At 35.0% G+C, this 230,686-nt stretch carries 248 protein-coding genes and 2 other annotated features (2 of these 250 only partly in view); of the genes, 125 read left to right on the forward strand and 123 right to left on the reverse strand.

What is annotated here, in order from left to right; all coding sequences use genetic code 11:
* From KUA55_RS08645 to lpdD, 5 genes are all read left to right on the forward strand, one after another.
* A protein-coding gene (locus tag KUA55_RS08645) for a carbon starvation CstA family protein (protein ID WP_218325800.1) crosses the window boundary here: on the forward strand, positions 1–206 show its end. Its footprint begins 1,549 nt before the window's first position; the window shows 206 of its 1,755 coding nt (coding positions 1,550–1,755); its start codon lies off the left edge, out of view; its stop codon occupies positions 204–206.
* Positions 207–288: 82 nt separating this feature from the next.
* Complete coding sequence (locus tag KUA55_RS08650; protein WP_218325801.1) at positions 289–1,161, forward strand: LysR family transcriptional regulator; 873 nt, start codon at positions 289–291, stop codon at positions 1,159–1,161.
* Between the two features lie 79 nt (positions 1,162–1,240).
* Positions 1,241–2,713, forward strand: a complete 1,473-nt coding sequence (locus tag KUA55_RS08655; RefSeq protein WP_425514605.1) for a UbiD family decarboxylase — start codon at positions 1,241–1,243, stop codon at positions 2,711–2,713.
* A 9-nt stretch (positions 2,714–2,722) separates the two neighbouring features.
* Positions 2,723–3,280, forward strand: a complete 558-nt coding sequence (locus KUA55_RS08660) for a UbiX family flavin prenyltransferase (RefSeq protein WP_218325803.1) — start codon at positions 2,723–2,725, stop codon at positions 3,278–3,280.
* On the forward strand, positions 3,277–3,669 hold the full coding sequence (gene lpdD / locus KUA55_RS08665; RefSeq protein ID WP_218325804.1) for a prenylated flavin chaperone LpdD: 393 nt from the start codon (positions 3,277–3,279) through the stop codon (positions 3,667–3,669). The genes KUA55_RS08660 and lpdD overlap by 4 nt, the downstream gene beginning before the upstream one ends.
* A gap of 21 nt (positions 3,670–3,690) precedes the next feature.
* Here the strand turns inward: lpdD and KUA55_RS08670 are convergent, their stop codons facing one another.
* The 3 genes from KUA55_RS08670 to KUA55_RS08680 are packed head-to-tail and all read right to left on the reverse strand — an operon-like array spanning position 3,691 to position 6,023.
* Positions 3,691–4,251: a GrpB family protein gene (locus tag KUA55_RS08670; protein ID WP_218325805.1), complete on the reverse strand. Its 561-nt coding sequence runs from the start codon at positions 4,249–4,251 to the stop codon at positions 3,691–3,693.
* A gap of 14 nt (positions 4,252–4,265) precedes the next feature.
* Positions 4,266–4,892, reverse strand: coding sequence for a response regulator transcription factor (locus KUA55_RS08675; protein WP_218325806.1), 627 nt, complete (start codon positions 4,890–4,892; stop codon positions 4,266–4,268).
* A 21-nt stretch (positions 4,893–4,913) separates the two neighbouring features.
* Complete coding sequence (locus KUA55_RS08680) at positions 4,914–6,023, reverse strand: sensor histidine kinase (RefSeq protein ID WP_218325807.1); 1,110 nt, start codon at positions 6,021–6,023, stop codon at positions 4,914–4,916.
* Between the two features lie 114 nt (positions 6,024–6,137).
* Here KUA55_RS08680 and KUA55_RS08685 point away from each other — a divergent pair, with 114 nt between their 5' ends.
* The 5 genes from KUA55_RS08685 to KUA55_RS08705 all read left to right on the forward strand — a co-directional run bounded on the left by KUA55_RS08685 (position 6,138) and on the right by KUA55_RS08705 (position 11,899).
* Complete coding sequence (locus tag KUA55_RS08685) at positions 6,138–7,073, forward strand: ABC transporter ATP-binding protein (protein WP_218325808.1); 936 nt, start codon at positions 6,138–6,140, stop codon at positions 7,071–7,073.
* A 13-nt stretch (positions 7,074–7,086) separates the two neighbouring features.
* Positions 7,087–8,226 (forward strand): ABC transporter permease, encoded by a 1,140-nt coding sequence (locus tag KUA55_RS08690; RefSeq protein ID WP_218325809.1) that lies wholly within the window; start codon positions 7,087–7,089, stop codon positions 8,224–8,226.
* Positions 8,213–9,403 (forward strand): ABC transporter permease, encoded by a 1,191-nt coding sequence (locus tag KUA55_RS08695; protein ID WP_218325810.1) that lies wholly within the window; start codon positions 8,213–8,215, stop codon positions 9,401–9,403. Before KUA55_RS08690 ends, KUA55_RS08695 begins: the two co-directional genes overlap by 14 nt.
* 194 nt (positions 9,404–9,597) lie before the next feature.
* Entirely contained in the window at positions 9,598–10,320 is a 723-nt protein-coding gene (locus KUA55_RS08700; RefSeq protein ID WP_218325811.1) for an ABC transporter ATP-binding protein, read from the forward strand.
* Positions 10,313–11,899 carry an ABC transporter gene (locus KUA55_RS08705; protein ID WP_218325812.1) on the forward strand — a complete coding sequence of 529 codons (1,587 nt, stop codon included), beginning with the start codon at positions 10,313–10,315 and terminating at the stop codon, positions 11,897–11,899. Before KUA55_RS08700 ends, KUA55_RS08705 begins: the two co-directional genes overlap by 8 nt.
* Positions 11,900–11,904: 5 nt before the next feature.
* Here the strand turns inward: KUA55_RS08705 and KUA55_RS08710 are convergent, their stop codons facing one another.
* Positions 11,905–12,222, reverse strand: a complete 318-nt coding sequence (locus KUA55_RS08710; RefSeq protein ID WP_218325813.1) for a hypothetical protein — start codon at positions 12,220–12,222, stop codon at positions 11,905–11,907.
* 607 nt (positions 12,223–12,829) lie between these two features.
* Here KUA55_RS08710 and yjeM point away from each other — a divergent pair.
* The gene (yjeM, locus tag KUA55_RS08715) at positions 12,830–14,323 is read left to right on the forward strand and encodes a glutamate/gamma-aminobutyrate family transporter YjeM (RefSeq protein WP_343214711.1); all 1,494 of its coding nucleotides are present in this window, start codon (positions 12,830–12,832) and stop codon (positions 14,321–14,323) included.
* Positions 14,324–14,405: 82 nt separating this feature from the next.
* A complete protein-coding gene (locus tag KUA55_RS08720; RefSeq protein WP_218325814.1) occupies positions 14,406–15,260 on the forward strand; it encodes a MurR/RpiR family transcriptional regulator in 855 nt (284 codons plus the stop codon).
* A 38-nt stretch (positions 15,261–15,298) separates the two neighbouring features.
* Here KUA55_RS08720 and KUA55_RS08725 read toward each other — a convergent pair whose 3' ends face one another.
* Positions 15,299–15,859: a helix-turn-helix domain-containing protein gene (locus KUA55_RS08725; protein WP_218325815.1), complete on the reverse strand. Its 561-nt coding sequence runs from the start codon at positions 15,857–15,859 to the stop codon at positions 15,299–15,301.
* Positions 15,860–15,972: 113 nt separating this feature from the next.
* Here KUA55_RS08725 and KUA55_RS08730 point away from each other — a divergent pair, with 113 nt between their 5' ends.
* Positions 15,973–16,560 (forward strand): LysE family transporter, encoded by a 588-nt coding sequence (locus tag KUA55_RS08730; RefSeq protein WP_218325816.1) that lies wholly within the window; start codon positions 15,973–15,975, stop codon positions 16,558–16,560.
* Positions 16,561–16,602: 42 nt separating this feature from the next.
* Here the strand turns inward: KUA55_RS08730 and KUA55_RS08735 are convergent, their stop codons facing one another.
* Entirely contained in the window at positions 16,603–17,076 is a 474-nt protein-coding gene (locus KUA55_RS08735; protein ID WP_218325817.1) for a GNAT family N-acetyltransferase, read from the reverse strand.
* A 161-nt stretch (positions 17,077–17,237) separates the two neighbouring features.
* Between KUA55_RS08735 and KUA55_RS08740 the strand changes: the two genes are divergently transcribed.
* The 18 genes from KUA55_RS08740 to KUA55_RS08825 all read left to right on the forward strand — a co-directional run bounded on the left by KUA55_RS08740 (position 17,238) and on the right by KUA55_RS08825 (position 34,140).
* Positions 17,238–18,275, forward strand: coding sequence for a Gfo/Idh/MocA family oxidoreductase (locus KUA55_RS08740; RefSeq protein ID WP_218325818.1), 1,038 nt, complete (start codon positions 17,238–17,240; stop codon positions 18,273–18,275).
* Between the two features lies 1 nt (position 18,276).
* Positions 18,277–19,224 carry a Gfo/Idh/MocA family protein gene (locus KUA55_RS08745; protein ID WP_218325819.1) on the forward strand — a complete coding sequence of 316 codons (948 nt, stop codon included), beginning with the start codon at positions 18,277–18,279 and terminating at the stop codon, positions 19,222–19,224.
* Between the two features lie 146 nt (positions 19,225–19,370).
* On the forward strand, positions 19,371–20,477 hold the full coding sequence (locus KUA55_RS08750; RefSeq protein WP_218325820.1) for a helix-turn-helix transcriptional regulator: 1,107 nt from the start codon (positions 19,371–19,373) through the stop codon (positions 20,475–20,477).
* Positions 20,461–20,667 (forward strand): PLD nuclease N-terminal domain-containing protein, encoded by a 207-nt coding sequence (locus KUA55_RS08755; protein ID WP_218325821.1) that lies wholly within the window; start codon positions 20,461–20,463, stop codon positions 20,665–20,667. The genes KUA55_RS08750 and KUA55_RS08755 overlap by 17 nt, the downstream gene beginning before the upstream one ends.
* On the forward strand, positions 20,660–21,568 hold the full coding sequence (locus tag KUA55_RS08760; protein WP_218325822.1) for an ABC transporter ATP-binding protein: 909 nt from the start codon (positions 20,660–20,662) through the stop codon (positions 21,566–21,568). Before KUA55_RS08755 ends, KUA55_RS08760 begins: the two co-directional genes overlap by 8 nt.
* Complete coding sequence (locus tag KUA55_RS08765) at positions 21,561–22,334, forward strand: ABC transporter permease (protein ID WP_218325823.1); 774 nt, start codon at positions 21,561–21,563, stop codon at positions 22,332–22,334. Before KUA55_RS08760 ends, KUA55_RS08765 begins: the two co-directional genes overlap by 8 nt.
* A gap of 117 nt (positions 22,335–22,451) precedes the next feature.
* Positions 22,452–23,534 carry a 3-phosphoserine/phosphohydroxythreonine transaminase gene (serC, locus tag KUA55_RS08770; RefSeq protein WP_218325824.1) on the forward strand — a complete coding sequence of 361 codons (1,083 nt, stop codon included), beginning with the start codon at positions 22,452–22,454 and terminating at the stop codon, positions 23,532–23,534.
* Positions 23,535–24,719 (forward strand): 3-phosphoglycerate dehydrogenase family protein, encoded by a 1,185-nt coding sequence (locus tag KUA55_RS08775; RefSeq protein ID WP_218325825.1) that lies wholly within the window; start codon positions 23,535–23,537, stop codon positions 24,717–24,719.
* On the forward strand, positions 24,719–25,945 hold the full coding sequence (locus KUA55_RS08780; RefSeq protein WP_218325826.1) for a DUF1015 domain-containing protein: 1,227 nt from the start codon (positions 24,719–24,721) through the stop codon (positions 25,943–25,945). Before KUA55_RS08775 ends, KUA55_RS08780 begins: the two co-directional genes overlap by 1 nt.
* A 139-nt stretch (positions 25,946–26,084) precedes the next feature.
* Complete coding sequence (locus KUA55_RS08785; protein ID WP_218325827.1) at positions 26,085–26,363, forward strand: helix-turn-helix domain-containing protein; 279 nt, start codon at positions 26,085–26,087, stop codon at positions 26,361–26,363.
* Positions 26,364–26,467: 104 nt separating this feature from the next.
* Positions 26,468–27,133, forward strand: coding sequence for a class II aldolase/adducin family protein (locus KUA55_RS08790; RefSeq protein WP_343214712.1), 666 nt, complete (start codon positions 26,468–26,470; stop codon positions 27,131–27,133).
* Positions 27,134–27,245: 112 nt separating this feature from the next.
* Positions 27,246–28,250, forward strand: a complete 1,005-nt coding sequence (locus KUA55_RS08795; protein ID WP_218325828.1) for an LPXTG cell wall anchor domain-containing protein — start codon at positions 27,246–27,248, stop codon at positions 28,248–28,250.
* Positions 28,251–28,354: 104 nt separating this feature from the next.
* On the forward strand, positions 28,355–29,572 hold the full coding sequence (gene mtnK, locus KUA55_RS08800; RefSeq protein ID WP_218325829.1) for an S-methyl-5-thioribose kinase: 1,218 nt from the start codon (positions 28,355–28,357) through the stop codon (positions 29,570–29,572).
* On the forward strand, positions 29,556–30,611 hold the full coding sequence (locus KUA55_RS08805; protein WP_218325830.1) for an S-methyl-5-thioribose-1-phosphate isomerase: 1,056 nt from the start codon (positions 29,556–29,558) through the stop codon (positions 30,609–30,611). The genes mtnK and KUA55_RS08805 overlap by 17 nt, the downstream gene beginning before the upstream one ends.
* Before the next feature lie 72 nt (positions 30,612–30,683).
* Positions 30,684–31,796 carry an SLC13 family permease gene (locus tag KUA55_RS08810; protein WP_246601444.1) on the forward strand — a complete coding sequence of 371 codons (1,113 nt, stop codon included), beginning with the start codon at positions 30,684–30,686 and terminating at the stop codon, positions 31,794–31,796.
* A gap of 108 nt (positions 31,797–31,904) precedes the next feature.
* A complete protein-coding gene (locus KUA55_RS08815) occupies positions 31,905–33,062 on the forward strand; it encodes a trans-sulfuration enzyme family protein (RefSeq protein WP_218325832.1) in 1,158 nt (385 codons plus the stop codon).
* A gap of 81 nt (positions 33,063–33,143) precedes the next feature.
* Complete coding sequence (locus KUA55_RS08820) at positions 33,144–33,638, forward strand: YbaK/EbsC family protein (protein ID WP_218325833.1); 495 nt, start codon at positions 33,144–33,146, stop codon at positions 33,636–33,638.
* 361 nt (positions 33,639–33,999) lie between these two features.
* Entirely contained in the window at positions 34,000–34,140 is a 141-nt protein-coding gene (locus tag KUA55_RS08825; protein ID WP_218325834.1) for a hypothetical protein, read from the forward strand.
* Positions 34,141–34,206: 66 nt separating this feature from the next.
* Here KUA55_RS08825 and KUA55_RS08830 read toward each other — a convergent pair whose 3' ends face one another.
* A complete protein-coding gene (locus KUA55_RS08830) occupies positions 34,207–35,973 on the reverse strand; it encodes a putative polysaccharide biosynthesis protein (RefSeq protein WP_218325835.1) in 1,767 nt (588 codons plus the stop codon).
* 151 nt (positions 35,974–36,124) lie between these two features.
* On the opposite strand from KUA55_RS08830, the gene KUA55_RS08835 reads away from it, so the two are divergent.
* From KUA55_RS08835 to KUA55_RS08875, 9 genes are all read left to right on the forward strand, one after another.
* A complete protein-coding gene (locus KUA55_RS08835) occupies positions 36,125–37,465 on the forward strand; it encodes a Y-family DNA polymerase (protein ID WP_218325836.1) in 1,341 nt (446 codons plus the stop codon).
* A gap of 596 nt (positions 37,466–38,061) precedes the next feature.
* A complete protein-coding gene (locus KUA55_RS08840) occupies positions 38,062–38,631 on the forward strand; it encodes a DUF6434 domain-containing protein (RefSeq protein ID WP_218325837.1) in 570 nt (189 codons plus the stop codon).
* A gap of 93 nt (positions 38,632–38,724) precedes the next feature.
* Complete coding sequence (locus KUA55_RS08845; RefSeq protein ID WP_218325838.1) at positions 38,725–39,438, forward strand: MBL fold metallo-hydrolase; 714 nt, start codon at positions 38,725–38,727, stop codon at positions 39,436–39,438.
* A complete protein-coding gene (locus tag KUA55_RS08850) occupies positions 39,422–39,988 on the forward strand; it encodes a TetR/AcrR family transcriptional regulator (protein WP_218325839.1) in 567 nt (188 codons plus the stop codon). The genes KUA55_RS08845 and KUA55_RS08850 overlap by 17 nt, the downstream gene beginning before the upstream one ends.
* A gap of 17 nt (positions 39,989–40,005) precedes the next feature.
* Positions 40,006–40,320, forward strand: coding sequence for a DUF2568 domain-containing protein (locus KUA55_RS08855; protein WP_218325840.1), 315 nt, complete (start codon positions 40,006–40,008; stop codon positions 40,318–40,320).
* Between the two features lie 89 nt (positions 40,321–40,409).
* Positions 40,410–41,045 (forward strand): TetR/AcrR family transcriptional regulator, encoded by a 636-nt coding sequence (locus tag KUA55_RS08860; RefSeq protein ID WP_218325841.1) that lies wholly within the window; start codon positions 40,410–40,412, stop codon positions 41,043–41,045.
* 102 nt (positions 41,046–41,147) lie between these two features.
* The gene (locus KUA55_RS08865; RefSeq protein ID WP_218325842.1) at positions 41,148–41,828 is read left to right on the forward strand and encodes an ABC transporter ATP-binding protein; all 681 of its coding nucleotides are present in this window, start codon (positions 41,148–41,150) and stop codon (positions 41,826–41,828) included.
* Positions 41,829–42,533: a hypothetical protein gene (locus tag KUA55_RS08870; protein WP_218325843.1), complete on the forward strand. Its 705-nt coding sequence runs from the start codon at positions 41,829–41,831 to the stop codon at positions 42,531–42,533.
* Between the two features lie 2 nt (positions 42,534–42,535).
* Positions 42,536–43,771 carry an MFS transporter gene (locus tag KUA55_RS08875; RefSeq protein WP_218325844.1) on the forward strand — a complete coding sequence of 412 codons (1,236 nt, stop codon included), beginning with the start codon at positions 42,536–42,538 and terminating at the stop codon, positions 43,769–43,771.
* 34 nt (positions 43,772–43,805) lie between these two features.
* On the opposite strand, the gene KUA55_RS08880 is transcribed toward KUA55_RS08875, so the two are convergent.
* Positions 43,806–44,342 carry a TetR/AcrR family transcriptional regulator gene (locus tag KUA55_RS08880; RefSeq protein ID WP_218325845.1) on the reverse strand — a complete coding sequence of 179 codons (537 nt, stop codon included), beginning with the start codon at positions 44,340–44,342 and terminating at the stop codon, positions 43,806–43,808.
* Positions 44,343–44,460: 118 nt separating this feature from the next.
* On the opposite strand from KUA55_RS08880, the gene KUA55_RS08885 reads away from it, so the two are divergent.
* Entirely contained in the window at positions 44,461–45,405 is a 945-nt protein-coding gene (locus KUA55_RS08885) for an aldo/keto reductase (RefSeq protein ID WP_218325846.1), read from the forward strand.
* A gap of 55 nt (positions 45,406–45,460) precedes the next feature.
* On the opposite strand, the gene KUA55_RS08890 is transcribed toward KUA55_RS08885, so the two are convergent.
* Positions 45,461–45,802, reverse strand: coding sequence for a RidA family protein (locus KUA55_RS08890; RefSeq protein ID WP_218325847.1), 342 nt, complete (start codon positions 45,800–45,802; stop codon positions 45,461–45,463).
* A gap of 90 nt (positions 45,803–45,892) precedes the next feature.
* Here KUA55_RS08890 and KUA55_RS08895 point away from each other — a divergent pair, with 90 nt between their 5' ends.
* Positions 45,893–46,306 (forward strand): SRPBCC family protein, encoded by a 414-nt coding sequence (locus tag KUA55_RS08895; RefSeq protein ID WP_218325848.1) that lies wholly within the window; start codon positions 45,893–45,895, stop codon positions 46,304–46,306.
* A complete protein-coding gene (locus KUA55_RS08900) occupies positions 46,296–47,006 on the forward strand; it encodes a DNA alkylation repair protein (RefSeq protein ID WP_218325849.1) in 711 nt (236 codons plus the stop codon). Before KUA55_RS08895 ends, KUA55_RS08900 begins: the two co-directional genes overlap by 11 nt.
* Positions 47,007–47,027: 21 nt before the next feature.
* Here the strand turns inward: KUA55_RS08900 and KUA55_RS08905 are convergent, their stop codons facing one another.
* The gene (locus KUA55_RS08905) at positions 47,028–47,588 is read right to left on the reverse strand and encodes an LOG family protein (protein WP_218325850.1); all 561 of its coding nucleotides are present in this window, start codon (positions 47,586–47,588) and stop codon (positions 47,028–47,030) included.
* A gap of 169 nt (positions 47,589–47,757) precedes the next feature.
* Between KUA55_RS08905 and KUA55_RS08910 the strand changes: the two genes are divergently transcribed.
* The 7 genes from KUA55_RS08910 (at position 47,758) to KUA55_RS08940 (ending at position 52,700) form a co-directional block, all read left to right on the forward strand.
* Positions 47,758–48,012, forward strand: coding sequence for a TfoX/Sxy family DNA transformation protein (locus KUA55_RS08910; RefSeq protein WP_218325851.1), 255 nt, complete (start codon positions 47,758–47,760; stop codon positions 48,010–48,012).
* Positions 48,013–48,126: 114 nt separating this feature from the next.
* Entirely contained in the window at positions 48,127–48,345 is a 219-nt protein-coding gene (locus KUA55_RS08915) for a helix-turn-helix transcriptional regulator (RefSeq protein ID WP_218325852.1), read from the forward strand.
* The gene (locus KUA55_RS08920) at positions 48,335–48,808 is read left to right on the forward strand and encodes a hypothetical protein (protein ID WP_218325853.1); all 474 of its coding nucleotides are present in this window, start codon (positions 48,335–48,337) and stop codon (positions 48,806–48,808) included. Before KUA55_RS08915 ends, KUA55_RS08920 begins: the two co-directional genes overlap by 11 nt.
* A 94-nt stretch (positions 48,809–48,902) precedes the next feature.
* Positions 48,903–49,949 (forward strand): saccharopine dehydrogenase family protein, encoded by a 1,047-nt coding sequence (locus tag KUA55_RS08925; protein ID WP_218325854.1) that lies wholly within the window; start codon positions 48,903–48,905, stop codon positions 49,947–49,949.
* Between the two features lie 13 nt (positions 49,950–49,962).
* Complete coding sequence (locus KUA55_RS08930; protein ID WP_246601445.1) at positions 49,963–50,592, forward strand: class I SAM-dependent methyltransferase; 630 nt, start codon at positions 49,963–49,965, stop codon at positions 50,590–50,592.
* Between the two features lie 57 nt (positions 50,593–50,649).
* Positions 50,650–52,305: a MutS-related protein gene (locus KUA55_RS08935; RefSeq protein WP_218325855.1), complete on the forward strand. Its 1,656-nt coding sequence runs from the start codon at positions 50,650–50,652 to the stop codon at positions 52,303–52,305.
* A gap of 194 nt (positions 52,306–52,499) precedes the next feature.
* A complete protein-coding gene (locus KUA55_RS08940) occupies positions 52,500–52,700 on the forward strand; it encodes a cold-shock protein (protein ID WP_218325856.1) in 201 nt (66 codons plus the stop codon).
* A 46-nt stretch (positions 52,701–52,746) separates the two neighbouring features.
* Here the strand turns inward: KUA55_RS08940 and KUA55_RS08945 are convergent, their stop codons facing one another.
* Positions 52,747–53,400, reverse strand: a complete 654-nt coding sequence (locus KUA55_RS08945; protein ID WP_218325857.1) for a cyclic nucleotide-binding domain-containing protein — start codon at positions 53,398–53,400, stop codon at positions 52,747–52,749.
* An 85-nt stretch (positions 53,401–53,485) separates the two neighbouring features.
* Between KUA55_RS08945 and KUA55_RS08950 the strand changes: the two genes are divergently transcribed.
* Positions 53,486–53,656, forward strand: coding sequence for a hypothetical protein (locus tag KUA55_RS08950; RefSeq protein ID WP_218325858.1), 171 nt, complete (start codon positions 53,486–53,488; stop codon positions 53,654–53,656).
* 140 nt (positions 53,657–53,796) lie between these two features.
* Entirely contained in the window at positions 53,797–54,156 is a 360-nt protein-coding gene (locus tag KUA55_RS08955; RefSeq protein WP_218325859.1) for a DUF1827 family protein, read from the forward strand.
* Between the two features lie 72 nt (positions 54,157–54,228).
* Here the strand turns inward: KUA55_RS08955 and KUA55_RS08960 are convergent, their stop codons facing one another.
* From KUA55_RS08960 to KUA55_RS18520, 3 genes are all read right to left on the reverse strand, one after another.
* On the reverse strand, positions 54,229–54,771 hold the full coding sequence (locus KUA55_RS08960) for a CD3073 family putative ECF transporter S component (protein ID WP_246601446.1): 543 nt from the start codon (positions 54,769–54,771) through the stop codon (positions 54,229–54,231).
* A 3-nt stretch (positions 54,772–54,774) separates the two neighbouring features.
* Complete coding sequence (locus KUA55_RS08965) at positions 54,775–55,275, reverse strand: CD3072 family TudS-related putative desulfidase (RefSeq protein ID WP_246601447.1); 501 nt, start codon at positions 55,273–55,275, stop codon at positions 54,775–54,777.
* 320 nt (positions 55,276–55,595) lie between these two features.
* On the reverse strand, positions 55,596–55,718 hold the full coding sequence (locus tag KUA55_RS18520; RefSeq protein WP_281419020.1) for a hypothetical protein: 123 nt from the start codon (positions 55,716–55,718) through the stop codon (positions 55,596–55,598).
* Between the two features lie 276 nt (positions 55,719–55,994).
* On the opposite strand from KUA55_RS18520, the gene KUA55_RS08970 reads away from it, so the two are divergent.
* From KUA55_RS08970 to KUA55_RS08985, 4 genes are all read left to right on the forward strand, one after another.
* On the forward strand, positions 55,995–56,525 hold the full coding sequence (locus tag KUA55_RS08970) for a hypothetical protein (protein WP_218325860.1): 531 nt from the start codon (positions 55,995–55,997) through the stop codon (positions 56,523–56,525).
* Positions 56,526–56,575: 50 nt separating this feature from the next.
* Complete coding sequence (locus tag KUA55_RS08975) at positions 56,576–57,319, forward strand: MerR family transcriptional regulator (RefSeq protein WP_218325861.1); 744 nt, start codon at positions 56,576–56,578, stop codon at positions 57,317–57,319.
* A gap of 150 nt (positions 57,320–57,469) precedes the next feature.
* Positions 57,470–57,760 (forward strand): hypothetical protein, encoded by a 291-nt coding sequence (locus KUA55_RS08980; RefSeq protein WP_218325862.1) that lies wholly within the window; start codon positions 57,470–57,472, stop codon positions 57,758–57,760.
* A 171-nt stretch (positions 57,761–57,931) separates the two neighbouring features.
* Positions 57,932–58,357: a universal stress protein gene (locus KUA55_RS08985; RefSeq protein WP_218325863.1), complete on the forward strand. Its 426-nt coding sequence runs from the start codon at positions 57,932–57,934 to the stop codon at positions 58,355–58,357.
* Positions 58,358–58,381: 24 nt separating this feature from the next.
* Here the strand turns inward: KUA55_RS08985 and KUA55_RS08990 are convergent, their stop codons facing one another.
* Positions 58,382–58,645, reverse strand: a complete 264-nt coding sequence (locus KUA55_RS08990; RefSeq protein WP_218325864.1) for a hypothetical protein — start codon at positions 58,643–58,645, stop codon at positions 58,382–58,384.
* An 11-nt stretch (positions 58,646–58,656) separates the two neighbouring features.
* Positions 58,657–58,875: a DUF5960 family protein gene (locus KUA55_RS08995; protein WP_218325865.1), complete on the reverse strand. Its 219-nt coding sequence runs from the start codon at positions 58,873–58,875 to the stop codon at positions 58,657–58,659.
* Between the two features lie 101 nt (positions 58,876–58,976).
* Between KUA55_RS08995 and KUA55_RS09000 the strand changes: the two genes are divergently transcribed.
* From KUA55_RS09000 to KUA55_RS09020, 5 genes are all read left to right on the forward strand, one after another.
* Positions 58,977–59,414, forward strand: coding sequence for a universal stress protein (locus KUA55_RS09000; RefSeq protein ID WP_218325866.1), 438 nt, complete (start codon positions 58,977–58,979; stop codon positions 59,412–59,414).
* An 89-nt stretch (positions 59,415–59,503) separates the two neighbouring features.
* On the forward strand, positions 59,504–60,205 hold the full coding sequence (locus tag KUA55_RS09005; RefSeq protein WP_218325867.1) for a response regulator transcription factor: 702 nt from the start codon (positions 59,504–59,506) through the stop codon (positions 60,203–60,205).
* On the forward strand, positions 60,202–61,131 hold the full coding sequence (locus KUA55_RS09010) for a sensor histidine kinase (RefSeq protein ID WP_218325868.1): 930 nt from the start codon (positions 60,202–60,204) through the stop codon (positions 61,129–61,131). The genes KUA55_RS09005 and KUA55_RS09010 overlap by 4 nt, the downstream gene beginning before the upstream one ends.
* Positions 61,132–61,225: 94 nt before the next feature.
* Complete coding sequence (locus tag KUA55_RS09015) at positions 61,226–62,146, forward strand: ABC transporter ATP-binding protein (RefSeq protein WP_218325869.1); 921 nt, start codon at positions 61,226–61,228, stop codon at positions 62,144–62,146.
* Positions 62,146–62,841 (forward strand): ABC transporter permease, encoded by a 696-nt coding sequence (locus KUA55_RS09020; protein WP_218325870.1) that lies wholly within the window; start codon positions 62,146–62,148, stop codon positions 62,839–62,841. Before KUA55_RS09015 ends, KUA55_RS09020 begins: the two co-directional genes overlap by 1 nt.
* Positions 62,842–62,914: 73 nt before the next feature.
* On the opposite strand, the gene KUA55_RS09025 is transcribed toward KUA55_RS09020, so the two are convergent.
* Together KUA55_RS09025 and KUA55_RS09030 are read right to left on the reverse strand one after the other, a co-directional pair.
* Positions 62,915–63,898 (reverse strand): LacI family DNA-binding transcriptional regulator, encoded by a 984-nt coding sequence (locus KUA55_RS09025; RefSeq protein WP_218325871.1) that lies wholly within the window; start codon positions 63,896–63,898, stop codon positions 62,915–62,917.
* 9 nt (positions 63,899–63,907) lie between these two features.
* Positions 63,908–65,392 carry a sucrose-6-phosphate hydrolase gene (locus KUA55_RS09030; RefSeq protein WP_218325872.1) on the reverse strand — a complete coding sequence of 495 codons (1,485 nt, stop codon included), beginning with the start codon at positions 65,390–65,392 and terminating at the stop codon, positions 63,908–63,910.
* 228 nt (positions 65,393–65,620) lie between these two features.
* On the opposite strand from KUA55_RS09030, the gene KUA55_RS09035 reads away from it, so the two are divergent.
* Positions 65,621–67,576 (forward strand): sucrose-specific PTS transporter subunit IIBC, encoded by a 1,956-nt coding sequence (locus KUA55_RS09035; RefSeq protein WP_218325873.1) that lies wholly within the window; start codon positions 65,621–65,623, stop codon positions 67,574–67,576.
* Positions 67,566–69,164: a glycoside hydrolase family 13 protein gene (locus KUA55_RS09040; protein WP_218325874.1), complete on the forward strand. Its 1,599-nt coding sequence runs from the start codon at positions 67,566–67,568 to the stop codon at positions 69,162–69,164. The genes KUA55_RS09035 and KUA55_RS09040 overlap by 11 nt, the downstream gene beginning before the upstream one ends.
* Before the next feature lie 37 nt (positions 69,165–69,201).
* On the opposite strand, the gene KUA55_RS09045 is transcribed toward KUA55_RS09040, so the two are convergent.
* Positions 69,202–71,376: an alpha-galactosidase gene (locus KUA55_RS09045; protein WP_218325875.1), complete on the reverse strand. Its 2,175-nt coding sequence runs from the start codon at positions 71,374–71,376 to the stop codon at positions 69,202–69,204.
* A gap of 87 nt (positions 71,377–71,463) precedes the next feature.
* Here KUA55_RS09045 and KUA55_RS09050 point away from each other — a divergent pair, with 87 nt between their 5' ends.
* A complete protein-coding gene (locus tag KUA55_RS09050; protein WP_218325876.1) occupies positions 71,464–72,264 on the forward strand; it encodes an AraC family transcriptional regulator in 801 nt (266 codons plus the stop codon).
* A gap of 6 nt (positions 72,265–72,270) precedes the next feature.
* Here KUA55_RS09050 and KUA55_RS09055 read toward each other — a convergent pair whose 3' ends face one another.
* Positions 72,271–72,579, reverse strand: coding sequence for a DUF960 family protein (locus KUA55_RS09055; RefSeq protein ID WP_218325877.1), 309 nt, complete (start codon positions 72,577–72,579; stop codon positions 72,271–72,273).
* Positions 72,580–72,765: 186 nt separating this feature from the next.
* Between KUA55_RS09055 and KUA55_RS09060 the strand changes: the two genes are divergently transcribed.
* The 10 genes from KUA55_RS09060 (at position 72,766) to KUA55_RS09105 (ending at position 80,565) form a co-directional block, all read left to right on the forward strand.
* Positions 72,766–73,173 (forward strand): pyridoxamine 5'-phosphate oxidase family protein, encoded by a 408-nt coding sequence (locus KUA55_RS09060; RefSeq protein WP_218325878.1) that lies wholly within the window; start codon positions 72,766–72,768, stop codon positions 73,171–73,173.
* 119 nt (positions 73,174–73,292) lie between these two features.
* Complete coding sequence (locus tag KUA55_RS09065) at positions 73,293–74,294, forward strand: LacI family DNA-binding transcriptional regulator (protein WP_343214718.1); 1,002 nt, start codon at positions 73,293–73,295, stop codon at positions 74,292–74,294.
* A gap of 223 nt (positions 74,295–74,517) precedes the next feature.
* Positions 74,518–75,252: a sugar phosphate isomerase/epimerase family protein gene (locus KUA55_RS09070; RefSeq protein ID WP_218325880.1), complete on the forward strand. Its 735-nt coding sequence runs from the start codon at positions 74,518–74,520 to the stop codon at positions 75,250–75,252.
* Between the two features lie 2 nt (positions 75,253–75,254).
* Entirely contained in the window at positions 75,255–75,497 is a 243-nt protein-coding gene (locus KUA55_RS09075; protein ID WP_218325881.1) for a hypothetical protein, read from the forward strand.
* A 12-nt stretch (positions 75,498–75,509) separates the two neighbouring features.
* Positions 75,510–76,781 (forward strand): gluconate:proton symporter, encoded by a 1,272-nt coding sequence (locus KUA55_RS09080; RefSeq protein WP_218325882.1) that lies wholly within the window; start codon positions 75,510–75,512, stop codon positions 76,779–76,781.
* Between the two features lie 23 nt (positions 76,782–76,804).
* Positions 76,805–77,758, forward strand: coding sequence for a sugar kinase (locus tag KUA55_RS09085; protein ID WP_218325883.1), 954 nt, complete (start codon positions 76,805–76,807; stop codon positions 77,756–77,758).
* 12 nt (positions 77,759–77,770) lie between these two features.
* Positions 77,771–78,397: an orotidine 5'-phosphate decarboxylase / HUMPS family protein gene (locus KUA55_RS09090; RefSeq protein ID WP_218325884.1), complete on the forward strand. Its 627-nt coding sequence runs from the start codon at positions 77,771–77,773 to the stop codon at positions 78,395–78,397.
* Positions 78,394–78,936, forward strand: coding sequence for a 6-phospho-3-hexuloisomerase (gene hxlB / locus KUA55_RS09095; RefSeq protein ID WP_218325885.1), 543 nt, complete (start codon positions 78,394–78,396; stop codon positions 78,934–78,936). The genes KUA55_RS09090 and hxlB overlap by 4 nt, the downstream gene beginning before the upstream one ends.
* A gap of 91 nt (positions 78,937–79,027) precedes the next feature.
* Positions 79,028–79,618, forward strand: a complete 591-nt coding sequence (locus KUA55_RS09100; RefSeq protein WP_218325886.1) for an ATP-dependent Clp protease proteolytic subunit — start codon at positions 79,028–79,030, stop codon at positions 79,616–79,618.
* 92 nt (positions 79,619–79,710) lie between these two features.
* Complete coding sequence (locus KUA55_RS09105; RefSeq protein WP_218325887.1) at positions 79,711–80,565, forward strand: alpha/beta fold hydrolase; 855 nt, start codon at positions 79,711–79,713, stop codon at positions 80,563–80,565.
* A 22-nt stretch (positions 80,566–80,587) separates the two neighbouring features.
* Here KUA55_RS09105 and KUA55_RS09110 read toward each other — a convergent pair whose 3' ends face one another.
* The 4 genes from KUA55_RS09110 to KUA55_RS09125 form a co-directional block, all read right to left on the reverse strand.
* A complete protein-coding gene (locus KUA55_RS09110) occupies positions 80,588–81,091 on the reverse strand; it encodes a flavodoxin domain-containing protein (protein ID WP_218325888.1) in 504 nt (167 codons plus the stop codon).
* A gap of 12 nt (positions 81,092–81,103) precedes the next feature.
* On the reverse strand, positions 81,104–81,949 hold the full coding sequence (locus tag KUA55_RS09115) for a sialate O-acetylesterase (RefSeq protein ID WP_218325889.1): 846 nt from the start codon (positions 81,947–81,949) through the stop codon (positions 81,104–81,106).
* Positions 81,950–82,075: 126 nt separating this feature from the next.
* Complete coding sequence (locus tag KUA55_RS09120) at positions 82,076–82,639, reverse strand: YdeI/OmpD-associated family protein (RefSeq protein WP_218325890.1); 564 nt, start codon at positions 82,637–82,639, stop codon at positions 82,076–82,078.
* A 15-nt stretch (positions 82,640–82,654) separates the two neighbouring features.
* The gene (locus KUA55_RS09125; RefSeq protein ID WP_218325891.1) at positions 82,655–83,017 is read right to left on the reverse strand and encodes a winged helix-turn-helix transcriptional regulator; all 363 of its coding nucleotides are present in this window, start codon (positions 83,015–83,017) and stop codon (positions 82,655–82,657) included.
* Positions 83,018–83,091: 74 nt separating this feature from the next.
* On the opposite strand from KUA55_RS09125, the gene KUA55_RS09130 reads away from it, so the two are divergent.
* Positions 83,092–84,270, forward strand: a complete 1,179-nt coding sequence (locus KUA55_RS09130) for a serine aminopeptidase domain-containing protein (protein WP_218325892.1) — start codon at positions 83,092–83,094, stop codon at positions 84,268–84,270.
* 20 nt (positions 84,271–84,290) lie between these two features.
* On the opposite strand, the gene KUA55_RS09135 is transcribed toward KUA55_RS09130, so the two are convergent.
* The 3 genes from KUA55_RS09135 to ald all read right to left on the reverse strand — a co-directional run bounded on the left by KUA55_RS09135 (position 84,291) and on the right by ald (position 88,018).
* Positions 84,291–84,986, reverse strand: a complete 696-nt coding sequence (locus KUA55_RS09135) for a TIGR00266 family protein (protein WP_218325893.1) — start codon at positions 84,984–84,986, stop codon at positions 84,291–84,293.
* Between the two features lie 124 nt (positions 84,987–85,110).
* Positions 85,111–86,808 carry a M3 family oligoendopeptidase gene (locus KUA55_RS09140; protein WP_218325894.1) on the reverse strand — a complete coding sequence of 566 codons (1,698 nt, stop codon included), beginning with the start codon at positions 86,806–86,808 and terminating at the stop codon, positions 85,111–85,113.
* Positions 86,809–86,887: 79 nt separating this feature from the next.
* A complete protein-coding gene (gene ald / locus KUA55_RS09145) occupies positions 86,888–88,018 on the reverse strand; it encodes an alanine dehydrogenase (protein WP_218325895.1) in 1,131 nt (376 codons plus the stop codon).
* A gap of 293 nt (positions 88,019–88,311) precedes the next feature.
* Here ald and KUA55_RS09150 point away from each other — a divergent pair, with 293 nt between their 5' ends.
* From KUA55_RS09150 to KUA55_RS09165, 4 genes are all read left to right on the forward strand, one after another.
* The gene (locus KUA55_RS09150) at positions 88,312–88,734 is read left to right on the forward strand and encodes a hypothetical protein (RefSeq protein WP_218325896.1); all 423 of its coding nucleotides are present in this window, start codon (positions 88,312–88,314) and stop codon (positions 88,732–88,734) included.
* Positions 88,735–89,213: 479 nt separating this feature from the next.
* Positions 89,214–89,489 (forward strand): HU family DNA-binding protein, encoded by a 276-nt coding sequence (locus tag KUA55_RS09155; protein ID WP_218325897.1) that lies wholly within the window; start codon positions 89,214–89,216, stop codon positions 89,487–89,489.
* Between the two features lie 132 nt (positions 89,490–89,621).
* A complete protein-coding gene (locus KUA55_RS09160) occupies positions 89,622–90,521 on the forward strand; it encodes a permease (protein WP_218325898.1) in 900 nt (299 codons plus the stop codon).
* Between the two features lie 13 nt (positions 90,522–90,534).
* A complete protein-coding gene (locus KUA55_RS09165) occupies positions 90,535–91,368 on the forward strand; it encodes a TIGR03943 family putative permease subunit (protein ID WP_218325899.1) in 834 nt (277 codons plus the stop codon).
* A gap of 37 nt (positions 91,369–91,405) precedes the next feature.
* Here the strand turns inward: KUA55_RS09165 and KUA55_RS09170 are convergent, their stop codons facing one another.
* Positions 91,406–92,563, reverse strand: a complete 1,158-nt coding sequence (locus KUA55_RS09170; protein ID WP_218325900.1) for a cation diffusion facilitator family transporter — start codon at positions 92,561–92,563, stop codon at positions 91,406–91,408.
* Positions 92,564–92,778: 215 nt separating this feature from the next.
* Here KUA55_RS09170 and KUA55_RS09175 point away from each other — a divergent pair, with 215 nt between their 5' ends.
* The 17 genes from KUA55_RS09175 to KUA55_RS09255 all read left to right on the forward strand — a co-directional run bounded on the left by KUA55_RS09175 (position 92,779) and on the right by KUA55_RS09255 (position 112,872).
* On the forward strand, positions 92,779–93,117 hold the full coding sequence (locus tag KUA55_RS09175) for a hypothetical protein (RefSeq protein WP_218325901.1): 339 nt from the start codon (positions 92,779–92,781) through the stop codon (positions 93,115–93,117).
* Between the two features lie 113 nt (positions 93,118–93,230).
* Complete coding sequence (locus KUA55_RS09180) at positions 93,231–95,171, forward strand: glucosaminidase domain-containing protein (protein WP_218325902.1); 1,941 nt, start codon at positions 93,231–93,233, stop codon at positions 95,169–95,171.
* A gap of 99 nt (positions 95,172–95,270) precedes the next feature.
* Positions 95,271–96,092: a sugar-phosphatase gene (gene yidA / locus KUA55_RS09185; protein ID WP_218325903.1), complete on the forward strand. Its 822-nt coding sequence runs from the start codon at positions 95,271–95,273 to the stop codon at positions 96,090–96,092.
* Positions 96,089–97,192 carry an NADH-dependent flavin oxidoreductase gene (locus tag KUA55_RS09190; RefSeq protein ID WP_218326159.1) on the forward strand — a complete coding sequence of 368 codons (1,104 nt, stop codon included), beginning with the start codon at positions 96,089–96,091 and terminating at the stop codon, positions 97,190–97,192. Before yidA ends, KUA55_RS09190 begins: the two co-directional genes overlap by 4 nt.
* A gap of 74 nt (positions 97,193–97,266) precedes the next feature.
* Positions 97,267–97,496, forward strand: a binding site (T-box leader).
* Positions 97,497–97,530: 34 nt separating this feature from the next.
* Positions 97,531–97,761: a binding site (T-box leader), on the forward strand.
* A gap of 50 nt (positions 97,762–97,811) precedes the next feature.
* Positions 97,812–99,176, forward strand: a complete 1,365-nt coding sequence (trpE, locus tag KUA55_RS09195; RefSeq protein ID WP_218325904.1) for an anthranilate synthase component I — start codon at positions 97,812–97,814, stop codon at positions 99,174–99,176.
* A complete protein-coding gene (locus tag KUA55_RS09200; protein WP_218325905.1) occupies positions 99,173–99,724 on the forward strand; it encodes an anthranilate synthase component II in 552 nt (183 codons plus the stop codon). Before trpE ends, KUA55_RS09200 begins: the two co-directional genes overlap by 4 nt.
* Entirely contained in the window at positions 99,708–100,718 is a 1,011-nt protein-coding gene (trpD, locus tag KUA55_RS09205; RefSeq protein WP_218325906.1) for an anthranilate phosphoribosyltransferase, read from the forward strand. Before KUA55_RS09200 ends, trpD begins: the two co-directional genes overlap by 17 nt.
* Positions 100,718–101,476 (forward strand): indole-3-glycerol phosphate synthase TrpC, encoded by a 759-nt coding sequence (trpC, locus tag KUA55_RS09210; RefSeq protein ID WP_218325907.1) that lies wholly within the window; start codon positions 100,718–100,720, stop codon positions 101,474–101,476. Before trpD ends, trpC begins: the two co-directional genes overlap by 1 nt.
* Positions 101,473–102,066: a phosphoribosylanthranilate isomerase gene (locus KUA55_RS09215; RefSeq protein WP_218325908.1), complete on the forward strand. Its 594-nt coding sequence runs from the start codon at positions 101,473–101,475 to the stop codon at positions 102,064–102,066. The genes trpC and KUA55_RS09215 overlap by 4 nt, the downstream gene beginning before the upstream one ends.
* A 1-nt stretch (position 102,067) precedes the next feature.
* Entirely contained in the window at positions 102,068–103,261 is a 1,194-nt protein-coding gene (gene trpB / locus KUA55_RS09220; protein ID WP_218325909.1) for a tryptophan synthase subunit beta, read from the forward strand.
* Positions 103,258–104,019 carry a tryptophan synthase subunit alpha gene (gene trpA, locus KUA55_RS09225; protein ID WP_218325910.1) on the forward strand — a complete coding sequence of 254 codons (762 nt, stop codon included), beginning with the start codon at positions 103,258–103,260 and terminating at the stop codon, positions 104,017–104,019. Before trpB ends, trpA begins: the two co-directional genes overlap by 4 nt.
* An 81-nt stretch (positions 104,020–104,100) precedes the next feature.
* A complete protein-coding gene (locus KUA55_RS09230) occupies positions 104,101–105,507 on the forward strand; it encodes a C69 family dipeptidase (protein WP_218326160.1) in 1,407 nt (468 codons plus the stop codon).
* A 247-nt stretch (positions 105,508–105,754) separates the two neighbouring features.
* Positions 105,755–107,170 carry a cytochrome ubiquinol oxidase subunit I gene (locus tag KUA55_RS09235; RefSeq protein WP_218325911.1) on the forward strand — a complete coding sequence of 472 codons (1,416 nt, stop codon included), beginning with the start codon at positions 105,755–105,757 and terminating at the stop codon, positions 107,168–107,170.
* Positions 107,163–108,197, forward strand: a complete 1,035-nt coding sequence (gene cydB / locus KUA55_RS09240; RefSeq protein WP_218325912.1) for a cytochrome d ubiquinol oxidase subunit II — start codon at positions 107,163–107,165, stop codon at positions 108,195–108,197. The genes KUA55_RS09235 and cydB overlap by 8 nt, the downstream gene beginning before the upstream one ends.
* Before the next feature lies 1 nt (position 108,198).
* Positions 108,199–109,920 (forward strand): thiol reductant ABC exporter subunit CydD, encoded by a 1,722-nt coding sequence (gene cydD, locus KUA55_RS09245; protein WP_218325913.1) that lies wholly within the window; start codon positions 108,199–108,201, stop codon positions 109,918–109,920.
* Positions 109,913–111,658 (forward strand): thiol reductant ABC exporter subunit CydC, encoded by a 1,746-nt coding sequence (gene cydC, locus KUA55_RS09250; protein WP_218325914.1) that lies wholly within the window; start codon positions 109,913–109,915, stop codon positions 111,656–111,658. Before cydD ends, cydC begins: the two co-directional genes overlap by 8 nt.
* A 419-nt stretch (positions 111,659–112,077) precedes the next feature.
* Complete coding sequence (locus KUA55_RS09255; RefSeq protein WP_218325915.1) at positions 112,078–112,872, forward strand: class F sortase; 795 nt, start codon at positions 112,078–112,080, stop codon at positions 112,870–112,872.
* 44 nt (positions 112,873–112,916) lie between these two features.
* Here KUA55_RS09255 and KUA55_RS09260 read toward each other — a convergent pair whose 3' ends face one another.
* The 3 genes from KUA55_RS09260 to KUA55_RS09270 form a co-directional block, all read right to left on the reverse strand.
* Positions 112,917–114,479 (reverse strand): AcpB/EbpR/MafR family transcriptional regulator, encoded by a 1,563-nt coding sequence (locus KUA55_RS09260; protein ID WP_218325916.1) that lies wholly within the window; start codon positions 114,477–114,479, stop codon positions 112,917–112,919.
* Between the two features lie 902 nt (positions 114,480–115,381).
* Positions 115,382–116,332: a zinc-binding dehydrogenase gene (locus KUA55_RS09265; RefSeq protein WP_218325917.1), complete on the reverse strand. Its 951-nt coding sequence runs from the start codon at positions 116,330–116,332 to the stop codon at positions 115,382–115,384.
* A gap of 642 nt (positions 116,333–116,974) precedes the next feature.
* Positions 116,975–118,477, reverse strand: coding sequence for a C40 family peptidase (locus KUA55_RS09270; protein WP_343214713.1), 1,503 nt, complete (start codon positions 118,475–118,477; stop codon positions 116,975–116,977).
* Between the two features lie 210 nt (positions 118,478–118,687).
* On the opposite strand from KUA55_RS09270, the gene KUA55_RS09275 reads away from it, so the two are divergent.
* The gene (locus KUA55_RS09275) at positions 118,688–119,674 is read left to right on the forward strand and encodes a GIY-YIG nuclease family protein (RefSeq protein ID WP_246601449.1); all 987 of its coding nucleotides are present in this window, start codon (positions 118,688–118,690) and stop codon (positions 119,672–119,674) included.
* Positions 119,675–119,736: 62 nt separating this feature from the next.
* A complete protein-coding gene (locus KUA55_RS09280; protein ID WP_218325918.1) occupies positions 119,737–120,657 on the forward strand; it encodes a prenyltransferase in 921 nt (306 codons plus the stop codon).
* A gap of 34 nt (positions 120,658–120,691) precedes the next feature.
* On the opposite strand, the gene KUA55_RS09285 is transcribed toward KUA55_RS09280, so the two are convergent.
* Positions 120,692–121,300 (reverse strand): histidine phosphatase family protein, encoded by a 609-nt coding sequence (locus tag KUA55_RS09285; protein WP_218325919.1) that lies wholly within the window; start codon positions 121,298–121,300, stop codon positions 120,692–120,694.
* 125 nt (positions 121,301–121,425) lie between these two features.
* Here KUA55_RS09285 and KUA55_RS09290 point away from each other — a divergent pair, with 125 nt between their 5' ends.
* The gene (locus KUA55_RS09290) at positions 121,426–122,115 is read left to right on the forward strand and encodes a YoaK family protein (RefSeq protein WP_343214714.1); all 690 of its coding nucleotides are present in this window, start codon (positions 121,426–121,428) and stop codon (positions 122,113–122,115) included.
* A 54-nt stretch (positions 122,116–122,169) separates the two neighbouring features.
* Here the strand turns inward: KUA55_RS09290 and KUA55_RS09295 are convergent, their stop codons facing one another.
* Positions 122,170–122,472 carry a rhodanese-like domain-containing protein gene (locus KUA55_RS09295; protein ID WP_218325920.1) on the reverse strand — a complete coding sequence of 101 codons (303 nt, stop codon included), beginning with the start codon at positions 122,470–122,472 and terminating at the stop codon, positions 122,170–122,172.
* A gap of 70 nt (positions 122,473–122,542) precedes the next feature.
* Here KUA55_RS09295 and KUA55_RS09300 point away from each other — a divergent pair, with 70 nt between their 5' ends.
* The gene (locus KUA55_RS09300; RefSeq protein ID WP_218325921.1) at positions 122,543–123,229 is read left to right on the forward strand and encodes a YdcF family protein; all 687 of its coding nucleotides are present in this window, start codon (positions 122,543–122,545) and stop codon (positions 123,227–123,229) included.
* Positions 123,230–123,536: 307 nt separating this feature from the next.
* Entirely contained in the window at positions 123,537–124,910 is a 1,374-nt protein-coding gene (locus KUA55_RS09305; RefSeq protein ID WP_218325922.1) for a cation:dicarboxylate symporter family transporter, read from the forward strand.
* Positions 124,911–124,959: 49 nt separating this feature from the next.
* On the opposite strand, the gene KUA55_RS09310 is transcribed toward KUA55_RS09305, so the two are convergent.
* Entirely contained in the window at positions 124,960–125,214 is a 255-nt protein-coding gene (locus tag KUA55_RS09310; RefSeq protein ID WP_218325923.1) for a hypothetical protein, read from the reverse strand.
* A gap of 161 nt (positions 125,215–125,375) precedes the next feature.
* On the opposite strand from KUA55_RS09310, the gene thiD reads away from it, so the two are divergent.
* The 3 genes from thiD to KUA55_RS09325 all read left to right on the forward strand — a co-directional run bounded on the left by thiD (position 125,376) and on the right by KUA55_RS09325 (position 127,031).
* Complete coding sequence (gene thiD / locus KUA55_RS09315) at positions 125,376–126,185, forward strand: bifunctional hydroxymethylpyrimidine kinase/phosphomethylpyrimidine kinase (RefSeq protein WP_218325924.1); 810 nt, start codon at positions 125,376–125,378, stop codon at positions 126,183–126,185.
* On the forward strand, positions 126,178–126,726 hold the full coding sequence (locus KUA55_RS09320) for an ECF transporter S component (protein WP_246601450.1): 549 nt from the start codon (positions 126,178–126,180) through the stop codon (positions 126,724–126,726). The genes thiD and KUA55_RS09320 overlap by 8 nt, the downstream gene beginning before the upstream one ends.
* 158 nt (positions 126,727–126,884) lie before the next feature.
* Positions 126,885–127,031 (forward strand): hypothetical protein, encoded by a 147-nt coding sequence (locus KUA55_RS09325; protein WP_218325926.1) that lies wholly within the window; start codon positions 126,885–126,887, stop codon positions 127,029–127,031.
* A gap of 266 nt (positions 127,032–127,297) precedes the next feature.
* On the opposite strand, the gene KUA55_RS09330 is transcribed toward KUA55_RS09325, so the two are convergent.
* Positions 127,298–127,621, reverse strand: a complete 324-nt coding sequence (locus tag KUA55_RS09330; RefSeq protein ID WP_246601451.1) for an amphi-Trp domain-containing protein — start codon at positions 127,619–127,621, stop codon at positions 127,298–127,300.
* A gap of 79 nt (positions 127,622–127,700) precedes the next feature.
* On the opposite strand from KUA55_RS09330, the gene KUA55_RS09335 reads away from it, so the two are divergent.
* The 5 genes from KUA55_RS09335 to KUA55_RS09355 all read left to right on the forward strand — a co-directional run bounded on the left by KUA55_RS09335 (position 127,701) and on the right by KUA55_RS09355 (position 132,094).
* A complete protein-coding gene (locus KUA55_RS09335) occupies positions 127,701–129,230 on the forward strand; it encodes an ABC-F family ATP-binding cassette domain-containing protein (protein ID WP_218325927.1) in 1,530 nt (509 codons plus the stop codon).
* 12 nt (positions 129,231–129,242) lie between these two features.
* Positions 129,243–129,575: a hypothetical protein gene (locus KUA55_RS09340; RefSeq protein ID WP_218325928.1), complete on the forward strand. Its 333-nt coding sequence runs from the start codon at positions 129,243–129,245 to the stop codon at positions 129,573–129,575.
* Between the two features lie 122 nt (positions 129,576–129,697).
* Positions 129,698–131,263, forward strand: coding sequence for an Nramp family divalent metal transporter (locus KUA55_RS09345; RefSeq protein ID WP_218325929.1), 1,566 nt, complete (start codon positions 129,698–129,700; stop codon positions 131,261–131,263).
* A 100-nt stretch (positions 131,264–131,363) separates the two neighbouring features.
* The gene (locus tag KUA55_RS09350; RefSeq protein ID WP_218325930.1) at positions 131,364–131,942 is read left to right on the forward strand and encodes a DUF1700 domain-containing protein; all 579 of its coding nucleotides are present in this window, start codon (positions 131,364–131,366) and stop codon (positions 131,940–131,942) included.
* Positions 131,939–132,094: a hypothetical protein gene (locus tag KUA55_RS09355; protein WP_218325931.1), complete on the forward strand. Its 156-nt coding sequence runs from the start codon at positions 131,939–131,941 to the stop codon at positions 132,092–132,094. Before KUA55_RS09350 ends, KUA55_RS09355 begins: the two co-directional genes overlap by 4 nt.
* A 55-nt stretch (positions 132,095–132,149) precedes the next feature.
* Here the strand turns inward: KUA55_RS09355 and KUA55_RS09360 are convergent, their stop codons facing one another.
* Positions 132,150–132,935, reverse strand: a complete 786-nt coding sequence (locus KUA55_RS09360; protein ID WP_218325932.1) for an alpha/beta hydrolase — start codon at positions 132,933–132,935, stop codon at positions 132,150–132,152.
* 64 nt (positions 132,936–132,999) lie between these two features.
* Complete coding sequence (locus tag KUA55_RS09365) at positions 133,000–133,425, reverse strand: universal stress protein (protein ID WP_218325933.1); 426 nt, start codon at positions 133,423–133,425, stop codon at positions 133,000–133,002.
* 182 nt (positions 133,426–133,607) lie between these two features.
* Here KUA55_RS09365 and KUA55_RS09370 point away from each other — a divergent pair, with 182 nt between their 5' ends.
* Positions 133,608–134,237, forward strand: coding sequence for a pentapeptide repeat-containing protein (locus KUA55_RS09370; RefSeq protein WP_218325934.1), 630 nt, complete (start codon positions 133,608–133,610; stop codon positions 134,235–134,237).
* A 127-nt stretch (positions 134,238–134,364) separates the two neighbouring features.
* Here the strand turns inward: KUA55_RS09370 and KUA55_RS09375 are convergent, their stop codons facing one another.
* Positions 134,365–135,012, reverse strand: coding sequence for a carbonic anhydrase family protein (locus tag KUA55_RS09375; RefSeq protein ID WP_343214715.1), 648 nt, complete (start codon positions 135,010–135,012; stop codon positions 134,365–134,367).
* Between the two features lie 166 nt (positions 135,013–135,178).
* Here KUA55_RS09375 and KUA55_RS09380 point away from each other — a divergent pair, with 166 nt between their 5' ends.
* On the forward strand, positions 135,179–135,544 hold the full coding sequence (locus KUA55_RS09380) for a YccF domain-containing protein (protein ID WP_218325935.1): 366 nt from the start codon (positions 135,179–135,181) through the stop codon (positions 135,542–135,544).
* Here the strand turns inward: KUA55_RS09380 and KUA55_RS09385 are convergent.
* Positions 135,541–135,711 (reverse strand): hypothetical protein, encoded by a 171-nt coding sequence (locus KUA55_RS09385; protein WP_218325936.1) that lies wholly within the window; start codon positions 135,709–135,711, stop codon positions 135,541–135,543. The two genes, KUA55_RS09380 and KUA55_RS09385, sit on opposite strands and share 4 nt — an antisense overlap.
* 117 nt (positions 135,712–135,828) lie before the next feature.
* Positions 135,829–136,782 (reverse strand): hypothetical protein, encoded by a 954-nt coding sequence (locus tag KUA55_RS09390; protein ID WP_218325937.1) that lies wholly within the window; start codon positions 136,780–136,782, stop codon positions 135,829–135,831.
* A gap of 189 nt (positions 136,783–136,971) precedes the next feature.
* Between KUA55_RS09390 and KUA55_RS09395 the strand changes: the two genes are divergently transcribed.
* Positions 136,972–139,608, forward strand: a complete 2,637-nt coding sequence (locus tag KUA55_RS09395) for a transglycosylase domain-containing protein (protein WP_218325938.1) — start codon at positions 136,972–136,974, stop codon at positions 139,606–139,608.
* A gap of 48 nt (positions 139,609–139,656) precedes the next feature.
* On the opposite strand, the gene KUA55_RS09400 is transcribed toward KUA55_RS09395, so the two are convergent.
* The gene (locus tag KUA55_RS09400; protein ID WP_218325939.1) at positions 139,657–140,571 is read right to left on the reverse strand and encodes a hypothetical protein; all 915 of its coding nucleotides are present in this window, start codon (positions 140,569–140,571) and stop codon (positions 139,657–139,659) included.
* 185 nt (positions 140,572–140,756) lie between these two features.
* Here KUA55_RS09400 and KUA55_RS09405 point away from each other — a divergent pair, with 185 nt between their 5' ends.
* Positions 140,757–142,106, forward strand: a complete 1,350-nt coding sequence (locus tag KUA55_RS09405) for an amino acid permease (protein ID WP_218325940.1) — start codon at positions 140,757–140,759, stop codon at positions 142,104–142,106.
* An 86-nt stretch (positions 142,107–142,192) separates the two neighbouring features.
* Here the strand turns inward: KUA55_RS09405 and KUA55_RS09410 are convergent, their stop codons facing one another.
* Both KUA55_RS09410 and KUA55_RS09415 read right to left on the reverse strand, forming a co-directional pair.
* Positions 142,193–143,356 (reverse strand): aminotransferase class I/II-fold pyridoxal phosphate-dependent enzyme, encoded by a 1,164-nt coding sequence (locus KUA55_RS09410; RefSeq protein WP_218325941.1) that lies wholly within the window; start codon positions 143,354–143,356, stop codon positions 142,193–142,195.
* Positions 143,353–143,847, reverse strand: coding sequence for an Lrp/AsnC family transcriptional regulator (locus tag KUA55_RS09415; RefSeq protein WP_218325942.1), 495 nt, complete (start codon positions 143,845–143,847; stop codon positions 143,353–143,355). Before KUA55_RS09415 ends, KUA55_RS09410 begins: the two co-directional genes overlap by 4 nt.
* A 174-nt stretch (positions 143,848–144,021) precedes the next feature.
* On the opposite strand from KUA55_RS09415, the gene KUA55_RS09420 reads away from it, so the two are divergent.
* A complete protein-coding gene (locus tag KUA55_RS09420; RefSeq protein ID WP_218325943.1) occupies positions 144,022–144,351 on the forward strand; it encodes a hypothetical protein in 330 nt (109 codons plus the stop codon).
* A 46-nt stretch (positions 144,352–144,397) separates the two neighbouring features.
* Here the strand turns inward: KUA55_RS09420 and KUA55_RS09425 are convergent, their stop codons facing one another.
* The 10 genes from KUA55_RS09425 to KUA55_RS09470 all read right to left on the reverse strand — a co-directional run bounded on the left by KUA55_RS09425 (position 144,398) and on the right by KUA55_RS09470 (position 150,726).
* Positions 144,398–144,952, reverse strand: coding sequence for a hypothetical protein (locus KUA55_RS09425; protein ID WP_218325944.1), 555 nt, complete (start codon positions 144,950–144,952; stop codon positions 144,398–144,400).
* A 67-nt stretch (positions 144,953–145,019) separates the two neighbouring features.
* Entirely contained in the window at positions 145,020–145,925 is a 906-nt protein-coding gene (locus KUA55_RS09430; protein WP_218325945.1) for a TMEM175 family protein, read from the reverse strand.
* Positions 145,926–145,980: 55 nt separating this feature from the next.
* Entirely contained in the window at positions 145,981–146,436 is a 456-nt protein-coding gene (locus tag KUA55_RS09435; RefSeq protein WP_218325946.1) for a GNAT family N-acetyltransferase, read from the reverse strand.
* A gap of 10 nt (positions 146,437–146,446) precedes the next feature.
* Positions 146,447–146,836: a hypothetical protein gene (locus tag KUA55_RS09440; protein ID WP_218325947.1), complete on the reverse strand. Its 390-nt coding sequence runs from the start codon at positions 146,834–146,836 to the stop codon at positions 146,447–146,449.
* 58 nt (positions 146,837–146,894) lie between these two features.
* Positions 146,895–147,500 (reverse strand): DUF998 domain-containing protein, encoded by a 606-nt coding sequence (locus KUA55_RS09445; protein WP_218326168.1) that lies wholly within the window; start codon positions 147,498–147,500, stop codon positions 146,895–146,897.
* Positions 147,501–147,559: 59 nt separating this feature from the next.
* Positions 147,560–148,897, reverse strand: a complete 1,338-nt coding sequence (gene brnQ / locus KUA55_RS09450) for a branched-chain amino acid transport system II carrier protein (protein WP_218325948.1) — start codon at positions 148,895–148,897, stop codon at positions 147,560–147,562.
* Positions 148,898–149,033: 136 nt separating this feature from the next.
* Positions 149,034–149,234, reverse strand: coding sequence for a cold-shock protein (locus KUA55_RS09455; protein ID WP_218325949.1), 201 nt, complete (start codon positions 149,232–149,234; stop codon positions 149,034–149,036).
* Between the two features lie 225 nt (positions 149,235–149,459).
* Complete coding sequence (locus KUA55_RS09460; protein ID WP_218325950.1) at positions 149,460–149,633, reverse strand: hypothetical protein; 174 nt, start codon at positions 149,631–149,633, stop codon at positions 149,460–149,462.
* 9 nt (positions 149,634–149,642) lie between these two features.
* On the reverse strand, positions 149,643–149,987 hold the full coding sequence (locus KUA55_RS09465; RefSeq protein ID WP_218325951.1) for a MerR family transcriptional regulator: 345 nt from the start codon (positions 149,985–149,987) through the stop codon (positions 149,643–149,645).
* Positions 149,988–150,003: 16 nt separating this feature from the next.
* Positions 150,004–150,726: a dihydrofolate reductase family protein gene (locus KUA55_RS09470; RefSeq protein WP_218325952.1), complete on the reverse strand. Its 723-nt coding sequence runs from the start codon at positions 150,724–150,726 to the stop codon at positions 150,004–150,006.
* A gap of 255 nt (positions 150,727–150,981) precedes the next feature.
* Between KUA55_RS09470 and KUA55_RS09475 the strand changes: the two genes are divergently transcribed.
* The 3 genes from KUA55_RS09475 to KUA55_RS09485 all read left to right on the forward strand — a co-directional run bounded on the left by KUA55_RS09475 (position 150,982) and on the right by KUA55_RS09485 (position 152,666).
* Positions 150,982–151,236 (forward strand): hypothetical protein, encoded by a 255-nt coding sequence (locus tag KUA55_RS09475; protein WP_218325953.1) that lies wholly within the window; start codon positions 150,982–150,984, stop codon positions 151,234–151,236.
* 155 nt (positions 151,237–151,391) lie between these two features.
* Positions 151,392–152,258: an aldo/keto reductase gene (locus KUA55_RS09480; protein ID WP_218325954.1), complete on the forward strand. Its 867-nt coding sequence runs from the start codon at positions 151,392–151,394 to the stop codon at positions 152,256–152,258.
* 57 nt (positions 152,259–152,315) lie between these two features.
* The gene (locus KUA55_RS09485; RefSeq protein WP_218325955.1) at positions 152,316–152,666 is read left to right on the forward strand and encodes a DUF2200 domain-containing protein; all 351 of its coding nucleotides are present in this window, start codon (positions 152,316–152,318) and stop codon (positions 152,664–152,666) included.
* A 47-nt stretch (positions 152,667–152,713) separates the two neighbouring features.
* Here KUA55_RS09485 and KUA55_RS09490 read toward each other — a convergent pair whose 3' ends face one another.
* The 21 genes from KUA55_RS09490 to KUA55_RS09590 all read right to left on the reverse strand — a co-directional run bounded on the left by KUA55_RS09490 (position 152,714) and on the right by KUA55_RS09590 (position 175,433).
* Positions 152,714–153,280 carry a sugar O-acetyltransferase gene (locus KUA55_RS09490; RefSeq protein WP_246601454.1) on the reverse strand — a complete coding sequence of 189 codons (567 nt, stop codon included), beginning with the start codon at positions 153,278–153,280 and terminating at the stop codon, positions 152,714–152,716.
* 12 nt (positions 153,281–153,292) lie between these two features.
* Positions 153,293–154,321, reverse strand: a complete 1,029-nt coding sequence (locus KUA55_RS09495) for a LacI family DNA-binding transcriptional regulator (RefSeq protein WP_218325956.1) — start codon at positions 154,319–154,321, stop codon at positions 153,293–153,295.
* Between the two features lie 53 nt (positions 154,322–154,374).
* Positions 154,375–155,574 (reverse strand): MFS transporter, encoded by a 1,200-nt coding sequence (locus tag KUA55_RS09500; RefSeq protein ID WP_218325957.1) that lies wholly within the window; start codon positions 155,572–155,574, stop codon positions 154,375–154,377.
* Positions 155,575–155,576: 2 nt separating this feature from the next.
* Entirely contained in the window at positions 155,577–157,787 is a 2,211-nt protein-coding gene (locus KUA55_RS09505) for an alpha-galactosidase (protein WP_218325958.1), read from the reverse strand.
* Between the two features lie 119 nt (positions 157,788–157,906).
* Positions 157,907–158,662, reverse strand: coding sequence for a DeoR/GlpR family DNA-binding transcription regulator (locus tag KUA55_RS09510; protein WP_218325959.1), 756 nt, complete (start codon positions 158,660–158,662; stop codon positions 157,907–157,909).
* Positions 158,631–159,845 (reverse strand): acyltransferase family protein, encoded by a 1,215-nt coding sequence (locus tag KUA55_RS09515; RefSeq protein ID WP_246601455.1) that lies wholly within the window; start codon positions 159,843–159,845, stop codon positions 158,631–158,633. Before KUA55_RS09515 ends, KUA55_RS09510 begins: the two co-directional genes overlap by 32 nt.
* Positions 159,846–159,958: 113 nt before the next feature.
* Complete coding sequence (locus tag KUA55_RS09520; protein WP_218325960.1) at positions 159,959–160,822, reverse strand: ketose-bisphosphate aldolase; 864 nt, start codon at positions 160,820–160,822, stop codon at positions 159,959–159,961.
* Complete coding sequence (locus tag KUA55_RS09525) at positions 160,822–162,240, reverse strand: PTS fructose transporter subunit IIC (RefSeq protein WP_218325961.1); 1,419 nt, start codon at positions 162,238–162,240, stop codon at positions 160,822–160,824. Before KUA55_RS09525 ends, KUA55_RS09520 begins: the two co-directional genes overlap by 1 nt.
* A 15-nt stretch (positions 162,241–162,255) precedes the next feature.
* Positions 162,256–162,702 carry a PTS sugar transporter subunit IIA gene (locus KUA55_RS09530; RefSeq protein ID WP_218325962.1) on the reverse strand — a complete coding sequence of 149 codons (447 nt, stop codon included), beginning with the start codon at positions 162,700–162,702 and terminating at the stop codon, positions 162,256–162,258.
* A 193-nt stretch (positions 162,703–162,895) separates the two neighbouring features.
* The gene (efaA, locus tag KUA55_RS09535; protein WP_218325963.1) at positions 162,896–163,810 is read right to left on the reverse strand and encodes an Mn/Fe ABC transporter substrate-binding lipoprotein EfaA; all 915 of its coding nucleotides are present in this window, start codon (positions 163,808–163,810) and stop codon (positions 162,896–162,898) included.
* Entirely contained in the window at positions 163,807–164,649 is an 843-nt protein-coding gene (locus KUA55_RS09540; RefSeq protein WP_218325964.1) for a metal ABC transporter permease, read from the reverse strand. The genes efaA and KUA55_RS09540 overlap by 4 nt, the downstream gene beginning before the upstream one ends.
* 10 nt (positions 164,650–164,659) lie before the next feature.
* Positions 164,660–165,385, reverse strand: coding sequence for a metal ABC transporter ATP-binding protein (locus KUA55_RS09545; protein ID WP_218325965.1), 726 nt, complete (start codon positions 165,383–165,385; stop codon positions 164,660–164,662).
* Positions 165,386–165,508: 123 nt separating this feature from the next.
* Entirely contained in the window at positions 165,509–167,695 is a 2,187-nt protein-coding gene (locus KUA55_RS09550; RefSeq protein ID WP_425514607.1) for a heavy metal translocating P-type ATPase, read from the reverse strand.
* Between the two features lie 188 nt (positions 167,696–167,883).
* Positions 167,884–168,897, reverse strand: coding sequence for a WxLIP family cell surface protein (locus KUA55_RS09555; RefSeq protein ID WP_246601456.1), 1,014 nt, complete (start codon positions 168,895–168,897; stop codon positions 167,884–167,886).
* 14 nt (positions 168,898–168,911) lie between these two features.
* A complete protein-coding gene (locus KUA55_RS09560) occupies positions 168,912–169,481 on the reverse strand; it encodes a hypothetical protein (RefSeq protein ID WP_246601457.1) in 570 nt (189 codons plus the stop codon).
* Between the two features lie 13 nt (positions 169,482–169,494).
* On the reverse strand, positions 169,495–170,049 hold the full coding sequence (locus KUA55_RS09565) for a hypothetical protein (protein ID WP_218325967.1): 555 nt from the start codon (positions 170,047–170,049) through the stop codon (positions 169,495–169,497).
* Complete coding sequence (locus KUA55_RS09570; protein ID WP_218325968.1) at positions 170,036–170,302, reverse strand: LPXTG cell wall anchor domain-containing protein; 267 nt, start codon at positions 170,300–170,302, stop codon at positions 170,036–170,038. Before KUA55_RS09570 ends, KUA55_RS09565 begins: the two co-directional genes overlap by 14 nt.
* A 10-nt stretch (positions 170,303–170,312) precedes the next feature.
* The gene (locus KUA55_RS09575) at positions 170,313–172,580 is read right to left on the reverse strand and encodes an L-type lectin family protein (RefSeq protein ID WP_218325969.1); all 2,268 of its coding nucleotides are present in this window, start codon (positions 172,578–172,580) and stop codon (positions 170,313–170,315) included.
* A gap of 293 nt (positions 172,581–172,873) precedes the next feature.
* Positions 172,874–173,758 carry a glycerophosphodiester phosphodiesterase family protein gene (locus tag KUA55_RS09580; RefSeq protein WP_218325970.1) on the reverse strand — a complete coding sequence of 295 codons (885 nt, stop codon included), beginning with the start codon at positions 173,756–173,758 and terminating at the stop codon, positions 172,874–172,876.
* Between the two features lie 81 nt (positions 173,759–173,839).
* Entirely contained in the window at positions 173,840–174,589 is a 750-nt protein-coding gene (gene map, locus KUA55_RS09585; RefSeq protein ID WP_218325971.1) for a type I methionyl aminopeptidase, read from the reverse strand.
* 13 nt (positions 174,590–174,602) lie between these two features.
* Positions 174,603–175,433 carry a helix-turn-helix domain-containing protein gene (locus tag KUA55_RS09590; RefSeq protein ID WP_218325972.1) on the reverse strand — a complete coding sequence of 277 codons (831 nt, stop codon included), beginning with the start codon at positions 175,431–175,433 and terminating at the stop codon, positions 174,603–174,605.
* A gap of 114 nt (positions 175,434–175,547) precedes the next feature.
* Here KUA55_RS09590 and KUA55_RS09595 point away from each other — a divergent pair, with 114 nt between their 5' ends.
* Positions 175,548–176,450, forward strand: coding sequence for a DMT family transporter (locus tag KUA55_RS09595; protein WP_218325973.1), 903 nt, complete (start codon positions 175,548–175,550; stop codon positions 176,448–176,450).
* A gap of 35 nt (positions 176,451–176,485) precedes the next feature.
* On the opposite strand, the gene KUA55_RS09600 is transcribed toward KUA55_RS09595, so the two are convergent.
* The 5 genes from KUA55_RS09600 to KUA55_RS09620 form a co-directional block, all read right to left on the reverse strand.
* Positions 176,486–177,673: an NAD(P)/FAD-dependent oxidoreductase gene (locus KUA55_RS09600; protein WP_218325974.1), complete on the reverse strand. Its 1,188-nt coding sequence runs from the start codon at positions 177,671–177,673 to the stop codon at positions 176,486–176,488.
* Positions 177,674–177,768: 95 nt separating this feature from the next.
* Positions 177,769–179,004, reverse strand: a complete 1,236-nt coding sequence (locus KUA55_RS09605) for an MFS transporter (protein WP_218325975.1) — start codon at positions 179,002–179,004, stop codon at positions 177,769–177,771.
* A 34-nt stretch (positions 179,005–179,038) separates the two neighbouring features.
* Entirely contained in the window at positions 179,039–180,532 is a 1,494-nt protein-coding gene (xylB, locus tag KUA55_RS09610; protein WP_218325976.1) for a xylulokinase, read from the reverse strand.
* Positions 180,533–180,550: 18 nt separating this feature from the next.
* Positions 180,551–181,858 carry a xylose isomerase gene (gene xylA / locus KUA55_RS09615; protein ID WP_218325977.1) on the reverse strand — a complete coding sequence of 436 codons (1,308 nt, stop codon included), beginning with the start codon at positions 181,856–181,858 and terminating at the stop codon, positions 180,551–180,553.
* Between the two features lie 233 nt (positions 181,859–182,091).
* The gene (locus tag KUA55_RS09620) at positions 182,092–182,982 is read right to left on the reverse strand and encodes a helix-turn-helix domain-containing protein (RefSeq protein WP_218325978.1); all 891 of its coding nucleotides are present in this window, start codon (positions 182,980–182,982) and stop codon (positions 182,092–182,094) included.
* Positions 182,983–183,155: 173 nt separating this feature from the next.
* Between KUA55_RS09620 and KUA55_RS09625 the strand changes: the two genes are divergently transcribed.
* Positions 183,156–184,811, forward strand: a complete 1,656-nt coding sequence (locus KUA55_RS09625; protein WP_218325979.1) for a glycoside hydrolase family 43 protein — start codon at positions 183,156–183,158, stop codon at positions 184,809–184,811.
* Between the two features lie 51 nt (positions 184,812–184,862).
* On the opposite strand, the gene KUA55_RS09630 is transcribed toward KUA55_RS09625, so the two are convergent.
* Complete coding sequence (locus KUA55_RS09630) at positions 184,863–185,198, reverse strand: zinc ribbon domain-containing protein YjdM (RefSeq protein ID WP_218325980.1); 336 nt, start codon at positions 185,196–185,198, stop codon at positions 184,863–184,865.
* Between the two features lie 203 nt (positions 185,199–185,401).
* Between KUA55_RS09630 and KUA55_RS09635 the strand changes: the two genes are divergently transcribed.
* The gene (locus KUA55_RS09635) at positions 185,402–186,853 is read left to right on the forward strand and encodes a sensor histidine kinase (RefSeq protein ID WP_218325981.1); all 1,452 of its coding nucleotides are present in this window, start codon (positions 185,402–185,404) and stop codon (positions 186,851–186,853) included.
* A 48-nt stretch (positions 186,854–186,901) separates the two neighbouring features.
* On the opposite strand, the gene KUA55_RS09640 is transcribed toward KUA55_RS09635, so the two are convergent.
* The 7 genes from KUA55_RS09640 to KUA55_RS09670 all read right to left on the reverse strand — a co-directional run bounded on the left by KUA55_RS09640 (position 186,902) and on the right by KUA55_RS09670 (position 192,088).
* Positions 186,902–187,237 carry a hypothetical protein gene (locus tag KUA55_RS09640; RefSeq protein ID WP_218325982.1) on the reverse strand — a complete coding sequence of 112 codons (336 nt, stop codon included), beginning with the start codon at positions 187,235–187,237 and terminating at the stop codon, positions 186,902–186,904.
* Between the two features lie 9 nt (positions 187,238–187,246).
* The gene (locus KUA55_RS09645; RefSeq protein WP_218325983.1) at positions 187,247–188,632 is read right to left on the reverse strand and encodes a flotillin family protein; all 1,386 of its coding nucleotides are present in this window, start codon (positions 188,630–188,632) and stop codon (positions 187,247–187,249) included.
* An 87-nt stretch (positions 188,633–188,719) separates the two neighbouring features.
* A complete protein-coding gene (locus KUA55_RS09650; protein ID WP_218325984.1) occupies positions 188,720–188,950 on the reverse strand; it encodes a hypothetical protein in 231 nt (76 codons plus the stop codon).
* 116 nt (positions 188,951–189,066) lie between these two features.
* A complete protein-coding gene (locus tag KUA55_RS09655; protein ID WP_218325985.1) occupies positions 189,067–189,771 on the reverse strand; it encodes an SIS domain-containing protein in 705 nt (234 codons plus the stop codon).
* Between the two features lie 118 nt (positions 189,772–189,889).
* Positions 189,890–190,378 carry a PTS sugar transporter subunit IIB gene (locus tag KUA55_RS09660; protein WP_218325986.1) on the reverse strand — a complete coding sequence of 163 codons (489 nt, stop codon included), beginning with the start codon at positions 190,376–190,378 and terminating at the stop codon, positions 189,890–189,892.
* Between the two features lie 32 nt (positions 190,379–190,410).
* The gene (locus KUA55_RS09665; RefSeq protein WP_218325987.1) at positions 190,411–191,226 is read right to left on the reverse strand and encodes a PTS system mannose/fructose/sorbose family transporter subunit IID; all 816 of its coding nucleotides are present in this window, start codon (positions 191,224–191,226) and stop codon (positions 190,411–190,413) included.
* Positions 191,213–192,088 (reverse strand): PTS mannose/fructose/sorbose/N-acetylgalactosamine transporter subunit IIC, encoded by an 876-nt coding sequence (locus KUA55_RS09670; RefSeq protein WP_218325988.1) that lies wholly within the window; start codon positions 192,086–192,088, stop codon positions 191,213–191,215. Before KUA55_RS09670 ends, KUA55_RS09665 begins: the two co-directional genes overlap by 14 nt.
* Positions 192,089–192,510: 422 nt before the next feature.
* Between KUA55_RS09670 and KUA55_RS09675 the strand changes: the two genes are divergently transcribed.
* Positions 192,511–193,221, forward strand: a complete 711-nt coding sequence (locus KUA55_RS09675; RefSeq protein ID WP_218325989.1) for a GntR family transcriptional regulator — start codon at positions 192,511–192,513, stop codon at positions 193,219–193,221.
* A gap of 43 nt (positions 193,222–193,264) precedes the next feature.
* Here the strand turns inward: KUA55_RS09675 and KUA55_RS09680 are convergent, their stop codons facing one another.
* Genes KUA55_RS09680 through KUA55_RS09690 form a run of 3 tightly spaced genes read right to left on the reverse strand, consistent with a single transcriptional unit; the run spans position 193,265 to position 196,965 of the window.
* The gene (locus KUA55_RS09680) at positions 193,265–194,716 is read right to left on the reverse strand and encodes a DUF4874 domain-containing protein (protein WP_218325990.1); all 1,452 of its coding nucleotides are present in this window, start codon (positions 194,714–194,716) and stop codon (positions 193,265–193,267) included.
* A gap of 30 nt (positions 194,717–194,746) precedes the next feature.
* Entirely contained in the window at positions 194,747–195,151 is a 405-nt protein-coding gene (locus KUA55_RS09685) for a PTS sugar transporter subunit IIA (protein ID WP_218326175.1), read from the reverse strand.
* Positions 195,152–195,186: 35 nt separating this feature from the next.
* Complete coding sequence (locus KUA55_RS09690) at positions 195,187–196,965, reverse strand: glycoside hydrolase family 35 protein (RefSeq protein WP_218325991.1); 1,779 nt, start codon at positions 196,963–196,965, stop codon at positions 195,187–195,189.
* A gap of 176 nt (positions 196,966–197,141) precedes the next feature.
* Between KUA55_RS09690 and KUA55_RS09695 the strand changes: the two genes are divergently transcribed.
* Positions 197,142–199,544 (forward strand): hypothetical protein, encoded by a 2,403-nt coding sequence (locus KUA55_RS09695; RefSeq protein ID WP_218325992.1) that lies wholly within the window; start codon positions 197,142–197,144, stop codon positions 199,542–199,544.
* 43 nt (positions 199,545–199,587) lie between these two features.
* Here the strand turns inward: KUA55_RS09695 and lacD are convergent, their stop codons facing one another.
* The 7 genes from lacD to KUA55_RS09730 form a co-directional block, all read right to left on the reverse strand.
* Positions 199,588–200,580 carry a tagatose-bisphosphate aldolase gene (lacD, locus tag KUA55_RS09700; RefSeq protein ID WP_218325993.1) on the reverse strand — a complete coding sequence of 331 codons (993 nt, stop codon included), beginning with the start codon at positions 200,578–200,580 and terminating at the stop codon, positions 199,588–199,590.
* A 19-nt stretch (positions 200,581–200,599) separates the two neighbouring features.
* Complete coding sequence (locus tag KUA55_RS09705) at positions 200,600–201,772, reverse strand: SIS domain-containing protein (protein WP_218325994.1); 1,173 nt, start codon at positions 201,770–201,772, stop codon at positions 200,600–200,602.
* A 13-nt stretch (positions 201,773–201,785) separates the two neighbouring features.
* Positions 201,786–202,517, reverse strand: a complete 732-nt coding sequence (locus KUA55_RS09710; RefSeq protein ID WP_218325995.1) for a GntR family transcriptional regulator — start codon at positions 202,515–202,517, stop codon at positions 201,786–201,788.
* A gap of 263 nt (positions 202,518–202,780) precedes the next feature.
* The gene (locus KUA55_RS09715) at positions 202,781–203,194 is read right to left on the reverse strand and encodes a YjdF family protein (protein WP_218325996.1); all 414 of its coding nucleotides are present in this window, start codon (positions 203,192–203,194) and stop codon (positions 202,781–202,783) included.
* A gap of 141 nt (positions 203,195–203,335) precedes the next feature.
* Complete coding sequence (locus KUA55_RS09720; protein ID WP_218325997.1) at positions 203,336–203,818, reverse strand: MGMT family protein; 483 nt, start codon at positions 203,816–203,818, stop codon at positions 203,336–203,338.
* Positions 203,819–203,878: 60 nt separating this feature from the next.
* Complete coding sequence (locus KUA55_RS09725) at positions 203,879–204,496, reverse strand: phosphatase PAP2 family protein (RefSeq protein WP_218325998.1); 618 nt, start codon at positions 204,494–204,496, stop codon at positions 203,879–203,881.
* Between the two features lie 101 nt (positions 204,497–204,597).
* Positions 204,598–205,203 carry a helix-turn-helix domain-containing protein gene (locus KUA55_RS09730; RefSeq protein WP_218325999.1) on the reverse strand — a complete coding sequence of 202 codons (606 nt, stop codon included), beginning with the start codon at positions 205,201–205,203 and terminating at the stop codon, positions 204,598–204,600.
* A 202-nt stretch (positions 205,204–205,405) separates the two neighbouring features.
* On the opposite strand from KUA55_RS09730, the gene KUA55_RS09735 reads away from it, so the two are divergent.
* Positions 205,406–206,740, forward strand: a complete 1,335-nt coding sequence (locus KUA55_RS09735) for a dihydrolipoyl dehydrogenase family protein (protein ID WP_218326000.1) — start codon at positions 205,406–205,408, stop codon at positions 206,738–206,740.
* A 57-nt stretch (positions 206,741–206,797) separates the two neighbouring features.
* Here KUA55_RS09735 and msrA read toward each other — a convergent pair whose 3' ends face one another.
* From msrA to KUA55_RS09770, 7 genes are all read right to left on the reverse strand, one after another.
* A complete protein-coding gene (msrA, locus tag KUA55_RS09740; protein WP_218326001.1) occupies positions 206,798–207,583 on the reverse strand; it encodes a peptide-methionine (S)-S-oxide reductase MsrA in 786 nt (261 codons plus the stop codon).
* A 54-nt stretch (positions 207,584–207,637) separates the two neighbouring features.
* On the reverse strand, positions 207,638–208,471 hold the full coding sequence (locus KUA55_RS09745) for an HAD family hydrolase (RefSeq protein WP_246601459.1): 834 nt from the start codon (positions 208,469–208,471) through the stop codon (positions 207,638–207,640).
* Between the two features lie 6 nt (positions 208,472–208,477).
* Positions 208,478–209,212, reverse strand: coding sequence for a DeoR/GlpR family DNA-binding transcription regulator (locus KUA55_RS09750; RefSeq protein WP_218326002.1), 735 nt, complete (start codon positions 209,210–209,212; stop codon positions 208,478–208,480).
* Positions 209,213–209,303: 91 nt separating this feature from the next.
* Positions 209,304–210,479: a MalY/PatB family protein gene (locus KUA55_RS09755; protein ID WP_218326177.1), complete on the reverse strand. Its 1,176-nt coding sequence runs from the start codon at positions 210,477–210,479 to the stop codon at positions 209,304–209,306.
* Positions 210,469–211,326, reverse strand: coding sequence for a DUF3737 family protein (locus KUA55_RS09760; protein WP_218326003.1), 858 nt, complete (start codon positions 211,324–211,326; stop codon positions 210,469–210,471). The genes KUA55_RS09755 and KUA55_RS09760 overlap by 11 nt, the downstream gene beginning before the upstream one ends.
* Positions 211,327–211,330: 4 nt before the next feature.
* A complete protein-coding gene (locus KUA55_RS09765) occupies positions 211,331–211,837 on the reverse strand; it encodes a cyclophilin-like fold protein (RefSeq protein WP_246601460.1) in 507 nt (168 codons plus the stop codon).
* A gap of 197 nt (positions 211,838–212,034) precedes the next feature.
* Complete coding sequence (locus KUA55_RS09770; RefSeq protein ID WP_218326004.1) at positions 212,035–212,595, reverse strand: DapH/DapD/GlmU-related protein; 561 nt, start codon at positions 212,593–212,595, stop codon at positions 212,035–212,037.
* A 109-nt stretch (positions 212,596–212,704) separates the two neighbouring features.
* Here KUA55_RS09770 and KUA55_RS09775 point away from each other — a divergent pair, with 109 nt between their 5' ends.
* On the forward strand, positions 212,705–213,577 hold the full coding sequence (locus tag KUA55_RS09775; protein WP_218326005.1) for a LysR family transcriptional regulator: 873 nt from the start codon (positions 212,705–212,707) through the stop codon (positions 213,575–213,577).
* Here KUA55_RS09775 and KUA55_RS09780 read toward each other — a convergent pair.
* The 6 genes from KUA55_RS09780 to KUA55_RS09805 all read right to left on the reverse strand — a co-directional run bounded on the left by KUA55_RS09780 (position 213,574) and on the right by KUA55_RS09805 (position 219,101).
* Positions 213,574–213,966: a hypothetical protein gene (locus KUA55_RS09780; protein ID WP_218326006.1), complete on the reverse strand. Its 393-nt coding sequence runs from the start codon at positions 213,964–213,966 to the stop codon at positions 213,574–213,576. The genes KUA55_RS09775 and KUA55_RS09780 overlap by 4 nt on opposite strands.
* 16 nt (positions 213,967–213,982) lie before the next feature.
* Positions 213,983–214,840: an aldo/keto reductase gene (locus KUA55_RS09785; protein ID WP_343214716.1), complete on the reverse strand. Its 858-nt coding sequence runs from the start codon at positions 214,838–214,840 to the stop codon at positions 213,983–213,985.
* Positions 214,841–214,937: 97 nt separating this feature from the next.
* Positions 214,938–215,483, reverse strand: a complete 546-nt coding sequence (locus KUA55_RS09790; RefSeq protein WP_218326007.1) for an NAD(P)H-dependent oxidoreductase — start codon at positions 215,481–215,483, stop codon at positions 214,938–214,940.
* 22 nt (positions 215,484–215,505) lie between these two features.
* The gene (locus tag KUA55_RS09795; RefSeq protein WP_218326008.1) at positions 215,506–216,078 is read right to left on the reverse strand and encodes a flavodoxin; all 573 of its coding nucleotides are present in this window, start codon (positions 216,076–216,078) and stop codon (positions 215,506–215,508) included.
* Positions 216,079–216,238: 160 nt separating this feature from the next.
* Positions 216,239–218,146, reverse strand: a complete 1,908-nt coding sequence (locus KUA55_RS09800) for an SSURE domain-containing protein (RefSeq protein WP_218326009.1) — start codon at positions 218,144–218,146, stop codon at positions 216,239–216,241.
* A gap of 493 nt (positions 218,147–218,639) precedes the next feature.
* Positions 218,640–219,101, reverse strand: a complete 462-nt coding sequence (locus KUA55_RS09805) for a hypothetical protein (RefSeq protein ID WP_218326010.1) — start codon at positions 219,099–219,101, stop codon at positions 218,640–218,642.
* Between the two features lie 80 nt (positions 219,102–219,181).
* On the opposite strand from KUA55_RS09805, the gene KUA55_RS09810 reads away from it, so the two are divergent.
* On the forward strand, positions 219,182–219,535 hold the full coding sequence (locus tag KUA55_RS09810) for a VOC family protein (protein WP_246601461.1): 354 nt from the start codon (positions 219,182–219,184) through the stop codon (positions 219,533–219,535).
* 149 nt (positions 219,536–219,684) lie between these two features.
* Here the strand turns inward: KUA55_RS09810 and KUA55_RS09815 are convergent, their stop codons facing one another.
* The 13 genes from KUA55_RS09815 to KUA55_RS09875 form a co-directional block, all read right to left on the reverse strand.
* A complete protein-coding gene (locus KUA55_RS09815; RefSeq protein WP_218326011.1) occupies positions 219,685–219,996 on the reverse strand; it encodes a carboxymuconolactone decarboxylase family protein in 312 nt (103 codons plus the stop codon).
* Positions 219,997–220,007: 11 nt separating this feature from the next.
* Complete coding sequence (locus KUA55_RS09820; RefSeq protein ID WP_218326012.1) at positions 220,008–220,412, reverse strand: cupin domain-containing protein; 405 nt, start codon at positions 220,410–220,412, stop codon at positions 220,008–220,010.
* A 1-nt stretch (position 220,413) separates the two neighbouring features.
* A complete protein-coding gene (locus tag KUA55_RS09825) occupies positions 220,414–220,956 on the reverse strand; it encodes a flavodoxin (RefSeq protein ID WP_218326013.1) in 543 nt (180 codons plus the stop codon).
* A gap of 135 nt (positions 220,957–221,091) precedes the next feature.
* A complete protein-coding gene (locus tag KUA55_RS09830) occupies positions 221,092–223,752 on the reverse strand; it encodes an ABC transporter permease (protein ID WP_218326014.1) in 2,661 nt (886 codons plus the stop codon).
* A 13-nt stretch (positions 223,753–223,765) separates the two neighbouring features.
* Entirely contained in the window at positions 223,766–224,434 is a 669-nt protein-coding gene (locus KUA55_RS09835; protein ID WP_218326015.1) for an ABC transporter ATP-binding protein, read from the reverse strand.
* 119 nt (positions 224,435–224,553) lie between these two features.
* Complete coding sequence (locus KUA55_RS09840) at positions 224,554–225,459, reverse strand: sensor histidine kinase (protein ID WP_218326016.1); 906 nt, start codon at positions 225,457–225,459, stop codon at positions 224,554–224,556.
* Positions 225,456–226,124 (reverse strand): response regulator transcription factor, encoded by a 669-nt coding sequence (locus KUA55_RS09845; RefSeq protein ID WP_218326017.1) that lies wholly within the window; start codon positions 226,122–226,124, stop codon positions 225,456–225,458. Before KUA55_RS09845 ends, KUA55_RS09840 begins: the two co-directional genes overlap by 4 nt.
* Before the next feature lie 669 nt (positions 226,125–226,793).
* Entirely contained in the window at positions 226,794–227,162 is a 369-nt protein-coding gene (locus KUA55_RS09850) for a hypothetical protein (protein WP_246601462.1), read from the reverse strand.
* Positions 227,162–227,794: a TetR/AcrR family transcriptional regulator gene (locus tag KUA55_RS09855; RefSeq protein ID WP_218326018.1), complete on the reverse strand. Its 633-nt coding sequence runs from the start codon at positions 227,792–227,794 to the stop codon at positions 227,162–227,164. The genes KUA55_RS09850 and KUA55_RS09855 overlap by 1 nt, the downstream gene beginning before the upstream one ends.
* A gap of 143 nt (positions 227,795–227,937) precedes the next feature.
* Entirely contained in the window at positions 227,938–228,780 is an 843-nt protein-coding gene (locus KUA55_RS09860; RefSeq protein ID WP_218326019.1) for a transporter substrate-binding domain-containing protein, read from the reverse strand.
* 22 nt (positions 228,781–228,802) lie between these two features.
* Entirely contained in the window at positions 228,803–229,549 is a 747-nt protein-coding gene (locus KUA55_RS09865) for an amino acid ABC transporter ATP-binding protein (RefSeq protein ID WP_218326020.1), read from the reverse strand.
* The gene (locus KUA55_RS09870; protein ID WP_218326021.1) at positions 229,549–230,220 is read right to left on the reverse strand and encodes an amino acid ABC transporter permease; all 672 of its coding nucleotides are present in this window, start codon (positions 230,218–230,220) and stop codon (positions 229,549–229,551) included. Before KUA55_RS09870 ends, KUA55_RS09865 begins: the two co-directional genes overlap by 1 nt.
* A protein-coding gene (locus tag KUA55_RS09875; RefSeq protein ID WP_218326022.1) for an amino acid ABC transporter permease crosses the window boundary here: on the reverse strand, positions 230,201–230,686 show its 3' portion. It continues 174 nt past the right edge of the window; the window shows 486 of its 660 coding nt (coding positions 175–660); the start codon falls outside the window, past its right edge; it ends in the stop codon at positions 230,201–230,203. The genes KUA55_RS09870 and KUA55_RS09875 overlap by 20 nt, the downstream gene beginning before the upstream one ends.

Here is a 230,686-nt window from a genome sequence, read left to right on the forward strand (position 1 = left end):
AAATGATGTCAGCGACACAATTCTTAATTACGATTCCTGCAGAAGCACAAGCGGGCCAATTTGTTTTATTATCTGATGGTTTGCAACTAGTGTTTGCATTATTACTATTAGGATTAGGTATCATGGTAGCGGTCAAATGTCTAAAAGCATTATTTGCAGTTGATACTAAAGAAAAAGTAAAAGATGTTGCACCAGAAGTAAAATAATTTTTCACTAGCTATCTCGATTGTATTCAGGTAGCTAGTTTTTTTGTGTTAAAATATTCTAAAATGGAATAGGAGAAAATAGATGGATTTCCAGAAGCTTCAATTATTTGTAGATTTGGCTGAAACGTTAAATTATAGTGACACTGCAGCCGAAAATTTCACTACTCAAAGCAATGTTTCAAAAAAAATTACTGCTTTGGAAAAAGAATTAGATAGTCAATTATTTGAGCGTAAGCATCATGTTCATTTGACTGAAGCTGGCGAACTCATTTTGCCCTTTGCCCAACAAATATTAAGAGATTATCAAGGCCTGCAACAGCAGTTAATTACTTTTAAGCAACAACAAGATTTATCCTTAATTATCCATGCTATTCCTACTATGCCCAACTATCAAGCATTTGCTAGCTTGACAACATTCTTAGTGAAAAATCCACAAATTCAGCTGCAATTACATGAAGCTGAAGCCGATGATCTGGCCTTACCCGCTGCCAATAATAGTCTGAGTTTCCTGCGATCACTGACATTAATTGAAGGAAATGAGTATTTATTGACAGAACAAGATCGATTAGTAGTGGTATTACCGGCAAAACATCCATTGGCTCAAGAAAAATCAATTCAACTAGGACAGTTAAAAAATGAGAATTTTTTATTTTTAGGAAACCATAAGGAAATTTATTATTCTGTGATTGAACTTTGCCAGCAAAATGGCTTTACACCTAAAATTGGTTATCAAGGAACCCGGATCGAATTAATCTTAAGTATGGTAAATCAAGGGATTGGTGTTGCTTTAGTGATGGAGAAAACGACTCAAACGAAACAATCTAATGAAATAAAAACTATCCCTATTGCACCAGAACAAAACAGTTATCTTTATTTCGAGAAGGGTCCAGAAGGAAATGAAGCAGTCCAAAAATTTTGGCAGTTTTTGAAAAAAGAATATTCCAATTTGGAATAGAAGATAAATAAGTCGAATTGAACTTTCTTCACTTGCCTCTTAAACTATAAACATAGAGAGCAAGAAAGAAGGTTTTTTGATGAGTGAATTATACGATCTACGAAAAGTATTAGCCGAATTAAAAGAAATGCCAGGACAATATCATGAAACGGATGAGCAAGTTGATCCTCATGCTGAATTAGCTGGTGTTTATCGCTATATTGGTGCAGGTGGAACGATTATGCGACCAACTCAAGAAGGCCCTGCCATGATGTTTAATAATGTTAAAGGATTTCCTGATACTCGAGTTTTGACAGGTATTTTAGCTAGTCGCAGACGGGTTGGAAAAATTTTTCATCATGATTATCAAACATTAGGTCGACTTTTAAAGGATTCTGTCCAAAATCCAGTCAAACCAGTAAAAGTTTCTCAGAAAGAAGCACCCGCTCAAGAAGTAATCCACTTAGCAACGGATGAGGATTTTGATATTCGCAAAATTTTAGCGGCACCAACTAATACGGAATATGATGCTGGGCCTTATATCACAATGGGGGTTGTTTACGGATCTGATCCCGATAAAACTATGAGTGATGTGACGATTCACCGGATGGTATTAGAAGATAAAGATACAATCGGTATGTACATTATGCCAGGAGGTCGGCATATTGGTCATTTCCAAAAACAATATGAAGCATTAAATAAACCAATGCCTGTAACGATTAATATTGGTTTGGATCCTGCTATTTCGATTGGGACAACTTTTGAGCCACCAACTACCCCACTTGGCTACAATGAATTATGGATTGCTGGAGCTTTACGAAACCAACCAGTTCAATTAGTTGATGGTGTCGCAGTGGATGAAGTCGGTTTGGCACGAGCGGAATTTGTGATTGAGGCAGAAATTTTACCCCACGAAACGATTCGTGAAGATATCAATACCAATACAGGTAAAGCGATGCCGGAATTTCCTGGTTATAATGGTGATGCGAATCCTGCCGTAAATGTGTTAAAAGTCAAAGCGATTACACATCGAAAAGACCGTCCAATCATGCAAACAACAATTGGTCCCAGTGAAGAACATGTATCGATGGCTGGGATTCCAACTGAAGCTAGCATTTTAGACTTGGTGGACAAAGCAATTCCGGGAAAAGTGGTCAATGTTTATAATCCACCAGCTGGTGGCGGTAAATTTATGACAATTCTACAAATTCATAAAGAAACTGATGCGGATGAAGGAATTCAAAGACAAGCAGCAATTTTAGCGTTATCTGCCTTTAAAGAACTGAAAACAGTAATTTTAGTTGATGATGATGTGGATATTTTTGATATGAATGATGTAATGTGGACTCTAAATACTCGGTTCCAAGGAGATCAAGACATTATCGTTTTACCCGGTATGAGAAATCATCCGTTAGACCCGTCTGAACGACCAGAGTATGATCCAAAATCGATTCGGGTAAGAGGAATGAGCTGTAAAACAATTTTAGATGGTACGGTACCTTTTGATTTGAAAGATCAATTTGAACGGGCACAATTTAAAGAAGTACCAGATTGGGAAAAATATTTGAAATAGGTGAGTAGGATGAAAAAAATTGTCGTGGGAATTACTGGTGCGTCAGGCACAGTTTATGCGGTAGATTTGTTAAGAAAACTGCAAGTTGACCCTGAAATTGAAACCCATGTGATCATCAGTAATTGGGCAAAAGAAAACTTAAAGTTAGAAACTGATTTGAAAATGTCAGATTTACGTGCCTTAGCTGATGTTGTCTATGACAACAATAATTTAGGGGCTGCAGTTGCCAGTGGTTCTTTTTTAACTGATGGGATGATCATCGTACCAGCTAGTATGAAAACTGTTGCTGGAATTTCAATTGGTTTTGGTGATAGCTTAATCGCTCGAGCCGCCGATGTAATTTTAAAAGAACAAAGAAAGCTTATTTTAGTGCCGCGAGAAACGCCATTAAATGCGATTCATTTAGAAAATCTGACTAAATTGGCGCAGCTAGGGGTGCAAATCATTCCACCAATTCCAGCTTTTTATAATCATCCAGAAACAATCGCTGACATCATTAATCATCAAACCATGAAGCTACTTGATGCATTAGGGATTGAAAATACCGGTAGAAGGTGGCAAGGATGAGAAAAAAATTTTCAGTCACACAGGCTGGTTATCAAATCAAGCTGACTGCAGAATTTATAGGCAATGATTTGTTATTGGTAATCACTGGCGGAGATACACCACATTTGGGAACGGTTTCGATTTTTAATGCAGAAGAGCAAGACGTTTTACGGTTTCCCAGTCATGATGGGCGATTTCATAAAGACGATTTGTTGGCAGAAAAGCTGATCGAAAATCTGACCGAACAACCAATTGGAAATATTGTGGTCACTAGCGGTGTGCATGTCAATCAAATTACAAAAGAGCAAATTATCGCCAGTTTTCAAATGATTGAAAAGCTAGCTGACCAATTGTCTGGCTGGCTTAAAAATAACCAACCCAATTTACCAGAAGCAGAATATTATCAATAGTAACAACCCACAACATCGTTCTCATTGTTGTGGGTTGTTTTTGGCCAGTTGAGTATACTTTTGAATAAAATCTGTTTTGGCATTTGTATAACCATCACGGTCATGTTCAAATTTTTGCCAAAGGGTTAGTTTCAATTTTTCATATTGTTTCGCAACAGTTGGATGAGTGTTTAGATAATCTTTAAAATAAAGTTCGTCATGATCACCTAAATAACGCAAATGAAGGTGAAAAACTTTTTCAGCAAAACCATTCTCGGTATAGCCTTTATTAAAAGACAATCTACTATCAGACTCAGACATTAGAAGATAGTTCGCTGAGAAGAGGGTCTCTTTTACGCTGATAATATTAGTTTTAGCAGGAATTTCAACTAATATATCAATAATTGGTTTGGCCCAAATCGTATCTATCGCGGTACTGCCGATGTGATTGATTTGAAGGCCGGAGATATTTTTTAAGGAATTTTTCAATAAATTTTTTTCAATTTGATACCAATCGTTCCATTGAGACTGGTGCTCTTGTAACTGAATAGGAAATAATTGCCATAATTCTGCTAAAGACATTTCTGCTAATGGTTTCGTCAAAAGATCCCTCTTTTCTATTGATATTCTTGGTAATAAAAAATTGCTAACTGAGTACGATCACGAACAGCAAGTTTGTCCAATAGCTGACTAATATAATTTCTAACGGTGCCTTCACTTAAAAAGAGTGCTTTAGCAATTTCCTTGTTATTTTTCCCGCGCGCAACTTCCAATAAGATTGCTTCTTCCCGTTCAGATAGTTGAAAGGTCGCTGCTTTTTTTTGAGGTTGTTGCTGTAGGACTTCAGATAATTTTCCTGCAATTTCTGAACCAAAAACGGATTGACCATTGTAAACAGCTTTAATTGCAGGTACGATGGCAGCCAAATTTTGTTTAATTAAATAACCTTTCACACCTAATGATAAAGCTTCGCGGATGTATTCATCATCTGAAAAAGTGGTTAATAATAAGATAATTGCGGCTGTGTCTTGTTGCAATATTTCTTTGGCAGCAGTAATACCAGTGCTATCGCCCATCCGAATATCGCTAAGCAGAACATCTGGTTTTTCTTTTAAGTATAAGGTCACTGCTTCTGAGGCGGATTGGCCAGTTGCAACTACTTTTATTTCACCGCTGGCTTCTAAAATAGTTTTTAGTGATTCGGTTACTAAGCGATCATCGTCAACTACCACTACACGTATCATAAATAAGGCTCCTTTTTCTTACTAAGTTTTTTTAAGAGTGCGGGAATCAGAATGTTTAGGTAAAATAATATTAATTTGAAAGCCTCTATCGGAGGCTTTAATGTGCAGCTGACCATTGATTCGTTCAATTCGTTGTCGCATGCTAGTTAAGCCAATTCCATCATTTAAAGCTAAATTGGGTCGACCGATTTTTCCATTATCAAGGATTTTCAAACGATAAAATGCTGGCAACTCATCAAAGACTAGCTGAACTTGTGTTGCTTGACTGTGTTTCATGACATTAGATAAGGCCTCTTTAATGACAGTTAAAATAACTTTTTCTTCGGTCTGTTCTAAGGAGCTAGGCACCTTGCCGATAATGTCTACCGTGCAAAAGTTAAAGTCTGCAAGCAGTAAATCTACGGATTTTTCCAAATTGAGTGAATCAGCGTGTAAGTCGTGAACACTTTTTCTGACGCTGTTCATTCCGGTATGAATTGTTTCTTCCAGCTTATTTAACAATTCTGTGATGACTTGATTGTTATTAATTGCTTTAATAGCTCCTAGTTGAATAATGGCACTCGAAAGTAAATGTCCGACATTATCATGAATATCTCTAGCAATCCGATTTCGTTCTTCTGCTATTTCTAAATCAAGAAAAGTTTCTCGACTGTCAATTAATTCCTCGTTTTTCTGTCTTAATAATTCTTGCTTTTCCCAGCTATCATCTTTTAATTGCAGTAATTCTCGGCTTAATTGCAAAAAATTTCTTTCACGCAAAGATAAGTATAATGTCAGAACAATTAAGCAAAATAATAATCCGCGCGTCTCCCAAGGCATCGGGACAACCAAGATCAATATGCCTGAACATAACGGCATCAGCCAATCGTATTTTTTCCTTTCGCACCAAACAATTCTTAAAGTGGCCGGTAGAAAAAAACTAAACTTCCAACTCATAATAACTGCAATAAAAATAAATACAAAAGAGTACCAATTGCTGATCTTATTGGTCATTAAGCGAGCTGGTGCCACCAATAAAATAGCTATTAATAAATACCAGATATTTTCAGGTTGAAATTGATCAGCAAATAGTAGAATTGAACCAATGATAAAAAGCCAAAGATATTCCAACCAATAAGTGTATTTTGTCATAAAAACTCCTTGAATGTGACAATTGTCATGTCGTCTTTAGCAGATTTTCACTTTTTTCACTGCTTTATTTCCATTATAGTCATGGTATTAAGAAAAAGAAAAGGAGTTTTCAAGATGAAAATGATTGAGATAGATAATTTAGTTAAGCGGTATGTCGATTTTTTAGCCATTAATCATTTAAATATGAACGTTGAAAAAGGGGATATTTTAGGATTATTAGGTCCTAACGGCAGTGGTAAATCGACCACGATCAATTGCATTTTATCGTTATTGTCTTATGACCGTGGTGAAATTAAAATATTTGGGGAAAAAATGGGACCAGAAAAATATGGTATTAAACAAAAAATTGGTGTCGTGCCGCAAGAGATTGCTGTTTTTGATGAATTAAATGTTCGTGACAATATTGATTATTATTGTGGCTTATACATTAATGATAAAACGATTCGTCGTCAGCATGTGGATGAAGTGATTGAGTTAGTTGGTTTAGAAGATTTTTGTAAATTCCTGCCGAAACAATTAAGTGGCGGTCTAAAACGAAGATTGAACATCGCTTGCGGAATTGTTCATAAACCAGAATTAATTTTCTTAGATGAACCAACTGTGGCTGTAGATCCACAAAGTCGGAATAAAATTTTAGAAAGCATCAAAGAATTGAATCGCCAAGGAGCAACAATTGTTTATACCACTCATTATATGGAAGAAGTCGAAATTTTGTGTAACCGAATTGTGATTATCGATCAAGGCCAAGTAATTGCTGAAGGTAGTAAAGAAGAGTTAAAAAATATGGTTCGTTCAAGTGAAAAAGTTGTGGTAGAGGTTCCTGAAATTCAACAACACCAACTGACTGAGCTGAGCAAATTACCTGGTATATTGGAGATTAGTTATGATGAATTACATCTGGTTGTTTATACCGAAGAGTTGAGAATTAGCATGTTACCTTTATTAAGTTATTTTGAAGCTCAGAATATTCCTTATGCTAATTTAATAACTGAAGAAGCGACATTAAACGATGTTTTCTTAGAAATAACTGGCAAAGAATTGCGGGATTAGGGAGGAAAAAAAGATGTTTTTACGTTTAATTATTTATCGGATTAAAGTTTTATTGAAAAATCGAGTATTGCTTTTTTGGACCTTTGCTTTTCCAGTTGTTTTAGGTTTGCTATTTAATTTCGCTTTTAGTGGTCTAGATGATCAAGGGCAATTGGAAACGACGAAGATCGGAATTGTTTCATCTGATGCAGAAAAAACTGAAAATTTCGAAACAGTTTTATATAGCTTGGAAAATGATGGAAAGCCGGTTTATCAAGGTAAACAGATGAGCAAAAAACAAGCAGTCACACAGCTTTCTGATGAAAAAATTGCTGGTTATTATGAAATAACACCAACGGATATTTCTTTAGCAGTCAGCCAAAGCGGCATTCCACAAACCATCATGGAAGAATTTTTAAATCAATATCTTCAACAAACGACTGAGATTGAAAATTTAATTGCTAGTGGTTCCGTCAATCCACAAGCTATTTCAGAAGATTTATTTGCTTCAACAAATTATGTCGCTGAAGGCCATCAAGCCAGTAGTTATAGCGTGAAATCGTTTTACTTTTTCACCTTGGTAGCGATGGCGATTATGTATAGTTTCATGTGGGGGTTGAAAAATGCCAACGACCAGCAAGCCAATCAATCAGCAAATGGCATGCGGCTATCGTTACTGCCGAAGAATAAACTAACGGTTGCGATAGCGAATTTATTAGCCAGCTTCGTTTTATTTTACAGTCAAAGCATGATTATCTTAGCGATTTTCCACTTTGTCTACCAAGTTGATTTTGGCAATCGTTGGGGCTGGATTTTACTGATTTACGGCGTCGCATCTTTAGCGACACTTTCCTTAGGGACTTTAATAGGAAATGCGTTGCCGAAATTAGGTTTACAGCAAAAAATATCGATTGGTGTAGGGCTCAGTATGGCTATGAGTTTCTTTGCAGGTATGATGGGTTCTCAATCGTTAAAATATTGGATCGATGTCAATTTACCGTTATTAGGCAAATTAAATCTCGTCAACTTGATTAGTGATAGTTTATATCAATTATTTTACTATCAATCACTTAATACTTTTTATATCAATCTGGCTTGGTTAGTCGGTTTTACTATTGTCTTTATGCTATTAAATTATTTCTTTGAAAGAAGGGTGCAATATGACCATCTATAATGCGATTATTCAAATTATTAAAAAAAACAAAGGGGTGCTTTTATTAGGATTGCTAATCACAGTGGTCATTACTTTCTTCTATGCCGGACAATTAAAAGAAGAGCAATCTGATTTAACTGGAGCTAAGATTGTGATTTTAAATCAAGATAACTCTGAAATTAGTCAAAGTTTAGTCACACAGCTGACCCAGCGCAATCAGCAAATTCAGCTGAAAGACACTAGCCAAAAAGGTTTGGATGATGCTTTGTATTTTGAGAGAGTCGACTATATTTTGACGATTCCTAAAAATTTCGGGTCAGATTTATGGGCAGGAAAAAAAGTAACCGTCGATAGCCAAACAAAACCTGGTACCTTTTCTAAAACTTTGGTGGATTCGAATATCAACAGTTTTCTAAATACATTTGAAACTTACCGCTCACAAATGGCTGGAAGTGATCAGGCCGACATTCTAGCTTTAACTAATGACACTTTGGTTCAAAAAGGAACAGTGAAATTTGATCAGACTTATCAGCAGAAAAAACGCCAAGGCTTAGTGGGAAATATTTTCAATTTATTGGCTTACGGTTTATTTAGTACTATATTTAGTGGCTATGCAGTGATTAATTTAGCCTTTAATCGTAAAGAAATTCGTGATCGAAATAGCTGTTCACCAATATCTCGTAGAAAACTAAGTCGTCGAATCTCAACTGCTAGCTTGGTATATTCAATGGTTTGTTTTCTGATTTTCATGGTGTATATGGTGATTGTGACGGAAAGTGGATGGGATGTAATCACCGGATACTTTATTTTAAACAGTTTAATATTCCTATCTGTTATGGTGAGCTTTTCTATTTTAGTCACTAGTATCATGAAAAATAGTGAATCGATTGCCGGAATTAACAATGTATTTATTATGGGAAGCTGCTTTATTGGAGGGATTTTTGTTCCAAGCGAAATTCTACCTGATTTTGTCTCAAAAATTGCTGCTTTTACTCCGACTTATTGGTTTGCTCAGAATAATCTCTTGTTAGGAAAAACAGTCGTCTTTAATCAAGCATTTAAAGAACAATTTCTTCAGCAATCTCTCATTTTATGTGCTTTCACAGCTGTCTTTTTAGTCATTCATCTTATTAGTATGAAAGAAAAAGGTGGATTAAAAATATTCGGGAAAAAATCAACCGTCTCTTTAGAATCATAAACCCAGCCTCCTCACAAAAGAGGAGGTTTTTGTGAATTTAGAAAAAAAGTCTAGTCGAAAAAAATAGTCTCTTGAAAATTCAAAATCAACAACTTAAGAGAATAAATTTTGATCATCAAACAAAAAAATACCAAATATAGCAGTTTTTTTACTTGTTTTAGGCTAAAATAAAAGCTAACTTAGGAGGTTATAAAATGATTGAACTAAAAAATGTCACCAAGAAATATGAAAATAAAACTGCATTAGACCATTTAAACTTAGAAATACCAGCGGGGAAAATTTACGGTTTTCTCGGTCATAATGGTGCAGGGAAAAGTACAACAATTAAAAGTTTGGTTTCAATTATTGAGCCAACAAGCGGAGAAATATATTTTGATGGCAAGCTTTTACCAGAAAACCGTTTAGATATCAAACGAAAAATTGCTTATGTACCAGATTCACCAGATTTATTTTTACAATTAACTGCTAATGAATATTGGGATTTAATAGCGGCTGCTTATGAAATTACCGATACTTCATCTTTGGCAGAATTAATGGCTTTGTTTGATATGACGGGTCATCAAAATGAAACCATCGAGAGCTTCTCTCACGGAATGCGCCAAAAAACAGTCATTATTGGTGCTCTTTTAGCGGATCCAGCGATTTGGATTTTAGATGAACCAATGCAAGGTTTAGATCCTCAAGCGGCTTTTGATTTAAAAGGGATGATCAAGAAACATGCGGAAAAGGGCAATACCGTCATTTTTTCTACTCATAATTTAGATACGGCGCAACAATTGTGTGATGAATTGGCGATTTTAAAAAAAGGTGAGCTGATTTATAACGGAACCGTAAAAAATTTATTAGATCAGCATCCTAATGAAAGCTTGGAAACAATTTATTTAGGAATGGCTGGACGGGAGGCGACGGATGAATAGACGTTTAATCCAAAAATTAGTCGGCATCAATATTCTGTACACCAATCCTAAAGCCACCAAACAAGCTCGAGACAAGGGAAAAAAAGGTGCACAAGTTGTTAAAAGCCTGATGTGGGGATACATCATGTCTGGTGGGATTTTTTTAGTTGTTTATGGTCTGATGATGATTTTTATCGATTTTGCCAAAATGCCGGGAAATTTCACTTACTACATGGCTTTATTTGCATTAATCGGGTTTACACAAGGTTTATCGGCAATTTTTAATGTCTTCTTTGACAGCCGAGATTTAATGGACTATTTACCTCTGCCGATTTCCCAAGGAGCCATTTTCATTGCTAAATTTTTAGCCGTTGGTTTAACGATCGTGCCTTTTATTTTACCGTTACTGATTTTATTTTTCTTAGGTAGTCTAAATTCGTTACCGATTGTTTTAGCAGTTGTTTGGTCAATTCTTCTCTTTGTAATTTTCTTTTGCTTACTTTTTGGCATTTGTACTAGTTTAATCTTTGCATTTGCTAGAACAAAATTTTTCCAACAGCATAAAAAAACTTTGACCAGTTTAATGTTAGGTTTTTCGATGATTATTTCAGTGGCAGGGATCATCATGATTAATGCCACGAATTCTAGCAGCTCAATGACTGTAGCCGATCGTCCAGCATTGGCAATATTTATGCCCTTTTATTATGTAGCAGCAACACCGTTTTCTATGAATGGTTTATTATCAATTGCCGGAACCATAGTTGTTTTATTGCTTTTGTTTATCTTACTTAAGAAAATGGTTGTCCCAAGTTTGTATCAACAGATGAGCCAATCTGCAAATGACACACCTAGAAGTAGCCGTAAACATAAAAAACAAGGGAATCTAGTTCAAATTATTCGTAGCTATAATCTACAATTACTTAAAAATCCAAATTTGGTAATGCAAGTAATGAGTGCGACTTTGATTATGCCAGTGGTCTTTATTATTTCTTTTTCCTTGAATGGCGGTATCGCTTTTGACCAATTACCTAATTACTTCTTTGGTGTATTTTTTCTAGTCGGTTTATTTTTAGCAGCCATGATGACCACTCAAAGTTCTTTTGTAGCCAATATGATTTCATTGGATCGAGAGAATTTTTTATTTATCGCTTCATTACCAATTTCATTAAAAGGATATTTAAAAGAAAAATTTCGCTTAGGATTGTTTTTACAGTGTTTAATGGTAGGATTAGTGACGATTTTAAGTGGTGTTGTTTTTAAATTAACTTTTGTATTAATTGTATCAACACTGGTTGGCGGTCTTTTAGGGAGTTATTTACTCTCATTAAGTGCCTTTGCCGGTGATTATCGACATTTAAATTTAAGTTGGAACAATATCAGCCAATTATTTAGTCGTGGTGGTGGTAGTTTTCGCTTGATGTTCCGGTTATTTGGAACGATGTTCGCTGCGATTATTGTCGTTGCTCTTTATACCATGATTATGATTTTTACCAATGGCTTAATGATAGTCAACCTGCTTTTATTTTTAGTGGTGGCAGCTATCTCTGCTTTTTGGATTTGGCGGAATCAAAAAAACTTTTGGCAACGATTGTCAAATTAATTATATTAGCTAGCCTTTTGCTTGAGGCTAGCTTTATTTTTTCGTTGATTTTCAATCACTTCTTTGGCATAATTACGTAGTTTTTCTTCAATTACTGTTTCGCATTTTCCAGGCAAAACAGCAATGTTTCTAATCTTGCTAGTGGAAAATAAGCCTCTTTGAATTGATGCGCTGCCAATTACTTGATCATGATAAGTGGCGATAATCGTCAAGTATTTTTGTTCTTTAAAATAGTCTATTTTATCCTCTAAAACATTCTTCCGTAAATGAATGCCTTCAAAGTATTCTTTACTCATAGGTGTCGTTAAATGTAATTGAATCATCGAACCCCTCCTTATTAATGAAATAAATGTACACCTTAAAGTCCACTTTAAGTCAACTATAAAGTTTAATTAGCACTTATTTTCGTGATAATTATATGGCGAATTTATTAAATAACGATGGTGGATTGATAATTTTTTTTGTCCAATAAAAACATGACTACAGAATTGTTCTTTGCAAGATCAATTATTTTTAATTACTTATGTGAAAAAATATTGTACTTTTTTAAGATTTACTTGAGATATTTTGGTGAAATCGCCATCAATTTTCTGCAAAAAATAGAAAATTCTGACAAAAGAACTCAGGAAATAACAGCGATAGAAAAACTAGATACAACTATATTAAATTTTAATTAATTTATGGTGTCAAAACGAAATGATTTTAATTCATTTTTTTTTGTTATTATAAATGTCTCGATTTAGGATTTTTGACTTTAATATTCCTTGATTTGAAAACAAAAACGACTATAAATTCTACTTTTTTGGTTTTCAAAAAGTATTGCATTTTGTCTTTTTTAGGTGTAAATTTAACGTTGGGGGAATTTTACATAGTCATTTTTATATTTATTTGATTAATAACGAATAATTTTTTCCCAAATAAAATTAAGGAGTGATTTCATTGGATAAAGAAAAAGGCATGAAGCTGGGCGCCTTAGTCATGATGATTTTCACATCAGTTTTCGGGTTCGCTAATGGACCGGTAGCTTACTACTTGATGGGTTATGGATCGATCGTGTTCTACGTAGCTGCAGCAATTCTGTTCTTTATTCCATTCGCTTTAATGATGGCTGAATTTGGTTCATCAATTAAAGGCGAGAACACTGGGATGTACAAATGGTTAGAAGTGAGTGTTGGACCACGTTTCGCATTTATCGGAACATTTATGTGGTTTGCTTCTTATGTTGTATGGATGGTATCAACTTCATCAAAAGTATGGATTCCATTTACAACAACATTTGCCGGTAGTGACCAAACACAAAAATTAGCTATCTTTGGCTTAAACTCAACTCAAGTAGTGGGATTATTAGCTTGTTTATGGATGGTTATTGTAACTTTAGTCTCTATTAAAGGGGTTAAAGGTATCGTTAAGGTAACTAGTTTAGGTGGTTTAGCGGTAACAAGTTTGAATGTTGTGTTAATCGTAATTTCAGGTATTATTTTAGTTGCTAATAAAGGGCAATTGGCACAACCTTTCACAAACATCATGCATTCACATATTCCTAGTTACCAAGGTGGTACAGGGATGTTAAGTTTCGCGGTGTTCGCAATTTTCGCCTTTGGTGGGATTGAAGCAGTTGGGGGTATGGTTGATAAAACGCGTAACCCTGAGAAAACTTTTCCTAAAGCGGTTGTATTTTCTGCCTTAGTTATTTCAATTGGTTACGCTCTTGCAATCTTCTTATGGGGTGTAAGTGCAAACTGGAATGATGCCTTATCAGGTGATACAACAAACTTAGGAAATATCACTTATGTCATGATGAACAACTTAGGTTACACATTTGGTGATGCAATTGGCATGAGCCATAGTGCTGCTATGAGTATTGGTAACTGGTTTGCTCGTTATGCTGGTTTAGGGATGTTCTTATCATACAGTGGAGCCTTCTTTACTTTGACGTATTCACCATTAAAAACTTTAATCATGGGTACACCAAAAGAAATGTGGCCTAAAAAATTTACTGTATTAAATGACAATGGTATGCCATCTGTTGCAATGTGGACACAATGTGCGTTAGTTGTTGGCATTATCTTAATCGCATCATTTGCGACGCCAGATCCATCAGCTTTCTATAACATTTTGACTTTAATGGCTAACGTTTCAATGACCTTACCATATCTATTCTTGATTTATGCATTCCCTAAATTCAAGAAAAAAGATGGTTTGGATCGTCCATTCGAAGTTTATAAAAATCAAAGTATGACTGTTTTAATAGCCGTAGTAATCTTTGTTTTAGTATTGGGTGCGAATATCTTTACAATCTTCCAACCAATCATCGAAGGTGCTGGTGTGCGTGATACATTATGGATGATCGCTGGTCCTGTAGGATTCTCAGCCTTAGCAATTATCTTGTATCAAATTTACGCTAACAAAACAAATAAAGCTTAGTCATTTTCCTAGAAAACAGTAGTCAACACGACTGCTGTTTTCTTTTTTTGGTTCATCAGTTATCATTAAATGGGGTGAAAAAATGACCATAAGCGAAATTTTATACCAAAAGGAAAGTTTTACTGAAACTGAAAAGCGGATAGCCGATTATATTTTGACTCATTTAAGTGAGACCTCAAGATTAAGTGTGCAAGAATTGGCACAAAAAGCTTATGCTTCCCATTCAGCAGTTGTTCGATTGACACAAAAAATTGGTTATAGTGGTTTTCGAGCTTTTCAGACGGCTCTAATCGAAGAAGTTTCAGCTAATCGCTACCTGGGGCAACCTGTTGATCCAAATTTTCCTTTTAATCCTTATGACAATGCTGAAAAGATTGCTCAAAAAATGTTGGATTTAAGTGTTCACTCATTACAAAGAAGTGCGGCGAGCTTACAGTCTGATAGTTTAGAAGAAGTGGCTAAGAAAATGTTGTCAGCTAAACGGATATTTTTATTTGCCACCGGAGATTCTCAAATTCGGGCCCGTAGCTTTCAAAATAAGTTTAATAAAATTAATCGCTACTTGATTATTGCCGATGAATATGGGGAAAATGATTGGGCGGCATTGAATTTAACTAAGGATGATTATGCGATTTTCATTAGCTACAGTGGAGAATCAACAGACTATGAGAAATTTTTAGGATTAATGGTGCAACGAAATATTCAGCATTTATTATTGACTAGTCGTAAAGATTCATCTTTAGCCAAAATAGCCCAACAAATGATAGAAGTTCCTAGCGGAGAAGAAAAAAATGTTAAAGTTGCCACTTTTACTTCTCAGATTGCTTTTGAATACATCTTAAATACGCTATATAGTATCTGTTATGCTAGAAATTACACAACCCATTTAGTAGATTTAAAAGATAAAGAAGAGACGATGGATAGCTGGTACAATTAAATACAGAAAAAAGATGGCGCATGAAGGCCATCTTTTTTTTAATCTTTTTTATCGTACCAAATAATCATATTTATTACGGTTAGTTCTTGGGAAGGGTTCTTGTAAGAATGCTTTTGATCCGCTTTAAACTGGAGACTTTCCTTTTCCGAAATAGTTAATTCATGGGTATTAAAGGTAACTTGAAGACTACCAGAAAAAACAGTAATAAATTCTTCTGTTCCAATTGGATGAGGATCAGCTGCTAAAAAAGCACCAGGCTCAAGTTCAATAGTATAAACTTCAAAGTTTCGGCTATCGGCAAAAAGAAAGATGGGAAAGTTACGGTATTTTCCATCATCTTCCAATAATGGCTGGATGTCATTTTGTCGCACAATTTTATATTCTTCCTCAGGTGCGGCCATTAATTCGGTAAAAGAGATTTTCAATCCGTTGGCAATTTTCCAGACAGTATTTATCGTAGGATTGGCAGTTCCTTTTTCAATTTGGGCTAAGACACTTTTACTAACGCCCGTCAAAGCACTAACATTATCTAGGCTTAAATTTCTTTTTTCACGAAAAAGTTTTAGATTCTGAGCAAATGTTTGATTTATTTCAGACAAAATTTCTCCTCCTTGTTGACATTATAAAGAACGAAATGTACTATAAAAGAAACAAATTGTTATATAGAACATTTTGTTCATTATATCATATTTGAATAAGGAGGAGAAGATTCATGTTTTCAATTGCATTTTTTTCGTATATTTTCTTAACTGCTTTTACTCCCGGGCCGAATAATTTCATGGCGTTAGCGAATGCTGCTAAATATAGCTTAAAAAGAGGTCTGATTTTTTGTCTAGGTATTTTCTTTGGATTTTTAATCGATATGACATTATGTGCGGTGCTTACTTCGGTGATGTATAACTCCATTCCAATCATTGAACCTTATATGAAAATATTAGGGGCTTTATACATGTTCTTTTTGGCATTTACGGTTTATCGTGATAAACCTAAAGTAGAAAAGAAGAATCGTCAATTTTTGAATCCTAGTAGTTTGTTTACTGGAATGGTTATGCAGTTGGTCAATGTGAAAGTAATTATTTATGGTATCACAGCTATGACATCTTTTGTCCTTCCAAATGCATATTCAGTATTTGATATTATTGTAGGAATTTTATTACTGGCGATAGTAGGTTTTTTGGGGACTTGTACTTGGGCAATTTTTGGTTCAGCCTTTCAAAATTTGTTTATTAGATACCATAAACAAACCAATATTATCATGGCTTTATTATTAGTGTATTGCGGGGCAATGGTTTTGAAATAGGGATTAAATAAGGAAGCCAACTAGCTAAATTGTTTGGCTTCCTTATTTGTTTAAATGAAAGATCATTAAATATTCTTCATCATTTTCGTCAATAATTTGAAAGCCAAGGCTTTGGTACATTTTTAAAGCATAATTATCTTTTTGAACTGCTAGTGAAGTATTTTTATAATCTTTTTCTTTCAGTAATTGCAACATCTCTGCCATCAATTTACGGCCAAGCCCAAGTCCTCGATAGTCTTTGAGTACAGATATAGCAAATTCAGGGGTATCTTTATTAATTTGATCAAACCCAGAAATGATTCTTACCCATACTGCGGCAACAATTTTCCCATTGTGTTCTGCGCATAAGCAATAGTCATCTTTTAAGCTGCCAAAATCTTTAATGTAGATAAATAATTCAGGTTGATAGATTATATTTTTGGGTAGCAAATCTTCTTGGTTACGCTGGAAGATAGCTTCGTATAAAAATTCTTCCAATAAATAATATTCTTCTGTTCTCATTTCGCGAATCAGCATATTTTTCCTCTTTTTAAACAAGTATACTATTTTATTGAACAAGATGTTCAGAGTTAAAAATATTCACAAGAAAATCCTGCACATTTTGACCCAAATATTTAAAAAAAGTCCGATGGGTCCCTTTTCTAGTTATAATCAAAGAAAATAAAGGAGGGCATCACATGCTAAAAATCGCTTATATTGGAAACGGGAAAAGTACCAATCGTTATCACCTACCATTTGCCTTGAAAAATCCCCACGTGGAAGTTAAGACTATTTATTCGCGTAATAATAACAGTTCTTGGGAAAAAATCGAAGGTGTTCATTATACCAATGAGATAGAAGATATTTTTAATGATCCGGAAATTAATCTAGTGGTGGTAGCGACGCCTAGTGAGCAACATTATCCTTGGGCGAAGAAAGTCTTATTAGCAGGTAAAAACGCATTGGTAGAAAAACCTTTTGCTGAAACCTCTGAACAAGCCAAAGAATTATTTGCAATAGCAGAAGAAAAGAATCTATTTTTACAATGTTACCAAAATCGACGTTTCGATTCTGATTTTTTAACAGTCCAAAAGGTCATTAAAAGTGATGTTTTAGGTGATTTAGTAGAAGTTGAAATGCATTATGATTATTTCCGTCCTGAAGTACCAGAAAATACACTGGCATTCAGTCAGATTAATAGTTATCTATATGGTCATGGCTGTCATACAATTGATCAGGTATTGTCATTTTTCGGTGAGCCGGATGATATTACGTATGATGTTCGTCAATTATTGGGGCCAAATCGGATGAATGATTATTTTGACTTAGATTTATTTTATGGCAAGATGAAGGTTTCTGTGAAATCCAGTTATTTTAGATTGAAGGAGCGCGCAAGTTTTGTTGTATATGGCAAAAAAGGTGTCTTTGAAAAAGTCACAAAAGATCGTCAGGAAGAAGATTTGAAACATTTTTATATGCCGACTAATGCTGATTTCGGCTTAGATTTTCCTGAACATTATGGTACCCTTACTTATATGGATGAACAAGGGCAATACCACGAAGAAAAAGTTGTCTCTGAGGTGGGGGATTACAGCCGTATTTATGAAGGTGTTTATCAGTCTATTGTTAATGGCGCTGATAAAATTGTGAAAGACCATGAAACGATTAGCCAACTTGAAATTTTGGAAACTGGAATTGAAAAGATGTTAGCTAAAAACAAACAGGAGGTTGAATAGCATGAAATTAGCAATTGTTGGATCAGGGATGATTGTGCATACCTTTTTGGAAATGGCGCAAGAATTACCAAATACAGAATTAGTAGCTTTAGTTGGACGAGCAGCCAGCCTTGAAAAGTTGGAAAAAATGAAAGCTGACAACAATATTCAAAAAATTTATACGGATTATGGCGAGAGTTTGAAGGATCCTGAGATTGATACAGTTTACGTTGCTTTACCTAATAATATGCACTTTCAAACAGCAAAAGAGGCTCTGATTGCGGGAAAAAATGTCATTTGTGAAAAACCATTTACTTTGACTTTAGCGGAGTTTTTAGAGTTGAAAGATCTTGCTGCAGAAAAAGACTTGGTGTTAGTTGAAGCAATTACCAATCAATATTTGGAAAATTATCAAGCTATTAAAGACAGTATCAAAGATTTAGGTGATCTGAAAATCATCGAATCTAACTATTCTCAGTATTCTTCTCGTTATGATCGGTTTAAACAAGGTGAAATTTTACCAGCCTTCGATCCCAATATGGGTGGCGGTGCTTTGATGGACTTAAATATTTACAACATTCATTTTGTAGCCGGTATTTTAGGTCGTCCAGAAAAGGTGGAATATTTAGCCAATGTCGAGCGAGACATCGATACTTCTGGTATTTTGCTGCTGGATTATGGTGAAACCAAAGCGGTTTGTATTGGCGCCAAAGATTCTAGTGGGAAAATTTCTTCGATGGTTCAAGGTACGAAGGGTTATGTACGAGTGGAAGGTGCGACTAATACCGTACCTGAAGTTGAAATTGCTGGTGAAATTCAAAATTTTAATACACATCAGCATCGGATGTTCAACGAATTTGTGGCTTTTGAAAAAATGATTCGTGAACATGACATGGCAGAAGTTAATAAACAATTAGCCCATTCAGAAATCGTTATGGAAATTCTACAAGCGGCTAAAGATTCAATTTAATAAGACTTATCTTCCAGTGAGATTCTTTCACTGGATTTTTTTATTTAAAAGTATCGTGTTGGTTGATTAACTCAAGCAATAGTTAACAATTACTCGATTGTTTTACTGAAAAACTCTTCGTATACTTATAGTGAGGAGTGATTCAGATGGATAATCAAATCGGGCGACAAATATTTGAGCTGCGAAAAGAGCAACAAATTACTCAGCAACAATTAGCGGAATTTTTGAATGTGACTAAAGCAAGTGTTTCAAAATGGGAAAACGGACAAAGCTATCCTGATATTACCTTGTTACCGTTGATTGCTTCGTATTTCAACCAATCAATTGATAATTTACTAGGCTATTCTCAGTTAAGTAAAAAAGAGATCGAAAATATTTACCGACGTTTAAAAAAAGAGCTATCAAAAAAACCTAAGGAAACTTTACAACGAATTCGTCAAATGATAAAACGTTATTGGTCTTGTTACGATTTTGTCTTTTCGATGGCGTCATTGTTGATGAATCATTTAAGTGTATTAGATGAAGATTCAGCAGAAATTGAAGGGGAATGTCTGAGCTATTTGTTACATGTTTTTAAAAATACGGATGAGTTGAGCATCAAAAATCAGGCAAAAATGTTGTTAGGTAGCATCTGGATAGAAAGAGGGGAAACCAGTAAAGTTTTTGAATTATTTGGTGGCAAAGCTCCTACCATTAATGCCGATGAGATGATAATTGCGGCTGCATTGCAAAGGGAAAGTCGTTTTGCTGAAGCCGAAAGTGTTTTACAAATTACCTTGTACCAATATTTGATTATTCAATTAAATATTTTTGGTAGTTATTTGTCTTTGCCTAACTTGTCTAAAGAGAGAATCAATCAGACGATTGGCTTTGCTGAAGGATTAATAGAGACTTTTAAGATTGAAACCTTTCATCCCATGATTGTATTGATGTTGAGATTGTCTTTGGCTCAAATGTTCGTAGCTGAACAACCAGAAAAAGCTTTAAATCAGCTAGAAAAATTTGCGGAACTGTTTGAACAAACGAATTTTCCTATTCATTTAAAAGGGAATGGATACTTTAATAAAGTGGATGTTTGGTTTGATGATTTACTGCTGGGAGATCAGACGCCACGCGATACGATGCTAGTAAAAGAAGATTTGATTCAAGGAGTTATTGCTAATTCAAGTTTTGAATCCTTAGCGGAGCAACCCCGATTTAAAGCTGTCATAGAAATTTTGTTAAGAGGTGAAAAAAATGACAAATCTAAATGAGTATTTACTTTTTTTAATTCCACTGCTCATTTTGCAGTTATTACTTGCTTTAATTGCCTTGATTAAAGTAGTTAAGCAACCAAGTTTTCGTTATGGTAACCGATTATTATGGGGGATCGTTGTTTTATTTATTTCGATCTTCGGTCCGATTATATACTTTATGATTGGAAAAGAGGAGAAAAATGAATAGCTTGGTAATCCGTGATTTGAGCAAGCAATTTCACGGCAAGAAAGTCTTAGATCATATGGATTTGACGATACCTCAAGGAACTGTTTTTGGTTTTGTCGGGGAAAATGGTGCTGGTAAAACGACAACCATGAAAATTATTTTAGGTTTAATGAAAAATGACGGTGGTAAGATTGAGATCTTTGGCAAGAAAGTTCATTTTGGGCAAAACCAAAGCAATCAAGAAATTGGTTATTTACCAGATGTTCCCGAGTTTTATGATTATTTAACGGCTCCAGAGTATTTAAAACTTTGTGGGAAAATCACGGGTATTAAAAGTAGAGAATTAAAACGACGAATCGCTCAGACCTTAGCCTTGGTGGATTTAGTAGATAATCACCCAATAAGTGGCTTTTCTCGTGGTATGAAACAACGTTTAGGACTAGCCCAAGCATTACTGAATCGGCCTAAAATTTTGATTTGTGATGAACCGACTTCAGCATTAGATCCGTTAGGACGAAAAAAAATATTAGAAATTCTAGGTAATTTACCAGATACTACTGTTATTTTTTCAACTCATATATTAAGTGATGTGGAAAAAATTTGTCAGCAAGTAGCCATTTTAGATAAAGGCAAAATAGTCCTAACTGGTGATATTCAAAAGCTCAAACAACAATTTTCGAGTACTAATTATCAGTTAGTATTTGCTACTGAACATGAAGCAAATACAATTGCAGAAAAACTTCAGTTGAATCAAATAATATTTCAACAAGCAAAAAAATCAATAACCATTCCATTAATCTCTGAAAAAACGAAAGAACAATTGTTAAGTAGCTTGTCTAACAGCGGGATTTTACCGCAAAAGATGGATTTAATGGCACCTACCTTAGAAGATGTATTTTTGGAGGTGGTTAAAAATGATTAGACAAACATTTATTTGGTTAAAAAAAGAGAGTATTGAAGCCTATCGTACGAAAAAGCTAATCATTATTTTATTGGTGTTTGCGATATTAGGGATCATGAATCCTTTATTGGCAAAATTGATGCCAGAAATTATGAAAACTGCTATGCCCGCCAATATGCAAATTAATCTACCAGAACCAACAGCACTGGATGCTTGGACACAATTTTTTAAAAATCTGACGCAAATGGGTTTAATCGTCTTTATTTTAAGTTTTGGTGATGTGATGTCTAAAGAAATTGGTAGTAGTAAATTGATTCCGTTAGTAACCAAAGGGTTGAAAAGAGGAAGTGTCTTAATCGGAAAATACCTGTTTCTGATTATTTTATGGACAGTTGCAATCAGTCTGAATTTTTTAATTTCGTGGGGATATACGGTATATTTTTTTTCCACTGAATTAGTTAAAAATTTATTTCCCAGTGTTCTAGCAATATGGTTATTTGGCATTTTATTGATTAGTATTTTGTTGTTGAGCTCGACCATGTTCAGCAAATGGAACAGTTTGTTTGTTTTATTACTGAGTTTGGGTGTGATGTTGATCTTAAATTTTTGGCCCGCATTCAAATCAGGCAATCCCTTAAGTTTAGCTAGCCATAATATGGCCATATTAACCGGAAAAGTTGATTTGAGTGATTTTTATTGGAGTATTGTTTGGTGTCTGATGATTAGTTTAATCTCAGTTATATTAGCTGGATGGACTTTTCGAAAAAAAAATTTAGGAAGAAATTAAGCTTGGTGATGGACCAGGCTTTTTTTTGTAAAGAAAAATTAAATTTAAATTAGTCTTTTATCATTTAAGTACTTCTGTTATAATTCTAATCACATTAAAGAAGGAGTGAAAGAGATTATGACAATTTATAATTTTTCTGCTGGCCCAGCTGTTTTACCAAAACCCGTACTGGAAACTGCCCAATCCGAAATGTTGGATTACAAAGGTAGTGGTATGTCGGTGATGGAGTTGAGTCATCGGTCCTCCTGGTTTCAAGCTATTATCGATGATGCTGAAAATTTGTTGCGAGATTTAATGAAAATTCCAGAAAATTACCAAGTTTTATTTTTACAAGGGGGAGCAAGCTTACAATTTACGAAAATCCCTTTGAATTTCGCTCAAAATAAAAAAGCTCTTTACGTAAATACAGGTTCTTGGTCTAAAAAAGCGATTCAAGCTGCTGAAGCATTAGACAATGTTACAGTTGAAGTAATTGCTTCATCAGAAGATCAAAACTTTACTTATATTCCCGAAATACCTGCAAATGTAGATCAGGATGCAGCTTATGTGCATATTACCACCAATAATACAATTGAAGGTACAGCTTACCAAAGTATTCCTAATTTTGGCAAAGTACCAGTTGTAGCTGATATGTCATCAAATATATTGGCTAATGATTACAATGTAGAAGATTTTGGCGTGATTTATGCTGGTGCGCAAAAAAATATTGGACCTGCAGGATTAACGGTGGTCATTATCCGTGATGATTTATTAGGAGAAAGTGATATCTCAGCGCCGATGTTAGATTATACTTTATTAGCTAAAAATGATTCATTATATAATACACCTCCGACGTACGCTATTTATGTTGCCAAATTGGTTTTTGAATGGTTACAAGAACAAGGTGGCGTTGCTGGTATCACTGCCCAAGATCAAGCCAAATCAAAACTTTTATATGATGCGATTGAAGCATCAGAATTATTTAAGAGTCCAGTTCGTGCTGACAGCCGTTCATTAACCAATATTCCTTTTGTGACTGGTAATGATGAATTGGATAAAAAATTCAATCAAGAAGCCTTAGCTTATGGCTTTGAAAATCTAAAAGGTCATCGTTCAGTCGGTGGTATGCGGGCAAGCTTATACAATGCTTTTCCGGTAGAAGGTGTCAATGAACTTGTGACATTTATGGAAAAATTCGAAGCTGAAAACGGAGGGAAATAGATGTATCATATTCAAACATTTAATGCGATTGCTTCAGAAGGTTTGGAGCGTTTTGAAAAAGAAAATTATGGAATCAACGATTGTGAAAAACCAGAGGGGATTATTTTAAGAAGTAAAAAGTTACACGATTATGATTTTCCCGATTCAGTTGTGGCGATTGCTCGCGCTGGAGCTGGTACTAATAACATTCCCGTTAAAGAATGTACCGAAAAAGGAATCGTAGTTTTTAACACACCGGGTGCCAATGCCAATGCCGTCAAAGAATTAGTGATTGCGTCTCTATTACTTTCAGTTCGTCCAATGGTAAAAGGGATTGAATGGATTCAAACTCTAAGTGGATCTGATGTTGAAGAACAAGCCGAAGCAAATAAAAAACAATTTGCTGGTCACGAATTAGAAGGAAAAAAATTAGGCGTAATTGGTTTAGGAGCAATCGGGGCAATGGTGGCTAATGATGCTTATCGCTTAGGAATGGAAGTTACCGGTTATGATCCTTATGTGTCAGTAGATACAGCCTGGAGCATTTCACGAAGAGTGAAACGAGCACAAAGTATCAAAGAAGTACTGGCAAATTGTGATTTTATCACTGTCCACGTGCCTTTAAACGAAAACACTCGCCATATGATCGGCGCTCAAGAAATTGCTCAAATGAAAGAAACGGCACATTTATATAACTTTGCTCGTGGCGAAATTATTAATACTGATGCGATTTTAGATGCAGTTAACGAAGACCGGATTGCTGGATTTACGACTGATTTTGCAGAAGAAAAATTATTACATCATGAAAAAATTACCGTGCTACCCCATTTAGGTGCATCAACTGAAGAAGCTGAAATCAACTGTGCCAAGATGGCAGCACGAACGTTGAAACGCTTCTTAGAAACAGGTATTATCAAACGTTCAGTTAATTTTCCTAATGTTGAAATGGCTTTTGAATCACCTTATCGGATTACAGTAGTTAATAAAAACGTGCCTAATATGTTAGGCTTAATTGCTTCTGACATTGCTGATTTGGATGTTAACATTGATAATATGGTGAATCGCGGGAAAGATGATTTTGCTTATACTTTAGTGGATGTCGATGAACAGGACGAAGCTAAAATCGAAGCGATTGAGAAAAAATTAAAAGAACATCCTGGTATCGTCCACGTACGGACAATCAAGCAAGAAGGAGTGGTTTTATAATGGTCAGAGTCGAACCTTTTAAAGCCATTCGTCCAGCTGAAAAGTTAGCGGATCAGGTAGCATGCTTACCTTATGACGTCTTAAATTCTAATGAAGCTAGAGAATTGGCTAAAGATAATCCTTATAGTTATTTTCATATTGATAAAGCTGAAATTGATTTGCCTGAAGATTTGTCGCCCTATGATGAAAAAGTCTATCAAAAGGCCGCTGATAATTTAGCTGATTTTTTAACCAAAGAGTGGTTGCAAAAAGACCAGCAAGATTATTTTTATTTGTATCAGCTGACTATGAATGGTCGCAGTCAAACTGGGATTGTTGCTGCTACAGCCATCGATGATTATACTTCTGGTAAAATAAAAAAACATGAATTTACCCGTCATGAAAAAGAAATTGATCGCATGAATCATATCCGTGCTACCGATGCAAACACTAGCCCGATTTTCTTAAGTTATCGTCAAAAAGCTGATATTCAAGGCTTACTAAAAGATTGGCAAGCTAATCACACACCGATTTATGATTTTACCAGTTTCCATGATGTGGATCATAAGGTTTGGCAAATTGACGATCCTGCCACGATTGAAAAACTAAAAAATGATTTTAAAGAAGTTGAGGCATTATATATCGCAGATGGCCATCATCGGACCGAATCAGCTGTAAAAATTGGTTTGGAAAAAAGAGCTCAAGGAAAAAATTCACCTGAAAGTGAACGCTTCTTATCAATTATCTTTCCAGATGATGAATTAGCTATTTTAGAATACAATCGTGTTTTAAAGGTTGCTCCACCAGAAAATTTCTGGTCAACGATTGAGCAATATTTTACAGTCACTAAAAACGGCGTAAAAAAACCAGTACAAGCTGGCGATATTTCCTACTATGATGGACAAGATTGGTATACTCTGACCATCAAAACAGAATTAGTTGCAGATGATCCAGTGGAAAGTTTAGATGTTGCATATTTACAAGCCCATGTGTTTCAAGAAATTTTTGACATTCAAGACATTCGGACTGATAAACGAATTGATTTTGTTGGTGGGATTCGCGGAACGGATGAACTAGAAAAATTAGTCGATGCAGGTGAGTTTCAGTTGGCTTTTTCAATGTATCCGACAGCTATGTCTGATTTACTAGCAGTGGCAGACGCTGGAAAAATCATGCCTCCAAAATCAACATGGTTTGAGCCAAAATTATTAAGTGGTCTATTTTTACATGATTTAGAAACGAAATAACAGTAAAGCGATGAGATTTCTCGTCGCTTTTTTTTATGTAAAGCTATTTTTACATCAGAGAAAGCCCGATGTAAGGGGATTTAGCTAGTAATTTACAAAATCGAATGCTATGGTTTTGTCAATCGAAGGGAGCGATCAGATGGAAATTGGAACCAGATCAAAACAAGCGCGTATAGAAGCAAAGTTCACACAAGAAGAATTAGCTGAAAAAATACAAGTTACGCGACAAACGATTTCAAGTTGGGAAAATCAGCGGAGTTATCCAGACATTAGTAGTATTGTGCAGTTAAGTGAAATCTATAACATTTCTTTCGTTAATTTATTAATTACAGTAGAGTGGCAAATCATGTTGGCACGGGGAGTGATTATTGTCGTTCTAATGATTCCAGCCATTCTAGTTTTTAAGAAGTTGGGGTAAATTCTCACCGCATTTTCTTTATCTTATCATCTCAAATTGACTAAAAAACAAGGCTATCATATATTCTAATTGAGAGAATAATATAGAGGAATGGAGTTTTGAAAATGATGCGTTACATGAAGCAGCGACAGCAGTTGGTCGATTTTGGTAAAAAAATGATGACTGAAGGATTGACCACTGGTACTGGCGGTAATCTGTCAATTGTTGTGCCAGACGAAGCAGCGATGTTAATTACCCCTAGTGGGATTGCCTATAATGAGACAAAAATAGAGGATATCGTATTGATGGATCTTTTTGGCAATGTTTTAGAAGGAGAATGTAAGCCATCTAGTGAGTATCATATGCATGCTATTTTTTACCAAAATAATCCTGAAATAAAAAGTGTCGTTCATACCCATTCAGATTATGCGACGGCGGTTGCTTGTTTGCAACAGGATATTGAACCGTTCCATTATATTATTGCTTCTGTAGGAGATCTCGTGCGATGTAGTGGCTACCAAACGTTTGGCACACAAGCTTTAGCTGAAGAAGCTTATCGGGTGATGGGAAATAATAAAGGCATTTTACTAGGAAATCATGGCGTTTTAGCAGTGGGAAACAGTTGCAGTGAAGCTTTTTCTGTCGCAAAAGATATTGAATTTTTGGCAAAATTAAAAATCCGTGCCCAATCAATTGGTCGGCCTGTATTATTAAGCCCAGAAGATATTGCGATTACACAAGAAAAATTTGCCAACTATGGTCAACCAAAAAAAGAGTTTTCAAAACTATAAGCATAAGAGATGAAGCGAAAAACTTCATCTCTATTTTTTTGCAAAAACCACTTTACAAATATATTATCTATGTTACAATTATATTACAAAAACATTACAAGAGGTGATCACGATGAAAAAAATTTTTTTAGTTTGTGTATTGAGTTTGGCATTTCCCGTAGCTGCAATGGCTGATACTACAGAATCTGTTACTAATTCTAGCATTCAACAGGAGCAAAAAGGATATGGTGCAATTGTTACAGACAAAGATGAAATAAATAGTGAAACTAGCAGTAGCAATAGTCTTGAAAAAGAAAAAATAGCAACGACTGATTCAACTGCGACTGATGCAGTAAAAGAAACAACTGAAACAGTAAAAGAACAGGTCGAAGAAACGACTCAATCTTCGCAATCGGAAAAATCTGAATCATCTACCACTTCTAGTGAAGAAAGTGCTAAAAAAGATGATGTTAAAGATGTGGAAGATTATACACCAGCTTACATTCGAGAATTATTAACCGATTCAGCTTATCCGATTGATGCTAAAGAATTAGCTGGTTATTCTGATGAACAGTTGGCAAATGCTATGAAATTATTTGAACGTTACAATCAAGATGTTACCGGGATGGATATGGGCGGCTATGTCAGAGTATTACGAATGGTTTACAAAGACCATGTGATTTCTTGGGAGGCGGCTGAAAAAGCTTTAACTTTCAATCCTAATCAATATCAAACAATCGATGAATTATTGGCAAATGTCGATCAGTTATACGATTATGTTCAAGTACTTTATCCAGAAAACACCTTTTTCTCTTTGAAAAATCTATCGAAAACTGAATGGATCCATATTTTAAATTATTTGGCAGATTCAGGAATAGACATGAAACAATTTGGTGGTGGTTCTAGTGTCTTTTCTGGTGTAGCTTGGTGGATTCAAGATTCTTCTGAAGGTAATGCACCTTATGATAACGGTCCAAAGAAAACTGAAGAAGTGAAAAATCTTGCAACAACAGCTAAACCAGCGACTACTCAGACTGAGTTACCAAAAACTGGCACACGAAACAACGTTTTCTTAACGGTTGCTGGCGTATTCATTTTGGGGCTAGCGGTCTTTGGTATTAGAAAAGTCCGTCATTAAAATAGTAAAAGCCAGCTGGTTAGCAGCTGACTTTTTTTGCATAAATTGACTAAAGTTGTCTGGGAGCGTATATTTTTAAAAAGAACTTTTTTTGGAGGCTGAAAATGACAAATTATCAAGCACATTTTTTGATGGATGATGAAGCCATTAAAGATTTCGTTGTCAGTGAATTGCAACTTTTTCCTGATAAAACAACTTTAGAGGTTGCTGAAATTGGCGATGGCAATATTAACTATGTTCATCAAGTAATAGATCAAGCAACTGAAAAAACAGTTGTGGTGAAACAAGCCGATAAGTTTTTAAGAGCATCAGGTCGACCATTAGATTTAGCTCGCAATCGGATTGAAGCTGATATTTTAACAATTCAAGGAGAGCTGGCGCCACAATTTGTACCAGCAGTTTTCAACTATCACGAAAAAATGGCAGCTTTGACGATGGAAGATATCTCAGATTATCAAAATATGCGTTATCAAATGATTGAAAAAAACATATTTCCTAAATTTAGCCAAGAGATCAGTCAGTTTTTAGCTGAAGTTTTGTTGCCGACCACCGATTTGGTCTTAGCACGAGATGAGAAAAAACAGCGGGTGAAAGCTTTTACCAATATCGAAATGAGTGATATCTCTGAAGATTTGGTCTTAACTGAACCTTATTGGGATTATAAAAAGCGGAATATTATCACAGCAGGTAACGAAGATTTTGTGATGGAAAATTTGTATCAAAACGATGCATTGCAGGTTGAAGTTGCATACTTACGAAATCAATTTATGAATAATAGCCAGGCACTGATTCATGGTGATTTGCATACGGGTTCGATTTTTATTAATCATACAGGTATTAAAGTAATTGATCCTGAGTTTGCTTTTTATGGACCGATGGGCTATGACATTGGTAATGTATTGGCACATTTAGTCTTTCCGCTGATTTTAAATCAGATGGATGCTCATTTTGATCAAGATTTTGATCATTGGTTGACGCAATCAATTGAAAAAGTCTTTGATTTGACCTTTGAAAAAATAGCAAATACTTACGATGATCAGGTAAAACTACCGATGTATCTTTTACCAGGTTTCAAGGAAAAATATTTGGCTGAAGTGATGGCAGACAGTTTAGGTTACGCCGGTACCGAAATCATTCGTCGCGTCGTGGGTGATACTAAGGTAAAAGAATTGAGTTTATTACCAAAAAAGGCTAGAATTCCAGCAGAAAGAATTTTAATTCAGTTTGCTACTGATTTAATTATGAACCGTGATAAAATTATTCATGGTCAAGAAATCAGTGCAATCTTTGCAAAGAGGGGAAAAGATGAAACGACAAGATAACGGCATGCCGACTTTATTGCAATATGAGAATGTTGCGTGGTATGAGAATGGTGTAGTTAAAATTTTAGATCGGCGAGTATATCCACGAGAAATTAATTTTGTTACTTGCCAAACTTATCAAGATGTCGCACAAGCCATCACTGACATGGTGACACAAAGCGCTGGACCTTACACTGCGGCTGGAATGGGAATGGCTCTAGCAAGTTTTCAAAGTCAAGAACTGACAGATGAAGAAAGAATCGCTTTTTTGAAAAAGGCCAGCGAAACAATTGCCAACGCCAGACCAACAACTGCGAATCGCATGCGGATTATTACCGAAAAAGCATTAGAGTTAGCCAAACAAACTTTAGCTGAAGGGCAAGATCCGACTGAAGCAATTTTCCAACAAACGATTGACTCACTAAATCGTCGCTATTTCACGATGAATAAAGTGGCAGAGCATTTAATTAAAAAAATTCCCAATAATGGAACTGTTTTAACCCAATGTTACGGTGAAACGATTGTTGGTATGTTGTTAAGAGCCGCTAAAAATACAGGCAAAAACTTAAAATTTTACTGTGCAGAAACACGCCCCTATTTACAAGGTGCTCGTTTAACGGCTTCTTGTTGCGTCGAGTTAGGCTTCGATACCACAGTTGTCTCTGATAATATGATTGCTTACTTAATGACTCACGAGAAAATCGATTTGTTTACATCGGCTGCTGATACGATTGCCTTAGATGGACATATTGCTAATAAAGTTGGTACTTATCAGATTGCTATTTTAGCTAATCGGTTTGGTATTCCTTACTTTGTAACGGGGATTCCAGATGAAGATAAAAAGGATTATCATGATATCAAAATTGAAATGCGGGATCCGCAACAAGTGCTAGAATTAAATGGTATTAAACATACTTTAGCTGGTGTAAAAGCGATTTATCCATCTTTTGACGTAACGCCACCAGAACTAATTGGCGCTGTGGTAACAGATCTAGGCTTCTTTTCGCCCTATGATTTGGGCAGCTATTATGAAGAAAAACCAGAGAATGTTTTTTATTAATCCAATTATTTTTGACTTGATGAACTTTTGCTATTCATCAAGTCTTTTTTTGGTTATGATAATGGCGGAGGGATGAATGTGGGGAAAATACTGGGATTTATTAAGCAAAATCGTTTGTTTAGTGGGGCATTTTTATTAGCAATAATCGCCAGTTTCATCGGTCGTTTCAGTCTGAACTTTGTTGATTGGAAAGTGATTTTGACCTTGTTTGGCTTAATGTTGGTGATTCAAGGCTTTGAAGTGTTAGGTGTTTTACGTTTTTTTGCTGAAAAATTGTTAGATTATTCAAATAGTAATCGGCAACTAATTCAATTATTAGTTTTATTGTCGTTAGTTGGTTCAATGTTTTTAACTAATGATGTTGCCGTTTTGACTTTGCTACCGATTTATTTGAAATTATATATTGAACTGAAGCATTTTAAAGGCGGCATTTTTGGTGCCGTTTTGATTGTTGTTGCGGCGAACTTGGGTAGTAGTTTTTTCCCTTTTGGTAATCCGCAGAATTTGTATTTATATCATTATTACCATGTGCCATTAGGGCAGTTTTTATTATGGATGGCTGGATTATTAGCGCTTAGTTGTCTTTTTTTATTTTTACTAACTTTGCGAATTCCCAAAGAATCGTTGCCTAAAATTGTTGCTGAAAATGATACGATTGATAAAAAGGGTGTTTTACTGTTTAGTCTTTTGATGGGTGCCATGATTTTGGTCGTTTTAGGTCTGTTACCGGATCTGTGGACGGTTATTGGATTGATTTTAGTGGTATTTTGCTATCAAAAAGACTTATTAAAGCGGGTCGATTATTTGCTATTACTCACTTTTGTCTGTTTTTTTATGATTGTAGGAAACATCGCTGAAGCAGCGGTTGTGAGGGATATTTTAGCCCAACTTTTATCATCAGCAAAACGAGTTTACTTAATCGCTATCGCTCTGAGTCAAGTGATTTCAAATGTGCCGGCAGCCTTCTTAATGGAGCCATTTACCCAGTACCATCAAGCTTTAATCCTCGGTGTAAACGTTGGCGGTTTAGGCACGTTGATTGCTTCCTTAGCCAATTTAATTGGTTTAAACATCATTAAATTGTACACTCCAGGACAGCAAAAAAGTTTCATTAAAATTTTTACTTTAGTGAATTTTTCTTTACTAATTGCAATCGGCTGCATTATTTTATTTTTTATCCATTAAAAAGTGGCGAAATAAACTGAAAAATAAATAAAATTCTCATGAAGACTCCTCCACAATTCAGATAAAACGTTTACAAAGGTGTTACAATCCATCTGAGGGGGAATAATCATGAAAGACAATACAAAATACATCCACGGCTACCCAGTATTCGATGAAACTACGGGAGCATCTTCAATACCGATTTACCAATGTTCAACATTTAAACAAGAATCTATTAGAGATAGTCAACCTTATACTTATTCACGCTTTGGCAACCCAACCCGACACGCTTTAGAAGAAGGGATTGCGGCGATTGAAGATGGACGTTTTGCGACAGCATTTGCATCTGGTATGGCAGCCATTTCAGCTGTTTTACTAAGTTTTAGTCAAGGTGATCACATTGTGATGTGCAAAAGTATCTACGGCGGCACTTTCCAATTAGTTAATGAAGTGATGAATCGTTTCGGCATTGAAGTCACCTTTGTCGATGAAACAGACTTAGCTGAATGGGAACATGCCATTCGACCAAACACGCGGGCCCTTTATTTAGAAACTCCATCAAATCCGTTATTAAGTGTGACGGATATTCATGGTGTTGTAGCCATCGCGAAAGATCATCACTTAATGACGATTATTGACAATACTTTTATGACGCCACAATTCCAAAAACCATTGGCTTTAGGTGTCGATGTAGTGATTCACTCTGCAACTAAATTTATTAACGGTCATTCTGATGTTGTCGCTGGGTTAGTCATCACAAACGATGAAGAATTTGCGAATCAAATTGTCCTACAACAAAAGGTTTTAGGTGGTATTTTAAGTGTTGAAGACTGTTGGTTAATTATGCGAGGCATGAAAACTTTAGGAATTCGCATGAATCAAAGTGTATCCAGCGCAGAAAAAATTGCCGAAGTATTAGAAAATCATCCGGCTGTTAAAAAAGTTCATTATCCAGGCTTAAAGAGTCATCCAGGCTATGAAATTCAAAAACACCAAGCAACGAGTGGCGGAGCAGTAATGTCCTTTGAATTAGAAAATCAAGAAGCCGTTTATACTTTTGCGGATCATTTAAAAATTCCGATCGCTGCTGTAAGTCTTGGCGGTGTAGAATCGATTCTATCTTATCCTGTCACCATGAGTCATGCTTGTGTACCGAAGGAAGAGCGAGAAAAACAAGGCGTTACCGATGGTCTATTACGTCTATCTGTTGGGATTGAAGATACGGAAGATTTAGTTGAGGATTTGATGCAAGCATTAAGCTACGTCAAGGTCTCAGAAAAAGTTTAACATTATGAGCAGCAATAGACAGATTTATCTGTTAAATTGCTGCTTTTTTGCTACAATAGAAAGAAAAAAGGAAGTGTTGGTATGGGGAAAGAACAAGAAGTCTACGATTTGTTGGATTCAAACGGAATAACTTACGATGTGATTGAACACCAAGCAGTATTTACGGTGGATGAGATTGATTTTGATATTCCTGATGGGACCGAAGTAAAAAACTTACTGCTAAAAGCGAAGAAAAAAGAAAACTATTATTTTGTCATTTGTCCAGGAGAAAAACGAGTAAATCTTAAAGCGTTAACGAAAAAGTTAGACGAAAAAAATCTTTCTTTTGCTTCAGCAGAAAGACTATTAGAATTATTGGATTTGACGCCAGGATCTGTCTCGCCATTGGCACTATATAAAGATAAGGAACATAAAATTAAATTAGTCATTGATGAAAGTATCGATCGTAACAAAAATATAGGTTTTCATCCCAACGTAAATACAGTTACGATTGTAATTAATTTCCAAGAATTTTTGAAATATTTAAAGGTAATCGGTGTGGAGCCTCACTATGTGGAAGTGCCATCACCAGAATAAAAATAGCGAAATGACCGCCAAGATTAGATGAAACTCTAATTCTTGACGGTCTCTTTTTGTAAATGAATCCTATTTGGTACGGCTGATATTTTTTATTAGTTTTTATATCACGTAAATGATTGGTACATTTATAAAATTTCTCGACTCAATACTAATCAACTGATTTTTAAATCCACGACATTTTTAAAAAAGTTATTATTTAAGGAGGGAAGCATTTAGAATTTATCGATGTCGTGGATTTTCTAATCTGTTGAGTATGGCTGGCAGAGAAGGGAAAAATAGGAGTCAAAAGTAGTAAAAAGTATCCTTTAACTGCTGCTAAAAGCTCGATTTGCCGTTAAGTGAGGCGCACCTAGATGAAATGGACTTCTTGACTTTGTATCGTCTGTACAATCCAAATCAATTTGCCTTCAATCATCATTACAGTCAAAGTGGGACTGAGCGTGATTGGCTCGTGGAACTTGGCTGGAAATATGAGCTTGTAGCATTTTATGGAAAATAATTTTTATAGATAATCAAAAAAATAGACAGAGACAAAAATCAAATGATTTTCGTTTCTGTCCATTTTTTATTTCATTCCTAGCCGACGTCTAATTCCTGCCACACGGCTACCTAATAATTGATCGGCTGTCCGTGTTTTTAAAGCCAATAAGCTATAAACCAAGGCACCGACTGCTGCGGTAATCAAAATAATAATCATCGACTGAACTTTGGAATCTGAACTTAAAACCAAGCTCAAACCAAAACGGACGACAGATGCTACAACCGCCATGATTAAGGCCATTCCGAAAGTTTTTATCACACCTTTGGCGGTCGCTTTAAAATCAAATTGACTACGAACATGAATTTGGTCGATAATAAACATATTTCCCACCAATAAACCAACAAAAGTTGCAATTAAAGGACCATAGGATTTAAATAAGAAGATTAACGGTACTTGCGTGATTAGTTTAACTAAGACGGCAATCCCTAATAAACGCATGGTTACTTTGTTGCCATCCATTCCTTGAAGCATCGTTGAAGTAACGATGAAAAGCCCCATTAAAATTCCCGAGATACAAGAAGCAATTAATAAATTTGAACCTAGTTGATCCGGCCAATAAAATAGTGTATTTAGTGGATACGATAAGACAATCATCCCTAAGGTTGCCGGCGCCATAACAAAGAAAAATAACTGTAGATTATTCGAAACTAAATGAGACAGTCCCGCTTTATCTTTTTGGGTAAATTTTTCTGTAATTAAAGGTAGACCAGCTGTAGCTAATGCTGTACCCAAAGCAATTACTACCATCGATAATTTATCTGGATTGGCAGATACTAATGCAAATAAACTAGTTAGTTCTCGTGGAGAATAATTGGTAAACAGAGCCATTGTATTTTCAAAAGTGTATTGGTCAATGATTTTAAAGATACTCGTTCCACTACCGATAACAATAAAAGGAACCGCTTGTAAAACCATTTGCCAAACCAATTGACGACCGGAAAAAGAAATTTTATTGTCACTCTCTAAAATTTCTTGACGATAAGCCCGCCGATTTTTAAATAAACTATAAAGTAAAACAGCAAAAGCGCAAATAACCCCGATAAAAGCAGCGAAGGTTGATTGGACAACAGCTGAACGATAGTCACCACTACCGATTTTCATGATTAGGTATGTTGCAGCTAACAGATAGACTACCCGAGCAATTTGTTCAACAATTTGTGATAACGCATAGGGTTTCATGTTGCTATTGCCTTGGAAAAATCCTCGTAAAACACTCATTGAAGGAAAAATCAGTAAGACAACACTCAAAGAGCGCATCACTGGAATCAAATCTTGATTTCCTTCAGCTAATATCGGTGCTCCAAAATACATCAGTAAGGTACAGATAACACCCGCGACCATCATTAAGCGCAAAGTGTAAAAAAGTAAATCACGACTTAATTTATATTCATTCATGGAATTATAACGAGCGGTTTGTTTAGCTACCGCAGCAGGAATTCCGGCAGTTGATATCATTAAGAATAAAGCATAAATATTATAGCCTTTAGAAAATAGCGCGTTGGCGACATCTGCGTCAGATCCTAGCCAAATGATCCAAGGAATCATATAAACTGCACCCAGTAAGCGCGATGTAATATTTCCAAACGTCAACCAAGCAGTACTTTGGACCATTTGTCCTTGGGCTGAAGTTGGTTTTTGTGTTTTTTTTGAATTGGTTGGGGCTTTTTCCTCTTTTTGTCGACGAGCAGCACGAGAATTTGTTTTTTCACTTTGCTGAGCTTTTTCTAATTGTTCTTGAAAGGCTTGCGGATCATAAATTTTCGTCTCATCGAAATTATTTTCTTCAGTCATATAAACCAGCTTTCTAAAAAGATTCCTATCTATTTTAACTTTTTCTGACAGTACTTACAATAGAGGATCAAATGAACAAAGAAAATATTTAAGAGTTTGTTCTCTTTACAAAACGAACATATGTTTGTATTCTGTTATTGAGGTGATGAATATGAATTTTAAATATGAGCTGGAGCCTCGGGGAGATTATGCTTTTATCGATATGAAATCTTTTTATGCCAGTTGTGAAGCAGTCGCTCGTGGAAAAGATCCATTGAAGGCATTGTTAGTTGTTATGAGTCACACAGACAATACGTCCGGTTTAATTTTAGCTAGTAGTCCGATGGCGAAAAAAGAATTTGGGATTACTAATGTTACAAGAGCTTGGGAGCTGCCATCGGTTGAGGAAAATCCTAAAGTTGCTAAATTAATTAAGGCTCCGCCACGCATGCGGTATTATATTGAGCAAAATCTGATTATTCAAGACATCGTTAGAAAATATGCGGCGGAAGAAGATATTTTATGGTATTCGATTGATGAAGGCGTCGTAGATTTAACTGCTTCATTGAATTATTTTCAGCCAGATGAAAAAACTCGGGCCGAAAAACTCAATAAATTATCCAGAAAAATTCAACGTGATATTTATCATAAAACTGGAATATATTCAACTATTGGTATGTCCAATAGCAACCCACTATTAGCAAAGTTAGCCTTAGACAATGAAGCCAAAGAAGCAGAAAATATGCGTGCTTTATGGAATTATGAAGATGTCACTGAGAAAGTCTGGAATATCCCCGAAATGACTGATTTTTGGGGAATTGGTCGACGAATGAAAAAGAACTTGCATTTAATGGGGATCACTAATATTCGAGAACTAGCTAATGCGGATCCTGGTTCATTATCTAGCCGCCATGGTGTTATTGGTTTACAGCTGTATCATCATGCTAACGGAATTGACCGTACAAAATTACAAGATCGGTATATTCCTAAAGGTGAAAATATTGGTAATAGCCAAATTTTACCGAGGGATTATCAAGGATCTGAGATGCCGCTAGTCATTCGAGAAATGGCTGAACAAGTAGGGATCCGCTTAAGACGAAGAAAAGCCAAAACACAAACTGTGCATTTATTTATTGGCTATAGTCGCGATGAAGCTGCTTCTGGTTTTAGCCGGCAAACGAAAATTACTCCAACTAACAACACCAAAGAATTAGCTGATGCACTGCTATTTTTATTTAATAAGTTTTATCAAAAAGGTGTTTTCGTACGTCAAATTGGTGTCACTTTTGGTCATTTGGTTTATCAAAATGGCAGTCAGTTAAATTTATTTGAAGAGCCAGAAATTCAAATAAAGCAAGAAAAGATCGATCAAGTTACTGATCGGATTCGCGAAAAATATGGATTTGTGAGTATTGTAAGAGCCAGTAGTAAACTAGAAAATGCAAGAAGTATCAAACGGGCTGGTTTAGTTGGTGGACATAATGGAGGAGCTGGCGGACTGGATGGATTGTAAATAACAAAGCATTTCGTTTTTTGGTTGATTTTGAATAGCTAAAGTTGTGATGCTTTTTTATGACTACTATAATAATTAAATCTTTTCAAGTTAAAATTTTTAAAAAAAATGACTTGTATATGCTATTTTTAATAGGTCATTAAGGAGTGAAAAATAATCAATAAAAAAATCAAAAATTTAGCTATTATTTGCGCTGCTGCAACGATGGTCAGTTGTCTGGTTAAGTTACTGATCGCCTTGGGTTTTCCGTTGGGAGAATTTGTTTTAGGAGGAGAATATATTATCGCACCGAGTTCGAAAATAATGATTCATCTATCTTTTTCAGTTGTTTGGGGTATCATTGTCGCAAGCTATTTATCCTACGGTGGTATATTGTCACTAAAAACAAAAAAACTGATGCAGTTGATTATTTGGTTGAATACCTTATTTGTAAGTTATGCAATTATTTGGAATTTCTTTTTGACCGCAAGTATAAAGGAGACACTCCTGATGGGTCCACTAACATTAATAACTGCCGTATGCAGTTGGGCCCTGATCTTTTTAAAAAGCGAAAGATCCTTGTGTTTTAAGAAATCCTATTAGAAAGGGGAATTTTCGTGTCTGAGAGGCCACTATTAGAGCAATCATTGTCACCAGAAGAATTTCAGGATTATTATTTTTTAAAAGAAGAATTAGTTGCTTTTCTACGTAATCATCAATTACCAACTTCTGGCAGCAAAGAATTGTTAAATCAGCGAATTGTTGCTTTCTTAACTGATGGAACGATCTTGAAAATAGTATCGAAAAACAAAAATCAGCAACAAATAACCGAAATTTCACTAGAATCGTTGATTGAAGAAAACATTATTTGTTCTGAGGTCCATCGGAAATTTTTCAAAGAAACTATTGGACCGAGTTTTACCTTCAAAGTTGCTTTTCAAAATTGGTTGAAAGCAAATGCCGGTAAGACTTATACTAACGCAATTGAAGCCTATCAGGAAATAATCCATCAAAAACCAATTCGTAAAAAGATTGATGGTCAATTTGAATACAATACGTATATTCGTGATTTTTTTGAAGATCAAAAAGATAAAACACTAACTGAGGCTATAATATGTTGGAAATATAAAAAAAGTTTACCAGGACACAATCGTTATGAAACGTCAGATTTAAATAGTTTAATTTAGAGACTTTGTGGACAAACCATAAAGTCTTTTTTTATTGATTAAAATATTCTAATAATATATACTAATCGTATTAGTTTGGAGAGAAGTGATGAAATGAAGCAATCAATTTTTAAAAATCTGCGCCAAATTACTTTTATGCCGATAATTTTTCCCGTCAATTGTTATGTTTATGAAACGAAAAATTCATTAATTGTAATCGACATGGGAATGAAAGGTTTCGTGAAAGAAATTGAAGAAATCAAAAGAGCAACCAACAAACCGGTTGAAATGTTGTTACTGACTCATGCCCATGGCGACCATATCGATGGTATTCCACAGTTTAAAAAAAGTTTTCCTGAAGTTCCTATTGGAATTTCAAAAAGAGATTATCGTTTATTAAAGGGAGATTTTTCGTTAGATACTAATGAGATGCCTGGAGAAATTAAAGGCGGTTATCCTAAAGTTGAAATGCCAATCGATTTTACATTTGATGATGGAGAACAACTTGCAGATATTCTTGTGATAGCGACACCAGGACATACGCCTGGATCAGTTACTTTCTTGACACCAGAAGGATTTGCGATTGCCGGGGATGCTTTTCAATCAAGGGGACGACTCGCCGTTTCAGGGGATCGGGTGAACTCTTTTCCTTTTCCAGCTTTCGCAACTTGGAGTAAAGAAACTGCTTTAAATAGTGCTAAGAAAATTCAACATTTAGATCTACAACTTTTAGCGGTTGGTCATGGGGACATGTTAGAAAATCCTGATAAAGCTATTGAGCAGGCGGTCAAAGAATTTGAGGTGAAAATAAATGGAAAGAAAAATTGATCGAACAGATATTGTCAGAGAAGGTATGCAACTTTTAAATCAAGCAGAACTTGAAGGTGTCACGTTGAAAGCCTTGGCAGAACGGTTGGGGATTAAGTCTCCGTCACTTTATAACCATTTTAAAAATCGGGAAGAATTGTTAGGTATTCTGGCTGAAGCTAGTTTAGCAAATTTCTATCAGGCATTATTCAGTGCAAAGAATACTGAAGAACCAATAAAGAATATTCGCTTGATGGCAGACGCTTATTTAACTTTTGCGTTAGATTATCCTAGTCAATATATCTTGGTGCAAAATCCTAATTATTGGCGTAGTAAAGAAGCAGTCGAAATTTCAAATCAGATTGTTTCTTTAGTCCAAGACGAGTTACAGAATTTCTCCTTATCACCAGAAAAAGAAATTCATTTTGTCCGTTTGTTGCGGGCCTATCTAGATGGTTTTTCCAGTTTTTCCAATCGAGAAGCCTTTAAACTTCCAGTTAGTATTGAAAAAAGTTTTACTTTCGGTTTGGATTTAATTTTAACTGGCCTAATTGAGGAGCGTGAGAAATAATAAATATAATTGAAATTTTGATTGTTACTGTTCGTTTCTTATTAGAAATTTTTACTGTTGGAGGTTTAATTTTCGGAAGTTTTCGTGCGGATAAATTAAGTGGGAAAATTATCTATTTGAGTTTGGCAGTATTCATTGTAGCGGTTTGGATGCTTTTTGGTGCGCCCAAGTCAACTTACCATCTAGCGGGAATCAATAAAATTTTATTAGAGAGTGGCATTTTTTTCATTGGTGGTGTGGCTTATTCGTGGATTTTTAATAAAGAAATTGGCTATGTTTATTTTACTGTAGTTGTAATTGATACAGTATTGCTGCATTTTCTTAAGCTATAAAACAGACTTCAGAAAAAAATAGTTTGACAGACGATATTTGATTCGGTATAGTTCATTTTAGATACCAATGGTATGTAAGAGGTGATTATTTGCCAAGAGGACGAAATCCAGAAGAAACAAAACGAAAAATTTTGGCAGTTGCAGAAGGTCTTTTTTTAGAAAAAGGGTATGACAATACTTCTATTCAAGATATTGTTGATGGTTTAGGTGGCATGACAAAAGGAGTGATTTACCATCATTTCAAGTCAAAGTTTGATATTTTACAACAAATCGTCGAAGTAAATGCGCCTGATCCTGCCGAGCACATTTGGATAGGGGAAAATGGATTAGAGAAATTGCAAAATGCATTTAAAGAAGCTTTTACAAATTTCCGCAGACAAGAATTAGCCTATTCGGGGGCGATTGTTGTCAGAAGTCCAAGATTATTGGGAGAACAATATTTAGACATGTTTAAATATTCTGTACCACGTTTGCAAGAAATGGTGGACGAAGGTGTCGCCGATGGTTCTATTGTGACGGATTTTCCCAAAGAATTAGCTGAGTTAATTGTGCTAACTTTAAATGTTTGGGTTGGTTTTCAAATGTTTACCTTATCTAAAGAAGAATTAAAGCGTAAATTGGCTTTCATTAAGCTTACTTTTGATGGCTTAGGTGTACCAATTATCTCAGATGATTTGTTAACAACAACCTATGATTTATTCGATTATTTAAAAAAAGATGACTGAGGATTCAGTTATTTTTTTAACACTATACATACCGGTGGTATCTATAGTGTTTATATTTTAAAATAATACATACCAATAGTATGTAAAATGAAGGATGATAAAATGAACGGCTTGGTAGAGGTAAAAGACGTAAGAAAGAATTACAACGGAAACGAAGTACTAAAAGGAATTGATTTAGTTGCATTTCCAGGAGAAGTTCTTGTGGTTCTTGGAAAAAATGGTGCTGGAAAATCAACATTATTTAAACTAATTGGCGGTTTAGCCGAACAAACCAGTGGCGAGATTCAACTCAATCAAAATAATACTGGTTTTAGCATTAATGAACCTGTGTTTTATGAGCATTTAAGTGGCTGGGAGAATTTGGCAATTCATTGTCAATACTATAATGTTTCCGAAGAGAAAATCGGCTATTGGCTGAAAAAAGTTGGACTATCGGTAGAAAATCAGCAACCAGTCAAAAATTATTCATTAGGGATGCGACAAAGACTGGTCATTGCTCGATGTTTAATTCATAATCCAGATATTCTGTTAATTGATGAACCCCTAAATGGATTGGATCCTAAAGGAATTAAAGATTTTCGTGAACTATTGCAAGAATTAAAAGAACAAAATAAAACGATTATTATCTCTAGCCATATTTTGTCTGAAGTTCAATCCATCGCAAATCGGATTGTCGTTTTATATGAAGGGAAAATGGTTTTACAAACACTTGCAAAAGATTTTTCGACAGAAAGTCCAACAGTCTTTGAGAATAAAATGATTAATTGGATGGAGGGAATTTAAATGTTTAAATTGATGAAATTAGAAATGAAGAAGAATGATTTTAAACCATATATTTTAGCAGCTGGCATCATTTCGGTTGTCACTCTCATGTTTGCGTATTTTTTTGCAGCTATTCCACTAATTGATCCGTCAGTGAGAGAAGGCTCTCCTGAAGTTACAACCTTAAGTTTTAAGTTAATGATGGTTTTTATTTTAAATACGGCTGCGTTTACTTGTTTGAGCACCACCATGTTGGGAAAAATTGTGATGGCAGCTTATCAAGAAAAAAATGGTTATTTAATCTTGAGTTATCCAATCCAACGAAAGAAAATTTTGGTTAGTAAAATTTGGTTAGTTATATTATTAAATACCCTTTGGACAATTGTGAGTATTACAGTGGTGGATATTATCTTTTTAGGAACTCAAAGCTGGTTGCCATTTTCAAATGAGCCTGTGACTGTTGGGTTACTTGTAGATCAGATTCCACTAATTTTTACAGCTGTTTTTTTAGTTACTTCAATCAGTTTACTGGCATTAGCGATCGGCTGGTGGCGGAATTCATTACCGGCAGCATTATTTTCAGGCTTGTTATTAGTTTGTGTCCCGAGTAATTTGTCTTCCCTCCAGAATATTTTTTTAATTATAGTTGTGGCAGCGATCTACACACTTGCTGCAGTGATCGCTTATCATTTAATGGTAAACAAAGTTAAAAGGATGGAGGTCTAATAATGCGACAGAAAAATTTGATTTTTTTGGTTCTGAGCCAAGTGTTCTCGGTGTTGGGAACGATGATTGTTCAATTCACATTGTCCTTATATGTTTTAGATTTAACAAAATCAGCTTTAACTTTTAGTGTTATTACAGCTTTGTCTATGATTGGTCGATTGGTTAGCCTGCCTTTTTGTGGTATTTTGGCTGATCGCTTACCTAAAAAAAGATTGATGATTTTAATGGATAGTTGTTATTTGGTTTTAACGTTAGGTTTACTAGTAGTGATATTTTATCAGCAATCTTTGGTTTTGATCGGCGGTTTAACAGTCTTGATTGGGATTGTTTCTGCTTTTGAAACACCAGTGGTTCAATCAACTATTCCCTTAGTTGCTGACGAAGCAGCTATTCCAAAAGTTAATAGTGTGATCAGTTCAGTGGGGATGTTAGGAAATTTACTGGCGCCGGTTTTAGCAGGTATGATTTATCGTTTTGATCGTGTAAATCTGATTTATTTTTTATGTATCTTGTTATTTTGTTTAGCTCTAATTTGTGAATTCAGTTTAACCATACCTTATTTAAAAAGACCTATGACAACCTCTGTTTTTAAAATGGTAAAAGACGATTCAAAAGAAGTAATCAATTATTTGAAACAATACCGAGTGATTTGGCATATTTGCTTGATTGCTTTTGCTTTAAATTTCTTTTTGTCTTCCTTTATTCAAGTGGTAATTCCTTATTTTAGTCGAATTCATTTGCAAATTAGCAACCAAGAATACGGCATCATGAACGGCATTTTTGCCTTAGGTAGTTTGATTGGTACGATTATTTTTGGGTTATTGGCAAACAAAATAAATATCCAGTTTATATCGAATTTCTTATTTCAAGCAGGAATATTAATTTTATTGTTAATTGGTCCTTTTAAATTTATTTCAAACCCTGCAATCGCCTTTTGGACGATGGTTATCTTAATGGCTCTTATGTTGGCCTTAGTTTCTTTAATCTCCATGCAAATGCTGGTCTACGTTCAAACCCGCGTAAGACAAGAATTATTGGGAAGAATGATGTCTTTAGTTTTAATTGTAAGTACTTTAGCGATGCCTCTAGGACAGTTATTGTATGGTTGGTTGAGCCAAGTGATGGCAGTAGAGAATATGTTTTATATTGTTATAATTATTAGTCTTTTAACCTGCTTAATGGCATTTTTAGCTGGAAGAGCTTTTCGAGTTAAACAAAAAGTAATTCATGTAGAATAAGTTTTAAAATGAGGCCGGTAAATCCTGCCTTTTTTTATTCAACGCCACTATGGTAAAAAGTCGTAATAATTTTGGCCATTTCTTCTGGTGATTCAGGCTTTGCTTGTTCTAACCATTGGGATACAGCGTTTAAAAATCCACCTGCTTTAAAAGCTAATTGATAGGGCTGTTTATTTATTGGAAAGTCACTTGATTGAAAAACAGACTCAAAAAGATGGTTATAGCTACTAAAACTAGTTAGCAGGAAATCAAATAAATCATTTTTTTTAAGTATTTGTAGTAGTTGCCACTGATCTTTTAGAAAATAAAAATGTTGGCAAATGATTTTTTCTTCGTCTGTAATACCAAGGTTCTTTATCTCTTGAAAATGAACGAGCAAAAGTTGAGTAAGATGGTCATGGATGATGTCTTTTTTAGAGCGATAATGTCGATAAAAAGTGCGCTGATCTAATTGCGCTTTTTCAGCAATCTGTTTAATCGTAATTGATTCATAAGTTTGTTCTTCCATCAAATTATATAATGCTTGCCAAAGCCACATTTTTGATTGGCTAATCTGTTTATTTTTTTTCATTGGATTCCTGCCTCATATTGAATAATTTGTAGCACTTTTTAAAAAGAATTGAATTCCTTATTTTCATCAGTATATAATCATTCCATAAATGTCACAAGTGTGACAAAAGGAGACTTATATGGAATTACGAAGATTTGGTGGAACGGAATTAAAATTGTCACCATTAGGTTTAGGAACTTGGCAGTTTTCTAATAATGTAGGAATCGGTGCGCGATTTTGGAAAGATCTTTCCTACGAAAAAATGAAAGAAATTGTACAATTTAGTTTGGATCAGGGAATTAATTGGTTAGATACTGCCGAAGCTTATGGGAATGGTACATCAGAAAAAAATATTGGGAAAATATTATCAGAACTAGAGCCAAAGCCTTACTTAGCCGATAAATGGTGGCCCTTCATGCGATCAGCTAAATCAATTGGTCAAACAATTGATCAAAGATTAGAACTGCTTCAAATAAATCAGATTAGTCTTCATCAAATTCATCATCCTACTTCTTTTTCGTCAATTGAGAAACAAATGGATCAAATGTGTCAATTGATCCAAAAAAATAAGATTCAATATGTAGGCGTTAGTAATTTTTCAGCCAATCAGATGAAAAAAGCCGAAAAATATTTACGGAATGCAGGAGCACAATTAGTGTCCAACCAAGTGCGCTATAATTTAATTGATCGCAGAATTGAAGATAATGGTGTCTTGGCTTTGGCAAAAGAACTTAATGTCGCGATTATTGCCTACTCTCCATTACACCAAGGATTATTAACTGGAAAATATCATGATAATCCCCAGCAGCTAAAACAATTATTTTGGTTAAAAAAATTCCAATATGGTTTAACTGAAAAAAATCTCAAGAAAACCCAGCTATTAGTTGATCATTTAGTAGAACTAGGCCAAAAACATCAGAAAACTCCTGCTCAAATTGCATTGAATTGGCTTATTAATGTTCAGGGAGAGACAATTTTTGCGATTCCAGGAGCTAGCAGTTTAGGTCAGGTTAAACAAAACGTCGCAGCTACGAATTTCAGATTGTCTCAGTCAGAAATTTCTTCCCTCAGCGGCTTCAAATAATTCTCTATTCAATAAAAAAACTCCCTTAGATAACTAATGATCTAAGGGAGTTATGTTAATCGTTTAGTGGAACTAAAGCATCAATTTCCACTTTGAAATCTGGATGAACCAACCCTGCGACGATAACTAAAGTCATCGTGGGTTTATTTTCTCCATAAAAAGCAGTTAATTTTTCTTTAACGGCGTTTAAGTATTGACTATGGGTTAAATAGACATTCATCTTGGCGATATTTTTGCGGGATGCTTGATTTTCAGAGATAATTAGTGCAATTTTTTCTAACACAATGTCGAGCTGTTCTTCGATTGAATCAGGAATGAAATTGTCCTTTTGAGGTGTCTGGCCCGAAATTATTAATAACGGTTCCCTAATGATTTTACTATCAGTATAAATTGCCATAAAAATCCTCCTTTTTTTGAAATTATAGCACAAATGGAGCGGTTTATTTATGGTAGACTGATATCAGGACATTCCACGAGGAGGAGCTACATGAAAAGAAATTCAACAATCAAATGGAAAATCCCAGCAAATGTTGAAAGAGTTTGGGAGATTGTTACGAATAATCAAGATGTTCGTTGGCGTAGTGACGTAGAACATTTAGAAATTATTTCTGAAAATGTTTTTATTGAGCATTTTAAAGGTGGCGGTCAGACGAAGTTCACTATCGTCGCAAAAGAAGCCAATCAACTTTATGCGTTTCAAATGGGAAATAAATTTTTTCAAGGGGAATGGGTCGGTCGTTTTGAAGAAGTTTCTTCTGAAGAGACCGTTTTGAATTTTAGTGAGCAGCTTGACATAAAAAATCCAATTATCTATGTTTTATCGTTTTTCATGATGAATTTAAAGAAAATGCAGCGAACCTATATGGAGGATTTACAAAGGCGGGTTGCTGATGAAAATTGATGAGATCGTCATTCATTTACAAGAACAAGCTTCGGAAAAATATAAAAATAATGTAATTAAATTGGGTATTCCCGCTGAAAACACAATCGGTGTTGCTACGACTGATTTAAGGAAAATAGCACGTAAACTACCAAAAGAGCCTGAATTTTTATTAGAGTTATGGGATACAGGTTACCACGAGTGCAAAATATTGTCTGTCTTGGCGCTGAGACCGAAAGACGTGACTGAAGAGATGGTTGAGAAGCTTATGACAGAGATTGTCTCTTGGGACTTGTGTGATTTATTTTGTAAAAATATTTTAATTAAAAAAGATTTTGACCAATATATCCAACGCTGGGTTAGTGAGGAAAGTTTGTATTATAAAAGGGCAGCCTTTACTTTAATCGCTAGTACATCTGTTCATGCCACTATATCGGAAGAGGAAATCCAGAAATATTTACAATTGATTCAAGTGCAATCAAACGATGAGCGTATACTAGTGAAAAAATCGGTCTCTTGGGCGTTAAGAGAGTTAGGCAAAACAAACGAAACAGCAAAAGAACTAAGTATTTTGACTGCTGAAGAATTGCTTGCTTCTGAAAACAAAGCGCAAAAATGGATTGGCAAAGATGCCCTAAAAGAATTGGTAACATTGGTCAAAGTCAGTGGACGGCAGCGATTAATTTCTGACAAATCCAAGATGGGACGAGTAGCAAAATAGCTTGATTTTTAATTAAAAGTCTCAATATTGCCGTACAAAAGGTGGCGTATATGAGGCGATAAATTCTTCTATCTCAGTTAAGGAATCAGAGAAAAGAATTTTTTTACGGTCTTCAGCGAAAAGAAAATTTTTATCTACCATATTGTCGTAAGTTTTAGCAAGAAAATCATAAAACCCGTCAACATTAAATAAGATACAAGGGTGAGGATTTTGACCAATCCGACCCCATGAAATCATTTCAGTGATTTCCTCTAATGTTCCAGGACCACCAGGTAAGGCGATGAACACTTCAGCTAACTGAAACATTTGCTCTTTGCGGGCAATCATATCAGGAACTTCGTACATTTTAGTCAAATTAGGATGAGCCAGTTCTCGTTCTTTCAAAAATGTTGGAATCACGCCAATGGCTTTTCCGCCAGATTCAAGGACAGTATCAGCTACAATACCCATTAGACCGGCTTTCCCACCGCCAAAAATTAAAGTATGCCCGTTTTCAGCAATCCATTTACCTAAGCGCACTGCTGATTCTTGAAAAATTTCTTGATTTCCTTTATTTGCACCACAATAGACTGTAATATTCATTATTTAAACTCCTTTTTGATAGGTTCAAGTAAATTATACCAAAATCTAAGTCAAGAACGAAAGAATTATTCGAAAGTACTAATTATCTATTACTACTTATTTTCAAAAAAGATAAAAGTATCTCACTAAAAAGCAATTATTAATTTAAATTGAAGGAGTAGATTCAACTATGAAGATATCAGAAATGAAAAATCTAGGTCCTGTAGCTGAAGAAAAATTAATGGCTGTAGGGATTAACGATAGTCAAGCACTAAAAGAAGTAGGTACCGAAACAGCATTTTTAAAAGTGCGTCACCTCGTAGATGAAGGTGCTTGTTTACATTTTCTTTATGGTTTAGATGCAGCTATTCTAGATATTCCCAAAAAAGAATTAACCCACCAACGAAAAAAAAGTTTGAAAGAATTCTTTAATGAATTAAAGTAATGCAGATTGTTATTCAATTTTTGATCAGAATAAAATGTAAAAAAGATTTTACATTTTATTTTGATTCAGCTATACTAATTTTTGTAAAACATGTTTTACATTTGAGGTGAAATAATGCAAAATTCGATTCGTCAAAGGCGAAAACAGTTGAAGATCTCGCAAGAAGAATTAGCGAAATTGACTGAGGTAACTAGACAAACGATTTTAGCAGTCGAAAATGATAAGTATGACCCGTCATTAAGATTGGCATTCTTATTAGCAGATGAATTAAACACGACGGTGGATGATTTATTTGATTTCAATCGGGAAATGGGGAAAAAAGATGACTTCTGAAAGCTATTTAAAATTTTTAGCAGTAACAAATTGCGTAAATTATGGGATGTATTGTATCTCAGCCTTTATTCTCTTAAATTATAATGACCGTAGTTTAAGGTTGGGTACGTTGATTGCACTGGTGATTGTTTTCACGGTGACTTCTTTTATTCAAATTCGTTATCCTGCGAGTAAAGGAATATCCACTACTAGAACAGGAAATAAAGATCCTATGAAACAAAGTATTTTATATTGGGCGAAAGATGAACGTGAATTAATGAGTGCTTTGAAAACTACTGCTCATGGCTATGTCTATTCAGCCCATTTTCTGATGATTGTACCTTTTCTTATTTTATTTTTTGCTTTAACGAAATTGCCACTGGTTCAGCTGTTAAATCTTATTTTACTTATATTTTTCTTGTTTTGGGCTTTCTTAAATGTCAAATATGTTACAGATTTTAAGAATTATAGTCAAGAAGGGTAGATAGTTGTTACTTTTGTATTCCATCTGCTAAGATAAATGAAAAGGCGTACTTTAATTAAATAGTAAGAACGATTTTCATGAATACGGAGAAAATATGAAAAAAAATATATTAGTGATTGGTGCTTCCGGCAGTCTTGGTTTTGAAATTTGTCGTAGTCTTCACAAAGTCTTTGACGAAAAAGTCACAGTTTTAGTTGGCGACTATCGAAAAGAACGAGGACCCAAGACAGTTGAACGCTTAGAAAAATTAGAAATCGCAGCCAAATTTATTTATACAGATTTTTCTGAATACAAAAGTTTAGATGATGCAATTAACCAACCACTAGACTGTGTGATAGTGGCCGTAAAACAAAATAAACCAGTCTTGCAGGAATTGTGTTCCATTTACAGTATTCCTTGTATCGATTTGACAGCTTATGGAAGTTTTACTAACTTTGTTGAGAATGTCTTGCCGAATAATGGTGCGCCCTCAATCATGATGGCAGGTTTTTTTCCGGGATTATCTGGGGTGCTAGTCCATTCAGCTGTTAGCGATTTTAGTGAGATTCAACAAGTAAAAGTTAATTTGGTCCAAAATAAAAATGCCCAAGTTGGTCTGTCTGGAATTGAAGACATGTTGAAGATTATTCACCAACCTGTGGGGGATGCCGCTCATGGCTTTCGAGAAGTAGAGACGATTAATATTAAACAACGGACATTTAAAATAAGAAAAATTGCCCATGATGAAGGAGCAGTTTTGGATGAGAAATTGGGAATCGGACTACCAACTTATCAAACAGGCTGGAATCAAAATGGTTTTAATCATTTGGTTAGTTTTCTGTTGGAGTATGGCTTAGCTGAGCCTTTGTTAAAGATTGCCAAAAAATTAAAGTTAAAATTTAATGCACGACATAATGATGAGCGGGTTTATTTAGAAGTAGAGGCTTCCGGTATCAAATTTCAAGAACAGACTACAGAAAAAATTCAAATTGAAGCCACTTCAAATTATGGAATAACCGCCGATTTTTGCGCGCTGGTAACCAAAAAAATATTAAATAATCGTGCGATCAAAGGAGTAAAGTATCCTTTTCAATTTATGGGTCTTGAAGTTTTAGATCAATTAGCTCAATTAGGACAGCTGAAAAAAATTATTCCCGCTTAAATGAAAGGGGGAAATGAGCATTCGAATCATTATCGGAATTGTTATATCGTTAGCAGTGTTAATCATTTTGTACCGACAATTATTACAACAATCAAAAATGCCAACTGGTTTTTTAGGAAAGATTATGATGAAGCTCTGGAATCGTGTCTACCTACCAATGGTTTATTGGAGTACTAATGAAATAAAGGATAAAAAGGTCACGGCTATTTTGGATGTAGGTATTGGCAATGGTGCGTCGACCGAATATTTAAATCGATTATTTACTCCAACTAAAACGATTGGGATTGATATTTCTGATACTGCAATCGCCCTTGCTCAAGAAAAATATACGCATCCAACATTATCTTTTTCGGTAGATGATGTATTAGCAACCGACTTTGTAGCTGAAAGCTTTGATTTAATTTGTGCCTTTCAAAATCATTTTCACTGGAATGATCTTTTTGCAGGTTTATCAGAACTGAAACGAGTGTTAAAAAAAGACGGCTTAATTTTAATTGCTTGTGAGCAAACTAAAATTAAGTATTATTTGCCGGAATTAACCGATGATAAATTTCAAGCTGAGTTAAATCAAATCGGTTTAGTTTTAAAAAGTAGCCAATATAAAAATGGTTGGACAGCTTATCATATTTGTAATAAAACGTAGAAATTCACGACAGAAATGTTGTGTTTTTTTGTTATACTTAGAAAATGGAGGTGGATAATGTCTGAACAATTATTTATTATTCTTTTGTTGGTAGCGGTAGCAATTATTATTATAACGATGACTATTCTAAGTCGTTTACGTCTACGTAAGATGGTGAAAAATAGTTGGGGGAAAATCCCAAGAGTGACTAATTTTGATCAAGAAAATAGTCTAAAACAAGCATTTTTAGAAGCGAAAAAATATCATCAAACAGATAGTGAAGTCGATGATATTACTTGGTATGACTTAGATATGATTCGACTTTTTGAAGAATTGAACCACACCTATTCAAGTATTGGGGCAGAAGCCTTATATCAACGCTTGCGGGGATTCGATTTTAACCAAGAAGATCAGCTGGAAATGGAAGAATTAATCGCACTTTATGAAAAAAATCCCCAACTAAGAGAAGATATTGAATATGCTTTTGCCACTTTAGGGAAAAGAGACAATAATTTTGTCGTCAATTATTTGTCACAAAATTATAGCCAACGTCTAGGAAGATTGTGGCAGTTTATTGGGTTAGGGTTATTGCCGATTGTTGGTATTTTATTGGTGATAGGGGGCATGAAGTTCGGGATATTTATTACGATTGGTGTACTTTGTTTTAACTTACTTTATTATCTTGCTAAGAAACAAGAGGTGGAAACTGAATTAAACAGTATGGCATATTTGGTTCAGTCAATTGCAGTGGCTAAAAAAATTGCTAAATTAAAGACTCCGCGAAAAGAAGAGTTGACCACAGCGCTAAAGCCGTTAGCGTCGATTTTAAAATTTGGTTTTTCTTTTCGAATTAGAAGCAATACTGAAGCTGAAATGCTATTTGAATATGTGAATATCATTTTTATGTTGCCGTTTATTTCTTATCATTTTATATTTGAAAAGGTGATGAAAAATAGTGATGCCGCAATTACTTTGTGGAAAATTTTAGGGGAATTCGAGGTTGCCGCAGCTGTTTTAAATTATCGAAGCTTGCTGCCAGTTAGTTGTCAGCCGACTTTTAAAAAGGGCGGGATCAAGGGTGACACAGTGTATCATCCTTTGATTTCCGAACCGGTCGCAAACCTTGTTGACTGGGAAAAGAATACATTGGTTACTGGATCAAACGCCTCTGGTAAATCTACTTATGTCAAATCAATTGCGATCAATACTATTTTGGCCCAGACGATTTATACGTGTTGCGCCGAAGAATTTACTTTGCAAAGGGGACATGTACTAACGTCAATGGCGGTGGAAGATGATTTATTTGCTGGTGATAGTTATTTTGTGGCAGAAATTAAATCAGTTAAACGGGTGTTAGCAAAAGTACAGACAAGGGAACATTGCTATTGCTTTATTGATGAAATTTTAAAAGGAACTAATACGATCGAACGAATTTCTGCTTCTTCTAGTATTGTTAAATGGCTAAGCCAATATTCTTCACTAGTTTACGTGGCTACCCACGATATTGAGTTGACGGAAATTTTGCGAAATTATTGTCAAAATGTTCATTTTGAGGAACAAGTGACTGAGGAAGATGGTGTGACTTTTGATTACACTTTAAGAGCTGGACCGGCAAAAACAAGAAATGCGATTCGGCTATTGAAAGTCTTAAACTATCCTACTGAAATAGTCGAGAAAGCGCAAAAAGAAGCCGTCGAATTTGATCTGAATCGTCAGTGGACAATCTTTGAATGAAACGTTTTTTAATGAAATTATTTAACTTAAATTAATAATAAACAGTAAGATTGTTTTTTCATAAATAGTATGGTAAAGTCTTTCAGGTAAGGTATTTTGATATGTGATTAACAGGTTATATATTTGGCTTCTTGTTACACGTCATTTTTCATTACAAATAAATGCACTTGATGTGTAATTTGGAGGTATTCGTTATGAACAACGGTACAGTAAAATGGTTTAACTCAGAAAAAGGCTATGGTTTCGTGACTGATGAAAATGGACAAGATTATTTCGCACATTTCTCAGCTATCCAAGGCGACGGTTTCAAAACTTTGGAAGAAGGCCAAGCAGTAACTTTTGATGTTGAAGAAGGTCAACGTGGCCCTCAAGCAACTAACATTGTTAAAGCTTAAATAAAAAATATAACTAGGGGATTGAGTAATCAATCTCCTAGTTTTTTTATGCCATACTTTTCTCTTTTAAAATAGCTGCTTCTTTAATAAAATATCCTTCATCTTTTTTTTCTAATAAGCCTTCATCAATAAAATGATTAAGTATTCGAAATAAATGTCGATAACTTAATCCAACCGATCCTGCCACATCTCTTAAATTATCCTGGAAATAATTTTTATAGGCATTTTCTAAAATATAATAAGCCAAACGTGCTTCTCCTGAGTAGACTGCTGACGCAAAATAATTATGGGAATTTTCATTTAATTTTTTTGCCAATTCTTCTGCCAGCGCATTAATAAACTGCAAATTGTTCCTAAGAATCTGATAATTCTGTTTGATCGGAATGGCGATACAGATGCACTCGGAAATGGAAACAATTGTAGAGGTCGCTGTTTTTTGGTGAGTCATTAGTTCTACGTCACCTATTAATCCAGCTGAAATATAATAGCCTAAGATGAGATTTTTTCCATTGCTGGCAAAATTACAAACTTTTGCCCGACCAGAAACCATCAAGAGAAAGTGGTTTATTTCTTCATCTTCAGTTACAATCCGTTCCCTCGGATTAAAGATAAAAATCTGACAATCTTTCAGCTCTTGAGACTTTAGTTGCCATTTTTGTAAGATTGGTAAGTATTCTTCAGTTAATTCATTTCGATTCATCCAATCACCTCATAAAAAGTATGACATATGTCCTACCTCAAGTAAAACATTTTCTCGTATATTATTTGTAGGGAAGGTGATAAAAATGAATCAAATAATCATACTAATAATTATTTTAGCTGCCTTAATGATGATCGAAAAAGGCTTAAATGAAAGAAAAATCCGTCAGATTCAAAAACAAGTACAAGCAAATCAACTAAATGAATCCAAAAGACAAAAATATTTGGCTCGAAAATATTTTACTAGTAAAGCTTAAAATTTCTACAGTTATAATTTTTCGAAAAAAAGTTTGTGTAAAGCCTGGAATCACTTGCCAGTAGAGCAAGTCATCCACTGTCATTTTTTCTTCTTTTTGTGTTATATTTATTATGTAGAGGACAAAGAGGAGGTAAGCGTATGGCTAATTTACGACTATTTGAAACACCGATCCAAGCGACTGCAAAGCTAAATCGTGTTTTTCCAGTTTTGGATCAAATTTTAAAAGAGTATTGCAAGTCAGTCTCTTTTTGGAAAGTTTATACTGTGAACCACACCACCGTTATTTTGGTGGAAAACAATGTAGAGCGGGTCGTTGTTTTAGCAAATCAAAAGACCCCAATTTCAAAGGAAGAAATTGCTTTTATTCAAGGCAAATTAATGGATGAAACAAAAGACACTTCAATCATCTATATTCCTGAAGATATAAAAGCTCAGTATGAAGAGGCTTATAAAACCAATTACAAGTCGATTATTATTTTGAAACAGTATATTATATAAGTTGCGGTGTCTTGCAATACTTATTAGATAAAAAAATTGATGAACTCATATTTTTTGAGTCCATCAATTTTTTTATTTTGCAATAATACGACGCATTTGAGGCAGTTTAATCATCCAAGCAATTAGTAGACAAGAAAGAATTTTATCAATAAAGTTCCCGGCGACAGCTCCCCAGTAAACAGAAGAAATCATTTCTTTTCCTGAAGCACGTAAAGCCATAATTACCACATCCGTACCTGAGCCGGTGAATCCGCCAAACAAAGCTAAACGGATCGGTGCGCCAATCATTGGGGCAATAAAGGACAAAAGAATTCCAGCTAACAAAGCCTTTTTATAAGTAAAACCATTTTTTGCACATAAGGCAACAACAATTGCTACAGCAATGTTTACTAATGCAAAAGGAATCGACAAGGGACCGCTAATTAAACCCATTAATAAATTAGTTGTAACACCGGTGATTATTCCATAACTCATTCCATAAGTGGCAGCAATAAAAATTGTACCAACTGTATCTAAAAAAAGTAGAGGAATACTCATCATTGAGACGGCCTCACCTAAAACAACATTGATAGTGACTGCTAATGCACAAAAAATTATAATTTTCGTTTTGTTCATAATTTAATCCTCCAAAAATTTTGCTAGATTTTCATGAAAATCTTCTTGATGATTTTCTTCATACCATGTAGGAACTTCAAAATTTTTTAGGGAGATATTTTCCTGCTGACAAAGCGAGAAAAATTCTTCCATCAAGACGCCTCTTTGTCCGCTAATTGAGCAATTTGGACTTTCATGAATTCCGATTACACCAAGACATTGATAATCTTCAGCTAAATATAGCTTAACTTGTTCGATAATGGGTAAAAGTAATTCACGGCATTTTTCACGAAATCCCAATAATTTTGCATATTCTTCATAAGTCATAGGAGGTCTATTTCCACCTAGAAAAATAAATTCAGGGCAAGGAAGTTGAATAACTGCAATTCCTTGATCTAAAATTTCTAAAATAAACGGAAAGGCTCCCCGAGCGCGTTCCCAGCCATGAATCACGGCATTTTGATTTAAAATACAGTGGGAAGCAATAACAAATTGTTTTTGTGGTTTAATAAATAACTCCCCCAATCTAAAATATTCTTTATTCAGTTAAAAATTTAATTTAACCTGGAGTAAGAGGTTCTTTTCTTAGAAAACTCTAAGCATACGAAAGGATTTCAACTTGTATTTAAGAATTTCATCTAAAAACCTCCTAAAAAATAGAATAAACTGACACATCAAGTATATCCTGTTTTATTTTTTGACAATAAGAAAAAAATAATTTGCTCATTTTTTCACTAATTGTGAGGAAAGCCAGTATTAAAAGCATAAAAATAGGAATAAAGGCTATTAAAAAAACACTGAAAGTATAACATTTCAGTGTTTTTCTTTAGAAATATTGTCTGGAATTAACTTGGAAAATAATCATGTTTATTGGAGACTTTGGGGAATTGATGGCGCTGTTCTTTTTGCACCATTAAGAAATAGAGCAAAGAAGCAATAATTGTGGAACTAAGAATAATTTTTTTCATAAAAAAGCCTCCTTCATAACGTGGAAGGTAGGAATTGAACCTACATCTGTTAGATCTGAGACCTGCAGTGCTACCAAGTCATCCACTCATTTATCTTAGCTGAAATACTTTAAAGAAATCAAAAGGAAACAAGTAAAATTTGTGAAGAGTGGTAAAGATTTACTTAAACTAAGGACGAAAATTTTCTTTAAAATCATCCGTTGTCATCAGTGATGAAATTTCTATTGGCTTTTATTGGTAAAAAAGTTATCATAGCAAAAGGAAGGAAAGAAACCGATGTATTTGATGATTTTATCTGTATTGATACTAGTGAGTATTGGTGCACTTATTTATTATTTTAAAACTAAAAATAAACCGGAAAAGATTATTCCAGTAAGAAGGCCTAGTTTTGTAGTAACTCTTCCTAAAGATAATCCTACTAAAAATTTTTATGTGAGTTTTGAATTATCTCGTAACATGTTAAAAACTTATCGAAAGCATCTTCAACAAAGAGATTTCAATTATTTTCAAGAGCAGACACCACAAATGCTTCATGCTTTGAGGCGAGTAAAAAAATACTTAAAGGCCCCTGAAAATCTTAAAACAACGCCAGAAGAAGAGCAATTGTATGAGCTAGGCGACTATCTTTTCGAAAATAAAGTGCAATTATTAGAGGAATTATATCACCAATTATCAAAAGCCTATCAAACTGGGGAAATTAGTCACCAGCAAGCGGTCATTACGATGCTAAACTTGGTTAATAAGATTGTGATGCAGTGGAATAAAGTTTTAGTAGAGCCAGTTGAATTTTTTCAAAAAAAGCCTTGACCTTCTCGTTGCGTCAAGGCTTATTCTTTATTTATCAGGAGGAATGAGTCATGTATACAATTAAAGAAATTGCTGATTTAAGCGGTGTTAGTCCACGAACGTTACGCTTTTATCAAGAGCAAGAAATACTAATGCCAGCAGCTTTTTCCGAAAGTGGCTATCGTTTATATGGTGAAGAAGAAGTTGATCGTCTAGCTTTGATTTTATTGTATCGCTCCTTTGACTTATCCATAAAAACAATTCGGCAAATGCTCAATCAACCTGACGATAAAAACAAAAGAGTGCTGATGGATCAAAAAGAACAGTTGTTGGCAAAACGGGCCCAGTTGGATCAACTTGTTGCTTTAATTGATGCCAATCTCAATCAGCCAAAAGGAGGAAATAAAGTGGCTAATAAAAATGATTTTGAAATGCTAAGAGAACAAGCGATTAAAGAAAATGAAGCGCAATACGGTAATGAAATTCGTGAAAAATATGGTGAAACAATCATCAACGAAACCAATCAAAAATTTAGAAAAATGTCACAAGAGGAAGTTGACAATATCCAAGAAACTGAAGGAAGATTGTTAAAGAATCTTAGTGAATACTTAACAAAGCCAACAAAAGAACTAGCGGAGCTAATCTTTGCTGATCATAAAAAATGGCTAGGTAGTTATTTACCTCATTATGAGTTGAAAATTCATCAAGGAATTGCTGCTATGTATTTAATCGATGAACGATTCACCGCATATTACGATCAAAAAAGCGGTACTGGTGCAACAGAGGCTTTAGTAAAAATTATTGAAGCACAGTAAATAAAGATAACACTTTCTAAGAAATTAGAAGGTGTTTTTCTCCTTTAAAGGAAGATTAAAATAAATTTAAAATATTTGTGTTTTTTTTCACAAAATCTATTGAAATCAGAAAATAGGTATGCTATTCTTTGTTCAAGGAGATGATGACAAATGAGAACAGTTACAAATGCAGTCGAATTAAGAGATGCACTAAGATGCGAACGTGGGAGCATTGCTGTTAATAACAGTTTTGCAAAAGTATTGCGTCCGTTTGCAGAATTTCAAAAAAACAATGTAAGTAACAAGGTTTCTGGCGATGAAATCTCTGAAAAATTAGATTTACCAGTCTTTATGAAATTAACTTTAGACCCAGAATTATTGGAAACACTTTTTAATCGTTACGCTTTTATTTTAAACGAAGACGATACGGTGGAAATTTTATCAGAAAGTGCAGCAGTTTAATTTTTTTAAATTTATTTGTGAAAAAAGTATCAAAGAATTAGTTATCAAGTTTAACTGCTATAATAAATTAAAATATCATATCATATAAGATTGTTGATCTTTTTCTTTCTTTTTACTATACAAAACGCCTATGTTTTGTATAAAATAAAGGAAAGAATAGGAGGGATCAACATGAGAGAAGTTTATCAAAAGATTTTGGTAGCCGTTGATGGATCCGAGCAGGCCCATAATGCTTTTTTGGAAGCGTTATCAGTAACCCGTAGAAATAGTGGAAAATTATTTCTTTTATCTGTAGCAGATACAAGTCATTTAGCTGGCGAGCCGTATGCTGTGAATTATGCGATGGATGCTGCAAAAAAAGCAGCTGATGGAGTAGTGGAAAATCTAAAAGAAAAAATTCCTGAGGATGTTGATTACACGATAATAGAAGCAGAAGGTAATCCGAAATTGAAGATCATTGAAGCTGCTGAAGAATTGAAAATTGATTTAATTATGATGGGAACCACAGGAACCGGTACTTTTTCAAGGTTGTTAGTTGGGTCTACAACTTCCTATGTTGTCAACAATGCACCATGTAATGTGATGGTGGTGCGATAAAAAAAGTAAGCCAATTGACTTACTTTATACACCAGAATAACTTAAATTTTTAAAATCTTGCATCAACTGAGTCTGTCCGATGACACCATATTTTCGGACGATTCGTTGATGCTTTTTATTAGTGGTAAAGGCAACGGCAATGTGACTATCGATACTAACATCTGCTAGAAAGTTTAAAGAATGATGAGCAATCAAAAAGTCTTGTTGGTCGATTCGGAAATAAACCAAAGGTTGGCTATCGAAACGGATAATTTTTATTTTGGTAACAATTCCTTGATAAGTTTTCATTCTTAAACCTCCTAACCATGAGTGCCTGTAAAAATCAATTCGCCATCTCTTCTTTCAAACTGAAAATAAATGATCTGTTGATCTACATGAACTGTGAAATAATCGCGCTTTTCTTGATCCATTTTGGCAGTAATATCACTTAAAATTAGGGGAAGCGCCGCATTTGTACCAACTAGAGAGTCATAGGTTTGATAAAATTTGTTAACTGAATCATTACTAAGCATAGACATTTTTCTCACCTCATAAATATTATACGAACATTTGTTCTCTTTGTAAAGTGAAATCATTCAAAAAAAATGGTAGAATAAAATAAAAAAAAGGAGGACTCGCGATGACTGATGAATATCGTAATATTTTAGTAGCAGTTGATGCTTCACCTCAGGCTAAACAGGCTTTTGCTGAAGCCATTAATATCGCCAAACGTAATCATGGACGAATGACACTAATGACAGTGATAGATACAAGTAGTTTTCGAGGGACAACCGGAGCAAATTCAGTTGCATTACTTGATGAAGTGAGGCAACAAGCTCAAGAATTGATTCGTCAATTAGAAGCTGAGGTCAGTATAAAAGAAAGCCAAGTACCAATTTCTTCAAAAGTAATTGCTGGATCTCCCAAAAGAGAAATTGTTAGTTTGGCAAGTCAGATTAATGCAGATTTAATCGTGATGGGAGCGACTGGATTAGGAGCTATCTCACAAGTATTAGTAGGGTCAACGACAGCCTATGTGGTTAATCAAGCAAGTTGTAATGTCATGGTTATAAAATAAAATTTCAACGCTTTTCATAGTGAAAAGCGTTTTTTATATGTTAAAAATTGCTATAATAGTAAAAAATTGCTGAGAGGATCATAAAAATAATGACACAAACGAAAATTGCAGTAGTTGAAGATGAAAAGGATATACGTGAATTATTATTTGAAGAATTAACTAAGCAAGGCTATCAAGTTTTAACGGCAGAAGATGGCTGGCAAGCGGAAGAATTATTTAAAAATGAAAAAGAGTTGAGCTTAGTAATTTTAGATTTGATGATGCCTGGAAAAGATGGCATTAGCCTAATGCAAGAATTACGAAAGAATAACACGGTACCGATCTTAATTTTATCAGCCAAAAATACAGAATTTGATAAAGTTGTTGGTTTAGAACATGGGGCAGATGATTATTTAACTAAACCTTTCTCGGTCTTTGAATTACTGGCCCGTGTGAAGTCAATGCTTCGGCGCAATGATCAATATAACCATGTGGTAAATAGAGCAACTGATTCGAACGATTTAGGTTTTGAATTATTACCAGAAGCTTTCTCAATTCGAAAAAATCAACAGGAGATTCAATTAACAAAAAAGGAATTCGATTTATTACAGCTTTTTGTTGATCATCCAAAGAAAATATTTACCAAATATCAATTGTATCAAGAGGTTTGGGATGACGAATTTCTGAATGATGACAATGTTTTAAATGTGACGATTCGACGCTTAAGAAAAAAAATCGAAGACGATCCTTCAAATCCTAAATATGTTGTCACAGTGTGGGGGATCGGCTATAAGTTAGGAGATAGTCAATGATTTTCTTACTACTCAGCGGAATTATTCTGCTAAGCTTAACTATTTATCTTTATCATAAGTTCTGGCAATTACAAAAAGATCTAAAAGCAGTAACTTTTGAGGTGAAAAATAGTCATGAGCATCCCAATCGTACACTTACCTATGGTTCTTCGAATAAAAATATTCAAGAACTTTTAAATAGTTTAAATATTTTTGTTGATGATCATCGCCAGTTCCAAAAAGAGTTTAATCAATTAGATAGCGCTATAAAAAATACGACAACCAATCTTTCTCATGACTTAAAGACTCCTTTAACAGTTATTTCAGGCTATACGGAAGTGCTAAAATCTAATTTAGCAGAATTAGATCAAGGGGAAATTAGCCAAAAGCTTGATAAAATCGGTCGTCAAGCCGACAAACTGACTAAGACCATTAACGGTTATTTTGATTTAAATAAGTTACAAGCTGGAGAAATGAAGCTTACAACTGAAAAACTCGATTTGGTGGAGCTTTTACGTGAAGAAATTTTAAGCTATTATGAAAAAATTGATTCTTTACAGTTGGAACTAGTGCTTGAACTTCCTGAGGAAACGATTTTTGTCTTAGGAGATAAATTGGCTTTTCATCGTATTTTTGGCAACTTAATTAGTAATGCCATAAAGTATGGGGAGGCGGGTCATTACTTGTCGATAAAAGTGTGGCAAACAACTGAACAGGTACTAGTAGAAGTCATGGATAAAGGCAAGGGAATTATGGAAGAGAATCAAGAAAAAATTTTTGAACGAATGATTACTTTAGAAGATGCAACTGATAAGAATTACAGTGGTAGTGGCTTAGGGCTAGCTATTACAAAGAAATTAGTTGAAAGCATGCAGGGGAAAATTACTGTGTATAGTCAACCTTATGTAAGAACCTCTTTTACTGTGAAATTTCCAAAAACACGATGAAAGGAACGTTTCAGAATAAAGTAAGAAATATGTCATAAGTTTCCAGCTTTATTTCGCTAAGATAGATTCAAGCAAGAGATGAGGGGGAAACAAAATGAAACAAGCATTTCAAATTACTGAGCTTTCTTATACGATGAAACAACAAAAAATTTTAGATAATATTAGTCTAACTGTCGATCAAGGCACAATTTATGGATTTTTAGGTCCCAATGGCGCAGGAAAAACGACTTTAATGAAAATGTTACTAAATCTTTTACATCCAGATACTGGTAGCATTGAGGTATTAAATCAAGCAGTAAACGAAAAATCTTATGAATATCTACGTTACATCGGTAGTATTATTGAAATCCCGGTATTTTATGACAAATTAACGGTAGTTGAAAATCTAATGTTGCAGGCTGAATATTTAGGTATCTATGACCAAAAGAAAATTGAGGAAAAACTAAAACTAGTCGATTTATATGCCGTTAAAGACAAAAGAGCGAAAGAACTTTCTTTAGGAATGAAACAGCGTTTAGCTATCGCTAGAGCGTTAATTAATGAACCAGAGCTCTTAATTTTAGACGAACCAATCAACGGATTAGACCCTTTTGGAATTAAAGAAATTCGGGAGCTACTCTTACAAATCAATCGTGAATTTGGCACAACAATCTTTATTTCTAGTCATATTATTTCAGAAATTGAATCGCTGTGTGACGTAATCGGATTTATTGATCACGGTCGACTAGTAAAACAAATGAGTTTACAGGAAATTGCAGAAGAATCAAAAAAATATATTGAAATTCAGGTAGATCAGCTGGAAAAAACAGCCTCATTATTAGATGAAGAATTGGCCATTACTAATTTTAAAGTGATTGATGAGCAAACCATTCGAGTATACGATAGTCACATTACGCAGCAGCACATCATGGAAACCTTAATTCATCACCAAGTTCAGCTTTTTAGTATTAAAGAACAAACAGGCGATTTGGAAGATTATTTTTTAAGATTAATGAATCAAGGGGAGAAAAAATGATGCGATTAATGAGATTAGAATTAAAAAGAGTACCGCTAATGAAATATATTGTGGGGATTGCCATTACAACAATCGCTAGTTTTATCTTTATTGTCTCACCATTATTTTTCTTAGAGCCAAGTGAAATAAGTTTATTGTATCCAAATGGGGATTCATACCTAGAAATGAGTGGTATTTTCATTCGTTTGATCTGTACGATTTTTGTAGGAATTTTAGTGGCGAATATTATTACAAAAGAATATGAACGAGGAACAATTGCAAATTTATTTTTATATCCGATTGCTAAAAAGAAGATTTTAATGAGTAAATTAAGCTTAGTTATTCTGCTAGCATTTATTCTTGATTTTGCTAGCCAAATTATTTTGACTTTTGCTATGACCATCTTCGTCAATCAAACACAATTTATAGATGGCACTGTAAGTAATCAAAAAATATTAGACTTTTTGATAGTTTCTGCTATTTTAATGGTTGCCACGATAGCGACAAGTATGACTTGTTTATGGGTGGGCTTGAAGACCAAATCAAGTACAGCAACAATTGTCACAGCAGTTGTGATCGGCCTAGTGGTAAATGGTAATTTGGGATCGACTGGCAATCGTCTATCTTCTAATGTCTTAGCGATGGTCATTTTTTCGCTGATTGGTTGTGGCATTGTTCTACTTAGTATTAAAAATGTTAATCGTGAAGCCGTCTAAAAAACGTTGATAAGGAATGCAGCCTCCATAAAAGAATTATCTTTTGGAGGCTGTATAACGTATCAACGTTTTTTTAGGTTGTTTTTCCTTGAATTAATTTTACTGGTAAGGAATAATTTTGTTCTAATTCTTTTTCAGGATTTTCAATTCGTTGTAGCATTAAATCTACTAATAAATCTGCAAAATCACTCATTGGTTGTGCGATCGTAGAAAGAACTGGGAAATAATTTTGAATAAATTTTGTTCCATCATAGCCGATAATTCTCATTTCCTCTGGAATTTTAATGGCTAATTCTTGGCAGATATTATGGACTAAAATGGCAGTCAAATCGTCGGTACAAAAAATGCTATCAATTTCCTCTTGAGAAAGAATTTTTTTTATCTCAATATTTTTTAAGGCGCTAGATCGTGCTTTGGTATGAAATTGAAAAATTTGCGGTGCTAGATTTTTCTCTTCAATAAATTTTAAATAACCTTGTAAACGATCATTGGTAGGGGAATCTGATTCTTGTGAACCTGTTAAAATCGCAATGTTTCGTCCACCGTGCAAGTAAAGATTTTCCGTTGCTAAGTAGCCACCTTGAAAATTATCACTACTAACAATTGGAATCCCAGCCGCTAAAAAGCGATCGAAAGAAACAATCGGCAATTCGATATTTTCATATTCTTGAATACCTAAATTATGCGCTCCAGCAATAATTCCGTCGACTTTATTTGCAGCCAACATGTTTAAATAATTACGCTCTTTTTCTTTATTATTTGCACTATCACATAAGATTGTCCTGTAGCCTAGCTCAAATAATTTTGATTCGATTTTTTCAACCAATTCGCCATAAAATGGATTTGCAACAGTTGGGAAAATGACGCCGATGAGTTGCGTATTTTTTCCTTGTAGAGAGCGGGCTAAAGAATTCGGCTGATAATTTAGCTCCTTCATGGCAACATTTACTTTATCAATTGTTTTTTTGCTGAGTGAGCCATAATTATTAATCACGCGAGAAACTGTTGTCGGCGAAACACCGGCTTTTTTTGCTACGTCTGTTAATTTAATTGCCATAATGACTCCTTATTTCATTGAACGGAGTGTCCAAAAATTTCCGGAAAAAGTTCCTTGTTTTGCTGATAACAACAAATCAGTTGTTGTTTGTGTTGGGAAAACACGAGCTGTCGCCACTTGTTTGCCACCATTTACAAAAATTTCAATCAAACTTGTATCAACGAATATCTGTAACTCCAGCGGACCTTTATCAATTGTAAAGCTCCGTTCTTGACCATATTCTTCAGCAAAAGGAATACCAACTTTTTCACGATTTATGGTCATTGTACCATTTTGTGTGTCAAAAAGGAGGGTAAATCCATGTCCTGTTTCATCTGCAAATAAAGTTAATTCCCCTTGAGTTTGTTCGTTAATGACTAAATTCAGTTCATATTGTGATAAAACGTTTTTCTTTAAAAAAACTGCTTTGGAAGATAACGAACCAGCTAGAGGAGTATTTTCTAATCTTAACTCTTTCATTTCGGCAACAGGTTTTTGTACAAGTTGCTGGTTTTCTACTGAAATTTCTTTAATCATACTTAAAACATGCGCCCAACCATCTTGATCAGAAGGATAGGAAATCTCAGGTAATCCAACCCAGCTAACTGACAAAGCACGTCCATCAGGTGTATTAAAGGCTTGTGTTGCATAGACATCAAAACCTTCATCCAGGTTTTTCAAGTCACTCGTATTGGTTAATTGATTATTTTCACTATCAAATGCGTCAGCAATCACATAGGTATTTGGATAAATATTTTGATAATTTAGTTGCTCGTGATCAATTCCTTGTGGACAAAATAGCAATACTGCATGATCATCAGTAAAAATTAAATTGGGACACTCAATCATAAAACCCATTTCTTTATCAGTAAAATTCAGCTCACCAAGTAGCTGCCAATTCATTAAATCATCAGAACGATAGGTTAGGATTTTACCATTTAAATCGGTATCTTGCGCCCCTAGCAAAATATAATAGCTTTCTTCATATAGAAAAATTTGCGGATCACGAAAATGGTCAGTATACCCAGGTTCTTGTAAAATCAAAGGCTGCTCAATTTTCTTGATTTGATTTTCTTGATTAAGCCAAGCACCCATTTGATAGCTTGAGCGTTGCCATTGATTATCACGAACATTACCGGTGTAGACTAAAAATAATTGATCATCGATCGCTATTCCAGAACCAGAATAAACCCCATGACTATCATATGAATTGTCAGGAACCAATGCTAAGTCTTCATTCTGCCAATCAACTAAATTATCAGATGTCACATGATACCAAGATTTCAAACCATGAACTGGTCCCATCGGATAAGCTTGATAAAATAAATGCCATTTCCCATTAAAATAAGAGAAGCCGTTGGGATCATTTAATAAACCAGTGATTGGTTGAATATGATAATTTAAACGCCATTTTGATTGATGCACAGTCGTGGTTAATGTTTCTAAATAAGAATCTGACCATTGTTGATAAGGTAAGTAACGTAAATCAGTGGTCCATTTTTTTATTAAATCCATGATTTTTCTCCTTTTAAGTAAGCGTCTTCTTAATAGGTATCTTAATTGCAAACTGCAAAAATGTCAAACGTTAATCAATTTGAAATTCGTCTTCTAATCCTTTTAAACAAAGAATTTATAATTATTTTAATATTTTCATAAAATATTTTTGATAAACGTTTGACAATTATCTGAAAAAATGTAATACTCTGGTTAAGAAAAACGGTTTCATTTTAAGGAGGATAATAAATGAATCACAAAAAGGTTGCAGAAGAGATTATTCAAGCTTTAGGAAAAGACAATGTCCAAGCCGCGGCGCATTGCGCAACACGCTTGCGTTTAGTTTTAAAAGATACCACTGCGATTGATCAAGAGGCATTAGATAATAATGATGATATTAAGGGGACATTTTTAGCGAATGGTCAGTATCAGATTATTATTGGCCCTGGGGATGTTGATTTTGTCTATAAAGATTTTGTCAAAATTGCCAATGTTGGCGAAGCTTCGACTGAAGATTTAAAAGCGGTTGCGGCTGATGGCAAAAAAATGAATCCTATTATGGCAGGAATAAAAGTATTATCAGATATTTTTGTGCCGATAGTACCAGCGTTAGTAGCTGGTGGTTTGTTAATGGCCATCAATAATGTATTAACGTCAGCTGGATTATTTGGTCCACAATCAGTTGTAGAAATGTTTCCAGCAGTAACTGATTTTGCTAGTATTATTAATTTAATGGCTTCCGCACCTTTTGCCTTTTTACCAATTTTGGTTGGCTTCTCGGCAACTCGACGCTTCGGTGGTAATCCTTATCTAGGTGCTGCGATGGGGATGGTCATGGTTATGCCAGACTTAATTAATGGTTATGGGGTAGCTAATGCGATTGCTGACGGGACAATGAATTATTGGCATTTGCTTGGCTTAGATGTGGCACAAGCGGGTTATCAAGGTTCAGTCCTACCAGTCTTGGTAGTTGCTTGGATTTTAGCCACTTTAGAAAAATTCTTCCATAAGAAAATTCCTAATGCTTTTGATTTTACTTTTACTCCAATGCTGGCTCTTATTATCACAGGATTTTTAACTTTTATCATTGTTGGCCCAGTAATGCGTGGAGTTTCTGACGGTTTAACGAATGGCTTGGTTTGGTTATATGATACAACAGGTGCAGCTGGGTTAGGTATATTTGGTTTATTCTATTCACCGATTGTAATCACGGGTCTGCATCAAAGTTTTCCTGCGATTGAGACTACGTTATTGGCTGATGTCGCTAGAACAGGTGGGTCATTCATTTTCCCAGTCGCTTCAATGGCAAATGTGGCACAAGGTGGCGCAGCCTTAGCAATTTTCTTTTTGACTAAAAATCAAAAACAAAAATCATTGGCTTCTTCAGCAAGTATCTCTGCTTTATTAGGAATTACTGAACCAGCAATTTTCGGCGTGAACTTAAAATTAAAATTTCCATTTATTTGTGGCATGATTGCATCAGGAATCGCTTGTGCAGTTATTGGATTTTTCCATGTTTTATCAGTTGCGATGGGACCAGCTAGTGTCATCGGCTTTATTTCAATCGCACCAAAATCAATTCCGTTCTTTATGCTAGGAATTTTGATTAGTTTAAGTTGTGGTTTTGCTTTAACTTTCTTTTATGGTCGTAACAAAATGAACGATTTGGTAACCGATGAAGTAACGGATACAGCAGCGGTTGAAATCAATGAAAGTCCAGAAAAGAATGACTTACCAAAAGATGAAACCATTGCGGCAGTTGTTAGTGGTCAAGTTGTTGCATTAAAAGATGTAAATGATCCAGTCTTTTCGACTGAGATGATGGGACAAGGTGTGGCGATTAAACCTGATGATAATACGATTTATGCTCCAGTAGATGGTCAATTGACAGTGGCTTATGATTCACGTCATGCTTATGGTATGACTAGTGAAAAAGGGGCAGAAATCTTAATTCACATTGGTTTAGATACTGTTAATTTAAATGGAAAATATTTTACTAGCTCCCGTAAACAAGGCGAATTAGTTAAAAAAGGTGATATTTTAGGAACTTTTGATCGCGAAAAAATCCTTAACGAAGGTTATGACGATACTGTCATGCTTATTATTACAAATACGATGGCTTATGGAGAAGTTGCAGTAATAGATCATCAAACGGTAACTGCAGGAACAGACATCTTAGCAGTGAGTGAAGCTTATGAAGACTAATTGGTGGAAAAAAGCCGTCATTTATCAAATATATCCTCGCAGTTTTCAAGATAGCAATGGAGACGGCATCGGTGATTTAGCAGGTATCATCAGCCGATTAGATTACTTAAAGAAACTGGGGATTGATGCAATATGGCTTAGTCCAGTTTATCAGTCACCCAATGACGATAATGGATATGATATTAGTGATTATCAGAAAATTGGTTCGGAATATGGCACGATGGAAACGATGGATCTGTTAATCTCTGAAGCGAATAAGCGCAATATAAAAATTATAATGGATTTAGTGGTGAATCATACTTCGGATGAGCATCCATGGTTTCAATCAGCATTAAAAGGTCCTGAGAGTCCATACTATGATTTTTATGTCTGGCGCAACCAACCAAATCAAATAGTTTCAAATTTCGGTGGTTCGGCTTGGGAGTATGTACCACAATTGGATCAATATTATTTACATTTGCATTCAATTAAACAACCAGATCTAAATTGGGAAAATAAAAATATGCGTCAAGCAATTTGGGATATGATGAATTTTTGGTTAAATAAAGGGATTGGCGGCTTTCGTTTAGATGTGATTGATTTGATTGGAAAAGAACCAGATCAAGAAATTACCAAAAATGGTCCCCGTCTACATGAATTACTGCAAGAAATGAACCAAAAAACTTTTGGACACTATGATGTGGTGACTGTCGGAGAAACATGGGGTGCTACTCCTGAGATTGCTCAATTATACTCCGGTGAAGAACGCCAAGAGTTGTCAATGGTTTTTCAGTTTGAACAAATAGGTTTAGATAAACAAGCTGGAAAGCGTAAATGGGATTTAAAAAAATTAGATCCGCAAGAATTACATCAGGTTTTGTCGAAATGGCAAATCGAATTAGCTGGTAAAGGCTGGAATTCTTTATTTTGGAATAATCATGATTTGCCAAGAATCATTTCTCGTTGGGGTGATGATCAGAATTTTCGTATTCTAAGCGGGAAGATGCTGGCTATCTATTTACATTTCATGCAAGGAACGCCGTATATCTATCAAGGCGAAGAAATTGGCATGATTAATCATCCCGTCACTGATATTAGTGAAGTAGACGATATTGAAAGCCGGCGAATGTATCAAGAAAGATTGGCTGCAGGATACACTAATGCTGAACTACTAGACTCAATTAATGCTAAAGGCCGAGATAATGCGCGTCATCCAATGCAATGGGATAGTAGCTCTAATGCAGGATTCACGACGGGAACGCCATGGTTACCGGTTGGAGATGCAACAGAAATTAATGTCGCTGATAGTTTAGCAGATCCTGAATCATTATTTTATACTTATCAGAAATTGATTCAACTACGCAAAAGTGAAGAGACAATTATCTCAGGGAGCTATCAAGTTGTTGAAACTGGAAACCTCCAAGTTTTAGCCTATCTGAGGGAACTGAATAACGATAAAATTTTAGTTGTTGTTAATTTTTCTGCTGAAAAACAATCGTACAAATTAAATTTTAAACCTGAAGTACGCGAATGGTTGATCACTAATTATCAAGAGCAAATCAGTGAAGACTTGAAACCTTATGAAGCTTTTGCTGTTCGTATCAAGTAAATAAAAGACTATGCCTTTATTCGGCATAGTCTTTTGTTTAATCAACTTTCTTAAAATGATACATAACCGTCGCAAAGTCTTCTTTGATGCGGGGAATTAACATACCCGCATGATTTAATTCACTGCCACTAAATTGTTCACCTGATGCTAATTCCTGATAATTGGCATGATTGTCTAGATAAATCATTTTTAAATAGTGAATCGGAACAGCAGGTTGTGCTAAACCATTAGAGTAGATTACTAATACTTCTGTTTGGTTCTTAAATAACCAAGCACTGGCAAAATTTTTATCAGGCGCTTGTAAACGATAAAACTCGCCGAATTGTAATAATTTTCGATGTTCTTTATAAAATGCAACTTGCTGACTTATTTCTATTAAATCAGTTTCTGTTTGTTTAGCTAAATCTAATTCATAACCAAAGTTACCGCTCATAGCAATCAATCCCCGGGTATTTAATGGTGTTATCCGTCCAACTTGATGATTTGGCACATCAGAAACATGGGCGCTTAACATGATTGGAGGATAAAGATAGCTATAACCATATTGAATAATTGACCGGCAAAGAGCGTCTGAGTTATCACTAGTCCAAGTTTGCGGCATATATGCCATCATGCCAGGATCGAAACGACCACCACCGCTGGAGCAATTTTCAAATAAAACCGATGGAAACTTTTGAGTTAATTTTGCTAAAATACGATAAAGTCCTAACACATAGCGATGGGAAAGCTCTTTTTGTTGTTCAGGAGGCAAGATAACATTTCCAATCTCAGTTAAATGACGGTTCATATCCCATTTTACATAATCAATTTTTGCTTCTTCTAAATGCTGACTAAGGACGTGGACCAGATAATCTTGAATCTCTTCACGACTTAAATCTAAAACCAATTGTCGCCGACCTTCAGTCATGGGATAATTCTGAACTTGCAAGGCCCAATCAGGATGAGCACGAAATAAATCACTGTTTTTTGAAATCATTTCTGGTTCAAACCATAGACCAAACTGCATCCCTAATGCATGAATTTTTTCAGATAAATCCTTCAATCCATGAGGTAACTTATTTAAATCAGTCTGCCAATCACCTAAAGAGCTGGAAGAATCATCTCGCTTACCAAACCAACCGTCATCTAAGACAAATAATTCGATTCCCAAATCTTTAGCTTTTTGTGCTTGTTCTAATAAAGCCGTTTCAGCAAATTCAAAATAATTGGCCTCCCAAGTATTTAATAAAATTGGACGTTCTTTGTTAATAAAACCGGTTGGAATTAACTCCTTTTGATAAATTTGATGGAAGGTTTGAGACATCTGGTTAAATCCTCGTTGACTATAATTCATAACAACTTCAGGCGTCTGGAATATAGCCTTTGGTTGTAGTTGCCATTCGAAATTATCTGGGTTGATTCCCATCTGTAAACGACTAGAGCCGTATTGCTCCACTTCTACTTGAGCCACAAAGTTACCGCTATAAACGAAGTGGAAAGCAAAAACTGGACCAGAAGTTTCAGTAGTTTCTGGATTTACTAAAGCCAAAAACGGCTGATGTTGTGGACTACTTGTTCCCCGACTACTTTCGATTTTTTGAATACCAGGATGTAATTTTTGCCGTGCAATATTGGCTTCACAAGTGTGAGAACCATTCAAGGTTACGAGTTCATAATCGGTACTGGGAAAATCAATTAAAAGGGAACCGGCATTTTCTAAATAAACAGTTTCGTATCCTTGATTCTCAAAATGAACATTTCGGGTAATAACTGGATAATTTTCATATAAATTATAAGTTAAAGTCATTAACAAATTTTGGTTGTGGTCCTTTAAGGTAATCGCTAGTGTAGTTACATTGTTACCACGAAGACTGGGTAAACTAGGTAGTATTTTTTTTCCTTCAGTAATTTCATGAGTGTAATAGATAAAATTAGTGACGTTTTGCCCGAAGTGATTACGAATTTGATAATTGCTGATACGGTGGTCGCCATTTCCTTGAGAGCTTGTTTCTAATGGTAAAGCATTTAAAGAAAAAGTGCGTTCTTGGCTATCAGGGTTAGTAGCAAAACCACGGTCAATCATTTGTAATTGATTACTACCAGCATAGGAAGATAAGACTGGTCCGTAGTAACGATGGGTAATATATTTGTTTTTTTCTAAACCGATAATGTAACTAATCTCTGAGTTTTTCAAGTGGAAAAATCCTTTTTCTTGATCAAATATTATTGGCATATTAAGGCTCCTTTATTTATTATATACTAAGAGTAAAAGATAATCTGAGTGAAAACAAGAATAAGAAATTGAAGAGAGGGTAATAAATTGCAAAATTTCCAACGACGATTCAACTATTTAAATCACGAAAATTTACCATTGATAATAGGATTAGGTGTGGGTCAAGGGAGTCCCGATTATTTTTGGGATAGCAATCAACGGAAAGATCATCTGATTGTTTTTCAATTTACTCTATCTGGTTCAGGTAATTTTAAAAGTGGAGGACAAGTTTTTGCTCAACAGACTGGGGATTTTTTCTTGACTGAGATTCCCAGTAAAAGTAGTTATACTGGTGAAAATTGGCAATTTATCTATTTGGAATTAACACCAATTATGCGGCAATGGGTAGAACAATCTAGTGTAGTTGTAAAAACTGCCAGTATAGAATTCCAGAATAAATTATTTAGCATGGTCGATTACTTGAAAAATGAAGAAATAGATTTGTATCAAAATGCCCGAATAGCCTTTGAATTTCTTTTGATGATTAAAGCTGAGGTAGCAAAACAAATGCAGAGCGCCAATCCTCAAGCTGAGAAATTGAGACAGTATTTAGATCAGCATTATCAAACGGATTTAAGTTTAGATCATTTAGAAATTATTTTTGAGGAATCAAAATACCGATTAATCAAGACCTTTGAAGCGGCTTATCAAGATACACCCATGGCTTATTTACGCAAAGTACGAATTTTAAAAAGTCTAGAATTATTATGGGGAAAGCAAACGATTTATCAAATTGCTGAAGCAGTTGGCTTTTCCAGCAGTAATTATTTTTCTAAGGTATTTAAGAAAGAAATGGGCCTTAGTCCGACAGAATATATTGCCAGTAAGCAAATAAAAAAAGCAGATTAATCTGCTTTAGTCGAGTTTTAGCACCATCTCGTTACCCATATCATGAATATAAACTCTACTTGGAAAGTTTATATTGGCAAATTCTGGGATATAAGGTGCTGTTACATTATCAGAAAAAGCCGGCTCAGCTTGAGAATGAACCACACTTAAAGTTTGATGTACTGGGTCTTTAAAAAAATTAAAACGTTGCGGTGAGACCAAGGTCATGCCTTTTTGCTGGCGTCTAAAAATCATATTCCATAATTCAAGTTGGATTTGTTTTGGGATAATGTCTTCAGATATTTCACTGCGGATTGGTTTATTTTGTTCGAACATTGCAGCTACCTCCTTATTGTTATTCTTATGATACCAGTTTTTTTAATAGATGCTAAGTAATTATTTTGAGTATCAAAAAAAATATAAAATGAGAAAAAAATGATTGCCAAAAACGAGCTGTTTCTTTGAGGTTAGCCTATAAATTTTGTTAATCTTAGGTTGTCAAAACGAGAAGGAGTCCCCATTATGAATAACGAAATTGAAGAATTATTACAAAAGGCTGATGCATTTACTTTAGCTACAACAGACGATGGTCAATTTCCCCATTTGATCGCTGTCTCGAGTCCAATTGAACGAAGAGATCATTATTATTTCAAATTCTATATTAACGGAGATGGTCAAACGGCAAAGAATATTTCTCGAGATCATGCCGGTACATTATTTGTGGTTGATTCGGATAATCACGAAAGTATAGCGCTAAAAGGATTTTTTATTATTGAAGAAATGACTGCTTATGAAGAGTTAGCTGCTGAAAAACTAAATGATTTTCAAAAAGGGTTAAAATATCCTAATCCGGTAATTGCTACTTTTGAAACTCTGGCGGTCAAACATTATAAAAACCGTCAAGCCCATTTCATGGATATGACGAGATAGTTAAGGCTAAACCTGACAACTTTGTCGGGTTTTTTTGATTTCGTCTTGCTATTTATTAATGAATGTCATAAATTTAAAGATGTAAATATATTTATGATAATTAAAGATAAATATTACGAATAAGGGAGGCTGTCATGAAAAAAGTAACAATCAAGCAAGTAGCAGAGCTGGCAGATGTTTCAAAAACAACAATCTCTCGTTTTTTAAATGGCCATTATGGCAATATGAGTCAAGAAACCAAACATCGAATTGAAAAAGTCATAAAAGATTTAGATTATCGTCCAAGTCGACAAGCCCAAGCTTTAAAATCAAAACATAGTTTCTTGATTGGTGTAGTGGTGGCTGATATTTCTAATATGTATGCCTCTTTACTGTTAAAAGGTGTAGGAGACGTATTAGCGAAAAATAATTATCAAATGGTGATTGTTGATTCAGCTAATTCGATTGAAAGAGAACACGAATTGATTCAAAAATTATTGGATCAAGGGGTAGAAGGGATTATTTTACAACCTTGTAGTCGCTATGCCAAACAATATCAATTTCTGTTAGACCGTCGTTTACCTTTACTTCTGGTTGACCGGCGAATCGAACCAGATCTATGTCCAGCAGTTGTAACGAATAATCATGCTTCGGTAGTAAATGTCCTTACTGAAGTTTTTAAGAAAGACTATCAACAAATTGTCGTAGTTACAGAACCTATCGCTGAAGTTACTACTAGAGAAGTTCGTTATAATACAGTCAAAGAAATGACCGAATCTGCAGGGAAAACAGTCCAATTAGTGGAGGTTACTGAAAGCTTAGATTTACGATCGATAGTCTTAAAAATGGTGAAGAATAGTAAAAAAACGTTATTATTTGCTTCTAATGGACGGGTCTTGATGGAACTTTTAACTATTTTAGCAGAAGAAAAAATTATTATTCCTGACGATTTAGGAATCACTGGTTTTGATGATTGGAAGATTACTGCTTTAGTAGGACCAGGAGTAACTAGCATTGAACAACAGTCACAAAAAATTGGTGAAGTGGCTGCTCAAAAGATGATTGATTACTTAAAAAATGGAGAAACAATTAAAGAAGAAACCATTGTACCTGCCAAATTGCGCTGGCGAAATTCAATCTAAATGATTATTCATCGAAAAAATATTTTAAATCAGAAACGAAAAACGATAAAATATCAACGTTATTTAAAAAATAATTTTACTGCGAGGGGAACCGGTTTCCAAAGCTCGCAGTTTTTTTCTGGCCAAATTTTTTGTTTTTTAAAATGAAAGCGTTTGACAAATTTAGGGAACCGGTTTACTATGAATCCATAAAGTTTATGAGAAAAGAAAGGGATGGAAGAATATGAGAGATTTAGTCTTAAATTTTTTAGTCTATGCTGATAAAGTTGCAAACGGTACCAAGCAAAGTGAATTAATAAAGGAAGCTGTTGATCTAGGTTTTAACAAAGTAGAAGTTCGTCGCGAATATTTTAATGATTTAGCTATTGAATTACCTGAAGTGAAAAAGGTAGCTGCAGAAAATAATGTTGAATTATTTTATAGTGTACCAGATGAAGTTTTTGTTGATGGAAAAATAAATCCCAAATTATCAGGGTATTTAAAAGAAGCAGAAGATACTGGCATCAAACATATTAAATGGAATATTGGTGATTTTACAGAAGAATCATCTTTAGAAGAACTTCATATGTTAACCGGTTCACCAGTAGCAATTAATATTGAAAACGACCAAACTTTAACCAGTGGAACAATTGAAGCGATTGAGACATTTATGAAAGCTATTTGTAAAGCCGATATTAATGTTGGTTACGTGTATGATTTAGGTAATTGGCGTTTTGTTGGCGAAGGTTTAGATGAAAAAGAAGCAGCAGAAAAATTAAAAGATTATGTTCGCTATATTCATGTAAAAGATGTCTCTTATCTTGATGATAAACCACAAGCTGAATTTTTAGATCACGGCGTTTTAAACTGGCGGGAAATTTTAGCAATTTTACCTCAAGATGTTCCGGTTGCCATTGAATATCCAACTACTGCAAATGATCAAATTCTTGAAGCGAAGAATCTTTTAGAGGAGGAGTAATCATGCAAGATCAACAAACTAAAATTGATCCAGAAAAATTTGCTTATCATTTTATGGATAGTTTAACGATCGATTTTTCAACTAAAAAAACCGAAGCAGCAGCAAAAGAAGCATTGGCGGGTTATCTTTCAGCATATTATTTAGCTCAAAGATTTAATAATCTAGAAAATGATTTCTTTAATGAAGAAACCGGTAAACCAATGTCGACTTATCAAAAAATTTTAAGTGAACTAAACCAATATTAGGAGGTGGCAGCGTTGGGTAGTATTATTACTGGATTATTATTAGCATTAACATTTATTATCTTTGTCGTCTACGCTATGAAAGGCGGAAACTTAACAGTTGGTTTCTTCGTAATGGCGGTTTTGTGGACCATCATTGGTTTAGTACCATTTAATGTAGCAGTCAAAGAAATTTTTACAGAGCCTGTTTTAAATTACGGGAAAACGGCCTCCTATATTATTTTTGGTTCTTGGTTTGGTCGAGTTTTAGTTGATACCGGAATTGCTGGAAGTATTTCTCGCCGAACAGAAAAAGTTGGTAAAAAGAGTCCGGTTTTAGCAACGGTTTTAATCGCTTTAGTAATTGCTTTGATTTTTACTAGTTCATACGGTGTGGGCTCTGCAATTGCTGTTGGGGTAATTTTATTTCCGATTATGTTTTCAATTGGTGTACCTAAAAATATTGCCGTTTCTGTTTTTACTTTATCAATCGGGGCAGCAATGTATGTAAACAATGTCTTGTTCGTTCAATTCCAAGTTTTCTTCCCAAAAGTTGCTTGGGGCGCTCATTACCAACGTTTTGGTTTTGTTGCAATGGCGGTTCAAATGGTAATCGTGATTTTATTTATACTATTTAATGCCAAAAAAATTCGCAACGGTAAACCATTTATTGTTGAAAGTGAGACAGTTGAAGAAGTACGTGAAGTTGCAGTTTGGACTTATATTTTACCAGTCTTACCAGTTGCATTAAGTATTTTTGCAAAATGGGATGCGGTTCCTGCCTTGTTGATTTCAATTATTATTGCTTTCCTTGCCACAGGAAATATGAAAACTTACAAAGGTTTTGTCAATATGATGAATGAAACAGCCAAACATGCGATTTCAGATATTGCTGGTTTATTAATCATGTTGTTTGTTTTAACTATGTTCCAATCAGCGGCTGTTCATGCAATGTCAGGCTTCACCTCAGTCTTCCAAAGTATCATTCCTGACAGCAAACTAGTTTTAGTCATTATTATTTTGATTATTGCACCACTAGCTTACTTCCGTGGACCATTGATGCTTTATGGTGCTGGTGCGGCAACTGCAGCAATTTTAGTTGGTACCGGGATGTTCAATCAATATTTCTTGTATGGTTTACTTGTAGTTCCTTCAATGATGGGTGTTTCAGCCGATATTACCCAATCTTGGAACTTGTGGGCGGTTCAATATTCAGAATTAGATACTAAGACATTTTTACTAACCGGATTGCCTTGGGCTTGGGTAGCTACGGCATTTAACTTAGTTGCAGCATATATTCTTTTATAAAAAATTTGAAAAGAGGTATTATTATGAGTGAGTTTTTAACGATTGGTGAACCAATTGCATTGTTTGGATCGACAGAGGTTGATAAAAGTTTGAAAGATGCCAGTAATTTCCAAAAATATTTGGCTGGCGCAGAAGTAAATGTGACTGTTGGTGTTTCCCGACTTGGTCATAGTACACAATACATTACTCGGCTTGGAAAAGATCCTTTTGGTGATTTTATTGTCGATCAGTTAGCAGAAAATAATATTGGCACAGATTATATTGATGAAACTGATGAATATTGGACGGCTTTCCAATTAAAAGACCGCGTCAGTGATGGCGATCCAAGTATTTTCTATTTTCGTAAAGGATCAGCGGCAGCGCATTTTGATAAAGCCGTTTTAGATACAATTGATTTTTCCGATGTGAAAATGGCCCATTTGTCCGGTATTTTTCCAGCAATTTCAGAAGAAGCCTTAGATGCTTTCCGCCATTTAATTACGCTATTAGAAAAAAATCATGTTCGGACTACCTTTGATCCAAATTTGCGTCCACAGCTTTGGTCAAGTCAAGAGCATATGGTGGAAACAATCAACGATTTAGCTAGTCATGCTGAAATTGTTTTACCTGGTATTAATGAAGGTGAAATTTTAGTTGGTTCAAGAGATCCTGAGACGATTGCTGATTTTTATTTGGCAAATGGTGAAGCGACTCAAACGGTGATTGTTAAATTAGGAACTGATGGCGCATATATCAAACAAAAGGATGGGACTAGTTTTACTGTGCCAGGTTTTAAAGTAGATCATGTGGTAGATACTGTGGGTGCCGGTGATGGTTTTGCGGCAGGATTAATTACGGCTTTAATTGAAGGAGAATCCTTGAAAGATGCTGTAATTCGTGCCAATGCTGTTGGTGCAATGGCTGTTCAAGCTCCTGGAGATAATGACGGTTATCCAACACCAGAAGAATTAGCAGATTTTTTAGCAAAAAATAAATAAGGTCGTGTAAGTATGAAATTACAAGCAGCAATCGATCGTGTCTCTTTAGAGGATGCGGTAGCTTTAGCGCTACAACTTGATGGAAAAACAGATATTGTGGAGATGGGTACTTCTTTAGTGAAAGATTACGGTATTGAAGCGATGACCCAATTGAGGGAAGCTTTACCTAATACAGAACTATTAGTGGATTTAAAAACCATTGATGAAGGTGCTTATGAGTTTCGTCAAGGTTTTAAATATGGTGGTGATATTTTAACAGTGATGGGTGCGGCGTCTTTAGATACTTTACGAGCAACTTATCAAGTCGCTGAAGAAACCGGTAAAACTATGATGATTGATTTATTAGAAGTCAGCGAGGAAAAAATTGCTGAAATTCTTGAATTTGAACATGCTATTTATGCGTTACATCATTCGGTAGATCGTGTGGATAAACAAGATGCAGTAGGAAATGTTGCTCATTTTCATGAGAAATTTCCAGAAATCAAACGCTTGGCAATTGCTGGGGGCATTGATTTGGCGCAAACAAAGGCTCTAGCGACACAAGGATTAATCGAAATTGTCATCGTTGGTTCTAAAATTAGTAAAGCCAGCGATCCTGCTGCAGCGGTTAAAGAATTTATGGAGGGGCTAAAAGCATGAGTACAATAAAAACAATTATGGATGAAATCAATGAAGTGATGGCGCTAGTTGATGAAAGCCAAATCGATGATGCATTAACATTATTTCAAAAAGACAAACGAATTTTTGTGATTGGTGCTGGTCGCAGTGGTTTCCAAGGAAAAGGTTTTGCGATGCGCTTGATGCACATTGGTTATACCGATTATGTAATGGGGGAAACAATTACACCTTCGATTCAAAAAGGGGATACTTGGGTGGCTATTTCTGGATCGGGTACGACGAAAAGTATCGTTGCCGATACAGAAGCTGCGAAAAAACTAGGCTTGGACATAGTTGTACTAACGTCTGAACCAGCCTCACCTTTGGCAAAATTAGCGGACAAAGTAATTATTGTTCCTGGAGCGACGAAAACTGGTTCCGGAGTGAAATCAGTCCAATTGTTGTCTTCATTATTCGATCAAACTGTCCATATTACGTTAGATGCGTTAACTTTGAAATTGGCTAAACGAGACGATACATCAAATGCTGATGCCTTGCATGAACATGTAAATGTAGAATAATTTTTTGATCACTACGGGATTCTTCGTAGTGATTTTTTTACATTTTTAAAACATTTGTTATACTTAAAGGAAAGAGAAAGAAGGTCCTAGTATGTTTTATTTAGCAGAAGAAGAAAATGAAGAAACAAAAACAGATATTTCCGAAATTTATAAAAAGAAAATGTTGGAACAACGAACAATCTTAATTTATGGAGAAATTACGCAAGACTTAGCCAAAGAAGTGACATCTCAATTACTTTTACTAAGTGCTTTAAGTGATGATCCAATTACGATTTATATTAATAGTCAAGGTGGTCATGTGGAATCTGGCGATACTATTCATGATATGATTAAATTTATCAAACCAGAAGTTAGAATGGTTGGTACTGGTTGGGTAGCCAGCGCAGGAATTACAATTTATTTAGGTGCTGAAAAGAAAAATCGTTTTAGTTTACCAAACACGCGTTACATGATTCATCAACCGATGGGCGGCGTACAAGGTCAACAGACTGAAATTGAAATTGAAGCCCGAGAAATCATCAGAACCCGTGAAAGAATCAATCATTTGATTGCTGAAGCAACTGGTCAAACTTATGAAAAAGTTGCCGAAGATACAGATCGTAATTTTTGGTTATCTGTAGATGAAGCAAAGAAATATGGGATTGTCAAAAAAGTGATTAAATCATCTGACCAAGTTAAATAAACCATCAAGTCGCGAAACTTTATTGTTTTGTGACTTTTTTTATCTTTGAATGTGATAAAATAATAAAAAAATGGAGGTTCTAATAAATACATATGACAAAGACAATTCATCCTGGGAAAATGGTTACCGTCAATCAACATCAAATGCATATCTTCACTGCAGGAGATGGAGACAAGACCTTTGTTTTTATGGCTGGTTCTGGCACGGCCGCGCCAACTATTGACTTTAAACCGCTGTGGCAAATACTAGCCAAAAAATATCGCATTGTCGTGATTGAAAAAGCTGGCTATGGTTGGAGTGAAGCGACAACTGTTTCGCGAGATTTAGCTACAATGTTAGAAGAAAGCCGCGAAGCTTTACATTTGGCAAATATTCAAGCACCATTTATTTTAGTGCCTCACTCGATGTCTGGATTGGAAGCATTGTATTGGGGACAGAAGTATCCAACGGAAGTACAAGCAATCATTGGTTTAGATCCAGCTGTTCCTGCTGCGTATGAGAAATTAAAAATTCCTTCTAAGACGAATTTAAAGATTTCAAAGACTTTAATCAATTTAGGTGTTCATCGACCTTTTATGAAATTAGTTGCGAAAAATGTCTGGAAAAAACGTGGTACTAGTTTATCGTCAGAAGATTTTCAGCGCTATGTAGATTGTTATAAGGAATCATTGTTCTCGTCAGATGTAATAAATGAAGTCTTGACAGTGAGAGAAAATGTGGCAATCTGTCAAAAAGGTGAGGTGCCAAAAGATATTCCAGTCTATTATTTTATTTCTGATGGTAAGGAGATAGGATTAAAAGAAGATTGGCGACCCACTTTAATCGCCTATTTGGCTCAGTTTGAAACAAGTAAATACTTACTGCTAGATTGTGGTCATTATGTGCATGGAGAACGGCCAGAGGAAATTGCAGAAGAAATTGAATCATTTATTACTGAGATAAGCTAAAGCTTACCTCAGTTTTTTTATTTTAAGTTAGCTGGTCTAAGCGAGAAAAATCAACAAAATCTAATGAACTTTTATAGACATCTCGTAATAGTTTAACTTCATCAGATACTTCACTTTTATTTTTACTGGTGGCATGAATTCCTTTGATAAAGGTTTTGTGTAGAAAACTTAACTGATCATAGGTTAAAGCTCCCGGTAGATGACCTAAAAAGACCAGCCGTTTACCGTTAGCATTTTGTTGAGCCAAGTTAAAAATTTCTTGGATTTTTTCTTGATTCTCTGGGTCAGTTAGTCCAACGGTTAAAATTTGAACTTCTTGTTGCGGATCGCTTACTTTTAATAAATCTTTTAAATGCATTAAACTACCAGCATATACAGCACTGATAAAAATAACTGTATGACCTTTTAATTGTGCCTCAGTAATTTCTTCAATAGAGAATAGTGGTAGATTAAGTCTTTCAGCTAAATAGTTTGCGTATTTTTTTGCAGTACCATATCTAGTTGCGTAAATAATGATTTTTTCCATTATTTTCCTCCTTTATTTCGGTAGATAAGGGGCAATTTCTTGTGAAAATGCAGGATAGTCTATCTGTCCAAGGGCAAATTTTTTACTGGCAAGGTAAATGGCTTCAGTGGCTGTTCGATCTTTTTGATAAAGAAGTGAAACTTTTTGGTCTTCATTTTCTAAAGGGATCAACTGGTCTTGTTGGTTAGCGAAAGCTTCATAATAACGCAAACCAAATTTTCTTTGAGACAAGGCATCAAGATGGATACCATCAGGATTTGCTGATAGTCCTTTGGCGGTAACAAAATAAAAATGCTCGTCCGTATAAGCGATTTTTCGCAAAATTTGATTGATTTCATGATATTCAATAGCCTGTTGGCCGAAGCCAGTTTTACCTAAAAAATTCGGTAATTCGCCGATAATTATTGGAACATCAGGTAAATCTAACACTTCACGGAAAGCAGCAAAAACCTCCCGTAGTTTTCCCTCATAACTTTTATAAAGCTGATTTAAGCTATCATTTTCCCCTTGATGCCATAAAATACCAATAATCTCACTGGTTTCTTGCGCAAATTTTGCTTCCTTGACAGCGTGACGAAACAAAACCCCTTCTGGTGACCATTCAGCTATACTACTACCACCTTCAGCGCAAGGGATTAAGCCGATAGTTTCATCGGGATGCGCAAAACTATAAGCTTGCGCAAAACTAGCCGCCAATCCAATCCCAGCTACTTCACGATCAGAATGAATCGGTTCTGCCATCATTTGAAAGCGTCCATTCCTTAGCATTTGAATTTTTTCATTATAGATAGGCGGTACGGTGTGAATAAATCCGCGTCCAGCCATATTTGATTGTCCAACTAATAAAAATGATTTCATCCTATTCTCCTTCATTCATTATCTTTTTTATTTTAGAAGACTTAATGATAAGCGTCAAACAATCGAAGATCTCACTAAGAAATTGAGAATAAATATTTTTATCATAGAGAAAGTAAAACAGTATTTTTACATCGGCTTCAAATTTTTTATTAAACGTTCAGTCATCCATTTTAAGCGACTGTCGCGTCCTTTATCGGTTTTGGCATCGAAATAAGCGCGAGTGTAAGTTTTTTGCACTGAGGGAGACATAGTTTGAAAGTTTTGATAGGCTAGGGCATTTTCTTTTAATAAATCAGCGACTGTTTCTATTTGTTCAGGAGTGATAGCAGAGGGTTTGACAGCTTGATCCCATTGTCCATTTGCTTTGGCTTCACTGATTTTTTGTAGCCCAAATTCAGTGACTAAATCTTGATCTATTAATTTTTGAACAATTTTTTTGTTCTTTTCCGACCAACGACTATTTTTGCGACGTGGAGCGAAATATTTCATATAGGAATGTTCGTCAATTTTTTTCATGACACCATCAATCCAGCCGTGACACAAGGCTTCCTCTAAAGCTTCACTAGCTTTTAAAGTTGTGAAGGTCGCATCTTTTGAAAAAAGTAGCCAAATGCCTGAATTAGTTTGGTGATTTTCTGTAAGCCATTGATGAAAATCACTTTTAGCTTCAAAGTGTACTGGTTGTGTCATAAAAATCTTCCTTTCTTAATGAGTTTTTTCAAATTGCTCTCGATTACTTATAATTGCCTCTTGATTTTGGCGTAGCCAGATTTTTACAGTTCTCAAAATAACTAAGCTACTTTCTCCTAAAGGTGTTAATTGATAGGTGACAGGAAAACCAGTAGCAGTTTCTCCGATTTTGCTGATTAGTCCAGAGGCTTGTAAATTGTTTAAATTTTCAGTCAAAACTTTGCGAGAAACACCGGTCATTGTTCGATGTAATTCAGAAAAATTATGGGCTCTCTGGGCCAATGACAATAAAATAAAGGGAACCCATTTTCCAATAAGTGGTAGGGCCAATTCTCTTAGAAGCATTTCGTCAGCTAAATTTTGGTTATCATTTTGCACCTTCAGGTAACCTCTTTCTAAAAAAAATAGTTTTCTTATAATAGCTTAAAGTATAGCATAAAGTGAGGAAGCCAATGAAAAACCATTTTTTTAAAAATTTTGCCTTTGAATTTGAGACCACTCGATTGATGTGGTATATCCCAAATGGTGGTGCCGATTACGGCGAAGTAGCAACTGTAGCGGAAAAAATCAATCCTAGAAATAATGAATCTTGGTATCAGGAATGGTCTAATTTTGCAGAAAAATTACAGCAAAGAGGACAGCAATTTCATTCCACAGAAAGCTGCGGAAATGCGTATTTACGAGCGAGTCGCTATTACCAAGCGGCTGAATTTTTCTTGTCACCACAAGATCCTAGGAAATTGACAGCCTATCAACAATCGGTTTCTTTATTTTATCAAGCTTTGGATTTAAAAAAAATCTCTTATCAAAGATATCAAGTCGGAAAATTTAGAACAGTTTTTTTCCAAACAACGAAAGAATCACGTGGTACCTTTTATATTTGTGGTGGATTTGATGCCTTACTAGAAGAATTGTATTTCACAAATGTAGTTTCAACTTTGGCACAGGGGTTCGATGTGGTTCTTTATGAAGGGCCTGGTCAATCAAATGTCATTCGCGAGCATCAGCTGGTTTTTGATGAAAATTGGGATCAAGTAGCTGAAGTAGTCATAAATTTTTACGAAAAAGAGATAGGCTTGAAGGGATTGCGTATTGGTGTTGGAATTTCTTTAGGGGGACTCCTCTTGGCAAGAGCAGCCAGTTCAAATCAGAATTTATTTGATAAAGTTATTTTATATAATTATTTTCCTTCAATGTTAGCCAGCTTTCAGAAATCATTACCTAAATTTTTGCATAAGTATTTAGATACAGGCTTCCCACTGTTTTTAGAAAAAATTTGTAGCCAGTATATTGCTAGTAATAGCTTTTTAAATTGGCAGGTAACGCATGCTAAGTGGGTTTTTGGCGCAGACTCACTAAATGAATTATTAAAGGTGACTAGTCGGTTTAATGAAGAAATCGCTTATAAAAGATTAACAACGGATTGTCTTATTTTTCTAGCTAAAAACGAAAATTATTATGATTATCAATTAGGGAGGAATTTCTATCAGAAAATTCCCGCAAAAAATAAGCGCTTGATCTTGTTTGATAAACAGGATTTTTCGGCAGATTTGCATTGTCAAAATGGCGCTGCTTATGATAGCAATGATCAATTATTTCAATGGTTAGATGAAGAAACCCTAAAAAGCTAAACTTTTTAGGGTCGTTTTTATTATGAATTACTAGAAAATCCCGCCATTTGGGTCGCAAAGGCTTGAACATTTCGTGTCTGAATATAAATTGTGCCATTGCCGTGAAATTCGTTCACGATTCCTTCACCAGTTTTAAAACCAAACATACCTGAGGCCACTCGAATATTATAATCTAAAGAACTAGTCCAGGCGATAACATGCTGATTGTCAACAATCACTGGTGCGTCTGGAGTGACTTGAATTTTTTCTAGATCACCAAAAGCTGAAACTAAGATAACACCACTTCCAGCAGTTTCCATGACAAACAATCCACCCGTTCCTCCTAAAAGAGCGCCAGATAATTTTTGACGTTTCATATTGTAACTAACCGATTGTTCACTAGCTAAAAATGCACCAGTATTTAAACGCCAATGTTCTTGTCCAACATCTAAAGGAATAATTTTACCGGGCGTTCCAGGAGCGATTGCAATCGTAGAAGTTGCTGATATTCCCGTCGCAGTACTAATAAAGAAACTCTCACCACTAGATACAGAACGGCCAATTGCAGATAGAGCGCCACCTAACCCTTTTTTTCCATTGGCATTCATGGAGCCTTCCAATTCAATCTCACCAAGTTCGTAAACCATCGCCCCTGGTTCAATTCGAATTTGTTCATTTTGTGCTAATTCAATTTTTGCAATCGGGGCAAAAGCACTCTCGGAAATCTCATACTTCATAACAACACTCCTTTTTTCATTTATTGCTGTATTATACCATGATTTGGTGCGAATAAATAAGTTAAAAATATCGCAAAAGAGATAAATAATAAGAAATTCCCAGTCAACAACCGGGAATCTATTATTATTTCAAATCAGTTTCCGAAATATTTTCCAAATAAGTACTAACCGTTTCAATTACTTGATTTATAGCAACTTCATCAAACGGCGAATTTAAATGCCCAGTTTGAAGGATTTCTGTAAATGTCTGAGTACCACCAACATGACAGATAGATAGATAATCTTCCCATGTTTTTGGATCTTTTTCGATTATTTTTCTTTGCCAAAATTGAAAAGCACAGACTTGAGCTAAAGTATAATCAATATAATAAAAAGGGACTTCAAAAATATGGCCTTGCCGATACCAATAAATACCACGATCTAAGCCCTCTGAAAAGTGATAATTTTTCTCTGGACAATATTGTTTTTCTAGCTTTCTCCAGCAAACTTTGCGCTCTTCAGCAGTCCAAATAGGGTGTTCGTATACTTCTTCTTGAAAATGATCTACTAATGCTCCGTATGGTAAAAATTGCAATGCACTACTCAAATGAGCAAAACGATATTTTAATTGGTCTTCTTTAAAAAATTTCTCCATAAAGGGCCAAGTTAAAAACTCCATACTCATTGAATGAATCTCCGCGGCCTCAGAAGTAGGAAAAACTAATTCCGGCTCTTCAATCCAAGCTGAATGATAGCTTTGAAAGGCGTGTCCAGTTTCATGAGTTAATACGTCAACGTCATCAGAAGTGCCATTAAAATTGGCGAAGATAAAAGGCATTTCTATAGCATCAATAAATTCACAATAACCGCCACTTTGCTTACCAGAACGACTGGCTAAATCTAATAAGTCTTGTTGTTTCATCTTTTGGAAAAATGCACCCGTTTCTGGTGACAACCCTTGGTACATTTCGGTCGCTTTTTTAATTAATTCTGATTGATTTCCTTGAGGTTTTGGATTCCCTTCAGGAAAAATTAATGGTAAATCATAATGATAAAGGGTATCAACACCTAATCTTGTTTGTTGTCGTTGATATAATTGAGTGGTTAAGGGAACCACTTTTTCTAAAATAAACTGACGAAATTTTTTTAAGTCCTCTCGTGTATATCCCCAACGATTCATGGCAATATCACCATAAGTAACATAGGAGTCAAACCCTAATTTCATCGCAATTTGATGCCTTAGATTGACTAACTCAGAAAAAATCTGATCAAATTTTTCTTCATTTTCAGTGAAAAATTGCCAATAAGCCGTCTGTGCGCTTTCACGAATCGCAGTATCTGGATCAGAAAAATAAGCTGATATATCGGATAAATTACAAATTTTTCCGTTAAAATCGATTTCTGCTGAGGCAATTAATTGCGTATAGTCACTGATTCGTTCATTCTCCTGCTGTTTTAGATTGACTATTTTACTGCCAGTTAGCCGTTTTTGATCTTCTGCCAGTAAGAACAAGGTTTCAGGGAACTCTTTTTTTAAATCGCTAAGGAAAGGGGAGGTAAGTAAAGCAGAAAAAAAATGTCCATGAAGCTGATCAACGTGAGGCTGCTGTTGATCCCAATAAGTATTTTCTTCTAAATAAAAAACATCTTTTGTATCAATTGAATGACGGATATAAGCAACTTTTGCCATTGTAGTCACGTTTTTGCGTAAATGATTTAATTGTTTCAGCGCATTTTTTGCTGCAATGTATTCTGATGCATGCTTAAATTTATCTAGCTGTTTAGAAAATGAAGCTTGATAAGCTGTAAAATCTGGCCGTTGGTAAGTAAATGTAAATGACATGAGATCCCTCCGATATTCCAAGTATAACTGAAAACAATAAAAAAAGTCTGCCGAAAAATCGACAGACTAAGAAAGTATTTTACATTGCTGTTTCAGTTGTTAATGCTTCTTCAACTGGTGTGTAAGGTAAGTCTAAATCATTAGCAACTGGTTCAATTGTTAATTTACCGTCATAAGTATTTAGACCACGACGAAGTGCCAAGTTGTCATTTAATAAACTTACTAAATCATTATTAGCTAATAAATTAGCATAAGCCATTGTTGAGTTTGATAAAGCATAAGTTGCTGTTTGTGGTACAGCCCCAGGCATATTTGCTACGGCATAATGAACTACATCTTCTTTAATATAAGTTGGATCATCATGAGTCGTTACTTTGTCAGTTGTTGCAAAAATACCACCTTGGTCAATTGCCACATCGACAATTACTGAATGGAATGGCATGCCGGCAACCATTTCTTTAGTGACTAAAGTTGGTGCTTTGTGACCAGGAATTAATACCGCTCCAATAACTAAGTCAGCAGATTTAAGTGCTTCTTGAATATTGTAACGATTTGACATTAAAGTTTGTACGTTACCTTCAAAAATTTCATCCAATTGTTTCAAACGAGGAACGCTTACATCCATAATTGTTACATTGGCGCCAAGACCAGCAGCGATTTTTGCTGCGTTCATTCCTACAACACCACCACCGATAACAACTACGTTTCCGCGCATAACACCTGGTACACCTGAAAGTAAAATACCACGACCACCATTTACACGTTCTAAGAAGTTTGCACCGATTTGAGCAGCCATACGTCCAGCGATTTCACTCATTGGAGCAAGAAGTGGAAGAGAATTGTCAGCTGGTTGAACATTTTCATAAGCGATAGAATTTACACCTGATTTAATTAATGCTTCAGTTAATGGTTTGTTTGCAGCTAAATGCAGGTAAGTGAATAATAATAATCCTTTACGGAAATATTGATATTCTTCAGTTAGTGGTTCCTTTACTTTCATTACCATTTCTGCTGACCAAGCGCTCATTGCATCAGGGACGATAGTTGCCCCAGCTTCTCTATATTCATCGTCAGTAATTGCTGAACCTAATCCAGCTTCGGTTTCTACCAAAACTTTATGTCCGCGACTGGTTAAATCGAACACACCAGATGGTGGCAAAGCCACTCGATTTTCATTGTTTTTGATCTCTTTTGGAATACCAATAATCATTAGAAACACTCCTTTTGAAAATTTAGTTGTAAGCGATTACACATAGAATTTTACAAGATAAAATGCGCCTTTCCATTAAAACTTGTTAATAAAGTGCGAAAGTTTTCCTTATCAAAAAACGATTGTGATGTTTTTAACAAGAGGTTTTTTTTATATTTTCTATGAAATAATCCGTTCTTTTTTAATTTTTTTGAAAGAATTTTTAAAGAGTTTAACTTTTTATTTATACTAGAATAAAAACAATTGCCAAAAGAAAACAAACTAGCGATAATGAATGAAAGGGGGCAGTGTAGATGCCTAAGAAAAATCGAATTGATACTTTAAAAGAACAAATAAGTTTCATTGAAGCACGGATCACCCGTTATCAAGAATTAGGTAATGGAGGCATCTTCAAAAGAATTTTATTTGGTGGTGGAAAGCAAGCTAAGCTTGATTTTATTGGTCTTTTAGTTGGCTTTCTTTTATTAATATATAGCTTGATAAAAAGTCTGAACAATTGGCATTTTATTGTGATGATGGTGTTATCTATTGTTGTTTTGTTTTATGCTGGTATCCAACTCAATGTAATCCGAAAAAAAAATCCTGCCATAAAATATCAAAAAATGGTAGCTAGCTTAATAAAAGAAGAAGAATCTATGAATCAGGAGTTGGGTAGGTTACTATCAGAAGCGGCTGATGACAAAAAGTTAAAAAGCGTTAAGAAGCAAGCAAAATGATTGCTTCTTGTGATAATTTCACATGAAAATAATTAAGGAGAAAAAGATAAAGTTGACTATTTGAATCAATTTTATTTTTAATCCTTTTGATTTTTCTACACTTTCAATTAATTATTGTGTTTTATTTAAGAAAGGTCTGATCCAAATAAATGTATTTATGGAAATGAATTTAATTCTTCTTATTGTAATGTTTGGAATAGCTTTTCACTGATGATGGACTAGATTCTCTTAGGACAAAAAGTGGATGAATATATAAAACGCTATATAATAGTTTTTTCTTTTATTTAACAGGTTTATTGGAAATTTTCAACATACTGTCAATAATAATCTGAGATAATAAAAATATGAAATTTTATTTTTTTTAATAAAAAAAGATAAAAAAAGGTAGAATGAGAAAAATAAATAGTTGCCTTTAATCTAAAGAACCCATAGAATAGAGTTTGAAATACAACAAATAATTGATAGTGGGGGAAACACACATGATTAACAAGCAAAGTTTAGTAGAACAAGTTGCAGAAAAAACAGGGTTAACTAAGAAAGATGCGTTGTCTGCTGTAGATGCATTATTTGATGGCATTCAGTCTTCTTTAAAAGCAGGCGAAAAAGTTCAAGTTATCGGGTTTGGTAATTTTGAAGTAAGAGAACGTGCTTCACGCAAGGGACGTAACCCACAAACTGGAGAAGAAATCACAATTCCAGCAAGTAAATCTCCTGCATTTAAAGCTGGTAAACAATTAAAAGATGCAGTAAAATAAGTTTCAATATCTCTAACTCTCGCTTAGGCGAGAGTTTTTTTGTTTTTTAAGGAGAGATTAATTTTTTTAAATATATTTTGTACTTCTTCTTTTTTTGGCTTATAGTTATTTTCGCGAGAAAGGAAGCGAGTTATGTTTAATTTTTTACCTCACTCAGTCCTACAGTTAAGCACAATTTTCTTATCTATTGTCATTGAAGCCATTCCATTTGTGCTGTTAGGCTGTGTTATATCTGGAATTTTACAAGTCTATTTGACACCGGAAAGAGTCAAAAGATTATTGCCTAAAAATAAATTTCTTTCTATCATAGTTGGTTCGTTGATTGGCTTTTTCTTTCCATCATGTGAATGTGGGATAGTTCCGATTATTAATCAGTTTTTGAAAAAAGGTGTGCCCGACTATACTGCCTTTGCCTTTATGGTCACCGCACCAATTATTAATCCTATTGTTTTATTTTCTACTTTTATAGCTTTTGGCAACAATTTTCATTTCGCTTTTTTACGAGCTTTAGGCAGTCTGATTGTGGCGATTATTGTTGGAAGTTGGCTGGCTTATGTTCATAAAGGTCCAGTGCTGACAGCTGATGAACAGGCCACAGTATCAGACCATGTTCATCATCACGAAGATAACCTATCTTTTTTTGGAAAAATATGGCAGGTTTTAGTTCATGCAATTGATGAATTTTTTGATACGGGTCGCTATTTGATTATTGGTGGATTATTGGCTTCGGCGATGCAAGTTTATTTACCAACCCAATTGATGATGACTTTGACTAGTAATAAATTCATCTCCATTTTAGTAATGTTGGTGTTAGCTTTTACCATGTCTCTTTGTTCAGAAGCCGATGCATTTGTCGGTTCTTCTCTATTAAGTTTATTTGGCACCAATGCTGTGGTAGCTTTTTTAGTTTTTGGTCCAATGGTGGATATCAAAAATTTGATGATGATGAAACGGCATTTCGAAACAAAATTTATTTTGCAATTGATAGCTTTGATCAGCATCATCGTGACAATCTATGCTTATGTGGTGTAAAGGAGGATAGCCAATGATTCGTTTTTTAATATTGTCAGGTTATTTTGAATTAATGATGTATTTGCAAGTTTCAGGCAATTTAGACAAGTATATTAATGTTCACTATCGTTATTTGGCTTTCATTACGATGGGGTTGTCTTTACTATTAGCCTTAGTCCAATTGAAAATTTGGGTTTCAGGAAACAAAGAACAAGCAGATCATGGGCATCACGATCATGGATTGACTAAACCTTATCAAAAAGCAATTGCTTATTTTTTACTGTCCGTACCACTGATTATTGGCTTTTTATTCCCAACGATTAGTTTGGATGCTTCAATTGTTGAAAATAAAGGCTTTAGTTTTCCTATTAGTAAAGAATCTACAGGGGATCCTCAAATGAGTACTCAATATCTAAAACCAGATACAAGTATTTATTATAATTCAGCTGACTACGATCAGCAGATGGATCAGTTAATGAAAAAATATCAAGATTTAGATGAGTTAAAAATTACCGATGAAAACTATTTAGAAATGATGGAATTAATCTATAATTATCCTAGTACATTTGCAGGCAAGCCGATTTCTTTTGAAGGATTTGCTTATGAGACAACCAAGGAAAACCAAACTTATGATTTCTTGTTTCGTTTTGGTGTGATTCACTGTATTGCCGATTCGGGAGTTTTTGGTTTGCTAGCTGATTTACCAGAAGGATCAAGTCTAGAAAATAATCAATGGTATCATTTAGAAGGTACAATAACGATTGATTATTTTGAACCCTATCAACGACAGTTGCCAGCAATTACTGTAACAAATGTAGTCCAAATATCTCCACCAAAAGATCAGTACGTTTATCGTGCATTCGAATAAAAAGGTAAACCTCAAAAAAATGAGGTTTACCTTTTTTCTATAGTAGATAGGTTCGATCAAAAGTGATATTTAGCGTAGCTGGTTCATAGCGAGAAATATAAATTTGGCTGATGTATTCTGATAATTCTAGGTCAGACAACTTGATATTTTCAGGAACAACTAAATCAAAATGAAACGTTTCTGGCGTTGTCGTAGTATCAATTCTTAAATCATGCATCCGCAAATTTGAATCAATATCTCTTAAAACTTTTCGCATTTTAGGGGCAACCCGTTTGAAATCAGGATCATCAATCGGGTAAGGATCCAAGTGACAAACCAAATCAACATTCATACGTTCTTTGACCGTCTGTTCGATATCATCAATTACCTCGTGAGCATGTGGCAAACTCCAATCTTCATTTACTTCAATATGAACAGAAGCAAAAACACTGCTAGGTCCATAGCTATGAATCAATAAATCATGATAACCAATAATATTAGGATATTCATCTAATAGTTTTTTGATCTGACTAATCTCTTCTTGCGGGGCGCGGACGCCCATCAGTTCATCAATAAATTCTTTGATCATCTTTATACCTGTATAAATAATATACAGAGCAATCAAAAATCCAATATACCCATCTATTTGCCAGCCAGTTAACCATTCGATTAAAGCTGAAAGTAAGACTGCAATCGTTGTATAAACATCGTTAATACTATCTTGAGCAGTTGCTTTTAAAGTATTGGAATCGATTTTTTTTGCTAAGCGACGATACATTAAATTCTGCCAAAACTTCATTAAAATCGATAAAATCAATACAACAAAAATAATAGGTGATAATTTGACTGAACTAGGATCCAAAATCTTATCAAAAGAGCTATCTAAAAAACGAACACCAACATAGGTAACTAAAAAAGAAACAACAAACCCACTAATGTATTCAAAGCGTTCGTGACCATAAGGATGCTCTTCATCTGCTGGTTTTCCAGCAACTTTAAAGCCGGCAAGTGTAATGATGGAAGAAGCCGTATCTGACAAATTATTCATTGCATCTGCCATAATCGAGACACTTCCAGAAATTTGACCAATCAATAGTTTTGCTACAAAGAGTATTAAATTAGAAAACAAGCCGAGAACACCGGCTAAGATACCTACAGCTTCACGTGTGTTTCCTTTTAATTTTTTTGTAAATTGCTTGATTAAGAAAGTTAACATGCGGGACCTTCCTTTTTTAAAATAATATTCCTAGTATACTAAAATCACTCTCTGAATAAAAGAATTTTATGCTAAAAAAAATCATGAACAACAAATGAGAGATTTATTGCTTGGTATCACTGGCTTTTTAATGAACTTTTCTGCCCTTCACATTTTAATAAAGCTAAATTCTCGTATAATAATTATTGACAATAATTATTCATAGGAGGCCCACCATGGAAAATACAGTAGATATTAAATTATGGAATATTGATACCGGAGTCGTCGTCAACGCGCTAGAAGATTTCATTGAAGACTGGAAAATTTCACGCAATTCTGATTTACAAGAATACTTAAAGAGTTATTCACCTTACTTCCAAAGTGATGATGATACAAGAGAAGCAATGGAATTAATTTTAGGATATGCCAAGGAATTAATGGATGGGCAAAGAGATGAAGTTGATTTCTATGAAAATAAAATATGGGAAACACGTGATGGCGAAAGTGTCAGGACAACTCATTTTCACGAAAGAAAAATATCAAATATGTTAAACAAAATATTAATATTAAAATAATTAACCAATTAAACAGTTAAAATAAAAAGTATCTCAAAATTTCTTTTAGACAAGAAAAAAGAAACATGCTAGAATTATTCTTGAATACTATGTTTAGGAATGAGGGACTTTGGTTGAAACAAAATAAGTTAAAAACTTTATTAACGATTGGGGTATTGGTTAGCCCAATGGTATTATCTAGTTATCAAGCGTTGGCTGCTGAAACAGCAACAACTTCAGAAAGTGCGACACAGTCTTCAGCAACTGCTACCAGTCAGACAGAAACCGCTGAAACACAGCCACAATCAGAAGCAGAACCTGCGGTGGATACAGAAACAAGTACTACACAAACAACGACGCCGGAAGCAACACCTGAACCGGTTAAAACTTATAATATTTTTCTCAATGGTGTCGCTTTATCTAAAGAAGAAAATGCCAATGCTTTTTCTCACACTGATGCCGCAGGAAATACTATTCGATTTACTTATAACAATGAAGAAGGTTTAACTGCTGGTACAGAAGTGACTTATGCAATCACATTAAAAGAAAAGCAAAAGTTAGATAATATTTTAATCTATCAAACAATTGCTAGTGTTAATTTAATTAATAATGCTGAGTTGACTGGAAAATTTGTGATGCCATCAATTGATGTTGCTTTTAGCATGAAAACTTCCGAAGTAACTGAGCAACCTAGTCAACCTGAAGAAAATAATAATAATTCAAATTCTAATAATAATACTAGCAATAATAATGAAGGTCAGCCAACGAATAATCCAGATCAATCGACAAATGAAACTGGAGCAACTACCACCGATGAAGGGCGCCAACCAAATCAAAATGGTGCAGGGGATGTTTATTCACCATCTAATGTAAATATTCCAACCTATAGTAATGCTGTACAAAACGCAATTGTCCAAGCGGCATATGCGCAATTAGGAAAGCCTTACGTATGGGGTGCTAAAGGACCAAATGCATTTGACTGTTCTGGTTTAGCTTATTATGTTTATCAACAAGCAACTGGTCATTTTATTGGTTCTTGGACAGGTGATCAACAGTATTCCGGGACACAGATTCCAGTCAGCGATGCACAACCAGGAGATTTATTATTTTGGGGTGCCCCAACTAGTGTAACAAGTCACGTTGCTATTTATATTGGAAATGGTCAATATATTCAAGCACCACAACCTGGAGATGTTGTGAGGGTTACTAATTTGGCAGACTATATGCCAACCTTTGCTGTTCGAGTTAATTTAGCTGGGTTGCCAGCTGCTAATTCATCCTTACAAAATGCATTTGGATCAGCTTATATCTTTGATCGAAATCAAACGACAGATGGATTTATTGAAAAAATCGGTGAGATTTCACGGACAATCGGCCAAGAACATGATATTTACGCCTCAGTCATGATTGCTCAAGCAATTTTGGAAAGCGGCTCAGGAAATAGTTCTTTGGCTGCGGAACCAAACTTTAATTTATTTGGAATTAAAGGATCTTATGAAGGTCAAGGTGTTTCTTTCAGTACACTAGAACAAGATACTGCCGGAAGTAGTTTTTCAATCACTGCCCAGTTTAGAAAATATCCTTCTTATAAGGAATCCTTAGAAGATTACGCTGATTTAATTAAAAATGGAATCGCTGGAAATTCAGATTTTTACAAATCAACTTGGAAGTCAGAAACGAGCTCATTTAAAGATGCTACAAATTATCTACAAGGTCGTTATGCAACAGATAAGCAATATGCTCAAAAATTAGAAGCAATTATTGATGCATATGATTTAACTAGCTTTGATGAAGCTAGTAATGAAGTAATTGGTCCGAAGATGTCTGATTTATCTACCAAATTTTCATTAAGTAAAAGAAATATATTGATGACTAATGTTGCTTATGGTCCGCAATTACCAGAATTCTTTACTAAAGATTATTTTGTAGATTTATTTAGAGGCGACAGTATCATTGCTTTAGCTGCTAGTGCTGTTAAATCAAAAGAAGAAATCGCAACTACTACTAATACCACTTCAACTGTTTATTTAGCTTTAAGCAGAGGATTGATCGCTGTTTTACCACCAGTTAAATAGTATTTTTCTAACCGGCTCTGATAAAGAGTCGGTTTTTTAGATTGACCTGAAGAGAAATAAAACTTACTATTTAGAAGAACGAAAATCTAGGAGGTTTTTATGAGTATTAAATTAGTAGCAATCGATATTGATGGAACATTGTTAAATCCCCAAAGAGAAATTACACCAGGTGTAGAAGCAGCCTTGAAAAAAGCTCGAGCAGCAGGTGTTTATATTGTTTTAGCAAGTGGACGCCCATTAGTTGGTGTCCAAAATCAACTTGAAACATTAGGTTTGTTGACCGAAGAGGATTATGCAATTACTTATAATGGTGGATTGGTAGTCAATAATCACACAGGAGCGGTAGTTTCTGAATATGGCTTGACTAGAGATCAGTTTTTAGAGATTGATACTTTGGCTCGAAAATTAAATGTCCATTTGCATACAGAAGATAAAGAAGCGATTTATACTTCTAATCGTGATATTAGTCCTTATACAGTTCATGAATCTTTCTTAGTGGATATGCAAATTCGTTTTAGAATGCCTGACGAAATTGCAAATCAAGTTGTGCCTACAAAAATGATGATGATTGATGAGCCGGAGATCTTAACTGAGGCAATTCAAAAAATCCCTGCCGATTTTTATGACCGCTATACCCTTGTACAAAGTACGCCATTCTTTTTAGAAGTCTTGAATAAAGAAGTTAGTAAAGGATTGGCTCTGGAAAAGTTAACAGAGCATCTAGGTTTACAACAATCCGAAGTAATGGCGATTGGCGATCAAGAAAATGACTTAGCAATGATCCAATACGCTGGAACAGGAATTGCCATGGGAAATGGTACAGCTTCAGCAAAGGAATTGGCTGATTTTGTGGTAGCCAGTAATGCAGAAGATGGCGTTAAAGAAGCGATTGACCGTTTTGTTTTCTTGGAGAAAAAATAATGAAAATGACCGAACCTATTACTTTTAGAAGAGGACTAACTTTAAAAAATAGAATTGTAATGGCACCAATGACTGTCAAAATGAGTTTTTATGATGGGATCGTAACTGATGATGAGATTGCGTATTATCAAATGCGGGCTGGAGCAATTGGTGCAATTATTACAGGTGCCGCTAATGTTCAGCCCAATGGCAAAGGTTGGGAAGGAGAGCTTGGTGTCGATGACGATAAACAAATTCCACGCTTAGCCAAATTAGCTTCTGCGATTCAAACAAATGGGACTAAAGCTATTTTACAAATATTTCATGCCGGACGTATGACTGATTCTTCTGTTTTAAGAGGTAAAACACCAGTATCTGCCAGTGCAGTACCGACTCATAAGGAATGGGGGGAAGTGCCCCGAGAAATGAGTCATGAAGAAATTTTGGCAGTCATTGACAATTATGCCAAAGCGACAAGGCGAGCGATTCAAGCGGGCTTTGATGGTGTCGAATTACATGGAGCAAATTTATATTTGATTCAACAATTTTTCTCTCCTCATTCTAATATCCGTGAAGATATGTGGGGCGGCAGTTTGGAAAAACGCTACACTTTTATCGACCAAGTGGTCTCTGCCGTGACGAAAGTAGTAGACGATTCTGAAGTAGAAAATTTTATTGTCGGTTTCCGTTTTTCTCCTGAAGAATTTACTGAACCAGGTATTCGTTTTACTGATGCATTGTATTTAGTTGATCAGTTAGCTGACACAAGTTTGGATTATTTACATGTTTCTTTGAGGGATTATCAAAAGAAACCAGAGCTTCCAGCCTATCAAGAAAAAACGATTGTCGAATATTTAGCTGAAAAAATTGCTGGTCGAATCCCTTTAATCGGAGTAGGAGAAGTGACTACTCAAGAAGATGCTGAAAAATTATTAACGACAGCTGATATTGCGGCTTTAGGAAAAATTTTACTCAGTGAACCTAATTGGTATAATAAAGTGATTCATCAACAAGAAGATTTAATTCGTCATAAAATTTCTAGCTATGATCGAGAAGAACTGCATATTAGCAATGGTGCTTGGGGCTTCCTAATCGATCGAATGGCCGATCGCATTGACTAAATGAAAATAAAATGAAAATTTGTTTAAAAAATAGCTTGACGAATCTTATTTAGAGGATTATGATAGTTTTCAATATAACAGTTAAACAAAAGAGAAGTAGCCTAAGATAATTTTTTCAGAGAGCTGATGGGACTGCGAATCAGTAAAATTACTTTTGTGAATGGCCTTTTGGACCGAAGATTTGAACACTTGTTTAGTAGGATTTTCCGGGTACTCCCGTTACAGAGAAAAGTTATTGATAGATAACTGATAGAGGTCTTTTTAGACATTTTTGAGGTGGCACCGTGGATTATCCGCCCTCGAACTAACATACGTTGGTTCGGGGGCTTTTTTATATTTCAAAATAGATAACAAGAGAAGTAATCAAGAATTGAAAGATTTACAGCAAGCTTTAGTTGATGAGAAGAAAGCAATCTTTCCTTGATGAATGGACTTGGGTAAGCATCCTTGAATAAAAGTAGGGGATGACGGGCTCGCCCGTTATAGCGAAAGTTGTTGTTAGACAACTGTTTAAGCTGCTATTATTTAGCAGAATTATTGAGGTGGTACCGTGCGATTGCGCCCTCAAGTCAGAATACTGGCTTGAGGGCTTTTTTTATATTAAAAGGAGGAAAAACAGATGCGAAAAATAAAAGTAATTAATGGTGATTGTTTCACACCCATCAGTTTATATTATCGGTTGAAAAGTCAACAAAAGGCTTTACTGGAAAGTATTCCTCGAGAGCAGGAAGCCAGCCGCTATTCGGTGATTGCTTTTGATCCAGTTCATCATTTGAGTTATTTAGAAGGGCAATTCAAAATTGATGGACAAGCTTATCCTGTTTGTGATCCTTTGAAAGAATTAGAAAGATATGTATTGAAAAATGAAGTCTTGCATGAAAATTTACCTTTTCAAGGAGGAGCTATTGGCTACGTGGGTTATGATATTGCCGCTTGCTATGAAGATATCGGTCCAATTCCGATAGATCAACTAAAAATCCCTGATATGCAATTTTATCTATATGAAAACTTCTTAATCTATGATCATAAAGAACAGACGGTGACAATCGTAATTGGTAATACTTACTCTCAGGTTAGTGAAGAAAAACTAGATCAAAAATTATCACAAGTAGAAAAACAGTTGGCTATTTTAAATATACAAGAAAATCAATTGCCTCCAGCAGTGAAATTATCTTTTACTAGTAATTTTCCGCAAGCAGTTTATGAGGCAACCGTCAAAAAAGCGAAAGCCAAAATTAAAGCCGGCGATTTATTTCAAGTGGTTCCTTCACAACGTTTAGTCGCAGATTTTAAAATGGATGGCTTTGATTATTATCGCCATTTGAGAAATACCAACCCTTCTGCTTATTTGTATTATTTGCCCTTTCCAGATTGTCAGGTAATTGGCTCTTCACCAGAAAGTTTAGTCAGGGTCAAAGGTAAGGAAGTGACAACTAATCCGATAGCTGGGACCCGAAAACGGGGTCTAACAATTAAAGAGGATAATCAATTGGCAGAAGATTTGGCAACCGATGAGAAAGAATTAGCTGAGCATAAAATGTTGGTGGATTTAGGTAGAAATGATTTAGGAAAAATTGCTGAGATTGGTTCAGTAAGAGTCCCAATTTATTTAACTGTTGAACGTTATCGTTTTGTGATGCATCTTGTTTCAGTCGTTTCAGCTCAGTTAAAACCAGAATATCAGGCAATGGATGCATTAAAAGCAACTTTACCAGCAGGAACTGTCAGCGGCGCTCCAAAAATTCGTGCTATGACAAGAATTTATCAATGGGAGCCCGTAAAACGGTCGGTTTATGCAGGAGCGGTCGGCTATTTATCTCAAGACAATCAAGCTGATTTTGCGATTGCTATTCGTACCATGGTAGTGAAAGATCAGAAAGCCTATGTTCAAGCTGGGGCTGGAGTAGTTTATGATTCTGATCCAACTTCAGAATATTTTGAAACGTTGCAAAAAGCCAAAGCTTTATTGGAGGTAGGCAGATGATTTTATTAGTCGATAATTACGATTCCTTTACTTATAACTTGCTTCAATTATTTCCTAAGGAGATTGAGATTCAAGTCGTCCGTAACGATGCTCCTGAATTAATTGAAATAGCTGAAAAGGCCCAAGGAATTGTTCTCTCGCCTGGACCTGGGCGTCCCAATGAAGCTGGATTGATGGAAATTTTGATCAAAAAATTTTATCAACGAAAACCAATCTTAGGGATTTGTTTAGGTCATCAAGGCATTGCAGAAGTTTTTGGAGGGAGAATTGTTGCATCACCGCAAGTCGTTCATGGCAAACAAAGTTCTTTAAAAAATACCAAGCAAAAAGTAATGCGGTATCACTCGCTAATCGTTGAAAAGGTTAGTCTACCAAAAGAATTAATTGTGACTGAGGAAGCAGATGATTTAGTTATGGCCTTGCGTCATCGAGATTATCCTATTTACGGCTTACAATTTCATCCCGAATCAATCGGCACCGAGAATGGTCAACAATATTTACAAGAATTTTTACAGGAAGTGAGGAATTCCGATGCAAGCATTATTTGAAAAAGTTTATCAACAGAAAAATCTTAGCAATCAAGAAATGACACTGCTAGCTACAGCCATTTTTAAGCAACAATTAAATGATAATCAAATCAGCGCCCTATTGATTGCTTTAAAATTAAAAGGAGTGACCGCTGATGAATTGACAGGCTTAGCTCATGTGATGCAAAGTCGTGCCATCGCCGTTCATCAAGCACCGCAAGGAGTTATGGATAATTGTGGTACAGGTGGAGATCACTCCAATAGTTTTAATATTTCGACGACGGCTGCTTTTGTCTTAGCGGCTGGTGGGATTCCTATGGCCAAACACGGCAATCGTAGTGTTTCCAGTCGTTCTGGCTCTGCTGATGTATTAGAAAGTTTAGGTGTAGATCTATCTGCCTCAGCTGAAAAAATCGATTTTTTATTAAAAGAAGCCGGGATTGCTTTCTTATTCGCACCAGCAATGCATCCAGCGATGAAAAAAGTCATGCAAATTAGAAAAGATTTGGCGACACCGACTATTTTTAACTTAATTGGCCCAATTATTAATCCCTATCCTTTAGAGTATCAGCTATTAGGAACCTTTGCAGGAGATTCATTAGTAGAAACAGCAACAACTTTAGGTGCGTTAGGTAGAAAACAAGCAATTGTTCTACAGGGAGCCTCTGGAATGGATGAAGCGAATTTAGCTGGTGTTACTCGTTATGCTTTTTATCAAAATAATCAAGTGGTAGAAAAAGAATTATTTCCTGAAGCATTTGGTTTACAAGCAGCACCTTTGTCGGCAATTGTTGGCGGAGATGCTTTGAAAAATAAGGAAATCTTGCTATCTGTCTTACAAGGAGAAGCAAGTCCTTATCTTGATACTGTGATTTTAAATGCTGGGATAGGCTTTTTAGCTGGCGCGAAAGTTAACGATGTTGCTAGTGGTATCCAATTGGCGCAAGACATTATTAAGTCTGGGGCAGCATTTGATTGTTTACAGTATTTTATTACTTTACAGGAGGTAGCTTAATGGACTTTCTAGAAACAATCTTGACTGCAAAAAAAGCTGAAATTGAAAATTTGGCTCCTGTTCATCAGACGATTAATAAAAAAAGACCATCTTTTTATCAATACGTTAAAGGCCATCCTGAAAAAATTCAGATCATTGCTGAAATTAAGCGTGCTTCGCCATCAAAAGGAGCGATTAATTTGGCTGTTGATCCCTTAGAACAAGCAAAAAATTATGAGAATGCTGGCGTAGCTGCGATCTCTGTTTTGACGGATCCAGTTTTTTTTAAAGGAACCATTCAAGATTTAGCTGACGTCGCTGCTGTAGTTGATTTACCGCTTTTATGTAAAGATTTTATTATCAGTAAACAACAAATTGATCGCGCGAAAATAGCTGGTGCGAGTCTCATTTTGTTAATTGTCGCAGCGTTGGAACCAGCAAAACTAAAAGAGCTCCATGAGTATGCTGAAAGTTTGAATCTAGAAATTTTAGTAGAAACTCATAATGCTGAAGAATTAGCACTAGCTAAAAGCCTCCCTGCAAAAGTTATTGGCGTAAATAACCGCGATTTAAAAACATTTGAAGTGACATTAGAAACTAGTTTGAATTTAGCACAAACGGATGACGAAACGATTTATATTAGCGAATCAGGTTTTAAAACAACTGAAGATGTTGCACAAGTAAAAGAAAATTATCAAGCAGTCTTAGTTGGAGAAACATTAATGAAAGCTGGCAACATTCTTGAAAAAATTCAAGCATTGCAGGTGATTCGCCAATGACCAAAGTGAAAATTTGTGGATTAACTACTAAGGCCGCTGTGGATACCGCTGTAAAATACGGTGCAGATTATTTAGGCTTTGTTTTTGCAAGAAGCCATCGTCAGATTTTACCGGCAAAAGTTAAACGTCTAACTGACCAGCTACCTAAAAAGATAAAAAAAGTCGGTGTCTTTGTTTCTCCAAGTCTGCAAGAACTTGAAGCAGTGATTAAAATTGCTGATTTAGATTTAGTTCAAATTCATGGAACACCACTGCAGGAAAAAGCAAGTGTCCCGATGATTCAAGCATTACCAGGAAAAAGCAATCAGCATTACCAGGTAACCGCACCCTATCAATATTTGCTTTTAGATGCACCGCCAAAAAAATACATGGGTGGAAGTGGCGAAACATTTGATTGGCACGCAGTCAAAAAGGCTGATTTGCCAAAGGATAATTTATGGATTGCCGGAGGTTTAGACATTCAAAATGTCAGAGCTGCGATTGACTATTTTTCACCAGAAACAGTCGATGTCTCTAGTGGCGTCGAAACGCAACAAAAAAAAGATTTAGATAAAATCATGCATTTCATTCAAATTGTAAAGGGGAAATAATATGTATAAACAACCAAACACAGCCGGATTTTACGGTGAATACGGCGGACAATTCGTCCCAGAAACTTTAATGTACGCAGTCAAGGAACTTACCGAAACTTATGAAGCATCAAAAACTGATGAAGCTTTTCAAAAGGAATTTGACTATTATTTAAAACAATACGTTGGTAGAGAAAATCCGTTGTACTTTGCCGAACAGATGACCAAAGATTTAGGCGGTGCCAAAATTTATCTAAAACGGGAAGATTTAAATCATACCGGTGCCCACAAAATTAATAATGCATTAGGCCAAGTTTTATTAGCCAAAAAAATGGGGAAAAACAAAATTGTCGCAGAAACTGGAGCAGGTCAACATGGTGTAGCAACTGCTACCGCTGCCGCATTATTTGGCATGGAGTGCGTCGTTTTCATGGGAGAAATCGATGTGAAACGTCAAGCTTTAAATGTTTTTCGAATGGAATTATTAGGAACAAAGGTGGTCAGTGTGACTTCTGGCTCAAAAACGTTGAAGGATGCTGTGAATGAGGCATTACGCTACTGGGTAGAACACGTAGAAGACACGCACTATGTGATGGGTTCAGTTTTAGGTCCCCATCCATTTCCGGAAATTGTTCGAGACTATCAAAGCGTGATTGGAACTGAAGCCCGACGTCAAATATTAGACCAAGAAGATCGTTTGCCTGATATTGCGATTGCTTGTGTCGGTGGTGGTAGTAACTCAATGGGTTTATTCTATCCATTTGTAGAAGATTCCGAAGTGCAATTAATTGGCGTGGAAGCTTCTGGCCACGGAGTAGATACCACTGAACACGCAGCAACTATTACAAAAGGTGAGATTGGTATTTTGCACGGTGCAAAGATGCATTTGTTACAAGATGAAGATGGTCAAGTTTTGGAAGCTTATTCGATTTCTGCTGGCTTGGATTATCCTGGAGTTGGGCCAGAACACTCTTATTTATATAGTAGTAAACGAGCAACTTATGCCACAATTACTGACGATGAGGCTGTTGAAGCCTTTCATTACTTATCGCGCAAAGAAGGGATCATTCCAGCACTGGAAAGTTCTCATGCCTTAGCCCATGTTATGAAAATTGCACCAGAAATGACAGCGGATCAAATTATTCTTGTTTGTCTTTCTGGTCGGGGAGATAAAGATGTGGAACAAGTCAAAGCTTTAATGGAGGAAAATAAATGAAAAAATTGACGAATTATTTATTACAGAAAAAAGAAGTAGGAAAATTATTTGTTCCTTACATCATGGCGGGAGCCAATGGGTTAGACAACTTAACTAAGGAAATCGAGATGCTGGCGGAAAACGGGGCAACTGCAATTGAATTAGGTGTGCCTTTCTCAGATCCAGTTGCTGATGGACCGATCATCCAAGCAGCCGGATTAGACGCGCTAGCAAATAAAGTAACTTTAAAAAAAATTGTTCAGGTTTTACAAAATTTTCAATCACCAGTACCACTGATTTTAATGGGCTACTATAATTCTTTTTTCCATTATGGATTAGCGGAATTAATTACTGATTTAGCCAGCACAGATGTGGCCGGTTTTATCATTCCTGACTTACCTTATGAACATCAAAATTTAGTCTTACCATTACTGAATGACAGTGAAATCGCACTACTACAGCTAGTTACTTTAACCAGTCATGAAGACCGAATCAAAGAATTAGTTCAAAATGCTGAAGGATTTGTTTATGCGGTAACGATTAATGGCACAACAGGAACTGGAAAAAATTATCGTGATGATTTAGACCAACATTTGGAAAAAATTGTTGAATTGGCAGATATTCCAGTTCTAGCTGGTTTTGGTGTTTCTAATCCTGAACAAGTTGCACGATTTTCAGAAGTTTGTGACGGTGTGGTTGTCGGATCAAAAATCGTGCAAAGTTTAAAAAATGATGGATTAACAAAAACTGGTCAATTAGTTTATGCATTCACTCATTAAAAAATAAAAAAAACACGTTTTATCTTCTCATATTTTCAGAATTCAAGCGTATACTGAAAGTGTAAAAAAAGGAGCGTGTTCATATTGAAAAGAATCAAAGGTTCATGTACAACTGTATTGGTAGGTAAGAAAGCGTCAATTGATGGTTCTACAATGATTTCTAGAAATGATGACGGCCACGAAGCTTTAGATCCCCAACGATTTGTTGTTGTATCACCAGAAGAGCAACCCTGCCACTACAAAGCAGTGATTAGTGGTGTAGAAATTGATTTGCCAGATAATCCAATGTCTTACACATCAATCCCAAATGCCCTTTTAGATAATGGTATTTGGCCTGCAGCCGGAATTAATAGTGAAAATATTGCTATGTCTGCTACTGAAACGATTACGACGAATCCTAGAATTCAAGGCTTAGATCCTTATGTTGAAGGCGGTATTGGTGAAGAAGATTTAGTAACTTTAGTTTTACCTTATATCCATTCTGCTAAAGAAGGGGTCGAACGTCTTGGAAAATTATTGGAAGAATTTGGTACCTATGAACCAAACGGTATTGGTTTTTCTGATGAAAATGATGTTTGGTGGTTGGAAACAATTGGTGGTCATCATTGGGCGGCTGTCAGAATTCCAGATGATGCTTATGTAGTTGCGCCAAACCGGATGAATATTGATACATTTAATTTTGACTCACCAGATACTATGTGTTCAGCTGATTTGAAAGCTTTGATTGATGATAATCATTTGAATCCTGATTTTGAAGGCTACAATTTACGCCATATTTTTGGTTCTAGTTCAATCAAAGACACAGTTTACAACAATCCAAGAGCTTGGTATGGTCAACTTTATTTAACACCAGATATGGATCAAGATCCAATGGAACAAGATTTACCATTTATTTGTAAGGCAAACCGAAAAATCACGATTGAAGATGTCAAATTTATTCAAAGCTCACACTTTGAAAACACCATTTTTGATCCATATGGTGACGGCGATGAAAGTGATAAGACTTTGTTCCGTCCAATCGGAATTAATCGTAACCACAATGTGCATATTTTACAAATTAGAAATGGCGTTCCAAAAGAAATTGCCGGTGTTCATTGGTTAGCTTATGGTGCCAATACGTTTAATACTGTCGTACCATTCTACTCAAATGTGAAAGATACTCCAGCTAGCTACAAAAATGCTGACGGAACATTTGATTTAAATAATATGTACTGGTTAAGTTGCACGACCGCTTTATTAGGTGATACTGATTATGATTTTTATGTAGATATGCGTAACAGTTTCGAACTTGCAGCCATGAGCAGTTATCACTTTATTCAAAATGAAACTGATGCAGGTCTAAAAGAGGCAACTGATGTACAAGCTTACCTTGAAACTGCTAACGAAAAATTAGCTCAAGATTCATTGAAACGCCAAACAGAGTTGTTAGGAGAAATGGTTACTTCTGGATCAAATCGGATGAAACTACGCTACAATTTGAACGATTAAAATTTTAGAATCAGTCCATTAAAATTTGATGGGCTGATTTTTTGTTTTCTTATAAAGTGACAAAACGTAACTACATTAAGCTTTTTTGTAAATTTAGTTAATAATATAGTTATTTAATGTTATTTAAGCCTGGAATTTTTATTTTTCTTAACCGGATTGGTTGGCTTTTCAGTTAATAAAGATTACAATTAAGATGTGAAATTACGCGTAACGTGTTGTTATTCACGCAATAAAGGAGGAGAAAAAAATGGATATAGTTACCTTGGCGCGGTTTCAGTTTGCAATGACAACTGTCTTTCACTTTTTCTTTGTACCGTTTTCTATCGGAACTGCTTTTGCAGTAGCCATTATGGAAACCAAATATGTACGGACAAAAAATGTGAAATACCGCCAAATGGCTAAATTCTGGGGAAATATTTTCCTATTAAGTTTTGCAGTAGGGGTCGTAACAGGTATTATTCAAGAGTTTCAGTTCGGTATGAACTGGTCAGATTATTCCCGTTTTGTGGGAGATATTTTTGGAGCCCCACTTGCTGTTGAAGCTTTATTGGCATTCTTTTTAGAATCAACTTTCCTAGGATTATGGATGTTTACTTGGGACAAAGTTAGCCCAAAACTCCATGTAGTCTTTATTTGGCTTGTGACTATCGCTTCAATTTTGTCAGCATTCTGGATTTTAACTGCCAATAGCTTCATGCAACATCCAGTTGGCTACACTTTAAACAATGGTCGTGCAGAAATGACTGACTTTGGTGCTTTACTTGCCAATCCACAAGTTTGGTATGAATTCACCCACGTAGTATTTGGTGCCATTACCTTAGGTGGAATGGTTGTAGCTGGTATTTCTGGGTTCCAACTATTGAAGAAAAAATTCAAAGGCAACGAAATTTTCAAGAAATCGATGCGTATCGGTTTAGTGATCACATTAGTCGGCTCAATTTTGACTTTGGGTGCTGGTGATGCACAAATGAAAGCTTTATTAGATGATCAACCAATGAAGTTTTCAGCAATGGAAGGAAATTACGAGGATACAAGTGATCCTGCAGGCTGGACTTTAGTCGGCTGGGCCAATGAAGCCGAACATAAACAAGTTTTCGGTATTGAAATTCCTTATGTTTTAAGTATTTTAGCTTACAACAAACCTTCTGGCTCAATCGAAGGAATGAACAATATTAACAAAGCTTTGGAACATCAATATGGGGACGATAAAAATTATTATCCACCAGTGAACACGTTGTTCTATAGTTTCCGAGTGATGGCTGCTTTTGCTATGTTAATGTTGTTAGTATCAATTGTGGGTCTATTCTTTACACGTAAGAAAAAACCAATCTTATATGAAAAGCGCTGGATGCTTTGGATAGTAGGATTATCAACCTTTGTGCCATTCTTGGCCAATACAGCGGGCTGGTTAATTGCTGAATTAGGGCGTTATCCTTGGACCGTTTATGGTTTATTTACAATTGAAGATAGTGTGTCACCAAATGTTAGTGTGACTTCGCTATTAATTTCAAATACGATTTACTTCTTATTGTTTGCTAGTTTAGCAGTGACGATGATCTATCTTGTTCGTCGTGAAATGAAAAAAGGGCCTGAAGTAGAAGAAATCGAAAATGATGATTCTTCAAATGATCCTTTTGATAAGGAGGCGTTTATCCATGAGTAGTTTACAATTATTATGGTTCGTTTTAATTGGCGTATTATTTGCGGGTTTCTTCTTTTTAGAAGGTTTTGACTTTGGGGTAGGGATGTCTGTTCAAACATTAACTCACAACGAAGCTGAAAAAGATCAAATTGTAGAAACCATTGGACCTGTTTGGGACGGTAACGAGGTTTGGTTAATTACTGCCGGTGGCGCGATGTTTGCTTCTTATCCTTACTGGTATGCTTCATTATTTAGTGGATATTATCTGATTTTATTTATTATCTTAATTGGCTTAATCATTCGCGGAGTTTCTTTTGAATTTAGACATCGGATGCCATTAGAAAAGAAAAATTTATGGAACTGGACTTTAAGTATTGGTAGTTTCTTAGTGCCATTCTTCTTTGGTGTTTTATTCATCAGTATGATTCAAGGTATGCCATTAGATGCAAATGGCGACATGGTTGCTCATTTCACTGATTATATCAATATCTTTTCAATTGTCGGTGGCGTAGCCGTTACTTTACTTTCTTACTTACATGGCTTAAATTATATTGCCTTAAAAACAGATGGACCAATTAGAGAACGAGCAAAAAATTACGCGAAATTCTTATACTGGGTTCTTTATGTAGGTGAAGTTGCTTTTGCTGTTTTACTATTTTTCTTCACAGACTTTTTTGAATTACATTTAACAACAACGTTAATTTTCTTAGTCTTAATCGTAGCCTTAACAGTATTTGCTAATATTTCTGTCATTAAAGACAAAGAGTTGCCAGCTTTCTTAGCTAGTGGTTTAACTTTTGTCGCTCTAGTGGCCCTTTTATTTACCGGATTATTCCCACGGGTAATGATCAGTTCTATTACACCAGCAAATGATTTATTGATTGTGAATGCTTCATCTTCACCTTACACTCTAAAAATTATGAGCATTGTTGCGGTAACGATTTTGCCATTTGTATTAGCTTATACAGCATGGAGTTATTACATTTTTAGAAAACGAATTAAACATACCGACCACATCAATCATCAAACCGAATCATTGGAGGCTTAAAATGATCGACAAGAAATTGTTAGGTCTTCCAGGTATGAAAAAAATCCTTGGCATGCTTGCGGGGTCTAGTATCCTGCAAGCTATCTTTATTGTTGGACAAGCTTTTGGCTTATCAAGGACAATAACGAATTTATGGCAAGGAGAAAAATTATCCCATCAGCTTTCGTGGATGGGAGTTTTTTTTATCAGTTATTTTGGAAGACATCTTATGACTTATCTACGAGAGAAAAAATTGGAAGACTATGCTTATCAACAAGCAAGCGTTTTACGCTCTAATTTATTAGCGAAAATTTTCCGGTTAGGCCCCACAGTAGTTCAGGCAAAAGGGACTGGTAGTACAGTTACAACTACTTTAGATGGGATAAATCAAGTAGAAGAATATCTTCATTTGATTTTACCGAAAATTTTAAATATGAGTATTATTCCTTGGATTATTTTGCTGGCAGTCTTTTTCTTAGACTGGGAATCAGGGATTGTTTTATTAATTGTTTTTCCATTGATTATTATTTTTATGATTATTTTAGGCTATGCTGCTCAAGGAAAAGCCGACAAACAATATAAAACTTTTCAAATCCTCTCTAATCATTTTATTGATTCCTTAAGAGGCATTGATACCTTGAAATTTTTTGGCATCAGTAAAGCTTATAGCCGTAGTATTTTCCAAACTTCTGAACGGTTTCGTAAAGCAACTATGAGCACCTTAAAAGTGGCTATTCTATCGACTTTTGCATTAGATTTTTTTACAACTTTATCTGTAGCTGTAGTAGCTGTTTTACTTGGATTACGTTTAATAAACGAAACGATTTTTCTATTTCCAGCTCTAACTACTTTGATTTTAGCACCGGAATATTTCTTACCAATCCGTGATTTTGCCAGTGACTATCATGCAACTTTAGATGGAAAGAATGCCATGGATGATGTGCAACAAATCCTTGATATTCCAGAAATTACTGTCCCACAAGTAGATTTATCTGCATGGCGCGAAGATTCAGAACTTACTGTATCTCAGTTGAATTTTCAATATAATCAACAAGCTACATTAACTGAATTGTCTTTTTCGGTTAAAGGCTATAAGAAGATTGGAATCATCGGACGCAGCGGTTCTGGTAAATCGACTTTGATTAATCTATTAAGTGGTTTTTTGACACCACAGTCGAGTAATATAGCTATTAATCAGCAAATCATAACAAGCTTCGCTCAAAAAAATTGGCAAGATCAAATTAGTTATATCCCCCAGATACCTTACATATTTCAAAAAAGTGTCCGCGAAAATGTCGCTTTTTATTATCCTGAAGCAAATGACGAAGAAATTTGGACAGCTTTAAAGGTGACTGGTTTAGCTGGTGTAATTGCTGAAATGCCTGAAGGAATCGATACTGTGTTAGGAGAAGGGGCAAGAACTTTAAGTGGGGGACAAGCACAACGAATTGCTTTAGCTCGTAGTTTTCTGGATAAAAGCCGAAGAATTATGCTGTTTGATGAACCAACAGCCCATTTAGATATTGAAACAGAAGTTGACTTGAAAAAAGAAATGCTGCCGCTAATGATGGATCATCTAGTATTTTTTGCAACGCATCGACTACATTGGATGCAAGAGATGGACTACATCTTAGTCATGGATCAAGGAAAAATTGTGGAACAAGGTACTTTATCTGAATTAGAAGCTAAAAATGGTGCTTATGTTGCCTTACGTCAAGCCATGAGAGGGGACGACTATGAATAAAATTGGCTTATTCCAAGCGTTAAAAAACGATCAATGGGTCAAACCTTTCTTTAAGCAATATAAAAAATCGTTATTGTTAGCTATTTTGTTAGGCTTTATTACGTTTTTCTGTGCCGGTGCATTGATGTTTAACTCAGGCTACTTGATTAGTCGAGCAGCTTCATTGCCAGAAAATATTTTAATGATCTATATTCCGATCGTATTAACTAGAGCATTTGGGATCGGCCGACCAGTTTTTCGTTATGTAGAAAGGTTGGTCAGCCATAATTGGGTGTTGAAAATGACTTCAAACTTACGAGTTAAGTTGTATGACACTCTGGAAAAGGATGCTGTCTTTTTTAAACAACAGTATAAAACCGGCGATATCTTAGGATTATTATCTGAGGATATCAATCATATTCAAAATTTATATTTGAGAACCATTTTCCCAACAATTATTGCTTGGTTATTATATGCCTTTATCATCATTGGTTTAGGGTTCTTTTCACTGTTCTTTGCTTTAGCAATGTTATTAATGCTAGCGGTAGTTGTCTTCTTATTACCGTTAATTTCTGTGTTGGTCAATGGCAAACGACAAGAACAGCAAAAACAAATGAAAAATAGCTTATATAATGATTTAACTGATAATATTTTAGGGGTATCAGATTGGATCTTTGCCCAACGTAATGATGAATACGTTGCAAGTCACGAGACCTCAGAGAAGGCCTTAAGAGAAGTTAATCAAGCGCTACAAGATCATCAGCGCAAGCGTAACTTTTTATTGCAAATGTTTTTTGCTGTCATCACTATTGTATTATTGGTGTGGACTAGCCGCCATTTCCCTGGACACTTTGGCGGGGCAGCTAACTGGATTGCTGCTTTTGTTTTATCTGTTTTCCCTTTAATTGATGCCTTTGCACCGCTACCAGCAGCAGCGCAAGAAACCAATATTTATCAGGATTCAATTGTAAACTTAAATGCTTTACCACAATCAGAAACAACACCAGATTATACGGCTGAACTAAATGGCCCATTTCAATTGGACATTAACCATGTTTCCTTTAAATATCCTGATGGTCATCAACAGGTTTTAGCTGATATCAATTTCCAGTTACAACCAAAGGAAAAAATAGCCATTTTAGGACGAAGTGGTTCTGGAAAAAGCACTTTGGCCAGTTTAATTAGAGGTGATCTAACTCCTGAAAATGGTGAAATCACATTAAATCAGGTTCAAACTTCTCAATTAGGTGATCAAATTAGCCGCTATATCGGAGTTATTCATCAAAACCCATACTTGTTTCATACTACAATTATTAACAATATCCGAATCGGTCGCGAATCAGCAACAGAAGCAGAGGTTTGGCAAGTCATTGAGAAGGTTGGCTTATTGGAGCTAGTAAAAAATCTACCAGATGGTTTAGATACTTTAGTTGATGAAGCTGGCCTACGTTTTTCTGGTGGCGAACGACAACGTTTCGCATTAGCCCGAATATTATTACACGAAGTTCCGATTATTTTGTTAGATGAGCCAACAGTGGGGCTGGATCCCATTACTGAACAATCTCTACTAAACACTTTTTTCGAAGTATTGTCTGACAAAACAATCATTTGGATTACTCATCACTTGCAAGGTATTGATCTAATGGATCAAGTCATTTTTATAGAAGATGGGAAATTAACCATGCAAGGTAGTCCCGAAAATTTAGCGCAAAACAATCAGCACTATCAAGAGTTACAAAGAATAGATCGCGGCTTATAAAATAAATTAGACCCTCCGGTTAGATCTTATTTAGATGAGATTTAACCGGATTTTTTTATCAAGTCAGAATATTACCTAAAAAATAATCATTGTACTACTATATTTTATGTATCTAGTGTTTTTATATGAGATATAAGATAAAAAAATTCTCTATCAAAAAGTTCTATTTTATGGAAATTTTTGATAGAGGTTTTTTTCTAATAAATGGCATAGCAATAGTTTTGCTCAATCACTTTTTTACATTGATAGGTAATTTATGAAAAAGATTTTCAATCCTATAACAGTAGCCTTAATATCATTTCGATGTTATGTATACTGTTATTTTAAAAGCAAATAAATATCAAAAACTAGTTTCTAGTTGTAATTTAATTATAGAAACAGAGATAAATTAGCTTTTTAAAGGAAATGAGGTCTTTATAATGATTAAAAAAACAGGATTTAAAAAATTACTAATTGGTTTAACAATGATTAGCGCAACAGCCGTGGCAGTTCCCGTGGTTTTTCCTGATGTTGCCGCAAAAACGCTTGATACAGTAACAAGTACATTTAATTCTTCTGATGAAACAGAAAATACATCTCAAGAAAAAGCAGATAAAAAGCAAACATCCGCGTCTTCAAAAGAAAATAAACAAGTAAAAGAAAGTTCTGAAGCTGCTACATCAGCTACTAGTGAAACAAATCAAAGTCAAGAAGCAACAGTTGCTCCAGAAGAAGCCGATACAGTAGCTGCTGTTGAAACACCAGTTGTTGAAGAAACCATACCGCAGGAGGTGGAGCCCACTCCGATAGCAACACAACCAACTTTACAAGCCAATCAATTAAATATCAATGGCACCTTTATCAGTTATGCTAATGCAGGCCAGGGTAGTGGACAAGCAGTTATTGATGGAAATTCAAATATGGCAGCAACTTGGGGTGGAGCAGCCGTTCAATCTGGCTCCGATGGTTTAAACACTCACTTTATCGGTCATAATCCAGGTATCTTTAATGTGTTATTCAGTTTAACTGGTGGTTCAGTTATCCAAGTATCAGATAGCAATAACCAGGTAACAAATTACACAGTCACTGGCATTACACAAGTAGACGATTACGCAGTAAGTGCTGATGGTACAGATTACTACGATCAAATGATTGGTACCGGGGGTGGTGAAAGAATTACATTACAAACTTGTATAAATGATAGTACAAACTTAATTGTTTTTGCCCAAGCATAACAAACCTTGAAGCAGTCAAATAAATGATTGCTTCAAGGCTTTTTTTATTTAGTTGTAAAAACGAAACGAGGTGAGAGGCTAGAAAAAAGGTGGATAATTTCCTTATTTAGATCCATTTTTTTAATAGTTTCAATTGCATGACGATTTTGCATTTTTAAAATACCAGCAAAAATATTGTAACGATCATTTGTGGATATGAAGTTATCAACAATTATGAGGTTTCCATTTTGATAGTCTGACAGTGGATTGTTACTAATTACGAGGTCATAATTTTGAAAGGATGAGACGTCTATTCGCTCACTAAAAATAACTGAACCTTTAAAAATGGTAGATTGCACCTGGTTACCGTATTCAAGTTGTAATAGACTTTCTAACATCTCTGCATGCTTCGTTCCTAGGTCACTTACGATTAAAATAGATATTTTTGTCCGCAAATGATTCAAAATAACCGGTAATCGCGACCATTCTTTCATCAGTAAGCTAAAAATCCGATAATAATGAATCTTGGCCCAATCAGTAGTTTCTTTCTTATCAAATTCTTTCAAATAATTTGCGACTAAGCTGGCAAAAACCGGGTAAACCCGCTGACTTTCCCGTGAAAAACGTTTAAATTTATCAAATAAAATAATTCGGTCGAAAGGATAATATAAGTAGACAACATACCAATAAAGTAATTCTTGTAAAATTTTTTGATGATCTATTAAAGATATCTCTGCATCAATAAAGGTACTGATTGCTTGAAGAAAGTCTTCAAATTTTTCGGTTGTTTTGTTCATTTGTTCTAAATTATCCCAATGATAAAAAGCAGATAGTGCAGTATGGCTCACTTCTTTATACCAAGAAGATGTGATTTTAATTCCACTACCTTTAAAAATTTCTTTCAGTGGAATAAATTCATCATTTATAATACTTTCGTACAGATCATCATCAGACAAAAGTTCTTCATCCGAAATAGTAAAGTTTTGTTGAGCTCTTAATAAGCTAATCACAATTAAATAGGCATTATCTTGTTTTTCCATATCATTCAACCGAAACCCTAAAGAATTCGCAATCTTTGTGATAATTTTTGATAATGCGACTTGGTTTAGATCAAAAGGCCAGTGGAGATATCCATAAGCTTCGCTAAAATATTCCTGATAAAAGAACCGAACCCACTGCTCTTTTTTTGCTGTCACGTAAAATGGATTACGATGAAGTCGTAGCCCGTAATTCTTTAAAAAAATATCAATTTTGGCTACCATTCGATAGAAACTTGCTTCACTCAAGAAAAAGTATTTACACCAAAAACTAGCATCTTCATTTGGCTGATACAAGAGCTGTTCAATCATTTGAAATTCCTTGCTTTCAGCAAAAATTATGTTATAAATGTTTGCCATCTTATTCGTTGAAACATTACTCAACCTTAAACCTAGTGTTTTCGAGAAATCAATTTTGACATATGTACCCCAAAAATCATTGATATAGTCGATATCTGACATCAATGTTTTGGTAGAGCAACTAACAACAACTCTAGCTTCTTTAACAGATAGCCAATCATCTAGACGATCTAAAATTTCTACCAAGCGCATCCGACGATAATTTGAACTCCCAATTAACTCTCTTTTCATAAAAAATCCTCCTATTAAGAGAAACTTCCCCTTTTAATCATATAACGGAGGTTTATAAATGACCAAAATTGTTGCTCATTTTTTTATATGTAATAAAAAAATTATTAATTGTAATTTTAAAAAAATATAACGGTAATATTTGAAGTGAAGGGTTATAAAAATAGGCGAAGACAAATACTATCAAGTCAACATTTAGATTAAACGCAGCGATCATGTAAAATCTATTACTTTTGATCGTAGCAGAGAATTCGTAAACGAGAGATTCATTAGTCGTTTACTAGGCTAAAGTTTATTTTTCACATGCATACGCACCACAAGAATGTGGTACAAATGAAAATACTAATAGATTCATTCGAGTTTATTTGCCTAAGAAACAGACTTTTGAGAAGCAAACTCAAGAAGATATGCTTTTTATTGCTGAGGAATTAAACACTAGACCTAAAAAAATTCATAGCTTTGCTTTAGAACTTGTAAAGAGTTATATGAACAAGAGAAATGTCTTTCTGGTTAAAATGTATGATTGTCCACGAAGGTGATTAAAATTTAGTTCAGTTGTTGCACTTTATAAAAAGATATTCGCTTTTTTACTACTTAGTTTACATAACATGTATTATACAAAGCTACATTAAATTGGCGAATGTTAGGAGTAAGTGCAACATCTGGTTGCTATTGCATAACTATCCTTCATAATTAGCTCTTAATATCTTTTTATTTTGAAAAGAAGTTTAAATAAAAAAATAATTTATCATCTACGCGCAGCTAGCGTATTATAATTTAGCATCTATTATTGAATTATGACTTAGAAAATCCACTAGTCTAAATATTTTTTTCATTAATCGTGATAAAGATATCTGACAATGATTTCCATCAAATATCTTTATACAAAAATCTAAGGCATCATTCTATGGCTCTAAAAGAATTTTACCGACACTTTTTCCTGATTCCAAAAATTCATGGGCTTCTTTACCATTAGATAAAGAAAAAATAGTTGGTTCACTAATATTTATCGTACCCTCTCTAAAATACTTGAAAAGTCTATCACTTCTTTCACTGCGTTCCTTATAGCTAGTCAAATAATCCCAAAGATCTCCGGTTAATATGCTTTTTGATTGAGAAAGTAATTCAACAAAATCAATTTTAGGAGGATTGCCTCCAGCCATTCCAAAGAAAACTACTTTTCCTCTATGTTTAACTAAGTCAATACTATCCAGTAGTGTAATCCCAACTCCATCATATACGGTATCAAAATACGATAAGTAATCTTCTTGCCAATCTGAATTTCTTAAAAAAACCCTTTTTGCACCTTGCTCTAAAGCCATCTGTTGTTTTTCTTTTGAAGAAGTAATCCCATATACATTAAGACCATCGGCTGTTAACATTTGAGCTAAAATTTGCCCCACCCCACCACTTATCCCATGCACAAAAACATTACTACTTTCAAGTCCATTCCCTAAATCATGAGCTAAAAAATCAGCAGTCAAGCCTTGTAAGCCAATACTTGCTACTAATTTTGAATCCATATTACTAGGTAGTTTTATGGCATTTTCTTTTGGAACAGCCACTAATTCGGCGTTTGAAAAAGGAACATCCACAAAAAAGACTTTATCACCAATATTATACTCACTAACAGCAGAGCCAATATCAATGACTGTCCCAACACCTTCGTACCCATTTATATATGGAGAACGCTCCTCTATGTGATATTCTCCTTTTCTTCTATAAATGTCCGCATAATTCAAACCAATATATTCCATTCCTAATAGTAGTTCACTCCTAGAAACAACCGGGTCTGGTAATTCACCATATGTTAAAACATCAGAATTACCGAAATGGTCGAAATATAAAGCTTTCATAATTAGTTAATCTCCTGTCATTTATATAATAACCTCTAAAATACTATCTGGTTAAATTCCAATATATAGTATGGATTGTCACAAATAATTCTATATCATTTACCTCCTATTTAGTTATTTGGATCATATACATTTTATGATATAAAATTTAGAATGTTTAGGTACATTATTTCAAACAGAATCATATCATTTTTTAAAAGTTTTTTCTTCTTTTTTTATTTTTCATCTTTAGATCACGTTTATGTTCATTATTAAAAAAACATCTAAACTGATAAATTACTAAATCAAAGATATAATTTTAAAATTCATTCTCAAATAATTATCAAGGATAAGAAACTATCCAATTATTATTAATTCCACTCTAAAGTATTATGTAAACTATCATCGAGATCTAAAAAGCTTTAATAAAAGCTACCAGTAGACACGAAGTCTTTTAGAAGTCTTTTTATAGAATAGTTATTTCTCTTAATGATCTGACGATGCTGGTTATTCTTCTTGAAATGTAAGGAAATAACTTTACCTGTACTGAAGTTTTTTAAAAATTAAATAACGACTATTTAAAAGACTTTTTAAATAGGCTCCAGGTAGACAAAAAAACTCTCAAAAGCTGTATGCTTTCGAGAGTTTCACTTTATTTAATTTCTAATAAACTCGTACACCAAAATCAGGTGTATACCATTGTGTATCACCATATTTAACTTCTTGTCCTGGTTGTGGCGCATGGATATATCCTGTATCTCCCGTAGAAATAGCTACGTGTGTGGTAGCACCTGGTTGTCCCCAGAAAAGTAAATCGCCTGCTTGTGCATCTGAAACTGCAATTTGAGTCCCTGATGATTCTTGAGCGACAGTCCAACTACCAATATCTTCACCAGTAACTTGTTGGTAAACATATTGTGTTAATCCTGAGCAATCAAATCCTTGTTCAGGTGTTCTACCGCCCCAAACATAATCTGTTCCAAGATATTTTTCTGCTTCAGCAACAACCGCTTCACCTCGAGCATTATCCGTTGTAGCTTGACCATTATCCGTTGGAGTAGTGGCTTCTGGTGTTGTAGTGTTTACTTGTTCATCAGCTACCGTGTTGTTGTTTTCTACTGGTGTATTCTCCTCAACAGGAGCCGTTTCAACTGGTGCAGTAACTGTAGGTGATTCAACGACTGGCGTATCAACAACAGGTGCCTCAACATTAGTATTATTGTCAACTACTGGTGTCGTTGGCGCTGGTGTCGTAACCTCAGGTGTAGCAACTGGTGTATTTGTTGTAGCAGAAGCTGCACTATCTTCACCATTTCCCACGACAACGGTTTGTCCTGTGTAGATATCATTATCTTGTAAATTATTCCAAGAAACAAAATCATTCGTACTAATGTTATGCTGATTAGTAATAGACCAAACAGAATCACCAGACTGAACAGTATAGGTTTCTGGTGCGACTACTGCTTCATTAGTTGGTGCCGGTGTTGTAATTTCTTTAGCTGGTGTATCATAGTTAGTTAAATTATTTTCTTCAATAATTTGAATTAATTCTTGCGCATAAGTGCTACTTTCACTGAAACGATCTTGTAAGGCTTGAGCTGCTGCTTGGTAATTATCAGCAAAGTGTTTCCAAGTACCGCTGAAGTATTGGTCGTCGCCATTTTCTTCAGTCGTCTTCATTACTTGAACATAATCAGCAACTGCATCTTCATAAGAATCGTAATCTTTCAATTCCTTTTGTTCTGTTAAGCCAGTTGCTAAGTTTGTTTTTGGTAGGATAGCAGAATTACCTTCATACTGTCCTTCCAAACCAAAGACGTTAAAATAAGGTCCTTTGGCGAACTCGTTTTGTCCCCAGTTGCTTTCTAAAATTGCTTGTGCTAGCATAACCGATGCATATAAATCATTTTTTTCAGCTTCTGGCTCGATCATTCCAGCCAAACTGCTGATATATGATTGTTTATCAACGCTAGAATTTGCTGTCGATGCATCACTATTAGTTTCCGCATCTGCTTGACTCGCATTCATTAATGGTGCAACAACAGAAGCAGCAACTAGTGCCGTTCCTAATAATGCAGTACTTTTTTTCAAATATAAATAATTATTGGTTTGACGACGTCTTTGTTGACGTAGTTGACTTCTACTTACCCTTGTATCCATATCCATATTTTCACTCCAATCTATTTTTACAAAAACTGACAATCCGCACTCACAAGAAATATTTTAACGATCTTTAAAAATAATAAAATTCGTTATATTAATTCTCGCAAATTTTTATTAGTATTGCAACCATTTCGGTACGTTAAAAATGACTAATTAGTTTTTTAAAAGTGCGATTGTGGCTTTAAAAGTAAAAATCACTATAAGGAGCATAGCATGACTAAATCATTGATATTAAAAGAAAAAGTTAGTCGTTTACCTGAGTCTCCAGGTGTATATTTCATGAAAGACAATGAAGGTCAAACAATCTACGTTGGAAAGGCTAAAAATCTGAAAAGACGAGTGGCTTCCTATTTCAGGAACAATAAACAGCATTCAAAAAAAGTTATTCGAATGGTTGGCCAAATTGATGATTTTGATTTTCAACTAGTTGATACTGAATTTGATGCCTTAATTCTAGAGTGTCAAAAAATCCATCAAATACGCCCTCATTTTAATCAAAGAATGAACCGCTACGAGAATTATGGTTTTTTTCAATTTTTAGATGAAGAGCCTTATCTGAAAGTATTAAATCATTGGTCAAATCAAGGACAAATAATTGGCCCTTTTTTCAAGCAAGCAAAAATGATCGAAATAAAAAAAATACTAATGAGTTTATATCGCCTGACAGGTCCACTTAGATTTGCCAAAGATATTGTGAACATTTCGTCTGAGCTAACACCTGAAGAAGAGTTTACTGGAAGGTTAACAGAAATTAGCGATGCTTTTAAAGGCCGCCCCGAAAAAGTTTTACAACGCATCGAAGATAAAATTCAGCGGGCTAACCACCGTCAAGATTTTGAAACTGCAGCTATTTGGTGGCAGAATTATTTAATAATTGAACGTTTTTTAAGACGAAATAAACAATTAATTTTAACTTTACAAGGTAGATTTTTTATTGGTTTACTAGCTGAAAACAACCAATATTATTGCTATCTCTATAGTAAAGGAATGATTTTAAATCGTATTGTTTATAAACGGCGCCCAACTTTTGAACAAATGCAAAAAAAATTGCTCCATTCAATTCCAAAAGAAAATCGCAAAAATTGGCTATCAAAAGAACATTTGGATAAGGAAGATGCCGATCTATTCCCTATTTTTTTTAATTATTTGAATGCCCATGGAACTGCTCAGGCTATTTTTGTCGAAGAGCAACCCTTTTAGTAGACAAACTTCTTTCGATTGCGTTTAATAAATAAGCAAGTATCTATGAAAGAAGGATGTTAATGGAAAATAAATTTACTTTCCGACAATTTTGGGAGTTATCAGAAATTTATACGGCCCCGTTGAATTTGTTTTTAATTTTAATGGGGGTTTCGATTGCGATGGATCAATTTGACTGGGGAATCAGTTTAGATTTATTCCTTTATGGATTAATTTTAATTATTTTCCATGTAACTGCGAATATTTTTAATCATTACATGGATTATAAAAATGCTTCTGACCAACATTATCGTGAAGTAACGAATGTCATTGGTCGAGAGAAATTGAGTTTAAAGTTTGTTAGAAATCTTTATCTTATTTGTTTGTTTATCGCCTTTTTACTTGGTGTTTGGTTAGTTTTGAGGACCAATATTATTGTTGGAATTTTGGGCTTAATTGGCTTTTATATTGGTCTTTTCTATTCTTACGGTAAGCACCCGTTGAACTCACTTCCGATTGCTGAAGTTTTAACTGGTACGACCAGTGGCTTTTTTATTCCAGTCATTGGTTTTTATTTAGCAATTGATGGCAAAATCGAAGTGACTCCTTTCATGATTTTTGAAGTTTTTATTTTGTGTTTGCCGCTTAGCATGATGATGTTTAATAATTTATTGGCTAATAATACGTCTGATTTAGAAGAAGATGTTAAAAATGGTCGTAAAACTCTGGTTTATTATCTAGGCAAAAAAACAGCAGTTTCAGTATTGCTGATCGTTTTTGCAATTAGTTATTTACTATTACCTATTTTTGTCTTTTTGGGAATTGCTCCCTGGCCCATTTTAATTTTGTTTTTATTCTTACCAAAAAGTATCCAAGGGTTAAAAATCTATCAGCAAAAACAGGACAAAGCTACCACCTTTCCAATTGTTTTAAAGACAATGTCCTTGGTAATGATTGGTTATCCATTGCTTTACTTTATTGGCAGTTTGATCCATCAATTATAAAAAAAGACCATTCTCATTTTGAGATTGGTCTTTTTTAAAATGTTTTTCCCCAAGTAACAAACTCTGCTTTTTCTCCATCTGTTTTCAGAATTGTGAGACTAGAATTTGGTACAATTGGACTTTTCCTAAGTTGGCTCAAAGGATCCTGTTTTAAATTGGAAAAAACAGTCATCAAAAACAAGCCATGTGTGACTACTAAGATTTGCTGGTTTTGATTTTTTTGATTAATCTCAGAAATAAAATCTTTTCCTCGATTTATCAATTGTTCATAGGATTCGGCATGTATTTTTTCTGAGTTAAATTTATCTGGTTGATGAAAATAATTGTAGGCTTCAGGATGATTTTTCACTTCATCGATCACTTTGCCATCCCAATCTCCTAGTTTTAATTCTCTTAATCGTTCATCAATCTGAATTGTTGGCGCAGCATGATTTTGACTTAAAATGATTTGTGCTGTAGTTTGCGCCCGCATTTGGGGTGAGCTATAAGCTTGATCAAAAGTAGTTGCTGCTAATTCTGTTGCCATTCGATTTGTTTCATCGATCCCTTCAGCCACTAATGGTGTATCAACCGTTCCACCGTTAAATCGTCTCTCAATATTGTTTTGAGTCAAGCCATGGCGAATAAAATAAAATGTTGTCATCAAACCTCTCCTTTTTTTCAGTGTACTGCAATAAAAATAAATTGAAAAGCTTTTGGAAAAACATTCTTTTTGCTTTTTTTTAGAATTAGCGCAATAATAACCAAGAATTTTAGGAGGCGGTATTTGTGGAGGAACTTGAAAAGATAAAAAAAGAAATACCGATTCATGAAACATTATTAGTTGGCTCACTTTTAGCTATGGCAGCAGGTAGTCTTGATGCGTATACTTATTTACTACATGGTGAAGTATTTGCAGGTTTACAAACTGGTAATTTAATTTTATTTGGTATTCACCTTATTCATCCAGATAATGTCGGTGTGAGTCGGTATTTGATTGCTATTTTGGCATTTATGTTAGGAACTATTTTAATTCGTCTATTTCAAGAAAAATTTGATCACAGTAGACGACCAGGTATTCGTCAATCGTTTGTGATTGGTTGGGAAATTATTTGTATGCTAATTGTTGCTCTTTTTGCGTCAGTTTTATCTGACCGAGCTGCCAGTGCTTTATTGTCAATTGCTGCAGCTGCTCAATTGCAAGAATTTAATCGTTTAAAAGGTGCTCCTTTTACTTCTTTAATGATGACAGGAAATATTCGGACATTTGCAGCAAGTATTTTGGAAGGATTAATGTTAAAAGATCATAAAGCGATTAATAAATGTCGTGATATCGCTACAATTATTGGCAGTTTTATTGTTGGAGCAGCGCTAGTTTCATTATTATCAGGTGTTCTCGGAGATCAGACTATCTTTGTGTCGATTGTTTTTTTGTTATTTGCTTTAATCTGTATATTAATCAAAACAAAAAAGAATTAAACTTTCTCATTAAAAAAGGTTCTAAGCTCAAATTGTTGAGCTTGGAACCTTTTTTTAAACAATCTCACCAAACCATTGATGCATTCCGCCGGTCATATTAAAAGTTTGATAGCCTTTTGCCTGTAATATTTCAGCAGCCTGTTCACTTTTATTACCAGTTCGGCAGACTAAATATATCGGTTTGTCCTTTGATCCTTGATAGTTAGTTATGTTAGCTAAAGGAAAATTAAGCGCTTCTTTAATGTGGCCTGATTGATATTGTTCAACGACTCGAACGTCTAATAACGTGATCGCGTCTTTTTTTAGGAGTTCTTCTAATTCATCTGGAGAAATCTCTTTGGCTTCATGAAGTGACATCTATTCAACCTCCTAGTTATGTTAAAATAACTATAGAGAGTTTTGTTTTTTCAGTCAAGGAGTGAAGCTTATGTTAGAAACGTTAGTTAATTTTTTAATTCAACAAGAAGATGAAAAAAATTTTTCCGCTGATACGTTAGTTTTAGCCGGAAATAGTTTACCAAATTTAATTAGCTATACTGCAAAATTTGTTAAAGAGAAAAAAATTAAAACAGTCATGTTTTGCGGCGGGATTGGACATGGTACACAATTCTTAATTGATAACTATAAAGAAATGATGCCTGAACTACACATGGAAAATTTTTCTCAATTACCTGAAGCAACTATTATGCTAGAAATATTTAAACAGACATACGGCGATATTTCTCAGTTAGACATTATAAAGGAGGAACAATCGACAAATACTGGTGAAAATGCTCGTTTTTCATTAGCAGCTTTTGATAATCCGCCTGAAAAAATCTGGTTGGTTCAAGATCCACTGTTGAAAAAAAGGAGCTTATTAACTTTTCAGAAAAATTGGCCCATACCCACTAAAGATATTGCTTTAATGCCCTATCCTACTTTTGATGAAAATTGGTGGCCAAAAGAGTATTATTTGTCTTTAGTCATCGGAGAAATCCGACGTCTGCATGATGATGAGCAAGGCTACGGTCCCAAAGGTGCAAATTACATTCCCCATGTTGATATTCCTGATAATGTTTGGCAAGCGTATCTAGCTGTAAAAGATTTACTAATAAGAGATGTTCGAAAAAATTAAGGACCAGTGAGAAGTCAGACTCATTGGTCTTATTTACAAAAAAATTTATTGTTTTCGACATTTCTTTTTGCTACGCTGACTGTAAGGGTTTTTATAGTGGCGATTGGGGGGAGCATAATGAATAAACGTCTTTGACTATGAGTAAAGAAGAATCTTAGAGTTTCTAAGCTAATCGTTATGTCTCTTCATCTATGGAGTCGCCTTTAAGATCAATCGAATATCATTTTTACTATATAAATAAACTCTTTTGCCTTCATAAGTGAATGATTGCACATGACGATGATTAATTCAAATTGGAGTGTGTAAAATGTTAATTGCTATATCTTTTATTATTGTTGCTGCGATTATTTATGGCTTACTTTATTTAAAAAGTCGAAAAGTTGCCTTTTCTAAGCGAGTGGTCCTAGCCCTTGTTTTAGGGATTATTTTAGGACTTATCTTAAACCAATTCTTTTCTGCCTCTGAACGGATGCTTTTTTCTGATTGGGTAGGTATTTTAGGTGGTATTTATGTCAAACTATTGCAAATGATTGCAATGCCATTGGTTTTTGTCTGTGTCGTTTTAGCCTTTACTAAAGTTGAAATAAAAACCAACGTAGCCAAACTAGGTGCGACCATCGTTGGGACTTTGATTGGGTTTGCAGGATTTGCAGGAATTATCGGGATAATTACCGGTTATTTTGCTAATATTGATGGTAGCGGCTTTACTATCTCTAAAACAGCCTTAAGTACTGCCAATGAATTAAGAGACAGTTATGTTGCTGGTGGCGAAAATGCTTTGAGTTTGCCTCAAAAAATTATTGCTATCTTCCCTTCAAATCCCTTTTATGATTTAACTGGTCAGAGACCTAGTGCAACCTTGGGTGTAGTTATTTTTGCCCTATTTTTAGGAGTTGCCTTTTTAAAAATTAAAGATAGAAAACCAGAAGCTGCTGGATTTTTCAAACAAATGATGGATAGCATTTATGAAATCATTATGTCAGTTGTTCGTTTATTTTTATCATTTGCTCCTTACGCAGTCTTTACCATCATGACTACTACTGTAGTAAATAATGATTTTTCAGCTGTCTGGAAACTGGCAAAATTCTTTGTTGCTTGTTATGTTGCGATGGCAATTGTTTTTGCCATTCAAATTTTGATTATTGCTCTTTGTGGTATTTCACCAGCACGTTATATTAAACGGGCATTCTCAGTTCTTTCCTTTGCTTTTATTACAGCGTCAAGTGCCGGCTCAATGGCTATGAATCTTGAGATGCAAGAAGATTTAAATATTCCAAAAGGTATTTCAAGTTTGAGTGCTTCTTTTGCAACATCGATGGGTATGTGTGGCTGTGCTGGTCTTTATCCAGGAATTATTATCGCGATTGTTGCTCAAACACAAGGAATTAATCCATTATCACCTCAATTTTTACTTTATGCTGGATTTATTATTGCGATGACCTCATTTGGGATTGCTGGAACTGGTGGTGGTGGTTCTGTTGCTACGATTATTTCACTTTCTGCTTTAGGCTTACCTGTAGGTCTTGTAGGAGTATTTATTGCAATTGAACCACTTGTTGACATGGGTAGAACTGTAGTTAATTTAAACGGCGGAGTTGTTGCTAGCGCAGTGACATGTAAAGTCAGCGGAATCGATTTAAGTGAAAAAAATTCTGAATCAATCGCAACTGAAAATAACTAATAAAAAAGTCTATGAATGAGTAAATTAATTACCCATTCATAGACTTATTTTAATTTATAATTGTGTGAAATAAATTGCTAATCATACCCCATAAACTTGTAAAGAACTGCGAAATAGTTCCTAATAAGCCACCAAAGTCAGGATTTGCTACAAAGGATTCCATTTGAGCAAATGCTTGATCTTTGTATGCATAAATCAAGAATATAATGAGTAAAACCCCTAGTACCCGCCAAATTACTGAACTCAAGCGAACCACCAAATAAATAATAAAAGCTAAAACAACTAATGCAAGAATTTGTTCCACGGTTCTCCCTCCTCTTTACCTTATTATGCCTCAAAAATCTTTCTATGACATCAGACTTGCGCCGGATGACAAAATAAAAATTGGCCCACCCAAATAAAAGCCAATTGGCTGTTTTTAATTCCTAAAAGAAGACTATACTAAATTTTTGTAAGGAGGTTTTTATGAAAAAAGTAGTGACTATAGCCGGTTCTGATGCAACTGGTGGCGGTGGGATTGAAGCGGATTTAAAAACTTTTCAAGAATATGGAGTTTTTGGTTTTGCGGCAATTACTAGTATTGTCACCATGTTCCCTGAAAGTGGCAAACACCAATTAACGCCTTTAGACTTAAATTTAATCGACAAACAAATAGATTCGGCTTTGGCAGGTCCAATCGATGCTATTAAGACTGGTCTGCTACCCTCCCGTGAAATTATCGAATTGACGAGTCAAAAATTATTTGATTTTTCTGGACCAATCGTTGTGGATCCGGTAATTGCAGGAAAAGGAACCACTGATTTTTTAAATGCAGACAATGTAACTGCCATGCGAGAAGTTTTATTACCTATGGCATATATCACAACACCTAATTTAAGGGAAGCGGGCATTCTTTCTGGTTTAGGCGAATTAAAAGAAAAATCACAAATCGAAAAGGCGGCAAAAATTATTTATTCCTTTGGTGCAAAAAATGTTGTCATTAAAGGTGGCGGCGCTGGGTTGCCCTTTGATTTGTACTATAATGGCGAAATATTTCATTATTTCCCACACCCAATTATAGAAACAACCTTTAATCATGGTGCTGGCTGTACTTTTGCGGCTAGCATAACCGCTGCTTTAGCAAAAGATTATGAACTATTTTCAGCTATCAAAACAAGTATTAATTTTGTTCAAGCAGCTATTAAAGCTGGAATAGCAATTAATCCTTATGTCGGCCATGTTTGGCACGGAGCATACAATCATGCTGAGAAGAGGATGGAGGAAAATCATGACTAATCACAAAAAAATCCAAACAATTGTTTTCGTGGCACTATTTGCTGCGTTAACATTTTGCGGTACTATGATTAAAATTCCTTTACCAACTGGAATGTTTATTCATTTTGGCAATACAGTGGTTTTATTAGCGGTGCTATTACTAGGTTATTGGCGTGGCGCTTTGGCTGGAGGCATTGGTTTTGCACTCTTTGATATTTTAAATGGCTATGCCAGTGAGGCACCAATTTATTTTGTTGAATGTTTTGTTGTGGGGGCGGCTGCCTACTTTGGCTTTTGGCTGTTTAAAAAGGATCCGACAAAAATTTATCAAATTATCACGATTGCCTTCTTTGCAGGGATTGCCAAATTTATCGCCTCAGTCATAGAGGCAACAATGATGTCAATGATTGCTGGAGCAGACTTAAAGCCTGCTTTTATGGCTTCTATCATCAGTATGCCTGCGACTGTCATCAACATTGTTTCGACCATTATTATCACAAGCTTACTTTACTTCCCTTTAAAGTCTGCTATGAAAGGCATATTACACAAACAAACTATTTAATATGCTATAATAAAATTCCTTGGCAGGGGCACAGCTGATACATGTTATATTTCTTAACATGCATCAGCTTTTTTCTTGTTTTTATAAACGACCCATGCTATAATTTTATTCAAAGATAAGTGTTTTCATGAATTTTTCAAGAAAGGATGTGAAGTATAATGACATTCTCTACTCAAGATTTGACTTATCGGGTGACTTTAGACACTGAAAACAATTTATTCATTGTTTATATCCCAAATAGCGATCATCGCGCAAGTGGCGTCACGATTGAAGAAGCAATTTCAAAACTTAAAAAAACTGCATAAGGAGCGTCACAAGAAATGGACGATTGTCTAAATTAAAAAGCATCTGCTGGCTATGAGCGGATGCTTTTTTTGTGTCTTACAATTCTGTTCGTTGAATGATAGACAAATCTATTTTTTTAATGTATAACTTCTTCTATTATAATAGAAAAAACAGAGGTGAATAGTTATGATTCAATTTTTTGATGGAATTTTTCAAATAGTCTTCAATTTCCTTGCAGTATCTCTAGATGTCATCCATAATTTGATAAATTTTTTGTTCTCAGCAATTATTTAATTGTGAGTTTCTCATTTGATTGACCTTCTAACCATTCGAATTCAATTTCAAACTGGTGTTTATCGTATTTTTTTTCATATTTCAATTCAACTTCCAAAGGTTCGTCAGGTGCAATGATCGTTGTTTTCTCTCCCTCAACTATACTGAATTGTCCGTTTTCCTTTAGTCTCGTAGCAATCATCAGGAAAAAATCACTAAACTCTACTAAACTTTGTTTTTCCCCTCGAACAACAAGGACCTCTGTTAATGGCTTATTTACAGTCATTTCTCTCACACCTTTTCCTTTATTATTGCAGTTTTCAAAGATTTCTTTCAAATTTCAACTTAGTGACTTGACGAACGTTGCAATTTCTAAGATGATAAAGGGATGGATTTTTAAGAAAGTTGGTATATCAGTGAGTTTATTAGAGTTAAAAGAAATTAGTCAGCAATTTGGTGACAAGATTTTATATGAAGATTTGTCTCTACAAGTTAATCGTGGGGAACATTTAGGATTAATCGGTCAAAATGGAGCCGGTAAAAGTACCTTAATCAAAATTATAACAGGCGAAATTTTACCAGATGATGGCACAGTTTCATGGCAAAAAAACATTCATTACGGTTATCTAGATCAGTATGTTGAAGTTGATCCTGAATTGACCATTCGTGATTTTTTAAAGACGGCCTTTATGGCGGAATTTGAGAAAGAAGCCAAAATTGGGAAACTGTATGAAGAATACAGTGAAAATTATGATGATAAATTGTTAGAACAAGCCGGAAAGCTGCAAACTGAGTTGGATCAAGGCGATTTTTATCAAATTGATACCTTAGTTGATGAAATGAGCAGTGGCCTTGGCTTAGCTATTTTAGGTATGGAGTCTCAGTTAAAAAATCTCAGTGGCGGGCAGCGTTCCAAATTAATTTTAGCAAAATTACTACTGGAAAAACCTGATGTTTTGATTTTAGATGAGCCGACTAACCATTTAGATGACGAACATGTCGCTTGGTTGAGTCAATTTTTAAAGGATTTTGCGGGAACCTTTGTAGTTATTTCCCATGACCAAAGTTTTCTAAATCAAATTACTACTCATATTGCTGACATTGAGTTTGGTAAGTTAACTAAATATACAGGGAATTTAGAAAAAGCCTTAAAACAAAAAGAACAATTTCAAGAAACCTATTTGCGTCAGTATGCCGCTCAGAAAAAACAAATTGAAAAAACGGAAGCCTATATTCGTAAATATAAAGCCGGTAGTCGTTCAACTATGGCAAAATCTCGACAAAAACAATTGGATAAGGTGGAAAGATTAACCCCGCCTAATTCCAATGCGAAAGCCCACTATGATTTTCCTTATCACCCGATTGTCACAACCTTGGCTTTGGAGACAACTGATTTAACAATTGGTTACCAAAAACCTTTGTTACCGCCAATCAATCTAACAGTACGTTATGGTGAAAAAATTGCTATCCGCGGCTTTAATGGTATTGGTAAATCAACTCTTTTGAAAACTTTAATCGGTGAAATTCGTAAAATTGACGGAGATTTTCATTTTCCTGCTAATACAAAAATTAATTATTTTGAACAGGATTTGCATTGGGAAAATGGTTATCAAACCCCTTTGCAATATTTAAGCGATATTTATCCAAAGGAAACAGTCAAAGAATTACGTAAACACCTTTCTCGAGCAGGACTTCCTAGTGAATTAGCCCAAGAACCACTTAGAACCCTAAGCGGTGGTGAACAAACCAAAGTAAAATTAGCCCAAATGACAATGGAAAAAGGCAATTTGTTAATTTTAGATGAGCCCACCAATCATATCGACCAAAGTACTAAAATAAGTTTACAAGAAAGTTTACAAAATTTTGCTGGTACCGTTATTGTCGTATCCCATGAAGAAGATTTTTATAGTGCGTGGGTGGACCGTGTCGTTGATATTCAACAATAGGAGCTGAAAAAAATGTATCCCTTAGTCCCCACCAATATTTTAGAAGTCGCGCAAGTAATGGCTTGGCGAAAACAGCAAGGTGAAACGGCTGACGAAGATCAAATTATTATTGAAGCCATCAAAGAAAATGCCCAAAACTTAATTGATGAAGCACTAGAAGGTCCTTATTGGACAATTAAATGGGAAAATGAAGACCATTTATTAGCAGTCTTTGATGTGATGGGAGAAAAAATCGGCGAACTTTCCCCTGCTGATTCTTCTTTCTCTGCTGAATTTCGTAAAAATGGGCATGAATTACTTTTACATTTAGGAAAACAATTAAGGCCAATTATCGGTAGCCACTAGTCAGAGAAAATTCTCTGGCTTTTTTTTATTTTAAAGAAATTTTAGGTTTGCCGAAAATAATTATTTGCTTTGTCTACATTTAGGTGTATGATGTGTTTGTAAAAGATAAACGGGGTGAAGAAATGCGTGAAAAAAATAAACAACATTTGATAACTCATGCCAACGGTGCATCTTTAGCCGAAATTAATGGAACTGTCAAAGTTCCTGAAGGCAAAAGTTTTTTTAGAACATTATTAGCTTATTCTGGTCCGGGTGCATTAGTCGCAGTTGGTTATATGGATCCCGGCAATTGGTCCACTTCGATTACTGGCGGACAAAATTTTCAATATTTATTAATGTCAGTCATTTTAATGTCTAGTTTAATCGCTATGTTATTACAATACATGGCAGCAAAATTAGGTATTGTTACTCAGATGGATTTAGCCCAAGCCATTCGTGCGCGAACATCTAAAGCTTTGGGAATTGTTTTATGGATTTTGACTGAGTTAGCCATTATGGCTACCGATATTGCTGAGGTCATTGGTGCGGCGATTGCACTCTATTTACTTTTTAGTATTCCATTAGGTTTAGCTGTTGTGATTACTGTTTTTGACGTTTTATTATTATTACTACTAACAAAAGTCGGTTTTAGAAAAATTGAAGCGATTGTCGTTTGTCTAATTTTTGTCATATTATTTGTTTTTGTTTATCAAGTTGCCTTATCAAATCCTGATTGGTCAGCACTAGTGAAAGGTTTCGTTCCTTCCAGTCAAACATTTGCCGAAAGTCCCAAAATTGGTGGTCAAACACCTTTAACTGGTGCTTTAGGAATTATCGGAGCCACTGTCATGCCCCATAATTTATATCTTCATTCTGCAATTTCGCAAACAAGAGCGATAGATCATAGTGATGAAAAACAAGTAGCTAAAGCTGTTCGTTTTACAACTTGGGACTCCAACATTCAATTAACCTTAGCGATGTTAGTTAATGCTTTATTATTAATTATGGGCGTAGCAGTTTTTAAATCAGGTGCGGTTAAAGATCCATCTTTCTTTGGCCTTTATGAAGCTCTGTCTAATCCCGCAACCTTAAGCAATGGTTTGTTAGCAAATGTTGCCCGATCAGGTGTCTTATCGACATTATTTGCGGTAGCATTATTAGCATCCGGCCAAAATTCTACCATTACTGGAACTTTAACTGGACAGGTTATCATGGAAGGCTTCATTGAAATGCGAATGCCAATCTGGTTGCGACGATTAGTTACACGATTATTGTCCGTTGTGCCCGTTTTAATTTGTGTATTGCTTACTCGTGGTCAAAGTACCGTTGCAGAACATGAAGCTTTAAATGATTTAATGAATAACTCGCAAGTTTTTCTGGCTTTTGCCTTACCTTTTTCAATTATTCCCTTGTTAATGATGACTGATAGCGCTGCTGAAATGGGGCACCGTTTCAAAAATAATTTAGTAGTAAAAGTTTTAGGTTGGATTTCAGTCGTCGCGTTAACTTATTTAAATCTACGAGGATTACCTAATCAAATTGAAAGTTTTTTTGGAAGCAATTTATCTGCTGATCAGCTTTTTCTAGCACATGCAATTGCTGACAGTTTGATCGTGATCGTTCTAGTATTATTGGCTTGGACCATTTTTGAATTGTATCGAGGCGATAAAAAACAAGCCCTTCTCATGGAAGAAGAATCCGCAAATTAGCGGATTCTTTTTTTAGGTCTAAAGTCCGATTGTTCAAAATCATAAAAAAAGATATGCTAAATGTATCAAATAAAACCGATTAGAAAGCGGGTTGAAAAATATGCGTCAAGAATATTTATCTCAATTAACGGAATTGTTGAGCTATCGAGTTTCTCCTAGTGTAGTTCAAAGCACCGTTGAATATTACGATCAAACAATTATTGAATTAATGGAATCCGGCTATTCAGAAGCCGATGCTGTGGCTGAATTACCTAATCCCAAAGCAGTTTTGGCTAGTTTAGTCGACGAACCATTTCCATCAACAAAAAGAAAGCTCCCCTTGTTCGTCATTATTTTATTAGTTATCAGTTCACCTTTATGGGGAAGTTTGGCAATTGCTGCTGCAGCGATTCTTTTTAGCATATATATTGTCGCTTGGTGCATACCTTTTACTGGCTTTTCAATTGCTGGAGGATTTATTTTTGGTGGTGTCGTGGCGATGGTTACTAGTCCATGGGCCTTCTTTGATGCTATGTTTATGGGGGTTTCACAATTTGGTGTTGGCTTAACTATTTTAGGCTTAGGTATTATTGCTTTATGGTTGACCAGTCATCTGACAAAAGCTTATTTAAAAGTACATCAAATTCTCTGGAACAAGATTAGTCGCTCTTGGCAAAATAAAAAGGTGGTATACGCATGAAAAGAGTCAATCAATTAGCAAAATGGTCTTTAGGATTAGTTATTACTGGCGCAATCATCACATTTTTAGGTTTTGCATTATCAGGTTTTTCATTCGAACGGTATGCTGAAAATAGTGATCATTGGTACAATACAGTTCACCTTTATAAATAAAAAAACTGTAGATATCGCCCAAAATTTGGACTTTATATACAGTCTCCAACAAGGCTTAGGCCTTGTTTTTTTTGATATATTGTTTTAAAAATGCCAATGATGATGTCCAGGCTGCCTCAAGATATCCTTCCGCATGTCTAGTTCCTTCAATCAGTTTAACTTCATTCGGCACATTATTATCAGCTAAAGCTTTTTGCAATTGATAAATTCCAGAAAGTGGTACAAACTCTCTCAATGAATTAGCTAAATAAAGCGGACCACTCTTAGTTGAAACTCTTTGGAGTGGTGTTGCATCTGCCAATTTTTGATCATCTGGTGCGTAGTTAGTAATAAACCATTTATAAAATGGATCATTAGCACCGTCTTGATCAATTAAAGCTGAGGCCTGCTGGTCAAAATTAGGTTTTTGCGTATTTTCAGCCACCACATCGGCATGTTGATGTACCCACTTGGCAATATCAATAATTCCCGACCAAGAAACTGCTGGAATTCCTCGCTGTAAAGCCAACTCAATCGATAAATTTCCGCCTGCAGAAGAGCCAAAAGCCCCCCAGTTGCCTTTTAATTCGGGATATTGTTCGTATGCCCAATCAAAACTAGCTAAAGTATCCTCTAAAGCCGCTGGAAATAAGTTTTCTGGAGCTAAACGATAATCTGGCACTACTACTAAAAAACCTGCTTCAGCAAATTTTTCAGCAATCGCCCCCTCTTTTTCTTTACTACCTCGAAACCATCCACCACCGTGAAGATCAATCAATCCTCTTTCAAATGTTTCTGGTTGATAAATATCAGCCTTTAAATTTAAATCTTTATGATAAACGACATTTTTCATAACTTTCATAATATCCCTCTTTTCAAAAATAAATATAAGCCTATCTTCAAAAAAAGAAAAAGATTTTGAATTGTTATTTTACCACCATTACATTACACGGTGCATTATTAACAACAAAGGCAGTCGTTGAGCCGATCAAGGCTCGCTCGATACGCCCTTTACCAGTGGCACCTATCATAATTAAATCAATATCATTGTCTTCAGCATACTTAACAATCGCTGTTTTAGGATTATCTTCCAATTTTACGGTTTCGTAGTCAAATCCTTCTGGAAATTCTAATTCTGCTTGTAAAATAATACTGTTTAAATAATTTTTCGAGGTTTCAGCGATATAGTTCGAGGCATGGGCATCCGCCAGCATCGGAGCAGTATCTACCGTAGTTAAAATAACCAAATGTCCATCATTTCTTTTGGTGGTCTCTACAGCCTCTTTTAAGGCATTTTCCGCTTGTTCAGAACCATCTACAGCAACCAATATATTTTTATAGACTTTGCGCAAAGTAAACTCCTCCTTTATTTAACAACTAGGGTAACAAATCATCCTTCTTACTATCTATTATAAAAAAGAAAGCATAAAAAAACAAACGCTTTCTTGAAAGTAACAATTCTGAATTATTTTTTGTTTTTATTAAGGATTTTACTTTTTAAAATGATACAATATTGTTAAAAAGGGGGGATTTCATGGCTGAACTTGAAAATTTAGATTACCGCTATCGTCAATTAAGCCAAACAAATTTTTCTCATTTAAGTTTTGAAAAGGTTGATTTTACTGGGGCTAATTTAACCGGTACAACTTTTGAAAATAGTTTGTTGCGGCAATGTGATTTTACAGATGCAAATTTGACCGATGTCAATTTTATAGGAACGGATTTACGAACTTGTCGTTTATCTGGTGCGGATATTTCTGGTGCTAATTTTTATTTTGCAATTTTAGAAGATGTTGCCTTAGATCATGTCATTTGGGATGAGACCACACAATATTTCCGACTACATCCACCCAAAACCGGGGCTTTTTTAGGTTATAAAAAATGCTTTGGTTATCGGATCGTACAGCTTTTAATTCCTGAAAACGCCCAAAGAACCTCCGCTACTGGCAACTCTTGTCGTTGCGATTTGGCAAAGGTTCTGACTATTAAAGATATGTACACCAATCAAGATTATGATGAAGCTGTCTCATACGTCGATCCAGACTTTATTTATCATCGTGGTGCTTGGGTTTATGCAAAAAAATTTAATCCAGACCGATGGGCTGATTCCACCGGTGGTATCCATTTCTGGTTAACTCGTAAGGAAGCTGAAGGTTACATGTAATCTTTAGCTTTCTTTTTTCAATAAGTCTTTGATTTTAAGGATAATGCCAATGCCTGATAAAATTAAAATGATTAAATTAATTTTTTGATTCATGCCACCTTTTTTCATTCCTACACCTCCAAATTTTTTAACAATGATATGCAAAAACCGTCCGTTGATTCAATGGTTGTAATTGCCGGCGATTTTTTCCATGTAACGCACAAAATGCTTCAATCTGACTAGTTGAGACTGTCAAATTTTCTTGTAAAACAAACCACTTCACATTTTCTGTTAAAGGTGGTGTGGTTAATGAGCCGGTATAATGATAATAGCTTTTATTTTCCGGTAATAACAATTCTGCTGAAATCATCAAGGCATTCTCAGAATCAAATTCAGCTAAAACTTGTTGAAATTCCTGATTCTCTTCACCTTCAGCAAATAACACCGCTACAACAGCTAATTCTCCGTTACCATTTTGATAAACAAAATGCCCTTCTAAAGGAAAACTTTGCCCGTCAATCGTGTGCTCAGCTTCAGAATGGAAATGAACTTGCATTAAAACATGCCTCTCTCCATTTAAGATTGCTTCTCCTAAAGCTAATAATTGAAGGTTTTGTCCATTATTATTGAAATTACAAACTTCCTTTTCAAATGAAAAGTACAAACCCGCATTTTCATCAGTTTGGGTTATCGTATCCTGGGTAACAATAGCAATCGGCGACTGTGCCTCCCCGCCATCTGGCTGCCATTTTTCTTGTTGTAAATAATCAATTAAAAATGATTTCAAAATAATCACCTCTTCAAAGTAATTTTTTAAAATATAGCATTTTAAATTGAAAAAGACACACCATGAATCTGCAAAAATCCATTGAATAAAGCTAAAAAAGCTTGATTCAGTCGCAAGTCTGAGGGTTTCAATCAAAAAAAGTGTTAAAATGAAAAAAATGAAGGAGGTGCTTTGGATGTCTTGTTTAGGAAATATTATCTGGCTGATTTTTGGTGGATTTATTGGCGGAATCGGTTGGTTATTTGCTGGTATTTTATGGTGTATTACGATTATTGGAATTCCGATTGGCTTGCAGTGTTTTAAGATGGCTAGCTTGAGTTTTATGCCTTTTGGCAAAGATGTCATTTATCACACAACACCGGTAAATCTTGTGGTCAATATTATTTGGTTAATTGTATCAGGGATTCCGTTGGCGCTAGCCCATTTAACCAGCGCCTTGTTATTATGTCTCACAATTATTGGAATTCCCTTTGCTGCACAATCTGTAAAATTAGCCAAACTCGCTTTAATGCCCTTTGGTGCAGAAATTGTTTACTATTAGCCCCAAATTAAATAGATTAAACCAAGAATCACTAAAATAATATTAAGACCAATTTGCAAACGGACATAACCTAGCGGTACTGGCTTTTTTTTACGACGTGCGATGTTTATGACAATGTTATATATACCTACAATGATAATGTAGGCCAACAAAAAATTTCGATACACACAAAAACCTCCTTATCTATTCAGTTTACCTAGCTAGTAGTGTTTTTTCAAGGACGCATTATTTTTCCCCAAAAAAACTCGTAGGAAATCAAAAAGAAGGTCGATTTCCTACGAGTTTTAATTTTTGGTGATACTTAATATTTTTGCGTTTAAACGATCATACGAAATTGTGAAGCTTTCAACATCTGTCTGAGATGTTGGCACCCGATAAGTATAAGTCGTTAAACCATCTGTGGGGCTATTCGAATTGAAGAAACTTTCTAAATATGCTTTACGTAAATCTCCTCGTGTGGCTACAAATAAATCATAAAAACCATTTTTATCAGTAATATCTACTTCTTTTTCTAAGGCTTGAAATTCCGTCTGATCAGGATTTAGACCATCTTTATTCATTTCTTGGAACAGCTGTTCATCTGAATTGTTGCTAACAATATCTGACCAAGCTGTTTCAAAATCAGCTGTCTTATCTAAATAAGTATCATCAGCGGTAATAATATTCGTGTTGTCACTAGGATTCGCTGTTGTGGTTAAACTTAATAAGGTATCATCACTATAAATCAGATCTAATTGAAAATCGTGGCGATTACCAGCTGTATCAGCAAAGGTCCATAACTGTCTTTCTACAGTGGTCATTTTATCTTCTTGCAAAGTTTTTCCAAAGCCTAAAAGATTGGCCTCCACAAATCCAGTATTATCAGAATAAATAGCCGAATAAAGCTCTCGATATAAATTAAAAACCAATTGATCATTTTGCATTTGGCCATATATATTGCTCATGGCTTCTGTTAAAGCTGAAGAACTGGCTAAATTATTACGGTCATCTAAAAGTGCATTGACTTCACTGACTTTATCTAAAGATTGCGTCAAAATTTCTGGATCACTAATATCTTTTAAATTAAGTTGGGCTAATTTGGGTAGTTCCTGTTGTTCTTCTTTTTCTTCCCCGCTAGCAAACCAGCCGAAAGGAATCGTGAACTGAGGAAAATTTCCGGTTAGAATAATTCCTGCCCCACCGATTATTAACCCTAAGAAGACGGCCCAAAATATTAACCATTTTTTCTTTGTGTTCATTTTTCACCTCGTTATTTGATTACTTATTTATTGTGGCGACAAAATGTGATTCCGTCAAGCATTTATCAGAAAAAACGCTTTTTTAAATTAAATTTCTAAATATTTCCTACAAAAATTGTCGATTTGATAGTCAAATGTGGGAATTTCCATTAAACTAAGACTAAATGATTATTTTGAAGGGTAAGGACAATGACGCAAACGACACGCAGAGAACAGCGTAAAAAAAATAAAAACACTATTAAACCACCAAAAATTGCTCGAAACAAAGGCAATCGCAATAAAGATAAAAAACATAAACTAACCAAAACTACCAAGCTTTCGTTCTCAGCAATAGCTGTAATTTTTATTGGCCTTTTAGCAGGCGGAATCTTCTTTTATAACAATTACTTTAATACTGTGCAAACTGCGATTGATGCTGGTCAATCACAAGCTAAAAAGATTCAGGAAAGCGACTTTAAACAACATTATCCAACAACGATTTTAGATAGCTCTGGTAATACAATTCAAGAATTAAAAACTCAGGAACGAGACTACATGACTTATGAAGAAATGGATCCACTCGTTTCCGAAGCTTTGATCTCAATCGAAGACCGACGATTTTATGAACATCATGGCGTCGATACACAAGGTCTTTTAACTGTCGGGATTAATGCTGCTATTGGACGCGGAGTGCGGGGGGCTTCTACGATTACCCAACAGTTGGTAAAGAATATTTATTTAACGCCTGAAGTATCAATTTCCCGTAAAGTCGAAGAAATGGTTATCGCCCAACAGTTAGAAAAGAAATTCTCTAAGCATAAAATTTTAGAATATTATTTAAACAATGTTTATTTCGGCCATGGTGCTTATGGAATTAACGCCGCTTCCAAAGTTTATTTTGATAAAAATATTAATGATACAACTCTTTTAGAAAAAGCCACTTTGATCGGTGTAACCAACAACCCATCGATTTATGATCCGGCGGAAGAACCAAAAGAATCATTGAAACGAGCTCGTTTAGTCTTAAAGCAAATGTATCGTGAAGGTTATATCACTCAAGACGAATATGACCAAGCACGAAAAGATAAACTAGAAGCTAGCGTCCACACCGAAGCTTTAAACAATGAAGTAAAAGATAATGAAATTGCTTTGGCGCTAGATTCTGCTACCAAAACCTTGATGGAGCAGCAAGATTTTCGCTTTCAATATCAATTTGATAGCACTGAAGAAGAAGCTCAGTATAAAGAAGAGTATCAAACTGCTTACAACAAAGTTTACCAACGAATTATCTCAGGTGGCTACGAAATTAAAACAAAAATCAATCAAGATTTACACAATCAATTGCAAGGAATTGTTTCTGATGTTTTAGCTGCTTGGCCAGAAATGGATGAAGAAACCAATCTCTATACTAAACAAGCCGCTATGACTGTGATTGATAATACCACAGGTGAAGTAGTTGCTAGTATTGGTGGTCGTGGCGAAGAAGGAAATTCTTATAATCGAGCGTTTCTATCTGATCGTCAGCCTGGTTCTGCCATTAAACCATTAGTTTCTTACGGTCCTGCTTATGAACGAGGTTTACTTGAAACAACGACGGTTTCAGATGATCGACCAAATAATACTTATCCCAATAATGTTTATCAGCGTTCATTAGGAGATTTAACTTTACGTAATGCCATGGCGATTTCATCTAACGTGGTAGCTTACAAGTTAGCGATTCAAAATCAAGAAGAAACTAACGAACCTGTTTATCAACAGCTAGCTCAGATGGAATTTGGTGGTTTAGATGTTGCTGATAATAATCCGATTATCGCAGTTGGTGGGATGACCTATGGTGCAACTACTCAAGAAATGGCTGGCGGAATTGCGACCTTAGTCAATCAAGGAAATTATCGGACACCGACAAATATTGAAACCATTAATCGGAAAGACAATGAACAAGAAATTTATAATAGCGCTAATATTGCTCAACGTAAAGTTTACAGCGATGATGCTGCTTACTTAACGATTGATTCGATGAAAGGTGTTCATCAAGAAGCCAATGGTACTGCGGCGGACACCACTCTAGCTTACAACAGTAATTGGGCAATCAAAACTGGGACAACTGATGACGCCAAAGATTTATGGACTGTCGGCGCTACACCTTACTATACAGTTGCGGTTTGGATTGGTGATGACACACCTGCCGCACAAAATAACGCAGTTGTCGGAAAAGCAACTAGAACTATTTTCCAACAAACAATGGACTTATTGAACAACGGCAAAGAAGATATTGATTTCACAATGCCTTCTTCAGTTACGTTACAAAATGGACAATTGGTCACCCGTTCTAGTCAAACAAAACAAGTATTAGCTGCTCGAAAAAGTGCTTTACAAGCTTCAACTGCCGCAATCGATACTGCCGCAAAAAAAGTCAGTAACCAAATCATTGCTGACAAATTAGATGCTGATTCAGTTAGTGAAGCCAATACATTTTCTAATACACTACTTTCTGAACAACTTGAAGCATTAAGCGATTATCAAATTTTAGTCACTGATACTGAAGACAATTGGTCGACATTTGACCGTTATGCGCAACAAATTTGGAAATCAATTCAACAGATTGAACCACGCGGTGGATCGTTATCTACCCTCTACACCAATATTTATAAGAGTAAAGAAGCCGAGTATCAGCAAGCAAAAAGTACTTTAAACGACAGTTTATCGGATATTGATGATGAAATTAAACAAGCTGAAGAAGATGATAAGACCTTAGATTCACAAATCAAGGATATTCAAGATGCCATCGACGAAGCTCGTGGAATTAGGCGTTCAACTAACTCATCCAGCAGTTCAGAAGAAAATTAAAAAACTGATGTCAGAGAAAATCCTCTGACATCAGTTTTTTTGATTTTTTTACTCGCTCTCTTCTACGCTAGTGCTGGAAGAGCTGCTTGAACTAGAGTTTGAGTCACTACCAGCTTTGCTGACGGAGATAGACTGCGACACACTCTGATAAGAAGAATATATTTTTTCTTTCGAGGATAAGCTTTCTTTTACCTTAGATAATTCTTCATTTCGCTCAGCAATTTTAGCCGCTTGTTCTTGCTGATAAGCTGCGGCTTCTGCCGCAATAGCTGTCTCACCTGCACTAATTTTTTGAGTTAGTTGTTGGTTGGCTTCACTTAAGCTATTTTTAACTGGCTCTAAATCTTTGATTAATTCATTTTTATATTGACCTTCTGGCAACAAGGCAATTGCTCTAACCGTATCAAGATAATCCGACAAATCCACTGTGTCTTGTTTAGACAGTTTTTTTATTTGATTAATTGCTGTTTGATAATTCTTAGATTGCTCTTTAGCAATCGACAAAATCATCAGCATATCCTTGCCCCATCCTGTTTCAGTGTTACTTCCATTGTTCACTTTTTGTTCCAATCGAACAATTTTACGATTGTTTTCAGGTTCTGATAAGACTGGTTCAGCAGATAAATCCATCCCTCTTAACACTTCGGTTTCAAAAAGTTGGTTGATCTCCCCTTGGGTATTAAAATTTTTCTTGGCTTGTTCAACCTGTTGAATGCTTTGTTTATTATTGTTTTGTGATTGGATATAGGTGATCACATCGTCAAAATCATTTTCTTCAGTACTGGCCTTAAAATAGCCTTCTTTTTCATCAATATATAAACTACCTAACTGTTTAGAAATAGCCTGATTGACTTCTTTGGCCTTTTCTTCAGTATGATCTCGGTAAATCATTAAACCCGCAAAAATTAACGCCCCAACGACTAACACACCTAAAAGGGACCATCCAATTAATTTCTTAGACAAATCTGGCACTCCTCTCTTTCCCAAAATAGTATACCATTTTTTGATTTAGGAAACAGCCTTCTTTCTTGTTATTTATTTAAAATTAGAAAATCAATTGGTCTAGATATTTATCAAACTTTTTTTCTGTGTAAAATAGTTTTTTCTGGTAGAATTCTTGTTGTTATATCAGAATGGGAGTTGTCAAAATGGAAAAACATCAAGAATTAGAACGCGGACTAAAAAATCGTCATGTCCAATTAATCTCGATTGGTGGAGCAATTGGTACAGGTCTTTTTTTAGGTTCTGGAAAAACGATTCAATTAACAGGTCCATCTATTTTACTAACTTATGCCATTACTGGTGGTGTAATTTTTCTGGTGATGCGAGCATTAGGTGAATTAATGCTAACTAACTTGAAGTATCATTCTTTTTTAGATTTTGTAGCAGAATATTTAGGTACGAAAGTCGCTTTTGTTACTGGTTGGACTTACTGGTTTTGTTGGATTTCGATTGCCATGGCAGATTTAACCGCAACTGGTTTATATGTCCGTTATTGGTTACCGAATATTCCACAATGGCTACCTGAAATGATTGCCTTGGTCATTTTACTTGGTTTAAATTTGGTTGCTGTCGGATTGTTTGGTGAGTTGGAATTTTGGTTTGCACTAATTAAAGTAGTCGCAATTATTGGTTTAATTATTGTTGGTGCATTTATGATTATTACCAGTTATAAAACAACAGCTGGTCATGTGACGGTAAGCAATTTGTGGAATCAGGGTGGTTTCTTTCCAAAAGGTGGCTCTGGATTTGTAAAATCATTTCAGATGGCAACCTTTGCCTTTGCTGGAGTGGAACTAGTTGGCTTGATTGGTGGTGAAACGAGTGATCCAGAAACGGTTTTACCTAAAGCGATCAACAATATTCCAGTTCGAATCATTTTATTTTATTTGGGCTCATTATTTATGATTATGTCAATTTATCCTTGGCATAGTTTATCGGCAGATCAAAGTCCTTTTGTTCAAGTATTCTCCGAGATCGGAATTGTAGCAGCCGCATCGATTGTTAATATTGTCGTTTTATCATCAGCTATGTCTGCTTGCAATAGTGCTATTTACAGTACCGGTAGAATGATTCGCTCTTTAGCACAAGAAGGCAGTGCACCAAAGCAGTTTAAACAATTAACTAGCCACCGTGTTCCAGGTAGAGCACTATTGTTTTCAACGGTTATTATTTTCTTTGCTGTCGTGTTAAATTTCTTTTTGCCTAGTCAAGTCTTCACCTTAATCAGCTCAGTAGCAACCATTTGTTTCTTATTTATTTGGGGAATTATTGTTTATACTCATATGATGTATCGCAAGAAAAATCCAGCGGCAGCTGCTCAGCATCACTTTAAATTACCTTTCTTTCCTTATTCGACTTATTTGATTTTTGCCTTTTTACTTTTCGTATTGGTTGCTTTAACATTGCAGACAGATACCTTAGAAGCTTTAATTTTTACTCCTTTGTGGTTTATTGTATTATTACTGATTTATCGCTTTAAATTCTCCAAGAGATAACTCTATATTCTTAAAAATTTTATTATAATTTGAACTCATCATTTAGAAAAAGTTATTTAAACTTAAAAACCACTAATCAAATTTGATTAGTGGTTTATTTTTTGAATAAATTTTTCTAAACGTCGAATGGCTTCCTTCAGTTCATCTAACGAATAAGCGTAAGACAAACGCAGGTAACCTTCTCCAGATTCTCCAAAAGCACTTCCAGGGACCACTGCTAGCTTTTCTTCCTCCAGTAAACGGATTGCAAAATCTTCGCTACTCAAACCAAATTGACTAATTTGAGGAAATAAATAAAATGCACCTTCAGCTTTATAGCAAGGCAAACCCATATTAGTTAAGGCGTGATGCAAATAATTACGCCGTTCTTCATAAGATAACCGCATGTTTTCAACTGTGTCATGCCAATCCTTTAAACCTTCTAAGGCTGCATACTGACTAGCAGTAGGTGCTGCCATAATCGTATATTGATGAACTTTTAACATCTCTTGGATGAATATTTCAGGCCCAGCGACAAAACCTAAACGCCAACCAGTCATAGCAAAAGCTTTTGAAAAGCCATTAATGACAATTGTACGCTCCCTCATCCCCGGTAGACTAGCAATGCTAACAAAACTACCATCATAGATTAATTCTGCATAAATCTCATCCGAAACTACTAATAAATCATGTTTCTTCACTACATCAGCAATTTTAATTAACGCCTCTTTAGGCATAATTGCACCTGTTGGATTATTGGGATAAGACAACATCAAAATTTTACTTTTAGGTGTAATGGCCGCTTCCAATTCCTCAGCAGTCAACTGAAACTGATTCTCCATCTGTAAATCAATCGTAACTGCTTTCCCACCAACAAGTTCAGTAATCGGTTTGTAGCAAACAAAACTTGGTTCCGGAATAATCACTTCATCTCCTGGATCCAAAAATACGCGAAAAGCCAGATCAATCGCTTCGCTACCTCCCACAGTCACAATAATTTCTGATTCTGGTTGATAGTTTACTCCCACTCTTTCATTTAAATAATCATTAATTCTCTTGCGTAACGGTAGTAAACCTGCATTTGCAGTATAAAAAGTTCGACCTTCCCGCAACGAATTAATGGCCACTTCAGTCATTTGACGCGGCGTATCAAAATCTGGTTCCCCCACGCCTAAAGAAATCGCATCCGGTTGTTCTGAAACAATATCAAAAAACTTACGAATGCCTGAAGGCTTGATATTGGTCATTCGTTTCGCTAAAAAATCTCTCATGGACTCACCCGCATTCGTGGATCGTTGTCGTTTCCTGTTAAATCAATACCCCATTCTTTATATTTATCTAACAAGAAATGTGTCCGTGTCCCAGAAACTTCGGGAATGGAGGCTAAGTTCGTTGAAATGAAACGAGAAATATCCTTTATATTTCGTCCTTGCAATAACACGATAAAATCAAAACCACCACTTATAAAAAACAGTGATTCAACTTCTTGATAACTTTTAATTTGCTGGGCGACTTTGCGATAACCATCCTCACCGGTAGGTACCATTGAGACCTCCACTAATGCTTCGATCCAATCATCCTCTACTTTATCCCAATTAACTAAAGCTCGATAACCAGCAATAATCTTATTCTCTTCTAACCGCTTCAATTCAGCCGCAACTATGGGCTCTTCTAAGCCCAACATAATTGCTACTTCTGCAACATTTAAGCGACAATCTTTTTCAATAATTTTTAGTAATTGACGTTGTTTTGCTTTCTCCATTGAAAAACCTTCTCTCATCATAAACTCATAAAATTAATCACTTGTTTATTATTTATGAAATACTTCCCAGTGTCAAATTTTTCTCAAAAATTAGTTGTTTTACCGAAAATAATCTATTCAATTACATCAATTCATAGTACAATTGATTTAAATCGGTCATAGAAGGAGTCATTCATGGAAACAGTCGTTGAACTATTTATTGAAAAACAAAAAAAACGTTTAGCTGAAGGTAAAATTCAGCAAGAAGAATATGAAGCCTTTTTAGATGGGGTAAATGATGCTTTATCCTTTTTGGAAATGCATTATGAAAATGGTTCAGAAACCGTTGAAAAGTCTGATAAAAAACCCCGTACTTTTAATGAAATCGAAGAGAGATATCAAAAAATGCGTGAAGTTGCAATGTATAAAAACAGCTTTTTACGCGTTTCAGATATTGCAAGGCACACTGGTCAAATGACTGATGATTTGAAAAAAATCTCTAAAACTATTTCAAATGAACTATAAAATAACCGCCAAGAGTAATTTAAAGAATTACTCTTGGCGGTTTTCTTTAGCCTTTAATCAATATTTCATTGTAAAATGCTTGCCCAACTTCTTTTAATTGATCTTTCTTTTGAAAGCTGCCAGCAAACCATGGCGGCATCGGTTCTGCAATATTGCCATAGACGGCAATTAATGTTTGAATAAAAAGCTCACTGTCTAATTTTTTGATGGCTTTTTGCAACTGACGCATTGGCTCAAGTAAATCAGACTGGCGACCTTCCGCTTTATATTTACGATAAATTTTTTGTCCTTCTTTTTGTGCTAAAGCAAACAATGGCTGCTCACCACTTAAAGTTTGAAGGGATTCCTGTTTATAACGATCAGCTTGCTGCTGCCACTGCAATAATTCTTTATAGACAATTTCAATCTTTTTATCAGCAACTGTTGCTAAAGCTGCATAAAAATCAATTGGTAATTTCTCTACTCGTCGCTCTCGTTTAATCCAAGTAGCTAAAGTTGATTGGGGAATGCCCGCAATTTGACCAAATTGTTCGACGGTAATTCCTAAATCACGACGAATATACATTTTTATTGGGTGTTCTACTTGCTTGGGTCGAAACATTTATTCACCTTATTTCTTTTGCGATATTTTTATTTTATTATAGCACATAAAAAAAGGAGCGTAAAAATTACGCTCCCCGATTTTTTCTTTTTGGTGGAAATTTTCCTCTCTGTGCTAATTTTTGACTCATTCGATCTAAATTTCGGAGTTCATTTTCGATTTTATGTTGCTCTTTAGGATTCATTTCATTGGCTAACTGCTTTTTACGCTCAGCAATATCAACTTGCAAACGTTGTTGCCATTCGTTGATGACTGCTTGAAATTTTTCAGGATCATTTTGTGTGCTACTATCCTTTAGCGAATCCCGCAGAAAACGACCATACCGTTGTATATTGTTCCCAACTATTTCCTTACGATTTTGATAATATTGATTTTGCTCGTCTTGATCTAAAGTATCGACAAAATTATTTTCTTCTCGATCAATCATATTTTGTAGAAAAGCCATAATTGGCATGATTAGATAAACAATCAATGCTGTTCTTACAAAAAACCAGCTAAAAATCAGCAAACAAACCAATACAATAATGGTAAACATATCTTGACGGTCTAGCTCTTGTTTGCGCCGCGTCCGTTGTTGCCCATTTAATATTTGTAATTCCAAACTAGCATTCAAGCGTCGCGAAATCAACGTGACAATAAAGGTCAGAACACCGTAAATAATAATTGTTTGACGAGTCGTATCTTCAATTAATAATCGAGTAGCAGAAGGTACTAATGATAAGGTAAATAGCATCATTAAATAAACTACCAAGGTTCGATTTTTTACTTCAGTAATCCGATTAAAGCTATAAGCACCTTGAAACCAAATATTCGCCACAAAACAAAAACTAATAAAGTATATCCCAATCGCTCTCAGCAATTCAGTTATATTCACTGCACCATTAGCAAAATATTTAACCGGCAGCTCTAAAACCATAATGGTTAGAATAATCGCAATGATCGCATCGCCAAAAACAACAACTCTTTCTTTCATCTTTCCACTTCCTCTTTTGAATTCTCTTTTATTGTACTGGAAAATTCGCAAAAGACTAAATGAAACGATGACGGTAGATACGGCTGGGATTTTGTGTCTCTTCTGGTTGTGCCAAAGTGTAAAATTCCCACTGGTATTTTTCATAAAATACTTGATGGTCAGTCAGTAAATACAACGTTTCAATCCCCTGATTTTTCATATCCTGACAAACAAAATCTAACATTTCACCAGCAATCCCTTGGTTACGATACTCCTCTTCAACATACAAGCTACAAATATTTGGCGTCAAATCTTGACGGTTGTGGAAATCATTTTCAATCACACCAATACCGGCGATCATTTTATTTTTCGAAAACATACCATACCATTGAGGGACTGCTGTTTTACCACTGATACTTGTCTCGATACTTTCAAAATAAGCTTCTAACGGCACACCCCATTTATGATGAAACCAATTGGCAGCTAATTCTTTTAATTCAGGCTGGTCTTTTATTTTTATGATTTCTCGCATTTTTGCTCCTTTAAATTTCTTCACTCCATTTAAGATACGTCACCAGTTCCACATATTGGATTTGTTCCAGCAAAATTGTTTGAAAATGATCTATCTCTTCAACCAAGTAAATGGTTTGTTGATCAATTCCAGCGATCACACCAATTAGATCAGCTTCTGGTTGGCCCTCAGAGTTTAAAAAAGCCAATTGTAATCGAACTTTTTGCTGATCCGTATAAGCTTGATTTAATATTTTACCGATTGCTTCGTCACTCATTATTTCTCGTCGCTGCCATATTTCATGACGATCTTTTTCTTCTTTATTCATCTCAGCCGTATGCTCGCTTAGATAAAAACCGAGCCACTTCGCCATTTTACGATCATCATAATTGCGAACATAGGGGTCTGGATGATATGACATGAACGCTTCTCCCATCTTTGTCACCTCGTTAAAAATAAATTACGAACTTACGTTCTCATTATAACTTATTTTTAAAAACATCGCCAACAAAAATCACCATCGGTAAATAGTTAAAGAAAAAGCTAACTCGTTGCCACAATCCTACCAAATGGAAAAACGGTACATTTAGTTGCGCCAAACCATAAATTGCACCAAATAAAAGACTGATAACAAAGAGTAGCTGATATTTCCTAACTTTTTTTAGTTCTCCTTGTTTTTGATAAAGTAATATCAAAATTAATGGGAATAGAAAAAATCCTGCATAGCCGATACCCGAGCCAATATTATGAATCCAAGTAGATAGGTTCCATGTTGCTGCTTCTTCATTAATACTAAAAAGCCCTGTAAAAATGCAGTCACCAATTCCATACAACGCAATTGACAAGGCTAACAGGCTCGCCAAACCAACCGAAGTCTTGCGAAAATAATGAAAGACAGCTGGGACTGCCAAAACAAATAAAATACCCGAAATCACTGACCAAATTAAAAAAGGAGTACGCACTGGACTACTGACATCGCCAAAAGCGCTCATTACATCTTTCATTTGATGGATATTTGGTGCAAATAATCCCAATCCATAAGGTGTCAAAAAATCACTGATCACTGCTAACAATAAAAATATCATACCTTTTCTCACACATTTCCCTCCAATTAAAAAAAACGAAGGTCTCCCCTTCGTTTAATTTATTTTTTTAGCTTAACGATCAATAAACCAACAATAAAACCGACAAAGGCTGGAACAACCCAACCCATTCCCAAATTAAATAATGGTAAATATTGCTTAGCAAAGTTCAATAATGTCTGAACCCAAGATAAGTTGACGATCACACTCGGACTAGCAGCTAAACCATCTAATATCGCCGCAATTAGTGTAAAAATAGTCGTCATTTGATAAACAATCGGACGATTTTTAAATAACGGACCGATAATTGCTAATAAAATTAAAGTCATCGCTAAGGGATAAACAAACATCAAGACTGGCAACGAAATTTCAATAATCTTTGTTAAACCAATATTGGCAAATAAACAAGGTAAAACACTAGCAAAAACAATAAAGAATTGATAACTTCTTTTTGGAAAGATTTCAACAAAAGTTTCGGAAAAAGCCGTCACTAAACCGATTGCTGTTTTTAAACAAGCGGAAATAACAATTAATGCTAACAAAATACTACCAATTGTACCTAAATAATGATTGGCAATTTGGGCTAGAGCAATTCCTCCATTTTCACTAATCGGAAATTTTCCCAAACTCATCGCACCTAAATAAGCTAATAAAGTATAGATAATTCCCATTAATATCACACTAATCGTCCCTGCTTTAATTGTATCTTTGGCAATTTGGCTAGGTTTCTCAATACCCATTGAACGAATCGTGGTAACAATAATAATTCCAAAGGCTAATGATGCCAATGCATCTAAGGTATTGTACCCTTCAATAAAACCTTTTAAAAAAGTTGCGGATTGATAATCTGGCTGTACTGGTGCCGTAGCAATCGGTCCTAATGGTCGTGTAAATCCTAAAAACAATAAAAATCCCAGTAAAATTAAAAAAATTGGATTAAGAAACTTACCAACATAATCTAAAATTTTGGTAGGTTTTCGGGAAAAGAACCAAGTGGCCACGAAAAATAAAATACTAAAAATAGCTAACGCAATTTTTGAATGTTCTCCTGAAGTAAAAGGTGCGATACCAATCTCAAAGGAAGTCGTTGCCAAACGGGGTAAAGCAAAAAATGGACCAATCACTAAATAAATTAAGATGGTGAAAATAATTGCATATTTGCGATTAATACGTGAAGCTAAATCTAATAGCCCCTCACTTTGAGATGCTCCAATAGCGATAATTCCTAAAAAAGGTAGACCGATGCCAGTAACTAAGAAACCTAAATTTGCTAAAAAAACTTTACTGCCAGCTAATTGACCCATGTTCACAGGGAAAATCAAATTCCCAGCACCAAAAAACAAACCAAATAACATTGAACCAATAAATAAATAATGCTTAAGTGATAATTTTTTCTCCATAAAATATCTCCTACTATTTGAAAAATATCTGAAACTATTCTCCATTGTAGCTGAATCATCGATTTTTTTCACTTCATAAGGTAAATTTAGGCAAAAAAAAATGAAGGTCATAATGACCTTCACTTAAAAGTTTAAATTAAGCTTTAACAATGTTAGTTGCTTGAGGGCCACGTTGACCATCTTCAACATCGTAAGTTACTGCTTGACCTTCGTCTAAAGTTTTGAAACCGTCACCTTGGATAGCTGAAAAATGAGCGAATACGTCATTTCCATCTTCACCAGTGATAAATCCAAAGCCTTTGTCAGGGTTAAACCATTTTACTGTACCGTTATTCATATTGTAGTACCTCCAAATACACATCTAATGTGCTTATTTGCAATACATTGAGAAGTGTAAAAAGAAGTCGAAACTTGCTAAATTAAAAAACACATCAAAACTATTACTTTCATACCATAACACGCCTGTTATCCAATAGCAACATAATTATTATAAAAAGAGCATTTTCGCGCTATTTTATTAAGTTTCCAATAATTTTATGAAAAATTTCAAGTAATCTCAGATTTATTGACTACTTAAAAAAATTGTATACTCACAATTTTTCACTTGGGAATCAACCTTTAATTGAATTGCGCTATCAGGAATTGTCTGACTTTTTTTTGGCATCATCAAATCCCAACCCCAAAAAAAGATTACCGTAATACCAATGATTACCAACAAACGATGGCTTTTTTTCATAATTCCCTCCTATTTCCGATAAGATGCAATAACTTGATTCAATTGCTGCATAGTGGTCATCAAATCTTGATATCGCGCAATCAAATGTTGCTGCGCTTCTTCTAATAACTCCTTTTGCCAATCATCTGTAAAAGGGCCTAAACGATATAAAAAGTTATAATCCAATAAAACTTCTAGCGGTACCTCATTCGCCAATAATTGTTTCATTAAATGAATCCATTTAATGTCCTTCGAACTATAATTTCGGCTACCATCTGGATTTCGTTTGATTGTTCCTGTCAAACCAATTCGTTCATAATGTCTTAACAGGCTAGGGCTTAATTGAGTCTCTTGTGCTGCTTCAGAAATTTTCATCCCTTAGCCTCCTTTATTATTCCACTTGATATCTTAACCATAACGCATCATCTGCTAACACTTTGCTTTCTATTAATTTAAAATCAGCAAATTTCTTTCCATCAGCCTGACCTCCGATAGCATTAAAAAGTGAAGGCGTATCTGGATTTCCATCAGCAACTGGGGCTAAAACAAGACTTAATTCATCGCAAACACCCGCTTGAATAAATGACCAATTAATTACACCACCACCACCTAACATAATGCTGTCTAATTGAAAATACGTTTGTAACTTATCAATCGTCACTTGCGGATCAATCGTTTCTTTTCCAGCAATGATATACGGAATATCTAGTTCTCGTAAAAAAGCTTTGTATTGTTCGCTAACCCTTTCTGTTAATACTTCGATGACTGTTGCGACCGTTTCTCGATAACTAATTGTATTTTTTTCCCAACCTAATTTGCCTGAAGGATCCAAAGAGATGTAATACATTTCTGCCCCAACTTGGCTAATAAAATCACCTGCGGGGACAGGTTGATAATTTGCCGATAAAGCTGGTTCTTTATAAAAAGTAAAGTTGTCGTCTGACGTAACTCGACCAGAAAGCCAGCCTTGGTTTTTGTAATAAGGATCTTTCCCGAAGGCAATATTGTAGAATTGAAGACTAGCAGATTTGGCTTTTTCACTCTTAAAAAAATCGCCGGTAATTTTTCCATCTAATGATGTTAACATGTGGCAAAAGATAAATGGTCGTGTCATGATTATTCCTCCTAAATATGATTTTTCTCATTTCTATGTTTAGATTCTACAACTTAAAGTCGACTTTAAGGCAATCCATTAGTTTCATTCCTTAATTAAATTTTAATCAAACCGTTTTTTTGAAAATTTTTAACAAATAAAAGAAAACGTGCTTTCTTATAGGACTTTTCTAATTTCCAAGTTTTTCTACGACTTTAGTCCTATTTTCTTTTACAAAAGTTTCGCCATACTACCTTTCAAAGGAGGTGAAAACAAATGGAACAGATTTTAGCCATCGCTGTGATTGCATTTATTTTGTATTTTGCAATCCGCATGGGATCCTTGCTGTGGCGCGTTGCTGGCGTATTAATCGTCCTTTATTTAGTCGTCAACTACCATGAAGTTGCTTTAAATCAGTTGGAAAATTTTGTGGTAAATCCCGATTTCGCTGTATTGTGGGATAAAATCTCGCTCGCTGCTTCAGGGATTTGGACACAAGTGACCGGACTGTTTCAAGGGGTTAGCGCTTAGTCACTAGGAGTAGAAAAATATTGTTAGGAATTGTGCCACTAAAGATAAGCTGTTGAGTATTTCGGCTGAATTTATTTTTAGTGGCTTTTTGCTTGCCTTAATGTCCAGTTTAAGTGTTAGGCTTGTTTTAACAAATACAGAAAGAAGGATCTAATATGTTAAAAGAAACGTACACTCTTTCCAATGAAGTAAAAATTCCAAAAATTGGTTTTGGTACTTGGATGATTCCTGACGAAAAAGCTGAAAAAGCAGTGATTGAAGCAATCGAAGTTGGTTATCGTCATATCGATACAGCCCAAGCTTATGAAAATGAAGTTGGAGTAGGCGCTGGCATTCGTCATTCTGGGATTCCTAGAGAAGAACTTTTCTTAACGACGAAATTGGCAGCAGAAATTAAAAATTATGACGGTGCAGTTGCCGCAATCGAAGAATCTTTGAACAAATTAGCTATTGGTTATATCGATTTAATGATTATCCATTCTCCTAAGCCTTGGGCAAATTTCCAAGAGGAGGCTAATCATTATTTTGATGGCAACTTGGCTGCTTGGAAGGCCTTAGAAGAAGCATATGAAGTAGGGAAAATTAAAGCAATTGGTGTTTCAAATTTTGAACAAATTGATTTAGAAAATATCATCAACAATGGAAAAATTAAACCGATGGTTGATCAAGTCTTGGCTCATATCGGTCATACACCTGTTGCATTAATCGATTTTGCTCAAAAAAATGATATTTTGGTAGAAGCATACTCGCCCATTGCCCATGGTGAAATGATGAGTAATCCCGAAATCACGGCTTTAGCGGAAAAATATCAAGTATCAATTCCTCAATTAGCAGTACGATACTTGTTGCAACTTGATTTATTGCCATTACCAAAAACAGAAAAAATTGCTCACATGAAAAACAATGCCGATGTTGATTTTGAAATTTCAGCTGAAGATATGGCGACTTTAAAGAATATCGGTAAAATTGATTATGGTTCTAGCACTGACATTCCTGTATTCCGTCGGGCAACTGATAAATAATCGTTAGGTTGTCTCTCCCTTCTTTTCTTGATACTATTATAAAAAAAGGAGCGTTAGATGACGAACACAAAAATATTCGAGATGTCCTTTGCGACAGTTTATCCTTTGTATGTTAAAAAAGCAGAAAGAAAAGGTCGTACTAAAACAGAAGTCGATCAAATTATTTGTTGGTTGACTGGTTTTACGCAACAACAATTAATGGCGCAACTTCAAGCTGAACATTCTTTCAGAGAGTTTTTCGCAGTAGCTCCGGAAATAAATCCAGACACGAAACTGATTAAAGGTGTGGTTTGTGGTGTGCGAGTGGAAGAAATTGAAGATCCTTTGATGCAAAAAATTCGCTATTTAGATAAATTGATTGATGAATTAGCAAAAGGCAAAACTATGGAAAAAATCTTACGAAAATAAAAAAACAGCCAAGAACGATTTTTGTCGTCTCTTGGCTGTTTTACTATCTAACTATTCTCTATTTTTTTTATCACCTTGCATGGTGAGCCGTAAGCTAAAACATTCTCTGGTACATCCTTTGTTACTAAACTACCAGCACCTATCACCGAATGGTCGCCAATTGTCACTCCTGGAAAAACAATTACATTGGCCCCTAACCAAACATTCTTACCAATCGTGACTGGTAAATTATATTGAGCATTTTTTAAACGTAGCTCTGGATTTAGAGGATGAGTTCCGGCAATCAAGGTTACATTGGGACCAATCATTGTATCGTCTCCAATAATAATTTTAGTGTCATCAACTAAAGTCAAATTAAAGTTACTATAGACTCTTTCACCAATAAAAGTATTTTTTCCCCAATTAGCATGAATTGGCTGCATTAAAGTCGTATCATTTCCTACACTGCCAAAGATTTTTTGTAATAAAGCTATTTTTTCGGTTTTTTTACTAGGCAGTAATTGATTGTATTGAAAGATCCAGTCGGTATATTGAACCTGTTCTTGATAAATTTCGGCATTTTCATAGTAGATTTCGCCACTATCCATGCGCCGTTTGATTTCTGCTGTATCCAAATAAAAACTCCTTTAGCTAAAACGGAAACTTTCACGTTCGATTAATTTTGAAGGAAAAGTTAGTACAACATTTTCGCTTCTTTCTTGATTAATTTTTTCTTTGGCCAAACGAACGGCAGCTTTTCCGATTTCTCGACTATTAATATTGACGGTTGTCAGATTAGGTGTTAAATATTCAGCGATTTCAATATTGTCAAAACTAACAATGACGATATCTTCACCGATTTTTTTCCCAGCTGACTGCAAGCTACGGTAGACACCCACTGATAGTGGATCACTTCCAACTAAAATTGCAGTCGGAAGATTCTCGCCATTTTCTGATAATAGCTCATCCATCATTCGTTTACCTTCCAAAGGTTCCCATAATCCTAATTTGTAATCAATATTTTGCTTTAACCCTTGTTCGTACATAAACTGTTTATACACCCGTAATCTTTTTTCATTTTCGTTATATTCTTTTTCCCCAAATTCATTCATATCAATATTGTAACCGCCGATATAAGCAATTTTTTTATGACCTGCGGCAATTAATAGTGATAAAATTTTTTGTGTCATTCGTTCAAAGTCAGCATAAACTAAATCCACATCGGCTTGAATGTCAGGATTATCCACCACGACAATATTTTTATTTTGTGACATTAACTTTTGAATTGATTTTTCTTGGACCGAACCAATAATAATAATGCCACCTAAATGATCAAAGTCTTTCCATTCTTGCGGGTCGTCCTCAGCTAAATAATAAGTTCGATTCATACCTAAGTGTAGTCGACGCGCTTCTTCTTTGATTCCTGCCCGTAATTGACTGAAATAAGGGTCATCTAGTTCTTTTTTTCGATCAATAGTGGAAATTAAACCGAGAGATGGCAACTTTTTCTTTTCATATTTACGTTTACTAATATCGTAATTTAAATCTTTCACTGCGGATAAAATCCGAGTCTTCGTCTCATCAGAAATTGATAATGTTTGATCTTGATTTAAAAAACGAGATACTGTACCGGGACTAACATTTGCCTTTCGAGCAACATCACGGATACCAACCATTTTTTCCACCTCACCTGTTTGATAACTAAATTTTACCACAGATGATCGCAAAGTTATTTAGACTTCACGGTTTTAGTTAGTTGGTTTTTTTGAAAAAAACCCATATCTCTCACGATAAAAGCAATCAATATCCCAATAATAATGACAAACAACGCGATAAATGGAGCAAAAATACTTTCTGATCCAGTAACCTTTTGTAAAATACTCAAACCAAATGGTGCTAAGAAATTTCCTAAGTTACAACCGATTAAAATAATCGAAGTGGCAATATTCATTTTGCTAGCAGGAGCATAACTGTTTAATGAGTTATAAATAAATGGAAAAATCAAACTTCCAGGAATCCCACTAATAAAGTACCCAACTAATAATAGAGCAAAATTACCATTGGATAAGCCAATTAATAAAGTCGCAATTGCTAATAAAATCAAGCCTAAATGCAGACACTTTTCTCCTAAAATTTGATTGATGCGCCCGAAAAATGTACCGGTAACAATCCCAATAATCGGCATCACCGCTAAAAAGTTAGAGGCATTGTAGTCCTCTCCTCGCATCGAAGTCACCATTGCTGGAAAACGAACGCCAATTGCAATAAAGGTCATCACTAAAAATAAAGCAAACAGCGCTAATAAAAAGACTGGTAATTGAATTTTTTCGTGAGATTGTCCTTGATCACTACTTTTTTCATGATCTTTTTCATCAATTTCTGGAACAAACATGGTGAATAAAATAAAGATTGGAAAAGCAATCGCATAAACACCGAAAGAAAATTTCCAACTGACACTTAGCAAAATACCTGCAGCAATCGTCATAACCGCACTCCCGATGTTTTCAGCTGCGCCTCTAAATCCTAGCAAAGTCGCCCGACGATTCACTTCATCTCGATACAACAAATTAATAATTGAAACCGCTAAAGAATTAAACAAACCAAATCCTGCACCTAAAATGAAGCGACTAACGATAATCATAGGGTAACTGGTTAGAAAAATTGGTGCAATCCCGCCGAATCCCACAAAAAGCAAACCAATTTGAACAGTCTTTTTAATCCCGATTTTTTTAGCAATTAGATTAGAAAGGATTACAAAAATTACAACCGCCAAGGCTGGCACAGTTGCCACCAGCTCTCCTTGAGTAGTTGTCATATTTAAACTATTGCGCATTTGTGGTAAAGCACCGTTAATGGCAGTTGCACTCGTCAATAAAATCGAAAGGGACAAAATCGCTGCTTGAGTAATAACCGAATTTCGTTTTTCCATTTTTAGTTTCCTCTTTTCTTAAAGTGAATCAGTTTCGTTTGGAAGTCGCCGTAAAAGTCAGGGAAATAGACACCAATCTGATTTAGCTCAGATCCAGAATAAATTTCTCCAGTCGCTTGGTCCTCGTATAGAAAGTCTTCTGCTAAACCTTTCAATCGTACCTCATTAAATACTGGCTGCGCGCTTGCTAAAGTACGAGCCATAAATAAAAGTGCTTCTGATTGATCTTCAGCCACAAATAACCAAGCTGTCGTATTGCCTTCAAAAGGACTAATCAAACGGATGAAGTTGCCGTATTGTACTAATGGACGTAAATCTTGATACACTTTAATTTGCTGCGTAATTTCATCTTTTTCTGCTTCACTTAACATCGTTAAATCTAATTCATAGCCTAAAACGCCAGACATGGCTACATCCCCGCGGGTTTTCAAAGAGGTCACACGACCAGTTTGATGATTTGGTACAGCAGAAACATGGGCCGTAATCGCGGACGTTGGATAGGCAATACTTGTGCCATATTGAATTTTTAAGCGTTCAATCGCATCTGTGTTATCGCTAGCCCAAGATTGCGGCATATAATATAAGAAACCGGCATCAAAACGTCCGCCACCACCAGAACAACCTTCCCACAAGATTTTAGGATATTTTTCCGTTAGGTTTTCCATCAACTCATAAACCCCTAAAATATAACGGTGAGCTGTTTCACCCTGTTGGTGACTTTCTAAAGCGACCGAATAAGTATCAGACATACTTCGATTCATATCCCATTTAATATAATCAATTTCAATCGTATTTAGGATCGCTTCCATTTGTTTTTGAATATTTTCACGCACTTCTTTGCGCCCCATATCCAACAAATGCTGATCCCGCGAACCAGATGGTGTCCGTCCAGGTACTTGCATCAAATAATCAGGATGTTCCTCATATAATTTAGAATCAATCGAGATCATTTCTGGCTCAAACCATAAACCGAATTTCAACTTTTTAGCATGAACATAATCAGCTACTGCTTTCAATCCTTTAGCCAATTTCCCTTCAAATTCAAACCAATCTCCTAAAGAAGAATCGTCGTTGTTTCGATGCCCAAACCAGCCATCATCTAATACAAACATTTCTATTCCTAAATCAGCTGCCTCATCTACAATTGCTTCAATTTTTTCATTAGTAAAATCAAAATAAGTTGCTTCCCAGTTATTCACTAAAATTGGCCGTTCCGCATATTGATGCGCTCCTCGAGCTACTCTTTCTCTTAACAAATGATGGAAAGTATCACTCATTTTATTTAAACCGCTATCAGAATAGGCTAATAATACTTCAGGTGTTTGAAACTCCTGTTGTGTTTTCAATTCCCAAGAAAAATTATACTCATTTATACCAACAACTAAGCGTAATTGGTTAATCTGATCGACTTCTAATTCAAATGAATGATTACCTGAATAAACTAAGTGAACACCAATTACTTCACCATTAAATTCATTAGCATCTTCCTCCATTAAAGCGATAAAACTATTCATATGATGACTTGTTGCGCCTCGCCGACTTTCAAATCTTTTAATGCCAGCAGATAATTTCTCGCGATTAACTTGACGTTCTTGCACATGGGCTCCTGGTAAAGATAAAACATCTTGATATTTCCCTGAATTGGTTAAATCCAATTGCATAGATGCGATTTTTTCAATCGAAAGTGTTTGGTTCGTCAAGTTACGAACTTTTACTGAACGGGCAATAACATTACGTTCGTTATATATGGTGTAAAACAAATCCAGATAAATTTCTTCAAAGCGATCCTTTAAGGTAATAGTTAAAGTACTCGCTTCATTTTCTTCGACGACATACGCTGAAGGTAGTCCCGCTAATACTGGTTTTCCAGCGGAAATATCATACGAATGGTAGCGTAAATCAGTTAAGTTTGCACCATTTTGTCGCTGAATAATACTTGCTGGGATGCGATAATCCATCGAACCATGACTAGAAAATTCTTGCGGTAAAGTATCTTTTGAGTAAGCCCTTTCTTCTTGTCCCGGTACATTACCAGAAAAACCCCGATCTCTTCTAGGATAATTTTTATGGTCATGGTATTGATTGACTTTTTTTCCAAAATAAATATGTGCCAACACACCTTCATCTTCAAGCTTCATAATGTAAGAGATTTCATTGTTCTTTAAATGGAAAATACCCTGTTCTTGGTCAAAAGTAATTAAATTGTGATTCATTGTCTTCCTCCTAGTAAACATTTTTTATTTTAGTAATTGTTTACCTTATAATGTTTACTAAACACTTTTGTCAAGAGAAAAATCAAAAAAACTGCTAAATAATTTTAGCAGTTGAAGAATTAATAGATGGTTTCTATCTTTTTAGGGTGTAAATCAGGAATTTCTTTATCACTAATCAAATAATCAATCTCACTTAAATCCATTGATTGATACATGTACTTACTATCAAATTTATCGTGAGTAACTAGAACTGCAACTTTTTGTGCTTGCTTTCGAAAGGCTTTTTTAATCAAGGCCTCGCCTTCACTAGTTTCCGTCGCACCATAATCTAGCGAAAAACCACGACAACTAACAAAAGCAATGTCGACATTATAATTTAAAACATCAGCAAACGCCTTGGAGCCATTAATCGTTGCTCTTTTAGGGACAATTGAACCACCTAAAACAGAAATTTGCGCATTGGTAAATTCACTGAGCATCACCGCTGTTAATAAACCATTGGTAATAATACGTAATCCATCAAATTTAGCCAATAAATTGACAAGATGGAGACAAGTTGTTGAAGAATCAATAAACAAAATCATATCATCTTTTATTAAACCTTCCGCCAATTCTGCTACATACTTTTTATTTTTATCTTCATCTAGTTGGGCGATTTTCATCAAATAAGGCACATCGATCTTTTCATTATCAATAATCATTGCGCCGCCACGGGTTCGTCGGATTAAGCCATCATTTTCTAAATCAACTAAATCACGTTTAATCGTCGCTTCACTGTAATTCACCAACTCTTTTAGTTCATGGATGCTGGCAAATTGATTGATTTTCAAAAAATTTATAATCTCATTTTGCCGCGACTCCAGTGGATTCATCATTTGTTCCAACTCCCTTTGTTAATATAAAATAACCAAGCATTGACGTAGTTAGCCATAAACATGGAACTAGTTCAAATTTAAGCAAAACCTCAACTGGCTTGAATTGATAAATCGTTCCAGCTAAAGCTAAAGTAGCTAACATCCCAAAAAACATTGCCCCACCAATGTATTTTTTTCGTAAGTTTTGTTGCTTAATATAGATAACCATTAAACAAATCAAATGAGTGAATAGAAAAATCAAGCAAAAACTGATTATTCCTTGATTCAACCAGCTCATTTGAAATGCTTTTGCAGCTTCCTCAACTATTACAATACATATAGGATGAACAAAATAATAGTATTTAGATAATAGCCGAATTTTCCCCGTGTCAAATGATAGCTGCTTTGGAAAAAACAATAAACTGATAAACAGACAAAAACTGAAAGGAATTAGCATGAATAAAAAGTTCATATCTAATTTATCAACAGAATATAAGAGAATTCCTTCTAATACCATCATAGCAAAAAATAAGCCTGTCAAAAAAAATATTTGTCGATATCTTAAAAGTAATTTTTCCTGGTAGTCATAAATAAAAAATCCGATACCTACAAAGATCAACCCAAACAATAAACCACTTCTGGTGGTAAAAAATATTTGGATAACAACGTCAAATAGTTCTTTTAACCAACCATTTGGTATCAGACCGTAGTATGTTTCGATACTACCAAAACTATATAAAAATGTGGCTATAATCAACAGTAATTTATACGAGAAGTGTTTTAAAAATTTAGTAGCGATAAATAAAGATAAGATTAAGGCCGGAATATACCATAAATGATAATAAGTTCCAACATGAATCAAGCCAAAAATCAAAGCCAATGGTAACAACTCTTTTGACAAGGTCAGATTTTGATGAAGCCAATCCAAGCCAATCGGAATAAAGATCACACTCCACCAAAGATAAGATTGAGTTAATCGTTTTAAATAAACTGGTAAATAGTTCCCATTGTTGTCCATTCCTCGTCTGACAAAATAAGCACTACTGATGAAAAAAAACGGTACCGCCCAGCGACACAGAATATTTTTGACAAAATAATTGACTTCTGGCAAGCCACTGATTGGTTGACAATGCACACAAATCACTAAAATTGCCGCTATGTATTTTACTGAATCTAGCATTTTTCCGTTTATTTTATTCCCCAATTAAATCACTCTTTCCAGCTCATCTTCCTTCAATTTTAGCATTAAATTTTATAATTAAATATCATACTTAAGTCTAAAAAGCGCTGAAATTTTTAGATTTCAGCGCTCATGCTTTATTTATACAACTCTGCTTTGCCTAAAGTGTTTAGAACACCTAGCTTGTGGCGTACCACTTCTTTAACTTTTTCATTTGGCGAAATGTAAACTTGATTTGGTTCGAACATACCAGGATTTTCATTCAACACTTTATGGATTTCTGCAAAGAAAACACTTTTTAAATCAGAACTCAAATTAACTTTTGCAACTCCATATTTGACGGCTTCACTGACTTCGTTGTCTGGATTCCCTGAGCCACCATGTAAAACAAATGGAATATCAATTTTTTGATTTAATTCTTTTAACAACTCGATGTTTAGTTCAGGTTTTTTATCTTTTGGATATAAGCCATGAGCTGTTCCAATCGCGACAGCTAAAGTATCAATACCCGTTTCTTCAACAAAATCTACCGCTTGAGCTGGATCGGTAAAGATAATATTCGCTGATCCACCTTCTGCGGAACCATTGTCACCAATTGTTCCCAATTCTGCTTCTACTGAAACATTTACTTTATGAGCTAATTCAACGACTTGTTTTGTTAAAACTTTATTGTCTTCATAAGACGCTGTTGACGCATCGATCATGACTGAAGTATAGCCGTTGCGGATGGCACGCATCACATCATAGATTGAACCGCCATGATCCATATGAATAACCACAGGTACTTTACTATTATGAGCATAAGCTCTAACAGACGCGACAAATTCATCATTTAAATAAGCAATTTCATCGGGATGAATTTCAATAATAACTGGAGAATTTTGAGCTTCCACTTCCTCCATAATAGCTTTTAACATGTCGTAACTACAAATATTAAAAGCTGGTACCGCAAATTTGTTTTCCTTAGCAACTTTCAATAAATCTTTCATTGTGTATAACATTATACTTCCACCTCTTCATTTAATTGGTTTACTACAATTTCAGTTGGTTCTTCTTCAACTACCGGTTTCTTTAAAAATCCAATAGCTAGTGCAGTTACTACTGTCCCCGCTACTAAAGCTAAAGCATACATTGGTAAACTACTAATAACATTTGGAATCAACATTACCCAAATTCCGCCATGTGGCGCCATTGAAGTCACACCAGCAGCCATTGAAATGCCAGCAGCCGTTGCTGAACCCAACATCAAACTCGGAATGATTCTGATTGGATCAGACACTGCGAAAGGAATTGCACCTTCCGTAATATAAGAGGCCCCTAAAATCCAGCAAGATTGACCAGAAGTTCGCTCTTCTTTGGTAAATTTCTTTTTGAACAAGACAGTTGCTAACGCAATTCCTAAAGGAGGTGTCATCCCAGCAGCCATACAAGCAGCAATTGGAGCATTCACTCCTGCAGACATTAATCCGATACTAAATGTAGAAATTGATTTATTAATAGGTCCACCCATATCGGCTGCCATCATAACACCGATTAATAGACCGAAGACTAATCCTGATGTATTCCCTAATCCATTTAACCAACCCGTTAAAGCATCTAATACCCAAGCAATTGGTTTGTCGATACAAAAAACCATCAATAAACCAATGATTAGAATAGAAATCAATGGCACTACAATCAATTGATACATCGCAGCAAAAGTTTTGTTGACATTAATTTTATTAGCAAAAATATTCGTCACATAACCTGCTAATAAACCGCCAACCATGCCACCTAAGAAACCAGAGCCACCAGTTGAAGCGATTAATCCAGCAACTAAACCAGGAGCAAATCCAGCTTTACCAGCCATTGACATGGCAATCCCCGCACCTAAAGCAGGCACCATCATTGCAAAGGCAACATCACCACCAATTTGACTCAAGGCAGCAGCTAAAACATTGTAATCAGCACTTTCTGGATTTGAAGCGTTTATACCAAAAGCAAAACTCATGGCAATAATAATCCCGCCGGCAATTACAAACGGTAGCATCATATTGACACCATTCATGAAGTGATTATAAATTCCAGCTTTTTTCCCGCCATCACCTTGTGTTTCTCTGTTAGCAGAAACAGTTGTTAGGCCGACACCATTTTTTGCTTCATCAATAATTTTTTCTGCATCTTTAATTGCTGCAGCGGTGGATACTCGCTTAATTTTTCTTCCAGCAAAACGTCCCATATCAATATCTTTATCAATCGCTAAAATAATTACATCCGCTTCATCTACTTCTTTTTGCGATAAGATATTTTCAACTTTGGCACCTTGTGTTTCAAATTTCGCTTGGTCGCCTTGCGCTTGAGCGGTTTTCTCAAGTTTTTCAGCCGACATGTAAGTATGTGCAATCCCCGTTGGACAAGCTGTTACACCGACAATTTTCATAATAGTTCCTCCTTATTATGTGTGCATAATTGCTAAAATCTCTTCTCTGGTAGTCGCATTTTTCAATTGATTTCTAAAATCTTCATCCATTAATTTCCGTGACAACGAACTCAAAATCTGTAAATGAACATCACTTGATTTTTTTGGGACAATGATTGAAAAAACGCATTCAATCGGTTGACCATCTAATCCTTGATAATCATTTATTTGACCAACATGAGCAAATAAAATACTTGGTTCAGTTACATGTTTACTTTTTGCATGGGGAATACCAAATCCTGCTTCAATTCCCGTTGAAGTTTCATTTTCTCGTTTAAATAAATCCTTGATTAATTTCTTACTATTTGTTGCTCTTCCAGCTGAATGAAAAGATTCAACGATTAAATTAAATAGTGCTTCTTTTGATCGAATTGAGTCATCAAAAATTATAAGTTCAGGTAACATTAAATCAGTAATATTCATACAAATCCCCTTCTTGCAGTCGTAAGTAAGCGCTCACTTGCTATGACATGAATATAGCAGAACTAGCTAAACCGTTCAACGATATGAGCTAATTATTCCTTTATCATGGGTTTGAGATTGAATTAGTTCATTTCTTTGAGCTGAATAGCGCAAAAAAACTTCCAGCGGACTAGCTGAAAGTTTTTCTGATCTTTTATTGATTTAATCCTTCGTGAATCTTTTCCAAATTCCATTTCATCATGTCGTAGTAGCTGTCACCGTCTTCTCCCTTTTCAGCAATCGAATCGGTAAACAAATTACTGTAAATTGGCAAGTCGACTTCTTTCGATAATTTTTCCATGCTACGAGCATCAACACTGGTTTCTACAAATAAAACCGGCACTTGACTTGCTTTAATTATTTCGACAATCTGTTTGATTTGTTCAGGTGTTCCTTGATTTTCAGTATTGATCTCCCAAATATAGCCCGCTTTTAATCCATAAGCCTGAGAGAAATATTTAAATGCGCCTTCGCTGGTAACTAATAATTTCTTTTCTTCAGGAATATCAGAAAATTCATTTTTTGCAGTATTATCAAGCTCTCTCAACTTTTCAATGTATTTATCGGCACGTTCTTGATAGTATTCTTTATTTTCACTATCTTTTTGACTCAATATTTTTTCAATTGACTGTACATATAGCACGCCATTTTCTAGTGATAACCAAGCATGGGGATCTTGTTGCTTATTATTTGTTGTTAAATATAGCGGTGTGACCTCTTGACTAACTGCAAAGAAATCCTTATCTTCTTTTTTTTCTGCCGTATCCATCAATTTTTCAAACCATCCGTTCCCAGTTTCCAAGTTTAAACCATTGTAAAAAATGACGTCGGCATCACTGGCCTTCTTTGTATCTTCCGGTAAAGGTTCGTATTCATGAGGATCTGTCCCTACAGGAACAATACTATGGAGCGTAATTTTATCTCCACCAACATTTTGAACCATATCTGCAATAATCGAATTTGTTGCTACGACTTTTAGTTTTCCATCCTCTTCTGCTGACTGATTATTACAACCGGCAAAAATTCCTAATGCAGCAATTCCTAATAATACCAAAACTATTTTTTTCATTCAGCCACTCTCCTAAATTGTCTAATTAATCCTTTTTCTGGTGCAAAAACAAAAGCAATCACGAAAAATACCGCGCAGGCCATGACAATAGTTGCTCCTGAAGGTAAATTATAATAATAACTAAAAAACAAGCCAATAAATGCTCCAACAACACCAAATGACGCCGATAGACAAATCATTTTCACTAAATTATTAGTTAAAAGATAAGCAGTCGCAGCAGGTGTAATCAGCATAGCAATCACTAAAATTGTTCCTACTGTTTGTAATGAAGTCACCGCTACCAAGGTCAGTAAAAACATCACACCATAATTAATCAAACCAACTTTCCAACCATATGATTGCGCCATCACAGGAGCAAAAGAAGTTAATTTTAGTTGTTTATAAAAAATAGTCACCGCTAAAATAACAACTATCATCACACCTGCTGTTAAATACATATCTGAATTACGCACTGCCAGTACATTTCCAAATAAAATATGGTACAAATCCGTCGCACTACGAGCAAATGAAATTAAAACAATACCTAAAGCAAAGAAAGTGCTAAAAACAATGCCGATTACGGTATCATTTTTTAAACGAGAATGTTTGGTTAAAAAACCAATCAATCCTGCCGCTAATAAACCAAATAAACTAGCGCCAAAGATATAACTGCCACCTAACATATAAGAAATCGCCACTCCAGGCAAAACAGCATGAGAAATCGCATCACCCATCAAAGAAATGCCTCTCAAAATCACGAATGAGCCAATCACGCCTGCTGAAATCCCCACCATCACCGAAGTGATTAAAGCATGTTGTAAAAATTGATACTGAAAAATATCTGCTATAAACTGAGTCATCTTTTCCCTCCTATAGATTAAAATTAATTAACGCATCTCCATATGCTTTTACCATATTTTCACTGGTATAAACTTGTTCAATTCCTCCTGCTGCCACGACACCATGATTCAGTAAGATTACTTCATCAAAATAATCACGGATCTTATGAAGATCATGATGGACAATCACGATTGATTTTCCTTCATCACGTAGTTTTTTTAGTAATTCCACAATAATTTTTTCACTGGCAGCATCAATTCCTGCAAATGGTTCATCTAATAATAACCACGGTGCTTGTTGTGCCAGAGCTCTAGCAATAAAAACCCGTTGCAGTTGTCCACCAGAGAGTTCACTAATTTGACGTTTGGCAAAGGCAGTCAAATCCACTTTTTCTAAGGCTTGCCAAGTAATTTCTTTTTGACGCTTACCTGGACGTTTAAAAAAATTCAATTGCGGATAGGTTCCTAATAGCACAACATTAAATACATCAATGGGAAAAGTTAAATCAATTTCTTGTCGTTGTTCCACGTAAGCAATTAGATTTTTCTGTTTACTAACAACTTCACCTTTATAGAAAATTCTCCCTGTTTTTGTTGGAACTAGACCCAATATTCCTTTTAATAAACTTGATTTGCCAGCACCATTAGGACCGATAATACCCACCATTTTTTTACTAGGGATGGTTAAAGATAATTGTGACAAAACGGATTTTCCTTGATAACTGACCGACATATTTTCAATTTCTAAACTTTCCATTACTCCACCTCTTTTTTTAGGCTAACCTAACTTATTGTATTTAGGATAACTTATAACAAAAAATTAGGCAAGCCTTTATTTTTGGAATAAAAAAACTGGAGCAAAAAACTCCAGTAAAATTAGTTATTTATTTATTTTTAAAGTTAAAGCATTTAAGGCCACAATGACCGTACTCATACTCATCAAAATAGCGCCCACAGCCGGATCTAGTAAAATACCAATTGGTGCCAAAATACCTGCTGCTAAAGGAATCGCAATAATATTGTAGCCAGCTCCCCACCATAAATTCTGAATCATTTTACGACGGGTTTGTTTCGCTAAATCAAGAAAATGTAAAATATCTTGAGGATTACTGTTGGTTAATACGACGTCGGCTGAGTCAATGGCTACATCTGTTCCAGCACCAATCGCTATCCCAATCGTTGCTCGTGCTAAACTTGGAGCATCATTGATACCATCACCTACCATCGCTACTCGATTGCCTTCATTGACTAATTGCGCGACAATTTTTTCTTTTCCATCTGGTAATAAGCCTGCATAGAATTTTTTCATTTCTAAATATTCAGCCACACTAGCAGCCGCTTCTTGATTATCACCAGTTAACATCACAGGTTCAATCCCACGATTCAGCAATGCTGAAATAAATTCTTTAGCCTCAGGTTTGATCTTATCACCTAAAGCAATTAAACCAACTAATTGATTGTCAATTAACAAATAACTAATGGTATTTCCTTGCTCTTGATAGGCTTGAATTTTTTCAGTTGGCAATTGTAAATTTAATTCTTCCAATTTTTTTGCGTTAACAATCTGAACGGTTTTACTTGCAACTTCACCTGACAAGCCAACGCCAGAAATATTCATTACATTTTCTGCAGTCATTGGTGTGATATTTTCAGTATTTAAGTACTTCATAATCCCATTGGCAATTGGATGGTTAGCTGATGCTTCTAAAGCACCAATATATTGTAATACTTCTTCTTTTGAAAATTGTTCAGCTAAAACTTCTACACCAGTAACAGCAAAAGTCCCTTGAGTTAAAGTCCCTGTCTTATCTAGCAAAATCATATTCAAATCATGGGCATTTTCTAAAGCATTGCGATTTTTTAGCAATAAGCCATTTTTAGCAGCAATCGAAGTAGAGCGTGCAATCACTAATGGAACTGCCAATCCTAAAGCATGAGGACAAGCAATAATAAAGACAGTCACCATTCGTTCTAAAGCTTCAGGTAAATCTGCAACAAAAAGCCAAACCACAAAGGCAATAATCCCAGAAAATAAAGCTACATAAAACAACCATTTTGCAACTTTGTCAGACATCGCTTCTAATTTAGATTTATCTGCCTGCGCTTTTTTAACCATCTCCATTACTTTTGCAAGATAGCCATTTTCGCCTGTGCCAGTAACAATAATTTTTAAAGTACCATCTCCATTAACAGAACCGCCAATGACCTTTTCACCAACTGTTTTAGTTACACCGCGAGATTCTCCAGTTACAGCTGATTCATCTACAATTGATTGACCAGATTCAATCAAACCGTCTGTCGGCATCTTATCGCCGGCTTTGACAATTAAATGATCGCCTTCATTGACTTTTTGCAAGGAAATTTTTTCTTCACTGCCGTCTTTAGTAATTCTAGTGACTTCATCTGGTAAAAGTTCGGCTAATTTTTGTAAAGCATCACTAGCACTCATTACTGCATTCATTTCAATCCAATGACCTAATAGCATGATTACAATCAGCGTGGCTAATTCCCAAAAGAAATTCATCACATGTCCACCGAAAAAAGTATTTGCGACAAATGAATATAAACTATAAATATACGCAACCGTAATCCCCATAGCAATTAAAGTCATCATAGCAGGACTTTTCATTTTTAATTCCATTTTTGCGCCACTTAAAAAAGGTTCTCCACCATAGATAAATAAAATTGTTGCCAAAATTAAAACTATCCAGTCAGAACCGGGAAAAGTAAATTGAAAAGGAAGGTCCACCCCCATCATTGGTGACATCAAGATAATAGGAATTGCAATCACAAGGGACAACCAAAATTTTTGTTTAAAATTTCCCATGTGCATTGAATGATCCATGCCACCCATGTCATGATCACCATGCATTGAGTGATCCATTTGACTCATGTCATGATTACCATGCATCGAATGGTTCATCTGACCCATATCATGATCGTTATGGATTGAGTGATTTCCATGACTCATTTCACTCTTTTCTTGCATCATATGATCTGCGTGATTCATATCTTTCATATGATTTTTTTCAGGTATGGAATGATCCGTTTCTTTATTTTTACTCATTTCATTTTCCTCCCGTCAATGATTTAAAAATCATTTACATTTGTAAACACAAAACAAGCTTATCATTTGCTTAATTTTTTGTAAAATGAAATCCCTTGAAGTTTTCAAATTTTCATTCTACCAATATTTAACATGAAAAAAGATTGATTACAAAAAAACAGCTAAGCATTTTGCTTAACTGTTCTTAATTATTCTTCTTCACTTTTTCTTCTTTTCAACAACAAAAAGACAATGATTACCAATAATAAGGCTAAGATAACCCCTAATAATCCATATAACCAAATAGGTAATTTTTGATTATTTTGATTAGTGATTACCGTATTGACCTCTGCTGCTTCTTCGGCAGTAATCGTAAAATTCTTTTTGAAATTCCAAACATTTCCTTTAGCATCCGATACTTTTAAAGCCAGTCGGTAATCGCCAGCTTCTAGCGGTTGATTTTTCCAATCGATCACAAAAGAATAAGTAGAATTAGGCGCCATTTGCATATCATTATCAAAATTAGCTTTCTTGACTAATTCATCTGTTTCTCGATTATAAACTTTTCCATCATATTTCAAATGTCCATAAGCATCCATTGTTGGGTTTTGCAAATTCGCTACAACACTAGTTTTTTGAAACGAAATAGCTGGTTTGACTGATAACAATTTTAAATCTCTGGATACTTCGTTGTCTGTTTCAGTTAATTTTAATCCCAATACGTAACCATAACTATTGCTTATGCCACCACTATTTTTTTTCGTGTCTTTAATGACTTCGATCGCAGCTAAAATCTGACCATCAAATGATTCTGCTGGCATTGTCAGTTCAACCGGCACTCTGACGGAGCTATTTGCAGCTACAGTGACTTCACTTTCTATTTGTGCAATCTCATTGATTGGATATTTTAAAGACGCATCATTGGAGCCTTCATCTTTGTCATAATCAATAAAACCTTGGCTATTTGTATAAGCTTGGTTAATCGACATTTGATAAACTGATGGTTGATTGGATGTATTGTTAATGATAAATTCGATTGTTTGCGTTTGACTAGGTGTCATCCTTAAATTAAAAAACGAATCCGCCCCATCGACTTGATTTTCAGGCAGTACTGCTTGGATATCGTAACCTACATCCCCTTCAGCATAAACTGCCTCTTCACCAAGTAAAAATAATCCCAATAACAAACTAAAAACTAACACAAGCTTTTTTAAAAATTTCATTTGTGTCTTCAACATTAATTAGCATCTGGTGTATCAAATAATTTGTAATTAATTTTCCCAGTTAGTTCATCGTCAGGAACTAAAGAATTAGCTGAGTCTTTAAAACCGATCGACACTTTTGTTACCTTAGTTGAAATATCACCAACTTTGTTAATATCTGGAGCACCTGCTTTTGCTACGATACCATCACTTCCTGTACCGACAATTTCAAAAGAATTTACTTTAAATGATGTAACTTCATAAGGTGTACTATCTGAAACTCTAGTGATTTCATTTCCAACAACTGATGCTTTTACACTCCAGTCCCCATTTACTTGGTTATTAAAGACAACAATATTTTGGTTCGATAAATCTGTTTCTAATGTATAGGTGCCATTTTGTAAAGTAGACTCGAAATCATATCTTGACGGTACACTTTTTAGAACAAGTACTCGTTCATCTGGATCTTCGTTATCAATGATTTTCACACTTGTATCTGACTCTTTATCTTCGCCACTAATTTCAGCAGCATTGACATTAGTTGCCGCGATATTTACTGCTAATAATCCTAATGCTAACATTCCTACTAATTTGATTCTTTTCATATTCTTCCTCCTATTATTCTGGGTTAGTTGTATCGACTAAACTAATTGTCTGCATTCCAGAGTATTCTCCAGCAGGTGCATCGGCTGGAACCGACAAATAGATGTCTTCTTTTTTTATTTGGTGCTGGTAATTCTTTGAAACTGTTGGCGCCGTTTTTAAAATAGTTTTTTCTTGATTTGAAGCAATTTCAGTTGAATAAGCTTCATAGTCTGTTTCTGCTTGACCATCTGAAGTTAATTCTCCTTTTCCTAGGTGCAGACTAATTGGATATTCTTTCCCATTAGAAAAAGTCGATAATTGATATTTAATTTGCCATGAAGTCTGAGGATTTTCCCGCGTATCTTTAATAGTAACAATGAAATCATTGGTTGCTTGAACCTTTTGATTATTACTGGAAATCATTTTCGTCTCAAAGGTCGGGACCTTCACTTCCGTCAACTTCAATGGATTTTCAACTATTCGGACAGTTATTTGACTTTCAGCTTCATAACTTTTGGCATTTGTAATCAGAGGATGGGAAAATAAAAGTAATCCAAACACTAATAAAACTTGTTTATTTTTTCTCAATAGCTTTCCTCCTGACTAGCAAAAAAAGCAATAAGAATCCGAGGATGCACGCGCCTAAAAATGAAAGTAAAAAGGTCTGACCTTCATTGGTTTGGGGTAGCATGCGGACTTTTGATAATAATCCACTGGTTTCCGTCAAGCGAAAAGTTATTCCCTGTTGGTCATAATCAGTTCGAATTGTTTCTGCAAAAACTTTACCTGGCAAACAACTAATGATAATTAAGAGGAGAGTTATTTTATTTTTGTATTTCATTCCTCTCCTCCTAATCTGGACTGGCGGTATTATTTAATCGCCAAGTCACTTTTACTTGATTGCTGTAGTCTCCGATTGGCAAATAATTTTCAGATTTAAGTAAGACACCACTTGAAGTATCCCATGATTTGACATAACTGAAGTCTTTTATTGCAACAGAATGATTATCCATGACTTGAATTGCTTTAGTTAAATCTGTACCTTCATCGGTAGCATCATTTTTCCAAATCAAATTGAAACTTTGACTTTCTCCTACCATTTTTGCTGTAATTGACCAATTTGGATTGCCTTCACGACTGTCAAATACCTTTAAGTCAATAGAATTATCAGCGTCTCTGGGCAATATCCCCTTTGATTTATCAATTGTACGATCGGTCCATTTTAATAAATCTGGTGCCTTCTCAAAAACTATTTTTCCGCTTACATTAATTAGTAATTTAAGTTCTTCACTTTCTTTGATCAATTCAACTTCACCAGTAACCTGATTCTTTTTTTCTCGTTCGATTGAAATAACAAAATTATTATCTCCGTAACCAAGTTGTTCTAAAGGTATTTGAATTTGATCTGATTGAAAATCGGCTAAACCAGTTGAGATCAATTTTTTTGAATCAAGAATAGTCTCATTTCCAGCTTTACGAAGTGAAAAAATTAAACTATCGCCGTTGTCATCGTCTTGCCACCAGAATTCTTGCATCATACTAGTAGTCCCTTCAGATGAAATAAGTTCTGAAGGATCTTTCTCCACAGTTAACTCTGTAAGAATCTGGTCTTTTTCCCAAGATAGCTTGGTTGGAATATTTGGCTTTTCTATCCAAAAATATGTTGGTTCACTAGGAAAAGATAATTCTACTTCCTTCCCCTTTTCCACCCCTATAACCGAAGACGTCATTTCTACAAAGTAATTTTTGTCCAATGAGGATTTAGTTTTTATCTTGTAACTTAATCTAGCGGTCTGATTGTAACCAATCTCAGCCTTAGTAGGGAATTGGACCAACACTTCACCAGTAGCAGGATTCAGAGTAGCTTCTCCATCAAATACTTTTCCCTCTTCTGTCGTTAGATGAACTTCACTGATATCACTTGGCTCGCTAAGCTGCAATCCTTCTGACAATAATTTTGTCTGCCATGAACGTATCTCGACTGGTGATTCTCCTGTAATTTTTAAATCCGAATGAACAGTTAAAGTTTCATCTACAGTTGCGGATTTTTCCATCGTTGTATTTTCTTTTTCAACTGTAATGGAATCATCTTGAGAATTAGTCACACCATTTGTCAGCTCACCTTCTAAATTTACCGGTGTTTGGCTAAAGACAAATTTTGTTTCCCCTTTGGCAGAACCATTCGCTGCAGTGAACCCCCAATAAGCTTTATTGTCATTATTAGCTAAATCTAACTCAGTAGATAATTTGTCCCATGGAATCGTTGTAATAGCCGTTGCTTGATCGGTAGCAGGATTTTTCAAATAATATTGAAACTCTTTAGAGTCCGATAAGAAACGATAACGAAATTCATACCAGGTACCATTTTGAATAGTTGCATTAAGACTTTCGTTTAATGGAATTATTCCATTGTGAACAAGGGCTGCTTGACGAGGGCTACCGATTATTGGAAACCATTTATCAGGATCTAATAATGGAGGATCCAAAGGACTATAACTATCTCGATTACCTGGAAATGCGTATGCCAAATGAGGAGTTGTTTGATTATTTTCATCATAAGCTGCATTAGTACCAAGTAAATTTTTCTTATTCGTGTACAAATCAAATTCAATCGCGACAGATTTTTTTATTGCCCAACTTTCAGGATAGATTTTTGCTGCCCAGTCACCTCTTGAAGCATGGGTAGATCCATAGACACCTAAGTTTTGTCCGTCACTATTTTGAACTGCTGTAGTCAAAGCATTCAACCCAGTATTTTGCATGACAAAAGCAAACCCATCAGCATCAGCCGTTCCGAAGTTCACATATGCTCTACCTTCAAAGGATTGATTGAAATTTAAACGGTAGTCTTCTTGTGACCATATTGAAGTGAAATTATTACTACCTGACAAAGAAATTTGGGAATAAGGTAAGCCATTATTTTCATCTGGGTTACTTATTGTTGTAACAACTGCATCACTGTTTGTGGGTAGAAAAAGGTCTCCAACCGTTATTGCACCTTTTGGAATATAGGTTAGTCCTTCGCCTGCTGCCTCTACTTTTGAACCATAAAACATAAAAGACATTAAAATAAATAAAAGGGGCGTCATCATCTTCTTAATACATATTATTAAAAACACCTCCTAAATATACCTTCATTTATAATATACATGTATATAATATACGATTCAACCTTTTGACGGAAATATTTTTAATAAAATCATTAATATCGTAGTTTACTATTTTATGCCAAAATAAAGCGCGTTCTTTCTCATATTAATTATATAAATAAAAAAAATCCACATTTTAAATATAATTAACAAATATATTTTTGAAATATAAACAAAAGAACGAAAATATCATTTATAGTTATTTTTTGTCAAAAAAAACCCACGCAATCTTTTTTTAGATTACGTGGATTTTTCTTGGATTTTTATTTCATTTGATCAGTGGTAATATAATCAACATTCAATGCGACTACTTTAAGAAAATCGTTATTTAAAACAGTATATGCGCCAACTTCAAGACCTGCTTTATGAGCTTGATTGACTTTGGTCTTATTTAAATTTAGATAATCAGTATTAATACCGGCATTTTCACCGAGTTTTCTTGCTTGTTTGATTGTTTTTTTATCAATATCCTTAACTAATAAGTAATATGAATAATTAGTATTCAACTTACTGATTTTTCTCAAAGTTTTATAGTGAAAAGAAATCACTCGGACTGCCGAAGTACCAAAACCATATTTGTTCAGTAGATTGATAATTTCATTTAATTCTTCAACTGAGGCCGATTTATCTTTGATTTCGATAAATGGACTCTTCCCCGTTTGTTGACAGATTTTTAAGAAATCCTCCAACGTAGGAATTTTTAATTCTTTTTTAGTAAAATTCATGGTTGTATTAATTTTAAAATCCTTCAGTTGATCAACTGTATAATCTTTTACACGACCTTTACCTGTCGTTGTACGATCTATAGTACTGTCATGCATAACTACCCATTGACGATCTGCGGTTAAACGAATATCCGTTTCAATTGCTGTTCCTTTGGCTTTTTTGAAAGCAGGTAATGAATTTTCTGGTGCCTTCATTGTATTTCCACGATGATTTACATATCTGGTAGGAACACTTTTTTTAGCAGGTTCTTCTTTAGTATAAGCCAGCCGCATCATTTTATTTCCTTCAAATTTTCGGTAAGCAGTCGCTGTTGCAGTCTCTACCACCATGCTCTTGGGATCTTTTCCGCCAACGATTGTTCCATTACTAGAAGCTACAATTGCCAAAACAACCAGCAATCCACTTAATAAGATTTTTTTCAAACGACCACCTCCTCAAATCATGTTTTATTCATCAATGACTAACTTAACAGATTTAACTCGAAGCCGTCAATTTTCATAAAATTATTTTTGTTGGGTCATAATGATTGGACCATCTTTAGTAATCGCGATTGAATGTTCATATTGAGCACAAAAACTGCCATCAATCGTTCGTCCAGTCCAGCCGTTAGCATCCATCTGCATTTCCCATGTTCCAGTAGTAATCATTGGTTCAATGGTAATTGTCATACCTTCTTTAAGGCGCATTCCTTTTCCAGCAGTGCCATAATGAGGAAAAAGCGGTTCTTCATGAATTGATGGACCGATACCATGAGCCAGAAAATCTCGGACAACGCTAAAACCATTTTCTTCTGCATAAGTTTGAATCGCGTGTCCGATATCTCCTAAACGATTTCCAACTTGTGCTTGTTCAATTCCTAAGCGTAAAGTTTCTAAAGTAACGGTCATTAATTTTTGATGCAGCTCAGAAATCTCTCCGACTCCATAGGTCCAACAGCTATCAGAAATTGCTCCACGATAATCAACACAAAAATCAACACTCACAATATCGCCAGTTTTTAATCGATAATTGGATGGAAAACCGTGAGCGATCTCATCATTGACACTTGTACAAGTAGCAAATTTATAACCTTCAAAACCAATTTGAGCAGCAACCGCACCCTTTTCTTCAATTCTCTTTTGTACCAATTGATCGATTTGATTAGTGGTAATACCTGGTTTAATAAACTCTCGTAATTCTTCATGGATACTAGCTAGAATTTCTCCAGATTTTTTCATTTGTTCAATTTCTCTTGGTGATTTTAATGCAATCATTGTTGATACTCCTTTATTGATAATTTTTACGAAATTGTAGTGGGGTAAAATGATATTTTTTCTTAAACGCTTCGATAAAATAGCTTAAATGATTGAAGCCTACACTATAACAAATTTCTGAGATTGTTTGGTTCGTGGTCAATAACTTTTCTTTAGCAATAAATAAACGATAATAAATGACATAATTTTTCGGTGAATAGCCGGTGTATAACTTAAACAATTCCGTACATTTATTTTTATTCATATGCCCTCGCTGGCTCAGCACATCAACCGAAATATCTTCTATGTAATGCTGATGAACATAGTTTAATAAAGGATAAATAAAGGCCTCCGATTGTTTAGTTTCCACCGTTTTCTTTTGAAAGACTTTTTCAATAAATTCTAACAAAAAAATTGTCAAGGATAAGAAATTTTCATCGACTGGTTTTGTATGCAGTTCCCTTAAGCGTTTATCCCATTTAGGATCACGTAAAACAACTTGAAAATCAGCCTGTTCTTCTTGCATCAGCTCTTTTAAAAAATTTTGATATAAAATATCATTAAAAAAATACGGGGAAAAGTCAACACAAATGTACTCGACTTCCTCAGTTAAAACTTTTGCTTGATGTAACCGTCCACTATTAATAAACAATAATTTATCTTCGTCTAAATAAATCTTTTCACGACCAACTTGATAGGAAAATTTCCCTTCTAAAACCCAGACCAGTTGAAATTCTTTGTGCCAATGAAGACGAATCCCGTCTCCTCGATCTTTTATTAACTTGTTTCGATATATAGCAACTGGCAATTTTCCAGTAACGTGTTGAGTCGCCTCTTTAAAATTTATATCTGTTAAAAAGTTCATTTTATCTCCTCATTTACACAATAGTGATAAAAATACAGAAAATAGTGATAGTATTGAAAAAAAACATATAGTTATAATAGCATAGTTGGTATTTTATTGTGAAGGAGTGACATGATGAGTAATTTACAAAAGGGATTAACATCTGTGATTGTTGGTTCGATTTTATGGGGGGCATCTGGTACAGTGGCGGAATTATTTTTCTCAGAAAGTACCGTCAGTACTCAATGGGTTGTCGCTTTGCGTTTACTTGGTGCCGGTATTTTGCTTTTATTATGGTGTTTGTTTACGATTCCTCATCAAGTTAAAAACCTTTTAAGACAACCAAAACAAGTATTGGCTGTTTGTCTTTTTGGTTTTTTAGGTGTTTTACCTTCTCAATTTACTTATTTTATGGCTATTCGCACAGGAAATGCTCCTACTGCGACAATTTTACAATTTTTGAGTCCTTTATTTATTTTACTTTATTTCACGATTACTAAAAGAGAGTTACCGCGAAGAATCGACAGTTTTTGTGTCTTTTTAGCGATGTTTGGTACTTATTTATTAGTTACTAAAGGACAATTTAATCAATTGGCTTTATCGCCTGAAGCTTTTATCTGGGGAATTTTATCTGGAGTCAGTGCAGCTCTTTATACCCTATTACCGCGAAAATTATTACAAGCCTTCGATGCAAAATTGGTCACCGGCTTAGCGATGTTTGTTTCAGGGATTGCTCTTTCACCAATCTTAATAAGTACTGATGTTCCGGTATTAGCGCCACGAAATTGGGGTATGCTGGCCTTTATTGTAATCGGAGGGACAATGTTCTCTTATTTATTCTATATCCAAAGTTTACAATATATCGATGCTAGTTTGACAAGCATGCTAAGTTCTTTTGAACCATTAACGGCAACAATTTTGTCTGTAGCTTTGTTGCATACTGCTTTTGGGCTGCCAGAAATAATTGGGGCTTTGTTTATTTTATCAACAACTTTCCTACAAGCTTGGGCCAGTCATCGAGAGTTAGCCAAAACATAAAGTGAAGCCCATTTTAAAAATGAGCTTCACTTTTTTTAATGATAAAAATCAGCACGACCTTTTGACAGCATCTCTTTGACACCGCCTGTTTCCATTAAGGAGCGATCCATGATGGCTTTTTTGATGAATGAAGCAGGATAACCTTTCACTTCAGCCGGTCCAACGATTCCTAAAGCATCTGTATTTCCAATTGATGCTACTGTTCCTAAAGAGTGAAATACAAATGGCGCTTGTTTTTTTCCTGCTGCTTTAGCTAAAATATCTTTTGCGGCATACTGTCCCATTTTTAAAGATAATTGGGCCGTGGTTGGATAAGGTTTCCCTGTTGTATCATCCACTACAAAAGCAACATCACCAACAAAATAAATTTTATCATCATCGGGATCGGTAAGATTTGCTTTCACAGCAATTCGATTACGTTTGGCTGAAAAACCAGAGTCTTTGATTACATGGCTGCCACTGACACCAGTTGTCCAAATAATTGTTTTAGCAGTCAATTCGGTACCATCATCACAAGTTACTACGCCATCAGTAACCGCTTGGATTCTTTTTGGTCGGAAAAATTTCACACCCCGCTCTTCCAAATGTTTCATACCGTAAGCCGACAATTTTTCGCTAAACATCGGCAAATATTGTTTACCAGAATCCACACAAAAAATTTCAATTTGATTTGGATTTACTTTGGCGGTTTCAGCTAATTTTTCACGGGCATCTAGTAAAGCCCCTAATAATTCAGTTCCAGTAAAACCAGCGCCTGCAACAATTATTTTCAAATACTCTGGGTTGTTTGTCTCTTGATATTTAATCATCATTGCATGCAAATGATGTTGAATGGCTTCTGCTGAGTCAACATCATCCATTTTTAGACAGTATTCCGTCACGCCCTCAATGCCGAAAGATTCAGATTCAAAACCCAAAGCAACAATCAAATAATCATAAGATAATTCTTGTCCATCACTTAAACGCACCAATTGTTTTTCAGGCAAGATTTTCTCTACTTCCCCTTGAACAAAATGCGTGCATTTATGATTGACTACTTCTTCAATCGGATAAGTAATCGCTTCAGCCGGCTGTGTTCCAGCGGCAACTTCATGCAAGTTTGTTGCTTCATAATGATAATTGTTGCGATCTACTAAAGTTATTTTTATGTCGTGGTGAAGCTGTAATTCTCGTAAAGCTCTCAATCCAGCATAACCAGCACCTAAAATTAAGACCTCCATCATTTTTCCTCCTTTTAATCTTACTTCTATTGTAGCAAGAAAAAAAGAAAATGACAGGGGTTTCAATAACAAAAAAAGCCCTAACAGACTCTTTTTGTTTAACGTTTAACCGATTTGATATTCAAAATGCACAATCCGCCAATCATTGCAAAAGCAAATGAGACTAAGAAAATAGCTGAAAAACCAGCGATTGAAATAACTGCAGCAGCAATTACTGGGGCTAAAGCTTGGGTAATTGTGTTACCTAAATTATATACCCCTAAGAAAAATGCTACCCGCTCTTTATCAGGGATTACCTCTAGATTCAATAAATTATCTAATGAATTCCAAATGCCCATTCCTAAACCAGCAGTAAAACCGTAAATAATAATCGCTGTATCATTTCGTAAAAAGAATAGACTTAAAGCACCAATTCCTAATGAAATTGTTGATAAAGCGACAGGTAATTTCAAAACATTAAATTTATCAGAGATCGGTCCAGCAATAAAGCCCATGGCAATCCCGAAAATTAACATGATTGTGTTGATTAATTGAATCGAAGTTTGTGTACCAGAAGCTCCTTTGTTTAAAAAGTCAGTCATAATATATAGCAAGTAGCCAGTAATAGCAAAGTTTCCGACACCTTGAAAAAGTTTACCAATCAGTGCTAAATAATAATCACGACCAACTGACCATTTTGGAAAAATAGTTAAGACTTCTTTTAATTGAAATTTTTCTTTTTTCTCTGCTTTAACTGCGACTACTTCATTTAAATTTCCCGGTTCTCGAACGATTGCCACGGCAATAAGTGTACCGACAAAAGTAATAATGCCAAAAATAATAAAGCCAAGACGAAAATTTCCTAAAAAAGCTGCTGCAATAATTGTAAAGCCATTATTTCCTAACGCCATCCCTAAACCGCCATAAGCACCGGAGGCAGTTCCACGACCGTTTTCAGGTGCGAAGTCCAACCATGCGACCATTGGTGCCACAATAAAATTTAAAGCGACTTGGCCTAACATCCAAGCTGCTAACAATGGCGGTACACTGTTGGCCATTGACGCTAAAATCATCGCAATCATAAAGAAAAATGCGCCGCCGACAATCCAAGGTGTCCGTTTGCCAAAGCGACTTCTTGTTCGATCGGATAATAATCCGGCGACCATATTGGAAACAGCTGCTACCACCATCCCACAAGTCGAAAACAAAGCCACTAATTCAATTTTGTTTTCTGAATTAATTTGTTGAATTAACGCTGGTAAAAACAAACTTGATGCTGCAATATATGGACCTAACCATGCTGCCGGACCAATCACAAGGCCAGGTAATAATCTTTTTAAGGGAATCGAAACCATTTTTACTTCCTCCTCTTTCTATTTGAAACTATTATTATGATAATTGCAATAAACTACTTGAAATATCCTTAGTCGCCTGATAAATCTTCTGCCAAATAGTGTAAACTTCAGCGTATTTTGCGACCTTCTCTTCATTCGGGAAAAAGACTCGTTCTTGGTAATTCACAAAAGTTGTCACTATCTCTGAAAGTTCCCCCCAACCACAGCCAATCGCTGCAATCATACAAGCACCTGCACCAGGTCCCTGCTCAACCACTAAACTTTTTATTTTGGCATTAAAAATGTCTGCTTGCATTTGTAACCATTCGGGGTTTTTAGCTCCACCACCGACAGAAATCATTTCCTTGAAAGCTTTATTTTTAGTTTCTTCCATTAATAGTTGAGAATCTTTCAAACTAAAGGTAATCCCTTCCAAAACAGCACGAGCAAAATGGTCTCTCTGATGGCGAGTATCAATACCTATAAAACTGCCACGAATTTGGCTATCAAAATGCGGCGTCCTTTCTCCAACAATGTATGGTGCAAATAGTAATCCTTCACTACCAGCTGGTATTTCCCCAATGTCTTTTAACAATTCAGAAAAGCTTTCCTCTTTAGCAAAGCTATCTTTAAACCATGATAAAGAATTTCCTGCAGCTAAAGTAACACCCATCGAGTAATAGCTATTTGGAATCACATGATTGAAAAAGTGCAGCTTGCCTTGATAATCCTGAATATTTTTTTCAAAACTACTAAATACACCACTAGTTCCGATTGAAATCAAAGCAGCATCTTCATTAATTAAACCAGCTCCTAATGCACCACAAGCGTTATCAGCCCCACCAGCAAAAATCTTAACCTGTTGAGTAAAGCCAAATTTTTCAGTCAATGATGATTTCATCACACCAACTTGATCAGTAGCAGCAACTAGTTTCGGTAAAATAGTCGAATCAATCTTGAATTGTTCCAGAATTTCTCGTGACCATTGCCGCTTTTCAGCATCCAATAATAAAGTACCTGCCGCATCACTGTAATCAGTCACTAGCTGATCGGTAAAATAAAAGCTTAAATAATCTTTCGGCAACATCAGATGTCTTACTTTTCCCCAACCCTCAGGCTCATTTTCTTGTAACCATAAAATTTTAGGTAATGTAAAACCTTCCAAAGCAATATTTTTTGTAATTTGTAATAATTCTTCACCAAAATTTGCCATAATTTCTTGGCATTGTTTTGAGGTTCGAACATCATTCCACAAGATTGCTGGATAAATCGGTTGTTTTTCTTCACCTAGGACTACTAGTGAATGCATTTGTCCTGAAAAACTAATTCCCGCTAAGTTTTCTTTTAAGCTGGGGAATGTAGCCACCAATTCTGTTAAGACTTGATCACAAGCTGCGATCCAGTCAGCTGGATTTTGTTCTGAAAAACCAGACTGCGGAGAAGACAAAGAATAATCGCTACTTTTTTCGGCGACGACTTGACCATTTTGATTCATCACAATCCCTTTTAAACTACTGGTTCCTAAATCAATTCCTAATACGTAACGCATCTTTTCCCCTCCAAAAATCTAGATTAAGTAATCATTTAAAACTGATTTAATGTATTCAATGTGACTAGATGGCATGTCCACTTCTGATTGATTCAAAGCGTAATTAGTTAACGATTCTAAATCTTCTTTTCCAGCGACAATTTCGGCTCCAATCCCTGATTTAAAACTGCTGTAACGCTCAGCTTTTAAATCTTCGAAGAATTTATCCTCTTTTAATTTAGCAGCAGCTTTCAAACCTCTGGCAAAAGTATCCATTCCAGCAATGTGAGCTAAAAATAGATCTTCCATCGCAAATGATGAACGGCGAACTTTCGCATCAAAATTAATACCTCCAGGAGCAATCCCACCATTATCTAAAACTTCATACATCGCCAAAGTTGTATCGTAAATATTAGTAGGAAACTCATCAGTATCCCAGCCTAATAAAACATCTCCTTGGTTGGCATCTAATGAACCTAACGCACCGTAAGTTCGTGCGACAGCAATTTCATGTTCGAAAGTGTGACCGGCTAATGTCGCATGATTGGCTTCTAAATTTAATTTAAAATCACCAGTTAAATTATATTTTTGAATAAAAGCCATAGCAGTTGCAGCATCAAAATCATATTGATGTTTTGATGGTTCTTTTGGTTTTGGTTCTAATAAAAATTGTGGTTTATGACCGATCTTTTCGCCGTAAGCAATCGCCATTTTAAAGAAACGCGCAATATTATCTTGCTCAAAACCCATATCGGTATTTAATAACGTTTCATATCCTTCCCGGCCACCCCAAAAGACATAATTTTCTCCACCTAATTTTTTAGAAAGATCCAAACCCTTTTTGACTTGTGCCGCTGCGAAAGCATATACGTTCGCATGATTAGTTGATGCTGCACCGTTAACGTAACGAGGATTTGAAAACATATTGGCAGTGTTCCATAAAAGTTTAATCCCTGTTTGATCCATTTTTTCTTTAATCAAGTCAGTAATTTCATCCAGATTTTCAAAAAATTCAGCTAATGAATCACCTTCAGGTGCGATATCAACATCATGGAAACAAAAATATTCCGCACCTAGCTTTTCACAAATTTCAAAGAAAGCTTCTACTCGATTTTTAGCAGTTTCCATTGGTGTTTCACCAAACCAATTTCGTTGATTGACTGGATTACCAAATGGATCTGAACCATCTTGAGTCATCGTATGCCAGTAAGCAATTGAAAAACGTAAATGTTCTTTCATAGATTTACCAGCAATGATTTCCTCTGGATTATAATGGCGAAATGCAATAGGATTTTTGGTTTTTGGTCCTTCATATTTAATTTTTTCGATTTTTTCAAAGTAAGTCATGTAATTTCCTCTTTTCTTAATACGCTTTCAAAACGCTAGAATAATCAACTCAGTTCATTTTTTCTGGCCAGCAAAAACATGTTGCAAGATGTAACCGATTTCTTGGACTAATCATAAAAAATTTTCTTGTGACAATCTATATCAAAATGAAGCAAAAAATTACCATTTTTCGTATTTAAACACTGATAAACAAAAAGAAAGCCAGAAATATCAAGCATTTCTGGCTTTCTAAATTAATTTTCGGTAACTTTTCGATAATCCTTTGGTGACATACCACTCCAAGTTTTAAATTGGCGGGTAAAATGTGAAGCATTCTGGTAGCCAATAATTTCGGCAATTTCATGAACAGATAATTTTGGTTGATGTAGTAAAAATTTTGCTTCGTTGTATTTCAGCTGATCCAAATATTGTTTTGGACTCATGCCGTAAACCTTTTTGAAGCTTTTTAGCATACTGCTCTTACTGATAATTAAAGCTTCGGCTACATAGTCCATCGTCAACAAGTAACGGTTCTCTTCTGTAGGATACTCGGTAAATGTGCGGAAATTTCTCTGAATATTTTCGGCGATACTTTTTGCTAGGATCAAAGAATTATTATCTGAATGATCAATTTTGACTTGCTCAGCTTCAGCATATTCCAATAGATTATTGACTAAATTTAATAAAAGTATTTCGACTCGTAATTTTTCTTTAATAGTAAATGCTGTTTGATTTAACAAGCTCACATATTCCAATAAAATGGTTGCAATCTTTTCATACTGGGGGTTTTCTCGTTGAAATTGAGTCGGGCAATACATCAATAACTGCTGCTGAATTTCTGGATCATCAATATCAAAATGAACACAAAAATATTCCATTCCATCTTCTGAGATACAAGAATTCTCATGCCGCAAGCCAGGTGTAATCAAGGCGATATCATTTTCTTCAAACTGATAAGTTATTCCATCAAAAATTGTTTCTTGCACGCCACTAATAATCAACATTATTTCAAAAGCAAAGTGAGTTTCCGGTTCAGCTTTCCAACCATTAGGGACCCACTGCTTATGACCGCCAAAAGATTTTATATTGGCATTTACATCAGGTAAATTAACGATTTCTTCTAACCATTCTGGTCTCTCATTCAATTTCATCACCTCTATAAATACGAAAAATGGTAATTTTTCAATCTATTTTGATATTTATTATACACTTTTTTTCTTTTATCATAAAGCCATCGCAAGAAATCGATTTCAAAACTATTTTTTAACATTGCATGCAAACGTTATCAAAGATTTCGACAATAGAAAGGAATTTTACCATGACAATTAAAAACCCAATTATTCCTGGCATGGCGCCAGATCCATCCATTATTCGCGTTGAAGAAACTTATTATATTGCTACATCAACTTTTCACTGGAATCCAGCCGTTCAAATTTTTGAATCCAAAGATTTAGCCAACTGGGAACTAATTGGCTATGCTTTAGAAAATGGCGAAGTTAATCTTCGAGGAACCAATACACCAGCAGGCGTTTGGGCACCTCATTTATCTTATGATCCTGAAACAAAGAAATATTGGTTAGCCTATTCCCATATGTTAAATATGGCCGGTCGAGAATTTAATTCTGATTCTTATGCTATGTGGGCAGATGATATCCGTGGTCCTTGGTCTGAACCGATTTATTTAACTTCAATTGGTTTTGACCCAGCCATTTATCATGATCAAGATGGAAAAAAATATGTAGCGATTTTAGAATGGGAAACGCGACAAGGTTACCAAGCACCCGGTCATATTGTAATTGCGGAAGTTGATTTAAAAAAAGGTGGCATTATCGGTGAATGGCATCGGGTAACCCATGGTTTTACAACTCGTGGATGTGCCGAAGCTCCGCAGATTTATCAACATGATGATTATTATTATTTATTAATCGCGGCAGGTGGTACAGGTTATGGTCATGATGTTGAGATTGGTCGTTCCAAAAATGTTTTTGGTCCTTACGAGCCACATCCATCAGGTGAACCAATCATTACTTCATCACCAAATCATTTATTTTCATTAGGTGATCCCGACGCTGGTCATTTTGAAATGTATAATCCCAATTCTTTAATGCAAAAAGCTGGTCATGGTTCTTTAGTTGAAACCCACACTGGTGAATTTTACATTGCACATTTGATGTCGCGTCCACTTTCAGGAGAATTATTAAATCCTTTAGGTCGTGAAACTTCATTACAAAAAATGACTTGGACAGCTGATGGCTGGCTAGAAATGGCTGACGGTTCTAATTTAGCGAAAATGGAAGTTGAAGGCATGAAAGATAACGATGCCGAAACAATTGGTAATTTTGATATTTATGACGACTTTTCAAAAGAAGCTTTTACAAAAAAATTCATGACGCCTTATCGTGAACAAACAGTTAAGTGGGCCAACACGACTGAACGTCCTGGTTATTTAAGAATCCATGGAGAAAATTCTTTCTTCTCTCAAAATAATCCAGCAATTTTAGCAACTCGCGCAACTTCTTTCGATTATGAAGTCGATACAAAAGTTGTCTTTCAACCGGTCCATTATTCTGAAACAGCTGGTTTAGGTCTATATTATGATTCAAATAATTGGTTATATGTGCATTTAACTTATTCAGAAGAAAAAAATGCTACTATTTTAACGGTTCTACAAGCTAAATTAGGCACGAGAATTGAGTATGTTAATCATCGTGTTGAAGTTCCAAATCATGCTGCTAACTTAAAAATTGTTTACAATCACGGCTATGCTGATATTTTATATAAACTTGATGAGACAGATCATTGGACAACTTTATTGCAAAAAATTGACGTGAAATATCTTTCTGATGAAGGTGTCAACGGTGAACCTGGAGAAATTGGTGGCTTTACAGCTTTGTTTAATTTCTTAGGTAGTGTTGATGCCAATCAACATCAATCTTTCGCTGATTTTGAGTATTATCAAGTCAAAAATCAATAAATAGAAAACTCCTTGAAGTTACGGACAACCGTTACTCAAGGAGTTTTTTAATTAAAGCTTCTTAACAAACTCAGATTTTAATTTCATAGGTCCAAAGCCGTCAACTTTGCAATCAATATTATGATCACCTTCAACTAATCGGATATTTTTTACTTTAGTGCCTTGTTTAATTGGATTGCTGGCGCCTTTTACTTTTAAATCTTTGATGACTGTAACACTATCGCCTTCTGCCAATAAATTTCCATTAGCATCTTTAGCGATAACTCCTTCTGTGGCAACTTCTGCTGATTCGTTCCATTCATGTCCACATTCTGGGCAAACAAATAAGCCACGGTCCTCATAAGTATATTCTGAACCACATTCTGGACATTTTGGTAGTTGTGACATGGTGAGTCTCCTTTTCATTTTACAAATTTACTGCTTAACTTTTATTCTAACAAAAAAATACTGCTTGTGAAAAGAGGCATAAGCAATTTTGTCGATTTTTCCAGTGATTTCAATCACTTCCCTATCTTTCTTCACATTTTCCACATATTCATGTTTTATAATACATAATATAATTAGGCTCTACTCTATCTGAGGTGCAAAGAATGAAATACTTATATCAGTTAATGCTGGCTTTTTTTATTTTAACTTTAGCCATCATTTCAATCATTGGTCTAACCTTTTCTCAATTTACTAGACGAACGTTGGAACAAAATAATTATAGTCAGCTCAGTCACTACGCTGAGACCATTGCCGATCCACCAGCCAGTTTCCAGTCAAATCCCTACTTTAATAGTGGCAGTGTCAGCGAACAGTTAATCAATCGGATTTCTTATACTGAAGACGTTTTAAAATCACAAAATGTCGAATTTGCTTTTATCAATGCCGATAATGAAGCTGAATATCCCGAAATTAACCAAACTCTTTTGAATAAATTAGTTACCAAAAAAGAATTTAAGATGGTAAAAAACCGAAGCGAAATTCGTAAAACTTTAAATTACGATTTAAACAATCAAAATGTCTCGACTGCTTATGTTTTAAGAGGATTATATCAAGTTGATACTGGAGAATTTCTAGGCATCTTAGTGATTTCTCAAAATGCTAAAATGATTCATGACAACGCTAATGCAATGTTTGCTGATTTAGGAAAAGGATTTATCGTATCCGCTGTTATTGCTTTAATCATCAGTTACTTTTTAGCTCAACGACAAGCAAAAAAAGTTAAAATATTTAATGACGCCACGAAAAAAATTGCCGCTGGAGATTTTGATGTTCAGTTAGCAGCAAATAATAGTCAAGATGAATTCAGTCAATTGGGACACTCCTTTAACGATATGGCAGTTTCTTTAAAAGAATCCAGTGAAGAAATTGATCGCCAGGAAGAATTACGCAAACAATTTATGGCAGATGCTTCCCACGAGATGAAGACGCCTCTTACTACAATCAAGGGCTTACTAGAAGGTATGAGATACGACGCTATACCTGCCGCCCAAAAGAAAAATGCCATTAATTTAATGGAAAAAGAAACTGACCGCATGATTCGTTTAATTAAAGAAAATTTAGATTACGAAAGTATTCGTGCCAACCAAATCAAGATTAATTTACAAGAGTTTAACGCGACGGATGCTTTAAAAGATATTGTTACTCAAATGGAAAATAAAGCAGCCGATGAGGGGGATCAGTTGATTTTGGAAGCTCCTGAAAAAGTCCATATCACTGCAGACTACGATCGCTTTACCCAAATCGTTGTTAATATTGTACAAAATGCGATTCAATTTACCCATGATGGAAAAATTATGATTCAAGCTAGTCAGGATGACCAAGGTACAGTAATTAAAATTTCTGATACCGGTATTGGCATGGATCCTGAACAAATCAAAAATATTTGGGAACGATATTATAAAGTTGACCCTTCTCGTACCAATAAAAAGTACGCAGAATCTGGTTTAGGTTTATCAATCGTCCAACAATTAATGAAGCTCCACAATGGAACGGTAACTGTTGTCAGTGAACTAAATCAAGGGACCACCTTTGAACTACACTTTCCCAATCGATAAAAAGAAGCCATTTTCCTAGTGAGGGAAAATGGCTTCTTTTGCTATTCTTTAAAAATCTACTTGATAAGTAGCAACACTGGCAATGCCATCAACAATCTGAATAATTAAAACCGTTTCTCCTACTTCAATTGATTCTGTTTGCTGATAAAGCTGAGCAGGAAAAATATTGCCGCTATCAATTACTTGAATTTCTCCTAATTTTTCAGGACGAATCCTCTGGGTACAACGGGCCAAAATTAGTTTTTCATTGGACAATGTATTGGTTTTATTTTTATCCGTCAAGCGATTAAACAGCGCCATTCCTGGAAAAAAAATTAAATTGATTAAAACAAAGATCACTAAGATGACTAAGATAATTAAGGCAATCATTAAATATTGGTTCATATGCTGTGCCTACTTTTCTTTTGGCTGGTGAAGATTTTCTACTGCATCCGTCAACGCTTGATTACCTTTGTTTTGTGCCAAACTTTCTGTCATTAACAGAGGTAAATCTAACCCAGTCGTTTCTTTAATCGTTTCAAAAGTTCTGGCTAGTCCAGCTTCCCCCATTTCATGGATGTCACTGCCGCCTCCAAATGAAACGATTTTATCAATGTTACTAATTGGCTGATTGACTTCTTTGGCAATTTGCGGCAAGACTTTTAGAAACTCTACTAACAATCCTGATTCATTTAATTGTTTCAAGGCTTGTGCCATTAATTCTTTGGCTTTCGCTTCTGCTTCACCGACACTTTGAACTTTCTCAGCCTCAGCTCTACCGATTTGAGCAATCTTATCGGCTTCGGCTTTTGCACTCAAACGAATTTTTTCCGCATCTGCTTCGGCTTGGGCGATTTCTTTATTTTTATCGGCTTGAGCTTGTTGTTCGATGACATATTTTTCCGCTTCGGCTTGTTTTCTAACCGTTGCCGTCAATTCTTTTTCATTCAATTCTGCTTGTTTTTCTTGAATTTCAATATTTTTTTCTTGTTCGATTAATTGAACCTTCATTTTTTCAGCGACTGCAATTTGCTCTGCTTGGGCCTGAGCAACTTCTTGTTCTTTTTGATATTGTGCTTGCTTTAATGCCATTTCTTTATTGGCTTCAGCTATTTCAGTCTTGCGGCGAATTTCTTCTTGTTGGGCCAGCTGTTCATTTTCAGCTTGTTTTACCCGTGTTTCTCTTTGAGCAACAGCTTCCGCTACTTCCGCATTTTTACGAACTTCAGCAATCTGAGGACGACCTAAAGATTCTAAATAGCCATTTGAATCACTGACATCTTTAATCGTAAATGAAACAATTTCCAATCCCATTTTACTTAAATCAGTCGAAGCAACTTGTTGCACTTGCTCAGCGAAATCATCACGGTTTTTATAAATATTTTCAACCGTCATAGTTCCCAAGATTGCTCGTAAATGACCCTCTAAAACTTCTTGTGCATCATCTTCCAGTTGCGCTGGTGTTTTACTTAAATATTGTTCCGACGCAACCTTTATTGCTTCAGTTGAGCTACCGATTTTCACAATAACTGTTCCGCTAGCTTTAATTGGTACCCCTTGCTCGGTATAAACTTCTGGTGTACCAATTTCTAATTTATGAGTCAATAGACTTAATTTTCGGTGTTTCTGAACCACAGGTAAAACAAATGTCCCGCTGTTCTTTAAAATTTTAATACCTTCTTTACCTAAAAAAGATCCTGTTACAATTAAGACCTCATCCGGTTGACCAATTTTGTAGCGACTAACCAATAGCAAAGCAATGATTAATACTAAAACAATTAAAATAATTAACCCTAACATTTTCATTCCCCCTTTTTTCTTATAAGTATAACATTATCCTACAAAAAAAAGACAATTCTTAAAAATTGTCTTTTCGCTCTATCTTAATTATTCAAAATAATCTTTTAAAAATTGATCGTACTCTTTTTGGTCAAATTTCTCGAACTTACCTACTTCATGTAAAACTTTCTTAATTTCAAAAATGGCCTTTTTTTGTTCTGCCCAGGCTTTCAGTTTACTGTCAGTATCATCAAATTTTTCCAAGGTAACATCCAATTTGTCAATAGTGTTTGCAATCTTCTCTAAGGTACGTGCTTCTTTTTTTTCATAATCTGCCATGATAAAGCCTCCTTAAAATATTTAACAAATTAAGTATAACGCTAATCATCAATTTAGTTAAATATTTTGAATTTTTTTACGTTAATTGATAAATATTCCCTGTTTTTTATTGAAATTTAAATATGAAAAATACGATCAGCATATTTTTCTTCAATCTTTGCATTATATTGAGGACCTCCATAAATGTTAGCACTTTTGTAAATTGGAGGTTCAAAACCTTGATCAAGCATCAGTGAACAAGCTTGATAAATTGTTTGCTGTAACAACAATGTCGCGGTAAAAGATGATGTTCCGCAAACTTTTGTGTCCAATCCTTCAATTGTTAGAGCAGCATCACCAAAAGTAGAATGATTATCCAAGACAACATCAGCAAATTCATAAAGCAATTTTCCACTACTATGCCTTGAAGAAGATTTTTTTGATGCCTCTAAAGCGGTTACGACTATTAGTTTATTACCTTCTGATTTAATTTTTTCTGCAAGTTCAATAATCATTGGATTTCTACCTGAATTTGAAATTAGAAAGAAAATATCATTAGGGGCGATCATCATCCTATGACCTAATATTTTACCTGATCCTTCTAACGTTTCATACATACCACCAGCTGCATCCATAATCACTTTAGACGGAATCAATCCTCCAGCGCGTCCACTTACCTCGAGGGCAGCTGCATAAGAATGTCCACTACCAAAAGCTTGCAGAATACCGTCATTCATAATTCCATCAGCGACTAATTTTGCAGCTTTTGTGATATTTTCTTTTTCATAGATTTCTAGTATATTCGTCAACTGTCTAGTTTCTTCAAAAAAAGCAAGCGTCATTTCATGTCCTCCTTAAAAAAAACAGTAATATCTTAGTTCTGAAATTTTGATCGCCAGCCTAACAAAATTAGCAGAAAATTATTAAGATACAACTGTCTTTTTTTATTCTTTTTTATTCTTATTTTGTTTTTTCATTTAAAGCGGCCATGAAGTCTTCTTGATCAGAATCAGGTGTCATTTGATGAATTAATTTCACACCTAATTCGTTTAATCTTTTGAAGCAAGCAATTTCTTCTTCATTTAGATAGACTGACTTATAAATACTAATTTTATCGTCACCGTTAGAAACATTCCCTACATTTATTTCATCAATCGGAACACCCGCTTCTTTCATTTGCACTAAAGCTTCAGGTTCTCTAGTTACAATCAAGACTCTTTGAGAATCGTATTTTCCAGCTAAAATATTTTCGATAGCTCTATTTGGAGGTAAAATAGATAGTTTTGCTCCAGCTGGTTTAGCTAATTTCAGCGCATCTTTTCCGAATTCATCTGCTGCAATTTTATCGCCGATCACCATTACTCTGGTAATTTGTAAAGATGGTGTCCATAGCATAGCTACTTGACCATGAATTAATCGGCCATCTACACGAACATTTATAATCGCCATAATTTCCGTTCCTTTCCAATATTAACTAAGTTTTATCCTTTTGCAATGATTCCCAGTCCACCTAGTATCACTGATAAAACTAAGATAATCATCAACACTTTTAAATTAGACATTTTTTTCTTTCCTAAGAGCCAATAAGAAAATCCGACAACAGCTGCTGGTAAAAGACCAGGTAAAATCATATCTAAATTATTTTGAAGATCCAAAGTAACCTCACCAATTTGCGGAATGATTGCAATTTTTAAATTAATTATGTTTGCAATCATCGCACCAACCATGAAAACCCCCATTAATGTAGCAGTATTTACTAAGGCTGAGAATTTAGTAGCTAGTTCATTTACTAAAGTAGTCCCTTGCTTATAAGCCCAACGTAATTGTTTTAAACGAAAAACAATCCAACATGCTTGAACTGCTAATAAAATTACAACCCCCATTGGGTTTTTTTGCATAGCCATGTTCGCAGCTAACGCGCCTACAATTGTTGATGAAATTGATGTTAACGAATCTCCAATTGCAGCAAAAGGTCCTAAAAGTCCAGTTTTGATCCCCTCAACCGCGGATTGAGATTTATCTGTTTCTTTTTCTTCTATTGCTAAGTCAATACCTGTGATGATCGTATTGAAATAATTACTGGTATTAAAAAACTGAGAATGTGTTTTCATCATCTTTTTTAATTCTGGCGTATTATCACCATATATTTTACGCAATTGCGGTAAAATGTGGTATAAATATCCAGAACCTTGCATCCGTTCATAATTCCAACCAGATTGGAAAAAGAAATAGCTTCGACGATTAATTTGCGAAAAGTCTTTATCAGTTAATTTATAATTAGTTTTAGTATTCGTCATCTTCAATTTCTCCTTCACTATCTTGATTATTTTGATTAGCTACAGCAGTTGGTACCTCAGAGTTTCTTTTAAAATCAATATAAGCTAACGCGCCACCAATAAGTGCAATACCCATCATTGGTAAGCCGTTTAGTACTGGCCCTGCATATCCTTCAATTGAACCACCGAGTGCTTGAATAGTTTTAAATAGTGTTGAGAGAATAATAGTAATTGTAAATCCTAATACAAGATAAGCTGCGTGTTTCTTCGCAGGTAGGAAACGAAGTAATATCGCAAAACCGACAGCAGGTAATACCGCTCCTGCGACTGTTAACCCATCACCTAACCATTTTAAGTCGCCGTTTAAAACTTCTACTAATGATTGCACTAATCCACCACCGAAAGTTAAAGCAAAGAATACAGGAATCATACGACTCAATGTCCATGATACAACACCAGCTAAAAACCAGCGCTCAATTCCTTTATAATTTTCTTTTTCAATTTCATGATCAATTCTGTGAACAAAAATTGTATTCGTCATCCGTCCTAAAATATCTGTATAAACTAATAATGCCGCAACTGGAACCGCGATTGTCGTTAATGCTTGTTCAGGACGCATACCTAGAGCAACCGAGAAAGCTGTACCAATAATTGCACCACTTTGAGCATCGATCCGACTTGCTCCACCAGGCGTTCCGATACCCAGCACCATTAATTGCATACTTCCGCCGATTAATAAACCTGTGCCCATATCCCCCATAATAATACCAGAAATTAAACCAGCAAAAACTGGAAAACTTGTACCTGTTCCCGGCCCTAAATCATCAAAAATGCACCATCCGCTATAAATTGTTAATAATAAAATCTGCCACCATTGAATCATTGCATCTGCCTCCATCCTTTTTTGTTTACCAAACTACAGAGTATTTTGTTTCTTTAGTTAATCTTACTTTTTACCCCCTTGTAAAATTCTATATATTAATTTTAAACGCTTACATTGATTTAATCAAGCCTTTTAACCATTTTCTAATAAATGCATATAATAGCCTTTTACGTAGACAATAATATTCTTTTTGTTGGTTTTTTTGAAAAAAAAAGAAATAACTATATATTAATATATAGACTTACTCTAACCACTATCTGGCTTTATTTTATTTATGAAATTCAGCTGGAATATTTTTTTAAATAACTATTGAACTATCATTTGATTTTCTTGATTTATACTCTAAAATTTTTATTTAACTTTGCTGAATACTTTATGCTAGTATGTATAGTGAGAAATAAGTATTGAGAGAAGGGATTTTTATGAAGGAACCAAAATACTTAAAGATAAAAAAAGACTTACTTCAAAAAATTGAAAACGGTATTTTTAAATCTGGAGATAAGTTTTACACTGAAACAGAAATAAAAAATTTGTATAATGTAAGTTCTATTACAGCTATCCGAGCTGTTCAAGAGTTAGCTAACGAAGGCTATTTAGAACGTTACCAAGGAAAAGGAACTTTTGTCTCTCGTTCAAAAAAAAGAACCATTGTAGAATTTACAGACTTAGAAGTATTTGCTGGAATGGAAGAAACCGTGTCAGTTTTAGAAGTGACGGAAATGAATAACCAAGAAATCAAAGATAAACTAAAATTAGCTAAAGATGAAACGTATTACAAAATTGTTCGATTAAGAAAAGCTGGCAATATACCGTATATTTTGCAAAATTCATTCATCCCAAGCAAATTTATTAAACCTAATTTCCCTTCTAACACTTACTTTGATTCAATTTACCAACGATTCAAAGAAGATTTTGGTATTAATTTGTATGAAACACACGCCATCGAAACAAACGAATTTTGTTCGAAAATTTCTCCTGACACGATGCAACTACTGGAACTAAAAGAGACGGATGGTTGTATTTTACAGGTTAAAACAAATGATAATGGCGAAGATGAAGTTTATGAATATGTTGAAAGCTATAAACATTGTGAATATTATAAAATCCAAATTGAAACCGTACAACGTCAATAAAATGATAAAGTCAAAAAAAAGAAGCAAAAAAATGCTTCTTTTTTTAGTTAAAGAGCCAATTAAGCTGATCTTTAAAAGCTATATCATTAGCTAAACGATTCCCACTGCCATCTTTAGCTTGCAGTTTAAGAGAAATTGATAAATCATCGGGGCTAAACTTTTGATTAAAAAGAGCTACATCAATCGTCAAAGGCTTCATCGATTGCAATTTATTCAGTTCAAAGAAGTCTGCTGAAATTATTTTTTTATCTTTTAGAAAGACCTGGATTGTTATTTTTTCAAGACCAACTGGCGCAGCAAAACCACGATTAATCAAATGAATCAAAATTTCAATGTGCTTATTTTTTTCCTTTAATTCAATCGACTCACAATTAATACGATAGCCTAAAAAATCTCTAAAGTATTCATACCAATTTCTTTGTATTACTTGGTCTTCTCGATTTAAAAACCAAGCTGGATCATAAGGTAATCCTAGTGATAATAATTTTTCCATTTCAATCGTTTGATTTTTCCAAGCATTGATTGAAGAAAAGCTTGAGTATTCACTTTTTTGTAAGGATAAATACTCATCAGGATTCTTATTATTTCGTTTTAATTCATTTTCCCAAACAAACTTTGAAAAATTGCCATCCAGCATATCTTTATAATTATGAGTTAAGCTTAACGAAGTAAAATGACCATTCGCCAGACGTTTAGCCATTTTTTCTGGATCAATCGTTCGATTATTTAGATAAATCGGATTCGCCCACCACCAAATCATCTCACCATCAACGAGTTGATACCGCGAATCCTGTCTTAAATCATGATTTGCAGCAGATTCCCATAGCCCCCCCGCAGTGTTCCACCCATGAAGATTTCCAATCAAAAAATCATCATGGTACCCTATTCTTTGAAAATCAGAATCTTCTTGGCTTAGTAATTTTTGTTTGATATCCCAATATCTAACCTGTAATTTCATATCTTTAGGAGTAGCCTCTATTATTTTATTTAAAATCTGACCTTCGTCAGACCTTTCTCGTGATTTAAAAGACCATTCTCCCCATGCACCAATGATTCCAGCTTGTAATACATGAATTTGCCCAGACCATTTTTTCAAATAGGGTCGTAATTGATCCAAATGTTCATAAATTTGTTCTTCTTTTGGTTCCTGCGACATGGGATTGCCATCATCCCATACATATGCAAATCTTAGGACCGCCTTCAGATGTAATGAAGATAATTTTTGAATAAATCGGTCCATATTTTCGAACGCTATTTGATCAAGCCTTTTTTCTTTATACTCAGTTAAATAAAAGTAAACTTGGACTAATGTGGGGTGATCGTCATGATATTTTTTGAATTCTTGTTCCAATGCCTCAATTGCATTATCTTTTTCATATTGATAGATACTTTTTCCCGTAGCTACATTCAAATAGACCTCAAAACGAAACCCTCGATCACTGTTTTCTAACAGCTCAGTGTCCAATCCTTTTTTTGGTGGTATCTTAAACTTCACTTTTTCACATCCTTTGTAATGAAATTGCTTTTAGTCTTCATCATCAGAATCACCGCTAAGTCGATCATTTAAATATAATATACTTTCTTTTCCATCATCTAAAAATTTGGGTGCACTATTAATTAGCATCGAATTGATAAAACTTACTACCATCGGCATATTCATTCCTGTATAAACATCAAATTTCCGACCTTCCATTAGAAGTTTAGACAATACGTTTGCTGGTGTTCCTCCTAAAATATCTGCAAATACGATAAAGTCATTGCCAAACGAAGACACAGCAGCTTCAAATTTCTTTGAGAAATCTTCTTGCCCCTCTTCTGGTAAAAGAGGCACAGCAATAATATCCTCTTGTTCTCCCATAATCATTTCAGTACTTTTTTTCAATTCTACACAAAAATTACCATGGCTAACTAGCACAAGTTTTTTCATAATTATTATCCTACTTTCAATTTTATAAAATTTAAATTTTACTCTTCTTGTGATAAATCAAGAACAATTGGTGCAGAAGAAAGGTTGATTGTCTCGCTATAAGTGCCCTCTGTTTCGAAAATAATTAATTCATTTTCGCCTTTTTTCAATAGAGCTTTAGGAATATACAACGTTAGATAAGGACCTTTTTCCCAAAATCTTCCTAGATTAACGCCATTAATCAGTGCAATTCCTTTTCCAAATTTTGAGATATCAAGAAAAGTATCTTCAACCGCATCAAGTTCAAATTTATATTGATAAAATGCTGGATTATTTTTTTGCCATTCTTTTGAAAAATCAATTCGATCCAGTTTCTCGAAATTAATCGAAAATTGTTCCCAGTTTAACATGAAATGTAAATCCATCATTACACCGGTGCGGATACCTTTTCTTTGCGTATCTGCTAACAACTTATGGCCGTAATTTACACGCCCCATATTCTCCATTAAAATATCCACTTGATTTTCTGAGCGAGAAAGTGCTAATTGGATATCATCACCAATTTCTTCTTGATATTGGGTCGTCACATAGCTTTTATTCAAATAAATTTGTGCTCGATCCCGACCATCAATAATTCTAAATCTTTCCTCAGTAGCATCTTTTAAAAATTTAGTGCGATAAACCATATAACCATAATATTGTTCGAAATATTCCATATTTGCCGGATATTTTGTTGTATGTCGTTCACTGATTTCTTCTAACACTTCAAATAAAGCAACTTTATTCGTTAGTTGGATAGATGATTTTTCTATTGTCGATTTTACCTTTGGTGCCGTTTGAACAATATCAGGAAACATTTCATGAATCACATTTTTTATAACAGTATATTTTTCTGTAGGGTTTCCCTGTTCATCTAGCGGTGCACCATAATCGTAAGAAGTGACTTGTGGTAAGTCCTTAGTTCCTCTAGCAGAACAACCGTTCATAAAGCCAAAATTGGTCCCCCCGTGGAACATATATAGATTAATACTACCAATCATCAGTACCTCTCTAACTGCCTCACCTAATTCTTCTGGATCACGTGTTACGATTGGCTCTCCCCAACGGTTGAACCAGCCATCCCAAAATTCCATACACATTAATGGCCATTTTTTGTTATTATTTTGATGAAAAGATGTTAAGTTTTTAAAATTCAGTTGTCCTTTTGAACCAAAATTTCCCGTTGACAAAATATCTTGCTCATCCATACTTCCTGCTCTTAACGTCGCTAACCATGCGCCATCTGAAGTAAACAAAGGAACAGTTACACCATTGTTTCTCATTAAAGTAACCATGGCTTGCAAATACTCTTTATCTTCACCATAAGAACCATACTCATTTTCTACTTGCATCATAATGATAGGTCCACCATTTTCCATTTGAAATGGCGTAACTTTTGGTAAAAGGACATGATAATATTTTTCTACATACTCTAAATAATTAGGATCGGACGAACGAATGCGACAATTTTTTTCCAATAACCAAGCTGGCAAACCACCAAATTCCCACTCGGCACAGATATAAGGTGATGGCCGCAAGATAACGTATAGCCCTGTATCTGCGGCCGTTTGAATAAATTTTTCCAAGTCAAGAATACCTTCAAAATTAAAGACCCCTTCTTTTGTTTCGTGGGCATTCCAAGGTACATAAGTTTCAACAGTATTAAAACCCAATGCTTTCAAATTAAAAAGCGAATGTTCCCAATCACTAGGATGGACCCGAAAATAATGTATGGCACCTGATAATATTTTGAAAGGCTTACCGTCTAATAAAAAATCTTCTTTAATTTCAAATGTCATCTTTGATTCTCTCCTTTTAAGAAACCGCTAACAATTATTTTATATATTAAATAAATTACCATGTAAAAACTACTATGTCAAAGGTTTCATTCAAGTCGTTTATAAGTTAATATATAAAATATATAATTCCCTTTTTACCATCATTTTTTAAATTTTAAGAAAGTAGGTTTTACACTATGCAAATGAAGTCCAATTCGATCGAAGTCAATTTTAATACGAACGGGTCAATAGAATCTTTAATATCCACTATCAATCCTAAAATTAACTGGGTTTTAGCAAACAACAGCACTTTTGGTCTCCCCTTTGTTAATGGCAGCCAATCAACAGAAACTTATCTTACTGGAAATACTATCTATACAGAGTCTGAAAAAAGTTTTAATTCTGAATCAAAGGAATGCTTTGTTAAATTTCATTTAAATGAAGATTTGCTTTCATTTACTAGCCAACTACCTTTACATGCCGGACCAAGATCAGGAATTGATTTTAGCTTTAATCTTTTAGATTCCCCAGATGACAAATGGACCAATCAATGTATGCCTCATGTTATCTATACTGCTGAAGACCAGAGCTTTTGCTATATTATTTTCTTTAACCCTGACGGGGGCTATTTAACTTGGGTAGTTGACGAGCCGTTTGCGGCATGGCGTATTAAATATAGTCCAAACGGACATAAAATGGTTGGTTTCCAGTTATTAAATGAAGCAGATGATATTGTTGGAAAGAATTTACCGTTAACAGAAAATCTTTCTGGGCATATTTTCTTTTCTGAAGACTTATCAACTGCTTATGACCGCCTTTGTGACATCTTAGAAACAACAATTATTAGTTTTGATCAGTCAGGCGCTCTAGTTGGCAACAAACTTCCTTTAATCATTCATGGTGCTTCTTATGCTGATTGTTTTCAAATAATTGACCCACAAAATAATAGACAGACAGTCTCATCATTAAAACAGTTGTCTTTATCAACAAAGGGCACCTATACTCTATTACCTATTACAAAGGGTCGATGCCATCAAACTAAAATTTTAGCACATGATTATTGGCAAGATTTGTTACATCGTTCGAGCGATTTTTATCGGAAAAATTTTCAAGATAAAACTGGTGCTTTTTATCGTGTTATTTGGCGAGATAGTCTTTCACCAGCTGGGGGCATAACCTACGAAGGGATTGATTTTGGTAATCCTCAAAAAATGATTTCTTGTAAAACAGGAGAGTTTGGGGGTTTCGCAGGTTGGTTAATGATTAAAGCTGCACTTTCCGACCCTAGTGATGAAGCTGCCCGATTAGCAGCCGAAAAATATATTGAGTCTTGGGCTTTAAATTTAGATCATCCAGACAAACCGCTCCCAGGCACAATTGCCGCCTTTCCTCAAGAATTTGGCGGTCGGAAATTTGGTGCTTATCATGTTTATCATGATTTTAATTATCCACAATATGAAATTTTTTTAATCGAACAGTTAGTTGATTACTATCATTTAACAAAAAAAGACATGATTCGTGACTATGTGATAAAAATCGGACGACATTTTGTAAAGGAACACATAAACGATCAAGGTGCTGTATGGTGTCAAAATAAGAGCACTAGCATTCCTAGAGATTATTCGACGGTTCACACTCCTGTAACTGGTTTACACAAATTAGCCACAATAGCTTTTGACAAAGATCAAACATATTTTTTAAAAACAGCTGAAAAGTTGGCTGATCATATCTGCCAAAGAGGACTGAACTTTCCTACTGAAGGAGAACAATCGACAGAAGATGGTTCAATGGCTTGCAGTGCTTTGTCTTTGTTATATGCTTATAAGCATATTCAACCAAAAAAAGAATATTTAAATACAGCCAAACTAATCTTGGATAAACACCGTGTTTTAGAACTTAACGGTGCAGATAGTCGTCTTTTTTATTCCAGTTTACGATTTTGGGAAACCATGTATGAAACAAGATCTTGGGGACCATCAATTAATGGCGGTCATGCTTGGAGTTTGTGGACAGCTGAAGCAAAATTACTCTACTCAGAAATCACCGATGATTACCAAGCCTTTAAAGAAGCTTACTGTGGATTTATGGCGACTTTAAGTAATATGGATGAAAACGGCGGGATTTTTTGTTGCTACACTCCAGACATGCTTCCAGGTAAACCACATTCTTATGATCTTTATTTAGAGAATCAAATTGAAAAAGGAAACTTTATTGATCTTTATGAAACAAGTACAAAATTTGCTCAAAGTCAACCGACTCACAGCTATTCTACTAGCGGAACATATACTTTAATAAAAGCAACTGAATACTGGAATCGCATAGCAGGTATAGATTTTACTGATTATACAGCTATCAATGGTCTGCTAGAAAACACTACTTTTACTCTTGCCATTGAAAATGAAGGCACGTTATTGATCAATGGTTTACCAGAAGAAGAATTATTCATTATCTTACCACCTGAAAATACTACATTAAAAATTAAAATGACGCCTGATCAGTTTCAAAAACTCACATTTTTAAATTGTGAAATAATAAAAATTGATGGTGGCTATTCAATTAATAAAATCCAAAAATCATTTTCAATCAAACCAAAGAAATAAAAAAAACACTTGGGACAGCGCAGCAAGCGTCCCAAGGTTTTTTTTATTCTATAACTTCAATTTTTTGATACCAAGAAGTGGCAGTTTCAGACAACACTTTATTTAAACTTTCAATATTATTACGTCCTTCTGTTTGCAACCACTCGCGGGCATTAGCTTCTCCTGATTCAACTAAAGGTTTCACACCATCTTTCCAAGTTGCACGCCCACACAAAACGCCATTAAAAGTTGAACCTGCTTCATGGGCAAAAAGAAGTGTTTTTTGGAACATATCAGTAGAAACACCGGCACTTAAAAAAATAAAGGGTAATCTTGTTGCCTCACTTTGATCACGGAAAAATGCAGCTGCTTCTGAAGCAGAATAAGCTATCTCTTCTTCAGCAAAACCTTCAACATAATGCATGTTTACTGGTACCTCTACTTTTAGAACATCTACTTTGTAACGTGGTTTATCAAACTCTTTCATCATCTCAATAACTTTGTGTGGTTTTACTTTAGCATATGCTAAAGAATTCGCGTCATTATCTATTGCATCATAAGACACTAACTCTAGATAAAATGGCAAATCTTCTGCCGCACATTCACTGCCCAGACGTTCAATAAACACATGCTTTTGATGATTAATTTCCTCATCTTCATCCACATCATAATAAAGCAGAAATTTAATTGCATTGGCCCCTTGCTCTTTCAAACGCAACACCGACCAATCAGCTAATAAGTCGGGCAAACGTCCCGGTGTACTTGCATCGTAACCAGTTTTCTCATAAGCCAATAATAGTCCAGCTTCAGAATCCCGAGCATTCGCGGCCGGTAAACCATATTCTGGGTCAAGTAAGATTGACGAAGCATAAGGAGTCAATACTTCTGACACTAATTTTTTAAACTCTTCAATTTGCTGATCTGTTGGTTCTTTCCCTAGGGCTTTTATCATTTTTTTCAAGGCACCTCGTTGATCAATTGCAAGAGCGCTAATCACACCATCTTTGTTAGATAAGTGATCCATGGCTGCCTTTTTATTTTTCGTCAATTTTAGCATGAATTTTTCCTCCATTTTTCTACTGATAAGGGTGAATGGTGACACCTTTTACTACTCTGTTAACTGTGCCAGTCGGTGAAGGCGTATCTGGTGTATTTCCAACTTTAACTGAAGTTAATAAGGCAACAGTTTGAGCCACCATCACGAAAGCCAAAGCCGCGTAGCCATCTGGAAGCAATGCTAATTCTTCTGAAAAAGAAAATTGATCACCAGAGAAATTTCTTTTCCCTGGTTGTGTGATAGCAATGACACCCGCTGCAATCTCATCTGATCGAACTTCCTCTAACACGTCTAAATCATAATCTCGTGTATACGTTTGGTTGTTAACAAAGCCGAACATAACTGTCTTATCATTAATAAAAGATTTGGGACCATGACGAAAGCCCATCGAAGAATCAAATACTGTTGCCACTTTGCCAGCGGTTAATTCTAAAATTTTCAACTGAGCTTCGCGACTCAAACCAGCTAAACTACCTGATCCTACATACACAATTCGATCAAAGTCAAGATCAACAATTTTTTGAATGTCTTTTTCACGAGCAATCACTTCTTCACCTAATTTGCTAAGCGTTTCAACATACTGCTTTTTTGTTTCTAAGTTGGATTGATCAAAAACTAACAAGGTACTTAATGTCATACACGAAAAGCTACCTGTCATGGCAAAACCATCATCATTTGATCGACTTGGCATTAATAAAAGAAAACTTTTCGCATCTGCTTGGCTCATTTTTGCTAACTGCCCATCAGCAGCACAAGTGATCGACAAATGATGAATTGTATTCACTACCTGATTAGCAATCTCAACAGCCGCGATACTTTCTGGACTATTTCCGCTTCGTGCAAAAGAAACAAGTAATGTCGGTTCATCACTAATCAAATATTCTTGAGGAGAAGCAACAATATCTGTTGTCCCGATTGCTTCAAAAATAAAATCTTGATGATTTCCGTGCTGACGTAAATATGGTGTGATAGTATCACCAACGTATTGTGAAGTACCAGCGCCTGTAAAAATAACTCTCGTTTTTTGACCTTTTGCTGCTTCTTTGACTTTTCCAATAAATTCTTGTAGTTCTTCTTGCGCATTTTTGTAAATATTTATAGTTTCTTCCCATAATTCTGGTTGTTGGTGAATTTCACGAGTTGTAATTTCTGCACCAAGATCTATTAATTTTGATTTTTCTAATTCAAACATTTTTTTATTTCTCCTAACTATTTCGAATATGTCGAATCTTGTAATGAAATTGATCCGCACGAGCAACACTCAATGTGTACTCAATTATTTCATTTTTTACATTGTAAGTTGAACGAGCCAAATGAAGCACAGGGGCACCTTCAGGAATCATTAACAATTTTGCGTCTTCCAAAGAAGCAATACTTGCATAAAGTTCTTCATCTGCTAATCGAATGATTTGATCGAAATCTTCAGAAAAAACATCATAAAGTGGTTTGCTCCGAAGAAGTGATTCTTCCAATGATAGAAATTTTTTAGCTGGTAAATAAGTCTCTTCAATCATTAATGGTTCGTTATCAGCTAATCTCAACCTACTTAAGTGATAAACCTCTTCCGATAAAGAGAGGTTTAAGCGCTGAGAAACGAAATAATCCGTTGTGATTTTTTCAAACAATAAAATGCGGGTTTCTGGTTTTTTTCCCATCTGCTTCATTTGTTCAGTAAAGCTATATGCTGTTGCCAAATCAGTATCATCATTTTTGATATCAGAAACAAAGGTTCCTTTACCGTGGCGTCGATAAATATAGCCACTGCGCTCTAATTCTTCTAAAGCCAGGCGGACAGTTGTTCGGCTAACATCATATTCATGAGTTAATTTTCGCTCAGATGGCAACTTGTCATGTGGAATCATGCCAGTGTTCATTCGCTCTTTTAATAAATCGGCCAATTGGTGATACAAAGCTTTGTTTTTTAAAGAAGTTGTCATAAAATTCTCCTACCTCGATAACTGGTTATAACCTTATACCAATAGTACGGTGGTTTTTTTTATTCTGTCAAGATAAAATATTTTTCCTTTTTTTTAGAGATTAAAAACCCGATTGTTTCAGCAATATCGGAAAAATATTAATTTGGATTAATAAAAGACCCAGTATGATAATTTAAAATAAAGTATGAAAATCTAATACCAGTTAAGAAAATAAAACTAAAAAAAGAAAACTTTCAAATAGAAAGTTTTCTTTTCGTGCCTATTTAATGCCCTTTTTTCTTTTGTTGCTTTTTTAATTGCTTTTGCTGAAATTTTGCTTCTGCCACATCAGCTTTATCTTGCTTTTGTCGTTTTTGCTTAGCTTTTTTGTTCAGCTGATGAACTTCTTGCAGTGCAAGTTGTGACTTGGTGGAAACAACTGGTTGACGTTTGGCACGATTAATCATTCGTTGTCGCCGTTTAGGATTAATTTTTCTCTCAACAATACCATTGTTTTCAGCTTTAACCGTTTGGCTACTGGCTAGAATTTTAGGCAACTGCTGATGAATAAAAATCATAATGTCCTGATCTTTTGGCTCTGGACCAAAAGTATGCTTGTAAACCAGCGATTCCTTTTGATCTTGAGCTTCCACTAAACCACACCAAAATGTGCCATCAAAATAAACAGTTAGTTTCATGATAGCCCCCCCCTTTGTAAAAATTACAATGGACGACCTGGAGGGAAGGTTACTGACATTATTTTCATAATGCTCACGGACTACCAACCGTGACGTGTTTTTATGTTCTTTTAGCATAAAAGGATTTAGTTAATCTGTCAATTAATCTTTTAGTTCACAAAGCACCGTCGGATAGTCTTTTACGTAATAGCGAAAATTTTTGCGACCCTTACGAATAATCTCATGACCTTCTGCTTCTAACAATTTAATCTGCGCTTCAACACCACCAGGATATTTAGGATGAAGTTCCCCCTGTGCTTTTAATGTTCGCCAATAAGGTGTTTTATTTTCATTTCTTTGATGGCTTGCCCAAGCAACAATACTGATAAATATTCCCGCAGTAATTGGATCAGTAAAATCAGCCTCATTTTTTTTAGCCAAATAAGCGCGAATTTCACCAGTAGTAATGACTTTCCCCCCAGGAATTTTTTTCATGATTTCATCATAAGTTAACGGTGGTGCAAAATACATTTTTTCTCCGCCATATTTTTTGATTGACTTTTCGTCTGTCAAAATCTGAATTTTTGGCATCCCTTTTGACTCATGGAGCATCTTATTAAAATCTTTTTTATCTTCATTAGCCATTTCTCTCAGCTCCTTTTCTTTCATCATAGCTAAGATAAAGTAGTCAGGCAATGAGACACTTTATTTATTTTTTACATTTGCAAAGATTTGATAAGTATAAATCAAAAAGAAGCTCAACAGTAAACTACCAACAATGTCACTTAACCAATGAACACCTGAAAGTAAGCGACTAATCACTAAAATAATCATTACTAAACTAAAGATCAGCGTCACTGTTTTTCTTTTGAAATAAATAATCCCACAGGCTAAAACAGTCACACCAAATAAAATATGGCTTGACGGATAAGAGGGTTCCATTAAACCCTCGACTAAAATCGGTCGGTAATTAATCACTACTTTTTCAAAAAATAGATAACAGCATGACATTATGAAATAGATTATCCCTAAAACTAAAATATTTTGATCCACTAGCAACAGTCGTTTGCGTTTTACCCATTGAAAAGCTCCTTTTATAACGAAATAAAGTGCCACTAAAATTGTAAATAATAAAAAAACATCTGACAATTTGTCCCACAATGGATGTACGCCAAAAAAATGGTGCCCCCACTGATTAATAGTAGCAAATCCGACGAAACTACTTTGGGGGCCAATTTCTCGAACATCGATTACTTTTACAGCCATTGTAAAAATTAAAAATAACAATAAAGGAATAACAAGTTTAATTGATTTTTGTTTCATATTTTCTACCCACTTCCATCTTTTTTCGGTACTCTTGAAAGATACCAAGTCGGTAAAAAAATCATAAGAATCTAGTGCTCACATCCTGGTGACGTATCGTGTCATCTGGGATAAATCAATAAAAACACCTTAATAACTAATAACATCAGTAAAAAAGAAGCCGCATATGGTTGTCTCATAGCAATCATTAAAGTAGTAAAAATCAACAAGCAGCTAATTGAAAAAATAATTAAATATTTCTCGTTAAACTTTGAATTTCGACCCATTAAATAAAAAGCAAAAAGATTGTATAGAAATGTAAAAATTACGCTTACCACAATAATTCCTCTTTGGATAACAGGAGTTTCGGTTAAATTTAACAGTGAAACATGAGCGACACGTGTTCCTAAATCATTACCGAAAAGAGGTAAGAAAAAGAAATCAACTACTAGTAAATCTAACAAGAAAAACAGTTGCTTTCGTGATTTACGCTTTTTTTCTTTCAAATCTTTTTGTGCAAGATTCAATAATTCCTTGTTTGATAACAAATCATCCAAAGAAATATTAAACAAAACAGATAATTCTTTTAAAGAATCAATACTGGGATAACCTCGCCCTGATTCCCATTTTGAAACAGCTGTTCTAGACACAAATAATTGCTGTGCCAGTTCTTCTTGGGTCCAGTCAGCTTCTAATCTAAGTTGCTTTATTTTTTGATTAAGCTCCATTTTATTCTCCTGAAAAAATTTTCTTAAATCCATTTTACCAGTTTAATCATCCTGCTACATTGTACTTTTGACTGATAAGATCAAGCGAAATCTTTGTCTGATTATTTTTATTAATGGTAAACTTAACTAATCAATCATTTTTTAAACAATAGATAATCGTTTCTAACTAGAAATTTTTCAATATAAAAGAGGAGGAGATTTAATGAATTTTGATGTATTGTTTTTAGGAAGTGGACAAGGTGCTTGGAATGGCGCAATTCCCATGGCTAAGGCAGGATTGAAAGTTGGTGTAATCGAAGAAGGGTTATTTGGTGGCGTCTGTACAAATCGCGGTTGTAATGCAAAAATTACTTTGGATCGTCCTGTTGAATTGTTACGACAAGTCGAGCAATTGCAGGGACGCGGTTTTAATGGCGTGCCACAATTAAATTGGTCTGATTTAATGGCTCATAAGCATGAAGTAATCGACTCATTGGCACAAAGTAATCAAGACAAATTAGAAAATGCAGGTGTAAAAACAATTATTGGTCGCGGAACTTTCGTTGACAGTCATACTATTGAAGTAGCTGGTGAAAATTATACTGCCGATAAAATCGTGATTGTCACTGGCCAACTACCTCACCGTTTGGCTATTCCTGGAAATGAATTATTTCACGACAGCACAGACTTTTTAGTTTTAGAAAACATGCCAAAAAAAGTAACGATTATTGGCGGTGGTTATATCGGTATGGAATTTGCAACTATGGCTAATGCTTTTGGCGCTGATGTGACAGTTATTTTACGGGGCGACAAAGTTTTACGAGAGTTCCACCAAGATTATGTCGACATTCTGGTGAAAGATTTAAAAAATCGTGGCGTGAAATTCCATATTAATGAAAAACTGAAAAAAGCTGAAAAAATCGATGAAAAAGTAATATTAACAGGCGAAAATGGTTATACACATGAGTCTGACTATGTGATTGATGCAACTGGTCGCCGTCCGCAACTAAAAAATATGAATTTTGAAGGCATCGGCTTAGAATTTGACGAAATAAAAGGGATTTTTGTCAATGAATTTTTAGAAACAAATCTAACTGGTGTTTATGCAGCCGGCGATGTGCTTGCTAAAAGCCAGCCAAAAATTACTCCAGTAGCAGCTTATGAATCTCAATATTTGGCTCATTTATTTACTGGTGATACAAATGAAGGAATTGTTTATCCGCCAATCGCGAAAACAGTTTTTACTTCTCCAAGATTGGCCGAAGCAGGGATTTCCATCGCCGAAGCTCAAACCAAGCCAGATGAATACAAGATTACTGTTGTAGATTATGCTGCAAAGGATTGGTTCCATCAAGTAGGAAATGACGATATAAATTTAATTAGTTTTGTTCATAACAAAGCCGGTTATTTAGTTGGCGTGACGAATCTAGGAAATGATGCAGTCGAAACAGTTAATGGATTATTAGATGTCATGAATGCCAAAATCAAAGCACCTCAGCAAGAAGAATTAATCTATCTTTTCCCAAGTATTGCCCACTCTTACATGAAATATATTTAATAAAGAAATGACGCTAAGCGAGATAATTTAGCTTAGCGTCATTTTTTATCGATTTATTTATTTTTGATATTTTAATAATTGTTTGCGGGCCCTTTCGATTGCTTTGTAGCGCTTTGGCTGTTTCTTATAAAATTGTTGATGATAGTTTTCAGCTGGCCAAAATGTAGCTACTTCGCGAATTTCTGTCACAATTGGTTTGTGGTATTTCTTTGCAGCAATCAATTTGTCTTTAGAAGCTTCCGCAAGCTTTCTTTGTTCCTGATTCGTTGGAAAAATCGCAGTGCGATATTGATTCCCACGGTCTTGAAACTGTCCTTGGTCATCTGTCGGATCAATGATTTGCCAATATATTTCCAATAATTCTTGGTAACTAATTAGGCGAGTATCGAAAATGATTTCTACCGCTTCTAAATAACCACTAGCACCAGTATGAACAAAATCATAACTAGGATTTTCTAGGGTCCCACCAATATAACCTGATAAAACAGAGATAATTCCTTGGCGTTCTTCAAAAGGTTCCACCATACACCAAAAACACCCACCAGCAAATATCGCCCGCTCTTGATGTTCGACATCTGAAATTTGATGCTGTTCAAAATCAAACTGAACAACCTCACCATCAGTGATTCTTTGATAAAAATCAGCCACTTCCGGTGTCAAACTATTCCGACTTGCCAGTGGACGTAAACCAATTTCTAATTTTGCTAAGGCTGTCTGATCATTGCCTTCAGCAGCCACAGTATCTTTAAAAGCAGTTAACAGTGATCGTTCAAAATCTCTTGTATGTGGATTCAAAATCAAATTATAGACGTCACTTAAAATTGTTGTTGTATCAAGTTTCATAACCTTCCCTCCCATTAGAGAAAAATCATTTGAAATTTAACACATTTTCTGAATTTAAGCGAACTTTTGAATTGGGGTCAAAATATATTTTTGTAGTGCTCGACTCACACCATTTTGATTATTATTTGCTGTAATTTGATTGGCTGATTTTTTCACAGTTTCCGGCGCATTATCCATAGCAACTCCCATTCCCGCTTGAGTCAACATGGGAATATCATTGAAATTATCACCAATCGCCATCGTATTTAGTAGATTTACCTGATAATAATTTGCTAACTCCAACAATGCCTTTTGTTTTGAAACCTTATGATTAGTTACTTCTAAATAATTATCTTTTGATAAGTAGAATTCGCTTTCAGGAAAGTTTAAATTACTTAGGTATTCAAAGACTTCGTTGATTATTTCAGGTTTTTCAATTAATAAAAGCTTATGGATCGGAATATTTTTTTTCAGTAATAATAATTGAATATTACCTTCAATTGGTTGGTCACCTGAAATTTCAGCTTCAATTTCCACCCAAGAATCAATTTTATCTACATACCATGACTCACCAGAATATAAATTAATTGAAACTTGCGGAAAAATATTTTTTAAGATATCAACTAGAATACTAACTTCTGGCTGAACTAACTCATGACTAAATAAGGTTTCATTCTCTTTCATAATCAATGCTCCGTTATAACAAGCTATCGGTTGATCTTGAATTTCTAAAGCTTGAGCTAACGGCCACATTCCCTTTGGCGAACGAGCCGAAGCTAAAACAAAAGGAATATCTCTTTCTTTTAAAAGCTTTATTTTGCCTATTAATTGGTCGTCTAATTGATGCTGATCATCTAAAATTGTGCCATCAATATCACTTATAATAAATTTAATCGCCATCTCTATCATCCTCTCTTAAACAATTATTTTTATCTGTGAAGAAAACGGATTAGTTACAGAATGGTCTGTAACTAAATAATCAAATTCTGAAATATCTGCTGCAAAATAAGTCGCTGATTGTTGGAATTTTTTTGATTCCGCTACAAGAATTTTGGTCTTAGTTTGCTTCAAAATTAGTTTTTTTAAAATAGCATCTGATTCGTCTTGAAATGTCACTTTGCCATCTTTTAAACCTGCTGCACCGATAAAAGCAACATCAAAAGTCATATTCTTCAAAATTTCAGCTTCATTTAAGGCATAATAAAAGCGATTTTTTCGATAAAATTTCCCACCAATTAAATAAAAATCAATTTTTTCATTACTACTTAGCATGATGCTGTTGTCTAGTGAATGAGAATAAATCCGACAAGGTTGGTCAATTAATTGTGCCATCTTTAATACAATCGTTGAAACATCAAAAAAGTTAGTCTGCCCATCTTCAATAAATTCCAATGCTTTTTTGGCAATTTGACTTTTTTCTTTAGAGAATTTCTCCAAGCGCTGATTATAAGAAGCAATTTCTTGCTCCTCTTTGTTAGAGATAATACCTCCGTGGGTTCTTTGGACCAAACCACGATCAGCTAATAAACTAATATCACGCCGGGCGGTATCGCGAGAAATATCGAAAATTGACATAACCTCTTTAGTACTCAATTGTTCTTTTTCTTGTAAAAATTTTTGAATTTCAACCAATCTTTGTTCTTGATACATGCCATCACCTCAGTAATACTATATCATATTTTTAAGCAATTGTAAGTATTTTTATTTTTTTGTAAGCATTTAATGCAAAAAACTCATTACCTTAAGATAATGAGTTTTGCTTAAATTTTTCAATTCCTTGATAAAAACGATCTAATCCATCCGCTAAACGAATTTGGGGACAAGCATAATTCCAACGTAAAAATTGTCTGCCATTTCCACCAAAAATATCTCCTGCTGATAATATCAACCCGGTTTCTTTTCGCAAAAAATCAGCCAACATTTTACTGTCATTCGTGATTCTCGAACAGTCCAACCAAGCCAAATAAGTTGCTTCTGAGGAAATTATTTTTATCTCTGGTAGCTTATCATGGATAAACTGGTTTAAACTTCGACGATTTCCTGTTAAATAGCGTTTCAGTTCTTCTAACCAGTCTCCTCCTTCATCAAATGCCGCCATCGCAGCTTGAATGGCGAAAGTATTCGGTTCTGCCACTTCATCGATATTAATACCGCGATGCACTAATTGAAATAATTTTGGATTTTGCACATAAATCACTGACGTTTGTAAGCCAGCCAAATTAAAAGCTTTGGTAGGTGCCCAGCAAGTAATAGTTTGTTGAGCGATTTCTTTGGAAATGGCAGCCATTGGTGTATAAGAAAATTCTGGATGCGTCAGGTCACAATGAATTTCATCACTTAATATCAAAACATCATTTAAAAGACACAACTCACCAATCTTTGCCAACGTACTTTTGTCCCAAACTTTGCCAATTGGATTATGGGGATTACAAAAAATCAACATGGTTGTTTTCGGATCAGCCAATTTTTTCTCTAAATCTAAATAATCAATCCCATAACGGCTATCTTGATAAGTCATTTCTGAAGCCAAAACCTGACGTTGATTGTTGAGAATCGAATTGAAAAAAATATTGTAAACTGGTGTGATAAGAACTATCTGGTCATCCACTTTTGTCATCTTACGAACGATTAAAGAAATTGCCGGCACAACACCTGTACAAAACATCATTGCATCCGTTGCTAGTTTAAATTGGTGCTTTTTCCACCACCAATTTTGAATACTCTCAAAAAATTCTGGTGGAACAGTATTATAACCGAATGCCCCTTGTGAAATTCTATTTTCCAAAGCTTTCGTCACAGCAGGTGCGGTTTCAAAATCCATATCTGCTACCCACATCGGCAACTCATTTTCAGCAATATCCCATTTATAAGAATTATTTTGGCGACGATCAATTAATTGATCAAAATCAACTGGCATGGGCGTGATCTTCTCTTGTGGTAATGTTGGTTGCTTCTGGAACAATTTTCGGATCATCAAAAATCAACTCCTCCACAGCCAAAGTAGAAATCTTTCCGCTAATCGGATTTTTGATACTATCAACCGTGGTCGTAATCTCAGCATCGACGGTTGAATATTCAAAGGCCAAATCGGTATTAATCACACGACAGTTAATTAACTTAACATTTTCCATGTAACACATGCCTTGTTCACTCTCAATCACACAATTCACAAAAGTCACATTTTTAGAATTCCAACCTAAATATTCACCAATGATTGTCGAATCAGAAACCACCACATTTTCACAATTCCAAAAAGCATCTTTTGAAATAATTTTACTATGACGAATTTCAATATTTTTCCCGCCATCAAAAAGATAATTTCCTGTAATCGTTAATTGATTAGCGGTAATTTTTTGACTATTTATACCAAAATAATCCCCGGCTGCAGATACTTTTTGTAAATAAATATCTTGGCAATTCCATAAAGTTTCTTGGGCATTTGGCAGATCGACATTGGTTAAGTGAATATCACTACTACGACGAAATGTTTTAGGCGCTTGAATCAAACTATCGGAAATCATCAAATGATGACTATACCAGATACCTGAACGAGCTGTGTCCAGTAAGGTGATATTTTCTGCTTGAATACCACGTGCGTACCATAGTGGATATTTCCATTTAAAAATATCATTTTCTAAAACTAATTGATTGCTTTCTTTTAGTGGTGATTCTCCATCAGCAAAAACGGAATCACTAATTTTTAAATTTCCAGCTTTAAATAAAGCTCGTTCGCCTGTTAATAATGCTTGTTTAATTTCATTCATATTGTTACTCCTTTTCAGTCAACCAAAGAATTTCGGCTGAATCATTTGCTCTTAATAGTTTCCTTAGTGCTGTCGGATTGTCGATTTTCCCAATCCGGGTATAAGAATAATTGGTCGAAAAATTTTCGTAAAATACCACTAATGTTTGACTGCCATAAAGCATCACATCGCCAGCTTGAATTTGCTCTACTTGTTGTGCATTTGTAGTTAAAACATCTGATAGATCAGCAAATTTTTCATTATCATTGTGATCGGTCATGGTTAATTTCAACGGCAATAAGTTTTGGAAAGCCGTTGCGGTGGGATTTTTTTCATACTGAATAGAAAATGATTGATCATTCACTTGTAAATAGTGTTGAGTTTGATAGCTACTCATTTCAGTCTCACTTTCTGCTATATGCTCGTTTTTGTTAAAAGAGTCTTCTGTGTTGGTTGAAGGTCTAACTGTTTGATTGCTACAAGCGGATAACAGAAAGATAGCCAAAAATAAAAATACGATTTTTTGTTTCATAAAATCTCTCCCAGAGGTTGGTTAAAGTGTTTATCCCTGCGGGGTAAAATTTGTTGCACCAAGTAAGTGTCAGTTTAATCAATTTTTAGCTTATCTAGAAATTTCGGAATGCTTACTATAATTCATCGACCTCTTCTTAATAGTTTGAACTTTACAACTTCAAGTCAAGGTGAAGTCAATAACTTTTTTTAAATAATTTAAATTTCTTTGATAATTTTTGCTGGTGTTCCTGCCACAATCACATTATCAGGCACATCTTTTGTAACCGTCGCATCAGCTGCCACAATTGCATTTTCTCCAATTGTCACGCCAGGTAAGACTGTCGCATTAGTACCAATCCAAGCGTTTTTCTTAAGCTTAACTGCCTGTGGTAAAATACCCCTTCTTTTTTGGGGATCAATAATATGGTTCACTGAAATAATTCTTGCCATTGGTCCAATTAAGACGTCATCTTCAATTTCAATCCCGCCCAAATCGACAAATTGCACATTTTGATTAATAAAAACATTTTTCCCAAAAATAATATGTTTACCAAAATCTGTATAAAACGGCAGAGAAACGACCACAGAATCATCAATTTTTTGATCTGTGATATTTTCTAAATAAGTCAAAACTTCATTTGGTGTCCGATATCCTTGGTTTAATTCTGCAACTAAACGTTCGTTATTATCTTTTACCAGATGAATTTCTCGAAAAAGTGTCGAGCCTTTTAATATTTCTTTACCATTAATTTTTTGTTGTAAATTGTATGTATTCATCGCCATCACCTTTATCTATTTGATAGCTTAAGCATACTCGGATATAATTGACTTGACTAATACTTATATAGAATGAACTGATATGCTTTTTTATTATAGGAGGAATTAGATGGATTTAAGAGTTCTAAACTACTTTTTAACGGTTGCTCGTGAGAAAACTATCAGCCGTGCAGCAGAAGTTTTACATCTTTCACAACCAACATTATCGAAACAATTAAAAGATTTGGAAATTGAGTTAGGCGTGGAATTATTTAAACGGGGCAATCGCGAAATAACTTTGACTGAAGATGGTGTTTATTTGCAAAATCGCGGACAAGAGATTTTATCTCTGGTGGATGTCACTACTGCAAATTTACAAAAAAATAAAGTGATTGGCGGAGAAATAACAATTGGGGGTGGCGAAACACAAAGTTTTCAATTTATATCCGTTATTTTAAATGACCTTTTAAAAAACTATCCAGATTTATCAATTCGTTTATATAGTGGTAATGCAGATGATGTAATGGAAAAGATCGACAAAGGCTTACTAGATTTCGGGCTAGTCATCGATCCTGTCAAAAAACAAAAATATGAGTATTTACGGTTACCAATGAAAGATCGCTGGGGTATTATTGTTAATCGGAATCATCCATTGGCAACATCTAATCAAATCACGCCAGAAGATTTACTCAATCAATCCTTGCTCATTTCAAATCAATCTTTGGTAGACAATCAACTAGCGGAATGGTTAGGCGGAAACCTCAGCAATTATCATATTGCCGGGACGTATAATCTATTATTTAACGCTTCGTTATTAGCAAAAGAAGGGAATTTAGTTATTTTATCAATTGATGGTATTATCAATACGCAACAATCCGATTTAATTTTCATACCATTTTCTCCCCCATTAACGGTGAGTATCAATCTGATTTGGAAGAAAAACCAAGTATTTTCTAACGCATCAACCCTATTTTTAAAAAATTTATTGCAAGAAAATAATTAAGCCATAACAAATTGCCAACAAATTTCTGCCTCTTCCTCTGCTCGTAAGCTTTGGATTTGGCAGAGATTTTTCGTTAACCGTCCCATTTTTATTCGCGGGACGCCCATTGTAGTACATTCATCTTCTAAACAAATCCCAATTTCTTTAGTCCAAGGAAAATAACTAATGTCACCAGCACAAGAATAATACTGCTCTGTGCAATTTGTCGTCAATTCTACTTTCGAAGAAAAATAATAGGTTGCTAAATCATTCTTTTGGAAAAACAAGGGCTGTTGAAAATTACACTGCAATAACACATCAAAGAAGCAAGCACAAATATCTACTTCCGTCAAAGTATCCCCCATCTGCAAAAAAACCTGCATCTTTTGTAAATTCTTCCGTTGATTCACAATTACTCCTCCATCTTTACCATAATGCCAAATCAGTTTTTTTAGTTGGCGCCTGAAAAACTGAATCTATTAAAATTAATTCTTCAGCAGTTAATTTTTTAGTTGCAGATGCAACATTTTCTCGTATGTGTTGTGGGCTTCCGGCTTTAGGAATAGCAATGGTGCTTCCATCTCTGATTGCCCACGCTAACATTATTTGCCCAACACTGATTTCTTGATCATCAGAAATTTTCAAAAGCACGACACGTTGCTCTTCAGTCAACTGTTGCCATTGACCTTTAATCATTGGTGAGTAGGCCATTGTAGTTATCTGGTTTTCCTGCAGATAAGGCAACAAATCAAACTCAGCACCACGATCAATAATATTATATTTAATCTGATTAGTAGCACAGTTTTTGCCTTGTGGTAATGCCAATAGTTCTTCCATGTCTGCAGTATCAAAATTAGAAACACCCCAAGCACGAATTTTCCTAACCTTTTTTACCTCTTCCAAACTAGCTACTGTTTCAGCTAAAGGTATATCACTTTTCCAGTGTAAAAGGTACAAATCTAGTTCATTTATTTTTAATCGTTGTAAACTTTTATCTAAACTTTCCAGTAGTTTTTTTCTGTTAGCATTTTTAGGTAAGACTTTTGATACAACAAACAAATCTTCCCGTTTCTTATTTTTGATGGCCTCGCCAACTAGCTCTTCTGCTTTTCCATCGCCGTACATTTCAGCTGTATCAATCAACTGGATGCCTTGGGATAATCCTTGCTGAATAGCCTCAATTTCATTCTCACGATTCATTGCATGGTCACCTATTTGCCAAGTTCCGATGCCGATAGGAAAAATTTCTTTACTTGCTAGGTTCACTTTCCCAATTTTTTTCACCTTCTATACTTTGATTATTTACACTTTACTCCTTGGAGTTCGGTTTAAGTCAAGAAAAAAAACTAGAACATTAAATTTCTAGTCTCTTTATTTAATCTTATTCATAATCACCTAATAAAGGTAATTCTGCTATTAAATAATTTGCATAGTTTCTTGCGGCGACTGCTAGTTCCGATTCAGAAATGCTTGAAGCTCCGGCCAATACAAATGGTTTAACAAATTTTGTACCAATTAAATTACTTGTTGCTTGAAATGGACGTAGTAAATCATGAACCTCATATTTAAAATTAACCTGACGAACATAATTTTTAGCTGGTGCACCAGGTGAAACAGCAATTAATAATTCTTTCCCTTTTAATGCATTTCCGCTACTACCATAAGCCCAACCGTATTCTAGAACTTCATCTTGCCATTGTTTCAACAAAGCTGGTGAAGAATACCAGTACATCGGGAATTGTAAAACAATCCGGTCCGCTTTCTCTAATCCAGCTTGCTCAACTGCCACATCGATTTTAAATTCTGGATAAAGCTGATACATATTTTTAACAGTCACTTCTGATAACTGTTCTGCCGCCTCTGCTAAACGACGATTGACTGTCGATGCATTTAAATCTGGATGAAATACTAATACGAGTGTTTTCAATCTTTCATAGTTATTTTAATTTTTAATCCCCAGTTAACCAATCTGACACATTATCCTCCATACTATCCATATCATTTTCTGATAAACCAAGACCAGCGTGTACATTTACTCCGCTAGCTAACGATTCAACTTCTTCAACTGCACTATCAATCCCACTGCTACCACTAGTGTAAAAAGGATACACTTCTTTACCTGACAAATCATTATCTGTTAAAAATTTTTGAATTGGTAAAGAAATTGATCCATACCAAATTGGTGAGCCTAAATAAATAGTATCGTAATCTGCTAAAGATGTCTCTATATTAGCTAAGTCAGGTAACGCATCATTTTCTATTTGTTCAGAAACAATATCGGTTACATCAGAATATTCATCAGAATAAGGTTCAGCAGTCGCAATTTCAATCAAGGTGCCACCTGTTTTTTGCTGGATTTCATTGGCAACTTCTGCAGTTGTACCCGTCAATGAGTAATAAATAATTGCAACAGAATTGTCATTGGAAACTGTTGTAGATTCTCTTGTATCAACCGCATCTTCTCCCGTACCGCAAGCGCTAAGTAAAAATAAACCAAGTAATGCGAAAATGATTTTTTTCATGGTCCTTCCTCCTAAATATTTTAAGTTAGCTTTACATTAAAAGAAAAGATCTTCCATTACCAATACTTATTTAGAATCCCAGATATGCCAAAAAAGCATATCAACCGTACGACAAAAAAAGCCAGAGGATAAATTCCTCTGACTCAAAAGTTAAAAATTCTTATTTCACACCGTAAAATGCGATGCCTTCATCTTTCCAACCTTTACTTACAATACCATCTTTTTCAGAAACTGATGTTGTAAACAAGTGAGAACCTGCACCTTTGGCATTAGGATTAAATGCACGGTACACTGCAACACCTTCAGCTTTATCAGCAGAATAGAATGCTACGCCTTCTTTATTCCAACCAGCATTTGCAACTGAATTGTATTCAGCTTCACTAGATGTGTAGAAGTGTTCACCTGAATTTTTGTTGTATAAACGATAGACAGGTGTACCAACTGCTTCATTGGCAGTTTTCCATGCAGTACCTTCATCAGTCCAACCAGCTTTTATGACTCCATCAAACTCAGATTTACTTACAGTGTATAAGTGTTCACCTGAATTTGGATTGTAAGCACGGTATAATTTAACACCATTGTAAACGGCTTTTTCAATATTTACAGTAGTTGTTTTAGTTGCAATGACTGAACTTGTATCAGCTTTACCATCCGCACCTGCTGCATATACCTTAGTAGTAGCAGTATATTTACCAGGGTTTGCTTGTAAGGCTTTCACTAAATCTTCGCCAGTTTTGCCAGCTGCAGCGCCATCTAAATCAACTTCGTAGAAATACTTATCAGCTTCTAAATTAGCTGCTGGAGCGATTGCAGCGTTTTGATCTACGCCGTTATCAGACCATTTTTCATCAGTAGAGTTGATTAGTAATCTTGTTAACATACCATCGCCACCGTAAGCTTCAAACGGAATGACTTGATTAACACCAGCTGAAAATGGTCCAGTAAAGTTAGCAGCACCAACTTTTTCTCCAGAAACAGTTACTGTGTCTTTGATATTTTTAGAAACGGAATTTTGAATACTTTCATCAACAGTTAAAGCAACTGTCTTAGTCGCTACTGGTGTAGATGTATTATCAGATGCATAAACATTAACAGTTGCAGTGTATTTACCTGGGTTTGCTTGTAAGGCTTGTACCAATTCATCACCAGTTTTACCAGCAAGTACGCCACTTAATGAAACATTATAAGTGAATTGGCCAGCAGTAAAGTTTGAAGCAGCAAGTAAGGCTGCATTTGTTCCAGCAGAACCATTATCTGACCATGCAGCATCATCAGAAGCTTTTAATAATCTTCTTGAAATCATGCCATCTCCACCAAAAGCTGAAAAGTCAAGATCTGAATTAATTCCAGCTGTATAAGGGCTGTCAGTTCCTTTACCATTTGTTACATCACTAACTGATAAAGTAGCTTCACTTTTAACTGTATTGTCTAAAGCTGATTGAATATCTGGTATACCAATTTTAAATTGAACTTTTTTAGTAGCAACTTGTGCATTGTTTTGATAAACAGTCACTGTTGCATTTAATTCAGTTGCAGTTGTTTCTTGTAATGCTGTTAATAATTCTTGATTTGTTGTTTTGTCTGCGAATTCAGGATCTGTTAGTTTTACTTGATAAGTATAACCATCTGCTTCCGTTAAGCCTTCCACAGGTAATAATGGAGAATTGCTGCCAGAACCATTATTAGACCAAGCTGCTCCATCTGAAGAGTTTAACAACAAACGAGTAAGCATGCCATCTCCGCCAAATGCAGCAAAGTTGATATCTGAAGATACACCCGCTAAGAAAGGACCGTCAGCTTCAGCTGCTGTAATATCACTTTTAGAAACATAAGCAGTTGTTTTAATATTGTCTTGAACTGCTTTTACAACATCGCTTGAAGTAACTGCTTTGCTAGCTGCAGTAGTAGAAGTCGTTGCGGCTTGAACTTTTGTTTGTCCAGCAACTGCTAATAATCCGCTAGTTCCTAAAACTGCTAATGAAACCAATGAAGCTGCGATTCTTTTTTGTTTGCTTTTTGATAAAGCTCTTGTTTGTTTTTTTAACAAACTTTGATTTTTGTTACTCATGGTAACTCCTCCATTTTTTTACGACCGACCACTCACATAAAATCAGTAATGTCAAAATTAAATCTAACAAATATTACATAAATACATTTATGCTTCGTAAATAAGTCATATTTTTATTTTCTATGAAGTTTACATCGCTTAGGGAAAAATTTTATTTGTCCAAATAATTTGATTTCCTATGTTTTTCATCGCTTCATGAAAAGGATACTACTATTTGTTATTCTTTTTGTAAAATTATATGTTTGCTTAAATTAAGTATTATTTACAGACTATTCTGAGTAAGTATTTATATAATTATCGATCAATAAGAATAAACTCAAAAAAAAATATTATTTTTATTTCAAATGCCTGAATTTATCGAAATGAATCTTATATTGAAATTTTTTATATCAAGCTATCTGAAATTTCAATAGTAAAAAAATTAAATTCCCCTCAATAGCTTGATACTTACGAAAAAAAAAACCAAGCTAAAAAATTAGCTTGGCTTAAAATATCACGCTTTAATTTGATTAATATCTTCAGTAATTATCCAATCGTCCATATTATTTTGACGGTCATACTTAAATGGTTCGATAGCTTCTAAATGATCAATTTCATATAGGGCTAAAAATTTCTTTCCTGCCCAGCGTTTATACTGCGCTTTTGAAAGATTCAATTCCTTTTCATGTTTATCAACAAATGCAGCCGATTCTTCAGGAGTCATCTTTTCAGTTTCTATGACATTTTTAATTACACCACGATGCGTCACCATTTGATTGCCGCCAGTTTCAACAAAATAGACAAGGTCATCGATTTTTGCTCGTCCACCCAATGGACTTTTTCGACCTGCGGCGCCACGAATAATCATGGTTTTTTCCTTATTCAACAATTTTTCTAATTCTTTTCCTTGCTTGTTTAGATAGACTAGGTGTTCAGCCCGTCCTTCTTTGTTCTGATACCATTCACTTACAGCCATTTTTTACCTCCAATTGAATCATTTTAATTTAATTTTATTTCATGCTAAGATAACGCCAAACTAAGAAAGTAGGGATTATCTTGAAAAAAATACGAATTATGTTTTATGTACAAAACGTGGAAACCATCAGCCAATTTTGGCAAGAAAAACTAGGTGCTGAATTGATAGAAAATCAGCCATTGCCAAAGGGATTGTCTAATGCTATTTTAAAAATTTCTGGTGAAATTGAATTTGTGATTTTCCCCCGAGATTTCATTGCTGAGGTTTCGCCGGAGGTTTTAGATAGCACGCCTTCTTTGATGTTGTATCGAGAAGACTTTGAAGAATTGCATGAACGCTTGAACCCATCAGCAGAATTAATGACAGTTGATCAGACTGCTACCTTTAATTTTACCGACCCTGAAGGAAATTATTTCGTGATTGCTAAGGCTTAGTTTATTATAGCAAAAAAATAGACCTGACGGTGGGGTCCGTCAGGTCAGGAGTTAAAAATGAAAAAGTGTTAGGGTTGTTGTTGGTACTTATAATATAAGTCATAAATGTGAAGAAAGTTTGAATTTTTATGGTTAATTTAAAAAAAACTTTATTTGTAAGTTTCTTTCAACAAATTAAAAGCCGTCCATGCTTTAGGCCAACCTGCGTAAAAAGCTAAATGGGTAAACATTTCTACCAACTCTTCTTGAGTGACACCATTTTCTTTAGCAATTTTCAAATGAGCTTCTAGTTGTGGCAAACCTTGTGACATTAAACTAGCGACCGTGATCATACTTCTGTCATGAGCAGAAAGCTGACTTTCCCGCGCCCAGACTTCACCGAATAATACATCATCATTTAATGCCGCGAATTGTGGTGCTAGATCACCTAAGTTATCTCTACCTGCTGTTTGTTTTTTCATGATTATTCCTCCTAAAGTTGATCGTAATGAGTATCTTCAACTGGTTCTAGCCAAACTGCTTTTCCGGCAGTTATTGCCAAATGTTCAAACCAACTATCTTTTTTAGCACCATGCCAATGTTTTACGCCATCATGAGTTACAATAACATCTCCAGGTTTTAAACTTTGAGGCGCTTGACCATCTTCTTGATACCAACCTTCTCCACCAGTTACTAATAAAATTTGAAATCCACCTTCGTGAATATGCCAATTATTTCGACAACCTGGTTCAAAAGTTACATTACCGACACCCACATTCACATCGGGATCGGCAACCAAGGTATTTAAATAACTTTGTCCAATAAAATATTGTGCATAAGCGTCATTTTTTTCTCCAACTGGAAAAATGACGCCATTCTTTACTTCTTCGTTTTTCATATTATAAGCTTCCTTTCTTTAACTGTTTCTTATGACACGTATCACACTGATATTGCATCAGCCAATTATCGATGGCAGTTTGACTTTTTTCAACTTTCGACCCACGAACAGCTAATCCTGTTTTGATTATTGCAGTGGGACAAAGATTCTTTAAATCAACTAAAGAACTTCCTAATGCACTACCTTCATGGGTACAAAAAGGATAAATATTTTTTCCTGAAAAATCTTGCGAGGCTAAAAAGTGCTGCAAAATTTCTGGCATCGTGCCGCACCAGTTAGGATAACCGATAAAGAACTCATCATCATCAACATTTATTGATAAATCGATAAAATCCGTTGTTAATTCTTTTTTATGACAAACCTGTTCAACTAAGGCATCATAATTTTCAGGATAAGGTTGACTCGGTTTCAAAGAATATATTTCAGCATCAATTTTTGCGGCAATGTTTTCAGCTAAAATTGCAGTATTGCCTTTTTCTCGAACTACTTTTTGCCCATTAATAATCGTCTCGCCGCCATGGGAGAAATAAATAATGATTGCCATATTTACTGCCACCTCCTTACTACTTCTTCATCTTAAACCCATATTTGTTATTGGTCTAATACCTTCTTTTTTAGTTATCATAGCTAGAAGGCATGAAAAAACTTCCCGGCAAACTTTGCCAGGAAGTTTTTTACTTTAATTATCTGCTTTTCGTAAACGTTCAATAATCGGTTGTTTTGCGACAAAATAATAACTGATTAGAGGAATGAATATCCCTAAAATCACAAAAATTGGAAATACGATCAGGACTGGAACAATCGTAAATTGGTAACTAAAGAACCACAATACCTTTTCAATCGTCTGACTTAATAATGGTGCTGAAATCAAACATAATCCAAGTGAAACTAAAGCTGCACCGATAGTATAGTACAATCCTTCCCAAACCAACATTAGCTTTAATTGTTTTCCGGTCATTCCGACAGATTGTAAAACTGCAAATTCTCGCCTTCTTGCTAGAATCCCACTCAAAATAGCATTAATAAAATTAAGGATGCCTACTATTCCAATAATTAGACACAATACACCGCCTAATAAAGCAAACATATTCTTCATTGATTCAAATTCTTTAAGATAAGTTTCTTTGCTTTCAAAATCTAACTGTGATTGTTCATTCTCAGTGAAATTTTGCAAATAATTGCTGATTTGTTGATTATCTCTTTTAGATGTATCAAAAGCAAAACTCATAATCCCATCAGAGTTTGAATCTGCTATGAAATTTTTGTCATCCAAAATAAATTGATTTCGACCATAAAATCGATAATCTAATGTATTAGGAATTGTCACCAGCGCTGCAACTTGATATTCAACATCACGATACTCTTTTGACCGTCTTTCCCACTTTCGTTCCTCAGGCTGATTGTCAAAAATTTCTCCAGTGTCAGGATCAAAGTATTCCCACTTATCGGTATAACGAATGGTAACTGTGTCTCCAACTTTAGCCCAATGACTGGCTTTTATAGGACTATCGTAATCATTTTTTTGATACACTGCTGCGATATATTTTTTTGTAGGATCTTTTATTTTTTGAAGATTACCCTTTACAGTAGTAAGTTGTCGCAAAATAAAATCTTCCATACCGTACATATACACATCATCAGCTAATAAGTCTCCTGATCTTTCACTACGATCGATGACAGTATCTAAGTCATGCTGATCGTAAAATAGTTGGTTATTTTTACGGAAGATATCTTCGCTAACAAATTGATGTATATCAGAAAGCACACCATCTTCAGAAGACTGACCGTAAATACGACCGCTATCTGTGATGCCTTTTTGTTGTTTAATTTCTTCGATAGCTTCTTCAGGAACAGTCATATCACTGGTCCAATAAGGTGTATTGACTTGAAAGTAACCAGCATCAGCTACGATATAATCGGTTGTCATTTTCCTCAAATATTTATCCATATCAAAGCCATTCACCAGAGTTGTTGTTAAATTTAGTAATACAACAGCCAAGGATAAAGAAATAACAGTGATAAGTGTCTTTAACCGATTTCTACCAAGATTGGCCCAGGCCATTTTTGCGATTGAAGCACCTTTAGTTGTTTTCCGAATTTTTTTATTTTTTCCGACGCCATCTGTGTAACGTATTGCTTCAACAGGGGAAACTTTAGCAGCTAACTTGCCCGGTCGCCGACAAGAAATAATGACCGTTCCAAAAGAAAAAATTGCCGAGAAAATAAAAATAAGAGGGCTAACAGAAATACTATCTATCGTTACATCATTTAAAATATTTAAAACTGCCGGGGTTAATTTAATTCCGATTAAATAACCAAGTATTAAACCAACTGGAATCCCAATACATGATAAAATAATCCCTTGTAATCGAATCAATCGTTTAATCTGACGTCCTGTCGTTCCAATTGTTTTTAGTAAGCCATAAAAACGAATATCATTAGTCACGGAAATCTGAAATACATTGTAAATAATCAAGTAGCTAGTGATCATAATCAATATTAACAATACGGCTATCGTAATAACAGCCATCGGATCCTGTTCAGAGATTGCTTTGGCGCCAGAATATCCCCAGTTTGTACCAGTAGCAATATAATTTGCTTTATTCTCATTTGTATTTTGAAAGTCTTGATCTTTTAAGACAGCTTTTATTTTATCACCAATACCTATACTATTCCGAAACATTACATCCATCGTCCACAGCGTAGTCAAACCATCATCGCCAATAGTTTGTAATTGATCAAAGATTTGACTAGCACGACTTTCAGGAATTAGGACATGGCTTGCGCTGCTTGCTTCGTCATATTTCCACCAACCAGACAAACTAAATGTTTGCGTTGTTTCCTTACCATCAACTAAAAATTTTAGTGTGAAACGCTCACCAATTTTTGGTTCTATTCCTAGTAATGATAATACTCTCGTATCTGTCGCAGCTTCATTCGTTCCTTCTTTAGGAAGTCGACCTTTTTCAGGAATACTAAAGGTCCATTTAGCATAATTTTGATCGCTATAACCGACCTCAACATGGGCTTTGTTAAAAGGGGCTTCTGTCGGTGAACCAACGAATTGACGCAGACCAAATTTTTTTATTTTTGAATCTTGTTGTAGCTGACCAATTTCATCTTTTGTAACATATTTGAAGCCTGCATGAGCATAACCACCAACTTGCCTGAAATTACTTTGTTGAAAAGCGTGATTGATGGAAGAGCCGATAGTGAACATCGTTGTAAACAAGATAGAAGTTAAAATAATCGCCAAGACAACGATCACATTGCGGCCTTTTTGACGGGTTAAACTGCGTAAACTAATTTTTCGAATAATTTTACGATTAGCAACTTTCATACTGGTCACCCCCCTATTGTTCCACTAACTGACCATCTTCGATCCGAAGAATCCGGTCAGCTAATTGGGCAATCTCTTCATTGTGGGTAATCATTACAATCGTTTGATTATACTTTTGATTGCTAACTTTCAACAAACCTAAAACATCTTGGCTAGTTTTTGAATCTAAATTTCCAGTAGGCTCATCAGCTAATAAAATGGCTGGTTGAGTAGACAAGGCCCTGGCAATTGCTACTCGTTGCTGTTGACCGCCTGATAAATGATTGGGTAAATTTTGTAATTTTGAAGTCAGACCTAACGTCTCAATAATACTATCAATATATTCAGCTTTAGGTGCATAGCCATCTAGTTGGCTTGGTAAAACAATATTTTCGTAAACGTTTAAAACCGGCACCAAATTATAATCTTGAAAAACAAAGCCAATCTTTCTCCGTCTAAAAATGATTAATGCTTCTTTTTTTAATTTAAAAATATCAACACCATCCACTTTGACACTCCCACTAGTTGGTTGATCCAATCCACCTAACATATGTAACAAAGTGGACTTCCCACTACCAGATGTACCAACGATTGCTACAAATTCTCCTTTAGTGATTGTCAGATTGACATCCTCCAACGCATGAACCATTGTATCGCCAGTCCCGTAAGTTTTTGTAAGTCCTCTTGTCGCTAAAATATTCATCTCTAAAACCCCCATAAAAAAAGTCTGTAAGTGCTTCTCTACACTTCAGACTTTAACAAATAAAACTTACCAGAATCTTTCTCCACTACAATAAAATCTAACAAGTTTGTAAGAATTACTTATTTCACTAAAAAAACTGAAAAAGTACTGCCTTCTTCAAGTTTTGAGTCAACTTTCAGATAAGCATTCTCGGCAGCTAAGATCTGCCTTGTTAGGTATAAACCAATCCCTACGCCTTCATTATCTGCCACTGAACTTGAACGATAAAAACGAGTAAATATTTGAGCCAATTCTTTTTCAGAAATTCCAATCCCAGTGTCTGTAATATCAATTCGGCAGAAAAATTCATAGGCTGTCGTTTTTATCGTAATCTTCCCATCATCAGCTGTGTATTTGATGGCATTTTCAACAATATTCGCTAGCGCTTCAGTCGTCCACTTCTGATCGAAAATTGCTTCTTCCTGGGTATTTTCAAGAATGATTTGAATATTTTTTTGTTGCGCATTTTCGTTGAACTGTAATTGCACTTCTTTTAGCATTGGTAAAATTGCCGTCTTTTGCGGATGTAAAGCTAAAATTCCTGTTTCCAAACGAGACAATTTAATCAAAGTAGTAATTAAAAAGTTCAGTTTTTCAGTTTGCTGACTTATTTGTGTAAGATATTTTTGATTCTCGGTAGATAGGTCTGCTTGCTCTGCCAATAACTGCGAATACAATAATAAATTTGTCACAGGTGTCTTGGTCTGATGGGAAATATCAGAAATTAATCGCTTAATTTTCTCTTTTTCATGCGCCATTTGTTCCGTGGAACTGACCGAAGTAGTTAAATACTCTTTCATTTGACTTTCAATCGAAGACAATATGCTTTCATCATAATTAGCTTCATTAAATGTACCTTCTTTAGCTTTCACTAGCATTTGAGACAAGCGATTTAACATTTTTCTAAACCGCCATCGTTGCCAAAATAAAATTATGAGTAAGCAGATAATAATTACCATGCACCAAAACAATAGATTTAAAATCATTTATCCCACCGCCAACTATATCCAAGCCCATAAATTGTTTTTATTTCCTCCACCGCATCCAACTTGTCTCTGAGTCGCTTAATAGTCACCGACAAGGTATTGCCATCAATAAATTCTTGCTCGTTGCCCCAAACTTGATCCAATAACTTTTCCCGCATAACGGTAATTCCACGATTTTCGATTAAAATCCGTAATAGTTTTTGCTCTGTTTTGCTTAGTTCAACAGACTGTTTATTTTTAGAAAAAATCATTTTATTAAAGTCAAAAACGAACTCATCCATCACAAATAATTCTTGTTTTTTCTCTTGCTTACGTCGCAATTGGGTGTTAACTCGCGCTCGCAAAACTGCCAGACTAAAAGGTTTGGTAATGTAGTCGTTGGCGCCATATTCTAAGCCTAAAACAATGTCCATTTCAGTATCATTAGCCGTCAACAATATCACGGGTATATTGAAACTATGTTTGATTTTTTTTAGAAATTCTAAGCCGTTACCATCAGGTAGATGAATATCTAGTAAAACTAAATCTATTCCTTGATTTATAAGAACAGTTTCAGCATCAGCTAAGTTGTTAGATTGAATTATTTGAATTTCCAAATTTTTTAAAGCAATTGATACACCTTCACTAAGCGCCCGATCATCTTCTACAATCAATATTTTGTCCATGTGATCTCAACTTTCATTTGATTCAATTATTATATCATGGAAATAATTTGATTATTTGACTGCTTTATATTTACCCAAAAAAACCAAGAACCTATTTAAAGATCCTTGGTAATTAAAACTTAATTTGCTCTTTTCTTCCGATACCAAACAAATCCACCTAAAACAATCAACATTAATTTGGTTTTAATACCAGTTGCTTGGCTGGGTCACTGATGATGTTGACGTTCCAATTGTTGTCTATCTGTCCTTAGAATAGAACCACCTCGCACTGTTGCATTATATACAAAAAATTATTTCTTATGACTCTTCTGTATGTCTGCCTACATAATAAGGTTGCGTTCGACTATCTCTATTAACAATGCTTCTATTGAAAGTGTAACCAGCTAAAACTTTGCTTCGTACTGAGAACAATTCCCCAATTTCATCAGTGTAAGATTCTGTTTTAGCGAGTTCCATAACGGATCCATCTTGATATTTGACGATAAAAAAATTTTTTCACATTAGATTCTGGATTGATAATTTTCTCTGATTAAATCAATCGTATGATTTGAAGATTAGCTTTAAAAGTAAAAGGGACTGGCTTCTCAAAAACTTTGGTGTCATTTTCTGTCAGCGCATGAAAATAAACATAACCTTTAGTATTCTTTGTAGTAATAGTGTTATTTAAATTTACTTTACTATTAATGGTGCGAATCTACCAATGATCGACTTTAAGATAATGCAACCAGCAACAATAAAAAGTGCAGTTTTTGAATCATAGATAATGGGAATATTCCATTTGAACATTTGTACGACTGTAATTACCAACGGGATTACACCAAAAATGTAGCCCACAATTGTGAGAGGATGCATTGGAGCGTTACTTATAAACTTACCGATGGTCGGCATTATCATACACATTGCAAATCCGATTATGCCCAAAGTAATCACTGCTGTTCTTGGTCCGTTGATGAATAATATTTGTTTATTCGATAATCCCGCATAAACAATCAAACCGGTAATAATCCACTCCACTATCAATATTCCAATTCCCTTCATTATTTATCACTACTTAAATAGATTGCATTGAACTGTCTAATATGTTTTTCTAAAAAAATTAGGGCTTCATCATACTTTTCGGGCTGATTGTCGTATTTAGATAGCAATAAATAAAGAGGTGAATAAAACTGCACTGCCATAATCATTGGATCAACATCAAGATAAATTTCATCTTTTATTAAATTAGTAAATACACCTGATATATAATCTAAACCATTGTCTATTATCAATTCATGAAAAAATTTACCTGCTTCTGTTGTTCTATATTGCTCTATAGTTAGCATTCTACGTAATTGCGAACCATATTCTGTTTTGAGATAGAATTGGAACATTGTAATACTGATGCGGAATAATTCCTCTCTGAGATCATTTTCTTTTGAAAAGATATTGGTCATGCTCTCAGGAGGCATAAAAGTAGAAACTTCTTCTTGATAACGACGTTCGATATCTTTGAGAATTGAATCAAAAATGTCTTGCTTATTATTGTAATGTTTGTATATAGCGCTCTCTCGGATTCCGATTTCTTTTGATATGTCTCTAATGCCGACCCCATCATAGCCTTTTTCAGAAAATAACTTTAATGCAACTAATAGAATAACTTCCTTCGTATCCCGCGTTTTATTTTTTGGCATAATATCCTCCTCAAAAAATATAGTGATCGATCGTTCACCATTATTATAGTGAACAATCGATCACTTGTCAAAAAAGAATTAAATTGACTTTCTCGAGTGATTTTTAAGTAGTTAACCTTTTTGCTTATTAAGTCTATAATTTCTTAATTATCTGTAATAATCACATCAGAAGCTTTAATCTCTTCACCAAAAAATGGTTTTAAAGTTTCATCATATGCGGTTTCAAAAAAGCCATCTTTATCTAACTTAGTGATTTCTTTATTGGTCCATTTTAATAATGATTTATTACCTTTTTTGACTGCAGGATTAATTGTTGATACTTCCCCGATTTCTTTGATCCCTACTTCATAATCAGGATTATCTTTGACCCAAGCGTATAAATAAGTATTGTCATCTGCTAGTGCATCTGCTCGACCATCTGTTAATGCTTGGAATTGTTGACTTTTTGAGTCAAATTTTTCCAAGTTTACTTCTGGTTGTTCTTTTGTAAAATAAGTTTCGGCAGTGGTTCCTTTTGTGACGATTAAATCTTGGCCTTTTAATTGACTGGCTTTAGTAATAGCATCAGATTTTTTGGAAACAACACCAATCCCAACTTTCATGTATGGTTTAGCGAAATCAACTACTTTTTCCCGCTCTGGAGTTTTCGTGAAATTGGCCAAAACAATATCAACCTTATTTGATTTTAAAGCGTCGACTCGTTCTTCCGCGTTAACTGTGACAAATTCTACATCGTCTTCACTGCCGATTAAATCTTTTGCTAATTGTCTTGCCAGATAAACATCGTATCCTTGATGATTTCCTTCGTCATCTAAATAACCATACGGAGATAAGTCACCAAAAACGGCTACTCGTAATTTCCCACGCTTTTTAATAGCTGAAACAGAAGATTTATTCTCTGCTGCTTGGACTGGTTGATTGCTACTAATAATTAACGCTCCCAACGCAACTGTTGCTAAAACGGCACCTAAAAATTTCTTTTTCATATTTACATCCTACTTTCTTTTTTTATAATTTAGAGAAGTCGAGACTTCTTAAAAACGTAATCGCTCTTTCTGTTTGGGGATTTTCAAAAAATTCCTCAGTAGCGGCTTCTTCGACTATCTCCCCATCCGCCATAAAAATAATACGATCGCTAACTTGTTTAGCAAAAGCCATTTCATGGGTGACAATCAATAGCGTTTTGTCTGTTTCCGCAAGTTCCAAAATAACTTCTAACACTTCTCGGACATTTTCTGGATCCAACGACGCTGTTACTTCATCAAATAGCATCAAGCTAGGATTCATTACCAAACTACGGACAATTGCTACTCGTTGTTTTTGACCCCCAGAAAGTTGGCGGGGATAATCATTGGCCCGGTCTCTTAAACCTACACGATCTAGCCACTCCAAGGCTTCATTTTCAACCTCTGCTGCTTTTCTATTTTGAACTTTAACTGGGCCGACTTTGAGATTTTCTAAAACCGTTTTATTGGGGAATAAATCGTAGCTTTGAAAAACCATTCCGATTTCTGGTCGGACTTTCTGCCAATTTTTTTCTGTTAATAGTAATTGCTGATTTTTAAAAAATATTTCTCCTGAAGTAATGGTTTCTAGACCATTTAAACAGCGGAGTAAAGTACTTTTCCCACTGCCTGAGGGACCCAATATAGCCACTACTTCTCCTGGTTGGATAGTTAAATTAATTTCTGATAAAACTTCTTTATCGCCAAATTTTTTGACAATTTTATATGCAGATAAAAGTGCTTCGGACATTAGCTGCTCCTTTCTAAATAACTGGCGAATTTACTTAAGGGATAGCATAAAATAAAATAAATACAAAAGATAATGCCATAAATCCACAGGCTTGCAGTAGGCACCTCAATCGTGTAGTTTTCAATAATTTGTTGACCTACTCGAATCATTTCCGTGACACCTATCATCATTAGTAAACTGGTGGTTTTTATCACTCGCGTGACTAAATTGATGGTGGTAGGAATAATAGTTTTTAATCCTTGCGGCAACAAAATCTCCTGATACAGTTGGATCCGATTAAAGCCAAGAGATTTCCCAATTTCAATTTGATTCTGACTGACATTTTCCAATGCACTACGAGTCAAATCACTCATTTCCGCCGATATCCATAAAACAAAAACCAAAATCGAGACGGTTTGATTTGATATTTGCCAATTAAACATTTCTGGCAATAAATAGTAGAAAAGAAATAATAAAACTAAAAGCGGTACAATTCGGAAAATTTCCAAATATAGTTTAAAGATAATTCGAATAAATGGATTGCGACTGGTTCGTATCATGCCAAAGACAATACCAATTGCTAGACCTAACACTAAAGAGATGGCCGAAATTTTTACAACTTCCCAAACACCACCTAACAATCTAGTAAAATTACTGCCTTGAAAAAGGAGTTCATACCCGGCGATTTTCATAGCCCACACTCCTCTCTAACAAATAAATAAGTAGTACAATCGGCAAAATAAGTACTGCATAACTTATGACTAGCATAAATAAAAATTCCCGAGTCATATAAAACATCCCAATTAAATCACGAGTCGTATTGGTCAAATCCATGATGGCAATCGCACTAAATACGGAAGTTTCTTTTAATAAGAAAATACAGTTAGCACCAATACTAGGTACTGCTAACGGCAATCCTTGCGGTAAAATAATTTCTTTCGTAAGTTGATACTGATTAAAGCCAATCGATTTTCCTGATTCAATTTGAATTTTCGGTACATACTCAAAACTACTACGGAAAGACTCCGCCATGTAGGCCGCACCTAAAAAAGTTAAACCGATAATGGCTGCCACATTTTTATCAATCGGTAAACCAATTTTTGGTAGTCCATAATATAGAAAGAAAATTTGAATTAGCAATGGTGTATTCCGGGATAA

The organism is Enterococcus alishanensis, assembly GCF_019218635.1.
In the GTDB taxonomy this organism is placed as follows: domain Bacteria; phylum Bacillota; class Bacilli; order Lactobacillales; family Enterococcaceae; genus Enterococcus_A; species Enterococcus_A alishanensis.

Coding starts and splice junctions, on each gene's coding strand:
- KUA55_RS08650 (WP_218325801.1), top strand. CDS start 289: ATGGATTTCCAGAAGCTTCAATTATTTGTAGATTTGGCTGAAACGTTA.
- KUA55_RS08655 (WP_425514605.1), top strand. CDS start 1,241: ATGAGTGAATTATACGATCTACGAAAAGTATTAGCCGAATTAAAAGAA.
- KUA55_RS08660 (WP_218325803.1), top strand. CDS start 2,723: ATGAAAAAAATTGTCGTGGGAATTACTGGTGCGTCAGGCACAGTTTAT.
- lpdD (WP_218325804.1), top strand. CDS start 3,277: ATGAGAAAAAAATTTTCAGTCACACAGGCTGGTTATCAAATCAAGCTG.
- KUA55_RS08675 (WP_218325806.1), bottom strand. CDS start 4,892: ATGATACGTGTAGTGGTAGTTGACGATGATCGCTTAGTAACCGAATCA.
- KUA55_RS08680 (WP_218325807.1), bottom strand. CDS start 6,023: ATGACAAAATACACTTATTGGTTGGAATATCTTTGGCTTTTTATCATT.
- KUA55_RS08685 (WP_218325808.1), top strand. CDS start 6,138: ATGAAAATGATTGAGATAGATAATTTAGTTAAGCGGTATGTCGATTTT.
- KUA55_RS08690 (WP_218325809.1), top strand. CDS start 7,087: ATGTTTTTACGTTTAATTATTTATCGGATTAAAGTTTTATTGAAAAAT.
- KUA55_RS08695 (WP_218325810.1), top strand. CDS start 8,213: ATGACCATCTATAATGCGATTATTCAAATTATTAAAAAAAACAAAGGG.
- KUA55_RS08700 (WP_218325811.1), top strand. CDS start 9,598: ATGATTGAACTAAAAAATGTCACCAAGAAATATGAAAATAAAACTGCA.
- KUA55_RS08705 (WP_218325812.1), top strand. CDS start 10,313: ATGAATAGACGTTTAATCCAAAAATTAGTCGGCATCAATATTCTGTAC.
- KUA55_RS08710 (WP_218325813.1), bottom strand. CDS start 12,222: ATGATTCAATTACATTTAACGACACCTATGAGTAAAGAATACTTTGAA.
- KUA55_RS08720 (WP_218325814.1), top strand. CDS start 14,406: ATGACCATAAGCGAAATTTTATACCAAAAGGAAAGTTTTACTGAAACT.
- KUA55_RS08730 (WP_218325816.1), top strand. CDS start 15,973: ATGTTTTCAATTGCATTTTTTTCGTATATTTTCTTAACTGCTTTTACT.
- KUA55_RS08735 (WP_218325817.1), bottom strand. CDS start 17,076: ATGCTGATTCGCGAAATGAGAACAGAAGAATATTATTTATTGGAAGAA.
- KUA55_RS08740 (WP_218325818.1), top strand. CDS start 17,238: ATGCTAAAAATCGCTTATATTGGAAACGGGAAAAGTACCAATCGTTAT.
- KUA55_RS08745 (WP_218325819.1), top strand. CDS start 18,277: ATGAAATTAGCAATTGTTGGATCAGGGATGATTGTGCATACCTTTTTG.
- KUA55_RS08750 (WP_218325820.1), top strand. CDS start 19,371: ATGGATAATCAAATCGGGCGACAAATATTTGAGCTGCGAAAAGAGCAA.
- KUA55_RS08755 (WP_218325821.1), top strand. CDS start 20,461: ATGACAAATCTAAATGAGTATTTACTTTTTTTAATTCCACTGCTCATT.
- KUA55_RS08760 (WP_218325822.1), top strand. CDS start 20,660: ATGAATAGCTTGGTAATCCGTGATTTGAGCAAGCAATTTCACGGCAAG.
- KUA55_RS08765 (WP_218325823.1), top strand. CDS start 21,561: ATGATTAGACAAACATTTATTTGGTTAAAAAAAGAGAGTATTGAAGCC.
- serC (WP_218325824.1), top strand. CDS start 22,452: ATGACAATTTATAATTTTTCTGCTGGCCCAGCTGTTTTACCAAAACCC.
- KUA55_RS08775 (WP_218325825.1), top strand. CDS start 23,535: ATGTATCATATTCAAACATTTAATGCGATTGCTTCAGAAGGTTTGGAG.
- KUA55_RS08780 (WP_218325826.1), top strand. CDS start 24,719: ATGGTCAGAGTCGAACCTTTTAAAGCCATTCGTCCAGCTGAAAAGTTA.
- KUA55_RS08785 (WP_218325827.1), top strand. CDS start 26,085: ATGGAAATTGGAACCAGATCAAAACAAGCGCGTATAGAAGCAAAGTTC.
- KUA55_RS08790 (WP_343214712.1), top strand. CDS start 26,468: ATGATGCGTTACATGAAGCAGCGACAGCAGTTGGTCGATTTTGGTAAA.
- KUA55_RS08795 (WP_218325828.1), top strand. CDS start 27,246: ATGAAAAAAATTTTTTTAGTTTGTGTATTGAGTTTGGCATTTCCCGTA.
- mtnK (WP_218325829.1), top strand. CDS start 28,355: ATGACAAATTATCAAGCACATTTTTTGATGGATGATGAAGCCATTAAA.
- KUA55_RS08805 (WP_218325830.1), top strand. CDS start 29,556: ATGAAACGACAAGATAACGGCATGCCGACTTTATTGCAATATGAGAAT.
- KUA55_RS08810 (WP_246601444.1), top strand. CDS start 30,684: ATGAATGTGGGGAAAATACTGGGATTTATTAAGCAAAATCGTTTGTTT.
- KUA55_RS08815 (WP_218325832.1), top strand. CDS start 31,905: ATGAAAGACAATACAAAATACATCCACGGCTACCCAGTATTCGATGAA.
- KUA55_RS08820 (WP_218325833.1), top strand. CDS start 33,144: ATGGGGAAAGAACAAGAAGTCTACGATTTGTTGGATTCAAACGGAATA.
- KUA55_RS08825 (WP_218325834.1), top strand. CDS start 34,000: ATGGACTTCTTGACTTTGTATCGTCTGTACAATCCAAATCAATTTGCC.
- KUA55_RS08830 (WP_218325835.1), bottom strand. CDS start 35,973: ATGACTGAAGAAAATAATTTCGATGAGACGAAAATTTATGATCCGCAA.
- KUA55_RS08835 (WP_218325836.1), top strand. CDS start 36,125: ATGAATTTTAAATATGAGCTGGAGCCTCGGGGAGATTATGCTTTTATC.
- KUA55_RS08845 (WP_218325838.1), top strand. CDS start 38,725: ATGAAGCAATCAATTTTTAAAAATCTGCGCCAAATTACTTTTATGCCG.
- KUA55_RS08850 (WP_218325839.1), top strand. CDS start 39,422: ATGGAAAGAAAAATTGATCGAACAGATATTGTCAGAGAAGGTATGCAA.
- KUA55_RS08865 (WP_218325842.1), top strand. CDS start 41,148: ATGAACGGCTTGGTAGAGGTAAAAGACGTAAGAAAGAATTACAACGGA.
- KUA55_RS08870 (WP_218325843.1), top strand. CDS start 41,829: ATGTTTAAATTGATGAAATTAGAAATGAAGAAGAATGATTTTAAACCA.
- KUA55_RS08875 (WP_218325844.1), top strand. CDS start 42,536: ATGCGACAGAAAAATTTGATTTTTTTGGTTCTGAGCCAAGTGTTCTCG.
- KUA55_RS08880 (WP_218325845.1), bottom strand. CDS start 44,342: ATGAAAAAAAATAAACAGATTAGCCAATCAAAAATGTGGCTTTGGCAA.
- KUA55_RS08885 (WP_218325846.1), top strand. CDS start 44,461: ATGGAATTACGAAGATTTGGTGGAACGGAATTAAAATTGTCACCATTA.
- KUA55_RS08890 (WP_218325847.1), bottom strand. CDS start 45,802: ATGGCAATTTATACTGATAGTAAAATCATTAGGGAACCGTTATTAATA.
- KUA55_RS08895 (WP_218325848.1), top strand. CDS start 45,893: ATGAAAAGAAATTCAACAATCAAATGGAAAATCCCAGCAAATGTTGAA.
- KUA55_RS08900 (WP_218325849.1), top strand. CDS start 46,296: ATGAAAATTGATGAGATCGTCATTCATTTACAAGAACAAGCTTCGGAA.
- KUA55_RS08905 (WP_218325850.1), bottom strand. CDS start 47,588: ATGAATATTACAGTCTATTGTGGTGCAAATAAAGGAAATCAAGAAATT.
- KUA55_RS08910 (WP_218325851.1), top strand. CDS start 47,758: ATGAAGATATCAGAAATGAAAAATCTAGGTCCTGTAGCTGAAGAAAAA.
- KUA55_RS08915 (WP_218325852.1), top strand. CDS start 48,127: ATGCAAAATTCGATTCGTCAAAGGCGAAAACAGTTGAAGATCTCGCAA.
- KUA55_RS08920 (WP_218325853.1), top strand. CDS start 48,335: ATGACTTCTGAAAGCTATTTAAAATTTTTAGCAGTAACAAATTGCGTA.
- KUA55_RS08925 (WP_218325854.1), top strand. CDS start 48,903: ATGAAAAAAAATATATTAGTGATTGGTGCTTCCGGCAGTCTTGGTTTT.
- KUA55_RS08930 (WP_246601445.1), top strand. CDS start 49,963: ATGAGCATTCGAATCATTATCGGAATTGTTATATCGTTAGCAGTGTTA.
- KUA55_RS08935 (WP_218325855.1), top strand. CDS start 50,650: ATGTCTGAACAATTATTTATTATTCTTTTGTTGGTAGCGGTAGCAATT.
- KUA55_RS08940 (WP_218325856.1), top strand. CDS start 52,500: ATGAACAACGGTACAGTAAAATGGTTTAACTCAGAAAAAGGCTATGGT.
- KUA55_RS08945 (WP_218325857.1), bottom strand. CDS start 53,400: ATGAATCGAAATGAATTAACTGAAGAATACTTACCAATCTTACAAAAA.
- KUA55_RS08950 (WP_218325858.1), top strand. CDS start 53,486: ATGAATCAAATAATCATACTAATAATTATTTTAGCTGCCTTAATGATG.
- KUA55_RS08955 (WP_218325859.1), top strand. CDS start 53,797: ATGGCTAATTTACGACTATTTGAAACACCGATCCAAGCGACTGCAAAG.
- KUA55_RS08960 (WP_246601446.1), bottom strand. CDS start 54,771: ATGAACAAAACGAAAATTATAATTTTTTGTGCATTAGCAGTCACTATC.
- KUA55_RS18520 (WP_281419020.1), bottom strand. CDS start 55,718: ATGAAAAAAATTATTCTTAGTTCCACAATTATTGCTTCTTTGCTCTAT.
- KUA55_RS08970 (WP_218325860.1), top strand. CDS start 55,995: ATGTATTTGATGATTTTATCTGTATTGATACTAGTGAGTATTGGTGCA.
- KUA55_RS08975 (WP_218325861.1), top strand. CDS start 56,576: ATGTATACAATTAAAGAAATTGCTGATTTAAGCGGTGTTAGTCCACGA.
- KUA55_RS08980 (WP_218325862.1), top strand. CDS start 57,470: ATGAGAACAGTTACAAATGCAGTCGAATTAAGAGATGCACTAAGATGC.
- KUA55_RS08985 (WP_218325863.1), top strand. CDS start 57,932: ATGAGAGAAGTTTATCAAAAGATTTTGGTAGCCGTTGATGGATCCGAG.
- KUA55_RS08990 (WP_218325864.1), bottom strand. CDS start 58,645: ATGAAAACTTATCAAGGAATTGTTACCAAAATAAAAATTATCCGTTTC.
- KUA55_RS08995 (WP_218325865.1), bottom strand. CDS start 58,875: ATGTCTATGCTTAGTAATGATTCAGTTAACAAATTTTATCAAACCTAT.
- KUA55_RS09000 (WP_218325866.1), top strand. CDS start 58,977: ATGACTGATGAATATCGTAATATTTTAGTAGCAGTTGATGCTTCACCT.
- KUA55_RS09005 (WP_218325867.1), top strand. CDS start 59,504: ATGACACAAACGAAAATTGCAGTAGTTGAAGATGAAAAGGATATACGT.
- KUA55_RS09010 (WP_218325868.1), top strand. CDS start 60,202: ATGATTTTCTTACTACTCAGCGGAATTATTCTGCTAAGCTTAACTATT.
- KUA55_RS09015 (WP_218325869.1), top strand. CDS start 61,226: ATGAAACAAGCATTTCAAATTACTGAGCTTTCTTATACGATGAAACAA.
- KUA55_RS09020 (WP_218325870.1), top strand. CDS start 62,146: ATGCGATTAATGAGATTAGAATTAAAAAGAGTACCGCTAATGAAATAT.
- KUA55_RS09025 (WP_218325871.1), bottom strand. CDS start 63,898: ATGGCAATTAAATTAACAGACGTAGCAAAAAAAGCCGGTGTTTCGCCG.
- KUA55_RS09030 (WP_218325872.1), bottom strand. CDS start 65,392: ATGGATTTAATAAAAAAATGGACCACTGATTTACGTTACTTACCTTAT.
- KUA55_RS09035 (WP_218325873.1), top strand. CDS start 65,621: ATGAATCACAAAAAGGTTGCAGAAGAGATTATTCAAGCTTTAGGAAAA.
- KUA55_RS09040 (WP_218325874.1), top strand. CDS start 67,566: ATGAAGACTAATTGGTGGAAAAAAGCCGTCATTTATCAAATATATCCT.
- KUA55_RS09045 (WP_218325875.1), bottom strand. CDS start 71,376: ATGCCAATAATATTTGATCAAGAAAAAGGATTTTTCCACTTGAAAAAC.
- KUA55_RS09055 (WP_218325877.1), bottom strand. CDS start 72,579: ATGTTCGAACAAAATAAACCAATCCGCAGTGAAATATCTGAAGACATT.
- KUA55_RS09060 (WP_218325878.1), top strand. CDS start 72,766: ATGAATAACGAAATTGAAGAATTATTACAAAAGGCTGATGCATTTACT.
- KUA55_RS09070 (WP_218325880.1), top strand. CDS start 74,518: ATGAGAGATTTAGTCTTAAATTTTTTAGTCTATGCTGATAAAGTTGCA.
- KUA55_RS09075 (WP_218325881.1), top strand. CDS start 75,255: ATGCAAGATCAACAAACTAAAATTGATCCAGAAAAATTTGCTTATCAT.
- KUA55_RS09085 (WP_218325883.1), top strand. CDS start 76,805: ATGAGTGAGTTTTTAACGATTGGTGAACCAATTGCATTGTTTGGATCG.
- KUA55_RS09090 (WP_218325884.1), top strand. CDS start 77,771: ATGAAATTACAAGCAGCAATCGATCGTGTCTCTTTAGAGGATGCGGTA.
- hxlB (WP_218325885.1), top strand. CDS start 78,394: ATGAGTACAATAAAAACAATTATGGATGAAATCAATGAAGTGATGGCG.
- KUA55_RS09100 (WP_218325886.1), top strand. CDS start 79,028: ATGTTTTATTTAGCAGAAGAAGAAAATGAAGAAACAAAAACAGATATT.
- KUA55_RS09105 (WP_218325887.1), top strand. CDS start 79,711: ATGACAAAGACAATTCATCCTGGGAAAATGGTTACCGTCAATCAACAT.
- KUA55_RS09110 (WP_218325888.1), bottom strand. CDS start 81,091: ATGGAAAAAATCATTATTTACGCAACTAGATATGGTACTGCAAAAAAA.
- KUA55_RS09115 (WP_218325889.1), bottom strand. CDS start 81,949: ATGAAATCATTTTTATTAGTTGGACAATCAAATATGGCTGGACGCGGA.
- KUA55_RS09120 (WP_218325890.1), bottom strand. CDS start 82,639: ATGACACAACCAGTACACTTTGAAGCTAAAAGTGATTTTCATCAATGG.
- KUA55_RS09130 (WP_218325892.1), top strand. CDS start 83,092: ATGAAAAACCATTTTTTTAAAAATTTTGCCTTTGAATTTGAGACCACT.
- KUA55_RS09135 (WP_218325893.1), bottom strand. CDS start 84,986: ATGAAGTATGAGATTTCCGAGAGTGCTTTTGCCCCGATTGCAAAAATT.
- KUA55_RS09140 (WP_218325894.1), bottom strand. CDS start 86,808: ATGTCATTTACATTTACTTACCAACGGCCAGATTTTACAGCTTATCAA.
- ald (WP_218325895.1), bottom strand. CDS start 88,018: ATGATTATTGGTATTCCAAAAGAGATCAAAAACAATGAAAATCGAGTG.
- KUA55_RS09150 (WP_218325896.1), top strand. CDS start 88,312: ATGCCTAAGAAAAATCGAATTGATACTTTAAAAGAACAAATAAGTTTC.
- KUA55_RS09155 (WP_218325897.1), top strand. CDS start 89,214: ATGATTAACAAGCAAAGTTTAGTAGAACAAGTTGCAGAAAAAACAGGG.
- KUA55_RS09160 (WP_218325898.1), top strand. CDS start 89,622: ATGTTTAATTTTTTACCTCACTCAGTCCTACAGTTAAGCACAATTTTC.
- KUA55_RS09165 (WP_218325899.1), top strand. CDS start 90,535: ATGATTCGTTTTTTAATATTGTCAGGTTATTTTGAATTAATGATGTAT.
- KUA55_RS09170 (WP_218325900.1), bottom strand. CDS start 92,563: ATGTTAACTTTCTTAATCAAGCAATTTACAAAAAAATTAAAAGGAAAC.
- KUA55_RS09175 (WP_218325901.1), top strand. CDS start 92,779: ATGGAAAATACAGTAGATATTAAATTATGGAATATTGATACCGGAGTC.
- yidA (WP_218325903.1), top strand. CDS start 95,271: ATGAGTATTAAATTAGTAGCAATCGATATTGATGGAACATTGTTAAAT.
- trpE (WP_218325904.1), top strand. CDS start 97,812: ATGCGAAAAATAAAAGTAATTAATGGTGATTGTTTCACACCCATCAGT.
- KUA55_RS09200 (WP_218325905.1), top strand. CDS start 99,173: ATGATTTTATTAGTCGATAATTACGATTCCTTTACTTATAACTTGCTT.
- trpD (WP_218325906.1), top strand. CDS start 99,708: ATGCAAGCATTATTTGAAAAAGTTTATCAACAGAAAAATCTTAGCAAT.
- trpC (WP_218325907.1), top strand. CDS start 100,718: ATGGACTTTCTAGAAACAATCTTGACTGCAAAAAAAGCTGAAATTGAA.
- KUA55_RS09215 (WP_218325908.1), top strand. CDS start 101,473: ATGACCAAAGTGAAAATTTGTGGATTAACTACTAAGGCCGCTGTGGAT.
- trpB (WP_218325909.1), top strand. CDS start 102,068: ATGTATAAACAACCAAACACAGCCGGATTTTACGGTGAATACGGCGGA.
- trpA (WP_218325910.1), top strand. CDS start 103,258: ATGAAAAAATTGACGAATTATTTATTACAGAAAAAAGAAGTAGGAAAA.
- KUA55_RS09235 (WP_218325911.1), top strand. CDS start 105,755: ATGGATATAGTTACCTTGGCGCGGTTTCAGTTTGCAATGACAACTGTC.
- cydB (WP_218325912.1), top strand. CDS start 107,163: ATGAGTAGTTTACAATTATTATGGTTCGTTTTAATTGGCGTATTATTT.
- cydD (WP_218325913.1), top strand. CDS start 108,199: ATGATCGACAAGAAATTGTTAGGTCTTCCAGGTATGAAAAAAATCCTT.
- cydC (WP_218325914.1), top strand. CDS start 109,913: ATGAATAAAATTGGCTTATTCCAAGCGTTAAAAAACGATCAATGGGTC.
- KUA55_RS09255 (WP_218325915.1), top strand. CDS start 112,078: ATGATTAAAAAAACAGGATTTAAAAAATTACTAATTGGTTTAACAATG.
- KUA55_RS09260 (WP_218325916.1), bottom strand. CDS start 114,479: ATGAAAAGAGAGTTAATTGGGAGTTCAAATTATCGTCGGATGCGCTTG.
- KUA55_RS09265 (WP_218325917.1), bottom strand. CDS start 116,332: ATGAAAGCTTTATATTTCGACCATTTCGGTAATTCTGATGTTTTAACA.
- KUA55_RS09270 (WP_343214713.1), bottom strand. CDS start 118,477: ATGGATATGGATACAAGGGTAAGTAGAAGTCAACTACGTCAACAAAGA.
- KUA55_RS09275 (WP_246601449.1), top strand. CDS start 118,688: ATGACTAAATCATTGATATTAAAAGAAAAAGTTAGTCGTTTACCTGAG.
- KUA55_RS09280 (WP_218325918.1), top strand. CDS start 119,737: ATGGAAAATAAATTTACTTTCCGACAATTTTGGGAGTTATCAGAAATT.
- KUA55_RS09285 (WP_218325919.1), bottom strand. CDS start 121,300: ATGACAACATTTTATTTTATTCGCCATGGCTTGACTCAAAACAATATT.
- KUA55_RS09295 (WP_218325920.1), bottom strand. CDS start 122,472: ATGTCACTTCATGAAGCCAAAGAGATTTCTCCAGATGAATTAGAAGAA.
- KUA55_RS09300 (WP_218325921.1), top strand. CDS start 122,543: ATGTTAGAAACGTTAGTTAATTTTTTAATTCAACAAGAAGATGAAAAA.
- KUA55_RS09305 (WP_218325922.1), top strand. CDS start 123,537: ATGTTAATTGCTATATCTTTTATTATTGTTGCTGCGATTATTTATGGC.
- thiD (WP_218325924.1), top strand. CDS start 125,376: ATGAAAAAAGTAGTGACTATAGCCGGTTCTGATGCAACTGGTGGCGGT.
- KUA55_RS09320 (WP_246601450.1), top strand. CDS start 126,178: ATGACTAATCACAAAAAAATCCAAACAATTGTTTTCGTGGCACTATTT.
- KUA55_RS09325 (WP_218325926.1), top strand. CDS start 126,885: ATGACATTCTCTACTCAAGATTTGACTTATCGGGTGACTTTAGACACT.
- KUA55_RS09340 (WP_218325928.1), top strand. CDS start 129,243: ATGTATCCCTTAGTCCCCACCAATATTTTAGAAGTCGCGCAAGTAATG.
- KUA55_RS09345 (WP_218325929.1), top strand. CDS start 129,698: ATGCGTGAAAAAAATAAACAACATTTGATAACTCATGCCAACGGTGCA.
- KUA55_RS09350 (WP_218325930.1), top strand. CDS start 131,364: ATGCGTCAAGAATATTTATCTCAATTAACGGAATTGTTGAGCTATCGA.
- KUA55_RS09355 (WP_218325931.1), top strand. CDS start 131,939: ATGAAAAGAGTCAATCAATTAGCAAAATGGTCTTTAGGATTAGTTATT.
- KUA55_RS09360 (WP_218325932.1), bottom strand. CDS start 132,935: ATGAAAGTTATGAAAAATGTCGTTTATCATAAAGATTTAAATTTAAAG.
- KUA55_RS09370 (WP_218325934.1), top strand. CDS start 133,608: ATGGCTGAACTTGAAAATTTAGATTACCGCTATCGTCAATTAAGCCAA.
- KUA55_RS09380 (WP_218325935.1), top strand. CDS start 135,179: ATGTCTTGTTTAGGAAATATTATCTGGCTGATTTTTGGTGGATTTATT.
- KUA55_RS09390 (WP_218325937.1), bottom strand. CDS start 136,782: ATGAACACAAAGAAAAAATGGTTAATATTTTGGGCCGTCTTCTTAGGG.
- KUA55_RS09395 (WP_218325938.1), top strand. CDS start 136,972: ATGACGCAAACGACACGCAGAGAACAGCGTAAAAAAAATAAAAACACT.
- KUA55_RS09405 (WP_218325940.1), top strand. CDS start 140,757: ATGGAAAAACATCAAGAATTAGAACGCGGACTAAAAAATCGTCATGTC.
- KUA55_RS09410 (WP_218325941.1), bottom strand. CDS start 143,356: ATGAGAGATTTTTTAGCGAAACGAATGACCAATATCAAGCCTTCAGGC.
- KUA55_RS09415 (WP_218325942.1), bottom strand. CDS start 143,847: ATGGAGAAAGCAAAACAACGTCAATTACTAAAAATTATTGAAAAAGAT.
- KUA55_RS09420 (WP_218325943.1), top strand. CDS start 144,022: ATGGAAACAGTCGTTGAACTATTTATTGAAAAACAAAAAAAACGTTTA.
- KUA55_RS09425 (WP_218325944.1), bottom strand. CDS start 144,952: ATGTTTCGACCCAAGCAAGTAGAACACCCAATAAAAATGTATATTCGT.
- KUA55_RS09430 (WP_218325945.1), bottom strand. CDS start 145,925: ATGAAAGAAAGAGTTGTTGTTTTTGGCGATGCGATCATTGCGATTATT.
- KUA55_RS09435 (WP_218325946.1), bottom strand. CDS start 146,436: ATGCGAGAAATCATAAAAATAAAAGACCAGCCTGAATTAAAAGAATTA.
- KUA55_RS09440 (WP_218325947.1), bottom strand. CDS start 146,836: ATGTCATATCATCCAGACCCCTATGTTCGCAATTATGATGATCGTAAA.
- KUA55_RS09445 (WP_218326168.1), bottom strand. CDS start 147,500: ATGATATTTTTATTGTTAGCAGTGATCAGTGATTTTTTGACACCTTAT.
- brnQ (WP_218325948.1), bottom strand. CDS start 148,897: ATGGAGAAAAAATTATCACTTAAGCATTATTTATTTATTGGTTCAATG.
- KUA55_RS09455 (WP_218325949.1), bottom strand. CDS start 149,234: ATGAATAACGGTACAGTAAAATGGTTTAACCCTGACAAAGGCTTTGGA.
- KUA55_RS09460 (WP_218325950.1), bottom strand. CDS start 149,633: ATGAAAAAAAGCCATCGTTTGTTGGTAATCATTGGTATTACGGTAATC.
- KUA55_RS09465 (WP_218325951.1), bottom strand. CDS start 149,987: ATGAAAATTTCTGAAGCAGCACAAGAGACTCAATTAAGCCCTAGCCTG.
- KUA55_RS09470 (WP_218325952.1), bottom strand. CDS start 150,726: ATGACACGACCATTTATCTTTTGCCACATGTTAACATCATTAGATGGA.
- KUA55_RS09475 (WP_218325953.1), top strand. CDS start 150,982: ATGGAACAGATTTTAGCCATCGCTGTGATTGCATTTATTTTGTATTTT.
- KUA55_RS09480 (WP_218325954.1), top strand. CDS start 151,392: ATGTTAAAAGAAACGTACACTCTTTCCAATGAAGTAAAAATTCCAAAA.
- KUA55_RS09485 (WP_218325955.1), top strand. CDS start 152,316: ATGACGAACACAAAAATATTCGAGATGTCCTTTGCGACAGTTTATCCT.
- KUA55_RS09495 (WP_218325956.1), bottom strand. CDS start 154,321: ATGGTTGGTATCCGTGATGTTGCTCGAAAGGCAAATGTTAGTCCCGGT.
- KUA55_RS09500 (WP_218325957.1), bottom strand. CDS start 155,574: ATGGAAAAACGAAATTCGGTTATTACTCAAGCAGCGATTTTGTCCCTT.
- KUA55_RS09505 (WP_218325958.1), bottom strand. CDS start 157,787: ATGAATCACAATTTAATTACTTTTGACCAAGAACAGGGTATTTTCCAT.
- KUA55_RS09510 (WP_218325959.1), bottom strand. CDS start 158,662: ATGATGAATCCACTGGAGTCGCGGCAAAATGAGATTATAAATTTTTTG.
- KUA55_RS09520 (WP_218325960.1), bottom strand. CDS start 160,822: ATGTTATACACAATGAAAGATTTATTGAAAGTTGCTAAGGAAAACAAA.
- KUA55_RS09525 (WP_218325961.1), bottom strand. CDS start 162,240: ATGAAAATTGTCGGTGTAACAGCTTGTCCAACGGGGATTGCACATACT.
- KUA55_RS09530 (WP_218325962.1), bottom strand. CDS start 162,702: ATGAATATTACTGATTTAATGTTACCTGAACTTATAATTTTTGATGAC.
- efaA (WP_218325963.1), bottom strand. CDS start 163,810: ATGAAAAAAATAGTTTTGGTATTATTAGGAATTGCTGCATTAGGAATT.
- KUA55_RS09540 (WP_218325964.1), bottom strand. CDS start 164,649: ATGACTCAGTTTATAGCAGATATTTTTCAGTATCAATTTTTACAACAT.
- KUA55_RS09545 (WP_218325965.1), bottom strand. CDS start 165,385: ATGGAAAGTTTAGAAATTGAAAATATGTCGGTCAGTTATCAAGGAAAA.
- KUA55_RS09550 (WP_425514607.1), bottom strand. CDS start 167,695: ATGAGTAAAAATAAAGAAACGGATCATTCCATACCTGAAAAAAATCAT.
- KUA55_RS09555 (WP_246601456.1), bottom strand. CDS start 168,897: ATGAAATTTTTAAAAAAGCTTGTGTTAGTTTTTAGTTTGTTATTGGGA.
- KUA55_RS09560 (WP_246601457.1), bottom strand. CDS start 169,481: ATGAAAAGAATCAAATTAGTAGGAATGTTAGCATTAGGATTATTAGCA.
- KUA55_RS09570 (WP_218325968.1), bottom strand. CDS start 170,302: ATGAAATACAAAAATAAAATAACTCTCCTCTTAATTATCATTAGTTGT.
- map (WP_218325971.1), bottom strand. CDS start 174,589: ATGATTGCATTAAAATCACCAAGAGAAATTGAACAAATGAAAAAATCT.
- KUA55_RS09590 (WP_218325972.1), bottom strand. CDS start 175,433: ATGAACTTTTTAACAGATATAAATTTTAAAGAGGCGACTCAACACGTT.
- KUA55_RS09595 (WP_218325973.1), top strand. CDS start 175,548: ATGAGTAATTTACAAAAGGGATTAACATCTGTGATTGTTGGTTCGATT.
- KUA55_RS09600 (WP_218325974.1), bottom strand. CDS start 177,673: ATGATGGAGGTCTTAATTTTAGGTGCTGGTTATGCTGGATTGAGAGCT.
- KUA55_RS09605 (WP_218325975.1), bottom strand. CDS start 179,004: ATGGTTTCGATTCCCTTAAAAAGATTATTACCTGGCCTTGTGATTGGT.
- xylB (WP_218325976.1), bottom strand. CDS start 180,532: ATGCGTTACGTATTAGGAATTGATTTAGGAACCAGTAGTTTAAAAGGG.
- xylA (WP_218325977.1), bottom strand. CDS start 181,858: ATGACTTACTTTGAAAAAATCGAAAAAATTAAATATGAAGGACCAAAA.
- KUA55_RS09625 (WP_218325979.1), top strand. CDS start 183,156: ATGACAATTAAAAACCCAATTATTCCTGGCATGGCGCCAGATCCATCC.
- KUA55_RS09630 (WP_218325980.1), bottom strand. CDS start 185,198: ATGTCACAACTACCAAAATGTCCAGAATGTGGTTCAGAATATACTTAT.
- KUA55_RS09635 (WP_218325981.1), top strand. CDS start 185,402: ATGAAATACTTATATCAGTTAATGCTGGCTTTTTTTATTTTAACTTTA.
- KUA55_RS09640 (WP_218325982.1), bottom strand. CDS start 187,237: ATGAACCAATATTTAATGATTGCCTTAATTATCTTAGTCATCTTAGTG.
- KUA55_RS09645 (WP_218325983.1), bottom strand. CDS start 188,632: ATGTTAGGGTTAATTATTTTAATTGTTTTAGTATTAATCATTGCTTTG.
- KUA55_RS09650 (WP_218325984.1), bottom strand. CDS start 188,950: ATGGCAGATTATGAAAAAAAAGAAGCACGTACCTTAGAGAAGATTGCA.
- KUA55_RS09655 (WP_218325985.1), bottom strand. CDS start 189,771: ATGACGCTTGCTTTTTTTGAAGAAACTAGACAGTTGACGAATATACTA.
- KUA55_RS09660 (WP_218325986.1), bottom strand. CDS start 190,378: ATGGCGATTATAAATGTTCGTGTAGATGGCCGATTAATTCATGGTCAA.
- KUA55_RS09665 (WP_218325987.1), bottom strand. CDS start 191,226: ATGACGAATACTAAAACTAATTATAAATTAACTGATAAAGACTTTTCG.
- KUA55_RS09670 (WP_218325988.1), bottom strand. CDS start 192,088: ATGATTCAATGGTGGCAGATTTTATTATTAACAATTTATAGCGGATGG.
- KUA55_RS09675 (WP_218325989.1), top strand. CDS start 192,511: ATGAAGGAACCAAAATACTTAAAGATAAAAAAAGACTTACTTCAAAAA.
- KUA55_RS09690 (WP_218325991.1), bottom strand. CDS start 196,965: ATGACATTTGAAATTAAAGAAGATTTTTTATTAGACGGTAAGCCTTTC.
- KUA55_RS09695 (WP_218325992.1), top strand. CDS start 197,142: ATGCAAATGAAGTCCAATTCGATCGAAGTCAATTTTAATACGAACGGG.
- lacD (WP_218325993.1), bottom strand. CDS start 200,580: ATGCTAAAATTGACGAAAAATAAAAAGGCAGCCATGGATCACTTATCT.
- KUA55_RS09705 (WP_218325994.1), bottom strand. CDS start 201,772: ATGTTTGAATTAGAAAAATCAAAATTAATAGATCTTGGTGCAGAAATT.
- KUA55_RS09710 (WP_218325995.1), bottom strand. CDS start 202,517: ATGACAACTTCTTTAAAAAACAAAGCTTTGTATCACCAATTGGCCGAT.
- KUA55_RS09715 (WP_218325996.1), bottom strand. CDS start 203,194: ATGAAACTAACTGTTTATTTTGATGGCACATTTTGGTGTGGTTTAGTG.
- KUA55_RS09720 (WP_218325997.1), bottom strand. CDS start 203,818: ATGGCTAATGAAGATAAAAAAGATTTTAATAAGATGCTCCATGAGTCA.
- KUA55_RS09725 (WP_218325998.1), bottom strand. CDS start 204,496: ATGAAACAAAAATCAATTAAACTTGTTATTCCTTTATTGTTATTTTTA.
- KUA55_RS09730 (WP_218325999.1), bottom strand. CDS start 205,203: ATGGAGCTTAATCAAAAAATAAAGCAACTTAGATTAGAAGCTGACTGG.
- KUA55_RS09735 (WP_218326000.1), top strand. CDS start 205,406: ATGAATTTTGATGTATTGTTTTTAGGAAGTGGACAAGGTGCTTGGAAT.
- msrA (WP_218326001.1), bottom strand. CDS start 207,583: ATGAAACTTGATACAACAACAATTTTAAGTGACGTCTATAATTTGATT.
- KUA55_RS09745 (WP_246601459.1), bottom strand. CDS start 208,471: ATGATAGAGATGGCGATTAAATTTATTATAAGTGATATTGATGGCACA.
- KUA55_RS09750 (WP_218326002.1), bottom strand. CDS start 209,212: ATGTATCAAGAACAAAGATTGGTTGAAATTCAAAAATTTTTACAAGAA.
- KUA55_RS09755 (WP_218326177.1), bottom strand. CDS start 210,479: ATGCCAGTTGATTTTGATCAATTAATTGATCGTCGCCAAAATAATTCT.
- KUA55_RS09760 (WP_218326003.1), bottom strand. CDS start 211,326: ATGAATGAAATTAAACAAGCATTATTAACAGGCGAACGAGCTTTATTT.
- KUA55_RS09765 (WP_246601460.1), bottom strand. CDS start 211,837: ATGAAACAAAAAATCGTATTTTTATTTTTGGCTATCTTTCTGTTATCC.
- KUA55_RS09770 (WP_218326004.1), bottom strand. CDS start 212,595: ATGAATACATACAATTTACAACAAAAAATTAATGGTAAAGAAATATTA.
- KUA55_RS09775 (WP_218326005.1), top strand. CDS start 212,705: ATGGATTTAAGAGTTCTAAACTACTTTTTAACGGTTGCTCGTGAGAAA.
- KUA55_RS09795 (WP_218326008.1), bottom strand. CDS start 216,078: ATGAAAAAAATCATTTTCGCATTACTTGGTTTATTTTTACTTAGCGCT.
- KUA55_RS09800 (WP_218326009.1), bottom strand. CDS start 218,146: ATGAGTAACAAAAATCAAAGTTTGTTAAAAAAACAAACAAGAGCTTTA.
- KUA55_RS09805 (WP_218326010.1), bottom strand. CDS start 219,101: ATGGCTGTAAGTGAATGGTATCAGAACAAAGAAGGACGGGCTGAACAC.
- KUA55_RS09815 (WP_218326011.1), bottom strand. CDS start 219,996: ATGAAAAAACAAACAGCAGGTAGAGATAACTTAGGTGATCTAGCACCA.
- KUA55_RS09820 (WP_218326012.1), bottom strand. CDS start 220,412: ATGAAAAACGAAGAAGTAAAGAATGGCGTCATTTTTCCAGTTGGAGAA.
- KUA55_RS09825 (WP_218326013.1), bottom strand. CDS start 220,956: ATGGCAATCATTATTTATTTCTCCCATGGCGGCGAGACGATTATTAAT.
- KUA55_RS09830 (WP_218326014.1), bottom strand. CDS start 223,752: ATGAAAGTTGCTAATCGTAAAATTATTCGAAAAATTAGTTTACGCAGT.
- KUA55_RS09835 (WP_218326015.1), bottom strand. CDS start 224,434: ATGAATATTTTAGCGACAAGAGGACTTACAAAAACTTACGGGACTGGC.
- KUA55_RS09840 (WP_218326016.1), bottom strand. CDS start 225,459: ATGATTTTAAATCTATTGTTTTGGTGCATGGTAATTATTATCTGCTTA.
- KUA55_RS09845 (WP_218326017.1), bottom strand. CDS start 226,124: ATGGACAAAATATTGATTGTAGAAGATGATCGGGCGCTTAGTGAAGGT.
- KUA55_RS09850 (WP_246601462.1), bottom strand. CDS start 227,162: ATGAAGGGAATTGGAATATTGATAGTGGAGTGGATTATTACCGGTTTG.
- KUA55_RS09855 (WP_218326018.1), bottom strand. CDS start 227,794: ATGCCAAAAAATAAAACGCGGGATACGAAGGAAGTTATTCTATTAGTT.
- KUA55_RS09860 (WP_218326019.1), bottom strand. CDS start 228,780: ATGAAAAAGAAATTTTTAGGTGCCGTTTTAGCAACAGTTGCGTTGGGA.
- KUA55_RS09865 (WP_218326020.1), bottom strand. CDS start 229,549: ATGTCCGAAGCACTTTTATCTGCATATAAAATTGTCAAAAAATTTGGC.
- KUA55_RS09870 (WP_218326021.1), bottom strand. CDS start 230,220: ATGAAAATCGCCGGGTATGAACTCCTTTTTCAAGGCAGTAATTTTACT.